This window comes from Pseudomonas graminis, assembly GCF_004364335.1.
Taxonomy (GTDB): domain Bacteria; phylum Pseudomonadota; class Gammaproteobacteria; order Pseudomonadales; family Pseudomonadaceae; genus Aquipseudomonas; species Aquipseudomonas graminis_D.
Genome location: NZ_SOCR01000002.1, coordinates 1 through 230,686 on the forward strand (window position 1 = coordinate 1; position 230,686 = coordinate 230,686).

Annotated in this window: 204 protein-coding genes, 2 tRNA genes and 3 pseudogenes (1 of these 209 cut by a window edge); 77 read left to right on the forward strand and 132 right to left on the reverse strand. The window is 61.8% G+C overall.

What is annotated here, in order from left to right:
* Positions 1-224: 224 nt before the first annotated feature.
* The 4 genes from EC919_RS02505 to EC919_RS02520 form a co-directional block, all read right to left on the reverse strand.
* Positions 225-449, reverse strand: a complete 225-nt coding sequence (locus EC919_RS02505; protein ID WP_133770923.1) for a DUF6555 family protein — start codon at positions 447-449, stop codon at positions 225-227.
* Between the two features lie 91 nt (positions 450-540).
* Positions 541-1,383 (reverse strand): OBAP family protein, encoded by an 843-nt coding sequence (locus EC919_RS02510; RefSeq protein WP_133770924.1) that lies wholly within the window; start codon positions 1,381-1,383, stop codon positions 541-543.
* Positions 1,384-1,855: 472 nt separating this feature from the next.
* Positions 1,856-2,167: a hypothetical protein gene (locus EC919_RS02515; protein WP_133770926.1), complete on the reverse strand. Its 312-nt coding sequence runs from the start codon at positions 2,165-2,167 to the stop codon at positions 1,856-1,858.
* Positions 2,168-2,420: 253 nt separating this feature from the next.
* Positions 2,421-2,948 carry a hypothetical protein gene (locus EC919_RS02520; RefSeq protein ID WP_133770928.1) on the reverse strand — a complete coding sequence of 176 codons (528 nt, stop codon included), beginning with the start codon at positions 2,946-2,948 and terminating at the stop codon, positions 2,421-2,423.
* Between the two features lie 288 nt (positions 2,949-3,236).
* Here EC919_RS02520 and EC919_RS02525 point away from each other — a divergent pair, with 288 nt between their 5' ends.
* The gene (locus EC919_RS02525; RefSeq protein ID WP_133770930.1) at positions 3,237-5,192 is read left to right on the forward strand and encodes a putative bifunctional diguanylate cyclase/phosphodiesterase; all 1,956 of its coding nucleotides are present in this window, start codon (positions 3,237-3,239) and stop codon (positions 5,190-5,192) included.
* 65 nt (positions 5,193-5,257) lie between these two features.
* Here EC919_RS02525 and EC919_RS02530 read toward each other — a convergent pair whose 3' ends face one another.
* Complete coding sequence (locus EC919_RS02530; protein ID WP_133770932.1) at positions 5,258-5,749, reverse strand: helix-turn-helix domain-containing protein; 492 nt, start codon at positions 5,747-5,749, stop codon at positions 5,258-5,260.
* A 622-nt stretch (positions 5,750-6,371) separates the two neighbouring features.
* On the opposite strand from EC919_RS02530, the gene EC919_RS02535 reads away from it, so the two are divergent.
* From EC919_RS02535 to EC919_RS02550, 4 genes are all read left to right on the forward strand, one after another.
* A complete protein-coding gene (locus tag EC919_RS02535; protein WP_133770934.1) occupies positions 6,372-19,505 on the forward strand; it encodes a BapA/Bap/LapF family large adhesin in 13,134 nt (4,377 codons plus the stop codon).
* A 175-nt stretch (positions 19,506-19,680) separates the two neighbouring features.
* Positions 19,681-21,135: a TolC family outer membrane protein gene (locus tag EC919_RS02540; RefSeq protein ID WP_133771758.1), complete on the forward strand. Its 1,455-nt coding sequence runs from the start codon at positions 19,681-19,683 to the stop codon at positions 21,133-21,135.
* A complete protein-coding gene (locus tag EC919_RS02545; RefSeq protein WP_133770936.1) occupies positions 21,132-23,291 on the forward strand; it encodes a type I secretion system permease/ATPase in 2,160 nt (719 codons plus the stop codon). Before EC919_RS02540 ends, EC919_RS02545 begins: the two co-directional genes overlap by 4 nt.
* The gene (locus EC919_RS02550) at positions 23,288-24,496 is read left to right on the forward strand and encodes an HlyD family efflux transporter periplasmic adaptor subunit (RefSeq protein ID WP_133770938.1); all 1,209 of its coding nucleotides are present in this window, start codon (positions 23,288-23,290) and stop codon (positions 24,494-24,496) included. Before EC919_RS02545 ends, EC919_RS02550 begins: the two co-directional genes overlap by 4 nt.
* On the opposite strand, the gene EC919_RS02555 is transcribed toward EC919_RS02550, so the two are convergent.
* On the reverse strand, positions 24,497-25,093 hold the full coding sequence (locus EC919_RS02555) for a trypsin-like peptidase domain-containing protein (RefSeq protein ID WP_133770940.1): 597 nt from the start codon (positions 25,091-25,093) through the stop codon (positions 24,497-24,499). It lies immediately after the preceding gene.
* Positions 25,094-25,486: 393 nt separating this feature from the next.
* Here EC919_RS02555 and proP point away from each other — a divergent pair, with 393 nt between their 5' ends.
* The 3 genes from proP (at position 25,487) to EC919_RS02570 (ending at position 28,229) form a co-directional block, all read left to right on the forward strand.
* Positions 25,487-26,989, forward strand: a complete 1,503-nt coding sequence (gene proP, locus EC919_RS02560) for a glycine betaine/L-proline transporter ProP (RefSeq protein WP_133770942.1) — start codon at positions 25,487-25,489, stop codon at positions 26,987-26,989.
* A gap of 228 nt (positions 26,990-27,217) precedes the next feature.
* The gene (locus EC919_RS02565; protein WP_133770944.1) at positions 27,218-27,460 is read left to right on the forward strand and encodes a hypothetical protein; all 243 of its coding nucleotides are present in this window, start codon (positions 27,218-27,220) and stop codon (positions 27,458-27,460) included.
* A 94-nt stretch (positions 27,461-27,554) separates the two neighbouring features.
* Complete coding sequence (locus tag EC919_RS02570) at positions 27,555-28,229, forward strand: HAD family hydrolase (protein WP_133770946.1); 675 nt, start codon at positions 27,555-27,557, stop codon at positions 28,227-28,229.
* A gap of 488 nt (positions 28,230-28,717) precedes the next feature.
* Here EC919_RS02570 and EC919_RS02575 read toward each other — a convergent pair whose 3' ends face one another.
* The gene (locus EC919_RS02575) at positions 28,718-29,848 is read right to left on the reverse strand and encodes an alkene reductase (protein ID WP_133770948.1); all 1,131 of its coding nucleotides are present in this window, start codon (positions 29,846-29,848) and stop codon (positions 28,718-28,720) included.
* Positions 29,849-30,153: 305 nt separating this feature from the next.
* Between EC919_RS02575 and EC919_RS02580 the strand changes: the two genes are divergently transcribed.
* The 9 genes from EC919_RS02580 to EC919_RS02620 all read left to right on the forward strand — a co-directional run bounded on the left by EC919_RS02580 (position 30,154) and on the right by EC919_RS02620 (position 37,235).
* Positions 30,154-30,465: a cupin domain-containing protein gene (locus EC919_RS02580; RefSeq protein ID WP_133770950.1), complete on the forward strand. Its 312-nt coding sequence runs from the start codon at positions 30,154-30,156 to the stop codon at positions 30,463-30,465.
* Positions 30,466-30,939: 474 nt separating this feature from the next.
* Positions 30,940-31,608, forward strand: coding sequence for a sensor histidine kinase (locus tag EC919_RS02585; protein ID WP_243842192.1), 669 nt, complete (start codon positions 30,940-30,942; stop codon positions 31,606-31,608).
* Positions 31,609-31,809: 201 nt separating this feature from the next.
* Complete coding sequence (locus tag EC919_RS02590) at positions 31,810-32,784, forward strand: GlxA family transcriptional regulator (protein WP_133770953.1); 975 nt, start codon at positions 31,810-31,812, stop codon at positions 32,782-32,784.
* A 131-nt stretch (positions 32,785-32,915) separates the two neighbouring features.
* Complete coding sequence (gene msrA / locus EC919_RS02595) at positions 32,916-33,437, forward strand: peptide-methionine (S)-S-oxide reductase MsrA (RefSeq protein ID WP_133770955.1); 522 nt, start codon at positions 32,916-32,918, stop codon at positions 33,435-33,437.
* A gap of 190 nt (positions 33,438-33,627) precedes the next feature.
* A complete protein-coding gene (ehuB, locus tag EC919_RS02600; RefSeq protein ID WP_133770957.1) occupies positions 33,628-34,518 on the forward strand; it encodes an ectoine/hydroxyectoine ABC transporter substrate-binding protein EhuB in 891 nt (296 codons plus the stop codon).
* 272 nt (positions 34,519-34,790) lie between these two features.
* A complete protein-coding gene (ehuC, locus tag EC919_RS02605; RefSeq protein WP_065991599.1) occupies positions 34,791-35,471 on the forward strand; it encodes an ectoine/hydroxyectoine ABC transporter permease subunit EhuC in 681 nt (226 codons plus the stop codon).
* The gene (gene ehuD / locus EC919_RS02610; protein ID WP_133770959.1) at positions 35,468-36,118 is read left to right on the forward strand and encodes an ectoine/hydroxyectoine ABC transporter permease subunit EhuD; all 651 of its coding nucleotides are present in this window, start codon (positions 35,468-35,470) and stop codon (positions 36,116-36,118) included. Before ehuC ends, ehuD begins: the two co-directional genes overlap by 4 nt.
* Entirely contained in the window at positions 36,111-36,902 is a 792-nt protein-coding gene (locus EC919_RS02615) for an amino acid ABC transporter ATP-binding protein (RefSeq protein ID WP_133770961.1), read from the forward strand. Before ehuD ends, EC919_RS02615 begins: the two co-directional genes overlap by 8 nt.
* Before the next feature lie 96 nt (positions 36,903-36,998).
* Positions 36,999-37,235: a hypothetical protein gene (locus EC919_RS02620; RefSeq protein ID WP_133770963.1), complete on the forward strand. Its 237-nt coding sequence runs from the start codon at positions 36,999-37,001 to the stop codon at positions 37,233-37,235.
* A 281-nt stretch (positions 37,236-37,516) separates the two neighbouring features.
* Here EC919_RS02620 and EC919_RS02625 read toward each other — a convergent pair whose 3' ends face one another.
* The 35 genes from EC919_RS02625 to EC919_RS02795 form a co-directional block, all read right to left on the reverse strand.
* Positions 37,517-37,876: a response regulator gene (locus tag EC919_RS02625; RefSeq protein ID WP_133770965.1), complete on the reverse strand. Its 360-nt coding sequence runs from the start codon at positions 37,874-37,876 to the stop codon at positions 37,517-37,519.
* Between the two features lie 45 nt (positions 37,877-37,921).
* Positions 37,922-39,349 (reverse strand): ATPase domain-containing protein, encoded by a 1,428-nt coding sequence (locus EC919_RS02630; protein WP_133770967.1) that lies wholly within the window; start codon positions 39,347-39,349, stop codon positions 37,922-37,924.
* 175 nt (positions 39,350-39,524) lie between these two features.
* Positions 39,525-39,710: a hypothetical protein gene (locus EC919_RS02635; RefSeq protein WP_133770969.1), complete on the reverse strand. Its 186-nt coding sequence runs from the start codon at positions 39,708-39,710 to the stop codon at positions 39,525-39,527.
* Positions 39,711-39,906: 196 nt separating this feature from the next.
* Entirely contained in the window at positions 39,907-41,202 is a 1,296-nt protein-coding gene (locus tag EC919_RS02640; protein WP_133770971.1) for a sensor histidine kinase, read from the reverse strand.
* Between the two features lie 82 nt (positions 41,203-41,284).
* Complete coding sequence (locus tag EC919_RS02645; protein ID WP_133770973.1) at positions 41,285-42,553, reverse strand: MFS transporter; 1,269 nt, start codon at positions 42,551-42,553, stop codon at positions 41,285-41,287.
* Between the two features lie 98 nt (positions 42,554-42,651).
* Positions 42,652-44,901: an ATP-binding protein gene (locus EC919_RS02650; protein WP_133770975.1), complete on the reverse strand. Its 2,250-nt coding sequence runs from the start codon at positions 44,899-44,901 to the stop codon at positions 42,652-42,654.
* Positions 44,894-45,526 (reverse strand): biliverdin-producing heme oxygenase, encoded by a 633-nt coding sequence (locus EC919_RS02655; protein WP_243842193.1) that lies wholly within the window; start codon positions 45,524-45,526, stop codon positions 44,894-44,896. The genes EC919_RS02650 and EC919_RS02655 overlap by 8 nt, the downstream gene beginning before the upstream one ends.
* A gap of 195 nt (positions 45,527-45,721) precedes the next feature.
* A complete protein-coding gene (locus EC919_RS02660) occupies positions 45,722-46,447 on the reverse strand; it encodes a type VI secretion system ImpA family N-terminal domain-containing protein (protein ID WP_243842194.1) in 726 nt (241 codons plus the stop codon).
* A 17-nt stretch (positions 46,448-46,464) separates the two neighbouring features.
* The gene (gene tssE / locus EC919_RS02665) at positions 46,465-46,905 is read right to left on the reverse strand and encodes a type VI secretion system baseplate subunit TssE (protein ID WP_133770979.1); all 441 of its coding nucleotides are present in this window, start codon (positions 46,903-46,905) and stop codon (positions 46,465-46,467) included.
* A 3-nt stretch (positions 46,906-46,908) separates the two neighbouring features.
* Positions 46,909-47,445, reverse strand: coding sequence for a type VI secretion system lipoprotein TssJ (gene tssJ, locus EC919_RS02670; RefSeq protein WP_133770981.1), 537 nt, complete (start codon positions 47,443-47,445; stop codon positions 46,909-46,911).
* Positions 47,426-48,517, reverse strand: coding sequence for a type VI secretion system baseplate subunit TssG (gene tssG / locus EC919_RS02675; RefSeq protein ID WP_133770983.1), 1,092 nt, complete (start codon positions 48,515-48,517; stop codon positions 47,426-47,428). Before tssG (EC919_RS02675) ends, tssJ (EC919_RS02670) begins: the two co-directional genes overlap by 20 nt.
* Positions 48,481-50,250 (reverse strand): type VI secretion system baseplate subunit TssF, encoded by a 1,770-nt coding sequence (gene tssF / locus EC919_RS02680; RefSeq protein WP_133770985.1) that lies wholly within the window; start codon positions 50,248-50,250, stop codon positions 48,481-48,483. Before tssF (EC919_RS02680) ends, tssG (EC919_RS02675) begins: the two co-directional genes overlap by 37 nt.
* A 22-nt stretch (positions 50,251-50,272) precedes the next feature.
* The gene (gene tssA, locus EC919_RS02685; protein WP_133770987.1) at positions 50,273-51,886 is read right to left on the reverse strand and encodes a type VI secretion system protein TssA; all 1,614 of its coding nucleotides are present in this window, start codon (positions 51,884-51,886) and stop codon (positions 50,273-50,275) included.
* Positions 51,883-55,050 (reverse strand): ImcF-related family protein, encoded by a 3,168-nt coding sequence (locus tag EC919_RS02690; RefSeq protein ID WP_432213785.1) that lies wholly within the window; start codon positions 55,048-55,050, stop codon positions 51,883-51,885. The genes tssA (EC919_RS02685) and EC919_RS02690 overlap by 4 nt, the downstream gene beginning before the upstream one ends.
* Before the next feature lie 197 nt (positions 55,051-55,247).
* Entirely contained in the window at positions 55,248-56,306 is a 1,059-nt protein-coding gene (locus tag EC919_RS02695; protein WP_133770989.1) for a hypothetical protein, read from the reverse strand.
* A 101-nt stretch (positions 56,307-56,407) separates the two neighbouring features.
* Positions 56,408-56,674, reverse strand: coding sequence for a PAAR domain-containing protein (locus tag EC919_RS02700; protein WP_133770991.1), 267 nt, complete (start codon positions 56,672-56,674; stop codon positions 56,408-56,410).
* A gap of 185 nt (positions 56,675-56,859) precedes the next feature.
* The gene (locus EC919_RS02705; protein WP_133770992.1) at positions 56,860-57,684 is read right to left on the reverse strand and encodes a hypothetical protein; all 825 of its coding nucleotides are present in this window, start codon (positions 57,682-57,684) and stop codon (positions 56,860-56,862) included.
* A complete protein-coding gene (locus EC919_RS02710) occupies positions 57,681-58,484 on the reverse strand; it encodes a hypothetical protein (RefSeq protein ID WP_133770994.1) in 804 nt (267 codons plus the stop codon). The genes EC919_RS02705 and EC919_RS02710 overlap by 4 nt, the downstream gene beginning before the upstream one ends.
* A 40-nt stretch (positions 58,485-58,524) precedes the next feature.
* Positions 58,525-59,319, reverse strand: coding sequence for a hypothetical protein (locus EC919_RS02715; protein WP_133770996.1), 795 nt, complete (start codon positions 59,317-59,319; stop codon positions 58,525-58,527).
* 40 nt (positions 59,320-59,359) lie between these two features.
* Complete coding sequence (locus tag EC919_RS02720) at positions 59,360-60,151, reverse strand: hypothetical protein (protein ID WP_133770998.1); 792 nt, start codon at positions 60,149-60,151, stop codon at positions 59,360-59,362.
* A 4-nt stretch (positions 60,152-60,155) separates the two neighbouring features.
* Positions 60,156-62,183, reverse strand: a complete 2,028-nt coding sequence (locus tag EC919_RS02725) for a lipase family protein (RefSeq protein ID WP_133771000.1) — start codon at positions 62,181-62,183, stop codon at positions 60,156-60,158.
* 135 nt (positions 62,184-62,318) lie between these two features.
* The gene (locus EC919_RS02730; RefSeq protein ID WP_133771002.1) at positions 62,319-64,853 is read right to left on the reverse strand and encodes a type VI secretion system Vgr family protein; all 2,535 of its coding nucleotides are present in this window, start codon (positions 64,851-64,853) and stop codon (positions 62,319-62,321) included.
* Complete coding sequence (gene tssH, locus EC919_RS02735; protein ID WP_133771004.1) at positions 64,853-67,501, reverse strand: type VI secretion system ATPase TssH; 2,649 nt, start codon at positions 67,499-67,501, stop codon at positions 64,853-64,855. Before tssH (EC919_RS02735) ends, EC919_RS02730 begins: the two co-directional genes overlap by 1 nt.
* 194 nt (positions 67,502-67,695) lie before the next feature.
* Positions 67,696-68,187, reverse strand: a complete 492-nt coding sequence (locus EC919_RS02740; RefSeq protein ID WP_065991578.1) for an Hcp family type VI secretion system effector — start codon at positions 68,185-68,187, stop codon at positions 67,696-67,698.
* A 19-nt stretch (positions 68,188-68,206) separates the two neighbouring features.
* On the reverse strand, positions 68,207-69,988 hold the full coding sequence (locus EC919_RS02745; RefSeq protein WP_133771005.1) for an OmpA family protein: 1,782 nt from the start codon (positions 69,986-69,988) through the stop codon (positions 68,207-68,209).
* 7 nt (positions 69,989-69,995) lie between these two features.
* Positions 69,996-70,667, reverse strand: a complete 672-nt coding sequence (gene tssL / locus EC919_RS02750; protein WP_133771006.1) for a type VI secretion system protein TssL, short form — start codon at positions 70,665-70,667, stop codon at positions 69,996-69,998.
* Positions 70,668-70,675: 8 nt separating this feature from the next.
* Positions 70,676-72,031, reverse strand: coding sequence for a type VI secretion system baseplate subunit TssK (gene tssK / locus EC919_RS02755; protein WP_133771007.1), 1,356 nt, complete (start codon positions 72,029-72,031; stop codon positions 70,676-70,678).
* 23 nt (positions 72,032-72,054) lie between these two features.
* The gene (gene tssC / locus EC919_RS02760) at positions 72,055-73,593 is read right to left on the reverse strand and encodes a type VI secretion system contractile sheath large subunit (RefSeq protein WP_133771008.1); all 1,539 of its coding nucleotides are present in this window, start codon (positions 73,591-73,593) and stop codon (positions 72,055-72,057) included.
* Positions 73,594-73,624: 31 nt separating this feature from the next.
* Entirely contained in the window at positions 73,625-74,128 is a 504-nt protein-coding gene (tssB, locus tag EC919_RS02765) for a type VI secretion system contractile sheath small subunit (RefSeq protein ID WP_133771010.1), read from the reverse strand.
* Between the two features lie 386 nt (positions 74,129-74,514).
* Entirely contained in the window at positions 74,515-76,140 is a 1,626-nt protein-coding gene (locus EC919_RS02770; RefSeq protein WP_133771012.1) for an NADP-dependent glyceraldehyde-3-phosphate dehydrogenase, read from the reverse strand.
* A 143-nt stretch (positions 76,141-76,283) separates the two neighbouring features.
* Complete coding sequence (locus EC919_RS02775; RefSeq protein ID WP_133771014.1) at positions 76,284-77,408, reverse strand: GGDEF domain-containing protein; 1,125 nt, start codon at positions 77,406-77,408, stop codon at positions 76,284-76,286.
* A gap of 169 nt (positions 77,409-77,577) precedes the next feature.
* Positions 77,578-78,339, reverse strand: a complete 762-nt coding sequence (locus tag EC919_RS02780) for a DUF72 domain-containing protein (RefSeq protein WP_243842196.1) — start codon at positions 78,337-78,339, stop codon at positions 77,578-77,580.
* Positions 78,336-78,767, reverse strand: a complete 432-nt coding sequence (locus tag EC919_RS02785; protein WP_133771016.1) for a DNA methylase — start codon at positions 78,765-78,767, stop codon at positions 78,336-78,338. The genes EC919_RS02780 and EC919_RS02785 overlap by 4 nt, the downstream gene beginning before the upstream one ends.
* Before the next feature lie 85 nt (positions 78,768-78,852).
* The gene (locus EC919_RS02790; protein WP_133771018.1) at positions 78,853-79,545 is read right to left on the reverse strand and encodes an RES family NAD+ phosphorylase; all 693 of its coding nucleotides are present in this window, start codon (positions 79,543-79,545) and stop codon (positions 78,853-78,855) included.
* The gene (locus EC919_RS02795) at positions 79,539-79,943 is read right to left on the reverse strand and encodes an antitoxin Xre-like helix-turn-helix domain-containing protein (RefSeq protein ID WP_133771021.1); all 405 of its coding nucleotides are present in this window, start codon (positions 79,941-79,943) and stop codon (positions 79,539-79,541) included. The genes EC919_RS02790 and EC919_RS02795 overlap by 7 nt, the downstream gene beginning before the upstream one ends.
* Positions 79,944-80,351: 408 nt before the next feature.
* On the opposite strand from EC919_RS02795, the gene EC919_RS02800 reads away from it, so the two are divergent.
* Together EC919_RS02800 and EC919_RS02805 are read left to right on the forward strand one after the other, a co-directional pair.
* Positions 80,352-82,430 carry a TonB-dependent siderophore receptor gene (locus tag EC919_RS02800; protein WP_432213786.1) on the forward strand — a complete coding sequence of 693 codons (2,079 nt, stop codon included), beginning with the start codon at positions 80,352-80,354 and terminating at the stop codon, positions 82,428-82,430.
* 1,328 nt (positions 82,431-83,758) lie between these two features.
* A tRNA-Asn gene (locus tag EC919_RS02805) sits at positions 83,759-83,834 on the forward strand.
* 122 nt (positions 83,835-83,956) lie between these two features.
* Here the strand turns inward: EC919_RS02805 and EC919_RS02810 are convergent.
* The 13 genes and pseudogenes from EC919_RS02810 to EC919_RS02875 all read right to left on the reverse strand — a co-directional run bounded on the left by EC919_RS02810 (position 83,957) and on the right by EC919_RS02875 (position 98,158).
* Complete coding sequence (locus EC919_RS02810; RefSeq protein ID WP_133771023.1) at positions 83,957-84,643, reverse strand: RibD family protein; 687 nt, start codon at positions 84,641-84,643, stop codon at positions 83,957-83,959.
* 428 nt (positions 84,644-85,071) lie between these two features.
* Positions 85,072-85,479 (reverse strand): SRPBCC family protein, encoded by a 408-nt coding sequence (locus tag EC919_RS02815; protein ID WP_133771025.1) that lies wholly within the window; start codon positions 85,477-85,479, stop codon positions 85,072-85,074.
* A gap of 153 nt (positions 85,480-85,632) precedes the next feature.
* Positions 85,633-86,256 (reverse strand): isochorismate family cysteine hydrolase YcaC, encoded by a 624-nt coding sequence (gene ycaC / locus EC919_RS02820; protein ID WP_133771027.1) that lies wholly within the window; start codon positions 86,254-86,256, stop codon positions 85,633-85,635.
* Between the two features lie 126 nt (positions 86,257-86,382).
* Positions 86,383-88,183 (reverse strand): annotated as a pseudogene (locus EC919_RS02825) (amidohydrolase).
* Positions 88,180-88,338: a twin-arginine translocation signal domain-containing protein gene (locus tag EC919_RS02830; RefSeq protein WP_166650474.1), complete on the reverse strand. Its 159-nt coding sequence runs from the start codon at positions 88,336-88,338 to the stop codon at positions 88,180-88,182. The pseudogene EC919_RS02825 and the gene EC919_RS02830 overlap by 4 nt, the downstream one beginning before the upstream one ends.
* Complete coding sequence (locus tag EC919_RS02835) at positions 88,328-88,957, reverse strand: antibiotic biosynthesis monooxygenase (protein ID WP_133771031.1); 630 nt, start codon at positions 88,955-88,957, stop codon at positions 88,328-88,330. Before EC919_RS02835 ends, EC919_RS02830 begins: the two co-directional genes overlap by 11 nt.
* Complete coding sequence (locus EC919_RS02840) at positions 88,950-89,366, reverse strand: DoxX family protein (RefSeq protein ID WP_133771033.1); 417 nt, start codon at positions 89,364-89,366, stop codon at positions 88,950-88,952. Before EC919_RS02840 ends, EC919_RS02835 begins: the two co-directional genes overlap by 8 nt.
* A gap of 975 nt (positions 89,367-90,341) precedes the next feature.
* Positions 90,342-91,262 carry a LysR family transcriptional regulator gene (locus tag EC919_RS02850; RefSeq protein ID WP_133771037.1) on the reverse strand — a complete coding sequence of 307 codons (921 nt, stop codon included), beginning with the start codon at positions 91,260-91,262 and terminating at the stop codon, positions 90,342-90,344.
* Between the two features lie 145 nt (positions 91,263-91,407).
* Entirely contained in the window at positions 91,408-91,830 is a 423-nt protein-coding gene (locus tag EC919_RS02855; protein ID WP_133771039.1) for a helix-turn-helix domain-containing protein, read from the reverse strand.
* A 317-nt stretch (positions 91,831-92,147) separates the two neighbouring features.
* Entirely contained in the window at positions 92,148-94,433 is a 2,286-nt protein-coding gene (locus EC919_RS02860) for an ATP-binding protein (protein ID WP_133771042.1), read from the reverse strand.
* Between the two features lie 196 nt (positions 94,434-94,629).
* A complete protein-coding gene (locus EC919_RS02865) occupies positions 94,630-95,247 on the reverse strand; it encodes a response regulator transcription factor (protein ID WP_208294943.1) in 618 nt (205 codons plus the stop codon).
* A gap of 87 nt (positions 95,248-95,334) precedes the next feature.
* Entirely contained in the window at positions 95,335-96,864 is a 1,530-nt protein-coding gene (locus tag EC919_RS02870; RefSeq protein ID WP_166650475.1) for an ATP-binding protein, read from the reverse strand.
* A 301-nt stretch (positions 96,865-97,165) separates the two neighbouring features.
* On the reverse strand, positions 97,166-98,158 hold the full coding sequence (locus EC919_RS02875) for an MBL fold metallo-hydrolase (protein ID WP_133771046.1): 993 nt from the start codon (positions 98,156-98,158) through the stop codon (positions 97,166-97,168).
* 210 nt (positions 98,159-98,368) lie between these two features.
* Here EC919_RS02875 and EC919_RS02880 point away from each other — a divergent pair, with 210 nt between their 5' ends.
* On the forward strand, positions 98,369-99,799 hold the full coding sequence (locus EC919_RS02880) for a mechanosensitive ion channel family protein (protein ID WP_133771048.1): 1,431 nt from the start codon (positions 98,369-98,371) through the stop codon (positions 99,797-99,799).
* Between the two features lie 193 nt (positions 99,800-99,992).
* On the opposite strand, the gene EC919_RS02885 is transcribed toward EC919_RS02880, so the two are convergent.
* Positions 99,993-100,478: a Dps family protein gene (locus EC919_RS02885; RefSeq protein ID WP_074887695.1), complete on the reverse strand. Its 486-nt coding sequence runs from the start codon at positions 100,476-100,478 to the stop codon at positions 99,993-99,995.
* A 209-nt stretch (positions 100,479-100,687) separates the two neighbouring features.
* On the opposite strand from EC919_RS02885, the gene EC919_RS02890 reads away from it, so the two are divergent.
* Positions 100,688-101,635, forward strand: coding sequence for a VTT domain-containing protein (locus tag EC919_RS02890; protein ID WP_133771050.1), 948 nt, complete (start codon positions 100,688-100,690; stop codon positions 101,633-101,635).
* A gap of 254 nt (positions 101,636-101,889) precedes the next feature.
* Here EC919_RS02890 and hemB read toward each other — a convergent pair whose 3' ends face one another.
* A complete protein-coding gene (gene hemB / locus EC919_RS02895; RefSeq protein ID WP_133771052.1) occupies positions 101,890-102,864 on the reverse strand; it encodes a porphobilinogen synthase in 975 nt (324 codons plus the stop codon).
* 221 nt (positions 102,865-103,085) lie between these two features.
* Here hemB and EC919_RS02900 point away from each other — a divergent pair, with 221 nt between their 5' ends.
* Positions 103,086-104,330, forward strand: a complete 1,245-nt coding sequence (locus EC919_RS02900; protein ID WP_166650476.1) for an MFS transporter — start codon at positions 103,086-103,088, stop codon at positions 104,328-104,330.
* A 9-nt stretch (positions 104,331-104,339) separates the two neighbouring features.
* Here the strand turns inward: EC919_RS02900 and EC919_RS02905 are convergent, their stop codons facing one another.
* The gene (locus tag EC919_RS02905; protein WP_133771056.1) at positions 104,340-104,873 is read right to left on the reverse strand and encodes a GNAT family N-acetyltransferase; all 534 of its coding nucleotides are present in this window, start codon (positions 104,871-104,873) and stop codon (positions 104,340-104,342) included.
* 179 nt (positions 104,874-105,052) lie between these two features.
* On the opposite strand from EC919_RS02905, the gene EC919_RS02910 reads away from it, so the two are divergent.
* The gene (locus EC919_RS02910; protein ID WP_133771058.1) at positions 105,053-105,991 is read left to right on the forward strand and encodes a class I SAM-dependent methyltransferase; all 939 of its coding nucleotides are present in this window, start codon (positions 105,053-105,055) and stop codon (positions 105,989-105,991) included.
* Positions 105,992-106,283: 292 nt separating this feature from the next.
* Here the strand turns inward: EC919_RS02910 and EC919_RS02915 are convergent, their stop codons facing one another.
* Together EC919_RS02915 and EC919_RS02920 are read right to left on the reverse strand one after the other, a co-directional pair.
* Positions 106,284-107,903, reverse strand: coding sequence for a methyl-accepting chemotaxis protein (locus tag EC919_RS02915; protein ID WP_133771060.1), 1,620 nt, complete (start codon positions 107,901-107,903; stop codon positions 106,284-106,286).
* Between the two features lie 266 nt (positions 107,904-108,169).
* On the reverse strand, positions 108,170-109,006 hold the full coding sequence (locus EC919_RS02920) for an IclR family transcriptional regulator (protein ID WP_133771062.1): 837 nt from the start codon (positions 109,004-109,006) through the stop codon (positions 108,170-108,172).
* Between the two features lie 248 nt (positions 109,007-109,254).
* Here EC919_RS02920 and EC919_RS02925 point away from each other — a divergent pair, with 248 nt between their 5' ends.
* Genes EC919_RS02925 through EC919_RS02955 form a run of 7 tightly spaced genes read left to right on the forward strand, consistent with a single transcriptional unit; the run spans position 109,255 to position 115,914 of the window.
* Positions 109,255-110,283, forward strand: coding sequence for an ABC transporter ATP-binding protein (locus EC919_RS02925; protein WP_133771064.1), 1,029 nt, complete (start codon positions 109,255-109,257; stop codon positions 110,281-110,283).
* The gene (locus EC919_RS02930; protein WP_133771066.1) at positions 110,280-111,143 is read left to right on the forward strand and encodes an ABC transporter permease; all 864 of its coding nucleotides are present in this window, start codon (positions 110,280-110,282) and stop codon (positions 111,141-111,143) included. The genes EC919_RS02925 and EC919_RS02930 overlap by 4 nt, the downstream gene beginning before the upstream one ends.
* Before the next feature lie 3 nt (positions 111,144-111,146).
* The gene (locus EC919_RS02935) at positions 111,147-111,941 is read left to right on the forward strand and encodes an ABC transporter permease (RefSeq protein WP_133771068.1); all 795 of its coding nucleotides are present in this window, start codon (positions 111,147-111,149) and stop codon (positions 111,939-111,941) included.
* Between the two features lie 55 nt (positions 111,942-111,996).
* Positions 111,997-112,287: a (2Fe-2S)-binding protein gene (locus EC919_RS02940; protein WP_133771070.1), complete on the forward strand. Its 291-nt coding sequence runs from the start codon at positions 111,997-111,999 to the stop codon at positions 112,285-112,287.
* A gap of 20 nt (positions 112,288-112,307) precedes the next feature.
* Entirely contained in the window at positions 112,308-113,660 is a 1,353-nt protein-coding gene (locus EC919_RS02945) for an NAD(P)/FAD-dependent oxidoreductase (RefSeq protein WP_133771072.1), read from the forward strand.
* Positions 113,657-114,865, forward strand: a complete 1,209-nt coding sequence (locus tag EC919_RS02950) for an NAD(P)/FAD-dependent oxidoreductase (RefSeq protein ID WP_133771074.1) — start codon at positions 113,657-113,659, stop codon at positions 114,863-114,865. Before EC919_RS02945 ends, EC919_RS02950 begins: the two co-directional genes overlap by 4 nt.
* Positions 114,862-115,914 carry an ABC transporter substrate-binding protein gene (locus tag EC919_RS02955; protein ID WP_133771076.1) on the forward strand — a complete coding sequence of 351 codons (1,053 nt, stop codon included), beginning with the start codon at positions 114,862-114,864 and terminating at the stop codon, positions 115,912-115,914. The genes EC919_RS02950 and EC919_RS02955 overlap by 4 nt, the downstream gene beginning before the upstream one ends.
* A 346-nt stretch (positions 115,915-116,260) precedes the next feature.
* Here the strand turns inward: EC919_RS02955 and EC919_RS02960 are convergent, their stop codons facing one another.
* Positions 116,261-116,797 carry a GNAT family N-acetyltransferase gene (locus EC919_RS02960; RefSeq protein WP_133771078.1) on the reverse strand — a complete coding sequence of 179 codons (537 nt, stop codon included), beginning with the start codon at positions 116,795-116,797 and terminating at the stop codon, positions 116,261-116,263.
* 321 nt (positions 116,798-117,118) lie between these two features.
* On the opposite strand from EC919_RS02960, the gene EC919_RS02965 reads away from it, so the two are divergent.
* Positions 117,119-117,916 (forward strand): CAP domain-containing protein, encoded by a 798-nt coding sequence (locus EC919_RS02965; RefSeq protein ID WP_432213787.1) that lies wholly within the window; start codon positions 117,119-117,121, stop codon positions 117,914-117,916.
* Between the two features lie 157 nt (positions 117,917-118,073).
* Here EC919_RS02965 and EC919_RS02975 read toward each other — a convergent pair whose 3' ends face one another.
* Both EC919_RS02975 and EC919_RS02980 read right to left on the reverse strand, forming a co-directional pair.
* A complete protein-coding gene (locus tag EC919_RS02975; protein ID WP_133771082.1) occupies positions 118,074-118,793 on the reverse strand; it encodes a dienelactone hydrolase family protein in 720 nt (239 codons plus the stop codon).
* A gap of 131 nt (positions 118,794-118,924) precedes the next feature.
* A complete protein-coding gene (locus EC919_RS02980; protein WP_133771770.1) occupies positions 118,925-119,452 on the reverse strand; it encodes a sterol desaturase family protein in 528 nt (175 codons plus the stop codon).
* 199 nt (positions 119,453-119,651) lie between these two features.
* On the opposite strand from EC919_RS02980, the gene ppnN reads away from it, so the two are divergent.
* From ppnN to EC919_RS02995, 3 genes are all read left to right on the forward strand, one after another.
* The gene (gene ppnN, locus EC919_RS02985; RefSeq protein WP_133771084.1) at positions 119,652-121,025 is read left to right on the forward strand and encodes a nucleotide 5'-monophosphate nucleosidase PpnN; all 1,374 of its coding nucleotides are present in this window, start codon (positions 119,652-119,654) and stop codon (positions 121,023-121,025) included.
* Between the two features lie 199 nt (positions 121,026-121,224).
* On the forward strand, positions 121,225-121,818 hold the full coding sequence (locus EC919_RS02990; RefSeq protein ID WP_133771086.1) for a GNAT family N-acetyltransferase: 594 nt from the start codon (positions 121,225-121,227) through the stop codon (positions 121,816-121,818).
* Positions 121,819-121,968: 150 nt separating this feature from the next.
* Positions 121,969-122,415 carry a CBS domain-containing protein gene (locus tag EC919_RS02995; protein WP_133771088.1) on the forward strand — a complete coding sequence of 149 codons (447 nt, stop codon included), beginning with the start codon at positions 121,969-121,971 and terminating at the stop codon, positions 122,413-122,415.
* Positions 122,416-122,501: 86 nt separating this feature from the next.
* On the opposite strand, the gene EC919_RS27740 is transcribed toward EC919_RS02995, so the two are convergent.
* The 3 genes and pseudogenes from EC919_RS27740 to EC919_RS03005 form a co-directional block, all read right to left on the reverse strand.
* Positions 122,502-123,347, reverse strand: a complete 846-nt coding sequence (locus tag EC919_RS27740; protein ID WP_432213788.1) for a methyl-accepting chemotaxis protein — start codon at positions 123,345-123,347, stop codon at positions 122,502-122,504.
* A gap of 27 nt (positions 123,348-123,374) precedes the next feature.
* Positions 123,375-124,508: pseudogene (locus tag EC919_RS27745) on the reverse strand (cache domain-containing protein); the annotation flags it as partial.
* Between the two features lie 104 nt (positions 124,509-124,612).
* Complete coding sequence (locus EC919_RS03005) at positions 124,613-125,362, reverse strand: hypothetical protein (RefSeq protein ID WP_133771092.1); 750 nt, start codon at positions 125,360-125,362, stop codon at positions 124,613-124,615.
* A gap of 226 nt (positions 125,363-125,588) precedes the next feature.
* On the opposite strand from EC919_RS03005, the gene mltA reads away from it, so the two are divergent.
* Together mltA and EC919_RS03015 are read left to right on the forward strand one after the other, a co-directional pair.
* Positions 125,589-126,746, forward strand: coding sequence for a murein transglycosylase A (gene mltA, locus EC919_RS03010; protein WP_133771094.1), 1,158 nt, complete (start codon positions 125,589-125,591; stop codon positions 126,744-126,746).
* Positions 126,747-126,865: 119 nt separating this feature from the next.
* Positions 126,866-128,077 (forward strand): MFS transporter, encoded by a 1,212-nt coding sequence (locus EC919_RS03015; protein WP_133771096.1) that lies wholly within the window; start codon positions 126,866-126,868, stop codon positions 128,075-128,077.
* A gap of 74 nt (positions 128,078-128,151) precedes the next feature.
* On the opposite strand, the gene EC919_RS27330 is transcribed toward EC919_RS03015, so the two are convergent.
* On the reverse strand, positions 128,152-128,550 hold the full coding sequence (locus EC919_RS27330; protein ID WP_243842197.1) for a DUF2934 domain-containing protein: 399 nt from the start codon (positions 128,548-128,550) through the stop codon (positions 128,152-128,154).
* Between the two features lie 10 nt (positions 128,551-128,560).
* On the reverse strand, positions 128,561-128,893 hold the full coding sequence (locus EC919_RS03025) for a DUF883 family protein (RefSeq protein ID WP_133771098.1): 333 nt from the start codon (positions 128,891-128,893) through the stop codon (positions 128,561-128,563).
* A 167-nt stretch (positions 128,894-129,060) separates the two neighbouring features.
* Between EC919_RS03025 and pseH the strand changes: the two genes are divergently transcribed.
* Positions 129,061-129,615, forward strand: coding sequence for a UDP-4-amino-4,6-dideoxy-N-acetyl-beta-L-altrosamine N-acetyltransferase (pseH, locus tag EC919_RS03030; protein ID WP_133771100.1), 555 nt, complete (start codon positions 129,061-129,063; stop codon positions 129,613-129,615).
* A gap of 76 nt (positions 129,616-129,691) precedes the next feature.
* Here pseH and EC919_RS03035 read toward each other — a convergent pair whose 3' ends face one another.
* From EC919_RS03035 to EC919_RS03055, 7 genes and pseudogenes are all read right to left on the reverse strand, one after another.
* Positions 129,692-129,910, reverse strand: a complete 219-nt coding sequence (locus EC919_RS03035) for a hypothetical protein (RefSeq protein ID WP_074887411.1) — start codon at positions 129,908-129,910, stop codon at positions 129,692-129,694.
* A gap of 161 nt (positions 129,911-130,071) precedes the next feature.
* Positions 130,072-130,293, reverse strand: coding sequence for a hypothetical protein (locus tag EC919_RS03040; RefSeq protein ID WP_133771102.1), 222 nt, complete (start codon positions 130,291-130,293; stop codon positions 130,072-130,074).
* A 302-nt stretch (positions 130,294-130,595) separates the two neighbouring features.
* Entirely contained in the window at positions 130,596-131,468 is an 873-nt protein-coding gene (locus EC919_RS27750; RefSeq protein WP_432213789.1) for a methyl-accepting chemotaxis protein, read from the reverse strand.
* Positions 131,451-132,524, reverse strand: a pseudogene (locus EC919_RS27755) (methyl-accepting chemotaxis protein); the annotation flags it as partial. The pseudogene EC919_RS27755 and the gene EC919_RS27750, both read right to left, overlap by 18 nt.
* A gap of 177 nt (positions 132,525-132,701) precedes the next feature.
* Complete coding sequence (umuC, locus tag EC919_RS03050) at positions 132,702-133,985, reverse strand: translesion error-prone DNA polymerase V subunit UmuC (protein WP_133771106.1); 1,284 nt, start codon at positions 133,983-133,985, stop codon at positions 132,702-132,704.
* Positions 133,972-134,103 (reverse strand): hypothetical protein, encoded by a 132-nt coding sequence (locus tag EC919_RS27565; protein WP_279587548.1) that lies wholly within the window; start codon positions 134,101-134,103, stop codon positions 133,972-133,974. Before EC919_RS27565 ends, umuC begins: the two co-directional genes overlap by 14 nt.
* 283 nt (positions 134,104-134,386) lie before the next feature.
* Complete coding sequence (locus EC919_RS03055; protein WP_133771108.1) at positions 134,387-134,806, reverse strand: hypothetical protein; 420 nt, start codon at positions 134,804-134,806, stop codon at positions 134,387-134,389.
* Between the two features lie 389 nt (positions 134,807-135,195).
* On the opposite strand from EC919_RS03055, the gene EC919_RS03060 reads away from it, so the two are divergent.
* Positions 135,196-135,696, forward strand: coding sequence for a hypothetical protein (locus EC919_RS03060; RefSeq protein ID WP_133771110.1), 501 nt, complete (start codon positions 135,196-135,198; stop codon positions 135,694-135,696).
* A 62-nt stretch (positions 135,697-135,758) separates the two neighbouring features.
* On the opposite strand, the gene EC919_RS03065 is transcribed toward EC919_RS03060, so the two are convergent.
* From EC919_RS03065 to thrS, 11 genes are all read right to left on the reverse strand, one after another.
* Positions 135,759-136,100 carry a hypothetical protein gene (locus EC919_RS03065; protein WP_133771111.1) on the reverse strand — a complete coding sequence of 114 codons (342 nt, stop codon included), beginning with the start codon at positions 136,098-136,100 and terminating at the stop codon, positions 135,759-135,761.
* A gap of 129 nt (positions 136,101-136,229) precedes the next feature.
* Positions 136,230-136,601, reverse strand: coding sequence for a hypothetical protein (locus EC919_RS03070; RefSeq protein ID WP_243842198.1), 372 nt, complete (start codon positions 136,599-136,601; stop codon positions 136,230-136,232).
* 299 nt (positions 136,602-136,900) lie between these two features.
* Positions 136,901-136,977 (reverse strand) — tRNA-Pro (locus EC919_RS03075).
* Positions 136,978-137,072: 95 nt separating this feature from the next.
* On the reverse strand, positions 137,073-137,429 hold the full coding sequence (locus tag EC919_RS03080; protein WP_074887387.1) for a MerR family transcriptional regulator: 357 nt from the start codon (positions 137,427-137,429) through the stop codon (positions 137,073-137,075).
* Positions 137,410-137,712, reverse strand: a complete 303-nt coding sequence (gene ihfA / locus EC919_RS03085) for an integration host factor subunit alpha (RefSeq protein WP_002553164.1) — start codon at positions 137,710-137,712, stop codon at positions 137,410-137,412. Before ihfA ends, EC919_RS03080 begins: the two co-directional genes overlap by 20 nt.
* Positions 137,713-137,715: 3 nt before the next feature.
* Complete coding sequence (pheT, locus tag EC919_RS03090; protein WP_133771113.1) at positions 137,716-140,094, reverse strand: phenylalanine--tRNA ligase subunit beta; 2,379 nt, start codon at positions 140,092-140,094, stop codon at positions 137,716-137,718.
* Between the two features lie 32 nt (positions 140,095-140,126).
* Entirely contained in the window at positions 140,127-141,143 is a 1,017-nt protein-coding gene (gene pheS / locus EC919_RS03095) for a phenylalanine--tRNA ligase subunit alpha (RefSeq protein WP_065991532.1), read from the reverse strand.
* 104 nt (positions 141,144-141,247) lie between these two features.
* On the reverse strand, positions 141,248-141,604 hold the full coding sequence (gene rplT, locus EC919_RS03100) for a 50S ribosomal protein L20 (protein WP_007905879.1): 357 nt from the start codon (positions 141,602-141,604) through the stop codon (positions 141,248-141,250).
* 28 nt (positions 141,605-141,632) lie between these two features.
* Entirely contained in the window at positions 141,633-141,827 is a 195-nt protein-coding gene (rpmI, locus tag EC919_RS03105; RefSeq protein WP_003442181.1) for a 50S ribosomal protein L35, read from the reverse strand.
* Positions 141,828-141,887: 60 nt separating this feature from the next.
* Positions 141,888-142,439, reverse strand: a complete 552-nt coding sequence (gene infC / locus EC919_RS03110; RefSeq protein ID WP_172613086.1) for a translation initiation factor IF-3 — start codon at positions 142,437-142,439, stop codon at positions 141,888-141,890.
* A complete protein-coding gene (gene thrS / locus EC919_RS03115; RefSeq protein WP_133771115.1) occupies positions 142,439-144,361 on the reverse strand; it encodes a threonine--tRNA ligase in 1,923 nt (640 codons plus the stop codon). Before thrS ends, infC begins: the two co-directional genes overlap by 1 nt.
* Positions 144,362-144,759: 398 nt before the next feature.
* Here thrS and EC919_RS03125 point away from each other — a divergent pair, with 398 nt between their 5' ends.
* Together EC919_RS03125 and EC919_RS03130 are read left to right on the forward strand one after the other, a co-directional pair.
* Positions 144,760-145,074: a hypothetical protein gene (locus EC919_RS03125; protein WP_133771120.1), complete on the forward strand. Its 315-nt coding sequence runs from the start codon at positions 144,760-144,762 to the stop codon at positions 145,072-145,074.
* Positions 145,075-145,371: 297 nt separating this feature from the next.
* Positions 145,372-145,584 carry a cold-shock protein gene (locus EC919_RS03130; RefSeq protein WP_065991529.1) on the forward strand — a complete coding sequence of 71 codons (213 nt, stop codon included), beginning with the start codon at positions 145,372-145,374 and terminating at the stop codon, positions 145,582-145,584.
* Between the two features lie 71 nt (positions 145,585-145,655).
* On the opposite strand, the gene EC919_RS03135 is transcribed toward EC919_RS03130, so the two are convergent.
* From EC919_RS03135 to EC919_RS03180, 10 genes are all read right to left on the reverse strand, one after another.
* Complete coding sequence (locus tag EC919_RS03135) at positions 145,656-145,994, reverse strand: I78 family peptidase inhibitor (RefSeq protein ID WP_133771122.1); 339 nt, start codon at positions 145,992-145,994, stop codon at positions 145,656-145,658.
* Positions 145,995-146,200: 206 nt separating this feature from the next.
* Positions 146,201-146,506 carry a hypothetical protein gene (locus EC919_RS03140; protein WP_133771124.1) on the reverse strand — a complete coding sequence of 102 codons (306 nt, stop codon included), beginning with the start codon at positions 146,504-146,506 and terminating at the stop codon, positions 146,201-146,203.
* Between the two features lie 63 nt (positions 146,507-146,569).
* Entirely contained in the window at positions 146,570-147,598 is a 1,029-nt protein-coding gene (locus EC919_RS03145) for a nucleoside hydrolase (protein ID WP_133771126.1), read from the reverse strand.
* A 42-nt stretch (positions 147,599-147,640) separates the two neighbouring features.
* Positions 147,641-148,045, reverse strand: a complete 405-nt coding sequence (gene rbsD, locus EC919_RS03150) for a D-ribose pyranase (protein WP_133771128.1) — start codon at positions 148,043-148,045, stop codon at positions 147,641-147,643.
* Positions 148,042-148,974 carry a ribokinase gene (rbsK, locus tag EC919_RS03155; protein ID WP_133771131.1) on the reverse strand — a complete coding sequence of 311 codons (933 nt, stop codon included), beginning with the start codon at positions 148,972-148,974 and terminating at the stop codon, positions 148,042-148,044. Before rbsK ends, rbsD begins: the two co-directional genes overlap by 4 nt.
* A gap of 47 nt (positions 148,975-149,021) precedes the next feature.
* Positions 149,022-150,044: a LacI family DNA-binding transcriptional regulator gene (locus EC919_RS03160; protein ID WP_133771133.1), complete on the reverse strand. Its 1,023-nt coding sequence runs from the start codon at positions 150,042-150,044 to the stop codon at positions 149,022-149,024.
* A gap of 1 nt (position 150,045) precedes the next feature.
* Complete coding sequence (locus EC919_RS03165) at positions 150,046-151,041, reverse strand: ABC transporter permease (protein WP_122538241.1); 996 nt, start codon at positions 151,039-151,041, stop codon at positions 150,046-150,048.
* Positions 151,041-152,591 carry a sugar ABC transporter ATP-binding protein gene (locus EC919_RS03170; protein ID WP_133771135.1) on the reverse strand — a complete coding sequence of 517 codons (1,551 nt, stop codon included), beginning with the start codon at positions 152,589-152,591 and terminating at the stop codon, positions 151,041-151,043. The genes EC919_RS03165 and EC919_RS03170 overlap by 1 nt, the downstream gene beginning before the upstream one ends.
* Before the next feature lie 91 nt (positions 152,592-152,682).
* The gene (locus tag EC919_RS03175; protein ID WP_133771138.1) at positions 152,683-153,642 is read right to left on the reverse strand and encodes a sugar ABC transporter substrate-binding protein; all 960 of its coding nucleotides are present in this window, start codon (positions 153,640-153,642) and stop codon (positions 152,683-152,685) included.
* Positions 153,643-153,906: 264 nt separating this feature from the next.
* The gene (locus EC919_RS03180) at positions 153,907-154,170 is read right to left on the reverse strand and encodes a DUF1652 domain-containing protein (RefSeq protein WP_133771140.1); all 264 of its coding nucleotides are present in this window, start codon (positions 154,168-154,170) and stop codon (positions 153,907-153,909) included.
* A 361-nt stretch (positions 154,171-154,531) separates the two neighbouring features.
* Here EC919_RS03180 and EC919_RS03185 point away from each other — a divergent pair, with 361 nt between their 5' ends.
* On the forward strand, positions 154,532-155,203 hold the full coding sequence (locus EC919_RS03185; protein ID WP_133771142.1) for a lipopolysaccharide kinase InaA family protein: 672 nt from the start codon (positions 154,532-154,534) through the stop codon (positions 155,201-155,203).
* 66 nt (positions 155,204-155,269) lie between these two features.
* On the opposite strand, the gene EC919_RS03190 is transcribed toward EC919_RS03185, so the two are convergent.
* Both EC919_RS03190 and EC919_RS03195 read right to left on the reverse strand, forming a co-directional pair.
* Complete coding sequence (locus EC919_RS03190; RefSeq protein WP_133771144.1) at positions 155,270-157,888, reverse strand: PAS domain-containing protein; 2,619 nt, start codon at positions 157,886-157,888, stop codon at positions 155,270-155,272.
* Positions 157,889-158,027: 139 nt separating this feature from the next.
* Positions 158,028-158,252: a YgdI/YgdR family lipoprotein gene (locus EC919_RS03195; RefSeq protein ID WP_133771146.1), complete on the reverse strand. Its 225-nt coding sequence runs from the start codon at positions 158,250-158,252 to the stop codon at positions 158,028-158,030.
* A 266-nt stretch (positions 158,253-158,518) separates the two neighbouring features.
* Here EC919_RS03195 and EC919_RS03200 point away from each other — a divergent pair, with 266 nt between their 5' ends.
* Together EC919_RS03200 and EC919_RS03205 are read left to right on the forward strand one after the other, a co-directional pair.
* Entirely contained in the window at positions 158,519-158,719 is a 201-nt protein-coding gene (locus EC919_RS03200; protein WP_074887522.1) for a DUF1654 domain-containing protein, read from the forward strand.
* 59 nt (positions 158,720-158,778) lie between these two features.
* A complete protein-coding gene (locus EC919_RS03205) occupies positions 158,779-159,840 on the forward strand; it encodes an endonuclease/exonuclease/phosphatase family protein (protein WP_133771148.1) in 1,062 nt (353 codons plus the stop codon).
* A 92-nt stretch (positions 159,841-159,932) separates the two neighbouring features.
* On the opposite strand, the gene EC919_RS03210 is transcribed toward EC919_RS03205, so the two are convergent.
* Positions 159,933-160,262, reverse strand: a complete 330-nt coding sequence (locus tag EC919_RS03210) for a hypothetical protein (protein ID WP_133771150.1) — start codon at positions 160,260-160,262, stop codon at positions 159,933-159,935.
* 479 nt (positions 160,263-160,741) lie between these two features.
* Here EC919_RS03210 and EC919_RS03215 point away from each other — a divergent pair, with 479 nt between their 5' ends.
* Both EC919_RS03215 and EC919_RS03220 read left to right on the forward strand, forming a co-directional pair.
* Positions 160,742-160,966, forward strand: coding sequence for a DUF6555 family protein (locus EC919_RS03215; RefSeq protein ID WP_133771152.1), 225 nt, complete (start codon positions 160,742-160,744; stop codon positions 160,964-160,966).
* Positions 160,967-161,049: 83 nt separating this feature from the next.
* Entirely contained in the window at positions 161,050-161,319 is a 270-nt protein-coding gene (locus EC919_RS03220; RefSeq protein WP_133771154.1) for a hypothetical protein, read from the forward strand.
* A gap of 228 nt (positions 161,320-161,547) precedes the next feature.
* On the opposite strand, the gene map is transcribed toward EC919_RS03220, so the two are convergent.
* From map to EC919_RS03235, 3 genes are all read right to left on the reverse strand, one after another.
* Positions 161,548-162,333, reverse strand: coding sequence for a type I methionyl aminopeptidase (gene map / locus EC919_RS03225; RefSeq protein ID WP_133771156.1), 786 nt, complete (start codon positions 162,331-162,333; stop codon positions 161,548-161,550).
* A complete protein-coding gene (locus EC919_RS03230; protein ID WP_133771158.1) occupies positions 162,330-162,584 on the reverse strand; it encodes a ParD-like family protein in 255 nt (84 codons plus the stop codon). Before EC919_RS03230 ends, map begins: the two co-directional genes overlap by 4 nt.
* 89 nt (positions 162,585-162,673) lie before the next feature.
* Complete coding sequence (locus EC919_RS03235) at positions 162,674-163,018, reverse strand: helix-turn-helix domain-containing protein (protein ID WP_133771160.1); 345 nt, start codon at positions 163,016-163,018, stop codon at positions 162,674-162,676.
* A 192-nt stretch (positions 163,019-163,210) separates the two neighbouring features.
* Here EC919_RS03235 and EC919_RS27070 point away from each other — a divergent pair, with 192 nt between their 5' ends.
* Entirely contained in the window at positions 163,211-163,366 is a 156-nt protein-coding gene (locus EC919_RS27070) for a hypothetical protein (protein ID WP_166650478.1), read from the forward strand.
* Between the two features lie 41 nt (positions 163,367-163,407).
* On the opposite strand, the gene EC919_RS03240 is transcribed toward EC919_RS27070, so the two are convergent.
* Positions 163,408-163,656: a hypothetical protein gene (locus tag EC919_RS03240; RefSeq protein WP_133771162.1), complete on the reverse strand. Its 249-nt coding sequence runs from the start codon at positions 163,654-163,656 to the stop codon at positions 163,408-163,410.
* A gap of 162 nt (positions 163,657-163,818) precedes the next feature.
* Positions 163,819-164,850 carry an Ldh family oxidoreductase gene (locus EC919_RS03245; RefSeq protein ID WP_133771164.1) on the reverse strand — a complete coding sequence of 344 codons (1,032 nt, stop codon included), beginning with the start codon at positions 164,848-164,850 and terminating at the stop codon, positions 163,819-163,821.
* A 213-nt stretch (positions 164,851-165,063) separates the two neighbouring features.
* On the opposite strand from EC919_RS03245, the gene EC919_RS03250 reads away from it, so the two are divergent.
* Positions 165,064-166,302: an NAD(P)/FAD-dependent oxidoreductase gene (locus EC919_RS03250; protein WP_133771776.1), complete on the forward strand. Its 1,239-nt coding sequence runs from the start codon at positions 165,064-165,066 to the stop codon at positions 166,300-166,302.
* 25 nt (positions 166,303-166,327) lie between these two features.
* On the opposite strand, the gene EC919_RS03255 is transcribed toward EC919_RS03250, so the two are convergent.
* From EC919_RS03255 to EC919_RS03265, 3 genes are all read right to left on the reverse strand, one after another.
* Positions 166,328-166,759, reverse strand: coding sequence for a GNAT family N-acetyltransferase (locus tag EC919_RS03255; protein WP_133771167.1), 432 nt, complete (start codon positions 166,757-166,759; stop codon positions 166,328-166,330).
* Between the two features lie 157 nt (positions 166,760-166,916).
* On the reverse strand, positions 166,917-167,183 hold the full coding sequence (locus EC919_RS03260) for a PepSY domain-containing protein (protein WP_133771168.1): 267 nt from the start codon (positions 167,181-167,183) through the stop codon (positions 166,917-166,919).
* Positions 167,184-167,332: 149 nt separating this feature from the next.
* On the reverse strand, positions 167,333-167,521 hold the full coding sequence (locus tag EC919_RS03265; RefSeq protein ID WP_122538211.1) for a hypothetical protein: 189 nt from the start codon (positions 167,519-167,521) through the stop codon (positions 167,333-167,335).
* A gap of 263 nt (positions 167,522-167,784) precedes the next feature.
* Between EC919_RS03265 and EC919_RS03270 the strand changes: the two genes are divergently transcribed.
* Positions 167,785-169,617 (forward strand): monovalent cation:proton antiporter-2 (CPA2) family protein, encoded by a 1,833-nt coding sequence (locus EC919_RS03270; RefSeq protein WP_133771170.1) that lies wholly within the window; start codon positions 167,785-167,787, stop codon positions 169,615-169,617.
* 194 nt (positions 169,618-169,811) lie between these two features.
* On the opposite strand, the gene EC919_RS03275 is transcribed toward EC919_RS03270, so the two are convergent.
* Positions 169,812-171,026, reverse strand: a complete 1,215-nt coding sequence (locus EC919_RS03275) for a molybdopterin molybdotransferase MoeA (protein ID WP_166650479.1) — start codon at positions 171,024-171,026, stop codon at positions 169,812-169,814.
* Between the two features lie 6 nt (positions 171,027-171,032).
* Positions 171,033-171,572, reverse strand: a complete 540-nt coding sequence (moaB, locus tag EC919_RS03280; RefSeq protein WP_065991499.1) for a molybdenum cofactor biosynthesis protein B — start codon at positions 171,570-171,572, stop codon at positions 171,033-171,035.
* A gap of 78 nt (positions 171,573-171,650) precedes the next feature.
* Between moaB and mobA the strand changes: the two genes are divergently transcribed.
* Together mobA and EC919_RS03290 are read left to right on the forward strand one after the other, a co-directional pair.
* On the forward strand, positions 171,651-172,244 hold the full coding sequence (gene mobA / locus EC919_RS03285) for a molybdenum cofactor guanylyltransferase MobA (RefSeq protein WP_133771172.1): 594 nt from the start codon (positions 171,651-171,653) through the stop codon (positions 172,242-172,244).
* Positions 172,245-172,328: 84 nt separating this feature from the next.
* Positions 172,329-172,553 (forward strand): YgdI/YgdR family lipoprotein, encoded by a 225-nt coding sequence (locus tag EC919_RS03290; RefSeq protein WP_074887297.1) that lies wholly within the window; start codon positions 172,329-172,331, stop codon positions 172,551-172,553.
* Positions 172,554-172,666: 113 nt separating this feature from the next.
* Here EC919_RS03290 and EC919_RS03295 read toward each other — a convergent pair whose 3' ends face one another.
* The gene (locus tag EC919_RS03295; RefSeq protein WP_133771174.1) at positions 172,667-173,557 is read right to left on the reverse strand and encodes an RluA family pseudouridine synthase; all 891 of its coding nucleotides are present in this window, start codon (positions 173,555-173,557) and stop codon (positions 172,667-172,669) included.
* A 409-nt stretch (positions 173,558-173,966) separates the two neighbouring features.
* On the opposite strand from EC919_RS03295, the gene EC919_RS03300 reads away from it, so the two are divergent.
* Complete coding sequence (locus tag EC919_RS03300) at positions 173,967-174,233, forward strand: hypothetical protein (RefSeq protein ID WP_133771176.1); 267 nt, start codon at positions 173,967-173,969, stop codon at positions 174,231-174,233.
* A 59-nt stretch (positions 174,234-174,292) separates the two neighbouring features.
* On the opposite strand, the gene EC919_RS03305 is transcribed toward EC919_RS03300, so the two are convergent.
* Positions 174,293-174,532 (reverse strand): glutaredoxin family protein, encoded by a 240-nt coding sequence (locus EC919_RS03305; protein WP_133771178.1) that lies wholly within the window; start codon positions 174,530-174,532, stop codon positions 174,293-174,295.
* A gap of 262 nt (positions 174,533-174,794) precedes the next feature.
* On the opposite strand from EC919_RS03305, the gene EC919_RS03310 reads away from it, so the two are divergent.
* The 9 genes from EC919_RS03310 (at position 174,795) to EC919_RS03350 (ending at position 184,412) form a co-directional block, all read left to right on the forward strand.
* The gene (locus EC919_RS03310; RefSeq protein WP_065991492.1) at positions 174,795-175,109 is read left to right on the forward strand and encodes a DUF883 family protein; all 315 of its coding nucleotides are present in this window, start codon (positions 174,795-174,797) and stop codon (positions 175,107-175,109) included.
* A gap of 5 nt (positions 175,110-175,114) precedes the next feature.
* Positions 175,115-175,501: a phage holin family protein gene (locus EC919_RS03315; RefSeq protein ID WP_133771180.1), complete on the forward strand. Its 387-nt coding sequence runs from the start codon at positions 175,115-175,117 to the stop codon at positions 175,499-175,501.
* Entirely contained in the window at positions 175,498-175,839 is a 342-nt protein-coding gene (locus EC919_RS03320; RefSeq protein ID WP_133771182.1) for a hypothetical protein, read from the forward strand. Before EC919_RS03315 ends, EC919_RS03320 begins: the two co-directional genes overlap by 4 nt.
* A 158-nt stretch (positions 175,840-175,997) precedes the next feature.
* On the forward strand, positions 175,998-177,161 hold the full coding sequence (locus EC919_RS03325; protein ID WP_133771184.1) for an EAL domain-containing protein: 1,164 nt from the start codon (positions 175,998-176,000) through the stop codon (positions 177,159-177,161).
* Positions 177,162-177,270: 109 nt separating this feature from the next.
* Positions 177,271-178,602, forward strand: a complete 1,332-nt coding sequence (locus tag EC919_RS03330; protein WP_074887279.1) for a deoxyguanosinetriphosphate triphosphohydrolase — start codon at positions 177,271-177,273, stop codon at positions 178,600-178,602.
* A gap of 297 nt (positions 178,603-178,899) precedes the next feature.
* Positions 178,900-179,289 (forward strand): response regulator, encoded by a 390-nt coding sequence (locus tag EC919_RS03335; RefSeq protein WP_133771186.1) that lies wholly within the window; start codon positions 178,900-178,902, stop codon positions 179,287-179,289.
* A 364-nt stretch (positions 179,290-179,653) separates the two neighbouring features.
* Positions 179,654-180,280: a response regulator transcription factor gene (locus tag EC919_RS03340; protein WP_133771188.1), complete on the forward strand. Its 627-nt coding sequence runs from the start codon at positions 179,654-179,656 to the stop codon at positions 180,278-180,280.
* 8 nt (positions 180,281-180,288) lie between these two features.
* On the forward strand, positions 180,289-183,948 hold the full coding sequence (locus tag EC919_RS03345; protein ID WP_133771190.1) for a transporter substrate-binding domain-containing protein: 3,660 nt from the start codon (positions 180,289-180,291) through the stop codon (positions 183,946-183,948).
* Entirely contained in the window at positions 183,945-184,412 is a 468-nt protein-coding gene (locus EC919_RS03350; RefSeq protein WP_133771192.1) for a GNAT family N-acetyltransferase, read from the forward strand. Before EC919_RS03345 ends, EC919_RS03350 begins: the two co-directional genes overlap by 4 nt.
* Before the next feature lie 21 nt (positions 184,413-184,433).
* Here the strand turns inward: EC919_RS03350 and EC919_RS03355 are convergent, their stop codons facing one another.
* Positions 184,434-185,375, reverse strand: coding sequence for a LysR family transcriptional regulator (locus tag EC919_RS03355; RefSeq protein ID WP_133771781.1), 942 nt, complete (start codon positions 185,373-185,375; stop codon positions 184,434-184,436).
* Between the two features lie 106 nt (positions 185,376-185,481).
* Between EC919_RS03355 and EC919_RS03360 the strand changes: the two genes are divergently transcribed.
* Entirely contained in the window at positions 185,482-186,666 is a 1,185-nt protein-coding gene (locus tag EC919_RS03360) for an MFS transporter (RefSeq protein WP_133771194.1), read from the forward strand.
* Between the two features lie 115 nt (positions 186,667-186,781).
* Here the strand turns inward: EC919_RS03360 and EC919_RS03365 are convergent, their stop codons facing one another.
* Entirely contained in the window at positions 186,782-187,192 is a 411-nt protein-coding gene (locus tag EC919_RS03365; RefSeq protein ID WP_133771195.1) for a winged helix-turn-helix transcriptional regulator, read from the reverse strand.
* A gap of 84 nt (positions 187,193-187,276) precedes the next feature.
* Here EC919_RS03365 and EC919_RS03370 point away from each other — a divergent pair, with 84 nt between their 5' ends.
* The 5 genes from EC919_RS03370 to EC919_RS03390 all read left to right on the forward strand — a co-directional run bounded on the left by EC919_RS03370 (position 187,277) and on the right by EC919_RS03390 (position 191,034).
* Complete coding sequence (locus EC919_RS03370) at positions 187,277-188,134, forward strand: SDR family oxidoreductase (protein WP_133771197.1); 858 nt, start codon at positions 187,277-187,279, stop codon at positions 188,132-188,134.
* A 119-nt stretch (positions 188,135-188,253) separates the two neighbouring features.
* Entirely contained in the window at positions 188,254-188,562 is a 309-nt protein-coding gene (locus tag EC919_RS03375; RefSeq protein WP_133771199.1) for an RcnB family protein, read from the forward strand.
* Positions 188,563-188,643: 81 nt separating this feature from the next.
* Complete coding sequence (locus EC919_RS03380) at positions 188,644-188,964, forward strand: RcnB family protein (RefSeq protein ID WP_133771202.1); 321 nt, start codon at positions 188,644-188,646, stop codon at positions 188,962-188,964.
* Positions 188,965-189,130: 166 nt separating this feature from the next.
* Positions 189,131-190,060, forward strand: a complete 930-nt coding sequence (locus EC919_RS03385) for an AEC family transporter (protein ID WP_133771204.1) — start codon at positions 189,131-189,133, stop codon at positions 190,058-190,060.
* Positions 190,061-190,107: 47 nt separating this feature from the next.
* Positions 190,108-191,034, forward strand: coding sequence for a LysR family transcriptional regulator (locus tag EC919_RS03390; RefSeq protein ID WP_133771206.1), 927 nt, complete (start codon positions 190,108-190,110; stop codon positions 191,032-191,034).
* A 124-nt stretch (positions 191,035-191,158) separates the two neighbouring features.
* On the opposite strand, the gene EC919_RS03395 is transcribed toward EC919_RS03390, so the two are convergent.
* Positions 191,159-192,403, reverse strand: coding sequence for a serine hydrolase domain-containing protein (locus EC919_RS03395; RefSeq protein ID WP_133771208.1), 1,245 nt, complete (start codon positions 192,401-192,403; stop codon positions 191,159-191,161).
* Between the two features lie 256 nt (positions 192,404-192,659).
* Positions 192,660-193,679, reverse strand: coding sequence for a branched-chain amino acid aminotransferase (locus tag EC919_RS03400; RefSeq protein ID WP_133771783.1), 1,020 nt, complete (start codon positions 193,677-193,679; stop codon positions 192,660-192,662).
* Positions 193,680-193,959: 280 nt separating this feature from the next.
* On the opposite strand from EC919_RS03400, the gene EC919_RS03405 reads away from it, so the two are divergent.
* A complete protein-coding gene (locus EC919_RS03405) occupies positions 193,960-194,784 on the forward strand; it encodes an HDOD domain-containing protein (RefSeq protein WP_407073219.1) in 825 nt (274 codons plus the stop codon).
* Positions 194,785-195,182: 398 nt separating this feature from the next.
* Positions 195,183-196,025 (forward strand): NAD-dependent protein deacetylase, encoded by an 843-nt coding sequence (locus EC919_RS03410; RefSeq protein WP_133771213.1) that lies wholly within the window; start codon positions 195,183-195,185, stop codon positions 196,023-196,025.
* Between the two features lie 73 nt (positions 196,026-196,098).
* Here EC919_RS03410 and EC919_RS03415 read toward each other — a convergent pair whose 3' ends face one another.
* Entirely contained in the window at positions 196,099-197,217 is a 1,119-nt protein-coding gene (locus tag EC919_RS03415; RefSeq protein WP_133771215.1) for a DUF2817 domain-containing protein, read from the reverse strand.
* Positions 197,218-198,415: 1,198 nt separating this feature from the next.
* Between EC919_RS03415 and EC919_RS03420 the strand changes: the two genes are divergently transcribed.
* From EC919_RS03420 to EC919_RS03460, 9 genes are all read left to right on the forward strand, one after another.
* A complete protein-coding gene (locus EC919_RS03420; protein ID WP_133771217.1) occupies positions 198,416-199,261 on the forward strand; it encodes an energy transducer TonB in 846 nt (281 codons plus the stop codon).
* A gap of 52 nt (positions 199,262-199,313) precedes the next feature.
* A complete protein-coding gene (locus tag EC919_RS03425) occupies positions 199,314-200,021 on the forward strand; it encodes a MotA/TolQ/ExbB proton channel family protein (protein ID WP_133771218.1) in 708 nt (235 codons plus the stop codon).
* A complete protein-coding gene (locus tag EC919_RS03430) occupies positions 200,021-200,422 on the forward strand; it encodes an ExbD/TolR family protein (RefSeq protein WP_133771220.1) in 402 nt (133 codons plus the stop codon). Before EC919_RS03425 ends, EC919_RS03430 begins: the two co-directional genes overlap by 1 nt.
* A gap of 216 nt (positions 200,423-200,638) precedes the next feature.
* Positions 200,639-203,377 carry a TonB-dependent receptor gene (locus EC919_RS03435; RefSeq protein WP_166650480.1) on the forward strand — a complete coding sequence of 913 codons (2,739 nt, stop codon included), beginning with the start codon at positions 200,639-200,641 and terminating at the stop codon, positions 203,375-203,377.
* Positions 203,378-203,437: 60 nt separating this feature from the next.
* On the forward strand, positions 203,438-205,390 hold the full coding sequence (locus EC919_RS03440; RefSeq protein ID WP_133771222.1) for an extracellular solute-binding protein: 1,953 nt from the start codon (positions 203,438-203,440) through the stop codon (positions 205,388-205,390).
* A 1-nt stretch (position 205,391) separates the two neighbouring features.
* Complete coding sequence (locus EC919_RS03445) at positions 205,392-206,462, forward strand: microcin C ABC transporter permease YejB (protein WP_133771224.1); 1,071 nt, start codon at positions 205,392-205,394, stop codon at positions 206,460-206,462.
* Entirely contained in the window at positions 206,462-207,484 is a 1,023-nt protein-coding gene (locus EC919_RS03450) for an ABC transporter permease (protein WP_133771226.1), read from the forward strand. The genes EC919_RS03445 and EC919_RS03450 overlap by 1 nt, the downstream gene beginning before the upstream one ends.
* 8 nt (positions 207,485-207,492) lie before the next feature.
* Positions 207,493-209,085, forward strand: coding sequence for an ABC transporter ATP-binding protein (locus EC919_RS03455; protein ID WP_133771229.1), 1,593 nt, complete (start codon positions 207,493-207,495; stop codon positions 209,083-209,085).
* An 84-nt stretch (positions 209,086-209,169) separates the two neighbouring features.
* Positions 209,170-210,225, forward strand: a complete 1,056-nt coding sequence (locus EC919_RS03460; protein WP_133771231.1) for a permease — start codon at positions 209,170-209,172, stop codon at positions 210,223-210,225.
* Between the two features lie 553 nt (positions 210,226-210,778).
* On the opposite strand, the gene EC919_RS03465 is transcribed toward EC919_RS03460, so the two are convergent.
* The 16 genes from EC919_RS03465 to tssA (EC919_RS03540) all read right to left on the reverse strand — a co-directional run.
* A complete protein-coding gene (locus EC919_RS03465; RefSeq protein ID WP_133771233.1) occupies positions 210,779-211,855 on the reverse strand; it encodes a serine/threonine-protein kinase in 1,077 nt (358 codons plus the stop codon).
* Positions 211,852-212,580 carry a PP2C family protein-serine/threonine phosphatase gene (locus EC919_RS03470; RefSeq protein ID WP_133771235.1) on the reverse strand — a complete coding sequence of 243 codons (729 nt, stop codon included), beginning with the start codon at positions 212,578-212,580 and terminating at the stop codon, positions 211,852-211,854. The genes EC919_RS03465 and EC919_RS03470 overlap by 4 nt, the downstream gene beginning before the upstream one ends.
* A complete protein-coding gene (gene tssM / locus EC919_RS03475; RefSeq protein ID WP_133771237.1) occupies positions 212,580-216,107 on the reverse strand; it encodes a type VI secretion system membrane subunit TssM in 3,528 nt (1,175 codons plus the stop codon). The genes EC919_RS03470 and tssM overlap by 1 nt, the downstream gene beginning before the upstream one ends.
* A gap of 26 nt (positions 216,108-216,133) precedes the next feature.
* The gene (gene icmH, locus EC919_RS03480; protein WP_133771239.1) at positions 216,134-217,033 is read right to left on the reverse strand and encodes a type IVB secretion system protein IcmH/DotU; all 900 of its coding nucleotides are present in this window, start codon (positions 217,031-217,033) and stop codon (positions 216,134-216,136) included.
* Between the two features lie 5 nt (positions 217,034-217,038).
* A complete protein-coding gene (tssK, locus tag EC919_RS03485; protein WP_133771241.1) occupies positions 217,039-218,370 on the reverse strand; it encodes a type VI secretion system baseplate subunit TssK in 1,332 nt (443 codons plus the stop codon).
* Complete coding sequence (gene tssJ, locus EC919_RS03490; protein WP_133771243.1) at positions 218,367-218,873, reverse strand: type VI secretion system lipoprotein TssJ; 507 nt, start codon at positions 218,871-218,873, stop codon at positions 218,367-218,369. Before tssJ (EC919_RS03490) ends, tssK (EC919_RS03485) begins: the two co-directional genes overlap by 4 nt.
* A gap of 5 nt (positions 218,874-218,878) precedes the next feature.
* Positions 218,879-220,084, reverse strand: coding sequence for a type VI secretion system-associated FHA domain protein TagH (gene tagH, locus EC919_RS03495; protein ID WP_133771246.1), 1,206 nt, complete (start codon positions 220,082-220,084; stop codon positions 218,879-218,881).
* Positions 220,085-220,101: 17 nt separating this feature from the next.
* Entirely contained in the window at positions 220,102-220,242 is a 141-nt protein-coding gene (locus EC919_RS03500) for a type VI secretion protein (RefSeq protein WP_133771248.1), read from the reverse strand.
* A gap of 78 nt (positions 220,243-220,320) precedes the next feature.
* Positions 220,321-221,838: a sigma-54 interaction domain-containing protein gene (locus EC919_RS03505; RefSeq protein WP_133771250.1), complete on the reverse strand. Its 1,518-nt coding sequence runs from the start codon at positions 221,836-221,838 to the stop codon at positions 220,321-220,323.
* 10 nt (positions 221,839-221,848) lie between these two features.
* The gene (gene tssH / locus EC919_RS03510) at positions 221,849-224,422 is read right to left on the reverse strand and encodes a type VI secretion system ATPase TssH (protein WP_133771253.1); all 2,574 of its coding nucleotides are present in this window, start codon (positions 224,420-224,422) and stop codon (positions 221,849-221,851) included.
* On the reverse strand, positions 224,419-225,441 hold the full coding sequence (gene tssG, locus EC919_RS03515; protein WP_133771255.1) for a type VI secretion system baseplate subunit TssG: 1,023 nt from the start codon (positions 225,439-225,441) through the stop codon (positions 224,419-224,421). Before tssG (EC919_RS03515) ends, tssH (EC919_RS03510) begins: the two co-directional genes overlap by 4 nt.
* Entirely contained in the window at positions 225,405-227,192 is a 1,788-nt protein-coding gene (tssF, locus tag EC919_RS03520) for a type VI secretion system baseplate subunit TssF (RefSeq protein WP_133771257.1), read from the reverse strand. The genes tssG (EC919_RS03515) and tssF (EC919_RS03520) overlap by 37 nt, the downstream gene beginning before the upstream one ends.
* Before the next feature lie 107 nt (positions 227,193-227,299).
* Positions 227,300-227,719, reverse strand: a complete 420-nt coding sequence (gene tssE, locus EC919_RS03525; protein WP_133771259.1) for a type VI secretion system baseplate subunit TssE — start codon at positions 227,717-227,719, stop codon at positions 227,300-227,302.
* 13 nt (positions 227,720-227,732) lie between these two features.
* A complete protein-coding gene (tssC, locus tag EC919_RS03530; protein ID WP_133771261.1) occupies positions 227,733-229,208 on the reverse strand; it encodes a type VI secretion system contractile sheath large subunit in 1,476 nt (491 codons plus the stop codon).
* 25 nt (positions 229,209-229,233) lie between these two features.
* Positions 229,234-229,737 carry a type VI secretion system contractile sheath small subunit gene (gene tssB / locus EC919_RS03535; RefSeq protein ID WP_133771263.1) on the reverse strand — a complete coding sequence of 168 codons (504 nt, stop codon included), beginning with the start codon at positions 229,735-229,737 and terminating at the stop codon, positions 229,234-229,236.
* Positions 229,738-229,769: 32 nt separating this feature from the next.
* Positions 229,770-230,686: the 3' portion of a type VI secretion system protein TssA gene (gene tssA, locus EC919_RS03540; RefSeq protein ID WP_133771266.1), read on the reverse strand. The gene runs 640 nt beyond the window's last position; 917 of the gene's 1,557 nt are visible here — the last part of the coding sequence; its start codon lies beyond the right edge, outside the window; it ends in the stop codon at positions 229,770-229,772.

Consider the following 230,686-nt stretch of genomic DNA (forward strand, 5'->3'; position numbering starts at 1 on the left):
TTTTTGAACGCCGCAGAGGCGTCCTCGATGGCTTCAGCGGTCATCAATCCGCCGCCGAACTGCTCAAGCAGCTCCTTAGGGATTTTCGGTAGCTCACGCAACGCAGGTTTCTTTTTGGTTGGCATACATGCACCTCCTACTCATGTTATGCCCAAACACAAAATTTCTGACACCCCCGCTTTAGCCGGAAATGCGCACTGATGCACGCCACCACTTGCACTGCTTCACGCCGGCTTCCAGGTCACCGCATTTATCCCCAGTCGCTCGGCCTTGGGCTTGGAGAGTTTGATGGCTCTGTCGCTCCGGTACTTGGGGATGTCGGCCACGCCGGCGTCCACTGCAGCCCAGTGCCACGCCTCAGCGTTATCCATTTGCTTGGCGCACACGTAGAACCAGCGTGGCTTGCCATGGAAAAGGTATTCGATGCGGTAGTGTTGGGTATGTTGCATGGTCTGGATCTCGTTCACAGGTTCGATTGCGTTATGTGGTTTCCATCTTGGGTGGACGACTGACTCACCGCATTCGGGTGGAGCTGCAGAACTAGGGATCCGCTTGTGGCGCCGCAGATCGACTGTTGGTACCCGCCGGCGAAGGTTTAGCGGGCTGCATGATGTGGCCGCGACCGGTAGGGTCTGCCAATTGCACCGTATCGCCGTGCTGCCAGGCGTCGGCGCCCTTGAGCACGGGCCGCACTTGAATGTCCGCGCGTTCCGAGCGTTTCTCCCGGGTATCGATGCCCATGCGGTGGTTGCGCTGCTCGACCATGGCCGGGTCCGCCTGGCCGTCCGCTGTGAAGCCCATCATCAACTGGGGCACGCCCAACGGCAGTTGCTTGTCCTGATCGGTGTGCCAGGTGTGCCAGGTCTTGCCATAGGTATTGGCCAGTTTGGCCATCAAGGCGTGTTCGGCGCTGGCAGGAATACCCGGCGCGACCAGTTGCCCCGACTTCACCTCATGGGCATGGCTGTGCCAGAGACGCTTCTCGCCGGCTGGCAGTGTCGCGAAGAGTTCAGCACTGATGATGTATTCAACCCCCATCAACTTGGCATCCCGGACATTGCCGTCGTAAATCACGCACTGTATGAACTCTTCACTCAGCACCGAGCAATAGTGATGAGCTTCCATCTGCACATCAGGATGGCCGTTATAAAAATGAAAGCCATCCAGATACGCATTGAGCGCTTCGATGGGCGGACGCGACTGCAACGTCGCGGCACCCGCGTCGAGTACGCTGAGGGTTGCGCTGGTCGGCTTGCCGGGACTCGGCACACTGGAGCGAGTGTCATCACCCGCGCATCCACTCAACGCACCACAGGCCAACGTGACCGACAAGGCCAGGCTCGGGGTGAATGAGGCCAGCTTCTTCTCAAGGGATAACCGCATTGAAAGTCTCCATAAATTGAGGCCTCAGGCTTTCAAGGGCGGCTTCGTGCCGCGTTCTAACTGGGCGGGGAAACCCATTGATCGAAACAAGTGCATAAGTCGGCGCAGACAATGCGCCGGTAAAAAGTTGACCCTGCACCGCTGCCGGATGTTCATCCTTAATTTCAATTTTCGAGACGAGCGGCTTGAAGACAACTTGAGCCCTTTAGTTTGACCTCTCTATCAACCAAAGAGATGAATTAATGACGCCTTTAGCGGTAAGTCATTCATTCGGATAGGTGTCGCATAAAGACAAATAAGAGTTCGCACCACTCATCCGTACTCATCAACGCCTCTCACTCATTCAACCGCGCAGTTCATCGTATGAGTTGCCCCCAGTGGCAGTGGACACCACCCATTGGCTGATATCGGAGAGCCATCATGACACCCGCTAACGAAAACCCGGGCAACTTTGCGAACGATTGTGAGGCAGTCAGTCGCTCTCCAGCCTTAACGTCTCAGCGACCGGCAAGTCCACAGGCTCTCCAACGGCAATGCGCTCCGCCTGATCGCGCCCCCGTTCAAGCCCTTGCTCGACGGTCCATTCCGACCCCGGCAGTCTGAACAGATGCTCCACCACCCTTTCACCGTCCGCAGCATAAACACAGACCAATACTTCGACGAGGTCGCCATTGGCACGGGCGCGAACTTCCAGTTGACAACCGTTTTCCGCCGCCTCGCTGTAGGATTCGTGTTGAAGCGTTAGTTGCGCCCAGCTCTGATAGACATCACCACGGTTAAACATTGAAGACTCCTGATTGGGTTAATAAGTGGCCGTCGCTAGTTGCACTGGCAAAGCGTCCCGCGATTGACGCGGTTGACCAGCGAAGACAACGGGAAGGTTTCATCGGCCGCATCTTTAGTTCATCGGGACTCACGGCGCCCAGTACGCTTGAATCTTCATCTGACAGGGGACGCCGCTCGGCATCCACCCAAACAGACGGTTCCAAAGCATCAGTTGCAGCTTAAGACCGGCGTGGCGTGGCGTGGCCGGCCTGTCACGTCCAACCCAACTGCTTCTGGATTTCACGGCGATAAGGCGTGTCGATCTGGGCCGGCACCCGAAGAATGTAATCCCGGGCATGATCGAGCTTCTCGCCCGACAGGCCTCGCAGATACGCCAACGCCTCCTCGCTCGTCGGCAAACGCCCCTCGCTGCCAAGACGCGGCGGCAGTGCCGTCCAGATCAGCCCATCGACCTGACGCTCGTGGGCCCACTGGGCCAAAGGGCCGGTTGCAGAAGCTCCCGGCAGGTACACACCGATTCCGTCCTCGCGCTCGGCAGGAATCTGCTCACGCTCACGTAGCGCACGGCACGCCTGCTCCAGTGAATCGGTGGCCAACACCGCCCAAAGTACCCTGCACGGCGCTGCGTTAAGGCAGATCGCCGTCGCCAGCTCGCCGCCGTCACCGATTCGCGAGAATTCGACCGGCAACGCCGGCCCGTCCATGAACCACTCACTGGCGAGCGGCAGTCCATCCGGCTTCCATATCAATGAGCCCCAACCCAGACAGGCTATTACCATTGCTTTTTCATCCTTCCCAAGGTGTGCACGAATTCTATTGGCGGCAAGTGTTTGCGCAGCGTCGCCACGCGCCCATGCGTTGCGCATGTTTGATTGGGCAAGGCATCGCTGCAAAAAGTCATTTTTTTGCACAGCGCCAGCCAGCCGGACCGCCCGCCGTCTCAAGCGCTGCACTGGCTATAGAAACCTACCCCGCCGCCGATATCCTCTAACAGTCATAACGTTCTGCAGCGCTGCAAGTTGTGGGTTCGCCGATTTTTTCTTATTGCGCGCGTTGGGTTCCTATTCATGAAATTCCCGTCTCTTGATCAATTGAAAGCGCTGGTGTGCGTCCAGCGGGACAACACGCGACTGATGGAAGCGCAATACATCGCGCTGTCCAGACAGTTGCCCATGATGTACGTCATCCTGCTGATCAACACCCTCGCGCTCGCGGCTACCCATTACGGCATCGCTCCGCTGTGGCTGACCGTCTACATTCCGCTGTTGCTGACCCTGGTCGGCGCCGTGCGCGCGGTCCTCTGGTGGCAGAGCCGCAGTCAGCCCATCACCACCGAGCACATCTTCAGAAAGCTGACCCGCACCAACCAGCTCACCGTGTTCATCGCGTTCGGCTTCACGATCTGGGCGCTGCTGCTGTTTCCCTATGGCGACACGTACACCAAATCCCACGTGGCGTTCTACATGGCGATCACGGTGATCGTCTGCATCTTCTGTCTGATGCACCTGCCGTCTGCGGCGATGATGACCACGGCGGTGGTCAACATCGCCTTCGTGGCGTTTTTTGCCAATGCCGGCAACGCGACGTATACCGCCATGGCGGCCAACGTGTTCCTCGTCTCCCTGGCGATGATCGTGGTGCTGCAGAACCATTACGGCGAGTTCACCCGGCTGGTGAACATGCAGATCCGCACGGAAAAGCTCAGCGATGACAATCAACGGCTGGCCAACGAAGACAGCCTCACCGGCCTGCCCAACCGGCGACAGTTCTTCAACCTGCTCGACCGTGAACTCGCGCAGGCCCGGCACCACGACACGCGACTGGCAGTGGGGATGATCGATCTGGACGGTTTCAAGCCGATCAACGACTCCTATGGCCACGGCGTGGGCGACAAGCTGTTGCGCCAGGTTGGCCAACGGCTGCGCGCGTTTGCCAGTGAGCAGCTGCACGTGGCTCGCCTGGGCGGCGATGAGTTCGGGCTGATCATCGTCAGGGCCGGCGACGAAAGCGACCTGATCAGACAAGGCCAGTCGCTGTGCCGGACCATGCGTCAGCCGTTTGTGATCGGCGACATTCAGGTCAGCATCAGCGCGTCCATGGGCCTGGTGGTGTTTCCGGACCTGGCGAGCACCTCGACCGAGGCCTATGAGTTCGCCGATTACGCGCTGTACACCAGCAAGCGCGAAACACCCGGCGAGCTGTGCCTGTTCTCGCCAAGCCAGCATCAGCGCCTCAAGCGCGACATGCTCACCGAGCAGGGCCTGCGCCAGGCCAATGTCGCTGAAGAATTCACCCTGGTGTTCCAGCCGATCGTCGACATCCGCACCTCGCGCACGGTGGGGTTCGAAGCGCTGGCCCGATGGATGAGCCCTAAGCTGGGCAGCGTCGCGCCGGGGCACTTCATCGGTGTGGCCGAACGCATTGGCCTGATCAACCGACTGACGCCGCCGCTGCTTGAAAAAGCCCTGAACGCGGCGCAGCTGTGGCCTGCCGATGTCAGGCTCGCGTTCAACCTGTCGGCTCACGATTGCTCGTCGATGGCCGCTGTCGAACAGTTGATCGGGGTAATTCGCCTGAGCGGCTTCGGCGCCTCGCGGCTGGACCTGGAAATCACTGAAACCGCCGTCATCAAGGACCTCGTCCAGGCGCAAAGGGCGATCAACGCATTCCGGGAACTGGGCTGCGGCATTTCCCTGGACGACTTCGGCACCGGCTATTCAAGCCTGAGCCAGCTCCACGCCCTGCCCCTGACCAAGCTGAAGATCGACCGCTCGTTCATCACCGATATTCACCAGAACGCCGCGAGCTTCAAGATCGTCAAATCGCTGCTGGCGTTGAGTCAGGACATGGAATTGCAGTGCGTCAGCGAAGGCGTTGAAACCGAGGCGGAGCTGGAGGCCTTGCGGACCCTGGGCTGCACGCTGGTTCAGGGCTATCTGTTCTCACGGCCGATGCCCCTTGCGCAAACCCTGGAGTGGATCGGCTCAACGCCAGGCGTGCCGGTGGCGGCGATCGTTCTGTGAAGTGGTTGCGGGAAGAGCACAGCGGCGCTTATTGCCGCTGAGAAGATGGCAACGGGCGTTGCCGATCAGGCGCTGTGCTGGACTTTCAGCATGGCCAGACCAATGAAGCGTCGCGAGTCTTCCTGAAAGTCTCGCACCTGGGCGGCAAATTGCTCTTCGCGGGTGTCCACGTGGCGCGTACTGAAGGAGGTGGCGACGTCGGCGATGACCTGCGTCGTGTCGTTCAGGGTCTGGTGCAGCGTGCCCAGAATGCCGACCGCATTGCGATTTGAAATGATCACTTCGCGATTATTGCTGGGGAGCATCCTGCCTGAAGCCGTCTGATCGTCTGCATCCAGTCTGTCCACAGTGCCCAGCAGACTGTTGCCGGAGAACAGATAATGCATATCCACGCCAGCGTCACAGACGCGCTGAAGGTAGTCGGCCTTGGGTGATCGATGGCCGCTTTCGTAGTGACCCTGGGCGTTAGGTTCGACGCCGCCGATTCTGGCGAACGCAATTTGCGTCAGACCTAACCGTTTGCGTTCTTTTCTCAAACGCGTGCCAAGCTTTTCCATGAGCAAACTCCTGCTGAATTCACGCCACGCGATGGAGCGGTGGGTGCAATGGGGGGCTGGAGTGCGAGCTTCCTGGGTTAGCGAAATAGCCTCGTACGGTGGGAACTCACCACCTTACAGCGTTTGCAACATGAGCGAACAAGTATTTGGCCGGCATCTCGACTGCCCGGTTTTAAGTCAGCCCCCTTCCCGATCTACAGGTGTCAGCCTGAAAAAAGCGGGACGTCTATATCCCCGTCGGGCATTCAGCTGGATGTACCCAACGAAATCCAGCAAATCCCCGCAGTCATTGTTCATCCAACTGTAGTCGACCTGCTAAAACGCAAACGTTTTCCCCCCATATGGAGAGGTTTGCGCAAACGCGCCGACGACCGGTACACCATCACCGATACCGCTGTATTCCTAATAGAATCATAGGGTTATCCATTAACAATTTAGTCAAATAGATAACCGTCAAACAATTTTCCATTGATCTCGAATGGATCCGATCTAGATTAATGGCAAACGGCTTTCACCCAAACAAGAACCAAAATTGCGCCTGACTCGATCAATCAGGCGGCTGGTATGACACGCCATTAACCGCGTTGTTGTAGTGCTAAAAGCGAAGAAAAGGACTGTCAGAATGGACAATATTGTTGTCGCCAATAAAGCAACCTCCGAACTTACTGCTAAAACCTGGGGAGATCTTTCACTCAATTCCCCGTCCGTTGTGCAAATGCCCGTCCCACCCAGCCAAGTCGCTTCAGTCTCCCGAAACGGGCAAGACCTTGTCGTGAATTTGAAAAATGGCGAGCACATCAAAGTCGCCAACTTTTTCAACACCGCTCCGGATGGCCCCAACAGCGACATGGTGTTCCAGGGCGAAGACGGCACGCTTTGGCAGGCGCAGTACGATACTCAGTCCTTCAATGGTTTTACCTTCGACGAAGTCGATTCTCTCGATCAGCTCATCGCCGACGCTGGCGTGGTCAGCGGTGCGACCCCTACTTTTGCGATTGCCGGGCTCGGCCTGTTGGGCGCCGGCGGTGCGGCGGCGGCAGCGGGCGGGGCCGCAGGTGGCGGCGGCGGTGGCGGTGGCGGTGGCGGTGGAAACGCCGCTGACACGTCCGCGCCCGTGGCCCCTGGCAACCTGCTCGTCAGTGCCGACGGCACGTTGCTGACCGGCACCAGTGAGGCCGGCGCAACCATCCAGGTAAGAAACAACGCCGGCACCCTGCTTGGTAGCGGTGTCGTGGCACCAGACGGCAGCTTCAGCGTGACGCTCAACCCTCCACAAACCAGCGGCCAGCCCCTGGCGGTCAGCGCCACCGACGCCGCCGGCAACGTATCCCCTTCCACCCAGGCGCCAACGCCCGATACCGACGGCGGAACACCTCCAGGGCCAGACACCACAGCGCCTGCTGCGCCGGGTAACCTGGCGGTCAACCCCACGGGCAGCGTGCTGACCGGTACCGGTGAAGCGGGTGCCACCATTCAAGTGCGCGCCGCCGATGGCACCCTGCTGGGCAGCGGCATCGTTGCAACAGACGGCACCTTCAGCCTTACCCTGAGCCCGGCGCAAACCGATGGCCAGTCGCTGAACGTGACGGCAACCGACGCCGCCGGGAATACCTCCGTGCCTGCTCAAGCCTTGGCGCCGGACATCGACGTCACCCCGCCAGGCGACACCACGCCACCCGATGCGCCGGCCAATCTGGCCGTCAGTGCCAACGGCACCCGGTTGACGGGTTCCGGTGAAGCGGGTGCCACCATTCAAGTGCGCGCCGCCGATGGCACCCTGCTGGGCAGCGGCATCGTTGCAACAGACGGCACCTTCAGCCTTACCCTGAGCCCGGCGCAAACCGATGGCCAGTCGCTGACCGTCAACGCGGTCGATGCCGCCGGTAACGTCTCGCCACCCGCTCAAGCGCTCGCGCCGGACATCGACGTTCCACCGGTCGACACCACTGCACCCAACGCTCCCGGCAACCTGGTGGTCAGCGCAGACGGCACGCGCATCACCGGCTCCGGCGAAGTCGGCGCGACCATTCAGGTGCGTGCCGCCGATGGCACCCTGCTCGGCAGCGGCACCGTCGGCGCAGACGGTACCTTCAGCCTTGGCCTCAATCCGCCGCAAACTGACGGCCAGTCGCTGACCGTCAATGCGGTCGATGCCGCCGGCAACGTCTCCCCACCGGCTCAGGCCCAGGCGCCGGACATTGACGTCACGCCTCCCGGCGGAGATGTCACGCCGCCGGATGCCCCGACCGGCATTGCCATCAGTGGCAATGGCGCGATCGTCAGTGGTCGTGGCGAAGCCGGCAGCACCGCGAGTGTCATCGATGCCAACGGCAACGTCCTCGGCACAGCCGTCGTGGGCACTGACGGGCTGTTCAACATCACCCTTAACTCGCCGCAAAACGCCGGTCAGCCGCTGCAGGTCACCCTGACCGATGCCGCCGGCAACACCTCCGCCAACGTTCCCCTGCAAGCACCGGATACCACGCCGCCGGCGGCGCCTTCAGACTTCGTGCTGTCGGCTGACGGCCTCACCCTCACCGGTCGTGCCGAAGCAGGTTCTCGCGTGCTCGTGCGCAATGCGTCGGGCGCCGTCATCGGCGCCACCCGCGCCGCTCTGGATGGTACGTTCAGCGTGACCCTCGACAGCGCCCAGCTCAACGGCGAAAAACTCAACGTCAGTGCGACGGATTCGGCCGGCAACTCTGCCTCGGCCGAGCTGACCGCCGCCGATACCACACCACCCGCACAAGTCACCGATGTGGTGATCAGCGCTGACGGTACGCAGGTCTCCGGCAAAGGCGAAGCCGGCGCCACGGTCACCATCGTCGGTGCCGGCGGCACACCCATCGGCACTGCGATCGTCGGGGCAAACGGCACTTTTCAAACCTCGCTGACGACACCGGCCAACCCCGGTGATCAGGTGCAAGTCACCCAGACCGACACTGCAGGCCTGCCGTCCCCCGTGCTGGTGGTCACGGCGCCGGACGCCAGTGGTCCGGCGACACCTTCCGGTCTGGTCATCAGCGCCGACGGCACCCAACTCAGCGGCACCGCGAGCGCCGGTTCGGTGGTTCAGGTCCGTGATGCCAACGGCGTGCTGGTCGGCAGTGCGACGGTTGGCACTAATGGCAGCTTCACTGTCGTGCTCAACCCGGCCCAGGCCAACGGTGAAGTGCTCGACGTGGTCGCGGTCGACGGTCAGGGCGAAAACTCGGTCACCGTGCCCGTCACCGCGCCCGACATCACTGGTCCGACCGCTGCCACTGATCTCAGCGTGGCCAACAACGGACTGACCCTGACCGGCCGGGGCGAACCGGGCTCGACCGTTTCAGTACGCGACGCCCTTGGCAATGTCATTGGCACCGGCGTGACGTCCGCGACCGGCAACTTCACTGTGACCCTCGCTTCCGCGCAAACCAATGGCCAGGCGCTGCAAGTGGTACTGAATGATGCCGCCGGGAATCCATCACCCGTCGCGCCAGTGAACGCGCCGGACCTCGACGGCCCGCTGCAACCGTCCGCCATCAGCATCGACGCCAGCGGCACCACGGTGACGGGCACCGGCGAGGCCGGATCGACGATCACCGTCACCGACGTCAATGGCAACGTGCTCGGCACCGCCATCGCCGCGGCGAACGGGCAGTTCAGCGTGACCTTGAACACCCCGCAGAACAACGGACAAAGCCTGTCGATCAGCGCCAGTGACGGCAGCGGCGGCGCACCTGCCACCGTGACGTTTGTCACGCCGGACACCCAGGCACCCACGGCGGTGACCAACCCTGTTCTCGACGGCAACGGTCTGACCCTGACCGGGGTCGGTGAAGCCGGTGCCACCGTGACGGTGCGCGACGCTGCCGGTAACGTCATCGGCAGCGGCCAGGCCGGCGCCGACGGCCGCTTTACCCTGACCCTGACCACAGCACAAACCGACGGTCAGTTGTTGCAAGTCACCCAGGCCGATGCCGCAGGCAACCAGTCGCTGCCGGTCACGGTCACTGCGCCGGACCTCAGCGCACCGGCACCGGTGACCAACCTTGATCTGTCGGCGAACGGTCTGATCGTCACCGGTAACGGCCAGATCGGCGCCACCGTGACCGTCAAGGATGCCCTCGGCGCGACCCTCGGCAGCGCCGTGGTCGGCAGTGACGGCCGTTTTGAAGTCACCCTGTCCAGCGCGCAGATCAACGGCCAGGAGCTCAACGTCACCCAGGTCGATGGCTCGACCCTGGCGTCTGGGGCGGTACCCTTGCAAGCAGCGGACATCCAGGCGCCAGACGCCCCCACCGGCCTGACCCTGAGCGCTGATGGTCTGACGCTGAGCGGCCAGGGTGAGCCGGGTGCCACGGTCAACGTGCGGGACGCCAATGGCAATCTGCTGGGCACCGCCACTGCTGATACGACCGGTCGTTTTAATGTCCTGCTCAACGCGGCCCAGGACGACGGCCAGGTGCTGGTGGTCAAGCAGACCGACGCCGCAGGCAACATTTCCCCGGCGTCTTCTCTCACCGCGCCGGACACCACCGCGCCCGACGCCCCCACCGGAATCAGCATCAGCAATGACGGCCTGACCGTTTCCGGGACAGGCGTTGCGGGCGATACCGTTCAAGTGCGCGATGCCAACGGCACCCTGCTGGGCTCGGCCACCGTCGCGACCAACGGCAGTTTCGCGGTGACCCTGAGTCCGGCGCAGCTGGACGGTCAAGTGCTGAACGTGACCCAGACCGACGCCAGCACCCTGCCCTCGGCGCCCGCGTCTGTCACCGCGCCCGACATCACTGCACCGCCTGCGGTCATCAACCTCACGCTCGACGGCAATGGCCTGCTGACCGGCACCACGGTGGCCGGCGGCTCGGTCAAAATTCTGGATGCCAATGGCGTTCAGATCGGCACTGCCGTTGCCGGGGCTGACGGGATTTTCACCGTTACCGTGACGCCGATCCTGAGAAATGGCGAGACGGTGCAAGTGGTCGCCACCGATGGCGCCAACGATTCGCTGGCCACCCCGGTGCTCGCACCTGACACCACCCGACCGGTCGATGTGACTAACCTGGCCATCAGCCCCGACGGCGCGAGCGTTTCCGGCGTCGGCGAGCCCGGCACCACCGTCACCGTTCGCGGGCCGGCCAATCAGCTGCTCGGTACCGGCACCGTGGGCCAGGACGGCACGTTCGTTATCGGCCTCAATCCGCCGGCGGCAAACAACACCAACGTCGACGTGATCAGCACTGACGCCAGCGGCAACGCGTCAAACGCCGTCTCCCTCGCGGGGCCGGACGGCACTCAGCTGGCGACCCCCAACGGCATGGCCATCAGCACCGACGGTTTCATCATGACCGGCGCGGCAACGGCGGGCAGCACAGTCACCATTCTCGACAGCAACGGGGTCAGTCTGGGCAGCGGCAGGGTCAACAGCTTCGGCCGCTTCAGCATCCTGATGCGTTTCGCCCAACTGAATGCGCAGACCCTGCACGTCGTCTCGACCGATGACGCGGGCCACACCTCGGTCACCGCGCTGGTTGTCGCCAGCGACGTGACGGCGCCCGAAGCCCCGGCGGGTCTGACCATCAACGCCGACGGCAGCTCCGTCACCGGGCGCGGTGAAGCCGGTGCGACAGTGACCATTACAAACAGTGGCGGCACCGTGCTGGGCTCCGGCATCGTCGCGGCCAATGGCATCTTCACCATCGCGCTGACCCCATCGCAACTGGACGCGCAACCCCTGACGGCGACCCAGGTCGATCAGGCGGGCAACGTCTCCCAGGCCGGCAGCATCGTCGCGCCGGATCTGACAGCGCCCACCGCTGCAACGGGTCTGACCATCAACAATGTCGGCACCGTGGTCAATGGCCTCGGTGAAGCTGGCGCGACCGTGACCATTCGTGATGCCGCGGGCAACATCCTGGCCACCGGCCTGGTCAACCAGAGCGGCCAGTTCCAGGTCACGCTGCCCAATGCCGTCACCACGGGCGCGCCGCTGACCGTGACCCTCGCCGATGCGGCAGGCAACGTGTCGGCCGGTGCAAGTCTGACGACCGTGGACACCACCCCGCCGGCCCTGCCGCAGAACCTGCTGGTCAGTGCCAACGGCAGCACCCTCACCGGGACCGGCGAGGCCGGCGCGACAGTGAAAGTCCTCGACGCCGGCGGCACCTTGCTGGGCACCGCGCTGGTGGCCAGTGACGGCACTTTCACCGTGACCCTCGCCCCTGCGCCAAATAACGGCCAGGCGCTGGACATCAGCCAGACCGACCCGAGCGGCAACGTCTCGCCATCGGCCAACCTCACGGCGCCGGACATCACGCCGCCCGCCGCCCTCACTCAAGTGTCGGTGAACGCCGACGGCCTGACCGTGACCGGCCGGGGCGAACCCGGCGCAACGGTGTCGGTGCGCACGTCAGCCGGCGCCCTGCTGGGCACGGCGCTGGTGGCGGCCAATGGCGCGTTCAGCGTCACGCTGAGCACCGCGCAGATCAACGCCGAAGTCCTGACCGTCACCCAGGAAGACCCGCCGGGCAACGTGTCGACGGCGGTCAACGTCACGTCTGTCGACCTCACCGCACCGGACAGCCCGACGGCGCTGTTGCTCAGCGGCAGCGGCGTGCAGTTAGGCGGCAACGCCGAAGCCGGCAGTACCGTCACCGTGCGTGATGCGTCCGGCACGGTATTGGGTTCAGGGGTCGCCGGGGCCAATGGCGTGTTCCAGGTCACCCTGTCCAGCCCTCAACTCAACGGCCAGAGCCTGAGCGTGACGGCGACTGACGCCGCCGGTAATGTTTCGGTGCCGGCGCCTTATCAGGCCGCCGACACCACCGCACCCGCTGCAGCCAGCAACCTGGCCGTCAGCGCCGATGGCCTGACCCTGGGCGGCACCGGCGAGGCCGGTGCAACGGTGGTCGTGCGCGACGCCAATGGCAACACGCTGGGCACCGCCACCGTGGGAGCCAATGGCAGCTTTACCGTCGGGCTGACCCCGGCGGCCGCGGCCGGCAGCACATTGACCGTGGTCGAAACCGACGCAGCCGGCAATGCGTCCGCTGCCAGCACGGTGGTTGCCCCCGGCAATCTCGCCGAACCTGCGCCGCTCAATCTGGCCCTCAGTGCAGACGGCCTGACCCTGACCGGCACCGCCAACGCCGGCAGCACCGTCAGTATCCGCACCGCATCCGGTGTGCTGCTGGGGACGGCGCTGGTCAATGGCGACGGCACCTTCAGTGCGCAGCTCAATGCCGCGCAGCTCAACGGCGAGTCGCTGTCGGCCATCGCCACGTCCAGCGACGGCATCAACTCGCTGGCCACCGGTTACCTGGCGGCGGATGTCACCGCGCCCGGGCAGCTCACCGATCTGGTGCTCACTACCAACGGCGTCACCCTGACCGGCCACGGCGAAGTGGGCGCAACGGTGACGGTGCTCGGCGTTGGCGGGGCTATCCTCGGCACCGGCCAGGTGGGCGCCGACGGCAATTTCTCGCTGACGCTGAACACCCCGCAGATTGCCGGCCAGGCCCTGAGCGTGTTCCAGACCGACGTGGCCGGTAATGAATCCGCCAGCCTTGGGCTGACAGCCCGTGACTTGATCGCCCCGAATGCGCCGCTCGCCCTGGCGGTGACGCCGGACGGCGCGGTGCTGTCGGGTACCGGTGAACCCGGCGCCACGGTCAATGTATTCAACGCCAGCGGCGCCTTGGTCGGCTCCGGCAGCGTGCGCATCGACGGCACCTTCCAGCTCACCCTGACCACTCCACAAGCCAACGGCGAACTGTTGGCGGTGACCCTGACCGATGCGGCTGGCAATGTTTCCGTGCCCGGCAGCCTGACCTCGGTCGACACCACGGCGCCACTCGCCCTGACCCAGCTGAACATTTCCAGCGATGGCGCGACGCTGACCGGCCGCGGTGAAGCCGGGGCAATCGTCACAGTGACCAACAACCTCGGCGCATTGCTTGGCACCGCAACGGTGGGCAATACCGGGGCGTTTACCCTGGTGCTGGTCCCGGCGCTGACCAACGCCGAAGTGTTGACGCTGGTGCAACGGGATGCCACGGGCAACGTGTCGCCCCAGGCCAGCCTGACCACGCCTGACTTCACCCCGCCCGATCAGCTCGATAACGTGCGTATCAACGCCGCGGGTGCGGTGGTGACCGGTACCGGTGAGGCCGGTGCCACTGTCACTGTCCGCGATGCCAGCGGCACCCTGCTCGGCACCACCCTGGTGCTGACGGACGGCACCTTCAGCGTCACCCTCTCCACCCCGCAGATCAACAACCAGGTGCTGAGCGTTCAACAGGCCGACCCGCCCGGCAACGTCAGCGTGCCGGCGACGGTCATCGCACCGGATCTGACGCCGCCAGCGGTCGCCACCGGTCTGCAGTTCAATGCCGCCGGCAGTGTGCTCAGCGGCAGCGGCGAAGCCGGCGCGGGGGTGCGCGTTACCCTGGCCGATGGCACGCAAGTCGGCACCGGCACCGTGGGGGTCGACGGCAAGTTCCTGATCACCCTGACGCAGACGCAAAATGCCGGTCAGCCGGTGTTTGTCGTGCTCACCGACGCCGCTAACAATGCCTCGGCGGCAGGCTCCCTGGCATCACCCGACCTGACGCCGCCCGCAGCGGTCACCAACGTGCAAATCAGTGACACCGGCGTGCTGGTCAGCGGTCGCGGTGAGGCAGGCGCCAGCCTGTTGATCACCGATGCCGCCGGCAACATTGTCGGCACCGGCGTGGTCGGGGTAGACGGCAATTTCGCGGTGTCGCTTTCGGTACCGCAAATCAATGGCGAGCTGCTGTCGATCGTGCAGCGCGATGCGGCGGGCAACCCCTCAGCGGGCACGCCGGTCACAGCGCCGGACAATACTCCGCCAGCCCTGCCGGTGGTGACGTCGCTGAGTGCCAACGGCCTGACACTGAACGGCACCGGTGAAGCAGGCGCCACGGTCAGGGTGACCAGCGCAACCGGCGCCAGCCTTGGCAGCGCCACGGTGCAGACCGACGGGACGTTCAGCGTCACGCTGTCGGCTGCCCAGCTCAATGGCCAAACCCTCAACCTCACCCAGACCGACGCGGCCAATAACGTATCCGGCACGGTGGCTTACCAGGCCGCCGACGTCACCGACCCCCTGGCCGTGACCAACCTCGCGGTCAGCCAGGACGGTCTGACGCTCACAGGCCGCGGTGAACCCGGTGCGACGGTCACCGTGTCGGTGGCGGGCACCCCTGCGCTCGGCACCGCCATCGTGCGCGCGGACGGTACGTTCAGCGTTCCGCTCTCGACGGCGCAGCTCAATGGCCAGTCGCTGTCGGTGGTGCAGGTTGACCCTGCGCTCAACGATTCAACGCCGGTGGCGGTCATCGCGCCGGACAGCACGCCGCCAGCGGTGCCGGTGTTCACCTCGCTCACCGGCAACGGCACGATCCTGCAAGGGACCGCCGAAGCCAACAGCACAGTGACGGTGACGTCCGCCAATGGCACCTTGCTGGGTTCTGCTCAAGCGGCCGCCAACGGGCAGTACTCGATCACGTTGAGTCCAGCGCAAACCAACGGGCAAGTCATCTCCATCGTGGCGACGGATGCCGCCAACAACCACTCCGCGCCGCTGGTCCAGCAAGTGCCCGACACTCAGGCGCCTGATCCTGTCAGCAACCTGACCATCAGCGCCGATTACCTGCTGTTGGCAGGCCGCGGTGAAGCGGGCGCGATCGTGACCGTCAAAGACTCCCTCGGCGTCACACTCGGCACCGGGCAGGTCGCGGCCAATGGCACCTTCGTGGTCACCCTGGCCCCCGGCGTCACGGCCAACAACGTGCTCACGGTCGGTCAGGTGGACGCGAGCAACAATGTGTCCGGGACGCTCAACCTCACCGTCCCCGTGACCCCGCCACCGAATGCGCCGACCAATCTGCAGGTCAGCGCCGACGGTCTGAGCGTGACCGGCAGCGCCGTAACGGGCACCACCATCACGGTGTACAGCGCAACAGGCGCGGTGCTCGGGACGGCGGCCACCAATGCCGGCGGTACGTTCACGGTGACCCTCAACACCGCACAAACAAATGGCGAAAGCCTGGGCGTGACGGCCAGTACCGGCGCAGGCGGCGCATCATTGCCGGCTGCGGTAGTGGCGGTCGACACCACGCCGCCGGCGGTGCTCAGTGATCTGGCGGTCAGCGCCACCGGCACCCTGGTGAGCGGTCGCGGCGAGGCCGGGGCGACGGTGACCATCACCAGCGCCACCGGTATCACCCTTGGCACTGCGCTGGTCAATGCCGGCGGCACCTTTGGCGTCGTACTGAGCACGGCGCAGGCCAACGGTCAGGTGCTCAACGCGTATCAGACCGACAGCGTCGGTTTGCAGTCCGGCACATTGCCGGTCACCGCGCCCGATATCACCGCGCCGAATGCACCCGCAGCGCTGGTGCTTAATGGCGCCGGCACGGTCCTGAGCGGGATTGGCGAAGCCGGTGCGACGGTCACCGTGCGCAGTAGCCTCGGCGTCGTTCTGGGCACCGCAACGGTGGCAGTGGACGGCACGTTCAGCGCCAACCTCTCGGCGGCCCAGCTCAACGGTCAGTTGCTGTCGGTGAGCCAGCGTGACGTCGCCGGCAACGTCTCGTTGTTGGCCAACCTCAGTGCTGTCGACACCACACCACCCGCTGCGCTGACCAACGTCGCGCTGAACGGCGCAGGCTTGCAGGTCAGCGGCAACGGTGAAGCAGGCGCGACCGTGCGCGTCACCAATGCCGCAGGCGTCGTACTGGGCACTGCGGTTGTCAGCGCGGCAGGCGGATTCGTCGTTTCGCTCTCCACTGCTCAGCTGAACGGTCAGGTGTTGAGCGTCCAGCAAGCGGACGTGGCCGGTAACGCGTCGGTCGTCGCGACGGTCACCGCCGTCGACCTTCAGGCGCCTAATCCGCCTTCCGCGCTGATTCTGGCCGCCAACGGCCTGACCCTCAGCGGCAGCGGTGAAGCGGGCGCGACGGTCAACGTGTTCAACGCCGGCGGTACGCTGCTGGGGACCACAACGGTGGGCGCAGGCGGGACGTTCAACCTCACCCTCAACGCCGCACAACTGGACGGCCAGGCGCTGACGGTGCGTCAGGTCGACGTCGCGGGCAACGTGTCGGCTGCCGGCAGCCTGGTGGCCGCGGACATCACGCCGCCCGGCGCACCGACAGCGGTGAGCGTCAATGCCAGTGGCTCGGTGGTCACGGGTACCGGTGTCGCCGGCTCGACGGTGACCGTGCGCAACGCAATCGGGGCTGTGCTCGGCAGTACGACAGTGGCCGCCAACGGCAGCTTCTCGGTGGCATTGAGTGCGGCGCAGATCAACAACCAGGTGCTGAGCATCACCCAGGCGGATGCTGCGGGTAATGTGTCGATTTCGGCCAGCGCAATTGCGCCCGACCTGACACCGCCTGCTGCACCCGGTGCGCTGCTGGTCAGCGTGGATGGCCTGACGGTCAGCGGCACAGGGGAAATCGGCTCGACGGTGCAGATCAAGTCCACCGGCGGCGCAGTGCTAGGGACGGGCACTGTCGGGGCCACAGGGCTGTTCAGCGTCACCTTGGCACCGGCGCAGATCAACGGCGAAACCCTGCTGGTCAGCCTCACCGACATCAAGGGCAACCTCTCGGTGGCGGCCAACGTCACCGCACCGGACATCGACGTCAACACCCCGGTCATCGCCAGCGACAATCTGGCCACCGCCTCGGTCAGCCTGGTGCCGGTGAAGACCACGCAGAACGTTTCGGACTCCTTCAGCACCTTGCTGGCAGGGTTTTCCAAGGCGTTTGTGTTCACCGTCAACAGCGGCACCACCCTTGATCCGACCCTGACACTGACCACCGGCAGCGCGGTGTCACTGCTCGACGGCGTGGTCTACACGCTGCAAGTCAAGAACGCCAGTGGCAGCTGGGTGACCCTGGACGTCAATGGCAACGGTGGCCTGCTCGACCTGGTGGCCCTGACCGGTCAGGGCGTGCGCGTCAATATCGCCGATCTGCAGGGTGGCGATTACCGGCTGGTCGTGTCGAGCACCGGCATCGGCGTGGTGACCACGGTCACCACGCAGCTGCAGCTGGACGTCACCAGCCTGACCCAGTTCAACGGGGTGGCCGGTGCCGCCGTGACCGGCAACGTCATCACCAACCCGGGCGTTGACGGCCAGGCGGACGTGACCGGCCCGGACAACGGCGCGGTGTTGCAGGTGCTGAAAAACGGCAGCTACGTCACCGCGAGCGCGGGCACGACGGTGCAAGGGCTGTACGGCACATTGACCATCGACGCCAGCGGCAACTACAGCTACACGCCGAACGGCGCGGTCACCAGCGTCGGCAAAGTGGATGTCTTCAGCTATCAGCTGGTGCACCCGAACGGCCTGAGCGACACGGCCAATCTGTACGTGCGCATCGACAGCCCGCAGGCCACCGAGGTGTGGAGCGATACCAACCTGGCCAGCCCGGCCTTGCTGGTCGACGCCACCAACGACATCGCGGTCAGCGACATTACCCTGGTCAACAAGGAGGTCATCACCAACTCGACGCTGGGCAGTTTCAGCGTCCCGCTGGCCGGCACCGGGAACGGCTCCTGGACCACCAGTGTGGCGGCCGGCACCGTCACGGACCTGACGGTGGTGGTCAACTCGAGCAACCTGCTGAGTCTGCTCGGGTCAATGACCGTCGGCCTGTACAAGCTCAACACCACGACCAACCAGTACGTGCTGGTGAAGAGCTATGGCGGCAGTGCGCTGGCAAACCTGGGCGGGGGCAACTACGGCATCCGTTTCGACGACCAGACGGCCGGCAGCTATCAGGTGAAAATCAGCACGGGCGGTGTAGGCCTGCTGAGCACCGTCAACGCCAGCCTGATCAATGACGCCACCTACACCAATCAGTTCGTCGTCAGCAGCTACACGCCGGTGGCGGGCAATCTGCTCACCGACACGGCCGGCGGCGGGGCTGATGTGCTGGGCTCGGCCTACACCGTGCTCAATGTGCTGGCGGCCGGCAATTACGTGACGCCGGGCTACAACGGCACCACGATTGTCGGCACCTACGGTTCGCTGCTGGTGCAGGCTGACGGGCGCTACACCTACACCCTGACGCCGGGCCAGACCGATGCGGTCATCGGCCATGAAGACATCTTCACTTACCAGCTCAAGCACCCCAACGGCACCACCGACACGGCGACGCTGACCATTGATCTGGAACAGGCCGGTGCCGTTACCACTACCTCGTTTGCCGCGTTGTCCACCGTAGCGAACGTCGATGATCACAGCGCCACTGCGGTTGCCACCACTGGCGCCGAGCTGATTCAGGGCACCGCGGGCAACGACACGCTGGACGGGTCCCATGGCGGCGCGGTCACCCTCCAGGGTGGCGCCGGCAACGACACGCTGATCATCGCCGACCAGCACTTTGCCTCGGTCGACGGCGGCACGGGCACCGACACCCTGCTGTGGGCCGGGGGCGACGCGACCATCAACCTGGGCGATCTGCAGAGCCGGATCCACAACATCGAGGTGCTGGACCTGAACCACACCAGCGCCGTCGCGCTGACCATCAGCCTGGCGGACCTGGTGTCCATTACCTCGGCAGTCAACAACACACTGATCATCAAGGGGGGCAGCGAGGACAGCGTACACATGACCAACACCTGGGTCGCCGGCGGTGCGCAACAGGCCGATGGCGTCGATTACACCCAGTACACGCCGCAAGAAGATCCAACCCATCACTTATGGGTGCAGAACGGTATTCACGTCGTTTGATCAGCCCGCCCTCTGGCGCTGCCAGCGGCGAGGTTCAACCGGTCGATCGTTACGACCGGCCGGTTGATTGCCTAAAAAGGGAAGCTCTGTATTCGTACAGTAAGGAAGCCATGTGGAGCGCGTTCGCAAGCAGAAATGGCCGGCGGTCGTCCTGACCCTCGGCCTGTGTCACCCGATGTTTTCCGTTGCGCTGGCGGAGGATCAGATCGATCCCGGCCTGCGCAGCATCAGTCCGTCGCGCCTGCAAGCCAGGCCCGAGGACTCAAGGCGCAAGGGCGAAGGCCCTGCAGGCAAGTCCAGAAGCACTGCTAAGGCCGGAGCCAATGTCAACGCTGATGCCAGTGCTAATGCCAATTCGCCGCCCGGGGCGGTGGCGGTCCTGGAGGACAGCCAGACCCTGGGTCTTGAACAGGCCGTCAAGGTCGCCGTTGACTGGCACCCCAGCATCAGCGAGGCGATCGGCACCTTGTATCAACAGGCCGAGGGCATCAACGTGGCCGAAGCCGGTTACTACCCGCAGATCTCCGGCGGGATCAAAGGCGGATACACCAGCGGCTACGGCAGCGACGCCGGCAGCCAGTCGGTGAGCATTTCCCTCAAGCAGATGCTTTACGACTTCGGCAAGGTCTCGAACTCAGTTGAAGCAGCCCGGGCCAAGGTGGCACGTAGCCAGGCAAGCATTCTGCTGACCATCGATCAGGTCAGCCGCGACACCGCGTTTGCGTACATCGAAGTCCAGCGCTATCAGCGTCTGGTGGACATCGCCCGGGAGCAGATCCGCGGCATCGGCGACATCGTCGAGCTGGCCAAACAGCGCAGCGACATGGGCGCCAGCACCCGCTCCGATGTGGTCCAGGCGCAGTCCCGCGCCGAGGGCGGCATGGCCACGCTGCAAGAGTACAAAGCGCAGTACGCGCGCTGGCAGTCGACGCTGACCAACCTGCTCGGTCGGCAGACCCCGCCCCGGGTCAGCGACACCTTCAGCAACTCGATGACCGACGCCTGCACCGCCCCAGTCAGCACTGATGCCCTCCCCGCCGTGCTGCAAGCCGCCGCCCAGCGGACCCAGGCCCAGGCCGAACTGGCCCAGGCCAAGGCCGAAGCCTACCCGACACTGTCGTTGCAGCCGTCGATCAACCAGTACCTGGACGATCATTACGACGACCAGAATTCGAGGATCAATCGCACCCAGGCCGGGATCTTTCTCAATCTGGAAGTGCCGATCTATCAGGGCGGCGCCATCAGCGCCCGGAGTCGCGCCGCCAACTATGCGCTGACCGCCGCCGATTCCGCCGAAGACGCCGCTCGCTTGCAGGCGCGGCAAGGGCTGGGCGAAGCGCAGGCGCAGACGTCGGGCCTGACGCGCCGGCTCGGCTCGCTGGAATCCCGGCAGAGCAGCATCACCGAAGCCCGCGAGCTGTACGGCCGGCAGTACCTGGAACTGGGGACCCGGCCTTTGCTTGACCTGCTCAACGCCGAGCAGGAGATCCACCAGTCGCGCTTCGACCTGGCCAACACCCAGGCTGACCTGCGCCGCCTGCAAATCGACTGCCTGTACAACAGCGGCGCGCTGCGTCGCGCGTTCGGCATCGATCACAGCACCATCCAGCACGTGGAGATCCTGCCATGACCGAGACCATCGTCATCCCCGAAGCCCCTGCGGCAGGCCCTGATCGTCCGGATTATTCACCGTGGCTTGAAGCGATCCTTAACGTCGCGCGGCATTACCGCCTGGACGTGTCGCCGGAGAGCATTCGTCTGGCCTCGACCAACAGCGAGGGCCGCGTCGAGGAAGTGGTCCGCTACATGGCGCGTCAGGCGGGCCTGAGCGTCAAGTTCGCCCACTACGACCGCAAAAGCCTGTCGCGCTGGCGCACGCCGCTGCTGGTGCAACTGCGCGACGGCCAGGTCGGCGTGATCGAAAGTGTCAGCGAGCAAGGCGAACTGGGCATTGCCTACAGCGGCGATCAAGGCCTGCAAAGCCGCATCGACCCTGCGGTGCTGGCCGATCAGGCGTTGCGTACGGTGGTTCTGCGGCCCATTCAGCCCCTGAGCGACGTGCGCACCGACGACTACATCAAGCCCTACGACGAGCACTGGTTCCGGCGCATTGTCCTCAGTGACCTGCGCCCCTACCGCCAGGTGATGCTGGCGTCGCTGGTCGCCAACCTGCTGGGCATGGCCGGCGTGCTTTTTTCCATGCAGGTCTACGACCGGGTGATTCCGGCCGAGTCACTGCCGACGCTGTACGTGCTGTTTGGCGGCGTGATGCTGGCCCTGGTGTTCGATTTCGTCATGCGCATCATGCGTCTGCGCATCACCGACGTGCTGGGCAAGCGTGCCGACCTGCGGGTCTCGGACCTGGTCTTCGGTCACGCCCTGCGCCTGCGCAACTCGGCGCGGCCGAAATCCACCGGCTCGTTCATTTCACAGCTGCGCGAGCTGGAGCAGATCCGCGACCTGATCACCTCCAGCACTGCGACGGCGCTGGCGGACATGCCGTTCTTCTTCCTGTTCTTGCTGGTGTTCTACCTGATTGGCGGCCCGCTGGTGCTGATTCCTCTGGTCGCGCTGGTGGCGATGGTGCTGCCCGGCGTACTCGCCCAGCGCAAGCTGGCGCGTCTGGCCAATGCGTCGATGCGCGAAGCCGCACTGCGCAACGCCATGCTGGTGGAAACCGTGCAGGGCATGGACGACATCAAGGCGCTGCAGGCCGAGCAACGTTTCCAGCAACAGTGGAATCATTACAACGCTGCGTCCGCCGACAGCAGCCTGAAACTGCGCTCGCTGACCAACAGCCTGGTCGCCTGGACCCAGAACGTTCAGGGTGCGGTGTTTGCCGTGGTCATCGTGTTCGGTGCGCCAATGGTGATTGCCGGCGACCTCACCACCGGCAGCCTGGTGGCGGCCTCGATGCTGGCCTCGCGGATGATGGCGCCCATGGCCCAGCTGACCCATGTGCTGACCCGCTGGCAACAGGCGAAAGTGGCGCTGCAAGGGCTCAATCGGCTGATGCAGATGCCGGTCGATCACCCCGAAGGCAGCCAGCGCGTGCATTTGCCCGCCATTCGCGGGGATTACGTGTTGCGTCAGGCCGGCTTCAAGTACAGCGAAGAGGCCTCGCCTGCCCTTAGCGGCATCAACCTGAACATTCGGCCGGGCGAGCGCGTCGCCATTCTCGGACGCAATGGCGCCGGCAAGTCCACGCTGCTGCAGGCGCTGGCGGGTTCAATGGATTTGTCCAGCGGCGAGACCACCGTCGACGGCATCTCCCTCGCCCACCTGGACCCGGCCGACCTGCGCCGGGACGTCGGCCTGATGTCGCAACAGGCGCGGCTGTTTCACGGCACCCTGCGGGACAACATCACCCTCGGCGCCGGCCAGGCCAGTGATCAGGAAATCATTGCCGCTTTGGCGGTGACCGGCGCACTGGAGTTTGTTCGCCAGATGCCCAAGGGCATGGATCACCTGATTCTCGAAGGGGGTTTGGGCCTGTCCGGCGGTCAGCGCCAGAGCTTGCTGCTGTCACGCCTGCTGATTCGCCAGCCCCAAGTGCTGCTGCTGGACGAACCCACGGCTTCACTGGATGACATCACCGAACGCCAGTTGCTGGAAAAACTGTCGACCTGGTGTCAGGGCCGCACCCTCATCGTCGCCACGCACCGGGTCAGCCTGCTGCAACTGGTGGAGCGGATCATCGTGCTGGACAACGGCCGCATCGTCATCGACGACCACCGCGACGCCGCCCTCACCCGACTCAGGCAGCCGCAAGGAGCGCAGGCATGAACGCACTGACAACCGAAAAAACGCCACGGCTTGGCGATCAAGTCACCTACCTCGATGGCCAGGACGAGCGCAGCATCGCCGGCGGCGTGCGGGTCATCTGGATCTGCGCCGTGATGCTGGCGTGTTTCCTCGCCTGGGCTGCCTGGTTTCAGGTCGTCGAAGTCTCCACCGGCACCGGCAAAGTGGTGCCCAGTTCCAGGGAACAGCTGATTCAGTCCATGGAAGGCGGGATCATCAAGGAGTTGAACGTCAGCGAAGGTACGCTGGTGGAACGCGGCCAGGTGCTGGCCCAGCTGGATGCGGTGAAGAGTGAATCGAACGTTGGGGAAAGCGAGGCGAAATACCGGGCGGCGCTGGCCAGCGTCAATCGGTTGCAGGCCGAGGTCAGCGAGAAGCCGCTGACCTTCGATGCGTCGCTGGACAAGTATCCGGAGCTGCGCCGCGCCGAAACCGATTTGTTCAACGCCCGGCGCAGGGGCCTGAGCGAAACGCTGACCGGCATCGAAAGCTCGCTGAAGCTGGTGCGCAGCGAACTGGACATCACCGAGAACCTGGCGAAGATCGGCGCCTCAAGCCGGGTCGAAGTGCTGCGCCTGAACCGTCAGCGCTCCGAGCTTGAGCTCAAGGCCACCGAGGCACGTTCCGAATACATGGTGCATGCCCGCGAAGACCTGGCCAAAGCAAACGCCGAGGCGCAGATGCTGTCGGCGGTGATCCGCGGCCGCAGCGATTCGTTGTCACGCCTGACCTTGCGCTCGCCGGTGCGCGGCATCGTCAAGGACATCAAAGTCACCACCATCGGCGGGGTCGTGCCGCCCAACGGGCAGTTGATGCAGATCGTGCCGCTGGATGAGCAACTGCTGATCGAAACCCGCATCTCGCCCCGGGACATCGCCTTCATTCACCCCGAGCAGCAGGCCAAGGTGAAAATCACGGCTTATGACTATTCGATCTACGGCAGCCTCGACGGCAAGGTGGTGACCATCTCGCCGGACACGATTCAGGATGAGGTGAAGCCGGAAATTTTCTACTACCGCGTGTACATCCGCACGGACGCGGATGTCCTGCGCAACAAGGCAGGCAAGACCTTTGCCATCGTCCCCGGAATGATCGCCACGGTGGACATCCGCACCGGTGAAAAAACCGTGCTGGATTACCTCATCAAACCCCTCAACCGCGCCCGGGAAGCCCTGCGCGAGCGTTGATCAATTGACTGCGAGGTTCGTCGGCGCTGGCGTGACAGGCTTGAGTTGCGCCATGTAACGGGTCCATTCGCGGTTGATTTCGTTGTACGGCATGAAGATGCTGACCCGTGGCTGGTTGGCCAGGTCCGGGCGCTTGATCTTGGCCAGGTCGCTGGAGGTCAGCAACGCGACGGTGATGCCCACCACCTTGCCGTCTGCCGCAAACACCGGACCGCCCGACATACCCTTGGCCACCGGGCCATCATGGGTGCCGTACATCACGTTGCCTTCTTTAGCGTCCAGACGAACCATGGCCGGCAGCGCATGGCCTGTGCCTTTCACCGACATATAGGCGGAGTTGTAACCCACTGAAGTGAGTTCTTCACCCGGCTGGTACGAGCGCCACATCGGGACGGAGTCGGCTTTGTGCTTGAAGAACTGCACGTCGCCCTGCCCCTGGAACACCGCGCCCGAGATGTAGGGAATGTGCTTGACGGTGACAGCATAATCTTCGTTCCACTGGATCGCGGTGCCCATCAACAGATAGGGCAGCGGCGCACCGGAGTGGACGACGAAGGCTTGGTCAAAGACAGGATCCTGAGTAAAAGCGGTGGGCATTCCGTTGCACCCGCTGATCAGCACTGAGGCTGCAACAAGTGACTTGAAGGGGCGCATTTGTTTCCAAGGGTGTGAGTGGATGGCGGAGAGAATATGTCATTGCGCCATCACTAAATCAATAGGCTCAGCCTACCGCTGGTCTACAACCGATGCATAGAATTCATTGGATCCAACCTATTTGAATTTATCGACCCATAGAGCAAGTCGATTGGGCACTCATCTGTACGGTTTCAAAAAAAATGCCGCCCGTTCTGAATTATTTACGACAGGGTCCTATCTGATGCAGATCGCCCTGCCACCATTACGACAGCACCGCATTCCACGGAGTGCGCGCGCCGCCGACACCAGGGCTTTGATTGCCACAACGTCACACTTCCAGCTGCCGGGACTTTTATGAGATCACGCAAGAAAACCGTCAACCCGATCGGGTTGCAAGACATCACTATTGTCGACGATGCCAAGATGAAGAAGGCCATCACGGCCGCTGCCCTGGGCAACGCCATGGAATGGTTCGACTTCGGCGTCTACGGCTTCGTGGCCTACGCACTGGGCAAGATCTTCTTCCCCGGCGCCGACCCCAGCGTGCAGATGATCGCGGCCCTCGCAACCTTTTCCGTGCCCTTCCTGATTCGCCCCATCGGCGGCGTATTTTTCGGCGCGATCGGTGACAAGTACGGGCGACAGAAAGTCCTCGCCGCAACCATCGTCATCATGTCCCTCAGCACCTTTGCCATCGGGCTGATTCCGTCGTATGAATCGATCGGCATCTGGGCGCCGATCCTTCTGCTGCTGGCGAAAATGGCTCAGGGTTTTTCGGTTGGCGGCGAGTACACCGGCGCGTCGATCTTCGTGGCTGAATATGCGCCGGACCGCAAGCGCGGGTTCCTCGGCAGCTGGCTGGACTTCGGCTCGATCGCCGGGTTCGTGCTCGGCGCCGGCGTCGTGGTACTCATCTCGTCCGTGGTCGGCGAAGAGAAGTTTCTCGAATGGGGCTGGCGCCTGCCGTTCTTCCTCGCCCTGCCCCTGGGCATGGTCGGTCTTTACCTGCGTAACGCCCTCGAAGAAACCCCGGCGTTTCAGCAGCACGTCGAAAAACTCGAACAAGGCGACCGCGAAGGCCTGGCCCACGGCCCGAAGGTCTCGTTCAAGGAAGTCGCGACCAAACACTGGCGCAGCCTGCTGACCTGCATCGGCGTGGTGGCCGCCACCAACGTCACGTACTACATGTTGCTGACGTACATGCCCAGCTACCTGTCGCACAACCTGCATTACAGCGAAGATCGCGGCGTACTGATCATCGTGGCCATCATGGTCGGCATGCTGTTCGTGCAGCCGCTGATTGGTTTCCTCAGCGACAAGATCGGCCGTCGCCCCTTCATCATCGCCGGTAGCATCGCCTTGCTGGTGCTGTCGATACCGGCATTCAAACTGATCAACAGCGGTCAACTGGTGTTGATTTTCGCCGGCCTGCTGATGATCGCGGTGGTCCTCAACTTCTTCATCGGTGTGATGGCCTCGACGCTGCCGGCAATGTTTCCCACCCACATCCGTTACAGCGCGCTGGCCAGTGCCTTTAACGTGTCGGTGTTGATCGCGGGCCTGACCCCGACCGTGGTCGCCTGGCTGGTGGAAACCACCCAGGACCTGTACATGCCGGCGTACTACCTGATGGTAGTCGCAGTGGTGGGCCTGATCACCGGCCTGACCATGAAGGAAACCGCGAACAAGCCGTTGCGGGGCGCAGCGCCGGCGGCATCGGACCTTAATGAAGCCCGTGAGCTGCTGCAGGAGCATCACGACAACATTGAGCAGAAGATCGAAGACATCGACACGCAGATTGCCGAACTGCAAGCCAAACGCGAGACGCTGGTTCAGCAGCACCCGCGTATCGATTGATTTTGGTGGGACCGGCTTCCGGGAAGGGGCCGGTTTGCACACCATCAGTATGGTGATGTAACACCCACGCCTTCCCGGCTAAAGCCAGTCCTACACTGCCGTTCGCGGCATTTTGATCATTTCGTCGGAACCGCTGCGCCCCTCTCCCGGTCAGGTCTTGCATGAGCATTCAACCGCTCCTGTGCAGACACAGGCACGCGGACAGAGAACTGAAAGGCAGCCTTCCCCATGACCGACATCATTGATCACTTGCCCCCCGTGATACGACCGCAAAGCGAAATGATCCTGGCCAGCATACGCGCCTCAGGTTCGACCATTGATGTGGTCAAGAACGGCGCTCAGGCCAATGGTTTTGTGCTCGGTCTGCGTTGCTGCGGCGGGATTGACGCGCAGCAGGCCGAGCAGCTTTCCGAATTCTACGACGGGGTGGTGGAGTCGCGTTTGAAGCGGCTGACACTCGGGTTGTACTGAGCCGATGTTCAGCAGCTTTCCTTATCAGGCGAGCGCGTCCCTTTATTTTTAATCACTGTCAACGGATGACACGTTTATTAACGGAGCCCACACCATGCGATCCAATACTTCATTTTTGTTCGACCTCGACGGCACTTTGACTGACAGCGTTTACCAGAACGTGTCGGCGTGGAAGGAAGCCCTCGATTCGGAAGACATTCCCTTGGCGATGTGGCGCATCCACCGCAAGATCGGCATGAGCGGCGGCTTGATGCTGAAGATGCTGTCCCGTGAGACCGGGATGGAGATCACCGAGGCGCAGGCCGAGCGTTTGAGTAAACGGCACGCCGAGGCGTATGAGAGAACCCAGGATCAGATCATCGCCTTGCCTGGCGCTGTGGATTTGCTGAAGACGCTGGATGACGAGGGCTTTCCCTGGTGTATCGCGACCAGCGGGGAGATGTCGACCGCGCGGATCAATCTGAAAGCGTTGGGGCTGGAGCCTGAGCAGATCACTCTGATCACGCGGGATGATGTGAAGAATGGCAAGCCGGACCCGGATTTGTTTGTGACGGCTGCGAGGAAGATCGGCGCGAAGATCGAGGATTGTCTGGTGGTCGGTGATGCGATCTGGGACATGTTGGCGGCGCGGCGGTGCAAGGCGACGGGGATCGGGCTGTTGTCCGGAGGGTATGACGTGAGCGAGTTGGAGCGCGCGGGGGCGCTGCGGGTGTATGAGGATCCGCTGGCGTTGCTCAACCACCTCGATGAGATCGCGACGCGCGAATAGTCGCGCTGGAAAGCGCTAGAACGTCAAGATCAAATGCGCCTGCCTAACGGCAGACTGTTTCGCCTTCGGCGAGTTACTTGGAAAAGCACCCCAAGTAACCAAGGGTGCTTGCTCCTGGTTTGGCCCGACTTCGTCGGGTTCCCTCACTCCGGCCCCTCTCCGTGGGCCCGCTGCCATCCGCCATACATGGCGGGGGGCAGCTCTCGCCGCATCCATGCGGCTCGGCCCACTGCGCGCGACCTGCGTTCAGCCTGCACCCAAGTCGCGTTTCGCGATGACCGGGCTTCCTGTGTACGAAAATCAAAGGCACAGCAGACGCTTCCCTTGTAGGACCGGCTTTAGCCGGGAAGGGGCCAGTTCAGGCGCCACTGCATTTTGATCTTCAAACCCTATCCCGCTAACCGCACGCGCTGATCGCTCCCCACGCTCCGCGTGGGAATGCAGGATCTGACGCTTCGCGTCGCCCCAATCGGCTGCGCCGTTCTGTCTTACTCACCCGCCTTATAAAACGGGTAGTCGACGTAGCCCACTTCAGTCCCGCCATACAAGGTGGCCGGGTTGACGGGGTTGAGGGGCCAGCCGTTGGCGATGCGTGCCGGCAGGTCGGGGTTGGCGATGAAGGGGCGGCCGAAGGCGATGAGGTCGGCCAGGCCGGCGTCGATCAGGCGGTTGCCGCGCTCGGCGGTGTAGCGGCCGGCGTAGATGATGCGTCCGCTGAAGGCTTCACGGATCGCTTTGCGGAAGGTTTCCGGCAGCTCGGGGGCGTTGTCCCAGTCGGCTTCGGCGATGGAAACGTAGGCGACGCCTGCGTTTTCCAGGACCTTGATGGCTTCGACGTAGGTGTGGTGCGGGTCGCTTTCCACCAGACCGATGTAGACGCGTTCTTCATCGGTGCTGGCGAATAACGGGGAGAAGCGCACGCCCAGGCGGTCCGCGCCCACGGCTTCGGCGACGGCAGTGACGATTTCGCGCAGGAAGCGCAGACGGTTTTCCAGCGAGCCGCCGTATTCGTCGTCGCGGTGGTTGGCGTGTTCGGAGATGAACTGGTTGACCAGGTATCCGTTCGCGGCGTGAATTTCCACGCCGTCAAAACCGGCTTCGATCGCGTTTTTCGCCGCCTGGGCGTACAGCTTGACCAGTTCGCGGATTTCTTCGACGGTCAGCGCGCGAGGCGTCGGCGGTACCACCAGTTGCCCTGCGCCCGGCGCGGTTTCGATGAACGCCTTGGCGTTGCCCGCCGGGATCGCCGAAGGGGCAACCGGCGCCTCACCGTTGGGCTGCAATGCGTGGTAGGACACCCGGCCCACGTGCCAGAGCTGAGCGAAAATCACGCCCTCTTGCGCGTGCACCGCGTCGGTCACTTTGCGCCAGCCTTCGACCTGCTCGGCGCTGTACATGCCCGGCGTCCACGCATAACCCTGACCGCGCGGCTCGATCTGGGTGCCTTCGGTGATCATGAAGCCGGCGGATGCGCGCTGCTGGTAGTAGGTGGCCATAAGATCCGAAGCGATATCGCCCGGCTGCAGGCTTCTCTGGCGGGTCAACGGCGGGAAGGCAATGCGGTTTTTCAGCACGTGCCGGCCCAGCGTTACGTGGGTGAGCAAGGGTTGCGTGGCCATGGGTAATACTCCGTTCAAGGCTTTGAAAGTGATGACCAGATCGGCCTGCGTAGACCAGTCGTCTAGTGGATGGCCGGGAGTCTAAAGCGCGCCTGAAGACCCGGCAATGTCAGATCCGCAATGATTCCGGACATCGTTCGTCGTCATAGCCACTTGCAGAATCTTGCGCTTTTGACCCCTCCTGCCCTCGCGAGCCGTTGTGCTGGACAATCGCGCGCTTATCATTCCGCGCATCGAACATGGGCCGCTGAGACCGCAACCACGCGGTTCATCGGTCGCCCACCCAAAGCTCAACAGGCACCCCCATGAACATCATCCGCAGCAAAGACTTCACCGGTGACCGGCCGTGGGCCGCACTGGATATTGCCAACATGAACGGCATCACCACACGATTGCACTGGACGGACCAGCCGTACAAATGGCACGTCAATGACGGTCAGGAAGTCTTTGTGGTGCTGGACGGGCACGTGGAGATGCGCTTCAAGCAGGACGGCGTCGAGCAGAATACCGTGCTGCAGACCGGCGATATTTTCTACGCTTCCATCGGCACAGCCCATGTCGCCCATCCGCTGGGTGAAGCGCGCATTCTGGTGATCGAAAGCGAAGGCAGCGTTTGAGAGAGAAAGCAGCCTGACGATTTAACTCTGTGGGAGCCGGCTTGCTGGCGAATGCGTCCGTCCAGGCGCTGCAAGGGTGACTGCCACACCGCGTTCGCCAGCAAGCCGGCTCCTACAGGTTTTGCATTTGCCCAACGGTATCGTCGGCGTTCCGTTCACCCTGCGCGGGGGCCCTGACAGACATCAGGGTGCCCGTTCCTGCCAAAGCACCCCCGACGCCGTTTCAAGCCGGACACGCTGCGTATACTCAAGCGCGACGAAGCACAGGACGTCGAACCGCCGGGGGCTACGATGCTGGACGAACATCAATCTCCTCTCTTTTGCCGCTTTCCGCAGCCGGTCGAACAACACTGGCCCGACACAATTCGGCACCCTTCTCTGCACCCTCTTGCGCACCCGACACCGCGTTTCGCTTCCCCCTGTCATGAGGACGCCGCGCAGAGCGATTACACCCAAAGTCTTCACGCCCGGAAGATGGCCGAGTTCAGCGCTTCCATTGCCCATGAAATCTGCCAGCCTCTTCTGGGCATCGCCGCCAACGCCGCCGCAAGCCTGCGCTGGCTGCAGCGCGACGTACCGGATGTCGAAGAAGCCATCGCCGGCCTGAAGGACATCCGCGCCGGCTGTGAACGCGCCGCCAACATCGTCAAAGCCCTCGGCGCGCTGGCCCGTCAGGCGCCTTTGCAGCTGCAGATCCTGAAGATTGACGACGTCATTCGCGAAGCCATTCGTCTCACCCAGCCTGTGCTCACTGCCCAGCGGGTGCGGCTCGAAACCGGTTTGTTCGTTGACCAATCCATCGTCGCCGACGCCGTGCAGTTGCAGCAGCTGCTGGTCAACCTCATCACCAATGCCGTAGAAGCCATGGCCGGCTCTGGCCGCGACTCCGCTGTCCTGCGCATCAACTCGTTCACCCTCAACGACGGCGTCGAAGTGTGCATAGAGGACAACGGACCGGGCATTCCAGCGGACCGGCGCGAGCAGATCTTCGGCGCGTTCTACACCACCAAGAGCAGCGGCCTGGGCGTCGGGCTGGCGATCTGTCGCGCCGTGGTCGACGCGCACCACGGGCGAATCTGGGCCCAAGCCTCGGCCAGCGGGGGCGCACGCATCCGCGTTCAGCTGCCGACCTGCTGCTACTGAAAGGCTGCCGTCAGGCTCGCCATTCCCCAATGAGGCCTCCTCAAGCCCTTTCGATCAACCGCGCCCATCACGCCGCACACCTCCATTTGCGTCCAAACGCCAATCATTCACACTCATTCGCGCAATCCCCTAGAATGCCGCCTGGATTCAGGCTCGTGCGCCCTGCCCTGGCAGTGGCGGCAATGAATAGGCGATCGAGGCATGCGCGACATTCCAAGGCAAAAAACAGTGGCGATGGTGCTGTTCAACGATGTGCTCATGCTCGACGTGACCGGTCCCATGGACGTCTTTTCGATTTCCAATCGACTGCTGGCACCGGAGAAGCAGTACCGACTGGTCACCGTGGCCGAACCCCCGCTGCTCATCCGCAGTTCCTGCGGCCTCAAGGTTCAGGCGGACCTGGCGCTGGACGATCTGCCGGCCGCCATCGACCTGCTGCTGGTCCCCGGCGGACCGGGCGCCTACGGCGTCAGCCACCCTCGGATCACCGCCTGGTTGCCCGCCGCGGCTCAGGGCGCCCGACGTTTCGGGGCGATCTGCACCGGCGCGTTTCTGCTGGGTGACGCCGGTCTGCTCGACGGTTATCGCTGCACCACCCACTGGAACTACGTCGAGCGCCTGGCCCGGCGCTTCCCCGCTTCCCGCGTCGAAACCGAACAGATCTACGTCGTCGATCGCAACCTGATCACCTCCGGTGGTATTACCGCCGGGATCGACATGGCCCTGGCCATCGTCGCCGAAGACCACGGCAAAGAGATCGCCCTGGAAGTGGCCAAAGTGCTGCTGGTGGTGATGAAGCGTCAGGGTGGACAAACGCCCTATGGCCCGCTGCTGGCGGCGGTGCCCCGGGATGACAGCGCGATCGCCCGGGTGCAGGCCTACGTCGTGGACCACATCGATGAGGCGTACACCGTGCAGCGCATGGCCGATCTGGCGGCGATGAGCCCGCGCAATTTCGCCCGGGCGTTCCAGCGCGAAGTCAGCCTGACGCCCATGCAATTTCTGCTCAACGCGCGCATCGATCATTCGCGCAAACTGCTCGAAGGCAGCGACCTGCCGCTCAAGGTCGTGGCCAGTCGCTGCGGCTTCGGCAGTGCACGGCACATGCGCAAGGCATTCAATGAGCGCATCGGCGTGACGCCCGGCCAGTACCGGCAACAGTTCGGCGGCGACTGAACGAGTGCGCACGTTGATCATCTGATCTTCAAGGGCGACCGTTGCGCCGCACAGTCGCCAACACGCTCGCAGACAAGCACACTGAGCTGCCTGGCTGACACACACCGTTCACTCGCTGGAAGGACTTGCCCATGACTACCCACACCGAAACTGCGCTGCTTGCCGGAGGCTGCTTCTGGGGCATGCAGGACTTGCTGCGCCGCTACCCCGGCGTCGTGTCGACCCGCGTCGGCTACTCCGGTGGCGACGTTGACAACGCCACCTATCGCAACCACGGCACCCATGCCGAAGCCATCGAAATCGTTTTCGATCCCGAGAAGATCAGCTACCGCGACATTCTTGAATTCTTCTTCCAGATTCATGACCCGTCGACCCCGAACCGCCAGGGCAATGACAGGGGCGTGAGCTATCGCTCGGCGATTTTCTATCTCGACGAGCAGCAGAAAGCCGTGGCGCTGGACACCGTGGCCGATGTCGATGCGTCGGGCCTGTGGCCGGGCAAGGTCGTCACCGAAATCGCCCCGGCCGGTCCGTTCTGGGAAGCCGAGCCTGAGCATCAGGATTACCTAGAGCGTATTCCGAATGGCTACACCTGCCATTTCGTTCGCGCTGGCTGGAAACTGCCGCACCGCCACACCTCGAAAACCGCCTGAGAGACCCGGATATTCCCCGGGACCGCCTTGCCAGAGCGGTCCAAGGGGGATGCGGTTGCCGTCGCACGGCGCGTATCCAACCGGCCCAAGTGCATAAACTAATAACTAAAAGATATTTATCTAATCTTTTTTAAACTCTTATGATTCGCGGCTTCCGCTCTCCTGCCCCCACTGACGCCACGAGTCCGCCATGCCCAACCGTCGTAAACTTTTCGGCAACATTCCCCGCACGGTGTCCGTCGTACTCGGCTCCGCCCTGCTGCTGAATGCCGCGCTTTCGTTCTCCGCCGTCGCCGGCCTGCTGGAAAAGGGCCGCACTCAGGGCCTGACCGCCGGCATCGCCAACGAGCAACCCTATGCGTACGTGGGCACTGACGGGAAAATCGTCGGCGCCAACGTCGAAATCCTCCGGGCCATACTGGAACCCTTGGGCATCACCAAGGTTGAACTGCCGATCACCGAGTTCGGCTCGCTGGTGCCGGGTCTTGCGGCAGGTCGTTTCGATCTGATCGGTGCCGGCCTGTTCATCAACCCGGCGCGCTGCAAGGTGATTGGCTATTCCAACCCGGTCACCCGTTCCGGTGGCGCGTTTCTGGTCAAGGCCGGCAACCCGCTGAAGCTGCACAGCCTCAAGGACGTCGCGGCCAACGGCAAGGCGCGCCTGGCAACCCAGCCCGGCAGCAATCAGGTGCAGGAGGCCAAGGACAGCGGCATCAGCAATGGCAACGTCGTGCTCTTCGACAAGGACACCGAAGCCCTCGCCGCGCTGCAGGCCGATCGCGTCGACGTGGTGTACTTCCCCGATGCCGAGATCATTGGCCTGCTGAAAAAAGCCGAAGGCACGCCGGTTGAACGGGCACTGCCGTTTGAGCAGATCCCGGACGCCGACGGCAAGCCGACCTGGAATTACCACGCCTACGGCCTGCCGAAAAACGATCCGGCATTCACCCAGGCGTTCAACGAGCAACTGGCAAAACTGCGCGCGTCCGGCGACCTGCTGAAAATCCTGCAGAAGTACGGCTACACCGAAAACGAACTGCCGCCCGCAGACGTGACCGCCGAGCAACGCTGCAACCGCTGATGCAGGTGTCGATGCCGTTGCCGATGCCATTGCCGATGCCGATGCCGATGCCGATGCCATTGTAGGACCGGCTTTAGCCGGGAAGGCGTCGGTAAGTACACTGCAAACTGGAGGGCGCCAGCACGGGCCTCTTCCCGGCTGAAGCCGGTCCCACTGCGGGACCGCGTGCATTCTGTAGGACCGGCTTCAGCCGGGAAGGCATCGATAGGCACACCGCAAAGCTGATTTATCGCCCCGCGACATGACGGCCCCAGCCCATACGAGTACGGCCCATGCTTTTTGATGCTTCTACCCTGGACACCGCGCGCTTCATTGCCCGCCAACTGGCCAACGGCGCACTGGTCACCCTTGAAATCACGTTCTTCGCCCAAGTCGTCGTGGTGGTGATGTCGTTTGTCATCGCGCTGATGCGTTTGTCGCCGTGGCGCGCGCTGCGCTGGATCGCGACGGTCTACGTCGAAATCCTGCGCGGCATCTCCGCCCTGGTGCTGCTGTTCTACCTGTTCTTCATCCTGCCGCTGTTCGGCATCACCCTGGCGCCGATGACCACCGGGATTCTCGGCCTGGGCCTGACCTTCTCCGCCTACGGTTCGGAAATCGTCCGCTCGGCCCTGAGCAATGTCGCCCGTGGCCAGCGGGACGCGATCAAGGCCCTGGACTTCGACGCGATCACAGCGTTTCGCCGGATCATCCTGCCCCAGGCGTTGCCCTTCATGCTGCCGCCGATGGGCAATCAACTGGTGGAACTGTTGAAGACCACCTCGCTGGTATCGCTCATCACCCTCAGCGACCTGACCTTTTCCGGCGGTCAACTGATCACCACCCTGGGCCAGCAGACGCTGATCTGGAGCATCGTGCTGGTGTGTTATTTCGTCATGGCCTGGCCCCTCAGCTGGCTGGTCAAGCGCTATGAGCGACGGGTCACCCACTGGCGTCGCGGGGTCGCACCATGAACTTCGATTACGCCTTCGCCTGGTCCATCGTCCCCGATCTGTTTCAGGGCCTGCTGGTGACGCTGCAAGTGGTGATTTTGGGCTTTCTGCTGGCCGTGCTGCTCGGTCTGCTGCTGGCCATCGCTCAACGCTCGAAAAACGCGCTGGTGCAACGGCTAAGCTACGGTTACCTGAGCTTCTTTCGGCACACGCCGCTGATGGTTCAGCTGTACGTGCTGTTCTTCGCCCTGCCCCTGGCCGGCCTGACCCTACCGGCGATTTCCACCGGGGTGATCGGGCTCGGCCTGTATTACGCGGCCTACATTGCCGAAGCCTTTCGCGGCGCCATCGAAGGCGTGCCAGCAGGTCAATGGGAAGCCGCCAGGGCCCTGGATTTCGACAACGCCACCACGTGGCGACGGATCGTCCTGCCCCAGGCGCTCAAGCCGATGCTGCCGGTGCTCGGCAATTACCTCATCGGCATGTTCAAGGAAACCCCGCTGCTGGCGGTGATCACCATTCCCGAGCTGTTCCAGGCGGCCAAACAGATCGCCGGCATGACCTACCGCTACAACGAGCCCTACACGGTGATGGCGCTGATGTTTCTGGCGATCAGCGTGCCGACCTCCCTGTTGTTCAAATATTTCGAGAGGCGCAGCCATGTCTGATCTCGCACACGCTCTGCCCGGCCCTTCGCCGCAGATCATCCTCAAGCAAGTGGTGAAAAACTTCGGTGCGACCCGGGTCATCGATCACCTCGACCTGAGCATTCCCGCCGGCCAGAAAGTCGCCCTGATCGGCCCCAGCGGTTCGGGTAAATCCACGGTGTTGCGCCTGATCAAGGGACTTGAGGCCTATCAGCACGGCAGCATCGAAGTGGCCGGCGCACCGGTGCCGGCCAAATCCGGCGGCTGGCACTGGCCAGGCGCGAAAAAGCCGCCGGTGGTGCATCGGGTGGGCATGGTGTTCCAGCAGTTCAACCTGTTCCCCCACCTGACCGTGCAGGAAAACGTCACGGAAGCGCCGCTTCAGGTGCTCAGGCTGAGCCGCGAAGAGGCCTTGGAGCGCGCTCATCAGTACCTCGGGCTGGTCGGGTTGAGCCACAAGGCCGATGCCTATCCCGCGCAGCTGTCAGGCGGCCAGCAACAGCGCGTGGCGATCGCCCGGGCGCTGGCCATGCGGCCCCAGGTGATGCTGTTCGACGAGGTCACCTCCGCGCTGGACCCCGAGCTGGTCGGCGAAGTGCTGGCGGTGATCCGCGCCATCGCCCACGAGCAGCAGATGACCATGCTGCTGGTGACCCACGAAATGAAGTTCGCCCAGGACATTGCCGACCGCGTGCTGTTCATGGAGGCCGGGCGCATCGTCGCCGATGGCTCGCCGACCGAGGTGCTGGTCGATCCGGACAACGAGCGCACGCGACGTTTCCTCAATCTGGTGGAGCAACGTTGATGGGGTCTGGACCAGGTTGGCGCGACATCGAAAAAAACCCGAACTCGCCGAGCGTCGACACATCCAACCTTCATACCCCAAAGCGAGGATGAATCCATGAGCAACGACACCCCGGTTGACCCACGCAACGTCACGCAGCCTGACGCGCCAACCCTCGACAGCGCAGGCAAACCCGTCAACGTCGTGCAGCGAGACCTCAATGACCCGGACGACGACACCCGCGCGGTGGACGAAGTCATCACCCCGACCTCCATTCGGAAAAAGGAACAGGACGCCGAAGAACTGAACAGGAAGTCAGCTGAAATCGAACGCAAGGTCGCCGACGGCCGTTGATTCATCAGGGCGGTCTCATGGCCGCCCTGCTTTCCCGAATTTCAATCCCCTCCCGGCATCAGCCGCCGCGCCGTAAAACAGATGGCGTCGGTACCGGCCTCTTCCCGGCTGAAGCCAGTCCTACAAAAAGCATCGCACGCATTCAGTGAGACTCGCTGCGCATCGACGCAGGCAGCAGCGGTGACCTCGACTGTGGGACCGGCTTTAGCCGGGAATGCGTCGGCAACCGCGCCGCAAACCTGTCGGCGTCCACACCGGCCTCTTCCCGGCTGAAGCCAGTCCTACGTGCCCAGCAGCGTCCGCACCGCTTGCAGCACTGCGCCGATCTCGAATGGTTTGTCGAAGACCTTGCTGAACAGGTCGGGCCGGGCGATGCCCAGATGAGACTGCGCACCGCTCATCAGCACCATAGGGATTTGCCCCGTCACCTCGCTCGCTCGCACCGCTTCCGCAAGCTCGATGCCGTTCATCCCGGGCATCATGTAATCGGTGATGATCAGCTGCGGGCGTTCGCGCTCGAGGATGCCCAGGGCCTTCTGCCCGCTGCCGGCGGTGACGGTCAGGTAGCCTTCATCTTCCAGCGCGAAGCTCAGTATGTCGGCGATGAGGTATTCATCATCGACAATCAGAATCGTGGTCATGCAGCCCTCCGCGCGAACGAGCGAGCATCGGCTCCATGACGACTTCTACGCCGTTGCATTGCCTGAATCGTCGAGGGCATGGAATGCAGCCTTTTTCACAGTCAGACCCTGCTCGCCGATCAAGACGTCCAGCAGGGCCGGGTCGTAGGGGTTATCGCGGATTTTGAGGATCGACAATTGCCGGGTCAGCCCCGCTGTCGATTGCCCGAAGCGGATCAGTACGAGGTTGTCGACAATGCTCGACATGTCAGGGGCCGGGGCGTCAATCTTGCCGCCGATCAGGCCGCGGATTTCCCAACTCGAGACCACCGTGACGCCACGGGCGCGAAGCTCGCTCATCAGGGCGCTGAAGAGGTCGAGAATCCGTGATTGATCGGCCGACGCGCGGGCCATGCCACCCAGGCTGTCGAGGAACACCCGCTTGATGCCCTGTTGCTCGACGATCCTCAGCAGATCGAGTGCCAGTTTGTCGATCAACTCAGCGGTGGGTGATTTCCAGGCAATGTGCAGTGCACCGGCGCGTTCCAGCGCCTCGAAGTCCAGCCCGAGCGCCGCTGCCTTCACCCGCAGGCGCTGCGGCGACTCGTAGAAGCCAAACAACAGCCCCGGTTCGTCGGGCGTGGAGCGCGCGAGGAAGTTGAGGCCGAACGTGGTCTTGCCAGTGCCCGACGGGCCGAGGAGCAAGGTCACGGACGACTCCACCAGGCCACCGCCGATCAACGGGTCCAGCGTGTCGATCCCGCTGGGAATGACACTGAATTCTGCACTGTCGCGCAGCGCCGAGTGGGTGATGGTGCTTTCGAGACGCGGGTAGACGACCAGGCCGTTTTCCGTGATTTCGCACTCGTGGGCGCCAGGAATGGCGCCGCTGCCACGGGTCTTGCGGGCCTTGATGCGGCGCACGGAACGGTTGCCGACCAGCTCTTCACCCATTTCCAGCACGCCATCGACCATGGTGTGTTCCGGGCTGCCGTCGTCAAGCTGTGAGCTGGTCAGGAAGAACACCGTGCAACCGGCGAAGGCGGCGTGGCCCTGAAGCTCGGAGATGAAGCGTTTGGTATTGATGGAAGATTCGGCTTTGGAGCGGGCATTAAGCAGCCCGTCGAGGATCAGCACCGTGGACTTCTGGCGGACGATCTCCCGGCGCAGCAGCTTGACGACCTCATCGAGGCCGTCGTTTTCCATGGTGTCGAATGCGCTGACGAACTGGATCTGCTCGCCGACGCGGTCCTTGTCGAAGAAGCTCATGGTGGACAGAAACTGAAACAGCCGCTCATGGGGCTCGGCGAGCAGCGTGGCGAACAGCACGCGCCCGCCATTGCGGATGTGATTGAACCCTATCTGATTGGCCAGAATGGTTTTGCCGGAGCCCGGTCGCCCCTGAATGATGTAGGAGGATCCGGCAACAAAACCGCCCATTAGCAGCTCATCAAGCCCTTCAATTCCGCTCTGAAGGCGTTTTAGCTGATTCAAATTTGCTTCCTCCGCCACGGTATTGGCGTCGTGAATATTGCGAGTTAAGTGCGCGACTAATCGCACATTCTTCCGTTTTTAAGGGAGCTTTCCAAGCGTAATCATCAATTCCGATGACAGATTCACACGCATTCGCCGACAGACGCGGTGAGGCATCCATTCAAACGCGTGATTATCACTCGACCGAATCGGATTCGCTTTCCGGGGCACAGCCGTCAGTCTCGGCCTGGGACTGCTCGGTGCGCCGCTCGGGATCGTCGGGCTTGATGGGGGCGGACAACGGATATTCAGGCGTGTCGTCACGATCTGCTGGCTGATCGTCAGCAGTCCCGCGAACGAGTGATGAGCTGTCTGGGCGCATGGTTGCAGGTCCATTGAGGGAAGCAGGAGTTGGAGCGCACCAGCGGGCACTCGTGCGGTTCGTCAGACCAGTGGAGTGAATGATGTCCCGTGCAATCAATGGGACTGTGAGCGCAGCTGGATTGGATGTGACCTCGACTGTAGGACCGGCTTCAGCCGGGAAGGCGTCAGTGGTCACGCCGCAGAACGGAACGTGCTCAAACCGGTTTTTCACCCGCTGAATCCAGCTTCAATAACACCGTAAAACAGCATCCGCCGTCATCACGGCTGGTCAGCGTCACCGTCCAGTGCTGGTTGGCGCAGATGCGCTGGACCAGCGACAAGCCCAGGCCCAGCCCTTCCCCGCGTTGTTCGTCGCCGCGCACGAAGGGCTGGAACATGGCCTGCTGTTTTTCCAGCGGAATGCCGATGCCGCTGTCCTCGACGCTGAAACCGTCGCTGCGCAAGGTCAACTGGATAAACCCCTGATCGGTGTAATGCCAGGCGTTGCGCAAGAGATTCCCCATCACTGAGCGCAGCAGCGGCGCGTTGTAGACCTCACCGTCGCCGTCGAGGCGCTGATAGATGAAGCGCAAGCCTTTGGCCTCGATGGGCATGCGCCAGGTGTCGACCAGTTCATCAGCGATCAAGACCAGGGACGAGCGCTGGCCCTGAGGCGTGTTCTTGCCTTCGGTACGGGCCAGCAACAGAAAGGTTTCGACCAGTTGGTTCATACCCGCCGTGGCTTTGCCGATGCGCTTGACCTGGGCGCGGGAACGGTCGTCCAGCGCCGGGTATTCCATCAGCAATTCGCAGGACGTCGCCAGCACCATAAGCGGCGTGCGCAGCTCATGACTGACGTCGCTGGTGAACAGCTTTTCGCGACTCAGCGCGGCCCGCAGCCGGCCCAGGGTTTCGTCGAAGGATCGGGCCAGCGCACCGACTTCATCATTGGCGTAGTCGTTGGCGAGCACCGGCGCCAGTTCCAGCAACTGATCACGATGACGCACCTGGCTGGCCAGGCGCGACACCGGCGTGATCACCCGAGAGGCGAGCAGCCGACCCAGAAGCACCGCCAGCAGCACGCTGAGGACGAAGCCGATGAGCACAACGCCAAACAGAATCCGTTCACGTTTCTGGAATTTGCGCTGATCGCGCAGCAACACGTAGTGGCGCCCGTTCACTTCCGAGACCATGGCGTAATAGGCTTTCTTGCCGCGAAAGAACTCCTGAAATCCCAGGGGCAGCCCCTTCAGGTCGTCGCTCATGGCGAGATCGCCAACGCCCTCTTCGGCGTAGAACAATTCGTCTTTTTCCGGCCGGTGGCGCCAGTCGTTGACGCTGTCCACGGCCAGCAGACGGTGCATGTTGCCCTTCAGGCTCATGATCGACAGGCGCTTTTCGACCACGTGCACGGTGGCAATGATGCCCACGGCGAATACCCCGGCGACCAGCGTGCTCATCAACGCAAATACGATGACAATCCGTTGCTTAAGGCTGTGTTTGATGTCCATGAAGGTCCGTGCATGGCGGTACTCGAATCCGGGGCATGGCCCCACCGGCGGCGATTATCCGGTGCGGGATGTCATGGTTTCGTCAAACGCCGCGCTCTTCACGGGTGAAGCCGGTGCCGCTGGAAATCCGAGGCCGCATCAGCAACATGCCAACCGCGCACCCGCCCATCAGCAGGCAGGTGACAACGAAAACCACCGGCATGCCGAAATGCCCGCCCAGGTATCCCCCGGTCAGCGGACCCAGTACCTGGCCGATGTACTGGCAGGACGTTGAGTAGCCAAGCATGCGCCCGGCCACGGCGTCGGGCACCGAATGGCGGATAATGGCGGCGATGCAGGGCAACAGGCCGCCCAGAGCAATGCCCATGAGAAAACGCAGCAGCACCAGTTGCCAGGCCTGAGTGACGAAGGCCTGGGGGATCAACAGGAGGGCCGTCGCGCCCAAACAGCCGATCACCACTTTCCAGTGGCCGATGCGGTCGGCCAGCCTGCCGATGCGCGAGGCCGACAACACGCTGGCCAGTGCCGTGGCCGACATCACCAGCCCGGCCATCAGCGTGACGTTGTCGCTGTGCAACTGGGTCAGGTACACGGTGATGATCGGCTCGATGGACATGATCGAAAACATCACCAGACAGGCCACGACCAGCATGGTCAGCACCGGCTTCCTGTCCGCGATGACGTCCCACGCCCGCACGGCAGGCGCTTTGGCCACGCCAGCCTGGCGCTTGGGCCGCGGCGCTTCCTTCATCAGGAACAGCGTGGCAAGGAAGGTCAGAAAGATCACGCCCCCGGCCAGGAAGAACGTGTGGCGGATGCCGATCAGCGGCGGCAACAACCCGCCGATCAACGGCCCGGTCAGATTGCCGGCCATGATCCCCGACGAGAGCATGCCCAGCGCCCAGCCGGTGCGCGCTCTGGGTGTCTGCGTCGCCACCAGGATCGTCGCGCCGGAGGCATAGCCGCCGAGCAACCCCGCCAGCAAACGCAGCCCGACCAACTGATAGATGTTCTCCGCCAGCCCGATCAGCGACATCGCCACCGCCATGCCCAGGCTGGCACGAATCAGCATCAGCTTGCGCCCGTACCGATCCCCCAGACGCCCCCACAAGGGCGCGGTCAGCGCGGCAGACAGAAACGTCGCGCCAAACGCCCCCCCCGACCATTGCACGATGGCGGCCTCATCGCTAACGCCCAGATGTTCGACATACAGCGGCAGAAACGGCAGCAGCAGGGTCATGGCAACGATGGTGGTGAACGCGCCGAACACACAGACGGCCAGATTGCGCTTCCAGTGCTCTTCGACGAGGGATGGCAGCGACTGGGCGTGGGATTGGGAGGGTGTGGTCATAACAGCTCTACCGGTAACGGAATCCGCTCACGGTAGAGGGCTGAGAGCCATAAATAAAATTCATGTTTTTTATGCGGGGGATTCCACGCAGGAATAGATCAGTTGCTACGGTCCGTTGAGCCGAGGGCAGCCCATCCCGCTACGCGCGGCACCGTGAAGCGGAATTCACTGCCGACGCCCTGCTCGCTGGTGGCAGTCAGTTCGCCGCCGTGCGCCCGGACGATGCCTTGGGAAATATAAAGCCCCAGGCCAGTGCCGCTCGGATTGCCTTCGCGCCTGCGCCAGTAACGCTCGAACACGTGGGGCAACTGATCGCTGCCAATACCATCTCCGGTATCCACCACGGTAAACACCACGTTGTCGCCCGCACCCGCCGCCGTGACCTTCACGCTGCCAGCCTTGGGTGTGAATTTGATCGCATTGCCCACCAGGTTGGAGAGCACCTGAAACAGGCGCTCCGGATCGGCGAAAATGGTCAGGTCCGGTTCGGCGTCGAACGTCAGGTCGATGAATTTGTTCAGTGCCAGTGGCGTGAGCAGCGACCAGGCGTCCTCGAACAACTGGCTGACCTCCAGCGGCTCGGCGTCGATGAAGTAGCGGCCGGCTTCGATCTTTGATGTATCGAGCAAATCCTCCAGCAAGCTGGTCATCCGCGTGGACGCTCGCTGCAGGATGTCGATGGCCGAGTTGAGTCGTTTGGTAGATGCAGTGGCGTCGGCGCTGATCACCCGCTGCATCATGCCGCACTGCATGACGATAATCGTCAGCGGGCTGCGCAGGTCGTGGGACACCACGGCCACCAACTCGTCGCGTGCACGCACGGCCTCTTGTTCGCGCAGCACCTGGCGCGACAGGTCCGCCTCCAGCGCCGAGCGACGCAAATCCGACACGGCGTAGAGCTCGCCAGCGTTCCAGGCCCTGGCCTTGCCCTCGACCTGTTGCTCCCACAGGGCAAAGGATTCCCGTGGCTGCAAGCGATCGTTGACGACCCGTTTGGCGTGCTGTGGGTTGCCGCTCCACTCCACGCTGCCTCTGACCTCGGCGCGAAACCACAACACCCCGTTGGTCACCGGCTTGGGCAAGCTGAACGCCAGCAGTCCGCTGGCTACGTGGGGATAGGCTTGCGCGTCGGGGAACACGGCGCCGAGGCTTGACGTCTCGAACACCGCTCCGGGCCGGTTCTGCAGCCACTGCTGCAATGCGGTCACCTGCTCGGCGCTCGGGCACTGGCCGATCAGATGCACGTCACCGTCGATGATCACCGCCACACCGTCGGCGTCGACCAGTGTCAGCAGCGCCTGAGAGTGTTCAAGCAGCCCGTTGTAGACGTCGTCCGCGGACTCGTTCATCGCCCTGGACAACCGGTCCAGCATGTGATGTTTGGCCAGTCGCTGACGCTGAGTCTGCTGGTCTTCGAGCAGGCTGATCTGCATCGACAGCACCTGGCCGATGGTCTGGCAGGCCGAGCGCAGCGTGTGCGGGACCTGCAACGGCTCTCGATTGCCGCAGCTGATCAGCCCCCAGAGCCGTTCATCCTTGAGCAGGGAAATGCTCATCGATGAACGCACGCCCATGTTATGCATGTACTGACAGTGAATCGGCGACACGCTGCGCAGCACCGCGTGACTCATGTCCAGCGGCTCGCCGGTGTCCGGGCGCAGGGCCGGGACCAGAGGCGCCGGCACATACGTGGCGTCGGGGATGATGCGCAGCCAGTTCAGGCGGTACAGCTCGCGGGCCTGCTGGGGAATGTCGGTGGCGGGGAAAAACAGCCCCAGGTAGGCGTCCAGTTCGGCTGTCGCCGACTCGGCAATGACCTGCCCGTGGCCCTCCTCTTCAAAGCGATAGATCATCACACGGTCGTACCCGGTCAGGGCGCGGATCTCCGAGACGCTGATGGCGTATAGATCGTCCAGCGATTTGGCCGATTGCAGGCGACGCAGGGTGCGCGTGAGGCGCGGCCCCAGTTCCTGCATCGACGCCTGCGCGGCGACGGGCTCCAATTCCAGAAACAACAGACCGTCATGACGGTGCAGCAGGCCATCGAACGCCTGCCCGTCACACTCCATCGGCAACGGATCGAGGCTGTCCAGATCGGCGTCCAGCAATGCATCGCGCAAGGCATCTGCCTGCGCCTGACCCACCCAGTGCGCCAGCGAATCGCCGGGCTGTACGTCGCGGGCGATACCCAGCATCGGCCAGGCATTGGCGCTGGCCTGTTGCACGGTCCAGTCGGTTTCGAGCAGGGTCAGCAGAACACCGTGGGGCTGAATGGCGCCGGGGATGCGAATCGGTTCATGGGCGCAGGTGTCCAGCAGGTCGTCCATGGTCTGCATGTCGTTAAGCATTGTTCAGCACTCCCGCTCGCTCCAGCCAGGTTTGAAAGGACTTGAAAGTGAGGCGGGCCGATTGCACCACCTCGGTGTTGTACAGCGGGTCATCGAACTCGGCCAGCTGTTTAAGGAAGGCTTTCCACAAGCGCCCGGTATCGCGCCCGTACACGTCCAGAAACTCCCCGCCGCTGTCGGCATCGACGCCCAGCTTGTCGGCGATGATCCGCCGCAGCACCTGCCCTCCCAACGTAGCCCCCTCCATGACATACATCACGCCGAGCAGCTGAGCGACGCTGCCGATGGCGGGCAGTTCGGCGCACAGCGGCAGGGCCTGAATCTGCAGCTCGGTGAGGCCGAGGGCGCGCAGATCCTTGATCAGCGCCGGTATCTTCTGCCGCGCAGGGTCGATGCCCTGTGGCGCCAGAAAGCGCTCCATCGACTGTTGCAGGGGCAGATGGAAGCCGTAATAGGCCTCGATGATCCGTTTGTAGGTGTCGAGATCGAGCCGGGAATGGGTCAGTGGCAGCCTGGCTTCGAGCGCCCTGTGCAGGGCAGCGGTGGCCGTGCGTAATTGCTGCAGTACAGTGGCGAGGGGCGCCGGGGCGTCTGCGCAGGGCAACTCGGGGGTGATTTCAACCAAGGGCAAAAGTGTCCGGTCTGAGCGGACGCGCCTTAACATGCGGCAGCCGCAGTGTTAAGGCAGATGATCCGCGCACACTAATGGAGACAGTGCCCGGCTGTAAATATGGCTGACGGGTAAATGCCGACGTTCGGCTGGGCGGTACGCTCTCTGCGCGAGCCTTGCCGTCGGGAAGCCTTGATACACCCGGCATCGTCACAGCCAGGCCAATGCGGCGATCAGGCCGAGCAGCCCGCCGATCAGTAATCCGATCCACATCGCGCGGGGTATTTTTGCATCGGGCCTGATGCGGCTGGGCGTTGGCTGCGTGACTGCGGGATTCCTTTGCATTGGGGAACGCGCGCTGGTGTACAGCGGTGGAGGCAGCATGGCGTTCGGCGCGAGAAGCACCGCGCCCTGAGCATCGCGCTCGACCCGGGACGCCCGTTGCACCACCTGCGTGCGCAAGCCTTCCAGGCCACTGATGGGCACCGGGATCTGCTCAAGCAGCGTCAGGCGCAAGTGCTCAAGTTGCGCGCTGAACAAACCGAGGTCCGGCAGATCACAGACATTGATTTCCAGCTCCCGCAGCACCGCTTGCCACGCGCCGAATAGTCCATTGAGAATTTCAGTCCGCGCCGACACCCCTCGGGGCCAGGGCTGGGCGCCTGCCCGCAAAAGGGTTTCCAGCACCTCCAGGCCATCGTGCATCCCGTCCAGCCCGGCCAGATGACTGCGCGCCAGGGCGTAAGCCGCCGCCGTTTGCAGGTCCGCGCCGTTGCTGGCGAACAAGGCGAGGCAGCACTGCTCGATGGTTCGCCAGTCCACATCGGGACAAGCCGGATGACCGAGCCGGGCCATCTCAACGCACAACGTTCGGTAGTCTGGCAACGCGCGCGGATCGCCGCCGGCCATGATTCCCATGGCGACGCCCCTGGTCATCGGGCTTTCCATCGGTCTCAAGGCAGGGCCCGCACATCATGGCGCTTGAGATGACGCACCACCGCCCTTCCCTCCGGGCTCAACGTCGTGCCGAATGTGGCGGTGCGTTCGCCTTCCAGCGTCGCGTCGAGGGCGTAGACCAGATGCCCCGGCTGGGGCTGGGGCAACAGTTCGATGTGCAACGACAACAGGCGCGGCTCGTATTTGAGTAACGTATCGGCGATGGTGCGCATCAGTGCATGGGCGGCAGACGGTAATCCTTCGAGCACGGCGCCCATGTCCGGCAGGCCGTAAGCGGGCAGGTGCGCAAGGGTACCCGCGCGGCTGTTGAGGACGCGCTGCAGGTTGTCCAGCACCGAGAGCACGTACTGGTCGTCCTCCGCGACCCGGGACAGGTCGAGTTCTCCGCTGAAATTCTGCAGCAGGGTTTCGTACAGCGAAGGGTTGAGCTCGGTCATGGCTCAACCCTCGGCCAGGGGGCGCAGCGTCAGCCGGCTTTCGCCGAGCTCGATGACCCGGGGCCGATCCGGGTCGAGGTCGTCGCGGCTGAGCAGCAAGCGCCAGTCATTGAGCTGTGAATCGGGCTCGCGGAACAACCCGACCACGGCGACCACCCCGGCGTTTTCATTCAACGGTACATCCAGCTGCGCCCCCTCTCCCGGCTTGATCACCAGCGATCGCTGATCCAGCAGGTCTGCGCCGAGCAGGCGGTCGGCATCACGCAGCAGGTCGTCGTAGCTGGCTTTGTTCACCGACTTGCCATCACGCAGCTGATACACACGCACCATCACCGGCACCGACACGGCGCGCATGTCCGTGCCGTCGGTGTTCAGGGCCACGCGACCGTCGAAGTCCAGGCGCAGCGTTTTGACCTGTTTGTAGAAGATCGCCCTGGTCATCGATGCGGTGGAGTCCGACACGCTTTGCGTCACCCCGCAGCCGCTGACGAGAAGGCCGAGGGCGATGACGGGCAGCGCTTTATACATAATAGGCGACATGGGTGGGTCCTATTTCCTGAGGGTTGACGTGGAGCCCTTGATAACGGCCCAGATGGATGGTGATGGTGTCGTTATTCCCGGCAGTGCCGCCTTTCAACCCGAGTCCGGCGGTCATGCCCAGCAGCACGCCGCGTCCGCTCAGTGCCGAAACCGGCAGGCAATCGATCGGCAGGGACAGGCGCAACCGCGCCGTACAGCGCCAGCCCAGATACACCTGCAACAGCACCCGCAGGTCGCTGTGCAAGCCGCCACCGGGCAACCACTCCCGCGCCTCGTCGTGGTCGGCGGTGAACAGTGTGAGCATCAGTTCGCTGTTGACGTCGCGGCCAACGCTGCCCAGCGGCGTGCCCTGGGACAGGCTCACCGGCCGCGCGGAGCACAGGCTGGCAGGCGCGTCGAGAACAATGTTCAGTGGCCAGTGGGGCGCGATCGACGCCCGGGTGTGAGACGCCAGTAAATGCACCAGCGCTAAAATGCCCTCGGCATTGCGGGTCGGCAAACGCATCACGCCCAGCAACGCCAGAAAACGCGACAGCGGCGTGGCGATGCGTTTCGCGGTGCCGGGGATGCCCAGCCCTATCAGCCCGAACAGGCACTGTGAGGTCGGGTCGGCGCCAGCGGGCGCGAACGAGGCCGGGTACGAATACTTGCGCCAGATCCGGTAGAACTGGGTGAAGACCCGGTGGTTGAAGATGTCGAGAAACCCCTCCAGCGCCTCATGGCCCTCCCGTCGTTGCGCGATGTCGTCGAGGTAACGCGTAGGCAGCGGCGAGTCCACGCCGTAGAGGCCGAGCAAACGGGTGCGCACGGTGGCAGGAAGAACCTGATCCTCAGACGCCCACTCCACGGCTTTCAGTTCGCTGGCCGGAAAGCCCATGCCGGGGTCGGGCCGAAAACGCACGAGATCATCCGCCGGGTCCTCGGAGCTGCCCAGCGGCGGCTGCTCCGGCACGACGGTTTCCAGCAACTGGCAAAAGCGGTAGACGCTCGCCTCCGCCACCCGCCCCTGCACGGCATCGAGCCATTCGACGAGCCTTAACCGGGAATCCGCTGGCTGTGGTTTTCGCTCCATCGCAGGCTCCTCCCGGTCGGTTGCAGGATCAGGGTGATCTGGGTGAACAGATGGATGTCGGCGTACAGCGCGAAGAACCGGTTGAGCATTTCGCCGAACAGGCAGATATCGCCCTCGCCGGCAAAACCGTCGGCATCGAGGGTGACTTCGATGTCCACGCCGCGCAGGAGAAAGCCTTTTTCGAAGCGCTGGATGAGGTGGTGACGCACCTCGACGATGGCGTCCAGGCGCCGGCGATTGAGCTCGCTGCCGGTCCAGTCGTACAGCGCCAGGGTGCCGCGCAGCACTTCGGCGCTGTCGAGCATGGGCAGGAAGTTCGAACCCAGGTGGCTCAACACCCGCCAGTGAAAGCGGTCGCGACTCGGCGGATAGCACGGCAGGGTCGGCGCACACAGATTGCGCACCCGCAGACCGGCCTGGGTGGCGTGCAGCGGCGTGTCGAGGATCGTGCTTTGCAGCGCCTTTCTCGGCAACTGGCCGTTGGTACCGGTGAGGCGCAGGGACAGGCATGGGCGCTCGGACAGGCGATCAACGTCCGCGCCCTCGCCGCCGAGGATCAGCCAAGTGTCATGCAACCCGTTCGCACCGCGCTTGAGGCGGGTGTGGAAATAACGCTCGGGCGCCTCGTCGCGGAGCATGCCGCCCTTGTGCCGGAAGCTGGAAAACGGCACGTACTCTTCCCGCCCGGAATCCCGGGACGCCGTCACCCGGTCGACGGAATAGATTTCCGTGTGGCCGTCCTGCAAGCGCATCGGTCGCAGCAGGTAGTCGGTCTGCAACGGGTCCAGCGACAGCGGGTCGGCCTCCAGCGGGAACAGATTGATCACCGGCACGGCGTGCAGGCGAACGTGCTCGGCGCTGAGGGCAAGCCCGTGGGGCCACGCTTCACTCAGCACAACCTCGAGTTCAAACCACGGCGCGTCGGGCGCGATGCTCATGTTCTCGAGCCCGTGGAGTGTGACGAACATGAATTTCTCGCGAAAACTGAAGTACTCCAGCAGCAACTGATAGCCACTGAAGGCGCTGTCGCCCTTGGGCCAGAGCCGGTCGTCATCGCTGAAACCCTTGGGACCAAAACGTCCTTGCAGCGGTTGACGTTGCGCGTCGCCGGGCTGACGCACATACAACGCCTGTGTGCCCAGGGTCAGCGCGTGATGCAGCGCGTTGGCCACTGCCGGCGTGGCGTTGAGGTACAGCGGGATGCGGCGCAAATCCAGCTGACCCCAGTGGCTCAGCGCACCGCAGGAAAAACGCAGGCGGATCAACGAGCGACCGTCCGGTTCCTGGGCCAGGCGCACCGAATCCAGCGCCAGCGGGCGCAGGGTCAAGTCCTGGGTGGTGGTGTAACTGCAGCGCGTGCGCTGGGGCCCGATGGGTTGCGACAGAATTTCAAAGCCGGTCGCGACCTGCTCGCTCTGCTTCATCTGGTGCACGTCGGGCTGCAACTCGACGATGGAGAGCGACGGGATCGTGCGCAGGTAATGGGGCCACAGCAGGCTGACCAGACCTTCGGTCAGCTCCGGCAAGTCGTCGTCGAGCTTCTCCCGCAGGCGCCCCATCAGGAACGCAAAGCCTTCGAACAGCCGCTCGACGTAGGGATCGTGGGCACCGGGTTTGTCCAGATTCAGCGAGGCGGCGCGGTCGGGAAACGCCTGGGCGAACTCCTTGCCGGCCTCACGCAGGTAGCGCATTTCGGCGTCGAAATAACGCAGGGTCAGATTGTCCGTGTTCAAAGAAACCTCCGGGTTGTCAGTGTCAGCCGCACAGCACTGCTGCGCGCACCGGGTCCATGGCCACCAGAGCCGCCAGCAGCGGCTCCATACGTTTACTCAGTGCGTTTTTGTCGGCGTCGCTGCGCTGGGCTTTGATGCGCAGCAGCTTGAGCAACCGCGCCTTGACTTCAAATACCCGCGCGGGCTCCCACTGGGCGAGCACATGGCGCTGGGCCGTAGCGTCCAGTTCGCCGAGCAGGTGCAACGCCAGCTCGCTCTTGCCGTACTGCTCGGCGACCCGCGCCATCAACAGGCGCAGCAACCAGCGCTGCCGGCCGCCGTGAATGTCGGGCCGCGTGTCGAGCCACGCCAGCGCCACCTCCACGCCGTCGCGGTCAGCCTGGGCCAGTGCCTCGCTTTCGAGGGACAGAATGTCGACGTCGTCTGCGACGCAAGTGGCCGGCGCGGTCAGCCATGCAGCCACGCCATGGGTGCTGACGTGCTGGTCGATCCACTCGCGGGTGGTCTCGTCGGCAAAGGCCGAGCCGTCGTCCCAGCACAAGGTTTCGAGGCCCGGCAGGCGATCGAGGAGCAGGCTCAGATCCTCCTTGACGATGCGCGCCCAGCCTTCCGACGGGGCGGGTTGGCGGCTCAGCGCCTGATACAGAAACCACTGCAGGTCGAGCCAGAAATGGTTGACGCCCTCGGCGAACATGCGCTCCACCTGATCGAGCAACTCGGTCCAGCTCTGTTGCAGGTACAGCCGTTTAAGCTGCGCGCGGTATTCGCCGCGAGGCGGTGCCAGTCGTGTTCGACCGCTCGCGTCCTGGGGCGGCGACTGGTGCACGGTGTCCCAGCGCAGGCTTTTCATCAGCCGATGGGCCGCCAGCCAGCCCTGGGGTTGTTCACGCAGGTAACTGGCCAGCGCGCGGCCGTTGTCCAGCAGGTCACGGCCCGAGCGGATGACGCCCGGTTCGGGGCGAGCGCCGTGGCTGGCGGCTTCACGGCTGCCTGATTCACGACCAGCGGTGGCGTGGCTGGCACTGAATTGCGGTACCACGGCATCCAGTCCGCCGGCCTGGGCCAGCCGTGCCGACAGCGCCGCGTACAGCGCGCCCAGTTCCGGACGCTGCTCGGCGGGCCAGCCTTCCAGCACCTGATCCAGCCAGGCGAGCGCGGCGACCGTGCGTTCGGCCTCGGCTTTCACCACCTCCGGGTACACCGTCAGGCTGTCCAGCACCTTGGCGCTGGCAAGCCATTCCAGCGCCACCTTGCGACTGTTGGGCCGCGCCGGCAGCACCTCGGCGCTGTAGCGATCAACCATGGCCGCCAGCAGATTCAAGCCTGCCGACAACCCGGCCTCGCCGTCCCGCTGCAGACGCGCCCACAGGTAATAGGTGAGCACGCGCAGGTCCTTGCACGTGCCTTTCAGTAGCTGTTCCGCCAGCACGATGACCCGCTCGGCGTCCGCGCCGGACAGTTTGTTGACCTCCTCGCGCATGCCCTGGAAATCATCGTCATAACCCGGGTCCTGGCCAGCGGGAGAGTGATCGCTGATCGGTGTCAGCCATGACGCCCACTCCGCAGCGTGGGCCCTGGCCATCTTCACTGCGTCGCGCTCGCCCAGGGTGGTGGCAATCAACCGTTGCAGGCTCATTCGATCACCTCGGCGCGCGATGACGGTTGTGCGCTGGCCATCCCGTTGAGGAAGATCTGTCGCGGCAGTTTGAAATTGCGCAGCGCCAGCAGGCTCATCGGTCCTGCGCCCAGCTCGGTGCGCATGTGCCAGGTCAGGTCCAGGCCGTCCGGCGCCGGCACCTCGATGCGGTAGAGGCTGTCACTGTCCTCCAGCGCGGTGACGGTGGCGGCGTCCAGCAGACGGATCAACCCCCAGACGCCCTGAAAATCCCCATACAAACGCTCGCCGCTGCGCACGCTGGTCCAGGTCAGGCTGGCACCGGGGTGGTCGCTGCTGCCGGGCCAGCCGAAGCGTTGCCAACTCTCTTTCTGATTGAAGTACTGATGCCGCGCGCCGTTGAGCACGAAGGTGGTCTGCACCACTTCGCGCACCGCCTTGCCCTGCAGCTCGAAATTGATGCCCATGCCGCCGTCGGTGTAGAGCACGTCGGCCAGGTGGCTGAGCTGATTGACCGCCGCGAGAAACTTCGGGTTGATCAGCAGGCCCTGACCGTGGGTCGGGTCCACCTCCCAGCGGCCACCGTCCTTGCGCAACACGCCGGTCAGTTCCCGCTGCAGGAACTGCTCGATACGTCCCGAATCCCCACGAATCATCTTGCCCAGCATCGGCAACGAGGCGTCGCTGCCGGTGGCGGCAAAGGGGTAACGGCCGAGAAACGCCTTGTCCCATTCATCAACCACCGCCTGCTGCCACTGCCGGTTCAGGGCGGCCGCCGAGGGCTCGAGCACCTTGCGCCAGGCCTGATCCAGCGGCTGCACGAACAGCGCGTGAGCCACGCCGTCCCACTCCTCGCCGAGGCTGGCGGCCAGCAACTCGCCGTAGGCGCGGGTGTCGGTGAGGTCGATGTTCTTGCCCTGAAACACCGTCTGCGCCATGGCCTGGGTCATGCCCTGGGGATCGGCGGCGTGACTGACCTGCTGCAACTTCAGGCGCACCCGGGTCACGCGGGTCAGAAAGGCTTGCAGGCTGAGGTCGTCATCGCCGCCCTTGCCTTCCGGGTTCTTGCCCAACAACCCCAACAGCGGGCCGAAGGTCGGATCCAGCGGACCGGCTGGCGTGTCGAGCTGCTGGCTGATGGCAGGCACAGGCACCGAGCGCTCGCTGCTCATCAGCTTCTGCGCCGACTGCACCAGCGAGTCCTTCAGCCCCTGACGGCGAGTGCCGGCCTGACCCTGCCAAGCCAGGGTGTTCATGAAGGCAATCAACGGTGACTGACGAACGTCGCTCATCAGCGTCAGTTGGTCGATGACGTCGGCCAGGCTGTCGGCCCGCCGCCATTGCACGCTATTGAGAAACTCAAGCCAGGCGCCGGAGTAATCATGGAAGTAGCGCTCGGTCAGGCGCGCTCTGAGCTGCTCGGGCGAGGTGTCGGCAACGGCACTGTTTTCGCGATCGCTGAGCACCCAGTCAATCTGCTCGCGGCGGGCCTCGACGATGTCATCAATCGCCTGACGCACCTGCCCTTCCCACGCCTGCCGCGTGAACACACCCGGCACACTCGCCTCGGTGAAAAACAACGGCCACGCCTCTTTGTCATCGACCATCTGCTCGAGGTCGAGATCGGGAGCGTGGGTCGCGGCGGCCTCCAGCACCTGCTGATAAAGGCTGGCTTCACCATTGCGCTGGCCCAGTTGCACCAGCAACACCTGCCGCGCCTGGGCCACCAGTGCCTCATCCAGCTCGATACGCCACTGCGGATTGGCCGCCAACTGCTCGGCGTAAAACTGCGACAGCGTCGGCGACAGTCCTTTCCACAAACCCGGCGCCACACCCATGCGCGTCGGCTCGGCATGCCCCAGCGCGGTGACCAGAAACGCGGCGTCAACCTTCTCCGGGCGGGCCATCATCAGGTAGGCCTTCAACTGCACGTAAGCGTTGTGCGCGCCCTTGGCCCGCCGCGGACTGTCGGCAGGCGACGCCACCAGCGATGCCAGCTGGCGCTTGAGGTTCTCCGCCGCCGGGTCCCGCATCAGCCGGTTATTGGCCTCGACATAGCGTGGCCACATTACCGCGAGCAGCGCGTCATTCTGGCTCAGCCCGAAGCGCTGGTACCACGGCTTGCCACGCCGCGCGCGCTCCTTCAGCCGACCCATCTCGAGGATCAGCGCGTTGAGGGCCAGCAACTGCTCATCGCTGTTGCCGGAAGGCCGCACGGCCGCGAGGGACGACTGAACGTCGAGGATCTGCGTGCGGTGGGTGGAAAACGACAGCAGCAGGCCCGTCAACCAGATCAGCATGGCGCCGAGGGCAAGGGCGTAGCTGATGCGCGTGACGGGCCAATTCAAGCGCCGGACGTGGCGAGGTGTGTCCGCGAGCACGCCGGCCCACGCCGGACCCGGCAGCCATTGATTGCCGTGGGACTCGGTCGATAGCGCCGGCAAACTGAACCACAGCCCGCGCAACGGCACGCCCCGTGCAAACTTGCCCAGCAACGGCGTCAACGCATGCCGCCAGCGGGCGATACCCTCAGCTTTCAGGTTGGAGGACAACCGAGAGAGAAAGTCATGGTCAGGATAGACTGCCAGCTCGGCCAGGCCCATCTGATGCATCGAGTCGTCGATGGGGGCCAATATCGTCTGCAGTTGCGAGCCGCGGAAGCGCGGAGGCAGCAGCGACCCAGCGGGGCCCCGTGCGTGCTTTTGCTGCGTCCGATTGCTCTCGCAGACCTCCCACAGGTGCAGCGGCAACTGCCAGCCCAGGGTTCGCGCCAGTTGCTGCAGGCCGGCGACGCCGCTGGCCATTGTCGCGGCGTTGGCGCTTAGCGGTTTATCGAGGGCCCAGACCACGCCGTCCAGACCACGCCGATGGGTTACCGCGTGCCAACGGGTGGCGGTTTTGCAGAGCTGGGATTGCGGGCTGCCGCCCCAGAGCAGCACGGTGTTCCGGGATTCAAGCCACTGGGCGTCGGCAAGGCCTGGGGCGATGGCCTCGATCTGTTTGGGCTCGCCGACGACCAGAATGAAGCGGGTGCGGGTGCGCTGGAAGGCGGTGTACTGGTGGTCGAGGTGCTCCTGGAGTTCAGCGACGCCCGGGAGTTTTTTGGTGTCAGACGTGGAGGACGATTCCTCCGGTGGAAATACGCCGTCACCCTGCCGCCGCTCAACGCTCAGGCGGCTTTTCATCAGCGCCAGGGCACGGGGAAGGGTTTGCACCAGCAGCGCGATCACCATCAGCAACAGAAACGCCGTTATTTGCTGATGTCTCTCCGTCAGTCCGACCCTTACGCCATAGGTGTAAACCAGCCAGCCCAGCGCCGCTGCGAAGGCGACCAGCCATACCGCGCCACCCGCGCGACGCCAGCCATTGCCGATCAAGGATTTCATGCCATATCTCCCGGTGTGACGGTATTGATCCAGCGGCCCGTGTCTTCACTGGCCAGTAGCAACAAGGGTTGCTGCGCGAGTCTGGTCATCTCGATGCCCAGCGCTGCCAGCAGCCAGTGACCGCAAAGGCCCGGCACGCCGTTCATCGGTTCCAGAATCCAGCGATGGTCAACCGACAGCGCTGCACCCTCGCGCGCCGCTGCGGCCAGTAATGGGGTGGTTTCGGGTTGCCAGTCGGCGCGGTCAGCCAGCAGGCCCTTTGCCTGGCGAGCAGTGGCTTGAATCTGGAGGAAGGTGGTGAAGTCGGTTTCCAGCGATTCGATATCGAGTGGCATGGGTCGCAACAGGCGCGCGGCGATGGGCAGCTTGTGGGCTTTGGCGACTGCGTCGGGGCAAAGCAGGAGGGCGGCGAGTCCGTCGGAGTAGGCGTCTTTGCCGTGGGCCTGGACGACGAGGATGAGCTCGACCGCGTCGACTGTGTTTTTAAGTGTTTCTTCCATCCAGGCGAAGGAGAGCTGGCTTGTTACGTGGACGCCGGTGAGGGTGGCCGAAGGAATGAGATCGGACAGGTGCTGCTGGCAGGCGTCAGCCAATGCTGGATGCTCATCCTGTGGCGCATCGGTCAGGACAGTGACACTGAGACTTTCACTCGGTGGCAGCGGCGCCAGTATTGTCGACAGCGAACCCATCAATTGGGCAAGACCCGCCAGGGCCCGGCCCTTTTGGCCCTTCGGCAGGCCAACGATGCGGCGGGCTTTGCCTGAGTGTGGGACAGGCGTATGGGGCGGTTTCATCATCGCCACCGCAGACAAATGCTCGGGCAAAAAAACCAGACCGGCCATGGCCGCCATGTAACGCTGACCCCATTCCGCCCAGGCGACCTGTGCCAGCCGGGACCGCTCCTGCAGCAGCCTGTACTCATCCAGAGCGCCACCGTAGGCGTGCACCCGCGCCGCCAGCGTGAGAATCGCCACCACCAACGGCGAGGCGGTGAGCGCCCATACGTTTAATGCCTGCAATTCAGGCACCACGACGTAGAGCAGGAACATCAGCACAGCCGCTGCCCCCGCTAAAACCACGATCAGCAGCCAGCGAATCGGTGAAGGCGGTTTGGGTGCGAGCCCTGCTTGCACGTATTCACGTTGCCACGCCATCTTCAATCCACCGCCCAGTCAGGTGCGCTGGAAATGACCTGGCAACCGCACAGCGAGTGACAGCCGTCGACCACCAAGGCACGGCCATCTTCGAAGCAGTCGTCACAGCCCTCAATAATGGGATTAACGCCATGTCCCGGTATGGGACACATGACCCTATCCCCCACCAGAGCGACTGCTTTGCCCTGATTGATATGAGTGGACGACGCGGAAATTACCGCTCCTCCGTGGGTGGTCTTGTCACCCAACAATACGAATCCTTGTGACATTGAAAGATCCTTTGTTAATGAATTGATGAAGCTGGGTATTTATTCCGCGCGAGCGGATGCCTGGGCGAGCTGATGCGTTGCGCGTGCGTGTCGTACGTGCCGGGTTTTAACGGTGCGGGCCTGTACTTACCGACCTGATGGCCGATTTAAAGATCAGGTGTGGCAACCTAAGTCATTTCACATCCTCATCGGTTGGCTTCAGCCTTTAAACGAATGGCCTCAAGCGTGGGAAAATCTGGCGTATCGCTGTCATTAGGGCCCGAAGTCCCGTCTGGATAAATAAAGGCAGGGTGAGTTCCGGTGCCTTTGAACTCTGGCTGTTTTGATGTCACGAGATACTTGGCGTGAAGCACTGCCTCAACGTTTATGTTTCGCACCTGGGGAGCCAGGTAAGTCTGGTAAGGCACCGCTTCACCCACCAGATTAAGCCTCTTGACGTAATCCTTCTTTAGGACATCTTTTAACCATGGGTAGTAATTATTCTTTATATCAAGATGGGTGCCCACCACATTTTTAACCCCTTCAGACGGAAAATCCGGATTGTTATGCTGAAACACGACCAGGACATCTCCTCCGGTTCCCACTACCGCACCTTCGCCAATGCGCTCAGGCGATTGAGGACGGACACCAAACTTCACGTAAGCCACGCGCCACCTACACATCCCGCCACCGTCAACAGCGAAATCGGCGTCATAGAAATTGTCTTCCCCGCGCCGTTTTAACGCTACACGCTGCTCCCTGATACTGCCGAATACATCAGGCCCCTCATAAACGTTTTCGCAGATCGTCGATAGATAACCCACGGCCATGGGCGGCGGGACTAACCCTTCCGATACTTTAATTTTCATTGTGACTTTATCCCCCTCCGTGTCCGGATGCAGTTCGTAGTCAAGTGCGCAACCACTGAGCGATGCCAACAACGTAATACTTATGAGTAAAGCGCTGAAGCCTGACGCTTTCTGATTCAGTTGATCGCCCTGAAGATATCTCGTGGCGCTGAGCAATTTCATTGTTTCGCCTCCGGCTTCAAGCGGATTTTCTGCATTTTTTTAAAGTCCGGCTCAAGTTCCCTGTTGGATTCTTCCGTACCGTCGGGGTAGCGAAATGTTGTAGTTACGATTTCGTCAGCGAAACGTTTCTTAGGGGAAGTCGACGTCACGACAAGATCTGAATGCAGCACTGGCTCAAAATAGATGTTTCTTGCATCCCGAGCCCTGTAGGTACGATAACTTTCATACTCTTTGGCCAGATTTACACTCTTATCGTAGTAACCAAGTTCGTAGGCTTCCCTTACCCATGGGTAGTAATCCTTTACGATTTTCAGGTCCGGCCCTTCGATAAACTGATCAACCGTATTAGAGGCCGCGTGCTGCCCGTCGAACTTAACGATAACTGCCCCACCAAAATAAGCCGTTACTTTTTTTGCAAAACGATTGGGAATACGATACACGACTCCAAACTCGACGTTATCTAGTTGCCATTCACATTCACCGCCGCCATCAACGAAAACCTCCGCCTCGTACAGATCTGTTTCTCCCCGCCTCGTGAACTTCGAATTTTGAAAGTTTGACCCTGGAAACGGCACAAGGCCCACACCGGGAAAGTCGATAAATATTCGGCATCTGGCCGACTCGTACTTGGCGAGCAAAGTTTTGGGCTCAAGCTCGGCAGGCACTTTTATAACAATTTTTACCTTTTCGCTGTCGGGCGGTGGCGTTAGAACGTCGTAGTCTTTTACGCAACCGCTTAAGAGAGCGAGCATCGCAAGGCATAAGAGTGTAGTTTTTGCGTATAGCGTCGCGTTGCTCATCTAAAACTCCTTAAAAACAGGTGCAGCACACCGAGCGACTTCATTTGTTTGCTTCACCTGCCAAGCGTATTTTTTGCATTTTAGTAAAATTGGGTACCGACTGCCCATTGGACTCTACTGTCCCATCTGGGTAGTAAAACTGTATGAAATCTCCAATGATGTGTTTCTTTGGCGACACGGATGTCACGACCACATCCGAATGCAAAACTGGCTCAAAATATATGCGCCTCGCCTCCCGAGCCTTATAAGTAAGATAACCGCCACCTTCGCTAGAGAGATTTGCACGCCTGGCATAACCGCCGATAAATTTTTCGCTTAGCCATGGATAGTAATCTTTGACCACTATTAAGTCTGGACCCACCACATTCCTTGTTCTTCCGAAACTGAGCTGCGCATCGTTACCATCAAACTCTATGATGACCGTGCCGCCTGTGCCCTGCGTTACACTTTCCCCGAAGCGACTAGGAATACGGTAGTTGATGCCAAATACGACATTACTAAGACGCCACTTGCAGCGACCGCCTCCATCGATGAATAACCTCGTCTCATAGAACTCTGTGGCCCCACGCTTCGTTAGCTCCGAACCATAACCGTTATATCCTTCAAGGGACTCAGGCCTCCCGTCACCGTCATGGACAACTTTACGGCATATAGCCGAGCGATACATGACTTGCAGAGGTGTCAGCTCCAGTTCCTCAGGCATCTTTATAACGATTTCGACCTTCTCACCATTCGGCTGTGGATTCATACTGTAGTCTTTGGCGCAGCCGCTGAGGAAGGTGAGCAATACGAAGCACAAAACCGAAGTCTTCGAAAATGATTTGGTGTTATTCATGGAGTTTTTCCCGCTACAGGGGGTGGCGCGGTAAGCGATTTCATTTACTTGCTTCCGCTTTCAGGCGGATTTCCTGCATTTTTTTAAAGTCAGCCTCCGATCGCCAATGGGACTGAACGGTTCCATCCGGATAATAAAACTTAGGAAAGTCGCCTTTTACGTTTTTCTTAGGGGCAATTGACCTCACTACGTAATCCCCGTGCAGCACTGGCTCAAAATAGACTATCCGTGCATCCGGCGCGGTATACGTCAAATCGCCTCCATGGACGCCGACAAGACTAACCTGCTTGGCGTAACCATTGATAAAACGCTCGCTCACCAGTGGATAGTAATCTTCTATAACATTCAACACTGCGTCTTTCACGATAATTGGGCTGGAGATTTGACGCTGAGGGTTGTTGGAATCAAATACGACTATCAATCCACCGCCCCACCCAGGTGTCGCATCAACTCCGAATGGAGTGGGTACGCAATATCGAACGCCGAGGTCCACATTGCTCAGACGCCATCTGCAAGGGCCACCGCCGTCGACATATAATTCAGCCTCATACAGATCATTCTTAATTCGCCTTAACATTAGATCGAACCCGTTATAACCATCCAAAGTCTCACGGTGCCCGTGTGCATCATGGGTTACGTGGCGACATATAGCAGACCGATACATTACGCGCATAGGCTTCGCCTCCAAGCCTTCGGGAAGTTTAATACTAAAGAAGACCTTTTCACCCTCCGGCGCTGGTGACATGGTGCGATCCGTCGCACAGCCGCTCACTGAGATAGACAGCGTAAAGCACAGCAAAAAACTTCTAAGCTGACCAGTTACTCCGCTCATTTGTTTATCCCCGCTTTAACGCGATGCTAGCTAGACGTTTGAGAGCTTCGGCGCCGCCGTCCAACTGCTGCGTCGCCTTCAATGCCGTATCAACTCCCTGATGCATCGCAAGAAAAAACTTATTCCGGTCATATTCATCTTTCGGTGAGGAGTTGCCGTATTTTCTCATCTGCTCCTTGAAACGCTTAATCTTTTTCTGCGCGGCAAGCTGTGGTACACGATCAAGTTTGATAGCTGCTAACAGGCGATCAGTGATATGCGTCATGTACTCACCCATCATGTGGTTACCGATACCCAGTAGCCCCCCGGGCTTCATGTTTTCATGAGGTAGGAAGAAGCGCGCTTTTTCCTCGGGAGTTAGGCAGCGCATTAGGGCGCGCTGCGACTGTTCGGCCTGATCATTTTCTGCGCCGCATAAACTGGGCACCAAGTAAAGGCTGGGCCGCTCCGGGAGTCGGGTTTTGACTGTGTTGTAGTAAGGCGCGCCGAGGCCATCTTTGCTGCGGTATGCAGGGTAAGAAGAGCCCCGGCTCTGCGTGTGCTGCTCTACGCGGTAGAACATGGCAAGTTCGCCGTGATGGCCGTATGGATCGCCGAACTTGATCACATTAGTCGCGAGGACTTGGCCCATCGACCATGCGAAACCCAATGTCGTGCCTAACGGGCCGTACAGGTTGTAGAGGTGATTATCGAGGTCAGCTTGAGGTGGCACGCTGGGAATGGTGTCGGTGTCATTTACGTGACGAAAATGACGAATTTCGCTCAACCCCTTTAACGCGCTCAGCGTGAAAGTGCGAGGCATTCCGTACGTGTATAGAAGCGGGTTGTGTGCCTTGAGCGAAGCTGCGTGAATCAATCCCAGAGCACCACCGAGGCTATGTCCACAGATATACAGTTCTCTACCCCCAATGTTTTCGGGGAGATATTGCGCCAGGTGTATGGAATAACAATTTGTCGCAGCGAGGTAGGCAGTTCGAAATCCCAAATGTACCCGACCTTCAAGCGCCATATCTACGCAGGGTACCGATGGCGCACAGCTGGCTTTCACCTCAGGCAGGACAGGACGGAAGGTTAGGTCTGTAGCAAGATCGGGCGCATGGAGGCGGTCAAAGTCGGTACCGCGCCATGCCACCAGCACTTGCGTGGCGTTTATGACGGAAAAAAGTTGGGTGTCACCTTGGGGAGGTATTGCGGTCGCGGTGTTCATCTTTACGCAGGAGGCATAACGGTCATTGAATGAAACGTCGGTGACCAGACAGGGCCAGTTTTTCCCCCCATCCCAAACCCTAGGAGTTCTCGACAGATCAAGACACTGCTCGGCAAAAAAATACGCAGGCGAGCCGAATAAACCCTTCGGACGGTTGCTGTACGACAGGATACTCATCAGCCCCAAGTTGTAGGCATTCGCCAGGCTGTACTCAGGCTGATGATGCAAAACCAACGACCACGCACGCAGTGGGCAAACTTCCAAGACATGCCGGCAGTTCAGCGCTTCGTATTGCACCGTAAACCCTGAAAACTCAGCGTCCGGGAAATGATAAGCCGGCGGCGGATCCAGCTCTGGCCAAGGCGGATTGAACGCCGGCAGCTCATCACACAACTGCCCTATTCGCAGGTAGTGATAGGCATGCCCCTGCTCAAGTGCCTGTTTTTCCACCGGCGAAAATCCGGGACGCTGCTTTCCGTACAGAGGTTTGCTGTCACTTGCACCTGGCCGCTCGGGTTCCGGGCGCACAGCCCGCAACCGCCGCTGTTTCAGGACGTCAGCCAACGGCGCTGCCGGCATCAGCAGTGTCACGTCGAGCGGATAAAGATCCTCAAGTCGAATCACACCCTGGGCATCGGTGCTCCCCGAGTACTCAGCAACGCAGCCATCCCGCACTGCCTGATTGGTCGCCCGCCACGGCAGATTAGCCAGCGGCGCGCCGAGCTCGTCCACCATTTGAAATTCAACCCAATGGGTTTTCTGCGGGCCGATAGCCACAGGCTTGTAGGTGCAAAAGATATCCGTCTGGTGCTGTCTGTCTTTCATGCCGGGTCCTTCCTGATTGAAGATTTGATGCGGTGATAAATTGTCGCGGCCCATTGCTTGGCGGCAGGCGTTGTGTCGTTAGCCGTTGCGATGCAGATCGCAAACCATCCGGGCGGCGGGGCCCCTGAGCGGTGGTCACTGCTCATCGGGCTTGTCATTGGGAAACTCGATCACCACGTTCCCCGGCAATAACGTGTGAACCGGGATGGTCCTGCCGTCCTTGTCTGTCACGCCGGGGAACAGCTCGCCCTCCTGGGTGGTGATCAGGTAACGGGCGAAGGGCGCGTAACCCTTATCGGGTTCGCTGAGGGTGTAGCCGGCGGCGTAGCCCGGCGGTATCGGCGTCGCCGGGGTGGTCAGTGTGGTGGCACCGCCCTTTAGCACGTACGCGGCCCGGTGATGGATGTTCCCTGGCGCGCCCAGCTCGATTTCGCCATCCTTGATGCGGATGAATGCGCCGCCGCAGCTGAAGATGATTTCCTCGGGCGCACTGATCTCGACACGGCCGGCCAGGCTTTCAATTTTTATCTGGTCATTCGCCAACGCGTGCACCGCGCCGCCGTAGGCGTGGAGCTGCATATCCCCATCCACGGCTTTCAGGTCGAAACCTTTGGTCACAGCGCACAGGCTGATCGCACCCTCAGCCGTGCCGGTGATGTCATGTCCCGCGCTGATGTTGGTCGAGCGCGACGACGTGATGGCGACGCTTTCACGGCCCGAGGACAGCAAAACAGCCTCGGGACTGACCACGCCTATGCCGGCCGGTGCATGCAGTAAAAGCCCGGGCTCGGTCAGGTTGGTCAGGGCCGCGGTGAGTTGTTCGTGGCCGCTCGTGTCGGCGGCAACGGCCTGGGCACTCCGCGCGGCTTGAGCCATGGACCGGGCCAACGACAGTGCGCTTTCAAGCTGCTCGATTGCAGCGTCCATGTCGAGCTGCTGACCGTGGGCCTTGGTCTGTTCATCCGCACTGATTAACACCCCGCTTCCCGCCCGAATCGCGCCCCAGCCATCGGTGCGCAGTTCAAAGCCTTCGCCGCGCTTATCCTTCTCGTTGTCGACCAGATGGCCGAGATTCAGCTGGCTCTTGCCGCTGTGCTCGGTGCTGAGTTTGATGTGTTCCTTGCCGCGATCGTCCTCCATGCGCAGCTTGTTATTGGCCGGGGTCCGCAGCACGTTGCGTTTGTAATCGCTGCGCAGCAGCGTCACATGATCGGGATGGCGACTGTCATGAAGCGCATGGGCGATGTAGGGCCGGTCCGGGTCGCCTTGCTCGAAGGCAATCGCCACTTCGGTGCCGCAGATCAGCGGCAGGTGCAGGCCGTGGGTATCGCCCGCATAAGGTCGGGCGAGGCGCAACCAAAGGCTTTCCTCACCCACTTCCCAACTGTCGCGATCAAACAGAAAGCTGACCTTATAGCGACCTTCGCGGTCGATGTGGCTGTAGGGATCGTTGGCCAGCGAGCTGGTGACCCGCGCCGGGACGGTGCCGGCAATTTGCGGTTTCGCCAGCAACGGCGGCCGAAAACACACGCTCTCGGAATACGGAATCGCTTCAAAGCTCAACTCAAAACTGCGATCCCGCGCCGCACGCAACCGTAGCCTAGTGAGCACCGCCCCCGGCTCAAACGCCTGCGGCGCCCCACCGGAAATCGCCAGCACCTGGGCCAATCCCAAGGACGCACTGCTGCTGATACCACTCAGGCGAGTTTGGTTATTCAGATACCGCTCATGCCGCAACCGTCCATAGAAAAACCCGCTTTCACCTTCTAGATCTTCATCCTGATCCAGCTTGTCGCCGAGCACCTTGTACGGCTCGCCATAGTGATAAGCCTCGCCGTAAGTCGTGGTATCACCTCGCGTCTGATCGACATCGCCATCCAGCCAGGCACTCGCATCCCGATGGTGATAAGCCCGAAAATGAACGCTCTGCTCCACCACCTCATGACTGACCTGCAGCCCCCAAACCCCGTCCGCGCCGCTGCTGCCCAACCCGGACTGCGGCCGAAACGGCAAGCTCACACGCGGACGAACGTAATGCCGCTGATCATCGTGAAACTCGACGACCTCGATACCCAATCGCTCGTTGTTGCTAAAGCGGTACCAGATCCCCACCTCGGCCAATAAGCGCGACATAAACGCCAGATCGCTCTCGCCGTACTGCATCACCTGCTCGCGCGTCGGGTACTCCCGCACCAGCGAAAACAGAAAGTCCTGCCCCTGGAAGTCATGCCGCGCGCGCAGAATGCTCTCGACAATCTGCGGCACCGACTGATGCTGATAGATCCGGAACTGCCGTCCACGGGCCAGCAATGCCAGGCGCGGTTCCAGTGTCACTTCATAGCGCGCCTCGTCAGCGGAACCGGACAGCCGCTTGAAGCCGGTGATGACCCCATGCAACGTGCGCAGCGGTTTAACCGATGGCACCGGCAAGCCAGGAATAGCCATCGGCAACGTGTGGGCCGCCGGATGCAGACTGAACTGCGCATCCTGCCCGAGCATCCGCTCGGCGCCGATGTCCCGATCAACCGAGGTCAATTCCACGCGGTAATGAAAAGGCTGACTCAGCCGTTCCTCACCCTCAAAGGCCAGCACCTCCAGCGCCACCGGCAGGTTATGAACGGTAAGCTTGTGACGGCTATGGTCGAAAAACACCCCGATGGCATCGTTCATCATTCGCCCTCCACCGAAACCTGGGACCCGACAAACTCAAGGGTGATGCCGTCTTCCTCACAGTGCCCCAGCACCACGCCCCGCGTCGCCAGTCGCGCCGCCTGGCGCTGCAAGAGCTGTTGACTCAGCACCGGCAAAATCTGCTGGTTGAGCAGGCTGTCGATGTTTCGCGCGCCGCTGTCGGGCAGCAGGCACGCCTCCACCAGCGCGTCATGCAGGCGTTCGTCGATCCGGCATTCCAGCCCGTAATGCCGGCGCAACCGCTCCGCCACTTTGCCCAGCTTGATGGCGACGATGCGTTTGAGCGCAGGCGCCTGCAGCGGTCGATAGATCAGCGTCTGAAAACGCGCCAGCAACGCCGGCTGGAAGTGCTCGCGCAGCACTGGCCGCAGTTGCTCGTGCACATCTGCGTCGGGCGCTTCGGGGTTGGCCAGCAGGCAGTCCTGCAACAGGTCGCTGCCCAGGTTGGAAGTCATGACGATGACGGTGTTGCGGAAGTCAATTTCGCGCCCTTCGCCGTCCCGCATGAAGCCCCGATCGAAGACCTGATAGAACAGGTTGAGTACGTCGCGGTGGGCCTTTTCCACTTCGTCCAGCAGCACCACGCTGTAGGGTCGCTGGCGCACCGCTTCGGTGAGCACGCCGCCCTGGCCGTAGCCGACGTAACCCGGCGGCGCGCCTTTCAGCTGGCTGACGGTGTGGGCTTCCTGATACTCGGACAGGTTCAGGGTGATCAGCGATTTCTCGCCGCCAAACAGGGTGTCGGCCAGCGCCAGGGCGGTTTCGGTCTTGCCGATGCCGCTGCTGCCGACCAGCAGGAACACGCCCAGCGGCGAGTCTTCTTCGGTCAGGCCGGTCTTGGCGGCGCGCAGTCGCTGGGCCATTGCCGTCAACGCGCGGTCCTGACCGATGACGCGAGACGCCAACGACTGCTCCAGAGCCAGCAGGCTGGCCTGTTCATCTTTCAGCAGGCTACTCAGGGGCACGCCGGTCCAGTCGGCGATGACCTGAGCGACGCTGCGATCGTCGACGTCCAGCGACAGCAGCGGCACATCGCCCTGGACCGCCTTGAGCTGGGCCTGTAAATCCGCGCAGGCATCGGGGTCGAAAACCTCGGCACTGCGTGCGGCCAGTAACCTGCGCGCGAGATCGAGTTCGTTGGCGTGCTGGTCCTGCAGTCGCCCCAACTCATCGCTCAGGGATAACAGTTGCTCGGCGATGACCGCCAGACGCTCATCGGCGTTGCGTCCGTTGACGCGCTGATCGTCTTGCAGCGCCTGGCGTTCCTGCTCCAGCGCGGACTGCCGGGCCTTGCTTGCAATCAGCGCCTGGGGCTGGCAATCCAGGCTCATGCGCACCCGGGCGCTGGCGGTGTCGAGCAGGTCGACGGCTTTGTCCGGCAACTGCCGACCGGGCAGATAGCGGCGCGAGAGCACCACCGCCGCCTGTATCGCCGCGTCCTCGATGTGCACGCCATGATGGCTGGCGTAGCGGGCCTTCAACCCGCGCAGCATGACCATCGCCGTGGCGTCATCCGGCTCGTCGACCTTGACCGTCTGGAAGCGCCGTTCCAGCGCCGGGTCACGCTCGAAATACTGCTTGTATTCGCCCCAGGTGGTGGCCGCGATGGTGCGCAGTTCGCCACGGGCCAGGGCGGGCTTGAGCAGATTGGCAGCGTCGGCGCCTCCGGCCTGATTGCCCGCGCCGATCAGCGTGTGGGCTTCGTCGATGAACAGCAGCACCGGATGCTCGGCCTGCTGCACGGCCTCGATGACGTCTTTGAGGCGTTGCTCAAACTCGCCTTTCACTCCCGCGCCGGCTTGCAACAGCCCCAGATCCAGCGTGCGCACGCTGACCGGTTTCAGGCTGGCGGGCACGTTGCCTTCGACGATGCGCAGGGCCAGCCCTTCGACCAGCGCGGTTTTGCCGACGCCGGGTTCGCCCACCAGAATCGGGTTGTTCTTGCGACGGCGGCTCAAGATGTCGATGACTTGACGGATCTCGTCGTCACGGCCCAGTACGGGGTCGATCTCGCCGTTGCGCGCCTTCTCGGTGATGTCTTGGGTAAATCTTGCCAGCACCGGGTTCTCCGCCGCTGAATCCGCGGACGACATCCCCACCGCAGCACAATCCGGCGCAAGATTCAGACCCGATCCCGGCGCAGGTACCGAACCCGCACGCTCATCGGAATGCTCGTCAAGAAACGGCAGCAAGTGACGCAACTGCACCTCGCTCAGGCTGAGCAATGGCCAGGCCGCCACGCATGCGAGGAGGTCGGGAGACTCGATCAGCGCCGCCAGGACGTGGGCCGAGCGCAGTTGCTCGTTGTCCTCGTCCAGCGAGGCGTGCACCCAGGCGTTCTTGATCAGCCGCTGCAATTTGTCGCACAGCTGCGGCTTGGCCTGGACACTGCGCGGCAGGCGGTCGAGGTGGTCGAGCAAGCCGGTCCACAGCGCTTCGATGTCCCACTCGTAACGCCGGCCGATCAGCACCAGATCGCCGTCGCCCTGCCCCAGCAGTTTCAGCAGCCAGTGCTCGATGGTGATGTGGCCGTGGCCGCGGCTCTGGCACAGCGTTGCCGCCGCGCTGAGGGCCTGGGCGCAGAAAGGGTTGAGGCGGCGAAGCAAACGGGAGGAGCTCTGTGCCATGGGTCATCGTCCTTGAACGGAAGGAGTAAGGAGCGGCGACGAGACCGTTGAGCGGTCGGCGCCTCGCTGTGTTGTCTGGGGAAACGTGCCGTGTCGATGTGCTTGGCGCAGCGCCCGCGAACGGACGCTCATCCCAACACACCGCAGCCGGCAGACCGGCGTGCAAACGCTGCCTGTCTGCCGGCCTTGCAGCGTCAGGCGGTCTGGCGTTCGTTCCACGAATCGGAGTGGATGATGTTGCCGTCCTTGTAGGTCCAGGTGACCTTCTCGTAGCGCAACTCGACCATCTCCAGGTGGTTGTGCTTCTCCTTGGCCGGGTCCTTGACGTCGTGCATTTTCGGCGCGACGCGCACGACCTTGACGTTCTCCAGCAGGGTGTTGAAGTACTCGACTTCCTGGCCCGCGTCGTCGATGCGGTACCACTTGAACTCGGCGCTTTTCAGGGTCTGGCCGGTGCCGACCGCCTTGTACAGGTACGGGCTGCTGGCATCGATTTCCTTGGTGAACAGGAACGGCGTGTGCACGCGGGCGCCGGTCAATTTGCCGGTGTTGTTGTCGGTGGGGATGTACACGCTGTGGTCCTGGGCGACCACTTCGACGCTGCCTTCCCGGGACTGCACGTTGACCGAGCCCTTGATGTCAGCGCCGCCGTCATCTTTGAGCCAGAGGTAAACGGGAATTGCCATGTGAAACTCCTTGCTTGGGTTATCGAGTGCCGCGAAATGCGACGGGGGTAGCCGGTCCGGCCCCGGCAGAAAGCGACCCGCAGGCCCCCTCTTCCGGCACCAGACGGATGTCGACGCGGCGGTTGGCCCTGCGTCCGTGTTCGGTGTCATTGCTGGCAATCGGCTGACTGGCGCCGAAGCCCTGCACGGCAAAGCAACTGCCGGGAATGCCGCCCATGCGTTGCATCCAGTCGCGCACCGAGGCGGCGCGGTCGCGGGACAGGCGCAGGTTCTGCTCCTCGCTGCCGGTGGCGTCGGTGTGCCCGGTGACGACGATCAACCAGCCGGGTCTGGCCTTGATGCCGACCAGGGCGTTGATCAGCACCTGGGTCGAGTCCGCCTTGAGTTCGGCGCTGCCGATGTTGAACAGCGACAGCGTGTCCAGCCGCACCGGCCCGGGCACCTGCGCCGTCTCGGTGGGCGCCCGGTAACGGCCGATGGCGTGCCAGACGCTGATACGCAGCTGTTCGGCGCGGTACAGGCCCAGGCCAAGCGACCGAGGCTCGCCGTAACGGTAGTAGTCATCCAGACGCCCCGCGTCATCGTGCAGGACGTTGAACGCCGCTTCGCGCAGGGCCACGGCCTGCTGATCCTCGCGGGCGGTTTCGTTGATCGATGCGTAGCGGCGCAGGTCGTCACCCACCTGACGGATCAACAACGTGTTCTGCCGGGCCGAGCTCGACATGGCGACGACGCCAGCGAAGACTGTCAGCCATATGCCGATGACACTGGCGCGCCTCGCTGCGGTGTTGCCGGTGCGCCTGGGCAGCAATTCCAGCAAAGGGTCCGGCGCGGGCAACACACCGCCCGTGTCGATCGTCGGCTGAGTCGGCACCAGCGCAGTTTTTGCCTGTATCCAGTGCTGCCAGACGCTGCCGGGCATGGGGTCAGGCAGACGCGCCACCTGGCAGATTGCGTAGGCCACTGGCGACGGCGCGCGATGCCGGCCTTTGCGTGCGAAGTGCGGCGCGACGTACTGAGCAAGCCATGCGGCGTGGGTGTTCATCTGCACGGCGAGTTGCATGCGTTCGGTGAGGACGGCGGCGTCTTGTCTTTGCCAATCCTCGACGCTGACGCAGGTGCCGTTGTTGCGCACCCGCGCGGAGGGGCCGCCATTTTCCCAACTGAACCAGACGGCTTCGGCGCCCGAACTTCCCTCTTCCCGGCTCAAGCCCGTCCCACGAACCTCGTGCGGCCCCGGTGAGGTGTGTTGATAGCTCACTACCCACAACGGCAACGTCTGCGCACGCCTGCGGATCACCGACAGCTGATGAGTCAGCGCACGAAGCTGGCCGGCCAGCATCGCGCTGTCCGCGTGCTGGGCTGGATTGATGACGAACATGACGCTGAGCTGCCCACGCCATTGCGGACGAACCGCCAGCAGCACAGTGGCCATACCGGGCAACCGCTCGACGCTCGGCACCCAGACGTAACACCCGCTAGCCGTCTTCCGTACGACGGTTTGCCCGGCGATATCGGCCTCGGCATCAACAGCAAAAAGCGCCGCCGCCCCCTCACCGCACACCAGCACCACAGGCAGCCGGTATTCACTGCCCGGCAAGGTCCGAAACGCTTCCAGCCGCAGCGAATCACCGAGACGGGTAGAACGTCGACCCGCCAGCAGCCAGCCCCCGACCACCAGCCCCAGGGCGCCCGCCGCCGCCAGGGCTTGAACGACCGGGCTCAGCGGCAACACGCTGATCAACATCAGCGCCAGGCATCCGGACCACAGGGCCAGTGCACGCATCAACTTGAGTGTCATGGGCGCGTCACACCCGCTCGGTCACAAGGGAGGCGACCAGCGCCGCCAGGTGCGAATCCAGCAACCACCAGATGCCGGCCAGCAGCAAACCCGCCGCCAGCAGGTGCAGCAGCGGCGCGCGCAGCCAGCCCGGCAACGGCTTGCGGCCCCGTGCGTCGATCCACGTGGGCAAGGCCTGATCCAGGGTCACTGGCGCCACTCGGGCGGTCAACTCGGCCATCAACTGCTGCCGCTCGGGGTGGTCTGGCTCCTTGTAGCGACCGAGAAAGCCCAGCATCAGGACGCGGTGATACACCCTCCGCACACTCGGGTCCGGAGACGGCTCGTGCAGCACTTCACGCATTTCTTCGTACAGAAACTGCCCCGCCTGATGACGTCCGAAGTAATGCGCCTGCAGCGGTTCATGGGTCCATCGGGCGCGGGCACTGGCATCCGCGTGGACCAGCACGGTTTCATCCAGCAGCGCACAGTGGGCGTGGCTGATGAAGTCGACACTGCGCTGGCTGACACCGGCCTGTTTGAGGGCATCGCGGACCTCCACCACGTACCGGGTGCACAGGTTCCACAGCGCATCGCTGTCCGGGGTGGACGCGCCATGGCGCAACTCGACCACCAGCAGGTAACTGTCCTGCAGCAGTTGATCAACATTGACGGGCTGGGTAGCCGACTGGCTTTTCATTGGCCGGCTCATGAGCGCAGTACCGCAAACAGCTCAAGCTTCACGTCCGGCAGCGTCGCCGGCACGTAGAACGCGCAGACCCCTTCGGCGAGCACCGCCTGACCGCTCGGATGGACAAAGTCGAGGGCGAAATACTGGTTCTCGAGACGCAGCGGAATCGCCGCCGGCACGTGACTGAGGGGCTGCAGCGGAACGCCGTCCAGCGCGGCATTGATCAACCGATCGACGTCGTCCGGGGTGCCGACCTTGCACAGCCGCGGGAACTGCGCCTGCAGTTGCGCCGGCGCCTCGCGGCAGCGCACCGACAGGTAAAAGTCAGCGGCGTCGGCCTCACGCAGGCGCGGGTCATTGAACGTCACTTGCCAGCGACCGGGGAGCACCCGCTCCAGCTCCAGGGCGATCACCCGCGACGGCAGACTGGCTTCGAGCAGCGTCGAGATCATCTGCATCAAGGGCGGAAACACCGTTTCCAGCGCTTCGTGACGGTAGGCCGGAATAGCGTCAACGTCGTGTTCGAGGGAAAACGTCAGTAGCGCCCCTGCCAGCTTCACCAGTTCCAGATAGACCTGCTCGGGATGGCGCGCCGGGCTGGCTTTGAAATCGGCGAGCACGGGTTGGTAGGTATTGAGCGCGTTGAGCAGCCAGAACAGCGAAACGTCGGCCACCGCGAAGTCGGCCATGCGCTGGTTGCTCTCACGGCGCATGCCCATCAAGCGTTGACGCTTGGACGCCAGCTGGGTCAGCAGATTATCCAGCTGAACCTGCAAGCCCGTATGCCCGGCGAAGCTCAACAACGGCGGAACGAACGCCTCGTCCAGGCACACCCGGCCCTGGCCGTCACGCACCAGCCGGGCCACGGAACAGGTCAGGTAATCGGCGTTGTCATCGCTGGCCAGACGCAGGCTGAGCAGGTGCTCGAGCACACCGATCGACTGTTGATCGTCGCCGTAGAGATCCTGCACCTGCCGCCAATCCTGGCGGTAACGCACCGGCCGGTCAGCGCGAGCGCCTTCGAACAGACAATTGCCACCGTTGGCCTGCTCCAGCGGCAGGCACAACAGCACCGTCGCGCCCTGCTCCGGGTGGATCTGAATCTGTTCGAGGGCCAGCGCGGCGGGCAGTCGATCAACGCTGTCGGTGTCGATCAAGGTGCCATCCGGCAACCGCACGCGCAGCGCGGACGCCTTGAGTTTGCCCAGCCGTAGCGCCTCACCATCGAAGGCCGCTGTCTGCACGCCCCACGGGTGAACCCGCGACAGATGGGCGATGCATTCGTTGGTCCAGGCTTCCCAGCGCGCTTGCTGCTGGAATTGCTGCTGGGACAACAGCGCCCCGGCAGCCCAGAGAGGTCGGTCGATTTTCATGTTGTGCTCACCTATGGCCGACGTCAGGTTTTGGCTTTGGGCATCTGGGAAACCAGCGAGAGATTCACGTCCATGCCTTCCACCTGGAAATGCGGCACGGCGTACAACTTCACGCGGAAGAAGCCGGGGTTATCGTCGATGTCCTCGACTGTTACCCGGGCGTCGCGCAGCGGATGCGAGGCCTGCAAGTCATCCCCCGGATCAGTCATTTCGGTGACCAGCCCGCTGATCCACTTATTCAGTTCCAGTTCCAGCAGACGCCGGTCTTTGGTGGTGCCGATGTTTTCCCGCTGAATCAATTTCAGATAATGAGCAATGCGCGACAGCAGAAAGATATAAGGCAGGCGCGAGTTGATGCGGCTGTTGGCCGTGGCATCGGCGGTGTCATACAACGCAGGCTTTTGTGTCGAATTGGCGGAGAAGAAACAGGCGTAGTCGCGATTCTTGTAATACGAAAGCGGAATAAATCCCAGGTTGGCGAATTCAAACTCCCGGGTTTCCGGAATCATCACCTCCGACGGGATCTTCACCTGACTGCCGGTGCCGAGGTCATATAAATGAATGGGCAGATCCGTCACGGCACCACCGGACTGTGGCCCGCGAATCTGCACACACCAGCCGTTTGCAACAAAACTCTTCACCATATTGGCAGCGAAGGCAAAAGACGCATTGGTCCACAGGTACTTACTGTGATCGGTGCCTTTGACACTTTCCACATAATTGAAGCTGCGCACTGGAATGGTGTCCGGCCCATAGGGCAACCGTCCCAGCACGCGCGGCATGGTCAAACCGATATAACGGGAATCGTCAGTGTCGCGGAATGACTTCCATTTGATGTATTCCGCACGATCAAAGTAATTACCGATGTCTTTGATGGCGGCCACTTCTTCCATGGTTTCCTTGCCGAAGAAGGCCGGCCCCACCGAACCAATGAACGGCATATGCGCTGCCGCCGCCACTTTCGATATATTGCGAAGCAGCGCGATATCCTGGGGACTGCGATCAAACTCATAACTGGAAACAGCCGCGGCAATGGGTTCACCGCCGGGCGTGTCGTATTCCTGGGTATAGGTGTGCATGTACAGACCGCTCTGGGCGATCTCGGGGGCATCTTCGAAATCCTGGACCAGATGGTCCTTGCTGATGTCCAGCAACTCGATGCGCACGTTCTGTCGGAAGTCCGTCTGATCGATCAGCGATTTAACGCCGCGCCACGTCGACTCCACCCGCTGGAAGTCCGGATGGTGCATGACGGCGTCGAGCTGGCGGCTGATCTGCGCGTCCAGCGAGGCGATGTGTTCGTCCAGCAGGGTTTTGTCGAGGCGCTGGACCTTGCGCGACGATGCCTTGAGCAGGTTGAGGAACACGCTGACTGCGGCGGTCACGCGCTCGTCGGCGGAGATCTCCGACAGCGCTTCGTTGTTCTGAAACGCGTCAATGTCGCCCAGGGACGAAACCGGACTGAGGTTGATTTTTGAAAACAGCGTGTTATAGACGCCGGTGCTTTCTTCGGACAAAACGGTGCCACCGCCTGATACTGCGCAAGAGTGTTTCGAGGACATGTTTGATACCTGCTATCAGAGACCCGGGTAATTAATGCTCTGGGGGTGCCGCGAGCATTGCCAGTTCGGCGCGTAACTCGTCACTGAGCGTTTCGTCTTTGACGATGCGTTCAAGCTCGTGACGGAAGGTTGCGTTGTCCAACAGGTTTGATTTGAGGTCGCGCAGCAAATTGCGGGTTGCCAGCAGCGCGCGCAATGACGGTATTTGTCTGGCCACGTGTTCCGGTTCAAAGTCTTTCATCTTTTCGAAATTCAAATCCACTGAAGCCTCCGAACCGTCGTCGGCAAAGGTATTTTCAACGGTGAGTTTCAATGCAGGGGCAAATTCTGCCAGCACACTGTCGACATTATTTTTATTGATATTGATCTTGGTACGTTCGGACAGGGGCCGATCTTCCCGGCCATTGCTGTAATCCCCGAGCACCATCAATTTCAGCGGCAATTCGACTTTTTTCTGCGCGCCGCCGGTGTGCAAATCGAGTTTTATATTGACCCGGGCTTTGGGCACTTCATTTTGAAAGCTGTTTGAAGCCATAACTCCTCCGTCGAAAATACCACACGTCACAAAGGGGAATATCGGGATCGCAGGGCCTTTTTATCAGCCGAACGTCCGCGACCCAAGCGGTCAAGTTTTAACAAGTGTGAGCAAAGAATGGGCTGATGAAGTTTTCATCGAATTCGGGAAGCGGCAAGGCTAATGCCCTACGAATAAAAACTCTACCCACAAAGACAGGTCGAGAGCTGTCCTACGGAAGTCTAGAAACTTTCCTACAAAGTAATCCCAGATAGTGGAACGGCTGCAGAATTAAAACTTGGCGCAATGCAGTGGCGGGGGATTTTAAAGTACAGATATAAAAAAACCGCAAGCGGTTGAACAGCATCAGCTGTGCAACACGCCTGCGGCTATTTCGAGCGAATGAATCAGAAGATGTAGTCGGTGGTCAGGAACGTCGACTCACGGTTATGAATGATGTCGCTGATCAGCGCCTTGTTGCTGTCCTGGAACTTGGTTGCCACCAGCGTGCGGATCGAGAACACGCGCAGTGCGTCGTGCACCGACAGGGTGCCCTCGGCCGAATTCTTGCGACCGTTGAACGGGAAGCTGTCAGGGCCACGCTGGCACTGGGCGTTGATGTTGATGCGCCCCACCTGATTGGCGAACGCATCGACCAGACGCCCGATCTGCTTGGAGTCGTTGCCGAAGATGCTCAACTGCTGGCCGAAGTCCGAATCCAGCACGTACTCGATCACCGTCTCCAGATCGCGGTACGCGACCACCGGCACCACAGGCCCGAACTGTTCTTCGTGATAGACGCGCATGTCCGGCGTGACCGGGTACAGCACCGCCGGGTAGAAGAACTGCCCGTGGGTCGTGCCGCCGCCTTCGTTGACCACCTTGGCGCCTTTGCTTACAGCGTCGTCCACCAGACCCTGCAGGTAGTCGGTCTTGCCAGGTTCAGGCAGCGGCGTCAGTGAGACGCCCGGCTCCCACGGCATGCCAGGCTTGAGCTGGGCGAGTTTTTCCTCGAACTTCTCGAGAAAACTGCCGACCACGTTTTCGTGCACGAAGAGGATCTTCAACGCCGTGCAACGCTGGCCGTTGAACGACAGCGAGCCGGTAATGGCTTCCGTCACCGCGTTGTCCAGATTCACATCCGGCAGCACAATGCCCGGGTTCTTCGCGTCCAGGCCCAGCGCGGCGCGCAGACGGTGCGGCTTGGGGTGGAGCTTTTTCAGAGCGCTGGCGGCCTTGTTGGTGCCGATGAAGGCAAACACGTCGATCTTGCCACTGGCCATCAGCGCGCTGACGGTCTCGCGGCCGCTGCCGTAGATCACGTTGATGACCCCGGCCGGGAAGCTGTCGCGGAACGCTTCGAGCAACGGGCGGATCAGCAGCACGCCGAACTTGGCAGGCTTGAACACCACGGTGTTGCCCATGATCAGGGCCGGAATCAGCGTGGTGAAGGTCTCGTTCAGCGGATAGTTGTAAGGGCCCATGCACAGGGTCACGCCCAATGGGACGCGGCGAATCTGGCCGAGGGTGTCCTGTTCCAGTTCGAAGCGGCTGGAGCGGCGGTCGAGTTCCTTGAGGGCATTGATCGTGTCGACGATGTAATCGCAGGTGCGGTCGAACTCTTTCTGCGAGTCCTTGAGGTTCTTGCCGATCTCCCACATCAGCAGCGTGACCACTGCATCACGCTGCTCGCGCATCAACTTGAGAAAGGTCTCGACGTGATGAATGCGGTCGGCGACGCGCATGGTCGGCCAGGCGCCCTGGCCCCGGTCGTAGGCGTTGACGGCGGCGTCCAGCGCAGTCATCGCGGTGTCGGCGTCCATCAATGGCGTGCTGCCCAGCACCACGGACTCCAGGCCCGCATCGGTCTTCAGCGAAACCGGGCTCAACACCGGCGCCAATGGCCCGTGCCACTGATGCAGTTCGCCGTTGACCAGGTAATCACGCTGCTCGATGGCGGGGCCTGCGCGAAACGGCTCAGGGATCTCGTCGGCGCGCGGGTACAGGTTGTCCAGGCGGTTTTGCAGGGTCATCTCATTTACCTCTTCCAGTCGGTCATCGTGCCAAACAGGCTGGACACACTACGCCACAGCCGCCGCCGAATGAAAAGCGTCGAGACACCTGTCACATCCGGGTGACATGCATCATGCATGGCGTCCCCACGCCAGAAGCCCGCCTACCCCACCGCCGTCTGGTTGCGCCCCGATGCCTTGGCCCGGAACAGCGCCTTGTCTGCGAGGGCCAGCAGCCCATGCAAGTCCTGATCGAGGTGGTTCAACGCTGCGACGCCCAGGCTCGCGGTCACACCTTCCTGGTGCTGGCAGGTGATGTCGGCGATGGCCGAGCGCAGTCTCTCGGCAATGACCCGGGCCACCTCGATCGGCGTGTTGGCCAACAGCAGCGCGAATTCCTCCCCGCCCAGGCGGCCGCTGACATCTGCGTCGCGCACGGATTGACGGATGACACTGCCGATCTGCCGCAAGACCTCGTCACCGGCCTGATGACCGTGGCAATCGTTGATGCGTTTGAAATGGTCGATGTCCAGCATCAGCGCGCAGAGCGGAAGATGGGCCTGCTTACAGGTTTCGTACACGCCTTCGGCCCGATGGAAGAAGGCACGGCGGTTTTGCAGTCCGGTCAGCTCGTCTGTCTGCGCGGCATGGGCGGCGATGCGATGGGCATGTTCCATTTCGCGGCTCAGGCGAAAAGCCCGTTCCATGGCCTGGCACAATTTGCGCGTCGCGCTGACCACGAATCCGGCAAAGATGAGCGACGCAACCGCCATCCCCTGTTGCGCGGTGTGGGGCTGCAACAGCAGCCAGATCGAGCACGGCATCAACACCAGCGCAATCGACACCAGGGTCATCGAGCGGTACGCCGAATAACAGGACACCGCACTCACCGACATACCCACGGCAAACAGCAGCACCAGCGTCTGGATCAGCAGATCCCCGGCCTGCATCAGCGCCAGCGCGCCGCTGCCCCAGATGCCGGCCGACAACACCAGCGTGGCCCAGTAAGTGGTTTCCCAGCGCTCGGGGGTCCGCGCGGTTTCCGGCACCCGAAAATAGGTGATTAACATGATCAGGCGCAAGGTGGTCGAGGCACCCAGCAGCCCCAGCCACCCGAGAATCAGCGAATGTTCCAGGCGCTCCCAGCAGATCCACGAGAGCATCGCGGCCGCCAGCGCGCTGCCGAACACAGAGAAAAAACTCTGACGGAAAAGCAACTGCAAACGATCGTTGCGCACTTGGGCCTGTATCAGGGCCTCGCGCGCCGGTTGAGAATCATGGAGGTACATCGAATTCGCCCGACCCTGGCACTGGAAATGGGCCGATTGTGGCATCGTGCTATGACGCTTAACAACTCGCGCGCCAATTAACTTACACCTAACGAAAAGCAGCGTCACAGATCGTTGCCGGACACCCCTTCAACCCCTCTGAAACGGGCGTTCCGGACGAGCGTCGTGGTTACTGACCCAATAGCTCGATCAGCCTCAGCGCATTCCCGGTAGCGGCGCCGCTGGCAGTGTTGTCAAAAATACACCACGTCGGCGCGCCGCTTTGCGATTCAGCCTTCAGCTCGGCGGCCAGACGGATCAGATAATCCTCCTCATAGGCGCTGTAATAAATGCGCGGCGCGCCGTGCAGTCGCCGGTAACTTAACCCCGGCCAGCCTGATGGCTGGCTGTCATTGCTCAGCCTGGACGGATCGACGCCAGCCTGGGCGACGCGGTAGTGCGTGAGCATCGGCTCGCCCTGCACCCAGCTTCCATGGCGCGGTTCAATGACCACCTGCCCCGCAAAGCGCTGGCGCAGCCGGGTGAAAAACACCTCCGCTGCCCGTGGCTCGAACGCCAGCGACGGCGGCAATTGCAACAACAGGCAGCCCAGCCGTTCGCCCAGCTCACCGCATTGCCCGAGGAATTCGTCCAGCGCCTGGTCGCTGTCCTGCAAGCGTTGTTCGTGGGAAATAAGCTTGGGAATTTTCACCGAAAAGCGAAAGTCCGCCGGCACCGAGTCGGCCCAGCGGGCGTAGGTTTGCGGACGATGGGGGCGGTAGAACGAGCTGTTGATTTCCGCCGTATTGAATTGCCGGGCGTAACGTTCCAAGTGGGTGCCGTCCCCCGGAAACGCTGGCGCATGCTCGCGGGCCAGACTCCAGCCGGCACAGCCCACGAAGATTCTGCCAGGCTTTTTCGAAAGAGCGCCGTCCAAAACCGCATCGTTCAAAACAGCACCTTCCCGGCTTCGCCCATGAAGATCTCTGCGGTCTTCGGCCCGATGCCGTCGAACGCCTGCAGGCGCCTTTCGAATTCGCGACGGTCGGCGCTGGCGGTGACCATCGCACTGACCGTGCCGCCATATTCATCCATCAGCTTGTGCGCCAATGCCAGCAGGCGCACGGCGGTGGACTCGTCGTACCGCGCGTAACCGCCCTCGCCCAGCATCCTCACCCGTTCCCGGTGGGTGTACGCCGCCAGTTTGCCGGGCGTGTCGCATCCGTGCCTGTCGACAATGACGTGATAGGTCTGTACCGCCGCCTGCGCCCGAATCCGCTTGCCCATGAGAAAACTGGCCAGCAGCCATTTGAACAGGGCATCTTCGCCGCCCCGCACAACGTCGATGCCCAGTTCCTGCGCTGTGATGTTCTTGCCCATGAACGCTCCTCGATCTCCACTGATCGAGTGACTTCCGGGGCAGTGGATGAGTTCGATATTTTGCTCAGGACCGAGATCGATAACCCTAGGCGTTGGATATCTGATTGATCCCGATGACCTCGCCGCTCCAGATCATTTCGTAGTGGGCGCTTTGCACAATGGAGGCGACGTGGCGCGGGGTCAGCAGTGCCCAGCAGCGATTGCCCGGCGAGCGCACCGAGTGGTAGCGCAGTCCGGGAATCCCGGCTTGCTTCGCGGCCTTGCCCAGCACATGGGATTGGGCGTAGTCGTCAGGCGCATAAACAGGATCGGAGAGCGGAATGGCAGTGGCGTCAACGCTGCCCTCTTCGCTGAAGTTGCAACTCAGGCAGCGGAACACGAAGCGCTCATACTTCAGCGCCGCGACCCGCGCCCAATAGAGCTGCTGATGATGGCGCACCTCGGCGATGGCCGTGTCGACCGTATCGGCCAGGTACAGCACGCCGAACTCGCCGCTGCTGAAGCGCGAGCCCGCTGGATTGACATGGGTGAACGGCGCGACGGCGTAGGAACACCCGGGAATGCCGAACGGGATTTCGGCCAGGGGAATCAGCTCGATCCGGCCGATTTCATTCTGCAGGCGCGGGTTGGTCAGCGCCTGGATGCGGTACAGCGTCTCGAACTCGGCGGCATCGGCGACATCGCTGAACAGCTCGATGGGCGGGAATTTCGAATTGACCAGGCGAAAGGCCTGCTGCGTCTCGCCGGCGAGTGTGGAAAGCGCGTCCGGCGTCACCATTGGGCGCCCCGGAGGGTGTCGATGCGGCGGAAGGTTTCGTACAGCGAGATCATGTCGCCCTGGGCCATGACGTCCAGGGGCTTTCTGCCGTTGAAGAATTCGTTGTGGTTTTCCATCGACGGGAAACCGTAGGCATTTTCGGGATTATCAAACAGGGTTCGCAGGGCGGCGTGGATGTTCAGCACGAAGCTGACCCGCTGCATCTGGTCCTGATCCAGCGCCACCGACCATTGTGCGTCGTCCTGGCGGGCGCGGGTATAAGTGCTTCGGGAGATGCGCAGAATCTGACAGGCCTGCTCGCTGTTGGCCTTCCATTTGTCCAGCACCCGCAACGCCGCCCGCAAACCGACCACGCACTCGGACTTCGAAAGTTGCCGCGCTGGAATGGCGATGGTCATGGGATTACCTCTTGATCACAACAAATGCTTTGTCTATAGACGCAACCTTAATTCATTTGAATCTATGGACGCAATGTCAAGTTTCATCAGGTGTAATTGTGGGCGCGCCACCTTCTCTCAGTAGGACCGGCTTCAGCCGGGAAGAGGCCTGCGCCAGCATCCTCACATCTGCAGTGTGCCACCTGACGTTTTCCCGGCTAAAGCCGGTCCTACGGTCGGGGTGATATCCAGCCCACTGAAATATACGACCCACAAGCCGCGATCCAGAGCCTTCAGGAACGTGAAAAAAATGTGAAAATTCATCTTAGTCACATCTGGTAATGATTCGCATCTTGATTCAGAATCGCGCTCCCCTCCGCGCTTTCAGGAATTTCCATTGTGATCCCTCGCCTCCCCGCCTCCTTTCTTATGGCCGGTGTCGTCACCGCCATGTCTGCCGCCCATGCAGCAGACGACGTCACGCTGCCGGCGATGCAGATCCAGGAGACCGCTGCACAGGATGACGGGCAAAGCGTGGGTTATCAGGGCAAACCGTCGTCGAGCACCACCAAGCTGGGGCTGACCAACAAGCAGACGCCCCAAGCGATCACCACCATCACCCGCGCGCAGATGAACGATTTCAAAATGAACGGGGTCAAGGACGCCCTGCGCTCGGCGCCGTCGGTAACCGTCGAGCAAAGCGAAAGCGATCGCACGGAGTTCACCTCCCGCGGCTTCGACATCGGCAGCTTCGAATACGACGGCATGGGCATGCCTTTCGCCCAGACGATCATGATCGGTGACCTGGACATGGCCGAGTTCGAGCAGATCGACGTGCTCCACGGCGCCAACGGTTTGATGAGCGGCACGGGCAATCCATCGGCCACGGTCAACTTCATCCGCAAGCGACCCACCCGGGATTTCCAGGCGCAGATCGACACCAGCGTGGGCTCGTGGGACAACCGGCGCATCGACGTCGACGTGTCAGGGCCATTGACCGACACAGGCAACGTGCGCGGCCGCTTTATCTATGCCCACGACAAGGGCAATTCGTGGATGGACCGCTACAGCCACGAGAAGAACGTCGCCGCCGGCCTGCTGGCGTTCGACCTGTCCGACGCTGACACCCTGACCGTGGGTTTCACCCAGCACAACAGCGATTCCAACGGCAGCACCTGGGGCAACCTGCCGCTGGTCGATATCAACAACAAGCCGATCCATTACAGCAGCCGCTCGTCCAACGTCGGCCAGCCGTGGACCTACTGGAACATGCACACCCAGCGGGCGTTCGCCGAATGGAAGCATGACTTCGGCAACGGCTGGAATGCCACGGTTACCGGTACCGGGATTACCGAGTACCAGGACACCAACATGCTGTACGTCTCGAGCGTCACCGATGACGACGCGTCGGTGTTCGCCGCTGATACCTCCAGCAAAGCGCACCAGTTGCTGGGCGAAGCAAAAGTCTCCGGGCCGTTCAGCCTGTTCGGCCGCGAGCACGAGCTGACCTTCGGCGCCGCCTACGGCCGCACGCACCAGAAAGCCCGGGAATACGACGCTGGCGGGGGCACCTACTACGACACCTCGTTCGCCGGCATTCTCGCCGGCAATACCCCTTCGCCGCAGTTTGACTACACCAGTGACGCCACCAACACGCAGAACTTTGAGGACCGGCAGAAGAGTCTGTTCGCCGGCGCGCGCTTTAGCCTGGCGGACGACCTGCACTGGATCGCCGGTGCGCGCATGCTCAGCGTCGACGGCACGGGCGAGAGCTATGGCACCGATCACTCGCAACGTGAACACGGCAAAGTCACGCCCTACACCGGTCTGGTGTATGACCTGACCCCGCAGTGGAGCGTGTACACCAGCTGGACGCAGATTTTCAATCCGCAGTACGGCACGGTCGGCGTCGACGGCAAAGTGCTCGCGCCGCTGGAAGGCAAAAGCCTGGAAGCCGGCATCAAAGGCAGCGTCATGGACGATCGCCTGAACCTGACCGCCGCGGTGTTCAAGACCAGGCAGAGCAACGTCCAGTCGGCGGACTTCATTGAAGTGGGCTCGCAGTTCCGCTATTTCACTGATGATTACAAAAGTCACGGCATCGAACTGGAAGCGTCGGGCGAGGCCCTGCCCGGACTCGACCTGCTGGCGGGTTACACCTACGTGCACATCGAAAACGACGATGGCGACAAAGCCCGCCGTTATGTGCCGACCCACGCCTTTCGTGGCATGGCCAGCTACCGGCTGCCCGGCCTGCCCCAAGCCAGGATCGGCACCCGGGTCAGCTGGCAGAGCGGGATTCAGAACGACACCTACAGCGTCATCCGCCAGAACGCCTACGCGCTGGTCGACCTGATGACCAGCTACGACATCGACAGCAACTGGAGCACGGCGCTGAACTTCAATAACGTTACCGACCGCAAATACCTGACCTCGCTGTACAGCGGCACCGCCAGCAACTACGGCGCCCCGCGCAACCTGACGGCATCGTTGACCTGGCGGTATTGATCCGCGCCGGTTTCCGTGCTGGCCGCAATGATGAATAGGCGACCAGCACCGCCCCCTGCAGGAGCGCGCTTGCCCGCGAAAGCGTCGTCACATCCAACATCCCCTTCAACTGACACACCGCCTTCGCGGGCAAGCGCGCTCCTACACTGAACGGCGTCGGGCGGGAACCTGTCGTTTGCCCAAAACCTTGGCCGAAGACGCTGATTCATCCGCGCCGTTGTCCCGTACTGGCGGCAGTGATAAATAGTGCCGCCAGCACCGCCCCTGTAGGAGCGCGCTTGCCCGCGAAGGCGTCGTCACATCCAACATCGCCGTCAACTGACACACCGCCTTCGCGGGCAAGCGCGCTCCTACACTCGTCGGCGTCGGGCGAGAACCTGTCGTTTGCCCCAAACCTTGGCCGAAGACGCTGATTTTCATCCGCGCCGTTGTCCGGTGCTGGCGGCAGTGATAAATAGTGCCGCCAGCACCGCCCCTGTAGGAGCGCGCTTGCCCGCGAAGGCATCGTCACATCCAACATCGCCGTCAACTGACACACCCCCTTCGCGGGCAAGCGCGCTCCTACACTCGTCGGCGTCGGGCGGGAACCTGTCGTTTGCCCAAAACCTTGGCCGAAGACGCTGATTTTCATCCGCGCCGTTGTCCGGTGCTGGCGGCATGATGAAGAGTGCGACTAATACCGACCCCTGTAGGAGCGCGCTTGCCCGCGAAGGCGTCGTCACATCCAACATCGCCGTCAACTGACACACCGCCTTCGCGGGCAAGCGCGCTCCTACACTCATCGGCGTCGGGCGGGAACCTGTCGTTTGCCCAAAACCTTGGCCGAAGACGCTGATTTTCATCCGCGCCGTTGTCCCGTACTGGCGGCAGTGATAAATAGTGCGACTAGAACCGGACCCTGTAGGAGCGCGCTTGCCCGCGAAGGCATCGTCACATCCAACATCGCTGCCAACTGACACACCGCCTTCGCGGGCAAGCGCGCTCCTGCACTGATTGGCGTCGGGCGGGAACCTGTCGTTTGCCCAAAACCTTGGCCGAAGACGCTGATTTTCATCCGCGCCGTTGTCCGGTGCTGGCGGCAGTGATAAATAGTGCCGCCAGCACCGCCCCTGTAGGAGCGCGCTTGCCCGCGAAAGCGTCGTCACATCCAACATCGCCGTCAACTGACACACCGTCTTCGCGGGCAAGCGCGCTCCTACACTCATCGGCGTCGGGCGCGATAGCGTCTTCTGCACCGGGTGGGGGCCGGCGAGGCCAGGCACCGGTATGAGAACTTTTTTAACGCGCTCGCTTGACTTCCCTTTTCCAATCAGTAAGATAGCGCGCATTCCGCGATAGCTCAGTTGGTAGAGCAAGTGACTGTTAATCACTGGGTCCCTGGTTCGAGTCCAGGTCGTGGAGCCAGACAGAAGTAAACGAAAAAGGCCAGCACTTAGCTGGCCTTTTTCGTTTCCGATCGCTTTCCCACAGGCGCTCCTTGGGTGAAGCATGAAGCGGGACTGCATCAGCCCCGCTCCGTCCCTGAATCAGGCTGTGGTGTAGCGCAGCCAGACCGCACCGCCGTCCTGAACCTCTGCCGATGTCAATTTCAAATGCGCCGGTTGTTTCCAGGCCTCGGTCGATACCTCGAACGACGCCGGGTGCTCGCCTCGCCCATCGATCAGCGGCAGGATCAGCACACTGACTTCGTCGACCAGCCCGGCGTTGACGAACGAGCCGCTGACATGGGGGCCGCCCTCGACGATCAAACGCTTGCAGCCCAGCTCGCTCGACAGGATCTGCACAACCTGCTGCAGATCGATCTCGGTTTTCCCGGCGAAAATGTAAGACACCTGAATGGACTGCAGGTACGCCAGATAGTCATCCGACACGCCTTCGGTCACCACTTCGACCACGTGGGAATCCAGCGCCTGATTGTTCTTCCAGCCCACCTTGCCCTGAGGGTCGATGGACACGGCGTAAGCCTTGGCGTTGCGATCGGCGAAGTAATGGCTGCGCTCGATCGGGCCAGTGGCCAGACCCTTTGGATAGCCCTCGTCGTGGGCGATTTCCTGCATGGTTACGCGCCCACAGATCCAGGCGTGGAACGCGAACGTCTGGGCGAGCTTTTCGTACAGATCGCCGGCGTCCTTCTTGAACGCTCGATCCCAGCCGTCAGTGAGGGCGTGGCCGTCGAGGGAAGACATCATGTGGCAAATGACATAAGGCTGCATGGCAGGCTCCAGGCTGATAAGTGTGTAAAGCCGACCCGGATCGCGCGGAAATAGTTCACCCCGTGACCTGTTTTGCCCTTCCCACCCAGCGCCCATCATTGCCGGTGATGTAGACCATGAAGCCTATTGTCTTCAGCTTCGGCAGGGCTCGCGTAACATCGCGTCATCCCAGACCCGACACGGACTCACGACCATGACCCTGCATATCATCAATGCCCTCGCCCTCACCGCTGTTACCGTTTTCCTGGTCAACCGCGCGTTCGCCCTGTACGACCTGATCAATGCCGCCACGGTGTCCGAGCATCACTAAGGCCTGACAGGCTGACGCGACAACGATTCGAGCAAGGCACCGAAATGCCAGGCCACAATGGCCTGGCGGTCCCGCGATTATCGGCGGCTTAACTGTTCAGCGACCTATTTTTACCTGCTTAGAAATTCGCCTGCAGCGCCCCAAGCCCCCCCTCGTAAATCCCCTTGAACAATTCCTCGACTTCCCCATCGGAAACACCGTCGGCGGTGAAAACGCCTGACCATTCCACCCAGGTGCTGTCGGCGCCGTCCTCTTTGACTTTGAACGTCGCCAGATAGTCCTTGATTGGAAACGGTCCCTTGTCGATGGAATAGCTGTAAGTGCGCGCATTATTGTCGTAGGTCTGCAGACGCTCGGTGATTTCAGCGCCGTCGTCGGTGATCAAGTGACGGACGCGCCCGCCTTCCTGTGCCTCGCTTTTCTTGATGAAGGGCAGCCAGTCGTTCAATGACAGGAAGCCGCCGGTCAGCGCCCAGACCTTGTCGGCCGAGACCGGAATATGAATGGATGCAGATGCTTGAGCCATGATGTTCTCCAGAAACGGGGCAGCGACCGATCAGCCAGCGCTGGATGGCGTGGCCGGGCCGCGCCTCTCTAATAAGGGGTAACCGCGAGCAATTTTGTCACGGTTACCGCTGCTTCGGGAGGGTGCGCGCCGCAAAAGGCGGCGCCGAGAGGGTTACTTGGCGGTGAAGGCCGAGTAGCTGTTCATCAGGTTACGGTAGTTCGGAATGCGCTGGGACAGCAGGTTCGCCAGGCCTTCCATGTCATTGCGCCAGTCGCCCTGCAGCTCGCAGGCCACCGAGAACCAGTTCATCAACTGCGCGCCGGCGGCGGTCATGCGCGCCCACGCGGCTTTTTGCACCACGTCGTTGAACGTGCCCGACGCATCGGTGACCACGAACACGTCGAAGCCTTCTTCCAGCGCACACAGGGTCGGGAATGCCACGCAGACGTCAGTCACGACGCCGGCGATGATGATCTGCTTGCGGCCGGTGGCCTTGATCGCTTTAACGAAGTCTTCATTGTCCCAGGCGTTGATCTGGCCTGGACGGGCGACGTACGGCGCGTCCGGGAACATCGCCTTGAGCTCGGGCACCCGCGGGCCGTTCGGGCCGGTTTCGAAACTGGTGGTGAGGATGGTCGGCAGCTTGAAGAACTTGGCGCAGTCGGCCAGGGCCAGCACATTGTTCTTGAACTCGTTCGGCGTGAAATCCTGCACCAGTGAGATCAGGCCGGTCTGGTGATCGACCAGCAGAACGACGGCATCATCTTTGTTCAGACGCTTGTAGGGAACGGTCATGATTGACTCCATTGAGTGGGTGACGGATGAGTACAAGGGCCAGCGCATCACGCTGACGGAGAGCCCCGTCGGTCGGTGCCGACGAGGCTTTTCATGCTCTTTTCAATTGCCCATTTCAGGCGCTGATCAGAAGGCGAAACACGAACAGCCAAACGCACCCCAGAAACCCTGAAAGTCGCTGACCGGTACTTTCGACTGACGCGCTTTGTCGTGGCTGTGGGCATGGACGCCGCAGGGTCCGCTGCACTGGTGAACCGCCGCGGCCATGGGTGCGCCCTGGCGCCAGTGGCCCGGGACTTTGGAAACCGGCGACCAGTCCGGCAGCACCGGCACACTCGGCGGCGCCAGATCGTCGAACTCGCCGGCGCCGTACACCACCTTGCCGTCGACGATGGTCAGCACCGACTCGATCCACTTGATCGACTCTTCCGGCACGCTGAAAAAGTCCTGGGACAGCGCCACCACGTCCGCCAGCTGGCCAACCTTGATCTGACCTTTCTTGCCCTGTTCGGAGGAAAACCAGGCGCTGCCACGGGTGAACAGCTCCAGCGCGGTTTCCCGGGACAAGCCTTCCGGGTACAGCGCCAGGCCGCCGACGGTGCGGCCGCTGACCATCCAGTACAACGAAGTCCACGGGTTGTAGCTCGACACGCGGGTGGCGTCGGTCCCAGCGCCGACCGGCACGCCTTCGGCCAGCATGCGTTTGATCGGCGGCGTGTGTTCGCCGGCCTTGGCACCGTAGCGCTCGACGAAGTACTCGCCCTGGAAGGCCATGCGGTCCTGAATCGCGATGCCGCCGCCCAGCGCCTTGACCCGCTCGATGTTCTTCGGCGTGATGGTTTCGCAGTGGTCGAAGAACCACGGAATACCGTTGAACGGGATGTCGCGATTGACCTTCTCGAACACGTCGAGCATGCGCGAAATCGATTCGTCGTAAGTGGCGTGCAAGCGGAACGGCCAGCGGTGCTCGACCGGCCGGCAAATCCGGGCGCGGCTCGAGGAAGTCTTCGAAATCCGCGGCCGAGAAGGTCAGCATCTCGCCAGCGCCGTTGTGGCGCAGGAAGTCATCGCCCTGGTGCAGCGTGACGGTGTTGGTCCAGTGCTTGAAGTCTTCCAGCTCTTCCTTGGGCTTCTGGGTGAACAGGTTGTAGGCGATGCGCACGGTCAGCTGTTTGGCCTCGGCCAGTTGCGTGATGACGGCGTAATCGTCCGGGTAATTCTGATAACCGCCGCCGGCGTCGATGGCGCTGGTCAGGCCTAAACGGTTCAGCTCGCGCATGAACTGGCGCGTCGAGTTGATCTGGTACTCCAGCGGCAGCTTCGGCCCCTTGGCCAGGGTCGAATAGAGAATCATCGCGTTGGGCTTGGCCACCAGCATGCCGGTCGGGTCGCCATTGCTGTCGCGGACGATCTCGCCACCCGGCGGGTTCGGCGTGTCACGGGTGTAACCGGCGACCCGCAGCGCGGCGCGGTTGAGCAGCGCGCGGTCGTACAAATGCAGGACGAACACCGGGGTGTCGGGGGCGGCCTGATTGAGTTCTTCGAGGGTCGGCATGCGTTTTTCGGCGAACTGGAATTCGTTCCAGCCACCGACCACGCGCACCCATTGCGGTGTTGGCGTGCGGTCGGCCTGGGCCTTGAGCATGCGCAACGCGTCGGCCAGGGACGGTACGCCTTCCCAGCGCAGCTCGAGGTTGTAATTGAGCCCGCCACGGATCAGGTGCAAGTGCGAGTCGTTGAGGCCCGGAATCACCGTGCGCTTGTGCAGGTCGATGACCTGCGTGGCCGGGCCGCGCTGGGCCATGATCTCGGCGTCGGTGCCCACGGCGACGAATTTTCCGCCGCTGATGGCCACGGCACTGGCCTTGGGTTTTTCCTGGTCCACCGTGTGGAAATTACCGTTGAAGAGAATCAGATCGACGTTCATCGCGCCTCCGTTGGCAGAAGAGTGGGACGCCCCGACAGCAAGGCCGGTGGCAGGCATGGAAGAAACACTGCGGCGGCCGCGCCGAGCAACGAGCCTTTGGCGACGAAACGGCGGCGGTCGCTGGAAGACGGTTGATCGGCGTCGTCATCCTTCATGATCGGCTCCGGCCACAGGCGCGGGCCGGGCATTCAGCCACGGCGCAAACAGCCGCGTCGCCCGGGGCATCAGCACGTACACCACCAGCAAAACGATGGTCACGGTGACCAGCGCGGTGCTGATGATGTAATTGGCCAGCAGCGGATAGAGGCGGAACACCGGTCCCCAGACCAGCGGGATCAACAGGGTCAGCGGGCAGATCACCAGGAAGGTCACGCAGGCCTGTTTCCAGCGCGGCGGCGGATTTTCGGCGGCGGGGACGAACCAGAATTCGTTATGCGGGTTGACCTCGGTGAGGTCGCCGTCGGCCAGCATGGGCGACGCTTCGGCCACCAGCTCGCGGCGGTGGGACGAGTCGAGCCAGCGGTGCATGGCATCGGTCGAGCAGAATCGCAGCACGCAGGTGAACATGTGCAGGCCGTCGGCTTTGCCGCGTATGACGTCCACGCCCAGATGCCCCGGATAACTGGCCGCCATGGCAACGATGCGCCGCAGCCAGGCTTCGTACTGGGCTTCGAGGCCGGCCTTGATGCGGTGCTTGACCACCAGGGTGACGATTTCATCGGCGGACAGTTTCGACGTCGGGACGATGTCGGCGGTCGTGGCGTAATCAGGCATAGCGAAGCGCTCCAGGCAAACCACGGTTGAGCGCCAGACGACCGGGTCCGGCGATCAGCACACTGGTGAAGATGATCAGTAATAACCAGCCGAACTGGCCCTGTTCGACGCTCCACTCGCTGTGCACCACGACGAGCGCGACCAGCAGCAGGATGAGAATAGGCAGGCAGGCCAGTCGCGCCAGTACGCCGGTGAGAATCAGCAACGGGCAGAGGACTTCGGCGAAGATGGCGATGCTCAGGGTCAGGGTGGCGCCGAGGTGGAACGGGTCTTCGATGAGGGTCAGTTGGGTGTTGAAGTCGAGGAGCTTGGGCAGGCCGTGGACGAAGAGCAGGAACAGCGCGCCGGCGGATCTGAGGAAGAGCAGCCCGAGGTCTTGTGCGCGGTCGTTGCAGGTTGAATAGGTCATTGCCCACCTTTGATCTCTTGGGCCACGACTTGCGGAGTATGTGGCCAATGGATTCAGTGTGGCGGGGCGATGGGGGTGGGTATTGAACAGACGTGCTTTTGAGGAGCCAGATCAAGATCCTTAAGATCAAGAGCGTCGGCCTAACGGCCTCGGTTTCGCCTTCGGCGAGTTACTTGGAAAAGCACCCCAAGTAACCAAGGGTGCTTGCTCCTGGTTGGGTTCCTCCTTCGTCGGAATACCCTCACTCCGACGACGCTCCGTGGGCCCGCGCCGAACGGACATCCATGTCCTGACGGCGCTCTCGCGGCATCCATGCCGCTCGGCCCACTCCGCGTCGTCTGCGTGCGGCCTGCACCCAAGTCGCGATAGGTGGTGTCTGGGCTGGCTATGTAAGAGGATCAAGATCAAAAGCAGATCGAGAGCAGATCAAGGGCTTCCCGGCTAAAGCCAGTCCTACTGAGCACGTGTTGTTTCGACGATGTTTGATCGGTCACCGTCGTACCCGAACGAACGCATTTTTTCGTAGGAGCCGGCTTGCTGGCGAATGCATTCTGTCAGTCGGCATATTCATACCTGACCCACCGGGTTCGCCAGCAAGCCGGCTCCTACAGTGAGTATGCGTGCAGTCAGTGGGCCCGACGGCGCCCCCTGTAGGACCGGCTTTAGCCGGGAAGCTTTTGCTTTTGATCCAGTACGCAAAAATTCCAAACGACACCCATCGCGACTTGGGTGCAGGCTGAACGCAGGTCTCGCGGAGTGGACCTAGCGGCATGGATGCCGCGAGAGCCGCCCCCCGCCATGGATGGCGGATGGCGGCGGGCCCACGGAGCGAGACCGGAGTGAAGGAACCCTGACGAAGGAAGGGCCCAACCAGGAGCAAGCACCCTTGGTTACTTGGGGTGCTTTTCCAAGTAACTCGCCGAAGGCGAAACAGTCTGCCCCCAGGCAGACGCTCTTGATCTTGAAGGCCGGGCGCTACGGCAAAGGCCGCGTCTCCTGAGACATGAACTCAGTAATCCGCGAGCGCAGCCAGCGCTCGGCCGGGTCGTTGTCGTGCACGCCCGCCCACACCATCGACAACTCAGCAGGCGCAATGGGGAATGGCGGATCCTCCGCGCGCAACGCGCAGCCTTCAATCAAAGCGCAGGCCGCGTAATCGGGCACCGTCGCGATCAGCTCGGTGCCCGCCAGCAACGCCCGCAGCCCGCTGAATTGCGGCACCGCCACCACCACCCTCCTCGCCCGCCCGACTTTCGCCAGGTCAATGTCGATGTTGCCGCTCAAATCACCGGAAAACGACACCATGGTGTGCGGCCGCTGGCAAAATTCGTCCAGCGTCAACGGCTCGGGGCGTTTGTCGCCGCGCAGGACCTTGACGCCAATGTCGCGCAGCTTCTTGCGCTTGGCGTTGGCCGGCAGTTCGGTGGTGTAGCTGATGCCCACCGAAATTTCACCGGAGGCCAGCAGCGCCGGCATCAGCAGGAAGTTGGCACGGCGCACCACCACGATAATGCCCGGCGCTTCTTCGCGCAGGCGGTTGAGCAAGGGCGGGAACAGACCGAACTCGGCGTCGTCCGACAAGCCGATGCGGAAGATGTCGCAACTGGTCGCCGGATCGAATTCCTTGGCCCGGCTCACCGCCCCGGAAATGGTGTCCAGCGCTGGCTGCAGTTCCTTGAGAATCGCCAGCGCCCGGGCGGTCGGCTCCATGGCGCGACCGTTGCGCAGCAGCAAGGGGTCGTCGAACAAATCGCGCAGCCGCGCCAGTGCCGCACTGATCGCCGGCTGGCCCATGAACAGCTTCTCCGCCACCCGCGTCAGGTTGCGCTCGAACATCAGCGCTTCGAAGATCACCAGCAGGTTCATGTCGACGCGGCGCAGGTCGTTGCGGTTCATTCAGCGATTCCGTTGGGGGATTTCAATGGGCCGTTTTCGGGAGGCCTGACGACGCCAGACCGGCGCAGGTATACACAGCCGCTCAAGGCGTGTCTTGAACATCGGTGCTGTCACCCGTCAAACGCAGTGGCAAGGCTAGCCATCCTCAACAGGCGTGCACGCTCTGCGCCACACGCCCTGTGGGCGGCGACAGGGTCATGGTGCGTCGCCAGCTGAACGGGGTCAGCCCCACCACGCGGGTGAACACCCGGGTGAAATGGGACTGATCGGCGAAGCCACAATCCAGGCTGATCTGCGAGATAGTCAGCACTGACTCGCCGAGCAAGGCCCGGGCCTTTTCCAGGCGCATCTGCAAGAACCAGTCGCGGGGCGAGAGCCCGGTGTTCTTCTTGAATGCGCGGGAGAAATGACTCCGCGACAACGAACACTCGGCGGCAATGCGGGCGATGGACAGGCCTTTGTCCATCTGGCTGGACATCAAGTCCTTGGCCCGGCGCTCCTGCCACGGCGACAGTGCGACGCGTTCGAGAACGGATTCATGGTTCAGCGAGGGGTTGAATGCAGTCATGCCAGGCGCTCCAGCTTCACAGTCAGCGGTGAGTGAAGTGTCTAGAGCGCGGTTCTTAAAGTCCTTCTCGGGGTATTAAACGTTCTGAAAAGTGGTACGACGTCGTGCCTCGCTGCAGTGCGCCGAGCCACTTTTCAGAACATTTCAGACCCCACCAAGGACGGCCATTGGCCAGCGCATTACCGTGTTCACTCCAAAGGTTCGGTTCGCGGCGAGGGACGGCACACGCCCATCGCCTGAACGCCGGCGGCTTCTGCGAACGACTGCTTGCTTCGACATGGCCTTATTGAATGGCGCACGTCGATGAGCCGTCAGCGTTACTCGACAATGGGCAACATAAACACGAAGGTTGCGCCGCCGTAGCGTGCCGGCATCGCGTAGAGGTGGCCCCCGTGGGCGCTGATGATTGACTGACAGATCGCCAGCCCCATGCCCATGCCTTTGTCCTTGGTGGTAAAAAAGGCATTGAACAGCTGATTCATGTCCCCCGGCTCGATGCCGCGCCCGCTGTCTTCAACGCTGACCACCATAAAGTCGCGTCCCACTACTTCACTGGTGATCGACAGCCGCCGCAGCACGTGGTCCCCCGCGCTCATGGCGTCCAGCGCGTTGAGGATCAGGTTCAGCATCACTTGCTGCAATTGCACGCTGGAGGCGCAGACCCGCAACGGTGAACAGGTCAGATGGGTGGTCATCAGGACCCGCTGTTGCTCGACCTCGACGCCGGTCAGCGCGACCACATGGCGAATCACGTCGTTGACCAGCAGCCGGCGCCGGTGATGCGGGCCTTGCCGCGCCAGGCTCTGCAGCGCGTTGACGATTTCTCCGGCGCGTCGGCCTTCGGCAACGATGTCGCGCAGCCCGGACAAGGCTTCTTCCACCTGCGGGTTTTCGCGATTGAGCCAGCGGATGCCGGCGGCAGCGTTGGACACCATCGAGGCCAGGGGCTGATTGATTTCGTGGGCGATGGACGCCGCCAGTTCACCCATTACCGTGGCCTGTGCAACGCTGGCCAGCCTGGCCCGGGCGCCGCGCAGGGCGATTTCCACATCCCGACGCCGCGCGTTCTCCTGCTCCAACGCCTGATGCAGGCGCGCGGTTTCCAGGGAAATCGCCGCCTGGCTGGCGAGCAGTTCCAGCACTTCGGTGCGGCAGATCGTGAACACGCCCGGCGCGAGGTTGTTTTCCAGGTACAGCACGCCAAGCACCCTGCCCTCTTTGACCAGCGGCACGCACAGCGCCGAGCGCACCGGATGCTGGCGCAGGTATTCGTCGGCGCCGAAGTAGGCATCGGTGCAGACATCGTCCAGCACCAGGCGCTGGCGGGTACGCATCACCCGGTACAGGATCGACAGCGGCAGGTGCTGTCTGTCGGGAACCGTGTCCGTCAGCTCGATGCGCAAGCCATCGTCGCCACTCTGGCCGATTGCGCAGATCACCGGGGCGTCGTCTTTAACGAGCAACAGCAAGGCCCGTTGCGCACCGGCATGGACGATGGTGTTGCGCAGCAGGGTTTCGATCAGCCGGTCCTGCTCGCTTTCATCGCGCAGGGCGTGGGCCGATTTCATGACGGATGACAGGTCGAGGGCCTCGCGTCCGGCCAGGGGGATGGAGGTGTGTGCCGATAACACGTTTTCCAGCCCCGGCGCAGGGTTCGGACCGGGACCGAGCGGGATGGCGGACGTGTCATGTCGCTCATCAGGGAGGTCGGACTGCACATCCGGAATGTCCCGGAGTTGCTGCCATTGCTGGAGCATCTCGCCCAGGTGCCCATGCAGATCGGCGGCGCTCTGGTAACGGTCATCCGGGTTTTTGGCGATCAGCCGATGCACGAGATCGGCCAGCGGCGCAGGGATATCACCGCGATGCTGGCTCAACGGCGGCGGGATACGCGCCACGTGGCAATACACCCATTCCACGGCATCGGCGGCCTTGAACGGCAATCGGCCGACCAGCCATTCGTAAAAAGTCATGCCCAGCGCATAGAGGTCGCTGCGTTGATCAGCCTGGCGCTGTACCCGCCGCGACTGCTCGGGCGCCATGTAGCCGAGCGAACCACACAGGGCGTCGGACACCGGCAGTTGCGGTGCCGCTTGCACGTCAACGCTCAGGCCGAAACCGCTGAGGCGCACCACGCCGTTTGCGTCTTCGATCAGGTTGCATGGCTTGATTTCGCGGTGCAGCAGGCCCGCTTGGTGAACGCCTGTGACAGCGGCAGTGGCAGCGATGGCGCGCTGCAAAAAGCCCTCGATGGACAGCGGCGCGTCGGGCTGTTCATGCAGTGCCGGGACGCTGGCATCCTCCAGCACCAGCAGCGTCCCTTCCGGGCCCGACAGCAACGCGACCGGCTGTACGGCCCATTGCGGCATCAGCCGGGGGGCCAGTGAAAATTCGTGTTCCAGGCGGCGGACGGCAGCGATCGAGGCGTCGGGTGCAGGGCGAACGATGCGCCAGCGGCGATCTTCCGGCGTCAGCGTGACCCGGTAATGAGCGAGTTCTCCATCGACAAACAGCAACTGCCAGACGAGCTGCTCCACCCATTGGGGCCCGAATGCCCCGGCGCTGGAGATAGCCGTGTAGGGGCCGTTGAAAATGCTGCTCATGAAGCCCCTTGATTGGAATCCTGTGAGGGGTGCGATTTCCCGGCTAAAGCCAGTCCTACAAAAACAACGCAGATCCCCGTAGGACCGGCTTCAGCCGGGAAGGCGTCGGACGTCACACCGTCAATCCGAGGTCGCTCAAACCGGCCTATTCCCGGCTAAAAGCCGGTCCCACTAAAAGCACCGCACATCCGCGGAGTCATTTCACCAGGCAGCCCAGCCGGTCACTCATCTTCAGCAGCTCGATGACATTGCGCGCATTCATTTTGGTCAATACGTGCCTTTTATGAACTTTGGCGGTGACTTCGCTGGTGCCCAGTTGCGCCGCAATCTGTTTATTCATCTGGCCGGTGATCAGCAGCGCCATGACTTGCCGTTCCCTCGGCGTGAGGCTGTCGAAGCGCGTCTTGACGCAAGCGGTCAGGCAGCGCTCGTCCAGGCTCGTCGCGTCGCTGCTCAGCGCTTCACGCACCAGATCCAGCAATTGCTCCGGCTCGAAGGGTTTGGTCAGAAACTCGCGGGCGCCGGCTTTGATGGCGCGGACCGACATGGCGATGGTGCCGTAACCGGTCATGAAAATGATCGGGAACGTCTGGCCGCGACCCAGCAAGGTCTGCTGCAAATCGAAGCCGGTGCCCTGAGCCAGGTTGACGTCCAGCAACAGGCAGACGGGGCCCTGGCTCAGCGGCCGGTCAAGAAACGCCTGGGCGCTGTCGAACACTTCGCAGACGATGTCTGCCGAGTTCAACAGACGCTGTAACGAGGTGCGGATGGCGGCATCATCGTCCACCACATAGACCTTGGGATTCACGCTCATAACAGGCTCATGAAGGGTTTTGTCCCATCGACGAGCGCAGCAACTGCGGCAGCAGCAGGCGCGTCAACGGGCTGATCAACGGGCTGATCAACGGCTAAGGGCCAGGGCTCTCTGATGCCGGGCATGATACCCGTCGGGCCCGGCCGGCACAGCCCTGATGCTTTGCAGCGTCGCCAATGCAGACGGTGCGTCGCAATCCTGCGCACGGGGCGCGCTGACCTCCGTTGTCGGAAAGGTGTCGTGGGCGCTGGCCGTCAGCAGGCAGGCGCGGGTTGTACCGAGCATCCGGTAGAAACGGAAGGGCCCCTGGGCGCTGACCATCAGCAGCGACTTGGTCGCCAGCCGCACGATGCAGTCCATGATGCAGGCGCGCGGCATACGGGTGCGCTGCAAGGCATCACACGCGCGTTCCAGGGTGAAGCGACCCTCCAGCTCGGCCAGCCGCCGCAGCACCGTGCGTTCTTCGCGACCGAGCAAGCGCAGGCTCCACGCCAGCGAAGCCTGCAACGTTTGCTGACGCGGCGGCGCGGTGCGCAGTGAAGCCGAGAGCATGTGCAGGCTGCCGTCCAGGCTCGCCACCAATTGATACAGCCCAAGGGCGCAGGCCCGGGCGGCGGCCATTTCCAGTGCCAGCGGCATGCCGTCGAGCCGGCGGCAGATTTCACCCACCAGCTCAATGCTGTAATCGTCCAGTTCGGCATTGCCGTCAGACGCCAGGTGGCTGTCCAGTGCACGCCACTGGCGCAGGAACAATTGCGCCGACGCACTGCGCAGAACAAGGTCTCGGGAGGCGTTCAGTTCAGGCGTATCAAGGGGCGGCACTTGCAGGCTGCGCTCGCCGGCAATGCGCAACGGCTCGCGACTGGTCGCCACCGCGCGCACCGCCGGCGCGCCACGCAGGATCACTTCCAGCAGGCTGGCGACGCTTTCGACCAGATGCTCGCAGTTGTCCAGGATGATCAGGCCCGGCTGCTGCTGAAGGTAGCGAATCAGCCCTTGCAGGTCAGGGTCGCCGCCACTGCAGTCCACACCCACCGCGCTGGAGAACGCTTCCAGCAGCAGCTCGGCGCATTGCAGTTGCGCCAGCGGCACGAAATACACCGGGGTGGTGCCGGCGTCCAGAAGCGTCTGCCCCAGTTCCGCGGCCAGCGCGGTTTTACCGACACCGCCCGGGCCGATCAGCGTGACCAGCGCGCAGCCCTCCGCCAGGGCGTTGCTCACCTCATCGAGCAACGCCTGGCGACCGAGCAAGGCGACGCGTGCCGGCAGCCGGTGATTGCAACTGACGCCCTGCAGCGTGGCTGACGGACGGGTCTCGTGTCCGAGGTTTTCCCCGCCCAGCAGCACATAGCCACGGCCCGGCACGGTGCGGATCTGCTCGCGGTCGGTGCCCAACGCCTTGCGCAGCGCGGAGATATGCACTTGCAGGTTGTTCTCCTCAACCACGGTGTCCGGCCAGACACTCTGGAGGATCAGCTCCTTGCTCACCAACTGACCTTGATGACGCAGCAATAAGTCGAGAATGTCGAAGGCGCGGGTGCCAATGCGCATGGCGACGCCGTCCTTGAACACGTCTCTGTGCTCGCGGGAAATCATCGTCTGACCGAGACTTATCATTTCATGCAGTCCTTGGAAGTGGAGTCGCAGACCCTGATTCGCTGACCGTTTTCCGGGCGGGCTTGAATCCCGGAGACGTTCTGCGCAGCTATCCATTTTTACCAAGGGCTCATCTAACCAGCTAAAAACAATCGCCGATATTAGCTGTAGGGATAGTGGCCGTGAGGTTATGCGGCAAGCTGCAAGCTGTGATGACTGAACATGAGGGACGAGTGCCACGGCCGATACCTGGCCTCGACGAAAACCCGCAATAAAAAACGCCCCGGCTTTTAGACCGGGGCGTTTTTATTGCGTCGGTGAGCTATTCCAGCAACGGCACATGGGCCGCGCGCTGGTAAGGGCCGTACTCGACCGGCACCCACTGGAAGTGCTTGTCGATGGCGACGATGTGGCCGGTGCCGGGGAATGGCAGGTGCGCGGCGGCGATCCAGATTTTCTGGCTGGCGGCTTGAGTGAACACCTGATCACGGCTGGCGATGGCCTTCTGGCTGTTTTCGTCGAAGGCGATGCTGACGTCCGGGTGATCGAACTGCACGGCGAGGCTGTGGATGAGGTCACCGATGAACAGGATGGTCTGGCCTTTGGAGCTGAACTGGTACGTGGTGCTGCCTGGGGTATGCCCCGCTTCCAGCGCCGTGTTCACTTCCGGCACCGGCGACTGGCCCGGCGTGAACGTCTTGAACCGGCCAGCGGCGACGTAGGGCGCGGTGGAATCCTGGGCGATCTTGAAGTACGCCTTGGCCTGTTCCGGCACGCGGCCGAGGGCGGTCGGGTCCAGCCAGTAATCGGCTTCCGGCTTGGCGGCATAGACCGTGGCGTTGGCAAACACCGGTTTCTTGTCGGCGTCGACCAGACCGCAGACGTGATCCAGGTGCAGGTGGGTGAGCAGAACGGTGTCGACCTGATCCGGCTGATATCCCGCCGCCTTGATGTTTTGCGAGAGCATACCGGCCGTCTCGCCGATGCACTGGCCGGCGCCGGTGTCGACGAGGATCAGGTGCTCGCCGGTGTTGATCAGGAAGGCGTTGAACGCGGTCTGCACGCCCGGTGTTTCAATGGCACGACGGGCCAGCAACGCGCGGATCGCTTCGGGCTTCATGCCTTTGAGCAGCTTGGGCGACAGGTCGTTGTAGCCGTCGAAGAGCGCCGTGACCTCGTAGTCGCCGACGGCCAGACGGAAATACCCGGGCACCTGGGTTTTCTGCTGGGCCGGCGCTTGAGCCAGGACGACGCCGGAGCACAAGGCGACTCCGAGAGCAAGGGAACGGGCGAGCGGGATAACAGATGTGCGCATGGCGATGCCTCGAATCGAAAGAAAGTGAGGCGTCAAATACTGTGCTGCTCATGGGCAATGGTCTTGAAGCAATGTGCTTGAAGCAGTGTGCTTCTTTGCAGACTCAGCGCGCACCATCGGTTATAGACGGCGATCATGGCCGTGCCTACATTGTTCGCGCGCATTCGCGCGGGCCACTTCAGCCCTGCACTTTTCCTGCGGATATCTGCCATGTCGACCGTCGTCCCCCATTATTCGCTGGCGTGGAGCCTGCTCCTGCTGCTCGCCGACCTGCTGGCCTGGCACTTGCTGGCCGACCGCAACCGGCTGGCGCGTATCGCCACGCGGCTGGGGGCATTCGTCGCCTACAGCCTGGTGATCATCAATGCCGGCGTGAGCCCGCTGGAAGCGCCGGCCTGGCCTGACGACAGCGCCCTGCAATTCGGCGCCACCGTGCTGGCGATCATTTGGTGGATCTATGCCGCGCGTACCCTCACCGTGGTGCTCGGGCTGGCGCTGACCAGTCGCGTGGGGCATAGCGGTCGGCTGTTGCAGGAAGTCATCGGCGCGGTGATTTTCCTGATTGCCATCGTCGCGGCGGCGGGTTACGTGCTCCAGCTGCCGGTCAAGGGTCTGCTCGCAACGTCCGGGGCGATGGCGATCATCGTCGGCCTGGCCCTGCAGAGCACGCTGAGCGACGTGTTCTCCGGGATCATCCTCAACACCACCAAGCCATATCAGGTCGACGACTCGATCTCCATCGACGGCATGGAAGGCAAAGTGATGGACATCGACTGGCGTGCCACGCACCTGCTGACGGGCGTCGGCACCATGGTGGTCATCCCCAATTCCGTGGCGGCCAAGGCCAAAATCGTGAATTTGAGCCGACCGGTCCATATCCATGGCGTGTCGATCAACATCATGATGTCGCCGCACATTCGCCCGCGCCGGGTACTCGATGCCCTGGAACGTGCGCTGCAGGGTTGCAGCGCTCTGCTGCAGACGCCCAAGCCCCGCGCAGTGGTCAAGGAGACCAGCCCGACCACCATCGAATACGTGATCACCGGGTTCATCAGCGACCTGAACAACAAGAGCGACGTGCGCAATCTGCTGTTTGACCTGGCCTATCGGCATCTGGAAGCGGCGGGCATTGCGTGGCAGTCGGAAACCACCGCTGAGGCGATGTCACGGCCCCGGGCGCTGCTGGACGAGGTCAAGGTGTTCCGCACCACCACCGCTGAGGAGAAGGACCAACTGGCCCAGAGCATGGTCGCGCAGGAATACACGGCCGGGCAGACGATTATCGAAGTCGATGAGATCACCGACGGCTTGCTGGTGATCGCCACGGGCGTGGTGTCGGCAAGCGTCAAGGATGGCAACGAGAGGGTAGAAGCCGGGCGCATGGGTCCTGGCGAGGTGATGGGTGAACAGAGTGTGCTGGCCGACACGCCGTCCCAGGCGCGCTTCACCGCCCTCACCTCCTGCGTCGTTTACCGCATCGACAAAGCCGCCACCCGCCAGGCCATGGAACAACGCGTCGAGATCGTGACGGCGTTGAACAAACTGCAAGCGGTCCGCCAGCAAGGCACCCAGCATGTGCTGATGCGTAAGCCGGTGGTGATCAGGAAGAACAATTTTCTGGGGTGGTTGCAGAAGCGCTGAGTGAAGGGCGAATTCAGTGGGACCGGCTTTAGCCGGGAATGGGCCTGTGCCAGCACCCTAAATCTTGCGGTGTGGCCTCCGACGCTTTCCCGGCTGAAGCCGGTCCTACAATGATCGCAGTCCCACGATTGATCGCGGCGGTTTTGCGGGCCTGGCTTCAGCCGGCAATCAGCCTTCAACCGCGACGCAGTTTTTACCCAACGAACCCGTCACCTTCCAGCAGCGAGCGGAGCATCCAGGCGGCTTTTTCGTGGACTTGCATGCGCTGGGTCAGCAGGTCGGCAGTGGGCTCGTCGCTGACTTTCTCCAGCAACGGGAACAGTTCGCGGGCAGTTCTCACCACCGCCTCCTGCCCTTCAACCAGTTGCTGGATCATGTCAGTGGCAGCGGGCACGCCCGGCTCTTCCTTGATCGACGACAACCGTGCGTAGGTGGAATAGGTACCCGGTGCCGGGAAGCCCAAAGCACGGATACGTTCGGCAATGGAGTCTACTGCGGTTGCCAGTTCGGTGTACTGCTCTTCAAACAGCAGGTGCAGCGTGCGGAACATCGGGCCGGTGACGTTCCAGTGGAAGTTGTGGGTTTTCAGGTACAGCACGTAGGTATCGGAAAGCAGCCGCGACAGTCCTTCAACGATCTCTGCACGGTCCTGCTCGTTGATTCCGATTTCGATAGCCATGGGTTGCTCCCTTAGGTCTGTTGATTGCTGAGACCGGCCATTCTAGGGAGCACAGCCTGGCGACGGAAATCAGCCATGGCAATCGCTGCCATCAACGCTGGCTATGAAACGCCGTTGACCAAAGACAATCGGCGTTGACACATAAGGGCTGTTCGGCGACGGTACGGTCACTCTTTTTTGCTCCCAGAACCTCCCGAACAGGCACCGCCATGAACGAACTGCAGCAGCTGAATGAAAGCCATGGGCTGTTGCTGGTGTTCATCAACGTACTGCTGGAACAGATCGGATTGCCGGTGCCGGCGTACCCCACGCTGATCGTCACCGGTGCGCTGGCCATGCAAAGCAAGCCGTTGCTGGGCGCCGGGGTGCTGGTGGCGATGGTCGCCTGCCTGATCGCCGATGCGCTGTGGTACTGGGCCGGCAAACGCTACGGCGGCGTGCTGCTGAAGACCATCTGCAGGATTTCCCTGTCCCAGGACACCTGCATTCGTCAAGGGCTGACCGTCTATGAGCGCGTCGGTCCGCGGGCAATGCTGCTGTCGAAATTCCTGCCCGGCGCAGGTGCGCTGGTCACCACCGTGGCTGGCATGAACGCCACGCCCATCTGGGTGTTCGTGCGCTATTCCCTGGCGGGCTCGTTTATCTGGGCGGGCTCGGCGCTGCTGTTGGGCATGCTCTTCCGCGATGCGCTGATCCCCATGCTTGACTGGTTGAGCGGCTACATACCGGTTGCCATCGTCAGCGTGCTGGCCGTGCTGGGGCTGTTCATTGGCTGGAAGTACGCCAAGCGGCGTAGGCTCCAGGCGCGCACGGCACGGGTCCCGCGCATCACCGTTCCCGAGCTGCTGGCCCTGCGCGACACCGATGATGCGCCGGTGGTTATCGACGTGCGGCCGAGTTTTCATGCGGCCGTCATCGAAGGCATTCCGGGTGCAGTGTCGATCAGTCTTGAGGAGCCGATTGCCCCGTGGATCGAGCGCCTGGGCGATGTCGACATGGTGTTCTATTGCGCCTGCCCGAACGAGCTGTCGGCGGCATTGCTGGCGGAAAAGCTCCACGCCCACGGTCTGACCCGGGGCAAGGCGCTGATCGGTGGGCTGGATGCCTGGCAGGCTGCCCATGTGCAGGCTGAGGTGCCGGGCAGAACGGCGGTGTGAGGGCGACGCAGGTAACGCCCACCTGAGTCTGGCTGGAGACAGATCCGTAGGAGCCGGCTTGCTGGCGAACCCTGTCCAGCACCGAATTCGGCGCCTGACACACAGCATTCGCCAGCAAGCCGGCTCCTACAGATGACCGGGATTATTCAGCCCCATCGCGGGCGAGTCACCGGTCGAATCGTCAGCAACGGGGCCCAGGATTTCGCACCTTCAGAGGACCGGGCAATCCGATCCTCTGGCTGAATGAAGCCGGATCAGATCCCGCTCAGCGCCAAGTCCATCGCGAAGTACGTGAAGATCAGATCCGCACCCGCGCGCTTGATGGCGCCGAGGGTTTCGCGCACCACACGGTGTTCGTCGATGGCGCCGGCCTGGGCGCCGAACTTGATCATCGCGTACTCGCCGCTGACCTGATACGCCGCCAGTGGCAGGTTCGAGGCTTCGCGGATGTCGCGAATGATGTCCAAGTACGCGCCGGCCGGTTTGACCATCAGCGCATCGGCGCCTTCGGCCTCGTCCAGCAGCGATTCGCGCAGGGCTTCACGGCGGTTCATCGGGTTCATCTGGTAGGTTTTGCGGTCGCCCTTGAGCGCCGAGCCGCCGGCTTCGCGGAACGGGCCGTACAGCGCCGAGGCGAACTTGGTCGAGTACGCCATGATCGGCGTCTGGGTGAACCCGGCGGCATCCAGCGCCGCACGAATTGCTTTCACCTGCCCATCCATCGCCGCCGACGGAGCAATCACGTCAGCACCGGCACGCGCTGCCATGACGGCCTGTTTGCCAAGGTTCTCAATGGTCGCGTCGTTGTCGACATGGCCGCCGTGCATCACGCCGCAATGGCCGTGGTCGGTGTATTCGCAGAAGCAGGTGTCGGACATCACGATCATCTCCGGCACGGCGGATTTGATGGTGCGCGAGATCCGCGAGACCAGGCCGTTCTCCTGCCAGGTGTCGCTGCCGGTGGCATCCAGGTGGTGGGATACGCCAAAGGTCATGACCGACTTGATCCCGGCGCGAGCGTAGCGCTCGACTTCCTGCGCCAGCTTGGACTCAGGGATGCGCTGCACGCCGGGCATGCTGTTGATCGGCACGAAGTCGTCGATTTCTTCTTCGACGAAGATCGGCAACACGAGATCGTTCAGGGTGAATTCGCTTTCCTGGAACAACGTGCGGAAGTTTTCGTTGCTGCGCAGACGGCGTGGACGGGCAGCGGGAAACAGACTGGACATGGCGGTTCCTGAGTCAAGAATATCCGGAAGATCGCCGGAGCCAACACGTCCGGCGATATCAATGGCGCGAAGCTTATGCCTGCGCCGGTTTCGATTCAAACGCGCTGACAAGAAAGTCCGTTACGTAAGCCGCAACAGTGTGCAGAACCAAAAGAATGGCGCCGGGTCATTTAGCAATGCCGCAGCCGTTTCGCTCGCGCATCGCCACAGTGAGGCCGACCTTGAGCAACCCATCCGATCAGCGCAACAACCGTTCTCTGGACGGTCTTAACTTCTTTCTGGCGGATGTACGCGACGGCCTTGGGCCCTATCTCGCGATCTATCTGCTGGCGGTGCACAAGTGGGATCCGGCGAGTATCGGGCTGGTCATGACCCTCGCCGGCATCGCCGCGCTGGTCACGCAAACGCCTGCGGGTGCGCTGATTGACCGCACCCGCAGCAAGCGCCTGGTGGTCATCGTGGCCGCTTTGCTGGTGACGGCCGGGTGCCTGGTGCTGCCGTTCATTCACTCGTTCACCTGGGTGGCGATCACCCAGAGCATCAGCGCCATTGCAGGCTCGGTGTTCGCCCCGGCCATCGCCGCCATCTCCCTCGGTATCACCGGGCCCAAGGCGTTTACCCGCCGCACCGGACGCAACGAAACCTGGAACCACGCCGGCAACGCCTGCGCAGCCCTGTTGGCCGGGATCTTTTCCTGGATCTTCGGGCCGATTGCGGTGTTCTACCTGATGGCGTTCATGGCCGTGGCGAGCATTGTCGCGGTGGCGTTCGTCGATGCCTCGGCGATCGACCACGAGGTCGCGCGTGGCTTCGACCCCAACCATGACCAGGGTAAGGATCAGCCCAGTGGCTGGGCCGTCTTGCTGCACAACCGGCCGTTGCTGGTGTTCGCCATCTGCTGCGGGCTGTTTCACCTGGCCAATGCGGCGATGCTGCCGCTGGTGAGTCAGAAGCTCTCGCAGATCGACGTCAACCTCGCCACGCCGCTGACCTCCGCCTGCATCGTCGCGGCACAACTGGTGATGGTGCCCGTGGCCTGGCTGGTGGGCGCCAAGGCCGACGTGTGGGGGCGCAAACCCTTGTTGCTGGCGGGCTTCATTTTTCTGCCGCTGCGGGGCGTGCTGTATGTCATGTCCGACAATCCCTACTGGCTGGTGGGGGTGCAATTGCTGGACGGCATCGGCGCCGGGGCGTTCGGTGCGCTGCTGCCATTGGTGGTCAAGGACCTGACGCGCGGCACCGGGCGGTTCAATGTCAGCTTGGGGGCCATCTCGACAGTGTTCGGCCTGGGCGCGGCGCTAAGCAACGGGCTGGCCGGGCTGGTCGTCCGCGAGGCGGGCTACAGCGCGGCGTTCTTGACGTTGGCGGCGATTGCGGCGGTGGCGTTCGTGCTGCTGTGGCTGGCGGTGCCGGAAACCGGCGAACACGAAACCCAAGATCAGCCCCACGGCGCGCCGGCCAGTTGATTAATCCTGTTAACTGTGAGGCGTGGTTGTTGCGCCCTCGCCCAGTTCGCGCTGCATGATCACCGTGTCCAGCCAGCGACCGTGCTTAAAGCCGACGGACTCGAACACGCCGACATGGCGAAAACCCAGTCGTGCGTGCAGCCGGATGGAGGCGGTATTTTCGCTGTTGCCAATGATCGCCACCATCTGCCGCCGGCCGGATGCCGTGCAGTGCTGGATGACCGCCGCCAGCAGCGCGTGGCCAATGCCGAACCCGGCCATGCCATCGCGCACGTAAACCGAATCTTCCACGGTGAAGCGATAGGCCGGGCGCGGCCGGTACAGGGTGGCGTAACCGTAGCCAACCACTTCACCGTCGCGCTCGGCGACCAGATAAGGCAAGCCGTTGGCGCAGATGGCGGCGCGGCGCTGCAGCATTTGCTCAAGGGTCGGCGGCTCCAGCTCGAAACTGGCGGTGCCGTGGATCACATGATGGGCATAGATCGCCTGCACGGCGGGCATATCGGACTCGCGGGCGTCGCGCAGGATCAGTTCGTCGGCCATGGCATTTCCTTTCCAGATCAGAACGCGGGGGAGCAAAGCTTGCCCGTGAAGCGGTGGGCCTGTCCAACCCGGTTGTGGCGTATGCCGAGGCTTTCGCGGCGGATGCAGGGGCGACGAGTGCTGGCGCCGCGATTGGTCTAGAATGCCGCCCTTTCCCACTGCCGATCTGCCGCCCACCGATGAATGCCGACGCCCTCGACCTGCTCGACTCCCACCTTCAGACCGCCCTCGCCCACGCGCCCGCCGAGACCCGTCGCCTGTTTCACGGCCGTGGCCGACGCTGGCCGGGGCTGGAACAGCTGACCGTCGACTGGATGCAGGGCGTGGTGCTGGTGTCGTTGTTCAAGGAACCGGCCGCCGACGAGCTGGAAGCGCTGAAGCAGCGGCTGTCCAGACTGATCGAGTCACCGGCGTGGCAGCAATCCCGCGCCCATACGCTGTTGCTGCAGCACCGCTATCTGCCGGACAGCCACACCGAAGCGTTGCTGGGCGAGGTGCTGGAGGAATGGACGCTGACCGAGGGCGGTTTGAGCTATCTCGTGGATTTCGGCAAAAAACAGAACACCGGGCTGTTCCTCGACATGCGCTATGGCCGCGACTGGGTGCGGGCCAATGCGGCGGGCAAACGGGTGCTGAACCTGTTTGCTTACACCTGCGGGTTTTCGGTGGCAGCGATCGAGGGTGGCGCCGATTTTGTGGTCAATCTGGACATGTCCCGGGCGGCGCTGAGTCGCGGTCGTGACAACCATCGCTTGAATGGCCACGACCTGAGCAAGGTCACCTTTCTCGGCCACGAGCTGTTCAAGTCCTGGGGCAAGGTCAAAAGCACCGGGCCCTATGATCTGGTGATCATCGACCCGCCGTCGTTTCAGAAAGGCAGTTTCTTGCTGACCAAGGACTATCAGCGGGTACTGCGCAAATTACCGGAGCTGTTGACGGCAGAAGGCACGGTGCTGGCGTGCATGAACGACCCATTGCTGGGCGCGGACTTTCTCATCGAAGGCGTGACCCGCGAAGCGCCGGGGTTGCGGTTCGAACAGCGTCTGGAAAACCCACCGGAATTTGCCGATGCCGAGGAAGGGGGTGGATTGAAGGCGTTGGTGTTTCGCCAGGGGTGATCGCGCTGCAGGCGTCTTCGTGGGACCGGCTTCAGCCGGGAAGAGGCCCGTTTTTACGCCATCAATTCTGCAGTGTGACATCCGACGCCTTCCCGGCTAAAGCCGGTCCCACTAAGTGATCGCAGTGCGTCGGTGGGACCGGCTTCAGCCGGGAATGGGCCCGTTTTTACGCCATCGATTTTGCGGTGTGACATCCGATGCCTTCCCGGCTGAAGCCGGTCCCACTCATTGATCGCGCTATGTCAGTGGGACCGGCTTTAGCCGGGAAGAGGCCGGTATGCACATATGAGTTCTACGCACTCAACCGCGAAATCACGTCATTCAAGCCCGCCGACAACACACTCAGATCCTGGCTCGCGGTCTGGGTGCGCTGGACGTTGTCCTGGTTGGTGGTGGCAATGGCGGTGATTTCCGTCAGGTTGCGGGAGATGTCTTCGGCCACTGACGTCTGCTCTTCCGCCGCCGTGGCAATCTGGCGGTTCATGTCGCGGATGGCTTCCACAGCCGAGGTAATGCGTTCCAGCGAGGAGCCCGCCAGCGCAACCTGATCGACGCTTTCCTGGCTGCGTGCCTGCCCGCTTTCAATGGCCTGGGCCGCATCCACGGCGCCGGTCTGCACCGAGCTGATGATCTGGTTGATTTCCGCCGTCGACGCCGCAGTGCGCTGGGCCAGCGTGCGCACTTCGTCGGCGACCACCGCAAAACCGCGTCCGGCATCGCCGGCGCGAGCCGCTTCGATGGCCGCGTTCAGCGCCAGCAGGTTGGTCTGCTCGGCGATGCCGCGAATCACTTCCAGGACCTTGCCGATCCGCCCGCTGTCAGTTTCCAGACGACGAATAACGTTGGCGGTGTTGCTGATCTCGGTGCGCATCTGGGTGATCGCTGTGATCGTTGCGCCCATCACCTTGCTGCCTTCCTGGGAACTGCGATCCGCTTCGTCAGCGGCCTGGGCCGCCTGAGCCGCATGACGGGCGACTTCCTGGGCGGTGGCGGACATTTCGGTCATGGCCGTCGCCACCTGGTCGGTGCGCTCGAACTGCTCGTGGGTGCCCTGGGCCATCAACGCGGCAATTGCCTTCAGCTCGCCGCCGGCACTGTCCAGGTCGGTGGTGCTGCGCTTGAGGCGGGTGAAGGTGTCGGCGAGGAAATCCCGCAGCGTATTCGCCGCGACGGCCAGACGGCCCAGCTCGTCCTGGCGGGTGATGCTGACGCGGTCACTGAACTTGCCCTGACTCAATTGCGCGACGTAGTCGATGAGCATACGGATCGGAGCGACGATGTTGCGGTTGACCATCCACAAGGTCAGCACGCCCACCAGCAACGCCGAGGCGAGCATGACCAGCGTGCCGATCAGGATGGTCCGGTCGGCGGTACTGCTAAGGATTTTAGACTGCTCGTCACTCTGTTTGCGCAGGCCAGCCACCAGGCCGGTCATCTGCTCGCTGGCGGCGCGGTCCACACCTTTTACAGCCATGTCCCCGGCCACCGGATCGCCACCGGCGGCGATGTAGGCGTCCCGGCCCTTACGGTACGCCACGCCAAGGGTGCGGTGCTCGTTGCGCAGCGCATCGACCTGGGTTTTGGTGGTCGGGTCCAGCCCCTCCATTGCACTGAGGTTGCCGAGGGTGTCCTGCACCTGACGTTCCTGGTCTTCGAACTGCGCCCAGAACTTGTCGCGATCGGCCGGCTGTTTGCCGCGCAGCAGCACGTTCTTCCACTCCTGCACCTGAACCTTGAATTGCAGGTTGGCCTGATCGACCAGTTGCGAAGCGTGCAAGGGCCCTTCGAGCAGACCGCGATAAGCGTGAACGTTGCTGGACAGGAACTGGAAACACGCGAGGGCAATCAGCACGACCAGCACGAGGCTGCCGCTGAGCAGCGCGAGGATCTGCAATCTCAGGGATTTGGACATACGAGGATCTCAAAAGGGAGGACAACCTGCTCCGAGGATCACCCGGAGTTTTTTGCGGCTTGCCACATCCCTGTGCCATCGCGTCGGAGCGGTCCGAAAACGAGGCGCCTACACAGAGTGATTCGACCTCGCGCGGGGCTTCTTGAAGTGCGGCCCGGGGGATCCGACGGACGGCTGAAAAGCACTAACGACGGGGCCTGCAGCCCAATCAAACGGCTGTCTAAACGTGTCGCACAGCATTCAGATGAATAGGCAGAAAACAGCGATCACTCACGCTGGCCGAATACTTGGGAGGGTCTGCGCAACACCGGATCGAACGGATTGATCTTCTGGCTGATCGCCGTGGCCTCGCGCTTGAGCATGTCCACCACCGTGGGCATGCGGTCTGCACTGAGGCGGTCGCTGATGGTTGCCACGCTCAACGCCGCCACCGCCCGGCCATCCCGATCAAGAATCGGCACCGCCAGCCCCGCCATGCCTTCCAGCACGCCGGTATTGCGCGCGGCATAGCCGGTACTCCGAACCGTGTCGATTTCAGAGCGCAGCATCACTTCGTCGTACAGGTGGAAATCCCGCAGGCGCGGCAGGTTGTAGCGGATCACCGTCTCGCGTTCTTCTTCCGGCAGGAACGCCAGGATGGCCAGACTGCCCTGCCCCACGCCCAGCGCCACGCGGCCGCCGATATCGCCGGTGAAGGTGCGGATCGGGTACGGCCCTTCGCTGCGGTCCAGGCACACCGCATCGAAACCACTGCGGGCCAGCAGAAACAACGAGTCCCCCAACGAGGCCGACAGGCGCAGCAAACTGGGACGCACCACGTCGCGCAAGTTGCCGGACTGCCCGGCCCGCGCTGCCAGGGCGAAGAACTCCAGGCTCAGGCGGTAACGCTTGCTGCGCAGGTCCTGCTCGACCATGCCCTCGTCCATGAGGCTGCGCAGCAAGCGGTGGGTGGTCGGCTGCGACAGTCCGACCTGCTGCGCCAGTTGCGTCACCCGTTCGCTACCGTCCGGACAATCGCCCAGCGCGCGCAGCACGGCAAACAGACGAGAGACTGCGCTTACGCCCGTTTCTTTCTCGTCACTCTTCCGCTCAGTGGAATTCATTGCGCGCCAACCCTCATTTCTTTTCGCTGAATGAATGAATCCGAAAAAACTACTCACTCAATGAAATTGCTCGTTGAGCGCATCCTAGTCTTGGGCCTAGGATCGGTCCACAGGGCGATTTGAATAACAGCGGCAGCCGACATTGATCGAGCGCCAGCGTCCACGGTCACACGCAGCACTTCTCTTCGCATCTGCCCATAAAAAACGCGCGCCTGCGGTGCGCACGTAAAAAAAGGTGGAACGCAGCCATGGCTTTTCTTGAACTCCAGGCACTGTGCAAGCGCTATGGCCCTGTCGATGCCGTCGTGGCCACTGACCTTTCCGTGGAGCAAGGCGAATTCGTCTCCCTGCTCGGCCCCTCCGGCTGCGGCAAAACCACCACCCTGCAAATGATCGCCGGCTTCGTGGATGTCAGCGCCGGCCGCATCCTGCTGGACGGCCGCGACATCACCCACGCCAAACCGGCCAGTCGCGGCCTCGGCGTAGTGTTCCAGTCCTACGCGCTGTTCCCGCACATGACCGTGCGCGACAACGTCGCCTTTGGCCTGAAAATGCGCAAAGTCTCCGCCGCCGACATCGAGCGCCGCGTCTCCCGGGTGCTGGAACTGGTGCGCCTCACGCCCCATGCCGAGCGTTACCCCCGCGAGCTGTCCGGCGGGCAGCGTCAGCGCGTCGCCCTGGCCCGGGCGCTGGTGATCGAGCCGCCGGTGTTGCTGCTGGACGAGCCGCTGTCCAACCTCGATGCCAATCTGCGCGAAGAGATGCAATTCGAAATCCGCCGCATCCAGCGCGAAGTCGGCATCACCACGCTGATGGTCACCCACGACCAGGCCGAAGCGCTGTCCATCAGCGACCGCGTCGTGGTCATGCAGGCCGGGCGCATCACCCAGATCGACGAGCCCTACCACCTCTACGAACACCCCCGTACCCGTTTCATCTCCGGCTTCGTCGGCAAGGCCAATCTGCTGCGCGGCGATCGCGATGCCAGCGGCGCGGCCCAGGTGCGACATGAGCCCGGCGACGGCGAACTGGTGCTGAGCCTTCGTCCCGAGAAAATCGATCTGGTGCCTGCCAGGACCGGCCGCCTGCAAGGGCGCGTGGTCATGCGCTACTTCCTCGGCAGCCAGTGGCTGTACCGCATCGAAACGCCCATCGGCGAAATCACCGTGGTGCGCCGCAACGATGGCGATGCGCCGATGAACGAAGGTTTCGCGGTGGGACTGGACTGGCCGTCGGATCTGCTGCGGGTGTTGAGCGTCGATGAGGTGCGGGCATGAGTGTGCTGCGCGACACCGGCCGCGGCTACTTGCTGTCGGCCCCGGCCCTGGCGCTGTTTTCCGGCCTGCTGTTGCTGCCATTGGCGCTGACGCTGGTGCTGTCGTTCAACGTGTTCGACTACGAAGTCGGGGTCAAGGGCGGTGAGTGGACGCTGGCGCAATACGCCAATCTGATCACCGATTCCTACTTCTACGAGATCTTCCTGCGCACCTTCTGGATCAGCGCCCTGGTGACCCTGCTGTGCGTGGTGATCGGCGTACCCGAGGCCTACATCCTCAGCCGCATGGGCACCCCGTGGCGCTCGATTTTCCTGATCCTGATCCTCACGCCGCTGCTGATTTCGGTGGTGGTGCGGGCGTTTGGCTGGAGCCTGTTGCTGGGCGCCGACGGTTTGATCAATCAAGCGATACAGGCCCTTGGCGGGCGTCCGGTCAAAATGCTGTACACGCCGTTCGCAGTGATTCTGGCGCTGGTCCACGTGATGCTGCCGTTCATGATCATCCCGGTGTGGACCTCGCTGCAGAAGCTCGACACCTCTGCCGAACAGGCCGCGCTGTCCCTCGGCGCCACCCAGGCGCAAGTGATGAGGATGGTGGTGTTGCCGCAAGTGATGCCGGGCGTGCTGTCGGGGACGTTGATCGTCTTCGGCCTGTCCGCCAGCTCGTTCGCCATTCCCGGGCTGCTCGGCGGACGCAGACTGAAAATGGTCGCCACCGTCGTTTACGACCAATACCTCTCGGAACTCAACTGGCCCATGGGCGCGGCGATTGCCGTGGCGCTGCTGCTGATCAACCTGTTGGTCATGCTGTCGTGGAACCGGCTGGTTGAAGGCCGCTATAAAAAATCCCTGGGGGAATGAGCGATGTCCAAGAACGGCCCTCTGGCCCTGTCCTTTCATGCCCTGGTAGTGATGTTCATGCTGGCGCCGCTGGTGGTGGTGTGCCTGGTGGCCTTCACCCCGGAAAATACCTTGAGCCTGCCGTGGCACGGGTTTTCCCTGCGCTGGTTCAGGGCGGTGTTCGAGCGCGCTGATTTCATTCAGTCGTTCTATAACAGCCTGATTCTGGCGGTGGTCGCGGCCACCCTGGCGACGTTGATCGCAGTGCCGGCGGCGTTGGCGATCACCCGCTACCGCTTCCCCGGTCGCGACTTTCTCAACGGCCTGTTCCTGTCGCCGATCATCATTCCCCATCTGGTGCTGGGGGTGGCGATGCTGCGCCTGTTCGCGCTGATGGGGGTGAACGGCAGTTTCGTCTGGCTGATGTTCGCCCACGTGGTGGTGATCACGCCGTACGTGCTGCGGCTGGTGATCGCGGCCTCCATCGGCATGGACCGCAGCGCCGAGCAGGCGGCTGAATCCCTCGGTGCCAGCCGCTTCACGCTGTTTCGTTTGATCACCCTGCCGATGATCCTGCCCGGCGTCGCCGGTGGCTGGCTGCTGGCGTTCATTAACAGCTTCGATGAAGTGACGCTGTCGATTTTCGTCACCTCGCCCTCGACCCAGACCCTGCCGGTGCGCATGTACGTGTACGCCACCGAATCCATCGACCCGATGATGGCCGCCGTGTCCGCGCTGGTGATCGCACTGACGGCGGCGACCATGATCATCCTCGACCGGGTGTATGGCCTGGACCGTGTGCTGGTGGGGAGGCATTGATGACTGCTCGGTTCACCCATCTGTCCAATGAAGAGTGCCTGAAGGAGCGCGCACCATGGCGTTGCTGAAACGACTGACCGAACGCGATCGCGCCGTGCTGCCCTTCACCCTCGACGGCCGGCCGGCCAGCGGGTTGCTGGGCGATACATTGCTGACGGCGGTGCTGACGGCGGAGGATTCATTGCGCGGAAGCGATTTCAACGGCGAACCCCGTGCGGGTTTCTGTCTGATGGGCGCGTGCCAGGACTGCTGGGTGAAACTGGGCGACGGTCGCCGGGTGCGGGCCTGCTCGACGCTGCTGGAAGCCGGCGTGTGCGTCAGTCGCGAGCCGGGGCGCAGCCTATGACCGCGCCGCCACGTCAAGCCATGAGCACCGTCATCGTTGGCGCTGGCCCCGCCGGCATTCGCGCGGCGCAGACGCTGCTCGCCCATGGCCTGCGTCCATGTCTGCTGGATGAAAGCCTGCGCGGCGGCGGTCAGGTCTATCGTCGCCAGCCGGAGCACTTCAAGCGCTCGGCCAAGGCCCTGTACGGATTCGAAGCGGGCAAAGCCGAGTCGGTCCACGCCACCCTCGATCAGTTACAGAGCGAGATCGACTACCGCCCCGAGACGCTGGTGTGGAACGCCGAAACACGCACCCTCGACACCCTGCACAACGGCCGCGCGGCGCAGGTGCCGTTCAAGCATCTGATCGTGGCCACCGGCGCCACCGACCGCATCCTGCCGGTGCCGGGCTGGACGTTGCCCGGTGTCTACAGCCTTGGCGCGGCGCAGATCGCGCTGAAGTTTCAGGGCTGCGCCATCGGTGAGCGCGTGGTCTTCGCCGGCAGCGGGCCGCTGTTGTATCTGGTGGCGTATCAATACGCCAAAGCCGGCGCGACGGTGGCGGCGGTGCTCGACAGCTCGCCCTTTTCCGCCCAGACCCGCGCCCTGCCCGCGCTGCTAGGGCAACCCTCGACGCTGGCCAAAGGGCTTTATTACCGCGCCTGGCTGACGGCCCACGGCGTGCCGGTGCACCAAGGCGTTCATCTGCACGAGATTCAGGGCGAGCGACGGGTCAGCGGGGTCAGCTGGCAACAGGGCCAACAACGGAAAAACCTCGCCTGTGACGCCGTGGCGTTCGCCCATGCCCTGCGCAGCGAAACCCAACTGGCCGATCTGCTCGGCTGCGAGTTCGCCTGGAGCGCGTTGAACAGGGCCTGGTTGCCCACCCGCGACGCCGCCGGCCGCAGCAGCGTCGAGGGTGTTTATCTGGCGGGTGACGGCGCCGGGATCATGGGCGCCGACGCCGCCGAAGTGGCCGGCGAGCTGGCGGCGCTGACCTTGCTCGGCGACATCGGCTACCGCATCGACCGCGCCCGCAGCATCGAATTGCAGCGGCAGCTGGAAGCCATCCAGCGGTTTCGCCAGGGACTGGAAACGGCGTTCCCCTTCCCCGAAGACTGGGCGGCCAAGGCGCCGGACAGCCTGACCGTGTGCCGCTGCGAGGAAGTCAGCGCCGGCGACATCCGTCAGACCGTGGCCGACGGTCACTGGGAAATCAACCGGGTCAAGGCCATGTGCCGGGTCGGCATGGGCCGCTGCCAGGGGCGCATGTGCGGGGTGGCCGCGACGGAAATCGTCGCTCAGGCTTCAGGGCGGGACATCGCCAGCGTGGGTCGTTTGCGCGGTCAGGCGCCGATCAAGCCGCTGCCGTTTGGCGTGGAGGCAGACCAATGAGCCAGCCCGTAGAAGTGGATGCGGTGGTGATTGGCGGCGGGATTGTTGGTGCGTCGGCGGCGCTGTTTCTCGCCCTGAGCGGTAAACGCGTGGCGTTGCTGGAACGGGATTTTTTCGGTTCCCACTCAAGTGGCGTCAATTATGGCGGCGTGCGGCGTCAGGGCCGTCCGTTGTCGCAGTTGCCGCTGTCCCGGCGCGCCCATGAAATCTGGGGGGACCTGCGCGCATTCATCGGCACTGACGGCGAATACATGCGCTCCGGGCATCTCAAGCTGGCCCGCAGTGACAAGGACATGGCCGCGCTGGTCGCATATGAGGAGGCGTCGCGCGGGTTTGGCATGGAGTTGCAGCTGCTCGATCACGCCCGGTTGCGCGCGCGCTTCCCTTGGGCCGGTGATGTGGCGGTGGGCGCTTCATTGTGCGCCGACGACGGCCATGCCAATCCGCGCCTCGTCTCCCCGGCGTTTGCCGTTGCCGCCCGCCGGGCCGGTGCCCAGACCTTCGAGCAAGCCCACGTCAGTGAGGTCTCTCACGACGGGCAGACTTTTCTGGTGCGGACCGCCAGCGGCCTGAGCTTCCGCGCGCCATGGCTGCTCAATTGCGCCGGCGCCTGGGCCGCTCAACTGGCCCAGCAGTTCGGCGAGCCGGTGCCGATGCGCGCGGGCCACCCGGCAATGCTGGTGACCGAACCGCTGCCGATGTTCATGGACGTCAGCACCGGTGTCGAGGGCGGCGGGATTTATGCGCGGCAGGTGGCGCGGGGCAATTGCGTGCTGGGCGGCGGCCAGGGCTTTGCGCTGGATCCGGCCACCGCCCGTCCCGGTCAGGCGGCGATTCTGGAGATCCTGCGCAACGCCGTTGAGCTGTATCCGCCGCTGGCCGGTGCCCAGGCCATTCGCACCTGGAGCGGCACCGAGGGTTATTTACCCGACCGCGAGCCGGTGTTGGGTGCCAGTTCGACCCAACCCGGTTTGCTGCACGGCTTCGGCTTTGCCGGCTCGGGTTTTCAGATTGGTCCGGCAGCGGGCGAAGCGCTGGCACAGCGTGTCTGCGTCGGGGCCTCGAACATCGACCTGACGCCGTTCTCGATCACACGCTTTCAAACACATCTGCAATCGCAACCGCACACTTCATCGCCCGCCATCGTCGTGCCGTCCGGCACCGATAACGTCATTCCATTGTTCAGAGGAAGGTCGAACCCATGACTCACACGAAACGTGTTGCCCTGACCGGCTTGTCTTGCCTGCCGCTCGCTGCTGTTCTTGCGTCGATGCCCGTACAGGCCGAACCGACGCTGTACCTGGGCATGAACGGCGGCACCATGGAGCGCTTGTACGCCGACCATGTGCTGCCGGCGTTCGAGAAGGCCAACAACGTCAAGGTGGTGATCGTGCCGGGCACGTCCTCGGACATCCTCGCCAAGGCCCAGGCCAGCAAGGACAACCCGCAGATGCACGTGATGTTCCTCGACGACGGCATCATGTACCGCGCCATCTCCATGGGCCTGTGCGGCAAATTGAATCCGAGCCCGAGCCTGGCGGACATTCCGGCCAAGGGCAAGATCAAGGAAGAAGCGGTGGCCGTGAGCCTGGGTGTCACCGGCTTGGCCTACAACAGCAAAATGTTCAAGGACAACGGCTGGAGCGCGCCGACGTCCTGGGCCGATATGGCAGATCCTAAGTACAAGGAGAAGCTGGTGTTTCAGTCGCTGGCCTCATCCACCTTCGGGCTGCACGGTTTTCTGATGTTCAACCGGTTGCAGGGCGGCAACGAAACCAACGTCGAGCCGGGTTTCAAGGCATGGCCGAAGACGGTGGGGCCGAACGTGCTCGAGTACATCGCCAGCTCGGCGAAGATCTCGGAGATGGTGCAGACCGGCGAAGCGGCGCTGTTCCCGCTGACGCCGACCCAGGTCACCGCGCTCAAGCTCAAGGGCGTGCCGGTGGAATACGCGCCGCCGAAGGAAGGTGGTGTGGTGTTGAACGTGGCCGAATGCACCATCGCCAACAACGATCAGCCGGAACTGGCGCAGAAACTCGCGGCCTTCCTGCTGACCCCGGAAGCCCAGGCGCCGGCCCTGGAAATGGGCGACCAGATCCCGTCCAACCCGAAAACCCCGACCACCGACAAGACCCGCGGTCAGGTGGAGGCCATGAACAAGTACCTGGAAACCGCCGTGACCATCGATTGGGATCAAGTCAATCAGGTCCGTCCGGAATGGAATGCCCGCTGGAGCCGCTCGATCGAGCGGTAGACGCGATTTAGTAGGACCGGCTTCAGCCGGGAAAGCGTTGCAGGCCATACCGCAAAATGGAGGGTGTACACACTGGCCTCTTCCCGGCTAAAGCCAGTCCTACTCATCGACCGCGATCCAATAGTGGGATCGGCTTCAGCCGGGAAAGCGTCAGGCGCCACGCCACAAATGAAGGGATGCAATCCACCGCTGGCGCATGACTGTGTAGGAGCGCGCTTGCCCGCGAAGGCGGTACTGCAGACGCTAAAGATGCAGCGGATGCACTGGCCTCTTCGCGGGCAAGCGCGCTCCTACAGGTGTCCGCGTAGTGTCAGGAGGGACCGCACGCCGTCAGTAGGACTGACTTTTAGCCGGCCTCTGACCCGGAGCGCCGCAGCTCACACCACATGTGCACCTTAGACACGTACTGATCCCCCACCGCCACCGCGTACGGCTCGATACCAAACGGGACGAAGCCCATCCGCTCGTACAAGCCCTGCGCGCCGCGATTGCCTTCGGTAACCGTCAACTGCACAAGCAATAGCTGCGGCTGGCTCCGGGCATAGGCCAATACGCTGCAGACCAGGTCATGCCCGACGCCTTTCCCCCGATGCGCGTGGGGAACGTACATGCCGAACAGCGTGGATTTGTGGCGCGCTTTCTTCCTGGTTTCAACAGAAAGGCCGGCAACCCCCAGCAACCTCCCGTCTTCAACGGCGCCGAATACCACCTCCGTCGCCTCAGGCCCGACCACGAGCCGTTTCTCCCACCAGCTGATCGGCAAGGCCTCGCGCTCGCCGACGTCGGAGGTAAACGCATCAGGATGGAGGGCATAGGCTTCAAGCATCAGGGCTCGATAAGCGGAGGCATATTCCGGGGTCAGTCGCTCAATGGTGGTGGTCATCGAAGTCACGCTGCAGGGTTGAGGGCTGATTATGTGTGGCAGCCCGCGTGATGACTACCGCCCGGGCGCAGAAGAAACAAACGCCTCGCCCTTGGCGCCCGTTCGGTCACCCAGCGGCGTGCAGCATGGGGCGAAACAACGGGTTTTCACGCCGGCTATTGCAAAAACCCTGCTCATCGCTGCAACCTCCACGGTTTGTGCGGCTCAGACTATTTCGCGACAGGTAAAATCGCGCACCGTGGGCGCGTCAGTTCGAGGGAGATTTCCATGCGTTTCAGATCATTCATCCAGTGTCTCGCTGTTGTGCCCCTGGCGCTGCTGATGGCAGAGACGGCCGTGGCCAGCGAAGAAACGCAGCTGATCCAGTCAATCAATACCTACCGCAGCCAGGCCCAGCCTTGCGCCAACGTGGCGTCGACCGAGCTGCCGCCGCTCAACAGCGACCCACGCCTGAACCTGCCCGCCAGTGGCACGGTGGATCTGCAGCCGATGCTGGCCCGGGCGTCGTATCCGATGGTCAGCGTCCAGGCGATCACCCTCTCGGGCCCGCGCGACGCGCAAGCGGCCATGGCGGCGATTCAGGAAAGTTTTTGTCAGGTGGTGCTCAATCCGCAGTTCGTCGACATCGGCGTCAGCCACAACGACCGCGACTGGCGCATCGTGCTGGCCCGCCCACTGCTGGCGGGCGGGTTGGGTAATGCCCAGGCCGAGGGCCAGAAACTGCTGGGCCTGATCAATGAAGCGCGCAAGCAACCGCAGCAATGTGGCGCTCAGTCGTTCTCCGCGGCCGCGCCGCTGGTGTGGAACGACACCCTGATGAGCGCAGCCGAAAGCCACTCGCGCTCCATGGCCAACAACAATTATTTCGATCACAAGGGTCGCAACGGCGGGACACCGGGAGACCGTGCAGAGCTGGCCGGGTACATCGGCCAGCAGATTGGCGAGAACATTGCCGCCGGACAGGACAATGCGCGCAAGGTGGTCGAGGGCTGGCTGGCCAGCCCCGGCCATTGCGCCAACCTCATGAACCCGCAGTTCCATGACCTTGGCGCGGCGTACGCCACCGACCCGAAAAGCGACGCCGGCATTTACTGGACGGCGCTGTTCGGGGTGCAGTAAACCTGCGACGAAGCGATGACAGTTGGCGCGTGGTCCCTACGGGTTCGCCGCCACCATCGCCTTTCTGCTCAGCGACGGCGCCGGGATGATCAACGGCGTGAACCTGACCGTGGACGGCGGCTTCAGCGCGGGCTGATACGCAGGACTAAGCCGTCACTCAGCCCCACAAGGTGCGGCCGAAGAACGTCAGCGTGCGGTCCATGGCCAGTTGCGCCCAGACCGGGTCGTACTGCGTGCCCGGAATCCGGCCAGGGCCGACGGCTTCTTCGTTGGCAAAGGCATGGTGGGCCAGGTAGCGGTGGAACTCCAGGTCGACGCCGCCTTCGCTGAGTTTGGCTTCGAGCTGATCGACGCCGTCCGCCGGGAAGAATTCATCCTGAGTACCCCAGTGCGCCTGCACCGGCACCTTGATCGCGGCGGGGTCAAGGAATTCCAGCGGCGGCATGCCGTAGAACACCACACCAGCGGACAGCTCGGGGATGAAGTTCAGTGCCAGCAGGGTCAACGCGCCGCCCATGCAAAAGCCGGTGACACCGACTTTCTGGCTGTGGCCCTTGAGGTACTGCACGGCGCCGCGAATGTCCTGGGTGGCGGCATCGGCAAAGTCGAGTTTGTCCATCAGGTGATGGGCTTCTTCTTCCTCAACCGTCATTTCGCCACGGTAAAGGTCAGGCACCAGCGCCAGATAACCGCACGCCGCCAGCCGATCGGCCACGCCACGGATCTGGTCGTTGAGGCCCCACCATTCCTGAATCACCACCACGGCGGGTGCGCCTTCGGTCTTGGCCGGGCTAGCCAGATAGCCGCTCAACTCTTTGCCGTCGGGGCGTTTGAAGGTGACGGTCTTGCCCGTTGCGTGGGTCGATGCTTGCGTCATGGGGTTCTCCGGAGAAGACATTCGGTTGGATTGACAGCCTGAGACGACTGGCCGTCAGTTCTACGACAGCAACGCGACGCTGAACAGCGCGACGCACATGAAATTAATGACAGGTTCGGCGTGGCATCCGTTCAGCCGTTTTGCAGATCTCTGCCCATGGCAGCGCCGGGCATGTCTCGGCAACGCTCGTCACCGGGGGCCGAGCGATGATCGCGCAGCTGCTTTTTCAGGGTGGCGGCCGAAGGCGCATAAAGGAAGCCGAACGACACGCTGTTGCGTCGGCCTTTGACCGCGTGGTGCATCAAGTGCGCGTGGTAGAGGCGTTTGAGGTAGCGGTTGCGCGGCCGTGGTCGCGCAGGCCAGTGGCGATGGACCATGCCGTCGTGAACCAGCACGTAGATCAGGCCGAACGCCGCAACGCCTGCGCCCACCCATTGCAGCGGGTCATGGCCGCTGTTGCCGGCGACGATCAGCGCGACTGCCACCAGGCCCAGCGCCAGCAGATAGAGGTCGTTGGTTTCGAACGCGCCGAGTTGTTCTTCGTGGTGGGACTTGTGCAGGAACCAGCCCCAGCCGTGCATGACGTACTTGTGGGCGAGAAAGCCGACCCCTTCCATGGCGACAAGGGTGACGAGGAAAATCGTGAAGTTGAAGATCATAGCGTCGGGAAGGCCGATGGGTCTGGACGTCGACGTGCAGCATACCGGGGTCACGGGAAATTTCCAGATTCGCGCTCACAACGTTTGCTTTCCTGACCAACCGATGTAAAAAATGGCCCCATGGGTGAGCGTCTCGAACGTTCACTGTATTCGTGCCCTGCCCCTCGCGGCGGCCGGCACCGCTTTCAAGGAATAAAGAATGGCTCCAAGACACGTCATCAACGCTTCGGTCAGCCCCAAGGGCAGCCTGGAAACACTGTCGCAACGTGAAGTCCAGCAACTCAGCGCCGCAGGCTCCGGCAGCATCTACACCCTTTTCCGCCAGTGCGCCCTGGCCATCCTTAACACCGGCGCCCATGTCGATAACGCGAAAACCATTTTAGAGGCCTATCAGGACTTCGAAGTGCGCATCCACCAGCAAGACCGTGGCGTGCGCCTCGAACTGCTGAACGCCCCGGCCGACGCCTTCGTTGACGGCGAGATGATCGCCAGCACCCGTGAGATGCTGTTCAGCGCCCTGCGCGACATCGTCTACACCGAGAGCGAGCTCGACAGCCAGCGGATCGACCTGAGCAGCTCCCAGGGCATCACCGATTACGTTTTCCACCTGCTGCGCAACGCCCGCACCCTGCGCCCCGGCGTCGAACCGAAGATGGTGGTGTGCTGGGGCGGCCACTCGATCAACACCGAAGAATACAAATACACCAAGAAAGTCGGCCATGAGCTGGGCCTGCGCAAGCTGGACATCTGCACCGGCTGCGGTCCTGGCGTGATGAAGGGCCCGATGAAGGGCGCCACCATTGCCCATGCCAAGCAGCGCATCACCGGCGGCCGTTATTTGGGCCTGACCGAGCCGGGCATCATTGCGGCCGAAGCGCCGAACCCGATCGTCAACGAGTTGGTGATCCTGCCGGACATCGAAAAGCGCCTGGAAGCCTTCGTGCGTGTCGGCCACGGCATCATCATTTTCCCGGGTGGCGCAGGCACGGCGGAGGAATTCCTCTACCTGCTGGGCATCCTCATGCACCCGGACAACCAGGACCTGCCGTTCCCGGTCATCCTGACCGGCCCGAAAAGCACCGCGCCGTACCTGGAGCAATTGCACGCGTTCGTCGGCGCGACACTGGGCGACGCCGCGCACAAGCATTACCAGATCATCATCGACAACCCGTCGGAAGTGGCGCGGCAGATGACCCTTGGCCTGGCTTCGGTGCGCCAGTTCCGCCGCGACCGCGCCGACGCGTTCCACTTCAACTGGCTGCTGAAGATCGAAGAGAGCTTCCAGCGTCCGTTCGACCCGACCCACGCCAACATGGCCAGCCTGCAACTGCGCCGCGACCTGCCGCCCCACGAACTGGCGGCCAACCTGCGCCGGGCGTTTTCCGGGATTGTGGCGGGCAACGTCAAGGACAAGGGCATTCGCCTGATCGAAGAACACGGCCCGTATGAAATCCACGGTGACGCCGAGGTGATGAAGCCGCTGGACAAGCTGTTGCAGGCCTTCGTCGAACAGCACCGGATGAAGCTGCCGGGCGGCGCGGCCTATGTGCCGTGTTATCGGGTGGTTTCCTGACTTACCTGATGTAGCGCTAACCGACATCCGGCGGTTTCCCACGCTGTCCGGAATAAACGCAGTTCCTGTGGGAGCCGGCTTGCTGCGGGCCGCGATCGGACGAAGGCGTCCGTCCAAACCCCTTTATGGCGAATGAACCCTCTCATTCGCCAGCAGGCCGGCGCCTACGGGTGACGTTCGCAATCCCACGGAATGCCTCATGATCCACATCCGCCCCATGACCGCCGACGACTTCGAGGTCTTCTGGCCCACTTTTCAGGCCGTGGTCCAGGCGCAGGAAACCTACGCCTACGCCCCCGACCTGAGCTTCGAGCAAGCCCGGCACCTGTGGCTGGAATACCCGCTGCACACACTGATCGCCGAAGAAGACGGCGTGCTGCTCGGCAGCTATTACCTGAAGGCCAACGCTGCCGGGCCTGGCAGCCATGTCAGCAACTGCGGCTACATGGTCACCCCGGCCGCGCGGGGCCGCGGCGTCGCGCGCCTGATGTGCGAGCACTCGCAGCAACTGGCGCTGGACAGCGGCTTCTCGGCCATGCAGTTCAACTCCGTAGTGGCCACCAACGACGTCGCCGTCGCGCTCTGGCAGAAACTCGGTTTTGAGATCGTCGGCCGTCTGCCCCGCGCTTACCGCCATGCCCGGCTCGGGCTGGTGGATTGTCTGGTGATGTACAAATGGCTGGCGGACATGCCGGCCTCGCGCAAAGCCAAAAGCCCGTTGCTGATCGGACGCAAGAACATCGAATCGGTGATCTCCCGCCCGCGGCGCAAGCCCTCTGACGGATCGGCCTGATCTTTTCAGGCAATCGGGAACTGCCCGCCGGCATGACGCTTTTGAGGCCCTGCATGGCGCTTTCAAACTTGCCGGAATGCCATCTCTCGACGATCCTCTATGCACGGCCAGATTGGCCGTGCTCACAAGAAACGCGCCGGAGAGGCCAGCATGACGACCGTAGCCGAACTACTGAAGTTGAAAGACCCGCATCACGCTGACGTTCACACCGTCGGGCCCGGGGAGATGGTCATCGAGGCGATCAAGCTGATGGCCGAGAAAAACATCGGTGCCGTGCCGGTGGTGCGCGACGGCAAGGTGGTCGGCATCGTCAGCGAGCGCGATTACGCCCGCAAGATGGAGCTCAAGGGCCGCGCCTCGGCCGGCACCCCGATCAGCGACATCATGACCCACGACGTACAGACCGTGGGTTCGCAGCACTCGGTCGAGCACTGCATGAACATCATGACCGACCGCCGATTGCGCCATTTACCGGTGGTGGACGAAGGCCAGCTGATCGGTCTGCTGTCCATCGGCGACCTGGTCAAGGCGGCTATTGCGGAACAGGCCAGGCTGATCGAAAAAATGCAGGAATACATTCGCGGCGAAAGCTACTGAGCAGCCCACACACCTGCTGCGCCACACAAAAAAGCCGGAGCTTCAAGGGCTCCGGCTTCGCTTTGCGCGTGTGAATGGATTGCCGTTTAGCGAACCTTGAAGCGATCGATCATCGCCACCAGCCGCTCATTGGACGCCATCAGCGCGTCTACGCTGGTGTCGGTCTGCTGACCACAACCCACCAGTTCACCGACCATGTGCCGAATGGCGATCATGTTCTGGTTGATCTCCTCGGTCACCGCGCTCTGCTCTTCTGCCGCCGTTGCAATGTGCGCGCTGAGGTCATGAATGCGCAGCACGGAACCGGCCATGCCATCCAGGCCTTCGTTGACCCGCGACGTACGGTCGGCGGTGGACTGGCAACTGATCTTGGTTTTTTCCATGGCGCCCACGGCGGTGCTCACGCCCTGCTCCAGCCGCGCGAGCATCTCGTTGATTTCCGACGTGCTCTGCTGGGTGCGACCGGCCAGCGCCCGCACCTCGTCGGCCACCACGGCAAAGCCTCGGCCCTGCTCACCCGCCCGCGCCGCTTCGATGGCCGCGTTGAGGGCCAGCAGGTTGGTTTGCTGGGCAATGCCGCCAATGACCCCAAGCACGTCGGTGATGCGCTTGGCGTCGACCTGCATTTCCTGCACGTATTTTGTGGCGTCTTCAACTTCGGCCACCAAGGCCCGCACGCTGACAGATGCTTCGTCGACGACGTCGCGGGACCGCTGGGCGGCATCGTTCGCCGATTGGGTAAAGCTCGCCGTCTGCGTAGCGCTCTCGGCGACGCTGTCGGCGGTGGCGCTCATCTCGTTGATCGCGGTCACGGCCTGATCGGTTTCCGAAGCGTGACGGTTGAGGATCTGGTTGATGTTGCGCGACTGATCCTGCAACTGCACCAGCCCGGCCGAGATCTGCTCGGTGCCGTTGCGCACCTCGACAATCATGGCTTGCTGGAAGGCGATGAACTTGTTGACCGAATGGCCGACAGCGTCCAGCTCATCTTCTCCCTTGATCGGAATACGGCGGGTCAGATCGGCTTCACCCGACGACAGCGCATCGATGTTGGTGCGCAGAACGGTCAGGCGGGCCAGCAGACGATGGAAGGCAAACCCCAGCACCATCAGCAACAGAATGACCAGGGGAATCTGCAACCAGCCCAGGGTCTTCAGCACTTCGGTGCTGCTGGCGGTGAGCATGGCGGTCGGCAGCGAGGTGGCAATCATCCACGGCGTGCCCACCACCGGACGCAGGAAGAAGGTCAGGTCACCCAGTTGCGGGTCGATGTATTCCCGGGAATACACGCCATCGCCGGAGACTTTGCCGAGGCCGTCCTGAATGGCTTTGGCAAACATCGACTGGCCGCTGAAGCCGGAAATGTTCTTGAGGATGATTTCGCCGGGGATGCGGATCTGATTGGTGAGGATCTTGCCGTCGCGCTCGACGATCATCACCTGACCCTGAATGTCTTTTTCCTTTTCCTGGATCAGGCCGTTGAAGAAGCCCAGGGTGACGTCAATGGTCGAAACGCCGTACAGCGCGCCATCCTTGTAGATGCCCATCGCGCAATTGGTACGCGGCTGCGGGCTGGCTTCGTCCTGATAGGCCGCGGCCCAGGCGCATTTGCCTTTGGGTGCGTTCTGCCCGGCGCGGTGCCACGGCTGTTCCCAGTAATTGGGCGCAGGGTCGGAGTTCCAGAACGTGCTCACCACCAACTGGCCACTGCCGTCACGGTGGAAAAACGAACTGTGTTTGTTGCGCCCCGGCGTGCGTTTGTCAGGCATCGGCCAGACGCCGCCGCCGAAGACTTTCTGATCGCCGTACTGATCGACCAGGCCTGGCAGCACTTTGTCGATGCCATCGCTGTCCAGCAGCGGCACCGCCTGGGTAATCGCCCGGGACTGGGCCTCTACGCGGGCCAGGTCCGACAGGATACGCGTGCCGATCTGATCAACCTGGCTCAGCACCACCTGCTCCTGGGTCGCGCGGACCTTGGGCGTGACGAAGTGAACGATGCCCTGTTCGGTGATCACCGCGATCACCACCACCAAGGCCACAAATATGACCGTATAGCGCGCCTGCACTGTTTTAAACATCGTCGACCCCATGCCATGAATTTTGTAGTTGTTTTTGCAGACTCCTGAAGGGCTATCGACCGAAAGCCGACAAGGATGAGGGGCCAGAAAATTGTTTTTTCCGGCGCAGCAGGGCGTCACTGTACCGGGAGGAAATTCAGGAACAGCAGGCTCTGGGCGTAATTCAAACCGATGCGTCTATACCGCTCGTCGAGCATCTGAGTGAGCAGATCCAGGCGCGCCACGATCTTGCCGAATTCGGTGGCGAAACTGAGGTTGCTGCCCTCCTCTGAAATCTCGTTGGAGAACAACAGCAGCTCGCCATTGGCGTTCTGCCGCTGGCTCAGCAGCCAGGTGGCCTTCTCGATATTGCGCGCAGCGTTGCTGACGAAGGTCGGGTTGATCTGGTCGGTCATGAAGAATTCCAGGCGCCCGCCGTGGGCCGTGACCAGCATGCTGCCGATGGCATAAATGAAGGCGCCGACGCGATCGCCAAGGAATTCCGGGCTCAGGGCGTAACTCAGGGCGGCGAGGTCGCGTCGAGTGCCCAGCTGCGGCAACGGCTTCTGTTGCTCGATGGCCTGTCGCACGTTGCGCTCGGCAGCCGCGGCGTCGACGAAGCCGGACTTGCGCCACTCGCCGGGATTGCGCAGGTAGAGTTTGTTCATCAGCAGATAAAGGCTGTCGAGGTTGTCGGCCATGGCCAGTGTCGCCATGCGGTCCACGCTGGTCTGAAAGAACTCCTGGGGGCGCGTCTCGCTGAACTGCGTGGCGACCTCCTGGCCGTCCTGGCGCGTACAACCCGCGGCGCCGAGCCCGAGCATGCACAGAACAAACAGCGGGCGCAGAAGACGGCAAACGGATAAAACGGAAAACACGGCGAGCATCAATCCCAGGCTTCAACGAACTGGACGCGGCGTGAATCGCCGCGTCCCGGCCAAGGTCAGAACGGCTGAAGGCAAAAAAGTGCAATGTCGGCGGCAAATCCGCTTTTAAAGCGATTCGGCGGCCCTGTGAGCTTTCATGCAAATGATTCCCTCATCCATTTGACGCAGCCCTCCGCTTTCACCAAGCTAGCCGCCTTCGCATGATTCTCAGGAAACACCCCGCGTGATGACCACAAGCCTGCACTGGCGCCGTTTCGTATTCTGCCTCGCTCCCCTGATCGCCCTCCTCGCTGCCTGCGATGGCGGCGCGCCAAAGACCAAGCCCTCCGAAGCGACGACCTACGTCAGCGTCGAGTGGGACAAACTGCCGGCGGTGAACGACGCCGACCTGATGGCGGGTTACAACAGCTGGTTCTCGGCGTGCAAGCGTCTGGCCAAGGACCCGGTCTGGGGCGGCACCTGTGCCCTCGCCGCCCAGGTGCCGCAGAATCCTGCCGCGGTGCGCGACTTCCTCAAGAGTCAGTTGCAGGTTTACAGCCTGCGTTCCTCCGAGCACGGCGCCAATGGCCTGATCACTGGCTACTACGAGCCAATCTATAAAGGCAGCGAGCAGCGCAACGACGCGCACCCGGTGGCGGTGTATGGCGTGCCCGACGACCTGATCATCGTCAACCTCGACAGCATCTATCCCGAGCTCAAGGGCAAGCGCCTGCGCGGGCGACTTGACGGCCGCGTGCTGCGTCCCTACGACGACGCCGCCACCATCGGCACCAAAGGCGCCAATGCGCCCGTGCTGGCCTGGCTGGAAAACCCCATCGACCTGCAGTTCCTGCAAATCCAGGGCTCGGGTCGGGTTCAGCTGGAGAGCGGCCGTCAACTGCGCATCGCCTACGCCGACCAGAACGGCTACCCCTACAAGCCGATCGGCCGCTGGCTGGTGGAGCAAGGCCAATTGACCAAGGACGAAGTGTCCATGGGGCGCATCCGCGACTGGGCGATTGCGCACCCCGAACGCGTGAACGAACTGCTGGGCAGCAACCCGAGCTACGTGTTCTTCACCCTGCGCCCGGACAGCACCGAAGGCCCGCGCGGATCACTGAACGTGCCGTTGACCGCCGGCTACAGCGTGGCAATTGATCGCAAGGTGATTCCCCTCGGCAGCCTGTTATGGCTGTCGTCGACCCGTCCCGACGGCACGCCGCTGGTACGCCCGGTCGCGGCGCAGGACACCGGCGGCGCCATCGCCGGCGAAGTCCGCGCTGACATGTTCTGGGGCACCGGCGACGCAGCCGGCGAACTGGCCGGGAATATGAAGCAACAAGGGCAAATCTGGATGCTGTGGCCCAAAGGCGCCGCCCTGCCGGATGCCAAACCCAAGGATTGATCGCGCTGAACCGCCGACTGATGCGCCACCCGCGTCAGCCGGCGCGAATCGCGGGTTGAACTGAAATCGGTTTCAAGTATCACAGCATGCTTCTTCCCGGAAACCCTTCTCGATCTGCCATGAATACCTCCCACACCCCGCAACATTTCAATATGGGCTGGCTGCTATTCGCCCTCGCCATGGGCGCGTTTGCCATCGGCACCACCGAATTCGCTTCGATGACCTTGCTGCCTTTCATAGCCGCTGACTTCCAGGTCACCCAGCCGCTGGCCGGGCATGCCATCAGTGCCTACGCATTGGGCGTGGTGGTGGGTTCGCCGGTCATCATGGTGCTCGGCGTGCGCCTGCCGCGACGGGCCTTGCTGGTGGCACTGGCCGCTTTCATCGGGATCGCCAACGGGCTGAGCGCCGTAGCGCCTTCGCTGCCATGGCTGGTGTTCTTCCGCTTTCTCAGCGGTTTCCCCCACGGCGCGTACTTCGGCGTGGCCATGCTGCTGGCCGCTTCGCTGGTGCCGAAGAATCGCCGCGCCCAAGCGGTGTCCCGGGTGTTCATGGGGCTGACCATCGCCACCATCATCGGCGTGCCGTTCGCCACCTGGATCGGCCAGACCATCGGCTGGCGCTGGGGCATGGCAATCGTCGCCGGGCTGGCGGCTATCACCGCTGTGCTGATCCGCTGCCTGGCACCCGCATCCCCTGCCGACGCCGACGCCAGCCCGTTGCGCGAACTCAATGCTCTACGCTCCCGGCAGGTCTGGCTGACCCTGGGCATCGCCGGCATCGGCTTCGGCGGGATCTTCTGCGTGTACACCTATCTGGCGGCCACGCTGATCGACGTCACCCACGCCTCACGTTTCATGATCCCGGTGGTCATGGCCGTGTTCGGTTTGGGCACCACCGTCGGCAACCTGATCTGTGGCTGGGCCGCCGACCGCGCCACAATGCTCGCCGCCGGGGTGTCGCTGGGCTTCACCGCGCTGGTACTGGCGTTGTACCCCTCGGCCACCGACAACCTCTGGCTGCTCATTCCGCTGGTGTTCTTCATCGGTTGCGGCGTGGGCCTGGCAGCGATCCTGCAAACCCGCCTGATGGACGTTGCGCCCCATGCGCAATCACTCGCGGGCGCACTGGTGCAGAGCGCGTTCAATATGGCGAACGCCATTGGCCCGCTGGCAGGCGGCGCTGTGATAGCGGCAGGCTACGGTCTGCCGGCCACGGGCTATGCAGCAGCGGCATTGACGCTGGGCGGTCTGGGTATGTGGTATTGGGCGCTGATGGATGCGCGGCACGCTGATCGCCGCTTTGCCCGGCAGGCTTCCGGGTCAGTCTGAAGCCTGGCGCTGTGTGATGGCGAGGTTGATCCGAGCTTCGCCCCGGCACTGCGCCTGGGCGAGCTCCAGACTTGTCACGCGTTGGGGTCTGCCTCATCGGGCGACGGGAACAACGTATCGACCTTGTGCTTGCTTGAAGTACGGACCGGTGCCATGGCAGCGGACTCGGCCAGACGTGTGGCCATTTCCCAGTGACGGGATTCCTGCCCTTCAGGCTTGCCTTCGGTCTCCCAGATCAACTGGGCCAACTGACGAACAGTGTCTTCGTCGACATTCATGCGTATCCCCCATTTATGCTTGCGCAAGACAGTGGCCGGCGCCAGAGCGGTGCCGAATCCATCGTCCGCTACGGTACCCGCCATGAACAGTACCAGCCGATAACGAGGGTAAATGACGGGCGTGCAAAAGCCGGCGAACGCTAGCCGGCCGCTGGTCGGACTTAACGGATCCACCGGAAATCGACGGCGAACCACGATGGCCTCCTCAATCCCTGTTGCGTTTGAGCAACAGGCTGGCGACCAGGCCCAGGCCTGCAGCCACGCCGACGGCGGCCCATGGATGGGTCGTCACGTAGGATTTGGCATTACCCACCGCGCGGGTCAGCGCAGGTTGAGCGTCCATTTCGACCTCGGTCACCGCGCTGGTGCCACGGGCCAGAAAATCCTTCAGGCGTTCACGGGCCTGAGTGGTGCGGTCCTCGTTCAAGGCATCCCCTGCCGCCAGCAAGGCATTGGTCTCATCGAGAAAAGTGTTCAGCTCTGAACGGGTTTTCTGATAAAGATCGTCACGCAGCTTTTCAGTGATATCGCTTGGCATAATATTTTTGCCTCCTGGGTGTGAGAAAGGTTGACTGAGGCGCCAATCGATTCGTTCCGGAAACTTTGAAAAAACCCCAGTCTGCCGGGCTGCAAGTCATCAAGCACGCTCGCCGGGCCGACTGAACAGGGACTTGATAGACGTATGAAGAATTCAAAAGGGATGCCATGAAAGTCGTACCGATCCTCGACCTGCCTGCCGACCAGCAAGGCCGCATCCGGCAATTGCGCAATCAGCCAGACGTGCGCAAATTCATGTACACGGACCATGAGATCAGCGAAACCGAGCATCTGGCCTGGCTTGAAGGGCTCCGATCCAGTTCCCGGCAGCAAGTCTTCGTTATCGTGATGGAAGCCGCACCTGTGGGCGTTGTGTCCCTGAGCGCCATCAACACCACCCACGGCACGGCGGACTGGGCCTTCTACCTCGACACCACGCTGCAGGGCAAAGGCCTCGGCAGTCAGGTGGAGTTATGGATGCTCGACCATGCGTTCGGCGCCGCAGGGCTGGAGAAGCTCAACTGCGAAGTGCTCGAGATCAACCCGGCGGTGATCAAGATGCATCAGAAATTCGGCTTTGTGATCGAGGGTGTACGGCGGGAACACATCCTGCGCGATGGAAAACGTCTCGGCGCAGTGCTGCTCGGCATTACCAAAGGCGAGTGGCAGGCGCAGCGCCCCAGGGTGCTGGCTGCGGTGGAGCGGGTTGCGGGGCGTCGTTAGTGCAACCAGCGGGCTTGCGTGCTCAGGCGCGGAAGCGTGAGGGCACAACTATTATTCGCTGATTACTGGCCGCTGCTCACGCAATGTTCAAGAGTCGAACCGCGGGGCGTTCATCGGCTTTGCAATACAAATAGTCGCGCCACTTTCGAAACGCGCTCTGCTGCCGGACGAAGGCCACTTCCCACTGCGCGCCGCCAATGTGCTCGACGGGGATAGACATCATCTGCTCGGTTGCCTGATCCAGCTCGCTGATCAGGTCGAGTGCGTTGGGAATATCGTAGATCTGAGGTCTCATCCGGGGCACCTTATTTTTTTGGCTAATGAATGGAGTGCCCAACCCCTTGATAGTGCGCGTGATAGTGCGCGCGTTCCGACGAGTGGCTCATTTGTGTAACACATGGGCCGTCCTGTAGGAAAAACCCCACGCGGGGTGGGGTTCAGTGTGAAGCGCGGTGTTCAGCGATTGCCCGGAGAGGGCTCCTCGTCTTCGTCCACCGGGGGATTGTCAGGAATCTCCATCTCATCCAGGCCCTTGTTGCGAGCTGCGATGGCCGGGTCCTCATCATTGTCGATGCCTTGTGCCGAGTCTGCACTCGCGTCGGGATAGACCTCTTCTTCGCTGCCCGGCTCGGCAGGGCCCGGATACGCGTTCTCTGGCCCGTTGTCTTCGATACCCATGATCATCTCCATTACGAGACGCAGGAAATCTGCGCTTACAGGACAGAGGTGGGCTGAGGTGAATTAGTGCCCGGTGGAAGATGAATGGCGCGGTGAGCCGCTGAAACAGCGCTGCTTGTCATCGCAATCAGGCCGATAGCGCAGATGATCACTACAATCCGGGCAAGCTCCATCGCCACTGTGCAGCCAATGAACTCCTCGGTGCCAGCGTTCAGCGAACCTGAAGCCTGAGCGACGCACTCAGTGTTGCCAAACAAAAAACCGCCGAAGCGGTTTCTTGTGTACAGCACAGCCCCGTGGAGTCACACCTTGAAGCGAGCCACCATGTTCTGCAGGGTGTTGCCCAGGCGTGCCAGTTCCAATGTCGAGGCAGCACTCTGCTCCGTCGCGGTCGCTGACTGGTCGGCAACGTCACGCACACTGATGACACTGCGATTGATTTCATCGGTCACAGCGCTTTGTTCCTCAGCGGCGGCCGAAATTTGCTGGCTCATCTGCTCTATCGTGCCAATGGCGTGAGTGATTTCCAAGAGCGCTTGCTCGGCCTGCCGTGCCAGGTCTACGGTCCCCTCTGTGCGCCGCATGCTGGCGTCCATCAAGCTCGACGCTTCCACGGTGCCGTGCTGGAGGGCCTGGATCAGCGCTTCGATTTCAGTCGTCGAGCTTTGTGTCCGCTGAGCCAGTGACCGGACCTCGTCAGCCACCACCGCAAAACCGCGGCCTTGTTCGCCGGCGCGTGCCGCTTCGATGGCTGCGTTGAGCGCGAGCAGATTGGTTTGCTCCGCAACGGCCTTGATCACGTCGATCACGCTGCCGATCTTGTCGCTGTCATGGGTCAGACGCTGCATCGCCACGCCCAACTGCCCGACTTCGCCAGACAGCTGACTGATTTCTCTGGTCGCATGCTGTACGACCGTACTGCCATGGGCAGCGCGCTCGGTAGCTTGCCTGGCCGCGCGCGAAGCGTCTTCGGTATTTTGTGCGACCTCCTGCACAGTTGAAGCCATTTCATTCATGGCCGTTGCAACCTGGTCAACTTCCAGTTTCTGCTGAGTGACGCCCGCACTGGTCTGTTCGGTCGCGGCCGACAACTCTTCGGCGGCGGTTGCGATCTGGGTCACGCCCTGACCGATGCCGCCAATCAGTTCGCGCAGGGAAGACGTCATGTGCTGCATGGTGTTTTGCAGCAGGCCCAACTCGTCTTTCCGGTCTGTGCCAATGTCGTAGGTCAGGTCGCCGTCGGCGATGCGCCGGGCTGCGATGACGCTGTCGTTAAGTGGACGAGTGATCTGGCGGGTGATCAGTGCAGCGGCGAGCACACCCAGCAACAGCACAACCAACGCCACGCTGAACAACTGGATAATCGCATTGCTCTTTTCATTGTTTGCCGCAACCACCTGTGAGGCCATCAAGTCCTCAACACTTTTAACGGTGTCGTTGGTGAGCTGCTGCAACGCGTCGCGTATTTGGTCATTTTGCTGCAGCATCTGCGAGATGATCGCCATGTTTTCTTTGTACTGCCCAAGCGCGACAAGCGAGGTGTCGACTGCCGCGTTTGACTGAACGGGGAGCTGGCTACGGGCGGCAGCCACCTGGCCCAGCAGCGCGTCGGCAGTCGCAAAAGTGGCCTGGCGGTTGTCAGCGTTAGGAATGCTCAAGTAGCGACGGAATACCAGGCGGAAGTTGGTCATCCCATTGCGCAGGTCGCCTGCAATCTTCACATCGTCGATACCGGCCTGGTCTGGCGAGCGCGACACATCCTCCAGCGTCTTCTGCAGCAGCCTCTCGAAGGTAGCGCTCACCTCATCGGAGACCTTGATCAACGGCTTCATCGCCCCATCGATTTTCTGGTTGTTGCTGACCAGTTGATCGAAGGTTTTCTTGAGCTCTGCTGCCTGGTTATCGATGGCCTTGAGCATGTCAACGTTTTTGGAAACCGTCAGAATCTGCAGACCTTTATCAATGGTGCTGTTCAATGACACAAGGGCAGCGCTGTAACCCTCTGCAGCGCTGGCACTGGGGCTGGCGGCGTACGCTTGCGAGGCAATTTTAACGTCGAGCATGTCGGCCTTCACTTCAGCGACCCTGGCTGCCTTTTCCAGTCGCTTGATCAGCAGGTCGGCGCTGTTATACCCAATCCCGGTAACCACCAGGACGCCCAGCAGAATGGCACCGAAGCCTATGCCGAGCTTCTTGCTGACTTTCAAATTATCCAGCCAATTGGATCTCATCGCCTGTAGCCCTTGATTTTTTTCGTAATGCTTCGTTATCGACTCCCTGGTTGAAAAGTTAATCAAATGGATGATCGTTAAAACTGATCATTCCGTTCGAATTTATCTATCGATTCAGGCGGCCATGCTTTAGGGCATGTGCTCTCTTCCTTCCGCGTTTTACCCAGCATCACACCCCTAATTGCACCTCACGGTCCACAACTGACCGATTTGCGTCGTGAAGCTCTGACTCATCAGATCCTGCCGCATGGCCCATTCGGGGGCGGCAGGCACACTTGCCGCGCGCAACGTTCCACGCCCCCACTTGGCATTGATATCGTCCAGCACGTTCATCACCTTCTCCGCTTCCACGGGTTGCGAATGAGTAAACAGATCATCGGTAAATTCACCGGGCTGCCGCAGATCCATTAAAAGTACTTCCGCCTTGCTGTATTTGAAGCCTGCCCGGAACAGGCAGTTAACCGCTTCCGTTGCCGCTTTCGTCATCAAGCGCACGTCGTTGGTGGGATAAGGCAATTCGACCATGGCGCCGTTGGCATATTTGGCCTCCTCAGGATTGAACATCCCCGTTCGGATGCTGACCCGGATTCTCTTGCACAGCGAGTTCTGTGCCCGGAGCTTCTCCGCAGCGCGCTGGGTGTAGGTGGCGACGGCTTCCCTGATGGGCTCAATAGTCGTCAACCGGCTGCCAAACATTCGGCTGCAGCAGATCTCCTGCTTAGGCGGATCGGCCTCCCCCAGCTCCAGGCATGGAGTCCCTGACAATTCGCGCGCAGTCTTCTCCATCACCACGCTGAATTTCTGCCGCAATGTCCAGGGATCAGCCTTCGCCAGGTCCATCGCGGTCTTGATCCCCATGACGTCGAGGTGGGCCTTCATACGCTTGCCCACGCCCCAGACCTCGCCGACTTCCGTGTTACGCAACGTCCAGTCACGGTTGAACGGGTCGCAGATATCGACCACCCCGCCGGTCTTGGCCAGCAAGCGCTTTGCCATGTGATTGGCGAGCTTTGCCAATGTTTTGGTACGCGCTATCCCCACGCCGACCGGGATGCCGGTGCGCTTGTAGATGGTGTTCCGAATCTGCCTTCCGAAAGCCGTCAGATCGTCGCCAGGGATGCCAGAAAGGTCAGCGAAGGCCTCGTCGATGCTGTAGACCTCCAGCGCGGGTACCATCGATTCGATGATGCTCATGACCCGCTCGCTCATGTCGCCATACAGTGCGTAATTGCTGCTGAACGCGATCACACCGTCTCGGCGCAATTGGTCCTTGATCTGAAAGTAAGGCGCACCCATTTTCACGAACGGCTTTGCGTCATAGCTTCGGGCAATCACGCAGCCGTCGTTATTGGACAGCACCACGATGGGCGTTTTGGCGAGGTCAGGCCGAAAGACGCGCTCGCAACTGGCATAAAAGCTGTTGCAGTCGATCAGCGCAAAGACAGACTCAGGCTTTGTCATGATCGCGGACGCTGTATTTCACCACAGCCCGAATCACCCGCTCGGCCGGTACATGAAAGGCGTAAAGACGCAGCTTTTCGCCGTCGGCCGACAATGGGCCAAGAATGGTGACGCTCATGATGCAAGCCTTGCCGTAATTAACTGTACGTATATACAGTTAACATTCTAGCCTGGCTCCGGTCAATGTTCTGTGCAGGAATTTTCGACGGGTGACCGTAGGTGCGGACGCTACTCGATCTACGAGCCTGCGGACCATTGATCTGAGGGGCTTGTGCCAGAGCAGCTACCCAGCTCGGCAGAGTCAATTCCCTGCCGGTGGGAAAGGATAAGGCTGGGCCACTGTAGGTACTGCGCATGACGCTCAGTTCATTACAGCGGGCTCCATCCATGTTTAGGGATAGTTAGTACAGATTGTCAACTTTTCGCTTTTCCAGGGTATAAGTTTTCAGGTCAATCTCGTTGGCTGAAAGCTTGGCATCAAGACGATCCATGTCTTGCCGCTTCAAGCTGGCTACATGAGCCTTTGATGCCTGATAGTTGATGGATTCAGCTGCGTCGTAGCCACTGACAGGATCCCAGATAATGGACAATGGCCACAGCAACAGGTTGACAACACCGTAGCCGTAAGCGCGCCCGTAGAACGACCCACCGCCAGGCAGGAGGCCCAGTCCTGCGGCCAGGCCTGGACTTTTTTCTTGAACGTCAAGATGGTTGGCACGATAGCCAGCCAGTTCAGATTCCTGCGTGTGATCCAAACCGGAAGCGCAGCCAGCAGTCAAAACTATCAAAACGGCTGCTGACACGTTGCGAAGAGCGTACATCTGAATTCCCTATATAAATAATGCTCAGCCAGAGCTGGAACTGAGCGCCGCGCATTGTACACACTTAAAGTGCCCGTAGATGGCCTAATGCTACATTTCCCTTAATTCTCATATGAGGTGCGATCCACACCCCTAAGCGTCCGCGCATGGAAAAGGGGACGCCCCTTCAATGAAGTGCCAACTCTCTGTATGGGGTAATCGACCTCTGAGCGATTGCAAGCAGTCCAGGTAACAGGCTGGCGCCGGTTTCCAACTTGCTGGCGGTCCAGCTGCACTGCGCGAGTCACGGAGCAGAAGAGAAGCGGCCTGGCCCTGGCTGACCATGACGATAAAGTTCTTGTGTACGTCGCCGATAGGTACACATTCCCCCGTAAGCCATGGAGCATTAGATGTTTAATCCACGTGAGGCAGAACTAGACCATCTGTACAACCGGGTCGTCCTGCTAACTATCGCATGCTGTGTTTTATTAGCATTTGCCGCGATGGCGAGAAACGAAGGTTTCACCTACGCAGCCCTTCAGTGGAATGGGTCCCAAGTGAACGGCACGGTGACGCAGCTGGAAGAAATCACGAGAAACCGACTCGCAAAAATCGTCCACTACCGTTACGTGGACCAAGATAACCGGCCTCACGAAGGGCAATACCTGGACACTGGCTGCGGCGAGAGGGAAAACTGTGGAGTAGACGAAGACGTCACCTTGATCTATTCGCGCTGGTTTCCGGATTACAGCGCCGTCGCAGCCAACGTCCATAGCTTTCGGCCAGGTTTTTACATCATGAGCGGCGGCGTACTGATTTCGCTGCTCTTGTTCGGGATTTCCTTCTGGACGCTCGGTGGCATCAGCGCCATGAAGCGAGATGACGCACAGCACCTCCATACCAAATACTGAGCCTCAGCCTCGAATACTGAGCAACGATCTCGGTGATTTTCGGTACCTTGCAGTGGAACTGACTATTTCGAGCCGTAATTCTTGCACATGTCTTTGGCAACATACGCCCCCATTGGGGAGTGCATCAAGTTGTCAGCCATGCTGCTCACCTTGAATTTATAGGCAGGGTCAGATTTGATTTTTCTCACTTCCGCCTTTGTTGCCTCATCAATCGTGGAATCCGATGCCATGACATTCTCAACATCGCTCTTCATGCCAGGATTCGCGTTATTGCAGACCTGCTCCATTGCAACCAGCACTACAAGGCCTTGCTGCTTTTCATCTTCCGGGCTCGCGAAAGAGTTGCCTGCATAGCCCAACAGAGCCAGACAAAGCGGCAGAGCAGACATTCTGATCGACAACATTCAAAAACTCCCTATTGATAGAAACTTCGGCCCGCGCGCTGGCAGCCAAAGCGACTCGCACCTTATCGCGCACCAAAACCCGTCAAACGCCAAGCTATCCGCCACCGTCGGAAACAATCGTCAGGCTAACTACTCAGGCTTGGCGTCCGGTATCCACAATGAGCACGCTGATGCAGATTGTGCGATCAACCAGTCGTGATCGCGTTTCCCGAATGGTCGCGGCATCCCCGCAGATATCCGAAGCGCCATATTGTAGGAGCCCGACACCTCAGTGGGTGTAGGGGTCGCCTCACCCAACTTCGAATTGGTTTTAAGTCCTTTTATCGCGCCTTGAAGAGCGAGCGCTTGTTTGAACGTATCAGAGGTTTCTTCGATTATCGAAACTACGACGGACGCTGCGTTGGAGCAGCGGTCCATTTTTGCCCATTGTTTCATCTGTGCTTCATCAGCCCATGCAGCGGCAGTGACCGCGAGCAACATACAACCAATCCAGTAGCGCATAGCTCGAATCCTTTCAGTAAGCAGGCCGCTTTAATACCTTTTCAGCCTCTATCGCCACCGGCCCTTCGGAAGCAAATCGTCGAGGCCGCCGCGAAGATGCTGCCTGGTGAGCCTGAAACCTGAGCGTCAGAAAATCATGGGCGGGGCTGTCAGAACTGCTCGCCGAGCATCGACTGAATTGCCAGTTCCGTGAGCTCAGAGATGACGTGTCTGCAACAATGAAGTCAGGATGAGCCCCGAAAATCTCCAGACATGAAAAAGCCCAACCTGAGAAGATTGGGCTAAGTCATTGAAAAGTATGGTCGGGACGGAGTGATTCGAACACTCGACCCCTAGCACCCCATGCTAGTGCGCTACCGGACTGCGCTACGCCCCGACTAGGCGTTAAGGTGTTGCGGGTTCTTGCGAAAGCGTCGAGGAATATACCCTAAGCTTTTGAATGATGGAAGTATTTCAGTTCACCGCGGGACGTCACTTCCGAAGCACAACCAGCACATCTTCCAGCTCTACAATCATTTGTTTGATCAGCTGCTTGTACTGCAGCGAATCGTCCTTGACCTCATCGCTGGACATGCGCAGACGCGCGCCCCCAATGGTGAAGCCCTGATCGTAAAGCAGCGCGCGGATCTGGCGGATCATCAGCACGTCCTGTCGCTGATAATAACGGCGGTTTCCGCGGCGCTTGACCGGGTTGAGTTGAGGAAACTCCTGCTCCCAATAACGCAGAACGTGCGGTTTGACCGCGCAGAGCTCGCTGACTTCACCAATGGTGAAGTAGCGTTTGCCGGGGATAGGCGGTAGCTCGTCGTTATGACTTGGTTCCAGCATAAGCCTCAACTCGGGCCTTCAGTTTCTGCCCTGGGCGAAAGGTGACCACACGGCGAGCGGTAATCGGGATTTCTTCCCCTGTCTTGGGGTTTCGGCCCGGTCGCTGGCGTTTATCGCGCAGATCAAAATTGCCGAATCCGGACAATTTGACCTGCTCGTTATCTTCCAGAGCGTGCCTGATCTCCTCAAAGAACAGCTCGACCAGTTCCTTGGCTTCTCGTTTGTTCAGGCCTAGCTCTTCGTACAGACGTTCGGCCATCTCAGCTTTCGTCAGAGCCCCCATACGCTACTTCCTTAACGTGGCGTTTAACCTTTCCTCTAGCGAGGTGAGAATTTGCTGCGTCGAAGCGTTTACCTCATCGTCAGTAAGAGTGCGCGATGGATGTTGCCAGGTCAAGCCGACTGCAAGGCTTTTTCTAAGCGGATCAATGCCTTTACCCTGATAAACATCAAATAGCCTGAGGTCTGTGAGCCATTCCCCTGCATTTTCACGAATAACGTCCAGCACGGCGGTCGCCGAAACATCACGATCAGCCAACAGCGCCAGGTCGCGACGCACTTCCGGAAAGCGTGAAAGCTCATGGAATTTCGGCAGGCGGCCAACGGCAACTTCGGCCAGAACCAGCTCGAAAACGAACACGGGACGATCAAGGCCCAGGGTCTTCGACAGCTCCGGGTGCAGCGCGCCGATGTAGCCGACTTCACGCCCGTCACGTTCGATACGCGCGGTCTGACCCGGGTGCAACGCGGGATGGCTTCCGGGTACGAAACGGAAATCATCTTGCGCCCCCGCGAAGCCCAACACTGCCTCGACGTCAGCCTTGACGTCGAAGAAATCGACGACATCGCGGCCCTGCGCCCAACCTTCCGGCAGGCGGCTGCCGCAGATCACGCCGGCCAGCATGGGCTCTTGCTTCAGACCTTCCAGTTGACCGACGAAACGCAGCCCGCTCTCGAACAGGCGCACGCGATCCTGCTGGCGATTGAGGTTGTGCTGCAGCGACTTCACCAGACCCGGCCACAGGGACGAGCGCATCGCCGACATGTCAGCCGAGATCGGATTGGCCAGCAACAGCGGTTCTACGCCCGGGCTGAAAAGCTCGAACCACTTCTGGTCGATGAAGCTGTAGGTGATTGCTTCCTGATAACCGCGCGCGACCAGCAGACGACGCAAGGCTGGCAGATCACTCTGCGCCTCGGCGCGTGGCTGCGGTGCCAGGCGCGCCTGCGGGTAACGAACCGGCAGACGGTTGTAACCGTGGAGGCGGGCCAGCTCCTCGATCAGATCGACTTCGAGGGTGATATCAAAGCGATGACTTGGCACTTCAACGCGCCATTGCTCGCTGGCATGAGGCGCGACGGTGAGGCCGAGCGCCGTCAGCAGGCGTTCGATTTCCGCTGCGTCCATCTTCATGCCGAGCATCTGCTCGATACGCTCGGCACGCAGAATGATCGGCTCAACCGAAGGCAGGTGCTGATCACTGACGGTTTCGATGACCGGGCCGGCTTCACCACCGGTGATTTCCAGAAGCAGGCCAGTGGCGCGCTCCATGGCTTCGCGGGCCAGCTGCCAGTCAACACCACGCTCGTAGCGATGGGAGGCGTCGGTGTGCAGGCCGTACGAACGCGCTTTGCCGGCAACGGCAATCTGATCGAAAAAGGCGCTTTCGAGGAAGATATCGCGAGTGGTCGCGGACACGCCACTGTGCTCGCCACCCATGACACCGGCGATAGCCAGGGCACGCTGGTGGTCGGCAATGACCAGGGTATCAGCGCGCAGGCTGACTTCCTGACCATCCAGAAGCACGAGCTTCTCGCCCTCTTCCGCCATGCGAACGCGAATGCCGCCGTTGATCTCGGCAAGGTCGAATGCGTGCAACGGCTGACCCAGCTCAAGCATCACGTAGTTGGTGATGTCGACTGCAGCGTCGATGCTGCGAACGTCCGAGCGACGCAGGCGCTCAACCATCCACAACGGCGTAGGGCGTGACAGGTCCACGTTACGGATGACGCGCCCCAGATAACGTGGGCATGCCGCAGAAGCAATCACCTCTACCGGACGCACTTCATCGTGCACGGCCGGAACTACTGCAACCTGTGGGCGCGTGACGACGGCGTCATAGAGCGCACCCACTTCACGGGCCAGACCCGCGACCGACAGGCAGTCACCACGGTTGGGCGTCAGGTCGACTTCGATGCTTGCGTCGTCCAGCTCCAGATAAACGCGCACATCCTGGCCCACCGGTGCGTCGGTCGGCAGCTCCATCAGGCCGTCATTGCCCTCACCCACCTGCAGCTCGGCCTGGGAGCACAACATACCGTTGGACTCAACGCCCCGCAGTTTGGCTTTCTTGATCTTGAAATCGCCCGGCAATTGAGCGCCGATCATGGCAAACGGAATCTTCAGACCGGGGCGCACGTTTGGCGCGCCACACACCACCTGAAAGGTCTCGGCGCCGTTGCTGACCTGGCAAACGCGCAGCTTGTCGGCATCCGGGTGCTGCTCGGTGCTCAACACCTCGCCCACCACGACACCGCTGAAAACGCCCGCTGCCGGGGTGACGCTGTCTACTTCGAGGCCGGCCATCGACAGACGAGCAACCAGCTCGTCGCGGGACACTTGCGGGCTAACCCAGCCACGCAGCCATTGTTCACTGAATTTCATCCTGCTCTCCTAAAGAATTCGTTACGGGCGACCTAGCGAAATTGCGCGAGGAACCGCAAGTCGTTGTCGAAGAACAGGCGCAAGTCGTTGACGCCATAGCGCAGCATCGCCAGACGCTCTACGCCCATGCCAAAGGCGAAGCCCTGGAATTCTTCCGGATCGATGCCCGACATGCGCAACACGTTCGGGTGGACCATGCCGCAGCCCATGACTTCAAGCCAGCCGGTCTGTTTGCAGACACGGCAACCTTTGCCGCTGCACATCACGCATTCCATGTCGACTTCGGCCGACGGCTCGGTGAACGGGAAATACGAAGGACGGAAACGCACTGCCAGCTCTTTTTCAAAGAACACGCGCAGGAATTCCTCGATGGTGCCCTTCAGGTCGGCGAAGTTGATATCGCGGTCGACCAGCAGGCCTTCGACCTGATGGAACATCGGGGAATGGGTAATATCGGAGTCACTGCGATACACACGGCCGGGGCAGACGATGCGGATCGGTGGCTTTTGCGATTCCATGGTGCGGACCTGAACCGGCGAGGTATGGGTGCGCAGCAACATGTTCGCATTGAAATAGAAAGTGTCGTGCATCGACCGGGCCGGGTGATGGCCTGGGATGTTGAGCGCTTCGAAATTGTGATAATCGTCTTCGACCTCAGGGCCTTCGGCGATGCCGTAGCCGATGTGGGTGAAGAACTGCTCGATTCGTTCCAGAGTGCGAGTAACCGGATGCAGACCGCCAGTGGTCTGGCCACGGCCAGGCAGGGTCACGTCAATGGATTCGGCCGCGAGTTTGGCCGCAAGATCAGCCTCCTCGAACGACGCCTTGCGCGCATTGAGAACCTCTGTGACACGCTCCTTGGCTTCGTTGATCAGCGCGCCGACTTTCGGACGCTCATCGGCAGGCAGATTTCCCAGGGTCTTCATCACCTGAGTCAATTCGCCCTTCTTGCCAAGGTACAGAACCCGGATTTGCTCCAGGGCATTGATATCTTCGGCGCTTTGCACGGCCTCAAGTGCTTGAGAGACCAGCGCGTCCAGGTTTTCCATGTACAGACTCCAGATACAAAATAGGGGAAGAGCTTACAAGGCTCTTCCCCTATTTATGACGTTTAACACCGAACCCCGAGCGGGGTCCGGTGATTGCCGGGGACTTAGGCCAAAGTGGCTTTAGCTTTCTCGACAATCGCAGCAAACGCCGCTTTTTCGTTCACTGCCAGATCAGCCAGAACCTTGCGGTCGATCTCGATCGACGCTTTTTTCAGGCCAGCGATGAAACGGCTGTAGGACAGACCGTTGATACGCGCACCAGCGTTGATACGAGCGATCCACAGAGCGCGGAACTGACGTTTTTTCTGACGACGGTCACGGTAGGCGTATTGGCCAGCCTTGATTACCGCTTGCTTGGCAACACGGAATACGCGTGAACGCGCGCCGTAGTAGCCTTTAGCAAGTTTCAGAATTTTTTTGTGACGCTTACGGGCAATGACGCCACGCTTTACACGAGCCATGAGTTAATTCCTCTGTTCTTGATCAAAATTAGCAAAGGCGCAGCATGCGCTTGACTTTTGCCACGTCGGACGGATGCAGCAAGCTGCTTCCACGCAATTGACGCTTACGCTTTGTCGACATTTTGGTCAGGATGTGGCTCTTGAAAGCGTGCTTGTGCTTGATGCCATTCGCGGTTTTCAAAAACCGCTTAGCTGCACCACTTTTAGTCTTCATCTTTGGCATGTTCGGATACTCCGCATTCAGTTGATAAACATAACCGCAAGGCCTGCCGTGCCCTGGTGGTTATTTCTTCTTTTTCGGGGCGATGACCATGATCAGCTGGCGTCCTTCCATCTTAGGATGCTGTTCGACCGAGCCGTATTCGAGCAGGTCAGCTTCAACCCGCTTCAACAGCTCCATCCCCAGCTCCTGGTGGGCCATCTCACGACCGCGAAATCTCAAGGAAATCTTGGCCCTGTCCCCGTCACTCAGGAAACGTACCAGGTTGCGTAGTTTTACCTGGTAATCCCCTTCCTCCGTCCCTGGACGAAACTTGATTTCTTTAACTTGGATCTGCTTCTGATTCTTCTTGGCGGCAGCAACCTGCTTCTTCTTTTCGAAGATCGATTTGCCGTAGTCCATCAGTTTGCAAACAGGGGGTACTGCATCGGCGGAAATTTCCACCAGATCCAGTTTGGCCTCTTCAGCCTTAAGAAGCGCGTCTTCAATTGACACAATCCCAAGCTGCTCACCCTCAGCCCCAATTAAACGAACCTCACGTGCCGAGATATTCTCGTTGATCGGGGCTTTCGGTGCAGCTCGTTTATCTTGTCTCATTTCACGCTTAATAATAATTACTCCGAATCTTGGCGACCACGCCGGGAAACCGCTTGTGCAAGGAACTCCGAGAACTGGGCGACCGGCATCGAGCCAAGGTCTGCGCCTTCACGTGTACGCACAGCGACAGTTTGTGTTTCAACCTCCCGATCCCCAATCACGAGGAGATACGGAATTTTGAGCAACGTATGCTCGCGGATTTTAAAGCCGATCTTTTCATTTCTCAAGTCGGACTTGGCACGGAATCCGCTTTGCGCCAATGTTTTTTCCACCTCAAGGGCAAAATCAGCCTGTTTATCAGTGATATTCATGATCACTGCTTGAGTCGGAGCAAGCCACGCCGGGAAGGCGCCTTCGTAATGCTCGATCAGGATTCCGATGAAGCGCTCGAAGGAGCCAAGAATTGCGCGGTGCAACATGACTGGGTGCTTACGGCCGTTGTCTTCCGACACGAATTCGGCGCCCAGACGGATCGGCAGGTTGAAATCGAGCTGCAGAGTACCGCATTGCCAGACGCGACCCAAGCAATCCTTGAGAGAAAATTCGATCTTCGGACCATAGAACGCACCTTCGCCCGGTTGCAGATCGTACGGCAGACCAGCACTGTCAAGGGCTGCAGCCAGTGCGGACTCGGCGCGATCCCACAATTCATCGGAACCGACACGCTTCTCCGGACGGGTCGACAGCTTCATTTCGATGTCTTTGAAACCGAAATCAGCGTAGACCGCCATGGTCAGCTTGATGAACGCGGCGGATTCAGCCTGCATCTGTTCTTCGGTGCAGAAGATGTGCGCGTCGTCCTGGGTGAACGCCCGCACGCGCATGATGCCGTGCAGCGCGCCCGAAGGCTCGTTGCGGTGGCAGGCGCCGAATTCTGCCAGACGCAGCGGCAACTCGCGGTAGCTTTTCAGGCCCTGATTGAACACCTGTACGTGGCACGGGCAGTTCATCGGCTTGATGGCGTAGTCGCGGTTTTCCGACTCAGTGGTGAACATGTTCTCGGCGTAGTTGGCCCAGTGGCCGGACTTCTCCCACAGGGAGCGGTCGACGACCTGAGGCGTCTTGATCTCGAGGTAGCCGTTTTCGCGCTGAGTCTTGCGCATGTACTGCTCGAGAACCTGGTAGAGCGTCCAGCCGTTCGGGTGCCAGAAGACCATGCCCGGCGCTTCTTCCTGGGTATGGAACAGGCCCAGACGCTTGCCGATCTTGCGGTGATCGCGTTTTTCGGCTTCTTCGATGCGCTGAATGTAAGCCGCCAGCTGCTTCTTGTCAGCCCACGCCGTGCCATAAACGCGCTGCAATTGCTCGTTCTTGGCATCGCCGCGCCAGTAGGCGCCGGACAACTTGGTCAGTTTGAATGACTTGAGAAAACGCGTGTTCGGCACGTGCGGACCGCGGCACATGTCGACGTATTCTTCGTGGTAATACAGGCCCATGGCCTGCTCGTTCGGCATGTCTTCGACCAGACGCAGCTTGTAGTCTTCGCCACGGGCCGTGAACACTTCGATCACTTCCGCGCGCGGCGTGACCTTCTTGATGACGTCGTAATCCTTTTCGATGAGCTGCTGCATGCGCTGCTCGATCGCCGCCATGTCGTCCGGTGTAAAAGGACGCTCGTACGCGATGTCGTAGTAGAAGCCGTCATCGATGACCGGGCCGATCACCATCTTTGCAGTCGGATAGAGCTGCTTGACGGCATGGCCGACCAGGTGCGCGCAGGAGTGACGAATGATCTCCAGGCCTTCCTGATCCTTGGGGGTGATGATTTGCAGGCTCGCATCGGTATCGATGATGTCGCTGGCATCAACCAGTTGACCGTTGACCTTGCCGGCCACGGTGGCTTTGGCCAGGCCTGCACCAATGGACGCTGCAACCTCGGCAACGGATACCGGGTGATCGAAAGAACGTTGACTGCCGTCGGGAAGAGTAATAGTTGGCATGGCGCCTCCTCTCCTAGTGGTGACCCCTACCAAAGGTCACGTGGGTGGGATAGAGCCAGTACGCGATTCGGTGGTATGCCTGCCTCACAGTGGCAGGAGCCCGAAGGCCAACCTGAAGACCGAACCAGAGTGACTGGAACTTACGAAATCGACAGAACTTGCAGCAGGGCAAGGGTGCCCCGCGAGACGCGAGCTAATCTGCAGGCGCGCATGCTATCACAGCGTTACGGCAGGGTCAGCTAAAGGGTGGGCGGCACCGCACACGGATCAGCAATCGAGCCGAGCCACAGCAGCGCCACGGAACTGGCGCGCGTCGATGACCTCACATTATCGGTAGTACACGTTCTGGCCTGACACCTCGACGGCCCAACGACAAAACCGACATAAAGGAATCCACCATGAAGCTTCTACGCGTTGCCGCCCTCCTCGCCCCGTTGGCCCTGACCCTGCCCCTCAGCGCTCATGCCGCGATGGATGCGAAGACCAAGACCAGCTACATGAACGAATGCACCACCGCAGCCACCCAAAGCAACCCATCGATGGATGCCAGCGCAGTCAAGGCGCACTGCGAGTGCGGCGCTCAGCAGATCAACCAGAACTTCTCGGACAAGGAGATCGCGTCCCTGAATGACAAAACGACGCCTCCCAGTACCGATATGACCTCTCGCCTGCAGGCTGCAGTGAGCAAAAACTGCCTGAATGGCAAAAAATAAAAAATTTACATTTCCTTGATACCCCAGGCCGGGGTGTAAAGAAACGCGAATCGACTGACGCCCTGAACCCCGCGAATTCAGCGGGTTTCAGGCCTGATGAAAGGGGTCGATGCCAAGCGCGACAATGGGGCTGAACAGGCCCCAAAGGCCCATTTGGAGCGTTATATCGAGTCTGCTGACGCAAAGTTCTAATTGAAAAAGTCCAGCATTCACACAATTCGACTATGATAGCGCTCGTGTGCCCAGTTGGCCTGAGCAACACAGCACTACTGAAAATTATGTTCCTGGAGATACACCATGTCTAATCGCCAATCCGGCACCGTAAAATGGTTCAACGATGAAAAAGGCTTCGGCTTCATCACCCCACAGGGTGGCGGCGACGACCTTTTTGTACATTTCAAAGCCATTGAATCCGACGGTTTCAAAAGCTTGAAAGAAGGCCAGACTGTTTCCTTCGTGGCTGAGAAAGGCCAAAAGGGCATGCAAGCTGCTCAGGTTCGCGCGGAGTAATCCAAGCGATCTGAAAAAACCCCGTCACTGACGGGGTTTTTTTATGCCTGCGATTTCATCTTGCGGTGACGTTACCCGCAATTGACGCGGTTGACCGTCCCTGAATCATCGGTGTTCAGGTTCAGACGGTCCGAGCGGTATTCCAGCGTCACGATGTCATTGGGCCCGAGCACTCTGGCCGTCTGCGCGCCGGCCTTGGCCTTCGCCTGATCGAGCAATGCAGCTGACGCCGGCTTGCCGACAGCAAACTGCACCGCTGCCGCATCACAACGGGCATAACCACCAGCGGAACTGACCGGGGAACTGGCGGCGCCGTCCTCAGGCTGGCTCGATGACTCCGACGTGCTGCTGCAACCGGCCAGCAGCGCTGCGGCGAGCACCAGACCCGATGATGCGTATTTCCAGGGCATACAATCTCCTAACGTTTATCTAAAGCAGAACCTCTGCGACAGCGGTCTGGCGGCTTCGTTTCGCCACGCGTAAGCCAAGGCAGGCACACCACCCCTGTCGAGGACAGCGCAGGAGTCTGCCCCAGGCATCACCCTCCCGGCGCATTCAATCGTGACAAAACGTTAAAACCGCACCCGCAGGACGCGTTGAACAGGACGGGCGCGACTCAATAGACGTCGACGTAATCCGTGGTCGGGTTGGCCCAATTATCACGCAGCGCGTTGAAGATCTGCGTCACCCACACGGCATCGCTGGCAGCCACCGGGCCCACGCAACCTGAGCCGGCGGCCCAGGTTTCCAGGCGAAACAGCAAACCGCCGATGTCCACGCCGCCCACTGCGTCGCTGGAAATCCACGCGCGACCGTCGCGACCGACACGCAGCTGGTTGTGCGCGCCATCCCGTGCGGCTGCAATCATTTGCCGGACAGCATCATGGGTGAAGGAGTCGGGGTCGTTCAGATCGATAGACACGGCTTTGTACCTTGATTGCTCTGCGCTGTGCAGCTGGATGCCACGCAGCGCCGCACTGATGATTTACTTCAAAAGACCCAGGCGCTGAGTCAACAGATCGAAAAAGCCCTGAGCATCGCCGTTTTCAACCCAGAACACATTCTTGTCGTGAGCGAGGGTGTCGTACCAGTCGGCAATGGTCTGGCCGTGGGTAACGCCTTCGCGGTTGTCGATCACCAGATTGACTTGTCTGCCACTGAACAGCTCCGGCTTGATCAGCCAGGCAATCACGCTCGCATCATGGACCGGCCCGCCGGGCAGCCCGTAATGGACCATGTCAGCCTTGACGTACTCATTGAGGATGTCACTGACCAGCTTGCCAGCCTCGTTGTTCAGACCATCGATCTGCTTGAGGCGCGCTTCGCTGGTGAGGATCTTGTGGGTGACATCCAGCGGCACATAGGTCAGCTTCACACCGCTGGCCAGCACCACCTTCGCCGCGTCGGGGTCGGCGTAGATGTTGAACTCCGCCACCGGGGTGATGTTGCCGCCGTTGAAGTGGGCGCCGCCCATCACCACGACTTCCTTGATGCCCTGTGTGATCTCCGGGGCCTGAATCAGCGCGAGCGCCAGGTTTGTCTGCGGCCCGAGCATGGCGATGGTGATGCTGTGGGGCGCAGCTTTTCGCAGGGTGTCGACCAGGTACTGCACGGCATTGCCTTCAGCCAACGGTTGCTTCGGCTCATGCACTTCTACGCCGGGCAGGCCTTCCTTGCCGTGGATGTTCTCGGCGTAGATCGGCGTGCGCACCAGCGGGCGGCCTGCACCGGCGTAAACCGGCACCTCTTCCCGACCAGCCCACTCCCGTGCCAGCCGGGCATTGCGCGAGGTCTTGTCGATGCGCACGTTGCCCGCCACGGTGGTAATCGCCATGACATTCAGTTCTTGCGGCGACGCCAGTGCCAGCAGTAAAGCGACAACGTCGTCGGCGCCTGGGTCGGTGTCGATGATCACGTCGCGCTTCTCGGCGGCATGCACCGACGTGGCGGATAAAATGGCCAACAGCGCGGCACTCCTGATCAGTCCGGTGAAAAAATGACGTTGTGTCTTCATGGGAACTCCTTGTTCCTTAATGCTAAATCTGAAAGAGGGGCGTTAAAAAACCACACCCGCCACCAGCGCGATGTTGGTGTACGGCTGGCATTCGCCGGTGCGGATGATAGCCCGAGCGCCACGACTCAGCTGTTTCAAGGCGTCATGACTCATCAGGCGCTGCTCTCCGAGGCTGCCCGAAGTATGCAAGCTCGAAACGGTGGCCAGCGCTGGCGGCTGTTTCGACAGCATCTCTTCGGCGAGGACATGACTCTCGACCTGCATTTCAGTCAGCACCACATTCAGCACGCTGAGGAAATCGGGCACGCCGTGGGTCAGCGCCAGATCGATCAGTTCGACGCCGGCCGGCACAGGCATGCCTGCATCGACGATCATCAGGATGTCGCCGTGGCCGAGGGACGCGATGGCGCGGGACAAGGCAATGTTGAGCAAGGGTGTCTTTTTCATGATTGATGCGCCTCTGCTGCAGAGGCCTGAACCTCGGCAAAAGTGGGAATGGAAGGCTGCGCGCCGGAACGGGTCACCGACAGCGCCGCTGCGACCTGACCGAAGCGAATGGCTTCTGATTCAGATTTGCCATCGGCCAGTGCCGCCGCAAAACCGCCGACAAAGGTATCGCCTGCCGCCGTGGTGTCAACCGGTCTGACCTTGGGCGCTTGGAAGTGCTCGGAGCGCGACGAGCTGGCGAACAAGGCGCCGTGCTCGCCCAGCGTGATGATGACTTTGCTGACGCCCGCGGCGAGCAATGCCGAAGCGGCGGCGTCTGCGCTGGCGGTGCTGTCCACGGGCAGACCGGTCAATGCAGTGGCTTCGCTTTCATTGGGGATCAAATAATCGATCCAGGCGAACCATTCGGCCGGCAGCGGGCCACTGGCCGGCGCCGGGTTGAGGATGACGGTCTTGCCCAGTTCGTGGCCGCGCTTGAGCACGTGGCCGACAGTGTCGAGCGGCACTTCAAGCTGGCAGATGATGACTTCGGCCCCGGACAGCAATGCATCGAAGCTGTCCACCACGGACGCAGTGACGTGGCCGTTGCCGCCGGCGACGATAACGATGGCGTTCTGGCTGCTGTCATCGACGACGATCAGCGCGACGCCGGTGGACTCGCCGCCGATGCGGGTCACTGCCTGGCAATCGATGCCTTCAGCCAGCAGCGCGGTGCGAAGCTGTTCGCCATAGGCGTCATCGCCGACGCAACCGATCATGGCGACACTGGCGCCCAGTCGTGCTGCCGCCACGGCCTGATTGGCACCCTTGCCGCCCGGCACGGTGACGAACGACTGCCCGGCCAGGGTTTCTCCGGCCCGGGGCAAACGCGGCGCACGCGTCACCAGGTCCATGTTCAGGCTGCCCACTATCACTACTTTTGCTTGCATGACGTCTACTCTTCAGAACGCTTTTCAGACCGGGCGGAGCGCTCGGCTTAACGAAATTCGGTAAATGCTTGGGGTGGAGGTGCGGTGGATTCTCGCAGCACGATACTCGGTGCAACAATCAGATGTTCAACTGAGGTTTCGCCCCGCGCCGAGATCCGTCGCAGCAGCATTTCGGCAGCGCGCTCGCCCAGTTGCAGAATGGATTGGCCGACGGTGGTCAGGGCCGGGTAAACGTATTGGCTCATCTGGATGTCGTCGAAGCCGATGACCGACAGGTCCGCCGGCACCCGCACGTTACGCTCGGCGGCCGCACGCAACACGCCGATGCCGACCATGTCGTTGGCCGCGAAAATCGCCGTCGGCGGATCCTCCTCCAGCAGCTTGACCGCCGCGAGATAGCCACTGGGGCCGGTGAAATCGCTTTCCACCACCCAGCTCTCCGGCACATCCACCGAGGCTTCCTGCATGGCGCGGTGATACCCCGCCAGACGCATCTTCGCCACGCTGGTTTGCGCCGGGCCGCAAATACAGGCGATGTGACGGTGGCCGAGGGACAGCAGATGCGACGTCGCCAGGTACGCGCCCAGCTCATGGTCGATGCGCACCAGATCAGCCGTCACGCCATCCAGGTCGCGGTCAACGATGACCAAAGGCGTGCGCACAGCAGACAGGCCCTCGACGAGGCTGTCACCGCCGCCTACCGACGACACGATCAGGCCGTCAACGCGTTTCTCCAAGAGCACACGCAGATAGCTGCGCTGCTTGTCGGGGTTGTCATCGGAATTGCAGAGGATCACGCAGAAGCCGTTGCGCTCGCAGTAATCTTCGATGCCCCGGGCCAGTTCGGCGAAGTACGGGTTGATGCCGTTGGGAATCAGCAGGCCGATGGTTGCCGTGGCCTTGGCCTTGAGCGACCGCGCGACGGCGCTGGGCACATAGTCGAGCTGCACGATGGCGGCCTCGACCTTCTTGCGCACTTCTTCGCTGACCGGTCGGGTGCGGTTAACGACATGAGACACCGTGGTGTAGGAAATCCCGGCAATCGCCGCTACATCCTTGATGGTTGCCATGTCAGCCGCGCCGCCGCGCGCGATTGCTGCGGTAGGTATCGAGGACCACTGCGACGACGATCACCGCACCGGTGATGATGCGTTTGGTCGGCTCGGTTGCACCGATCTGCGCCAGGCCAGCGGCCAGCACCGAAATGATCAGCACGCCGAAGAAGGTGCTGATCACCGAACCCCGCCCGCCCATCAGGCTGGTGCCGCCAATGACCACCGCCGCAATCACTTGCAGTTCAAGGCCCGAGCCGGCGTTAGGGTCAGCGGCTTCCAGGCGTGAAATCTGGAACAGCGCAGCAACGCCCGCCAGCAGGCCCATCAGCGAGAACACGAGGATCTTGTACGGCTTGGGATTGATGCCCGCCAGACGCACGGCTTCCTCGTTGGTGCCGATGCCGATCAGGTAGCGGCCGAACACGGTGCGCGTCAGCACGGCCTGGGCCGCGAAGATAACGATCAGGGCGATGACGAACGACGGCGAGATGCCAAAGGCGAAGGGGTTGGACAACCAGGCGAACGAGTCACCGATGTACGCGGTGCGCGAGTCGGTCAGCTGGTACGCCACGCCGCGCGCCATTTCCAGCACGCCGAGGGACACGATGAACGAGGGAATGCGCCACGCTACGGTGATCGAACCGGTCAGCGTACCGGCCGCCGTGGCGCAGGCGATGCCCAGCAACGCTGACGGGAACACGCCCCAGCCCCAGCCGAGCATGGCGACACTGACCGCCGAGGCCGCCAGGGCCAGCACCGAACCCACCGACAGGTCGATGCCGCCGATGATCAGGATGAACGTCATGCCCACTGCCAACACCATCAGGTCGGGAATCTGGTTGGCCAGGGTGCTGAAGGTTTCGTACGACAGGAAATGATCGCTGAGTAACGAGAACAACACGATCATCGCCAGCAATGCGCCTGCCAGCCCCAGGTAAGTGCCCAGGCCGAAGTAGTTGCCGCTGCGCTTGCCCGGAGACGGCAACGCGGCAGGAGAAGTAGAAGTTTTCATCAGTCAATCCTGGGCGCGGCTTCAGACAGCAGCGCGTCACGTTTTTGATAGCCCGCGAAGGCAGCGGCAAGCAGTTCGTCCTGGGTCCAGGTGTCGCGCTCGAAGGTGTCGATCAGGCGTCCGGCAGACAGCACGCCGATGCGGTCGCAGATCAGCATCAGCTCGCGCAGATCACTGGAGACGACCACCAGCGCGCTGCCCTGACGGGTCAGTTCACCCAGCAGCGCATAGATGTCAAACTTGGCGCCGACGTCTATGCCGCGCGTGGGCTCGTCGAACAACATCACCTGGCAGTCACGCTCCAGCCAGCGGCCGATCACGACCTTCTGCTGATTGCCCCCCGACAGTTCCGACACCAGTTGCGTCGGGCTGGAACTGCGAATGCGCATGGCGCCCACTTGGCGCTGAGCCAAGGCGATCTCCGAATTGCCGTTGACCACGCCGGCACTGGAAATGGCTTCCATGTTGCCCAGGGCGATGTTGGCGCTGATCGATTGCGACAGCAGCAGGCCTTCGCCCTTGCGGTCTTCGGTGATCAAGGCGATGCCATGACCCACGGCGTCCACCGGCGACTTGATCTGCACACTGCGCAGCGGGCTGCCCACTTCGATGCTGCCGCTGTCGGCCACGTCAGCGCCATAGATCAGCCGCAGCAACTCGGTACGCCCGGCGCCGATCAGGCCGGAAATCCCGAAGATTTCCCCGGCCCGCACATCGAAGGAAACGTCGCGGACCTTGTCCGAGCGATTAAGGCCTTTGACCGACAACGCTACCGCGCCGATCTTGCGCTCGCCCAGGTCGATCTGCTCACCCAGTTCACGGCCGACCATCAGCGTGACCAACTGCTCACTGTTGTAATTGGCCATGAAGTCGACGCAGACCAGCTTGCCGTCGCGCAAAACGGCGATGCGCTGGGCAACGCGAGCCAGTTCTTCCAGGCGATGGGAGATGTAGATGATGGAAACGCCCCGGTCCTGCAGGCGGGTGATCTGCTCGAAGAGCATTTCCACCTCGCGGGCCGTTAGCATCGCCGTCGGCTCGTCGAGGATCAGCACGTGGCAGTCGCCGATCAGGTTGCGGGCGATTTCGACCATCTGCTGATGGCCGATGCCCAGTTCGCTGACCAGTGTGTCCGGGTCGATGGCCTCCAGGCCGACCTGGGCCATGGCTTTGATCGCATCTTCGCGCAGCTTGCGGCGATTGATGAAACCGGCGCGGCTGGGCAGGTTGTCGAGAAACAGGTTTTCCGCCACCGACAGTGTTGGCAGCAGATTAAGTTCTTGCATGACCATGCGCACGCCGAGCTTCTCGGCCTGGGTGCGACTGGCAGGCTGGTAGGGTTGCCCCTGAAATTGCATCTGGCCGGTGGTCGGTGTGACCAGCCCGCCGATGATTTTCGACAGCGTGCTTTTGCCGGCGCCGTTTTCCCCGGTCAAGGCCAGCACTTCCCCGCGCATCAGCGTCAGGTCGATGTCACCGAGTACGGGTTGGGCGTAGGTTTTGCCAATACCACTGACAGATAGAACAGCGGCCTGAGCAGACGCTGACATAACGATCTCCACGCACCTGCCCTCGCGGGCAGGCGGTACATATTTGGAAAACTGCGGGTTTGGAATGTATTGACTGAAAGACCAGACCGGCTTATTGGGGCTTGGTCACCAGCTCGACCGGGGTTTCGATCACGCCGTTGGTGATCTCAAGCTTCTCGCCCTTGACCATCTTCAGGGCGGTGTCGATACCGAACACAGCCTGACGCGCCGCGAACTGGTCAGCGGTGGCCAGAATGCGACCGTCTTTCAACATCGGCTTGATGGCGTTGATGTTGTCGTAGCCGACGACCTGAACCTTGCCCGCCTTGCCTGCCGCACGGACTGCCGAGACCGCGCCCAGCGCCATGCTGTCGTTGCCGGCCAGCAGCGCTTTCAGGTTCGGGTATTCATTGAGCATGGCGGACGCGACTGCGTTGCCCTTGTCGATTTCCCAGTTGCCCGACTGTGTGGACACGATCTTCATCTGCGCTGTGTCCATCGCGTCCTTGAAGCCCGCGGTGCGCTGCTGCGCGTTGGTGGTGGTCGGCACGCCTTCGATGATGCCGACTTCATCGCCCGCGGTCAGCTGCTTGGCCAGGTAGTCGCCCACCAGCTTGGCGCCTTTGCGGTTGTTTGGACCTACGAACGGCACTTCCATGCCCTTGCTTTTCAGCACGTCGGCGTCGAGCTGGTTGTCGATGTTGACGACTTTGATGCCAGCGTCCATGGCCTTCTTCAGGACCGACGCCAGCGCTTTGGAGTCCGCAGGGGCGATGACCAGCGCGTCGACTTTCTTGACGATCATCTGATTGACGATGTCGATCTGCGCGGCCGTGTCGGACTCGTTCTTGATGCCGTTGGAGATCAGGTCAAAGTCAGCGGAATGCAATTTTTGATAGTCCTTGGCGCCGTCTTCCATGGTCAGGAAGAATTCATTGGCCAAGGATTTCATCACCAGCGCGACGGTCGGCTTTTTCGCGTCGTCGGCAAAGGCAGATGAGAGAGGCAGGGTTGCAGCGGAAGCGGTGAGCATGGCAACAGCAAGAAGGCGTGCAGCGAATGGCAGCTTCATGGAATCACTCCGATATTATGATTGTTGTTATCGGCAGCGTTTACGCGTCAGGGAAAGCAGAGACGGAATCGCAAACGTTTGCGTGAGCGAAACTATGGGAATCGTCTGTGCGTTTGTCAACTCCGCAACGCAAGGAAAAACAGAACGGGCCGGTTTCGCCCTGCTCCTCCGATTGGCGTTGCAGGGCTTAGGCTCTGCATCCCGAATCGGAGGATAGAAAGGAAGGCGAATCGTGTAGCCGTTCTCATAAAGGTGACTGATGAATTACGCACGTTCCTGATGAGCGGTCGCGCGGCGGCCGGCAGCGTGGAGCTTCAGGTCTTCTTTCAACGTGGCAATCAGGTTGGCAATGGCACGGCTGGAATTGAGCGAACTGACCGGAATGCCGGCAGCGAGCAAATCCGCGTGCCCCCGCTCGCGATCAAATATCTGGACGATGATTTGATCATTGGCATCGATGGTGCACTTGCACTTGGCAGGCAGGAAACCGGATTCGACGATATGGCAGAGTTCAAGTGTGGAGATCATGGCAAATTTCCTTATTTGGTTATGCACGGTGGATGTCGCAGGGCTCCAGCAATTCCGAGAGTTTGTCATGAAGGGGACGAACGGGCATGACCCCGTTCAAGTGAGCGGCTTCTTTGGGTATTGGCCGGAGATGGCGAATGAGACCGGCGCTGCACATACGACCTGCTGGATGGCTTAAATGGCACGGGTTTGCCGGGTTTGCGAGTGCCCCAAGGCAGTAAGCTAGGCGCCTCGAAAATGGCCATTCGCCAATATCCGCAACCGGCAGTGAACTAATCACGCCTGTGAGGGCCTGAGGGGCTCGCGCTGCAACATGGCAGCCGCTGCACAAGCAAGATTTCTACAGTATCTGGAGCACATGATGGGTCGGGCAAACAACGAGTTTGAGTTCTGGTGGGGCACTTCGGGGCCGTGGGTCGAGCCACCGAATGTGCGCCGCAGCGGCACCAGCGGTGTGCAGCGCGTGGTACACGATGGCAAGACGCTTTACGTAAAGCGCCAGACCGGCCATTTGTTTCGCAGCTTGCGTTATCCCACCGGCCGCCCGACTGCACTGCGTGAGGGCATCGCGCTGACGAAACTCGAAGAACTGGGCGTTAACGCGCCACGACCTGTTTTCTACGGCGCACGCAAGGTCGCCGGTGTATGGCAAGGCCTACTGGTGACCAAGGATCTGGGCGGTTTCATTGACCTTGACACCTGGTATGCCCAAGGCGGCGCGAGCACGTTGAGCGTCGAGCAACATCAGCGTCTTTTCAAGCGTCTCGCTGAAACGCTGGCGAAGATGCATCTGGGCAAGTGGCAGCATGGCTGCATGCGCTCCAAGCACATCTTCATCAAGGCGACAGTCACTGACACGCGCTTTGATTTCGAACTGGCGCTGCTGGATCTGGAAAAATCCCACGGCCGGATCACCACCATGGGCGCCGCGCGTCACGACATTCCTCAGCTCAGGAGGCACTCTTTCTGGGACGAGTCCCAGTGGCAGTATTTCTTGTCGTGCTACGAGCAGGCCATCGGCCGAGCCGTTTAGGCGACGCGGCTACGTTGAGCCAGTCCCTTCACGCAACGTCACACACGGCGTGAGGGACTTGACCGGTCAAGAAGCGTGACCGGCCTGCTCGCTGGGCAATGCCGGCACTTTCCGTTCGTTGATCACCTGCGCCACTTTCGACGCAATGTCGGCGCGGCTGAAGGGCTTGGCCAGCACCTCGAAGCCGGCAATCTGCATCGACGATTCGCTGGTATAGCCCGTGACGACCAGCACCGGCAGCGCGGGCAGCACTTCTCGCAGGCTCAGGGCGAGCTGCGTGCCGCTTTTTTCTGCCATCAACTGATCGGTGATGAGAACGTCCGGCCGCAACCCGGCGCTGACCATCTGCTCGGCAGCGGACGGCGACGCCGCTTCGGTCACCCGATAGCCCAGGTCACGCAGTTGCAGCGCGACGGTGTAGCGGACCAGTTCCTCGTCGTCCACCACCAGCACGTTAAAAGGGTGATCCGCACCGGGCGCTGAATCGCCCTCGCCTTGCACCGGCGTCAGCACATCAGCGCTTGAAACCGGCAGCCAGATGTCGACGCGCGTGCCTAGACCCGGCGTCGACTGAACATCGAAACCACCGCCGGATTGCAGGGCCAGCCCTTGCACCATCGATAACCCAAGGCCGGTGCCCTTGCCGACGCCCTTGGTTGAGTAGAACGGCTCAACGCAGCGTTGCAGCACCTCCTCGCTCATGCCGCTGCCGTTGTCCGACACCGTGAGCCTCACGTAGCAGCCCTGCGCCGGCGCCGGGCCCAGCCCCGGACTCTCGGCAATGACCTCGGGATGAGCGCTGATTTTCAGGTAGCCGCGTTCGGCAATAGCGTCACGGGCGTTGACCGCCAGATTGAGGACGCCCAGTTCAAGCTGATGAGGATCAATGAGAATGTTCGGCAGATCTGCAGGAATCTCGACAACCACCTCGATGGTCGGGCCCAGCGAGCGCTGAATCAGGTCACGCATGTCGTTGACCAGGCTGTCCAGCGCCACGACCTGAGGTTTGAGGGTCTGCCTGCGGGCAAAGGTCAGCAGACGACCCACCAGGATTCGCGCGCGATCCGCCGCTTGCAGCGCGGCATCGATCAGCCGATGGGAGCGGTCATTGCTGACCGGCTGGCGTCGCAGCAACTCCAGCGACGTCATGATCGGCGTCAGCAGGTTATTGAAGTCATGGGCGATACCGCCGCCCAGTTGGCCGACCATCTCGATTTTGCGCGACTCATGCAGCAATGAAATCGCCGCCTCGCGTTCGGCCACCATAGTGGCGACGCGCTGTTCGAGGCTTTCGTTGAGTTCGATCAGCTGATGTTCAGCGCCGACCCGCGCGGAGATATCCACGCACACAAACAGCAGCCCGCTCATCTGCTGCTGCGCATCGAGCAATGGCGTGACGTGGGTCTGCACCCATACCACGGAACCGTTTTCGCGCAGGTGCCGCTGGGTTAGCTCGAAGGGTGCCTCGGCGGTCAGGAAGTTCTCGTAAAACATCGGCTGCGCGTTGGCTGCCAGATCGTTCTGCAACTCCAGGATCGAGCGGCCGGCGATTGCCTGGCGCTGCAGCCCCATGATGTCGCAGTAGCGATCATTGACCTGCTGGAATACGCCCCGGTGATCACACAACGCAATCCCGGCGCCTGCCTGTTCGAACATCCCGGCCAGTTGAGCGGAACTGGCGCGCAGCGCCGATTCCGCCCGGGTGTGGTTGATCCATTGCCAGCCCAGTTTGGCTGTTTCTTGAATGATGTGGATGTCATGGGGACTGCAAACCCGCTGCCCGTCGAACTCAACGGTGAATACGCCGGCCAATGTGTCATGGCGCATCAACGGGAAATGCACAGCCAGACTCGCTGTACCGTCTGGCCGGGATACGACGGCATGAGGGTCAGCGAGAACGGAACCCGCCCCTTTCACCACTTGCACGGTGACGCCCTGGCGCAACGCAGCACAGGTGTCATCGCTGACGGCGATCAGCCCCGCTCGCGCCACCACATCGCCCTGACGGTATTCACGGCAAATAATGAAATCGCCCTTCTCCTCGTCAGCTTCCGCAAGATGGACACGGGCGGCGCCCAGCTCGCGACCGATACGTCGAATGACGTCTGCTTCGATCTGCTCGGGGTCGCGGATGGAGGGGAAGGCCTGACCCAGCTCGAGCAGCAGCGCCTGACGACGCTCGAAATGCACGCGCTCGGTGGTTTCAGTGACCACACAGAGCACGCCGCCGACAGACCCGTCGTTCTGATGCACTGCCGAATAGGAGACGTCAAAGTAGACGGTCTCGCCGTAGCCATGGCGTTCGATGTAGAACGGTCGGTCCTTGGCGGCAAACGTTTGCCCGGTTTCGCGCACGCCACGCAGCAGCGGCTCGAGGTCGTCCCACAGCTCGCGCCAGTTTTCGATTGCAGGCCGGCCGAGGGCTCGGGGATGTTTCTCGCCGATGCTGGGCGCATAGGCGTCATTGTAGAGAGCCACAAATTCGGGGCCCCAGAAGAGCACGATCTGCGCCTGCACGGGGAGAATCGTACCCATCAGGGCCTTCAGACTGTCCGGCCAGCAAGAGGGCGCGCCGAGGGGCGAGCCCTGCATCAGCGGGGACCGAAGCAGATCACCGACCGCACCGCCATTGGCAAGGAAACGCAGCGGTGCTGCGCTGAACCCGGTGTTGGGTGGGGTATCCATAATTAGGGCCTGACAGGAAATATCGTGAGCAGATTGCCTCGCTTAGAGCAACGGCAATGCAGAGACGTTCCACTCAGATCCGAACGGATTTGCAATACAGCAGGGCCCGGAAACCCTCTCAACCGGGCCTGGCCGTGGCTCAGTCCTCTTCTTTGACGGTGGCAACCTCATCGGCGCGTACGCGGATGGTTTTGCCGGAGATGTCCTCGAACTCATAAAAGCCGTCTTTGCTCTTGGTCTTCGGCGCGTCCTTGGTCAGGTATTGCGTCCCGTTTTGCAGGGTGACCACGGTCGACGTGGAGCAGCCCGCCAACGCTGCACAGCAGGCGAATGCAACCGGCATCAGCAATGATTGAATCTTCATAAAGCCTCCAGGTGTGTGGCTCAAGCGTCGTGCGCTCAAGCGCTCAATGATCATCTAGCAGATCAGATCAGCGTGATCGAGTTTGGTTCGCGTCCCGAAAAATCGGCCGAAAAATCAGCGACTTGGACCGAAGCAGGTTTTTGTCCGATACGCTGTTGCGAAACGTCCGACACTCAAATACTGTATGCGCATACAGCCAACAGGAGGGTCACTTCGTGTCTGACACCAACTCATCAATCGCCGCATCGCCAGGGCACTACGAGCGCATGGCCGTGCGGGTGCAGAAAATCATCAACTCGCAGAGTGCGCAGAAAGCCCGCGCCGCGCTGATTTTCCGGCTTGCGGACGAACTCGAGGACGACTGGAAACAGTTGCTGGAAGAGATCGACGAGAACGACAACGTGACCCTGGCGTGGCGAGACGACGGCGGCGTGCAGATTTTCTGGACGGTGCCCAAGGAAGATTGAGCTTCTACCTGAATTCCCTTCTATGAATAACCCAGTTGGAAAACATGCTTAGATTTTGTGTGGCACTGCTTTTAGCTTTTACCTTCCTGCAAACCGCCTCGGCGGACGTCAACATTGGCACCTGGAACCTGGAGCACCTGAGCGTACGCCCGAACAAGGACTTCCAGGGCATCGCCAAGGTCGCCCAGAAGGTGGACTTTCTCGCGGTTCAGGAATTGATGAGCGAAGACGCGCTGGCGGCGCTGGCCAAGGAGCTGACCCGGCAAACCGGCAAGCACTGGAGCTCGATGGCATCCCATGCCGTGGGCCGCTCTTCCTACAAGGAAATGTACGGGTTCGTCTGGCGCGATGATGTTGTCGCCTACGAAGACGGTGCAGTGAGCTACCTGGACCGTACCGACACCTTCGAGCGCGAGCCCTACTCCGCACAGTTCCGCTCGCTCAAGGACGGCAAGACCTTCGTCGTGGCCACCGTGCACGTCCTGTACGGCAAGAACCAGGCGGACCGCGCTTCGGAAATCGTCGCGCTGTCCAATTACTGGACCTGGCTGCAGGAAACCTACCCCGGCAACAACCAGATCATGTTGATGGGCGACTTCAACACCCCGCCCGGCTCGCCCGCGTGGGACAAGCTCGACACCAGCGCCAGGCCGCTGGTGCTGGAAGGTGCCAGCACGCTATCAACCCAGGACGGCAAATTCGCCAACCTCTACGACAACATCTTCATCAGCAAGCAGTCGGCGATCCGGGTGAACAAGGTCGGCGTGTTCGATTACCCGAAATTCCTCGGACTGACTCACGCCAAGGGCCGCGACAGCGTGTCCGACCACGCACCGATTTTCCTCAACGCCAACCTGAGCGGTGGCAACGGCGCAGCCAGCGCGTCTGCTGTCACCGCGCAAGCCCGGCCCACTGCGAGCAATCCGATGAAGCCTGCGGCAAGTGCCGGCGCTACCCCGGCCAATCTGACGCTGGCGATTCGCGGCAACAGGAAGACCATGGTTTACCACCGCCCCGACTGCCCTTCGTACAATGCGATCGCCGAGAAAAACCGGGTTGAGTTCAACAGCGCGGCGGCGGCCGAAGCGCAGCATTATCACCTGGCAGGCAACTGCCATTGATCCGCATCGGCGCACGCTGATCCTGGCTTCAGTCGCCTGCGTCCAGTGGCAGGCGACTGAAAGGGCTGTCTAAGGTCGAATAACTACTTTAGTCATTTACGGGTCAGATCGTGCTGGATGCAGCCCTCGTAATAGGTCTGCTTCACCGCCGCGGGTTTCAGCTTCGACGGGCTTTTGTAAGTCTGCTCAGTGATGCCCAGCGCCATCTTGCTCATCCACGGTTTTGCGAACTTATGGCTCTGCAGCTTTTTGCGCGCACTGTAGAGGGTTGTGCCGGAGAGCTTGGACTGCTGCGCCGCTCCCGCGACCCCCGCTCCCCATTTGCAGACCTGTAGGTCGTTCTTGCTGAGGTCCTTGGCGTGCGCGGTCACGGACACCGCTGCCAGAAAAGCCGCCACCACGGTCAAGCCCACACTGCGCATACACACTCATCCTGGAATCAATTGATAAAGAAAGGATTTTTCCAGAAAAGCCAGTCGACGCGGGCCATCAATTTGCCTTTTCCGCACAAAACATTTCCTACCCCTGCAGTGGTCACCTTCGCGGGCTGACTTGCTTCGCTGCGGCCCCTCGAAACGCTCTGGTCATTCATTCAATGCATCTGGATGTAGGGCAAATATCCCTATCGATATGGCACATGGCCGCCCATCGGCCCGTGATTTTAAACGCTCATGAAGGTGTGCAATTCTGCGTCCGGTCGGTCGCTTCGCAACCCGATCGCGGATGGCCCGTCTCAGGTAGAGATGCATTACGATCCAAGGCCCATTGAGAGTTGATCAGCCTGTATCGATCTCGAAATGAAGTGACAGCAATGCCGGTGCAGTCGAGGCGCAGTCTGTCAGGTACATAAGGGAAGCCCTCATTCACCGGGCGTCGCCGCACGCCCCTACAGGCCAAGACGATGAATGACTATAAGGATTTTGAAATTCATTACCGGTTTCAAGGTGAGCCGCGGCGCTTCAATCATCAAGGCAAGCATCTGTGCGAAAGTGACGCGCTGCATTTTGCGACCTTGCACGCAGGGGTGGGTGCACTCGAGGGCCACATATGCGCGGGTCCGGTGAAACTGGCGCTGCGTTACGCCGAAGGCCTGGGCATCACGCAGGTGCAATGGAAACGCACCTGACCGAGGAAAACTGCAAACAAACCTTGATTCACGTGGTCGGAATTTACAAGCAGCGCTCATCACACCAGCAAAGCGAGGTAAACATGACCATCGACAACGCATTGAAACAGGAAGTCCTGACCCGATTGCTGCATGCCCACCCGGCAGGCCTGGGCAAAGAAGTTCTGGACAACTACAGGGGGGAGAACGCAGTGGCCGACACCCTTGAGCATTTGCAGACGGTTGGTTTGATTCACGACGGTTGCGTACATCACGCCAGTGAAGGCGATCGGTCGCTGAAATACCCCATCAAACTCAGTTCGTCCGGCGTTGAGGCGGCCAAGCAGTTGGAGGCTGAGCAGTCCAGGCACTGAAGATTCATGCGCGCAATAAAAAACCGGCCCAGGCCGGTTTTTTTAGGTGATCGATAAAGTGGTGTTCTCCCCTGGCGCTACCTGCACTGATCATCGTAGGCCTGTCAGGAAGCAGCACCACAGGGGAACGAGAAGGAGCCTACAAGCTAAGTCTCATTTTCGTCACGCCCGCTATTGTGACTTTATGCGTCCATCCCTCTCGCCCTGGCTCTTGCCCAACGCCTGCGCTCAGACCGCCGGATAGTCGCCCGTGCCTTCCGGCCACGGTGTCAGCAGCTCGAAGCCGGTCTCAGTCACCGCCACCATGTGTTCCCACTGCGCCGACAACGACTGGTCGCGGGTGAGCACGGTCCATCCATCGTCCAGCACATAGGTGCCCGGTTTACCGGCGTTGATCATCGGCTCGATGGTGAAGACCATGCCGGTCTTGAGTTTCAGCCCTTTGCCCGCCGCGCCGTAATGCAGCACTTGAGGCTCTTCGTGGTATTTACGACCGATGCCATGACCGCAGTATTCGCGAACCACGCTGAAGCCCTCGCGGTAGGCCACGCTCTGGATGGCATGGCCGATGTCGCCCAGCGTCGCACCGGGTTTCACTGCGTGTATCCCCGCCAGCGTCGCCTCGTACGTGGTTTCAACCAGGCGCCGGGCGAGCGGGCTGACCTCCCCGACGAAGTACATGCGGCTGGTATCACCGAACCAGCCATCCTTGATGACCGCGACGTCGATATTGACGATGTCGCCGTCTTTGAGCACGTCTTCCGTTGAGGGGATGCCGTGGCAGACGACCGTGTTGGGCGAGATACAGGTGGTTTTGGTGAACCCGTGATAGCCAACGTTGGCAGGGATCACTTTCAGCTCGTTGACGATATACGCGTTGCAGATGTCATCCAGCGCTTCGGTGCTGATACCCGGCTTGACGTGCTCGGCAATCATCGCCAGCACGTCTGCGGCCAGACGCCCGGCCACGCGCAGCCCGACCAGGTCGGCTTCGGTCTTGAGACTGATGCTCATTGGGCCACCGCCCTGGCCGGAGCCAGATCCGGTACGAGGTCGCAGGGCTGAAGGCTCAACACGGCGCCGCCGGACGTTTCCGCGCGTATCAGCAACTGACAGATCTCGCTGTAATTCAGACCGGGGTGCAACTCGGCGAGCATGCCCACCCGCATCCAGTGCTCGGCCTGAGCATTAATGGAGCGACTCAGGGCCGCGCTGGCGCAACGAATGTTGGCGTGCATCTGTTCGGAAATTTTTACCAAGCCCATAGCGACCTCTCGAAGAATATACGGAGCATATACGTTCCATATATTTTTTCGCAACCGGCGCTGGTTATTCCTCTACGCAAACCGCGACCCTATGCAGAGCGGGAAAACTCCGTCGCGCACTCGGAAAGCGACGTAGCCAACTGCGAGATCGCCTCGCGATCCTCTTCACTAAGCGCCCGGTAATGCGTAATGACCGCCCGTTCGGCTTCGTTCAGTGTGTCGGTGGCGATGGGCGTGCGCTCACCCGAGAGCACGTAGATGACGTCGATGCCTTTTTTGCCAAGCGCCGCCAGGTAATCCGAACGCGGAATACGTTCACCGCTTTCATATTTGCCTTGTGCATTGGCCTCTACACCACCGATGGCACCGAAGTCCTGTTGCGACAGCCCGAGCCGTTTGCGTTCTTCTTTCAGACGTGAGCCGAGATCTTTCATAAACGAGGGTCCTGAAATTGACTATGTTCAAAGAGCAAGACCCCATTGGTCCGAGGGAGTTGCGCCCTTGGGCTCATTTGGTCAATCTTCCGAATTGACGGCTCAAGGAATCCCTTTGATGGCCGATAGGTTCTGATGTAGAGCTATTCTTTTGAATGGCAGCCCGATTTCTGTAGTTCGGAGAACCAGACAATGATTTCTTTCTTACTGGGTTGGTTGGCGTTATCGGCCGCGGGCACATTGATCGCCCTGGCGATGATTCGAATCGGCAAAGCGCGCCAGCCGGACGCAGACGACACAGTGGCCGGTCAGACGCCCGTCCTGGTTCTGGTCCGGTTCAAGCCCTGAATCCCGTCCCGGCGGTCGCTCCGCGAGCACGCCCTCCGAGATCACTCCCCGGCGAGCTGACCCTGTTCAGTCCCATAGCCGCCAGCGATGCCTGTGGCAAAGCCCGTTGAATGGCCGGCGCTGGATGGCACAAACGCCAGGTCGGCCTGACTGGCGTTGAACTGGCGAAGTCCCGATGCCAGGGCAAGAAAATCCTCACGCTGCATCTCGTTGCCCCACACGCTGCTGAACGACGATTCGTTTTTCTGTGCAGCGAATTCCTGACGGGTGTTGACTTGATTGGTCTGCATGGCCGCTCTCTTCTTCTCGATACTGTTTAAACATACAGTATTTTCAACGCCTCTCGAACGCAAGTCCTGTTGCGACGAATGGTCATTGGGACCACCGCGGAAATGGTGGCTATTCACAGCCCTCTTCCTGCCGTCACTCGTGCCGAATCCGAAGCCAGACGCCTAAACCCGGGCCAGGGCCTCCAGCCGATCAAGATCATCTGCCGACAACACAATCCCGTCCTTCAACGAACGCTCACGCTGACGATAACGGCGATCGCCCGGCATGCGCTGCTGGCCGACGCCGTGCATCTGCCGGACCAGTTCCTCGCTGCGCTCGGCAAACGCCTGACCACTGCCCTTGTCCGGATCGATGACGATGATCACCTGACCGGTCCAGGGGGTTTGCGCTCCGGGAGACGTCGACATGTCGAACTCGAAGGAGAAATGACCGCCGGTGAGCGCGGCGGAAAGCAGCTCTACCATCATCGACAGCGCCGATCCCTTGTACCCCCCGAATGGCAACAAAGCACCGCCGTCGAGGATGGCTTTCGGGTCTTCGGTCGGCTCGCCGTTGCGGTCGACGCCCATCCCCGGCGGGAGCATGCGCTCCTCTCGGGCGGCAATCTGCACGTCGCCGTGGGCGATGGCGCTGGTGGCCATATCGAAAACGATAGGCTGACCGTCGGCGCGTGGCGCGGCGAACGCGATGGGGTTGGTGCCGAACAAGGGTTTTTGCGCATCGTGGGGCACGACGCAGGTCATGCTATTGACCACGCTCAATGCCACCAACCCTTCCTGGGCGAACGGCTCGACATCCGGCCACAACGCGGCGAAGTGATGGGAGTTGCGGATGGCCAGAATGGCGATCCCTGCGCTCCGTGCCTTCTCCATGACGAGGCCCTTGGCCGCCTGCATCGCCGGCTGGGCAAAGCCGCCCATGGCATCGACGCGCACAAACGCTGCACCGACGTCCTCGACCTTCGGTTCGGCCTGACCGTCAACCCAACCGGCTGCCAGCGATGACAGATATCCCTTGATGCGGAAGATGCCGTGGCTGTGAGAGCCATCGCGCTCGGCGGCCGCGCAGTTGGCGGCCAGCACCCGTGCGACTTCGGGCGAGGTGCCGTGGCGCACGAAGATCTGCCGCAGCAGCTCTGTCAGATCGGCAAAGGAAATCGTCCGGGTGGTCCGGCTGTCATGGGTGCAAGGCATCTGAAGCTCCGTTGTGATTATTGGATGTGGAAGCGAAACAGAATCGGCGGGCGTCTGCAGGGCTCTTTCTGGAGAATGCTTGTTCCAGAGTAAGGCGCAGTAACAAGCGGGTAAACTGCAAGCTCGAGCAATGACCGCCCTGCGCTCAACCGAACCCTGCCCTCACCGAACAAGGACCGCTCAATGGATTCGCTGACCGCTGGTAGCCAAACCGTGAATTGCCAAACCGTCGTCCTCGGCGCCGGTATCGTCGGCGTCTGTTCTGCGCTGCACCTGCAAGCGGCAGGCCAGCGAGTCGTCTTGCTGGACCGGGATGAGCCAGGCGCTGGCACCAGCCACGGCAATGCCGGCCTCATCGAACGCTCCAGCATCGTCCCGTATGCCTTTCCCCGTGAGTGGTCGCGGCTGGCGAGTTATGCGCTGAACCGGCAATCTTCCATGCGCTTCAGCCCGGCCTGGCTGCCGAAGATCGCCCTTTGGCTGTTTCAGTACTGGCAGAACTCCTCGCCCGCCAACCTGGCCAGCGCCAGCCGCGCAATGCTGCCGCTGATTGAACGCTGCGTGAGCGAGCATGACCTGCTCGCCGACGCGTCAGGCATGACCTCGCTGATCCGCGCCAAGGGCTGGATCGAGTTCTATCGCGACCAGGCGGAATTGGATCTGGCGGTGGCCGACGCCCGGACTTATGACCGTCACGGGCTGCGCTACGAGGTACTTGATGCGAGCCAGTTGCGCCAGCGCGAGCCTCATCTGAGTGGTGCGCTGGGCGCCATTCACTGGCTCGACCCGAAAAGCGTGAGCGATCCCGGTGCATTGGTCCGCGGTTATGCCGCGCTGTTCGTCGAGCGCGGCGGCGTGTTGCTCAAGGGCGACGCGGGCAGCCTTTGTCAGCAAAAAGACGGCTGGCAGGTGAAGACCCGCGAGGGGCTCGTGCAGGCGCAAAACGCGGTAGTGGCGCTGGGGCCGCAATCGGCAGAGGTGACGGCACGCTTTGGATACCGCATCCCCCTGGGGATCAAGCGCGGCTATCACATGCATTACGCGGCAAACCCGGATGCACCGTTGCAGCACTCGATCATCGACGCCCAGGCGGGGTATGTGCTGGCGCCCATGGCGCGGGGGATTCGCCTGACCACCGGCGTTGAGTTCACCGCGCCGGACGCGCCCATCAACGAGATCCAGCTGCGCCGCTGCGAAGCCATCGCCCGAAAGCTCTATCCCTTGGGAGAGAGGCTGGACGCCGAACCCTGGCTGGGTCGCCGGCCCTGCTTGCCGGACATGCGCCCGGTCATCGGGCCGGCGGCTTCGCACACAGGGCTGTGGTTCAATTTTGGGCACGCCCATCATGGCCTGACGCTCGGCCCGGTCACTGGCCGATTGTTGGCGGAAATGATGACTGGTGCTACGCCGTTTACCGATCCGGCGCCTTATGCCCCCGAGCGGTTCAAGTAAACCGTAGCGCGCCGCGCACCGCTGACTAATCCGCCTGCAAGCGTTTCTGGAAGAACAGCCGCTGGTGCCCCGGCGGATAGTCATCCAACTGACCAAACTGCTCATAGCCATGCTTGCGATAAAACTCAGGCGCCTGGAAATCAAAGGTGTCGAGCCACACGCCGACGCAGCCCCGGTCCCGGGCGAGGTCCTCGGCCATCACCATCAACTGGCTGCCCATGCGCTGGCCCCGGGCCTGTTCAGGCACGACCAGCAGTTCGATGAACAGCCAGCTGTAAAGGATTCGGCCATGCAGGCCGCCGAGCACGGCATCGGTCTGCTCATCCCGGACAAACAGCGCAAATTTTTCTGACTTGCCGTCGCCGGCCATGGCTGCGTTGTAATCCCTCAGAGGCTCAAGGATCTGCAGGCGTTCATCTTCAGAGGGGTTGGATTTGAATTCGATCCGGACACTCATGCGTCGCTTCCTGCTGACGGTAATGGGGACGCCAAGGTTGTCGGATCTACAGGAGGGAGTAAAGCGGCGAAGGGTTAAAGCAAAAAAGTAGCGAGGGGTTGGTGTGAATGGTCGTGGAAGCCCGGAGGCTTCCACACGCGCTCAAGCGCAGGGTCGATCAGTCTTTCTGATCGCGCAGCACGTTGCCGGAGGTGCCGTCGATGCGGAATTCGTAAGTCAGGCTGTCCGCTTTGCGGCCTTCGCCTTCCCAGTAGCCATTGTCGTCGGCTTCGATCTTGTAGATCTGGGTGTAACCCGCCGACTTGGCTTTTTCGATCGCTTTTTCGATGGTGATCCAGCCAGCGCCTGGTTTGTCCGCCAGGGCGAACTGTGCGGTGGTCAGGGCAGCGGTGGCGAGAACGGCAGCGGTAAGTTTCTTGATCATGATTGAACTCCATTTCCCTTTTCGGGCTTTTTAAAGGCGAATTTTTGGAGTTCGTGACCGGAAAAATAGTTCAGCCGGGGTTTGTAACCGCTTGATGCTGCCGAATGAATGCCACCGCCGACACTGGCTGAATGCTGCGCTGACGCGGATCAGCGCTTGACCTTGCGCCGCAGCACGCCGTTCAACACCACCACGACGACGGCGACAAAGATCGCGATGTACTGAAAGGTCTTTTCGCTGAGCACGCCGGTGGTCTGCAGATGGGACAGGCCAAGCATGATCGCCAGAACGCTCAAGGCGATGATGATCGAATAAATCAGACGCTGTTTGTTGGTCATTGCGGGATTCCTGAAAACCGGTGGAGATGTGGGCGCGGTGCAACTGCGCGGACATGGTACCTGCTCAAGTAGGCGCTGGCACGCCAGCGCCCGCATCGGCGCTGCGCCAGGGCTGCGACGAAGCGTCTCGGCCGCTGATGCCCGTCACTTTCACGTGGTTTAATACGCGCACTTTTCAGTCGCTTAAGCGTTTCAGGGCGGTAGGACGGGTCCGCAAAAAACGCATAATTCGTCCTTTGCCCTCATTCAACAAGGAGTTCCCAATGCCCCATGAAGGCAGCCTGTTGCAGGCCGCAGTCGTGTTCCTGCTCGCCGCCGTTCTCACGGTTCCTCTGGCCAAACGCCTGCAACTGGGCGCCGTGATCGGTTACCTGATCGCGGGTGTGATCATCGGCCCGTCTTGCCTCGGCCTGATCGGCGACCCGCAAAGCGTCGCGCATATCTCCGAGCTGGGCGTGGTGCTGCTGTTGTTCATCATTGGCCTGGAGTTGTCGCCCCGACGCCTCTGGACCATGCGCAAATCGGTGTTCGGTGTCGGCCTGGCGCAGGTGCTGTTCACGGGCGTGGCCATCGGCGCGGTCGCGTTGCTGGGCTTCAATCAGCCGCTCAACAGCGCCGTGGTACTCGGCCTGGGGCTGGCGCTGTCGTCGACCGCGTTTGGCTTGCAAAGCCTGGCCGAGCGCAAGGAGCTCAACGCGCCCCACGGTCGCCTGGCCTTCGCCATTTTGCTGTTCCAGGACATCGCGGCCATTCCACTGATCGCCCTGGTGCCGATGCTGGCGGGCGGTTCCCACGATGCCAGTTCCGGCGATTCCCTGCGCCACGGCCTGCAAGTGCTCGGTGGCATCGCCATTGTCGTGGTCGGCGGTCGCTACCTGCTGCGGCCGGTGTTCCGCATCGTCGCCAAAACCAAACTTCAGGAAGTCTCCACCGCAACGGCGTTGCTGGTGGTGATCGGCACGGCGTGGCTGATGGACCTGGTGGGCGTGTCCATGGCACTGGGGGCGTTTCTGGCCGGCCTGCTGCTGGCGGACTCCGAATACCGCCATGAGCTGGAAGCGCAGATCGAGCCGTTCAAAGGCCTGCTGCTGGGGTTGTTCTTCATCAGCGTCGGCATGGGCGCCAACATCGGCTTGCTGATCAACTCGCCGTTCACCGTGCTGGGCCTGACGCTGCTGCTGATTGGTTTGAAACTGCCGCTGCTGTTCTTCGTCGGCCGTCTGGCAGGCGGGTTGGGCAAGCAAAGCGCGCTGCGCCTCGGGCTGGTCCTGGCGGCGGGCGGTGAATTTGCTTTCGTGGTGTTCAAGATCGGCCGCGATCAGGGCCTGTTCGATGCCGCGCTGTACGACACCCTGGTACTGACGATCACCCTGTCGATGGCGCTGACGCCGCTGTTGCTGCTGGTCATGTCGCGCTGGCTGAAACCCAAGCCGGTGGTCAAGGAAGTGCCAGCCGAGTACAAGGCAATCGAATCCGATAACCCGCGTGTGGTCATCGCCGGCATGGGCCGGATGGGGCAGATCGTTGCGCGTATCCTGCGCGCCCAGAACATCCCGTTCATTGCGCTGGACACGTCGGTGGAAACCATCGAGTTCACCCGCAGCTTCGGTAATGTGCCGGTGTTCTACGGTGACCCCCTGCGACCGGAAATCCTCCGCGCGGCGAAGGTGGACCAGGCCGAATATTTTGTCATCGCCACAGACGACCCGGACACCAACATCAAAACCGCCGAGCTGGTGCGCAGGCTGTATCCGCACATGAAGATCATCGCCCGTGCCCGTAACCGTCAGCACGTCCACCGCCTGCTGGATCTGGACGCCGAGGCGGTGCGGGAGACGTTCTATTCAAGCCTGGAAATGACCCGCCGCACGTTGATCGGGCTGGGCCTGAGTGAAGCCCAGGCGGCCGCGCGCATCGATCGATTCAAGCGCCATGACGAACAAGTGCTCAATCGTCAGCACTTGATCTACGACGACGCCGCGAAGGTCATGCAAAGCGCGCTGGAAGCACGGACCGAACTGTCCGAGCTGTTCGAGTCCGACCGGATGGACGAGGAAGCGAGTGAAGCGCAGCCTGCAGCGAAGGCTAGACAGTAGGTCCTTCGGTTGAACCGAGAACACCTGTAGGAGCGCGCTTGCCCGCGAAGGCGGTGTGTCAGGTGGCATATTCGGCCGCAGGATGAATGCTTTCGCGGGCAAGCGCGCTCCTACACAATTCTTCGTATGACGCTGGTCTTTCGTCGACCCGAGGACCATTGCCGAATGAGCTTTCGACCGAAAGCTCATTCTCTTCAGCCCATGACCTCGCTCAGCGGAATGAAGTTGAGCAGGTCACCCTCCGCCACCGTTGTGCCTTCCACAATCTCGATCAGTCCGTCGGCCCAGGCGGCGCTGCGCAGCACACCTGAACTCTGGTTGCGGTAGGCAACCAGCCGGCCTTGTTCAAGGCGTCCGCGCAGGTATTCGCGCCGGTTGCCCGGTTTGGTCCAGGTGAATGCAGCCGGCACCTGGAACTGCAGCGGCCTGACGGCCTGAACCCCCAGTCGCCTGAGCAGATAAGGGCGGGCAAGCAGTGCAAAGGTCACCAGCGTCGAGGCCGGGTTGCCCGGAAGGCCGATCACCGGCACGCCACGGAAATGGCCGAAGGTCAGCGGTTTACCGGGTTTGATCGCCAGTTTCCACAGGGCGATCTCGCCTTCCTCACGCAGCGCGTGACCGAGAAAATCCGCTTCACCAACGGACACGCCGCCCGTGGAGAGGATCAGGTCGACCTCGTTCAGGCTACCCAGCGCCGCGCGGGTTTTCTCGAGGTTGTCGGGAAGGATGCCCGCATCGACCACTTCACAGCCCAGACGCATCAGCCAGCTGCACAGCAACACGCGATTGCTGTTGTAGATCTGCCCCGGTCCCAGCGGCTGCCCCGGCTCGATCAACTCATCGCCCGTGGACAGAACGGCCACCCGGGCGCGGCGCATGACCTGCACGTGGCCGAAGCCCATGCTCGCGGCCAGACCCAGTTCAATCGGGTTCATGACGGTGCCGGCATCCAGCACCTTGTCGCCGACCGTGGTCTCCTGCCCCTTCGGGCGAATGTTCTGACCGGCGCTTAACGGTTCGAGAAAGCGCACGGTCCCGTCGGCCTGGACTTCGGCGTTCTCCTGCATCTCGACGCAGTCAGCCCCTTCCGGTACCGGCGCGCCGGTGAAGATCCGCGCGCAGGTCCCGGGTTGGAGTGGCTCGGGCGCATGCCCGGCGAAGATGCGCTGGCTCACCGGCAGCGGCTCACCGGTCCAGTCCGCGACGCGCATCGCATAGCCGTCCATGGCGCTGTTGGGCCACGGCGGCAAATCCAGCGTCGAGACCAAGTCCTCTGCCAGTACGCGCCCCAAGGCATCAGCCAGCGCCACGGTTTCACGCTCGATGATCGGCGCGGCGGCTGCAAGGTCCATCAATCGCTGCATGGCCTCTTCGACCGGCATCAGGCGACTCATTTCAGGTGCGCTCATAAAGGCTCACCCGCGCGTCGCGCAGGGTTCGGCCTTCTTTAGGTGTGGCACGAAATTGCACGGGCGGAAGCTGTTGTTCAACTGATCAGCAAGAATACCGTCCCAGCCGGTGCGCACCGCGTTGGTCGAGCCCGGCAGGCAGCAGACGAGCGTGCCGTTGGCCAGACCGGCAAGGGCGCGGGATTGAATGGTCGAAGTGCCGATGTCGGGCAGGGAAATCTGGCGGAACAGCTCGCCAAAACCGTCCACCTGTTTGTCCAGCAGGCAGGCCACGGCTTCCGGGGTGCTGTCGCGGCCGGTAAAACCGGTGCCGCCAGTGATCAGCACGACTTGGACTTCATCATCGGCGATCCAGGTCGCCACCTGGGCGCGGATCTTGTACAGGTCATCCTTGAGCAGCACGCGCTCGATCAGGCCATGACCGGCGGTGGTCAGGCGGTCGACGAACATCTGGCCGGAGGTATCGGTTTCAAAAGTACGGGTGTCACTGACCGTCAGAACAGCGATGTTCAGGGGTACGAAAGGCGAGTCTGCCTTGGCTTTCATGGCGAGGTCCGGTTGTAGAGGAAACAGGGCGGTGTTATATCACAGCACCTGTTTTTTGCCGCGCCAACCGAGCTGATCATGACCCCTTCCGACGCCCTCCCGCCCTGCTCCATCCTGCTGCTCGCCGGCGGCCAGGGCCGCCGCATGGGCGGGCGTGACAAAGGCCTGATCGTCTGGCGCGACAAGCCCTTCATCGAACATTTGCATGGGCTGGTGCGCCCGCTCACGGATGATGTGATCGTTTCGTGCAACCGCAACCGCGAGCAGTACGCCCGCTACGCCGATCAACTGGTCGAGGACGAGCAACAGGATTTCCCGGGGCCCTACGCGGGTATTCGCGCAGGCCTTGCCGTGGCGAAGCATCAATACCTGCTGGTCATCCCCTGTGACATGCCGCTGCTGGATCGCACGCTGCTCGATGGCCTGCGCCAGACCGCTGCCGGGAATCCCGGCGTTCCCGTCATGGTTCGCCAGGGCGAGCAATGGGAGCCGCTGTTATGTTGCATTCCCACCCTCCACGGGAGTGTGTTCGAGCAGCATTGGCAGCAAGGCCAGCGCAGCCCGCGCCGAACTCTGGCAGAATTGCACGCCGTGGCGTTGCAGTGCGAGGCCGACGACCCGCGTCTGGCCAACCTCAACACGCCGGAGCTATTGACCCAGATCAAGCCCTGAGCGCAGCCGGCAGGTTTCATGGAACTTTGCCGTCACACTCTGCGTCAGACACATCACTAAACAAAATACCCCGGAGACACAGCAATGAAACAACGGACTCTTCCTGCCGCCTTCCTGCTTGCACTGAGCCTCGCCTCTCTAGCCGGTTGCTCTTCGCCAACGGTGATCACGCTGAACGACGGCCGTGAAATCCAGGCCACCGACGAGCCGAAGTACGACGAAGAGTCGGGCTTCTATGAGTTCAAACAGCTGGACGGTAAGGAAACCCGCATCAACAAAGATCAGGTTCGTACCGTTAAAGAGCTGTGATGCCGGCTTGATCGCGAGGGTTTGAAAAGACCGACGCCGAAAGCAAAAAGACCCGCCAATCGAGCGGGTCTTTTTTTGCCTGGAATAATCCCCCCAACCGGCCAAAAGCCGCGTTACCAATCCAGTGTGATGCGGCTTTCGAACACCCGCTCCTGCCCGGTCACCGGATCGGTGAAGCGCAGCCCCTGGGCGAGCAGTTTGAGCGGGTGGGCGTAGTCGTCCACGGCATCCTTGAGTACGTCGGGATAGAACGGATCATTGCAGATGCCGGCGCCCAGGGCGGCCATGTGCACCCGCAGTTGATGTTTTTTGCCGGTCACCGGGTACAGCGCGTAGCGCCAGAGCCCGCCATTTCTGTCGCTGACTTCCACGCGGGTTTCCGTGTTGCTCGGGCCGTCACCCTCCTGCATGCGAAAGAATGGTTCGCCATCGAACAAGCGGCTGTTGTGCACGCGGGGAAACGCCACGTCCGGGAGCGCAGGCGCAATCGCTTCGTAGCGCTTTTCAATCTGACGGGTTGGAAACAGCGCCTGATAGGCCGATCGCGTCTGCTTATTGGCCGAGAACAACACCAGCCCTGCCGTGTGCCGGTCAATGCGATGCAAAGGCACCAGATCGGGATTGTCGAGGGTCCGGATCAGGCGCCGCAGCAGGGTCTGCTCGACGTACTCGCCCGCGGGGGTGACGGGAAGAAAATGCGGCTTGTCGGCGACCACCAGGTGCTCGTCGGCATACAGGATCGACTCCTGCACCGGGATCGGCGTCTCGTTGGGCACTTCGCGAAAGTAGTGGATACGCAGGCCTTCGCGGTACGCCAAGTCCACAGCGATCGGCTGGCCGTCAGCGTCGAGCACCTTGCCCCGCGCGATCCGGTCCAGCCATTGCTCGCGGCTGATGGCGCTGAAGCGCTCGCACAGGCAATCGAGCACTGTCTGCCAAGGCCCGGGCGGCAGATACAAGGTGCTGGCTTGACGGTGGGCGGCGGTAAACACAGGTGCGGACATAAACGGCTCAGGCTGAAATGACAAGGACGACTGGGTGAGCATTATCAACGCCGGCGAATCATTGCGCGACTGGGTAAACGAGGGTTTCCTCCGAAGGCTCTAGCCCGAGCCCCTCAGAAGTGCGCGACGTTATGTCGCACGAAAAACCGGCGCCAGTTGTCTGACAACCACGGCGCAGCGCTGGATGCGCAAAATGATTTGTCCTAAAATGTTTCGAAATCGGCACGCAGGCGAGAATCCGAGCGGACACGAACACCCTCGTGACTGAAATCGAAAACGCCTGCCAGACCTGAAACTCATAAAAAGAAAGCCCGTCATCGACGGGCTTTTTTCGTTTTCAGGATGTGTACCGCGCGTTGAGCGCCACTGCCCACGACCATTTCCTTTCGCAACTTTTGAGGTTACGCCCATGCTGGTTCAATTCTTCCAATGGATCAAACGTCTCTCCACCGGGACTTCATCGCAGAACGACGAAAACTACTCCCAGTCCTTTTCCAATGAGGACCATGATGTGGGCCGCTGGACGTTCATGTCGGTGTTCATCGTGCTCACCCTGAGTCTGTACATCGTCGCTGGCCTGGGCTACTACGCCAAAGTGCACGTCTGGGACGGCATGACCGATGAGCAGAAAGCCGCCGTCGCTCAAGCCATGGTGGTCGACACGCAATATCTCTGATAAGCAATATTGCATAAGCCCACCCTGGCGCGCGGACTTATGCCCCGATTGCGCGCGCGTCAGTCGTTCAGAAACAGCACGACCTGATCGGTGTCGAACGGCCAGTCCAGTTCGGCACCGGTGTCTGCCCGTCTCAGCACGGGAATCCTCAGGCCATAGGTTTCGTGGTGCGCCTCGCTCTCGCCAATGTCGACCAGCTCCACCATCAAGCCGTGCTCCACCAGCGGCATCAATTCGGCTTCGGCCACCTCGCACAAGTGACACCCCAACGTTCCGAACAGCTGACATTCCGGTGGCATGACTGGGCCCCTCTGTGGCGGCGATTCCAAGGCTTGAATCGGCAAGTCTAGAACTGACCGCCAGTACCGTCGAGCCAGCGCATGCCTGCTGACCTCCCTCCTGTCGCCCCACCCACACTGGAGCGCGACGCTCGGCGGGCGCACCGGAACGGCGCAGAAACCGCCTCGGGCGAAACGGCAGTCTGGTTTACGCGATTGGAATGAACCTTCAGGAATGCGCCATACTCGAAACCCCATATCGTCATCCCCTAAGGAGAAAACCATGGCTCGACCTACAGCAGAAAAAGCCCAGGACATATTGATGTCTGACTTCCAGACGCTGGTTGCCGATACGGAAAAACTGCTGGCGCACACGGCCTCTCTGGCCGGTGAACAGGCTGACGAACTGCGTGAGCAGATTCGCGAAAGCCTGCTCCGTGCACGTGAAACCCTCAAACTGACCGAAGAAACCCTGCGCGCACGCGGTAAGGAAGCGGTCATCGTCACTGAGGACTACGTTCAGAACAATCCATGGCAATCAGTAGGCATCGCAGCTGGCGTCGGCTTCCTGCTGGGCCTGCTGGCCACTCGGCGCTAACGGCCATGACGCAGCCGACAGGTCCAAACGGGACCGATCAATCCTCTTCGCCACGGCGGCTGGGTGCGGCCTTTCTGGGGCTGTTGCACACCCATGTCGAACTGTTCGGCATCGAGCTTCAGGAGCAGAAAGCCCGTACGGTCAGGCTGTTACTCTTCGCAGGCCTGGCGCTGGTTTTCGCGTTGCTGCTGCTCATCGGCCTGTCCGCGCTGCTGCTGGTTCTCGTCTGGGACAGCTATCGCCTCTACGGGATCATCGGCCTGTGCGGGTTATACACCCTGGCGGCGATTTTCTGTGGAATGCGGCTCAAAGCAGCTGTTTTCGATGAGTCTTCACCCTTCCATTCGACACTGGAAGAACTGGCTAACGACCGCGAGCGACTGATGCCATGAGCACACCTCAATTGCCCCAGACCCACAATCGTCGCGAGCTGCGCAAAGCATTGATCCGCCTGCGCATGGAGATGCACCGTCAAGAGATCCGTCAGGAATCCTCGCGCCTGATGCATCCCCTGCAACGCATGCGCGGCATGGCCTCCGACCTGCCCGGTTCCCTCGGCATCAAACATGGGCCGCTGTGGGGCGTCGGTGCCGTCACCCTGCTCGGGTTTCTCACCGGCAAGGGCACGCGCAGCAAAAAAACCGGCAGCGTCACCCGCTTGATCAAGCTCAGCGCAACCGTTTTGCCGCTGATCAAAATGGCCCTGCAGAACTCGTCCCGCCGTCGCTGAAAGCCTTTTGGCTGCATTCTTGCTAGCTGCATCCTGCCAATAGCCCTCACCTTGCCCGATAGCCTTATCGGGTGAGGTGAGGGTGTTCGTCCGATGACAATCTGAAAAACCCAAGCATACCAACCGTCACCCCTACAAATCCCCACTAAGGAGGCCATGTGTTCGATGGGCAACCGCTCGCCTGTTTCCAGCCGTTCATCGACACCGCGACCGGGCGCATCGCCGGCGTAGAGGCCTTGGGCCGTCTACGCAAGGCGGACGGCAGCCTGCAATCGGTCGGCCCGTTGTTTGCGGACCCGCGGCGCCCGGCCGTGCAATTGCGTCGGCTGGATCGGCAGGTACGCGACAACGCCCTGAGCCGCTTTCACGAGGCGCCGAGTGACTGGTTTCTCAGCCTGAACATTTCCCCACGCTGGATCAGTCGCCTGCGCGCCGACGAATCGCCGCCCAGCCTCCAACAGCTGCAGACCCATGGCATTCCCGCAGAACGGATCGTCTTCGAGATCACTGAATTGAGCGGCGATGGCCAGCGCCTGAACGAGGTGGTGGCCCGCTACCGCGATGCCGGCGCGCGGATTGCCATCGATGATTTCGGCGCCGGCTATTCGCAGCTGGACCGGGTGCTGGCGTTGCAACCCGACATCCTCAAGCTCGACATGCGCCTGTTTCAGGCCGCAGCGCGGGGCGGCCCGAGCAGCGATGTGGTCAAGGCCCTCGCGCAGATGGCGGAGAAAACCGGCTGCTGGATCATCGCCGAGGGAGTCGAGACAGAAGCTGAGCTGGACTTCGCCCTGGAATGCGGCTCGCGTTATGTCCAGGGCTATCTGTTCGCCCCGGCGCAGCTGGATTTCTTCGAAGCCGATGCATTCGTCGACCGCTTCGCCGCCCTGCGTGATCGTTACGTGATGAAGAAAGTCGGCGAACGTGAACAGCTGATGACCCTGCGCAAACAACTCACCCAGTTGATGTCCCGGCTGCAGCGCTGGGCCGAGAGCAATGCGCCGCTGAGTGATTTGCCTCAGGTCACCGACTTCCCGTGGTTGCTGCGCTTTTATCAATGCGATCGCCACGGCACGCAGCTCACGCCCAATCTGGAATGGCGCAACGGCGCGTGGTCCGCAGACGCGCGCTACCTGGGCCATAACTGGTCTTGGCGGCCCTATTTCTACCACCTGCTCGCCGAGGGCTGGCACGAGCGTCGCCTGACGCTGTCGAGCACCTACCGCGACGCCACCAGCAATCAGTATTGCCTGACGGCCGGGCAGTTCTTCGACAACGGCGAGCGGCTGTTGCTGATCGATGTCGACGCGGCCGGGTTCTGATGAGGCCGCTCGACCTCGCCCCTTGAGTACAGGCTCAGCGATCTTGTGCTTGCAGCGTGCGGGGCGAACCGGGAAGCTAGCGCGGTAATCACCCGACGGAGTACCGGCCTTGGATTGGCAAACCCTGCTCACCCGCGAGCGCCTTGGCAAAACCCTGCACAGCCCTGAAGAACTGGGGCGCAGTCCATTCCACAAGGATCACGACCGGATCATTTTCTCCGGCGCCTTTCGCCGTCTCGGGCGCAAGACCCAGGTTCATCCGGTCACCAGCAACGACCACATCCACACGCGCCTGACCCACTCGCTGGAAGTCAGCTGCGTAGGCCGCTCGCTGGGCATGCGCGTTGGCGAAACCCTGCGCAGCGCCCTGCCCGACTGGTGCGACCCGAGCGATCTGGGCATGGTCGTGCAATCGGCCTGCCTGGCCCACGACATCGGCAACCCGCCATTTGGCCACTCTGGCGAAGACGCCATTCGCAACTGGTTCAAACAGGCCGCAGGCCGCGGCTGGCTCGACGCGATGAGCGAGGTCGAGCGCAACGACTTTCTCAATTTCGAAGGCAATGCCCAAGGTTTCCGCGTTCTGACTCAGCTGGAATACCACCAGTTCGAGGGCGGCACGCGGCTGACCTACGCCACCCTCGGCACTTACCTGAAGTACCCGTGGACGGCCCGTCACGCCGACTCCCTGGGCTACAAGAAACACAAGTTCGGTTGCTATCAGAGTGAACTGCCGATCCTCGAGCAGATCGCCGGCAAGCTTGGCCTGCCGCAAATCGAGGACCAACGCTGGGCCCGGCATCCGCTGGTGTACCTGATGGAGGCTGCCGACGACATCTGCTACGCGCTGATTGATCTTGAAGACGGCCTTGAAATGGAGTTGCTCACCTACGACGAGGTCGAGTCGCTGCTGCTGGGTCTGGTGGGCGATGATCTGCCGGAAACCTACCGCCAGTTGGGCCCCAATGACTCCCGGCGTCGCAAGCTGGCGATTCTGCGCGGCAAGGCGATCGAGCACCTGACCAACGCCGCCGCCCGCGCTTTCGTCGAACAGCAGGACGCGCTACTGGCGGGCACGCTGCACGGTGATCTGGTCGAACACATGCACGGCCCGGCCAAGCGCTGCGTGCTCAACGCCAAGGACATGGCGCGCAAGAAGATCTTTCAGGACAAGCGCAAGACGCTGCACGAAATTGGCGCCTACACCACGCTGGAGATCCTGCTCAATGCCTTTTGCGGCGCGGCGCTGGAGCAGTTCGGCGGGCATGAGCCGTCGTTCAAGAGCCGGCGCATTCTCGATCTGCTCGGTAATAACGCGCCCGACCCGAGCTGGCCGCTGCACACGTCCTTTCTCAGGGTCATCGATTTCATCGCCGGCATGACCGACAGTTACGCCAGCGAAATGGCCCGTGAGATGACGGGACACTCCAGCCCCGTCTAGCGCCGCCTTTAGCCGTGGCGGCTGTTCGAGGACGCCTAAGACAGCCCGAATACCAGCCGGTATTCGGGCTTTTCTCATTGGGGCGTCAGGAAATCCAACAGCAACTTCGGATATTTCCTACACAACCGTCGGAATGCCCTTATCGCTGGTCGTACATCCCTGCCGAATAATCCGCGCCATCCCGCGCCTTGGGACAACCGGACCCATTACCTCCCGAAGACACCGCCCCGCCTGCGAGTGCGCCGCCGGCCCGCCGTTACGCGGTCGCGCTCACTACCCCTACGTCTGGAACCGCCGATGTTCACTAAAGATTTCCGAATCCTGCTGGTTGAGGATCATCCGTTTCAGTTGATCGCCTTGCAGATCCTGCTGAACAACCATGGTCTGTACCGCGTCACGCCGGCGCTCAATGCCAGCGAAGCACTCGGCGCCATGGAGCGCAGCGCCGAGCCCTATGACCTGCTGCTCTGCGACCAGCGTCTGCCGGGCATGTGCGGCCTGGAGCTGATACAGACGGCGAGCCAGCGCGGCCTGGTCCAGCGCGCCGTGCTGCTCAGCGGCCTCGACGCGGACCCGCTGGCGACCCTCGAGTCCGAAGCCAGGGCGATGGGCCTGCCACTGCTGGGTTGCCTGAGCAAACCGCTCAACACCCTGGAGCTGATCGGCCTGCTGTCCACGCCCAAATAATTTCGTGTGCCTGCCGGTCTTTCCCGGGTGCATCCCGGTACCGATCCAGGCCGCTGCCGGACGCGCATTTCCAATGCGCCGTTGATATCGTTGAACCGACGCGTTTAGACAGGCAGGTACTGTTTCGCGAATGTGCAGGTTTATTCCGATTGGAAATAAACGCGCGCGCTGACATGCATATTAGTCAACCGTAAATGCTGTTACGTATTAAACATTCATGACCGCTGCGTGTATTCATGTACGCACATACGCTTATTTCTGTAGGAACATTCCTATATAGCGCTTCGGGCATGATCTCTTTATGTGCGCCTTTGAACATCTGGGATAAGGTGCGCGCTTTCTTGCCACCCGTTATGGATTGATCATGAACTCTATTTTTATTATCGACGACCACCCGGTCATACGAATGGCCATACGTATGCTTCTGGAAAACGAGAATTACGAGGTGTTCGGAGAGACCGACAACGGCGTTGACGCGATGCAGATGGTCCGAGAGTGCATGCCCGACCTCATCATCCTGGACATCAGCATCCCCAAGCTGGACGGGCTCGAAGTCCTCGCCCGCTTCAACGCCATGAACCTGCCCTCGAAGATTCTCGTACTCACCGCTCAGGCGCCGAGCCTGTTCGCCATCCGATGCATGCAGTCGGGCGCCTCGGGTTATGTGTGCAAGCAGGAAGACCTCAGCGAACTTGTCAGCTCGGTGAAGGCGGTATTATCCGGCTACAATTACTTTCCCAGTCAGGCCCTTGCCGCGTCGATCAAAAAAGAGGGTGACCCCAACGAGCTTGAGCGCTTCAAACTCGTCAATGACCGTGAACTGATGGTATTGCAACTGTTTGCCCAAGGGCGGACAAACAAGGAAATTGCCAAGGGCATGTTCCTCAGCAACAAAACGGTCAGCACTTACAAAACCCGCTTGATGCAAAAACTCAAGGCCAAGACTCTGGTAGAACTTATCGAGATGGCAAAACGCAATTCGCTAGTGTGAGAGACAGGATGCCAAAGGCGTTAAAGGACTATTGGATAGCAGCCGTGATTGTCTGCCTTGGCTTTGATACCCAGGCAGATACCCTGGCGCCGGAACGCTATTCGCTGCTGAGCCGCTCCAACCCGGCGCACATGGACGTAACGCTGGACCGCGCCCAGTGGCAATGGGTGCGCAACAAGCGCGAGCTGGTGGTCGGCACCTCCGCGCCGGACTATCCGCCTTTCGACATGACCCTGACCGGGCACGACTACGAAGGCTTCACCGCCGACTACATCGGCATTCTCGGACGCGTGCTCGACCTGCCCGTCAAGGTTCTGCGTTTCGCCAGCCGCGACGAGGCGATCCAGGCGCTGAGCAACGGCGACATCGATCTGCTGGGCAGCGCCAATGGCTATGAGGCGTCGGCGAGCGGGATCATGCTGTCCACGCCCTACGCCGTTGACCAACCCGTCCTGGTGACCCGCGCCGGAGAGGCCCGGCCCCTGAACGGCGACCTCAACGGCTTGCGCCTGAGCATGGTTTATCACTACCTGCCACCCGACGAAATCGCCGCGCTCTATCCCAAGGCGCGCCTGCAGACCTTCCCCTCCTTCCAGAGCGCGATCAACGCCGTGGCGTTCAACCAGGCCGATGTGTTTCTGGGCGACACGATTTCCACCCACTACGTCATTAACAAGGGCTATCTGAACAACGTGCAGATGGCCAATTTCGGCAAGCACGAGGCCAACGGTTTCAGCTTCGCCGTGCAGGCATCCAACCCGACGCTGCTGGACATCGTCAACCGGGTGCTCAAGGGCATTCCGGTGGAAGAACGCGTCGCCATTTCCAAACGCTGGGGTGCCGGCAGCGACCTGATGCTCACCGACCAGAAGCTGCAGCTCAATCAGCGCGAAGAGCGCTGGATCGCTCAGCACCCGACCGTTCGCGTGGTTTTCAACGAGGCCTATGCGCCGCTTACGTTCTTTGATGGGGCCGGCAATTTCAGCGGGGTGACCGCCGACTTGCTCGAACTCATCCGCCTGCGCACCGGGCTCACCTTCAAGGTCAGCCATGCCGCCAGCATGAACGACATGACCCACCAGCTCAGCCAGGGCCAGGCCGACCTGATCGGCGCGATGATTCCCAGCGACGAGCGCCAGAACCGCTTCAATTTCAGCCGGCCCTACATGGACAACGTGTTCGTGCTGGTCACTCGCAAGGAAACCTCGGCGCCCTCCAATCTCGATCAGCTGGACGGCAAGCGTGTGGCGCTGGCCCTCAGCAGCCCGATCCTGCCCTTCCTGCGCGAGCAGCATCCGGGCATTTATCCGGTGGAGGTCGACAACCCGGCGCAAGCCCTGGACATGCTCGCCCATGGCCGGGCGGAGGGCGCCATTACATCGCTGTTCAGCGCCAGTTATTTCCTCTCCTCCCGGGCGTTGAACGATACGTTGCAGATGCGCGTGACGGTCGGTCAGGAACCGGCGCGCATTGCCATGGCCACGTCACGCAACGCGACCGAGCTGACCTCGATTCTCGACAAGGCGCTGTCGAGCATCGCGCCGGAAGACCTGGCCGCGATCAACAACCGCTGGCGCACTTACACGCCGCCGGGCAGCGGTGCGTGGCATGACTATCAGTTGGTGATTTATCAGATCGTCGGCGGCGCAAGTCTGTTGCTGCTGGGCTCGCTGGCCTGGAATGCCTGGATGCGCCGGCAGATCAAGCAGCGCGAGCGAGCCGAGCGGGCGCTCAATGATCAGTTCGAATTCATGAGCGCGCTGGTCAACGGCACGCCTCATCCGATCTATGTCCGCGACCGCGACGGCCTGCTGAAAATATGCAACGAAAGCTACCTCGCCGCCTTTGCCGCGCGACGCGAGGACGTGATCGGTAAAAGTATTCTGGACGGCATTTTAAGCAACACCGAAGAGGCTCTGGGCTACGTCGAGGACTACAAGCGCGTCATGGCCGAGGACGAGCCGCTGATTCTTGATCGTTCGCTGCACATCGGCGGCCGCGAGCTGACGATCTACCACTGGATCCTGCCGTTCCGTGACTCCCTCGGCAAAGTCCAGGGCATCATCGGCGGCTGGATCGATATCAGCGAACGGCGGCAATTGATCGAGCAACTGCAGACGGCCAAAGACCTTGCGGACGATGCCAATCGCGCCAAAAGTACCTTCCTGGCGACCATGAGCCATGAGATCCGCACGCCAATGAACGCCGTCATCGGCATGCTCGAACTGGCACTGAAGCGTGCCGACCAGGGCCATCTGGACCGCCCGGCCATCGAAGTGGCCTACAGCTCGGCGAAGGATTTGCTGGAGCTGATCGGCGATATTCTCGACATCGCCCGCATCGAGTCAGGCCGACTGAGCCTGAGCCCCGAGCGCGCCAATCTGCGCCAACTGGTCGAGTCCGTGGTGCGGGTGTTCGACGGCCTTGCCCGGCAAAAAAGCCTCACCCTGGCACTGGATCTGGACGCGCGGACCAACACGGATGTGCTGATCGACCCGCTGCGCTTCAAGCAGATCCTCTCCAATCTCATCAGCAACGCCATCAAATTCACCGAGAGGGGTCAGGTCAAGATCAGCTTGCAGACCGAGGCCGGGCGCAGTCCCCAGCAAATGCGCGTGCAAGTGGTGATTCACGACAGTGGCATCGGGATCACCGAGCAGGACCAGCAGCGGCTGTTTGCGCCTTTTGCCCAGGTCGATCAGTCAGGGCAACTGGCGCGCACCGGCGCCGGCCTTGGCCTGGTGATCTGTCGCAGCCTGTGCGAAATGATGGGCGGAAACCTGACGCTGAGCAGCCGTCCCGGGGATGGCACGCGAATCGAAATGACCTTCGAGTTCACCACCCTCGAGCCGCTGGAGGCGAAAAGCATCGCCCGTGAAGCGCCCCCCCATGCCTCAAGCGCGCTGCACATCCTGATCGTCGACGATCACCCGGCGAACCGCCTGCTGCTGTTGGAGCAACTGTGCTTTCTGGGGCATCGCTGCGACATGGCGGTACAGGGCGCCGAAGCGCTCGAACGCTGGCGTACCGAGCGTTTCGACCTGGTGATCGCCGATTGCAATATGCCGGTGATGAACGGCTACGATCTGGTCCGGGCCATCCGCCAGCGGGAGCAAAGCGAAGCACGTCCACGTTGCACCGTGCTGGGCTACACCGCCAATGCGCAACCGGAGGAAAAGCAACGCTGCCGTGATGCCGGCATGGACGACTGCCTGTTCAAACCCATCAGCCTGACGGCGTTGAACGACCGCTTGAGCAAGATCCTGCCACTGCCGGCGCGCCCAACCGTGCCTGTTCAGCCGCCGCCGGCCGTGTTCGACCCGCAAACCATCGCAGCGCTGACCGGTGGCAGGGCCGACATGAATGAGCGGCTGCTCGATCAACTCATCACCAGCATTCGTCAGGACCGTGCCGAACTGAACGCGACCCGTCTTCCGGAGCAGCTGAAAGACATCGGCCACAAGGTGCGCGGCGCCGCGAACATCATCTCTGCGACGGCTGTCATGCAAGGCTGCGAAGCGCTTGAAGCGGTCTGCGGAGGTGAAGCGCCGGAGGCCATTGTCAACCAGCGGCAGTCAGCACTTGATCTGGCGATGGAAGCGCTGGAGCAGGCGTTGTTGGCGTATCGCAGTGAAACACCCGCGCCAGAGGGAGGGCCGCCGGCATGAGGCTGATGGCCATGAGCGCGGCTGACTTTCAGGCGTTTGCCGCCCGTTCGGTCGCCGGGTATGCCCGGGATATTGCCCGCACTTACGGACTGCCTGACGCGTCGGCCTTCACCAGCGCCAGCGCTGACTTCAATGAACTCTTGGAGGACGGCCTGGAAACCGAGGGGCATTATTTCTACCGCTTGTGCATCGGCGATGATGTTGAGGTGGGCAGTCTCTGGATAGGGGTTGTGGAGAACCCGCCGTTGCCCACCCGCCTGTTTGTCTACGACCTGGAGATTGATCCGGCCTTCAGACGTCAGGGCCTGGGCAGGCAGGCACTGAACGCCGTCGAAACGTGGGCCATCGAGCGCGGCATTCGCCGTCTGGAACTGAACGTGTTTTCTGACAACGTTGCCGCGCGGACGCTGTACGAGACCTCAGGAATGGCTGCCTGTGAAATCACCATGGGCAAGGATTTGTAGCACGCCGTTGTGCGCCACCGATCAGGGCGGCCCGGCGGCAGAATCGACGCTGCCGTACGGCGCCAGATGCTCGCTCAGGTAGTTCAGCAGAATGCTCACCTTCGGCAGCGCCTCTCGGGTTTTCAGCCAGACCAGGTTCATCGGCAGTCCATCAGTGGCAAGCTCCGGCAGCACTTCCACGAGTCGACCTTCGTTGAGGTGGGTTTGCACCAGCCAGGTCGGCAACTGGGCGATGCCATGACCGGCCAGTGTCGCCGACACTTCGCCCTCCCCGTCGCCGACGGCAATGCGCGGATGAATGACTCGACGCTCCTGATCCCCCGGCACGCGCCCGCGAAAATACCAGGGCCCGACCTGCCCGTCGGAGTGGCCGTAGGCGATGCAGTGATGGTGCTCGAGATCGGCGTCCGTCTCGGGCCGACCGTGCTCGGCGATGTAACTCGGCGCGGCGCAGAAGACCAGTCGCTGAGCGCCGATGAAACGATGCCCGAGCCCCGCGGCCCACGCGTCGCGTCCGCCGATCCTGACCACGATATCGATGCCTTCATGCACCGGGTCGATGAACCGGTCGGAGAACGAAATGTGCGGCTGCAGCAGCGGGTATTCCCTGACGAAATTGAGAATCAGCGGCAACACATGGAGGCGTCCGTAGGACGCAGGCAAATCAATCCGCACCCGCCCATGGGGTTCATGCCGCTCGGACGCAAGCGCCAGTTCGGCTTCTTCGAGGTCAGCCAGCACGCCGCTGCAGGTGGCGTAGAACTTCACCCCGGCTTCAGTGAGAGCCAGGCGGCGCGTGGTGCGATTGAACAGCCGTTGACCCAATCGCTGCTCCAGGCGGGCGATGCTTTTACTGACCGCTGACGCTGTCAGGTTCAGCTTCAGTGCCGCATTGGCGAAGCTGCCCAAATCGGCCACGGCCACAAATACGTCAATGCCCTTGAGGCGTTCGGACGAAAACACGGCGAATACCATTACTGAACTGAGTTCGCGATAGTAAGTCATTTATGTCGCGGATGAGAACGCAAATCTCCAATAGGCTATGGCAACGACTCTTGGAGCTTCTTCTATGCAACCTTCACATTCCGCAACGGCGTCCGCGCCGGATGCCACGTCTCGATCCGGTGTGCAGATCCTGATCATGGCGATCGCTGCATTCATCATCGTCACCACCGAATTCCTGATTGTCGGACTGCTTCCGGCCATGGCCCACGACCTCGGCGTTTCCATCGCCGTGGCTGGCCAGGTGGTGACGCTGTTCGCTTTTACCGTCATGTTGTTCGGGCCGTTCCTCACGGCAAAACTGGCCGGCGTCGAGCGCAAAAAGCTGTTCACCATCATCCTGCTGGTGTTTGCCGCTTCCAACGTGCTGGCGGCGCTGTCCACCAACATCTGGGTCATGGCCCTCGCGCGGTTCATTCCGGCGCTGGGCTTGCCCGTGTTCTGGGGCACCGCCAGTGAAACCGCCGGGCAACTGGCAGCACCCGGCAAATCGGGTCAGGCCGTGTCACGGGTTTACCTGGGCATTTCCGCTGCGCTGGTGTTCGGCGTACCGCTGGGCACCGTCGCTGCCGATACCCTCGGCTGGCGCGGCAGCTTCTGGGTGCTGGCCGTCATCTCCCTGGTCATCGCCGTCCTGATGCAACTGTGCATGCCGACCTTGCCCTCCTCGCCTGCCAAGCACGGCGAGAAGCAGACCGACATCCTCAAACAGCCGCGCTTTATCGCCCATGTGTTGCTGTCGGTACTGGCGTTCACCGCGATGTTCACGGCTTACACCTACCTGGCCGATATCCTCCAGACCCTGGCCGGCGTTCCAACCAATCAGGTCGGCTGGTGGCTGATGGGCTTCGGTGCGGTCGGCATGATCGGCAACCAATGGGGCGGCAAGCTGGTCGATCGCAGCCCGCTGGGCGCGATGGTGTTGTTCCTGGTGATTCTGAGTATCGGCATGGCCGCCGCCATTCCATTGGCCACAGACCACCTCTGGCTAATCGCCGCGCTGGTCCTGTGGGGCATTGCGTATACCGCGCTGTTCCCGGTGTGTCAGGTGCGTGTCATGCAAGCCGGTGCCAAGGCTCAGGCGTTGGCGGCGACCATGAATATCTCGGCGGCTAACGCCGGCATTGGCCTGGGCGCGATTTTTGGCGGGTTGGGTATCGGCCACTTCGGACTTGGGTCGCTGGGCTGGATCGCGACCGGGATCGCTGCCCTGGCGATCGTGGTTGCGCTGTTGATGATGCGTAAGCAGTAAGGACCCGGTCTGGCAGTGGGGCGATGATGGGTTGCTGTCTTGCCAGGCACAACACGCCGAGTCGGGATGCCGCTTTTTGAGCGCGGCATTCCGGGTCTGCAATGAGAATAACCGGTCACCCAACCGCTACTTTTCCTTCCCGCGCCGCCAGAATGCGCGGCAGATTGTCTTCGATCCAGGATGTCAGCCCGTCCATCTGTAAGGCAACCTCTTCGCCCATCGCCGTCAGCCGGTATTCAACGTGGGGCGGCACCACCGGCAGCGCCTTGCGCTCGACGAACCCATCCTGTTCCAGGCTCTGAAGTGCCTGCGAAAGCATCTTTTCACTCACCCCGCCGATTTTGCGCCGCAGCTCGCTGAACCGGTGCATGCCGTCCAGCAACACCACCAGTACCAGTACGCCCCAGCGGCTGCACACATGGTTGAGGATTTCCCGCGACGGGCAATCCCGAGCCAGCACCTCACCGGTACGGATTCGCTCCAGCAACGAGACGCTGCCTGCAGAGGTAGAAACGCTATCGTTCATCACACTTACCTTTTCGTACGTACTTACGAAAGGTTAGCACGATGACTATGCTGGTCGCTCATTCCACCTCGTTCGGTAATCATCATGATCGTCATCACTGGAGCATCAGGCCAGCTAGGCCGCCTCGTCATCGGTAAATTGCTGGAAACCGTGCCGGCCTCGCAGATCGTAGCGGCCGCCCGTGACCCGGAAAAAGTGGCTGACCTCGCCGCCAGGGGCGTGCAGGTTCGCCAGGCCGACTACTCACAGCCAGACACGCTTGACCGCGCCTTTGCAGGTGCCGAGAAGCTCCTGTTGATTTCTTCCAGTGAAGTGGGTCACCGGCTCGCTCAGCATCAGGCGGTGATCGACGCGGCGAAACGCGCCGGCGTCAAACTGCTGGGCTACACCAGCGTGCTCCACGCGGACACCTCCGCGCTGGGCCTGGCCGAAGAGCACAAGCAAACCGAGGCGGCACTGCTGCAATCCGGCGTTCCGGCGGTGGTGCTGCGCAACGGTTGGTACCACGAAAACTACACGGCGGGTGTGGCCCACGCGGTGGCGAACGGCGCGCATTACGGCAGCGCAGGTGAAGGCCGGATCAGCTCCGCCGCTCGGGCGGACTATGCAGCGGCGGCGGCCGTGGTGCTGACGTCGACGGACGATCAGGCGGGCAAGGTGTACGAACTGGCCGGCGACGAGGCCTACACGCTGAAGGAGTTCGCGGCCGAGATCGCGCGTCAATCCGACAAATCCGTCGTATACACCGACCTTCCAGAAGCCGCTTACAAGGCGGCGCTGCTGCAGGCAGGACTCCCAGAGTTTGTGGCCGAATTGCTCGCCAACTCCGATGCTGCTGCGGCCAAGGGTGCCCTTTTTGATGACAGCCGCCAGTTGAGCCGCCTGATTGGCCGGCCGACCACGCCGCTGTCCACCCGCATCGCTGAAGCACTGTCCCGGTGACATTCGCTGCCGCGCCGCAACGGCACGCGGGCGACCCGCCAGCACGGGCACTGAATGATTTGCGCCGCCCAGGGTCGAAACTCATGACAGCGCACGACGCGCTGGCCAAGGAGTTTCGAATGAACAGCAAATCGCTCATTGCCGGTCTGGCGATTCTGGGTAGCGTTTCCGTTGCGGGCTTTACGGTGCAGGCCGCCAATGCGACGGAGCCGACCATTCAACCTTCCAGAGATAACATGCGGGAGCTCGAAGTAGGCAGCCGTTCGCCGCAGGAATTTCAGCGTCCAGACGCCGCAATCAAGGACTGGAAAGCCAAGGGCCTGGAAGAGCCGGCCAAAATGAGCCAGTGGACGCGCATCCACGACAAATACGTCGAAGTGCAGACCACCAACGGTCAGATCACCAAGATTGTCCCGATCGAAAAATAAATCGGGGCACTGACCCAGCGCGCCGGGTTCACGGGCGCGCGCCAGCTGAAAGAACGTATAAGAACGATCAGAGGAATTCCCATGAACATGAAAAACCTGATGGCCTGCACGGCCATGGTCAGTTGTCTTGGTGGGGCCAGCTTCGCAGCGATGGCGCAGACCCCTGGTACGAAAAGCGTGCAGGCGGAGCACACCAATGTACATTACAAGGTCGGCGATACTACCCATGACCTTTACAAGGACGAGCGCGTCGGCGTGAAGGACTGGCAAGGCAAGGGCCTGACCGCGCCCAAAGAAGGTACGCAATGGGTACTGATCAGCGATAAATATGCGCTGATCAACATGGAAGACGGCAAGGTCCTCGACATCGCGCCGGGCAACCTCAAACCGCTGAAAAAGTAACCACCGCTACGCCTGCCACCGTGCCCGACACTCGTCGGGCACCGCTTTGCCCGCCCTCTATCCAGACGCCCGGCCCTTCTGCTTTTCGCTGACAAGAAAGGTTGCACCCTAACGATCGCGCCCTCTACTCTGCGCCTCTCGTTTGTTCCCCACAGGCCCGGGTTCGATGTCTTCCGTCTTGAATGTCTTGCTGCCGATCTTCGCGCTCATCCTGGTGGGCTACCTCTGTCGCCGCACCAACCGCCTCGGGCCGACCGCCGCGTCTGAAATCAACCGAATGGTGGTCTGGCTGTGCTTGCCGGCGCTGCTGTTCACCGCCACGGCCCATGCCACCTGGGCGCAGATCTGGCACCCCGGCTTTGTACTGACCTTCACCCTGTCGACCCTGGCGATGTTCGTTATTACCCTGCTGCTGCGGCGCCGAAAGGCCGGGCATTTTGCCGATGCCAGCATTGATGCCCTCAGCGCCTCCTACGCTAACACCGGCTATATCGGCATTCCGTTGTGCGTCATGGTGCTGGGGCAGGAAGGCCTGGAGCCGGCGCTCATCGCCTCGTTGCTGGTGGTCTGCGTGGTGTTCGGCATTGCCTTGGTGTGCATCGAAATCGGCCTGCAAAACGAGGCCCGGGTGCACCGCATTGTCCTCAAAGTGCTGCTGGCGCTGGGGAAAAACCCGCTGGTGGTCTCACCGATCCTCGGCGCCTGCTGGGCGTCGACCGGCGTGGCATTGCCGGGCGCGCTGGATAAGTTCCTCAGCCTGCTGGGTGCCGCGACGACGCCCTGTGCGTTGATTTCACTGGGCCTGTTTCTTGCCCAAAAACAGCAAGGTCCGCGTGAGGGCACCGCGCTGCTGGTGCTGATCAAGCTGATTGCCCACCCGCTGCTGACATGGTTTCTGGCGTATAGGGTGTTCCACCTGCCGCCGCTGTGGGCCAACTCTGCCCTGCTGCTAAGCGCCCTGCCCACTGGCACCGGGCCGTTCATGCTGGCCGAATACTACAAACGCGAGGCATCGGTGGTGTCGAGCACGATTCTGATGTCGACACTGGGTTCACTGGTGACGCTTTCGCTGTGCATTTACTACATCAACGGTTGACGGGCTGACGTCGGGCCTAGGCTCGGGAATAAGGTAGGTGCGTCGAAATGAACAAGCTGGATTTGCTGAAAACCTTCGTCAGGGTCGCCGAGCTGTCGAGCTTCACCCTTGCCGGTGACGCCTTGGGCCTGCCGCGCTCGACGGTATCGGAGCATGTGCGCAGCCTCGAAGGGTTGCTCGGCGCGCGACTGCTGTTGCGCACTACGCGCAAAGTGCAGGTAACGCCCGACGGCCAGGCGCTGTATGAGCGCAGCAAGGACCTGCTCAGTCAGATGGACGAGCTGGAAGGCCTGTTCCGCCAGGACAGTTCGGCGCTGAGCGGGCGTCTGCGGGTGGACATGCCCACCGCCATTGCGCGGCGGCTGGTGATGCCCCGGCTGAGTGAATTCCTTGAGCGGCATCCGCTGATCGAGCTTGAAATCAGCAGCACGGACCGGCGCGTCGATCTGGTCCGCGAGGGCTTTGATTGCGTGCTGCGCATCGGCACATTGCCGGACACGCCGCTGGTCGCGCGCACGGTCGGCCTGTTCCGGATGATCAACTGCGTGAGCCAGGGCTACGCCGACCGCTTCGGCATTCCGCAGAATCTGGACGAGTTGCAGCGGCACCGACTCATCAACTACGCACCGGCCTTTGGCACTGCCGATGCGCTGTTCGAGTATTGCCGCGAGGGCAAGGACTTCCATGTGCCGATGCCCTGCAGCGTGACGGTCAACAACATCGAAGCTTATGAGGCGGCGTGTGTCGGCGGGCTGGGGATCATCCAGATTCCGCGCCTGGCCGACGCTTACCAGCAGCAACGCGGCGCGTTGATCGAAATCCTCCCCGAGTACCGGCCGACGGCGATGCCGGTGTCACTGCTTTACGCCCATCGCCGGCACCTGCCCCAGCGCTGCCGGGTGTTTATGGATTGGCTGGAGGGGTTGCTCGCGGAATATGGGGTTGAGCGCAAGGGCTCGCGGGACCGGCTTTAGTCGGGCGGGTAGGACCGGCTTTAGCCGGGAAGGCGTCAGATGCCGTGCCGCAAAATCTATGGTTTGCAAACCGGCCTCTTCCCGGCTAAAGCCGGTCCCACTAAAGCCCCCACCGTCTTCCTGATCACTTCAACGCCGCGACCACCGCATCGAAGAAGGTCATCGGGTCGATGGGCTCTTTGTCCACCGGTTTGGGTTGCGCGCCGAAGGTGACGATGACCACGTTATTGGCCGGGTTGACGTAGATATTCTGACCCTGGATGCCCACCGCCGAATAAGCACCATCTTTCACCGAGGGCGCGGTCCAGGCGGTCCACCACATGTAGCCGTAGTCGAGGGGCTTGCCGCCCTTGAGGGTGGTTGGCAGCGTTGCTTCCCTGACCCAGCCGTCCGGCAGAATCGAGGTGCCGTTGATCTTGCCGTCGTTCATGAAGAACAGCCCGAAGCGCCCGTAATCCCGCAGTGTTGCGCTGATCCCGCTGCCACCGATCTCCACGCCGTCAGGCGAGTCCAGCCACCAGGTCGCGTCGCTTTCCATGCCGAACGGCTGCCAGATCTTTTTCGACAGGTACTCGGCGAGCGGCATCTTCACCGCACCCCGCACAATCTCGCCGAGGACCTGGGTTTCCCCGGTGCTGTAATTGTTTACCGTACCCGGCTCGGCCGCACGCGGCAGGCTCGCCATCAGCGCCATGGCCGAATGGGGCTGCTGGGAAATCTGCGCCTTGAGCAGCGCTCGCCGGTCCGACGCCGGATCGGTGTAGGTTTCGTTCCACTTCACCCCCGACGACATCATCAGCACGTTGCGCACGGTCACCCCGTCGTAGGCGCTGCCTTTGAGGGTCGGCACGTAATCCACCACCTGGGCGTCGAGGCCTTTGATCAAGCCGTCCTTGATCGCTGCGGCAGTCAGTGTCGAGGTAATGGATTTGGCCATCGACATCGACATCCAGCGAGTTTTCTCGGTGTTGCCCCGTTGATAGGTCTCGAAGACGATCTTGCCGTCCTTGATCACCAGCATTGCGGTAATGCTGTCCAGCGCTACGAAGTCATACAGGTCGTACTTTTTGCCCTCGACGGTGAAGCGCACGTTGGGCAGTTGCCGTTCCGACGTCGGCAGCGCATAGGGGTGATCGCCGGCCTTGATGGTGTGGGTGGGAAACAGCCGGCCGATGTTGCGATAGGTGCTGACAGCAAGGTCCGGGAGCATGGCGCCGTCATAGATCTGCTCGACCGTGCCGATGGGTTCCCGGGCGTGGGGGTAATCGTCTGCCCATGCGCTGGAAACCAGCGTGGCGGCCAGCAGGCCGAAGGACAGGGTCAGCGGCCGGTTGAAGGCGGCGGGACCGGACAAGACGGGTGAGTGCATGAGGTATCCTTTTTTGTCGTCGGTGACGGACGTCGGCCGATTTCCGGCAGGCCTTTTGGTTAAATCGCCGGCTGAAGCCGGTCCCACTGAAACAACGCGCGCGCTTGAACCATAGCCCACCCGCCGGCGTTGCACCGGGGGATCAGTTCAGTGGCTTCATACCCTGACGTCTGTGATGACGTACGTGACCGAAGCGAGGGCGAAAAAAAACCACCGCGCCAAGGCGGTGGTTTTTGGACGTGCAGGACGCGTCGGGTCAGACCTTGACGATCCAGCCCGCCGGGCCATCGATGTCGCCGGACTGAATGCCGGTCAGCTCTTTGTACAAGCGCTGGGTCACGGGACCGACGTCGGTTTCGCTATGGAACACGTGGAGTTTGTCTTTGTAGCTGATGCCGCCGATCGGGGTGATCACCGCAGCCGTACCACACGCGCCGGCCTCTTTGAACAGGTCGAGCTTGTCGATGAACACTTCGCCTTCGGTGACCTTCAGGCCCAGACGGCTTTGCGCCAGTTCGATCAACGACAGGCGGGTGATGCCCGGCAGCACGGACGGCGATTTCGGCGTGATGAACTGGTCGTCGTGGGTAATCCCGAAGAAGTTGGCCGAGCCGACTTCTTCGATCTTGGTGTGGGTCAGCGGGTCGAGGTAGATGGCGTCGGCGAAATTGGCTTTCTTGGCCTCGGCGCCCGGCATCATGCTGGCCGCGTAGTTGCCACCGACTTTAGCAGCGCCGGTGCCTTGTGGCGCGGCGCGGTCGTAGCTGGAGATCACGAAGTTGTGGGGTTTCATGCCGCCCTTGAAGTACGGGCCAACCGGGATGCAGAACACCGAAAAGATGAACTCGGGCGCAGCGCGCACGCCGATGTTGTCGCCGACGCCGATCACGAACGGGCGCAGGTACAACGCGCCGCCGGTACCGTACGGCGGGATGAAACGCTCGTTGGCGCGGACCACTTGCTTGCACGCTTCGATGAACTGCTCGGTCGGCACGTGGGGCATCAGCAGGCGGCTGCAACTGCGCTGCATGCGCGCAGCGTTCTGATCGGGACGGAACAGGTTGATCGAGCCGTCTTTGGCGCGATAGGCCTTAAGGCCTTCGAAGCATTGCTGGCCGTAATGCAGCGCGGTCGAGCCTTCGCTGATGTGCAGCACGTTGTCTTCGGTCAGGGTGCCTTGGTCCCACTCGCCATCGCGCCAGTGAGCCAGGTAGCGTTTGTCGGTCTTGATGTAGTCGAAGCCGAGCTTGTCCCAGTTAATGCTTTCGTTACCCATGACACCCTCTATGTCCAGGCCAGCGCGGCCGGGAGTGTCCGGCGTCTGGCGTTTCATCGATAAGGCCCGGTACAGGACGCGACCCGTTCCGGTGTGTCGCCATATTACTGATTTTTCTCCCGGCAAACCGCCTTGGCGGCAGATGAGCTGAAAAAGATCCACTGCGGCCCGACGCGAGCCTTCTGGTTTGTGCCGTCTGTAGCAAAAGCATTATTGGACGTGGGCAGATTCGCCAATGTTGCCTATGGTGTGTACATCGTCTGAAACAGGAGCAGCACCCATGGGTATCGATCAGTTATTTGCCGATTTGAGCAGTCTTCCCAGCATTCCCAAGGTGGCGCAGGACCTGATCAAGCAGTTCGACAGCCCGTCGTCGGACCTGGGCAGCATTGCCGGCAACATCGAAAAGGACCCGGTGATCGCGGCGAAGATCCTGCGGCTGGCCAACTCCGCGCGTTTTCGCGGGGCTCGGGAGTCGTCGAGCATTGAGGATGCGGCCATGCGTCTGGGCTTTAACACGCTGCGCACGCTCGTGCTGGCGTCGGCGGTGACCGGCGCGTTCAAGGCAGGGCCGAGTTTTGATTTGAAGGGCTTCTGGCTGAAGAGCTTTCAGGTGGCGGGGATCTGCCGTCTGCTGGCGAAACAGTCCGGTGCGGATGCGGAAATCGCCTTCACCTGCGGGGTCATGCACGACATCGGCGAACTGCTGATCCAGACCGGCGCGCCCGCTGTTGCCGAGCGTATCAACAGCGTAACCAAGACCGGGACGACCGGGCGTGCGGCGATTGAAACGTTGCAGCTGGGCTTTGGGTACCCGGAAGTCGGCGCGGAACTGGCCCGACGCTGGGGATTGCCCGAGGTTATCCAGAACGCCATCGCCTACCAGGCGCGGCCCATGCAGGCGCCCGGGGACGCGACCCAGCCCCGCATCGTTGCCCAGGCATTGACGATCTCGGCCGCCCTGGAAAATCACGGCGGAGCCACCGCGCAGGCGAAGCAGGAAGTGGATGGCCCGTTGTTGGAGGGTGTTGATCTGGAGGCGGTGTTCGCGGCGCTGCCGAAGGTGCTTGAGGATGACAAGGCGTTTGCGGAGTTGTTGAGTTAGAAGGCAACCGAGTCGCCCCGGACGCTGAGACAGCGGGAATCTCCGCTGATCCACCTATCCGTAGGAGCCGGCTTGCTGGCGAAAGCGTCCGTTCAGGCACTGCAAGGGTGACTGGAAAACCGGGTTCGCCAGTAAGCCGGCTCCTACAGGGTCATGGCGTCAGATGTCTCGCTGCAAAATGTATGGGGCTCACACCGGCCCCTTCCCGGCTGAAGCCGGTCCTACTAATGGATCGCCTGTACCCAGAGAAAATGAAGGTGACCTCGACTGTGGGACCGGCTTTAGCCGGGAATGCGTCAGGCGTCACGCTGCAAAATCGAGGGTGGTCACCGGGGCCTCTTCCCGCGTGAAGCCGGGCCTACTAGTATCAGGGCACAGCGGCTACTGAGGACCTGTGCATGCCGGATGTTCCTGACACCCACGTTGACACCCTGCTGGAATGGATGCACGACCGCTCCTTCGTCGTGCTGACCGGCGCCGGGATCAGCACCTCTTCCGGGATCCCGGATTACCGCGACAGCGAGGGCGTGCGGCGCGGTCGGCAGCCGATGATGTTTCAGGAATTCCTCAATGCCCCTGAAGCCCGGCGCCGCTACTGGGCCCGGGCGATGCTCGGCTGGCCGCGGGTTCGCGTCGCGCAACCCAACGCGGCCCACGAAGCGATTGCGCGCTTGCAGCAGCATGACCTCATCAGCGGCGTCATTACCCAGAATGTCGACACCTTGCACGACCAGGCCGGCAGTCATGACGTGGTGGAATTGCACGGCAGTCTGCATTGGGTGCTGTGCCTGGACTGCCGCCAGCGCACCGAGCGCGACATCATTCAGCTGACCCTGATCGAGCAGAACCCGTATCTGGCGGGCGTCGATGCGGTGCAAGCGCCCGATGGCGATACCCTGCTCGACCCGGCCTTCGAAGAGCGCTTCCAGGTGCCCCACTGCCCCCACTGCGGTGGCGAGCGAATGAAACCGGACGTTGTGTTTTTTGGCGAGAACGTCGCGCCACCCACGGCGGCCAAGGCCATGCAGCGGGTGGAAGACGCTCAGGGACTGTTGGTGGTGGGCTCGTCGCTGATGGCGTTCTCGGCGTTTCGCCTGTGCCGCGCCATCAGCGATCAGGGCAAACCGCTGATCGCGATTAACCTCGGCAAAACACGCGCGGATGAACTGTTGAATCTCAAGATCGAAGCGTCGTGCGAGGTGCTGTTGCCGGCCTTGGCGAAACGGTTGTTGGAGGCGTAGGCATTCAACTCCTCTTCGCGGGCAAGCGCGCTCCTGCAGAAACCCTATCGGCGAATAGCCCGCATTCAGCCAGTCACCTCTCGACGCTGCGAATCGCCGGCAACGCCGCCAATGCTCTGTCCCACACCTGCCGCGTCCTGACCCACGCCACCTCCTGCCAGTCCGGGTCCGCCGGATAGAACTGCTCCAGCAGCCTCTGCTTGATGCGGCGACCCGTCTCGTCCAGCGGATCGCCGTGCAGGTGCAGCCAGTGATCATCCCGCAAATGCCCATGCACTTCTGCGCCCGGGTACGTGCCGCATTCAATGACAAACGGCATCAGGTGCACACCCGGCAACGCGTCGAGAAGCATCTGCGAGGTGTAGCCGGTGGACGTCGCCGCCACACCGGTTTCGCTGACCCGATTGGCGCCGGTGATCAGCGTGAACAGCCACGGCCCGAACAACGCTTTCGCGTCTTCCAGCGCCGGGTAGGCTGACTCCACAATGCTCATCAGCATCGGATGACCGTAATCCCCGGCGCCGGTGTGCAGGTCGAAACAGCTCACCACCTCGGCGTCCCCCAAGTAATGCCCGACGATGCTGCGCAGCGTGCGATTGGACCAGCTCGGCTCACTGCCGCCGAAAAACAGGCCATCGGGGAAAGCGTATTGCCCCGCCTCCACCACCGACATCAACCCTGACCAACCCCGCGCGTCGATCGCGGCCTGAAACGACGCATCAGCCTGATCGCGCTTTGGCCCGCGCAACTGCTCGCAGGCATAAATGCTGTGGACGTCGGCATAGGCACGGTTGTCCGGCAGCGGCCGGCTGAAGTCCAGGTAGTTGCGGTTCTGATCGAGGTTGTCCTCATTGACCCGGCGCATCCACGCCGTGCCCCAGGGGTTGATCAGGTGAATCATCAGGATCGCCACACCCTCAGGCAGCGAGCGTGGGTCAAACCCCTCGAGCCAGCGACTCTGGCAATCGGAACCGTAATAACCCTCCACGCCATGGGTGCCGCTCAGCGCCATCAACACTCGCCGTGCCTGCGGATCGCCGAGCCAGGCGACGTCCGTGGCCAGCGTCTCGCCAAAAGGCCCCGGCAGCGGGTGGACATACTCGCTCAATTGCGCGCCAGCGGCGGTCGCCGCCGCCATGAAGCGCTCGCGAAGCTGGCGATAACCTGGACGATCAGGAAAGAATTGGCTCATTGATGCGCTCCAAAGGGGGTAACACCGCACGTACAGCCGCCTACCAGACAGCCCGAACGCCGCGCAAAAAGGACACTGCGTCAAAAATGTTACAACCGGACACGTTTTGGCACACTTCTTTCTAGTGTTTCTCTTGTGGAACGTCAGTACCACGAAACGCTTCGCGTCCAGCCCTGGCTGACGTGAGTCTACGCTGCCAAACGGTGCGCACCACGCACCCGTGTGCAGGAACCGGACACTACCCCGTCCGAAACAGTGCAGGACGCCGACCAGAAGTCTGGCGTCCGTCGATAAGGAATTCGATTCGTGCCACCCATGCGCCCTTCACATCCGATCCGCCCACGCCGCGCCTTGCCTTTTCCGCTGCACGCATCCGTCAGCGAGCCTGCCATCCGCCCCATCTCCCTTCAGCGCTCCGGCTGAAACGCAGCGCCAGCTCGTCGCAGTGCCCGACATTTATTTTGATGTACATGGCTGTCGCTTTTATAGCGATCCGGTGGCCACTTTTTATTGTTCCTGTTCGGCACAGGTGCGCCTGCCCAATAACATTCTTAATAAACAGCGGGATCGCGCGGTGTTGATCCACACACACTAAAAATCGTCACTGATCATTTTTAGTAAGTGCGCCCCAACGATAACGACTCTTCACGCTCTGACCGACAAGTCACACTTTCAGGACATACCACAATGATCACTTGAACACTCACGCACCAACTTGCACCCACTTAATCACGTTTGGTGCAGCGCACTTCTGATTGAATCGGAACAGGTCACCGTGCCAACACGCGGTGAACCTGACTGGATAGGTTCGCCCCCTGGTTCAGCAACTTACCCTGCCTCCCTAGAGCGAACAGACCCAGACCTGAGCAAATTCGCTAAAAAGTTACAGGAATGCGACATCGGCACACCCCTGCCCAAAAACAGCGGGATAGAGCCTTACGCTGGCATAGCGGTTGCAATAGCGATGATCGTTACGTAGTCATTCTGAAATAAAGACGTACTTCTTCGTACTCAACAAGAAATCAGGGACCTGCAATGTCGTCTCCATAACCCAGGCTGCAACGGCAGTTATAAGAGTGGTTCTTCAACGACCTGCTCCCCCGGCCTCGTGCTTTGCGAAAGCACGGACGTCAACTTCAAACAGGGTGACTTGTTTGAACGGACCCTTATTGCCCTTCAACCACCCGAGGGAGCTTTAATGAATGACGCGGTAAAAGCGAAAGCCATACCTGACCCGGCTCCGGACGCACTGTCCATGGCCTGGCCACGTATTCCTTTCAAGGAAAATACGTCGCGCCCTGGTGAACTAAGCCGCACGCACGTGTTGATATTGATTGCCGCCTCGGTCCTTATTCACGGCGGCATCTGGTGGTATATGCAGACCGCCAAAGCCGACGTCCCGGAAGTTGCGCCGCAAGTGCCCGAGATGACCGTGGAACTGACCAGCCCGACGCCGCCAACTCCGGAGCCGCCACCCCCGCCGCCCCCGCCCGAGCCGCCGCCACCTCCACCGCCGCCTGAACCGGAGCAACCGGTCGAGGACCCCGACGCCGCCAAGCCGCCGCCCAAACCGGTGGAAAAGCCTGTCGAGAAGCCGAAGGTCGAGAAGCCCAAGCCGGTCAAGAAACCCGAACCGGTGAAAAAGCCGACACCGCCCGCGCCGGCTGCACCCGCTGCGCCGAGTCCGCCTGTGCCCGCCGCACCATCGCCCTCGCCCGCCCCACCGGCCCCGTCTGCTGCACCGGCGGCACCGGTCAAGGAATCGGCGGCGATTTCCGGGCTCGCCAGCCTGGGCAACCCGCCACCGGAATACCCCGGCGCGGCGCTGCGCAAGGGCATGGAAGGCCGCGTGATCCTGCGCATCAAGGTGCTGCCCAACGGCCGCGCCGGCACGGTCGAGGTGACCAAATCCAGTGGCAAGCAGGTGCTGGACGATGCGGCGGTGGAGACGGTGCGCAACTGGAAGTTTATTCCGGCCAAGCGCGGCGACACGCCGATCGAAGGCTTCGCGACGCAAACCATCGACTTCAAGCTGCCCGAATGAACCCGGTCAGCCCATCAACAACAACTCTTTATATAGCGGGTGAGGTGTAACCATGAACGAATCGATCTCTTCGATGATTGTCCCCGGCGTACTCTGGGCGCTGGTGGTGTTTTCAGTGCTGAGCTGGGGACTGTTGCTGATCAAATCCGCACAGTACTTACGCTTAAAGACCCAGAACAAACAGTTCACCAAAGCCTTCTGGGCGGCGCCGGATCTGCTCACCGCCGCCGAGCATTCCAGCCAATACCCGGGCTCACTGGCACGCATCGCCAACAGCGGTTTCGAAGCGATGGCGGTGGACGATACGCCGCGTAACACCCAGCAGCTCGCCCACACCATCAACCGCTCCGACCGCCTGGAGCGGAACCTGCGGCAGCAGATCCAGAAAGAACGCCGTGCACTGGAAGCCGGTCAGGCCATCCTCGCCAGTATTGGCAGCACGGCGCCGTTCATCGGCCTGTTCGGTACCGTCTGGGGAATCATGGAAGCGCTGCAAAGCATCGGCGCCAGCGGTTCGGCCAGCCTGGAAACCGTGGCCGGCCCCATCGGTCACGCCCTGATTGCCACCGGTGTCGGCATCGCCGTCGCGGTCCCGGCGGTGCTGATCTACAACTTCTTCCTGCGCCGCCTCAAGCTCGCCGTCGCTGACATGGATGATTTCGCCCATGACTTCGACGCCCTCGCCCAGCGCAGCGCCTTCGCCATCAACCGTCAGGCCATCGCCAGCAAGCACAGCCAGGCTGTGCGGGAGGCGAGCTGATGTCGTTCTCCACCCAAGACAGCGATGAAGTGCTCAGCGAAATGAACGTCACGCCGCTGGTGGACGTGATGCTCGTGCTGCTGGTGGTGTTCATCGTCACCGCGCCGCTGATGACCAACGCGATCAAGGTCAACCTGCCGAAGACCGACGCCGTCGCTCCCGCTGACAAAAAAGACCCGGTGGTCGTCAGCGTCGACCAGGACGGCAAGTTCTACCTGGCCAAATCCGAAGTCGCGCCGGAATCTCTCGAGCTCAGCCTCAAGGACGTCAAGGCCAAGGACCCGGAGGTGCGCGTGCAATTGCAGGCCGACACCAACGTCAACTACGGCCAGGTGGCCAAGGCGATGGCGTCGATCGAGCGCTCCGGCATCACCAAAATTTCAGTGATGACATCCAAATGACCGGCCCATGACCCGCACCTGATCTGCACCTGAAGCAGGCGCCGCACCCGCTGCGGCCCTGCACACCCTACTCCCGATTCAACGCCGTCCGGGGTTTTGCCCCGGAGGGGAGCGGCTTGCTTGAAATAAGGAAATTCCCGACCGCCATCACCGCGTCGGAGCAACGAGGGCTCACAAGGCCATTTCAATAACATCTGGAATAAGTCGGAAACTACCATGCTGATGAGCTTTCCCGGTTTTACCCTCAAGCCCCTTGTTGTTGCCGTACAACGCCACCCCCGTGCGCTGATCTGCGCACTGGCGGTCGGCATGAGCCCGGCCTATGGCGCCGACAGCACGGACAGCGCCGCCGATGCCGCGACCGGCAGTGAGGCCGCTGTCCCCGCCGCGGCGGTGGCGGCTGCGCCGGCGACCACTCAGCTCAAACGGGTGGAAGTGACCGGTTCGGCCGTGCGCCGGGCTGACGCCGAAACCGCCGTGCCGGTGACCATCCTGCGCGCCGACGAGCTGAAGAAACAGGGTGTGACGACCACCGAGCAGATGGTTCAGCGCATCACCGGCAGCCAGTCGATGATGAACAGCGCAGGCTCGGTCGGCGCCTCCACCGGTGGCGCGTCCTATGCCGACATGCGCGGGATCGGCGCCAACAAAACCCTGATCCTGCTCAACGGCCGTCGTCTGGCCAATAACGCCTTGTCCGGCGTCGGCACGCCCAACGGCAGCGCCATCGACCTGAACATGATTCCGTTCGCCGCCATCGACCGCATCGAAGTGCTGCGCGACGGTGCCTCGGCGCTGTACGGCACCGACGCCATCGGCGGCGTGATCAACTTCATCACCAAGAAATCCCTGACCGACGGCACCCTGAGCCTCGGCGGCGACACCCCGACCGCCAGCGGTGGCGGCGCCAGCAAAGACGTCAGCGCCAGCTGGGGTTTCGGCGATCTGGACGAAGACCGCTTCAACGTCATGGGCGTGTTCAACTACAACAAGCAGCAGAACCTCGACGCCAACGACCGCTCCTTCGACAAGGATTACGTCCCGGGCCGCGGCCTCAACCAGACCTCGGGCACCGCTTATCCTGGCAACTACTATCAGGGCAACAACAGCACCAACCCCCTCGCGCCCAACTGCGCCGGACCGGGTCTGGTGAGCGTGAACGGGCTGTGCCGGTTCAGCACCCGCGATTACATCGACCTGGTGCCGCAGACCGAGAAGACCTCGTTTTTCGGTCGCGCCACCGGCAAGCTGGCGGAAGACCATAACGTCAGCCTCGAATACTTCTTTGCCCGCAACAACAACGCCACCAGCATCGGCCCGGCGCCGTTGACCGGCCTGAGCATCGACCCGTCTTCCCCGTATTACCCCGGCAATGGCATTACCCCAGGCCCGAACAACTTCGCCCTCGACCCGACTCAGCCGGTGGACACCGCCTGGCGTGAGACGGCCGCCGGCCCCCGTGGCAGCAAGGACCAGAACACCAACCAGCGCCTGCTGCTGACCTTCGACGGCACCGTCGGCGGCTGGGATTACAACCTCGGCGCCAACTACAACCAGAGCAAGGTCGTTTCCAGCGTGACCTCGGGTTACGCCAGTGACGCCGCCCTCAAGGCGGGCCTGGCCAGCGGACTGCTCAACCCGTTCGGCGCGCAATCGGCAGCGGGTCAGCAGTACATCGACGACGCCGCGTACCACGGCGAATACTCCACCGCCGTCGGTCGCGTCTACGGGGTGGACGGACGTATCAGCCGCGAGATCGGCAACTGGTTCGGTGCCGGTGAATCCGGCCTTGCACTGGGCGGCGAATACCGCAAGGAAAAACTGCACCAGAACTACGAGGACTTCGTCGACGACATCGACAGCCTGGGCCTCGATTCGGCCGGCTCGGTGTCCGGCGATCGCAGCGTCAAGGCCGAATACGCCGAGCTGAACGTCCCCGTGATCGACAGCCTGGAACTGACCGCTGCCGTGCGTCACGACAAATACAGCGACTTCGGCAGCACCACCAACCCGAAATACTCGTTCCGCTTCCAGCCGTTCAAAGAGCTGGTCATGCGCGGCGCGTACAGCGAAGGCTTCCGTGCGCCGTCGCTGTACGAGCTGTATGCCCCGCAAAGCCTGGCCTACAGCCAGGGTTACTACGATGACCCGACGCTGTGCGCGGGCGGTACCGTGCAACCGGGCGGTCAGGCCGGTCGCGACTGTAATCAGCAGTTCCTCAATCGCAGCGGTGGCAACGCGAATCTGTCCCCGGAGAAAGCCCGCAACGTCACCCTGGGCTTCGTTTATCAGCCGATGAACAACCTTTCCATGGGCCTGGATTTCTGGTGGATTCACATCTCCAACCAGATCCAGTCGTTTCCTGAATCCACCGTGTTCGATCAGGCCGACCTGTACGGCGACCGTATCATCCGCAACGCCGACGGCTCCATCGCCAACATCGTCACCGGCAACTCCAACCTGGGCATCGTCAAGACCAACGGTGTCGACGTGACCCTGGACTACCGCTTCCCGAACACGCCGTATGGCCAGTTCGGTCTGGGGCTGACCGGGACCTACGTCAATCGCTACGACTTCCAGAACATCATCGACGGTCCGTACACCGACAAGGTCGGCGACTTCCAGGGTGATGGCGTGATTGCGCGCTGGAAACACGTGTTGATCGGCAGCTGGACCCTGGGCGACAGCCGTGCGTCGCTGACCAACCGCTTCACCAGCGGCTACAACGACTACGACCGCAGCACCAACGGCACCGTACCGTCGTACTCGCTGTGGGACCTGTCCGTGGGCCACACCTTCGAGAAGGTGCTGGACGTCGATGCCGGCGTGCGCAACCTGTTCGACCGCGACCCGCCGTTCACCAACCAGGCCTACAACTTCCAGTCCGGCTATGACCCTCGTTACGCCGATCCACTGGGCCGCACGCTGTTCGCGCGGGCGACGTATCACTTCTAAGCGCTGATGCCTGACGCGCTGCTGCTTCGGCGCGTCGGGCTGCTCACAAGGATTGTCCGCATGTCCGCCACCCCCATTTCACTGCCGCGCCGCTCACCGGGCGAGGCATTGCTGTACACGGTGCTGTTGTGTACCTCGCTGCTGCTGGGCAGCCCTCAGGTCTGTGCCGCGCCGGTGCATGCGCTGACCGTCTATGGCGAAGCGCCGAAATACGCCGCTGACTTTCAGCACTTTGATTACGTCGACCCTGACGCGCCCAAAGGCGGTTCCATGAGCCGCGCGTCCGAGGAGATCGGCCAGTTCAACTACCTCACCCCCTATGTCGATCAGGGCATTTCCGTGAGCCAGATCGACACGTGGGTGTATGCGCCGCTGGGCTATCGCTCACTCGACGAGCCCTACACGGTGTACGGACTGGTCGCCGAGAAAATGGAGCGTGACCCCGACAATCTCTGGGTGCGCTTCTACCTCAATCCCAAAGCACGCTTCGATGACGGCACGCCGATTACCGCCGAAGACGTGCGCTACACCTGGCAAACCCTCATCACCCAGGGCAGCTTCAGCTATCGACCGCTGTACGCCGACGTCAAGGACGCGGTCATTGAAGCGCCGGGGCAGATCCGTTTCGATTTCAAGACCGGCACCAACCGTACCCTCGCACTGGACATCGCCAGCCTGCGCATCCTGCCCGAGCACTGGTGGAAAACCCGCGACTTCACCAAGGGCGGTGGTTTCGAACCGCCGCTGGGCAGCGGGCCGTATCGGGTCTCGCGGGTCGACGCCGGGCGCAGCGTCAGCTTCGAACGGGTCAAGGACTGGTGGGGCAAAGACCTGCCGGTGAGTCGTGGGCTGTACAACTTCGACGCGCTGACGGTGAATTTCTATGGCGATGTCGACGTGGCCCGTCAGCTGGTCCAGGCCGGCAACTTTGATTACAACCGCGAGTTCTCTTCGGCCGGTTATGTCGTCGGCTACACCGCGCCGAGCCTGCAGGACGGCCGTTTGCAAAAAACCATTCTGGCCAAACGCCGCCCGGTGGCCGGTCAGGGTTTTGTGTTCAATCTCGACAAACCGATCTTTCAGGACCGCCGTGTGCGCGAGGCCCTGGCGATGCTGTGGGATTTCGAGTGGGTCAACGGCCAGATCATGCGCAACTTCTATGTGCGCGAACAAACCTACTTCCCGAAGAGCGAAATGGCCGCCACCGAACTGCCTGACGCCCAGGAGCTGAGCCTTCTCGAGCCCCTGCGCGGGCAGGTGCCGGACGAAGTCTTCGATCAGGTCTGGCGGGCACCGAAGACCGACGGCAGCGGCTACATCCGCGACAAGCAGCTCAAGGCCCTCAAGCTGTTGGCCGACGCCGGCTGGCACGCGAAAAACAACAGACTGGTCAACGCCGCCGGTCAGCCGCTGGAATTTTCCTTCCTCGACGGTCAGGGCGGTTTCGAGCGGCTGGTGCTGCCGTACAAGCGCGTGCTGGCGCAGATCGGCATCACCCTGAATTTCCGTCGGGTGGACTCGGCGCAGTACATGAACCGCCTCAACGCCCGGGACTACGACATGATCGTGGTGACGCTGCCCGCCAACGGCAATCCGATCCTTTCCCCCGGCCGCGAGCTGTACAACCTGTTCGGCTCGCAAAGCGCCCGGCAGGTCGGCAGTTCCAACGCCATGGTCCTGCGCAATCCGGCGGTCGATCGCCTTATCGACGGCCTGGTCGCGGCCAACAACCGCACCGACATGCTGCACTACGCCCGCGCCCTGGATCGGGTGCTGCTCTGGGGTTTCTACATGATTCCGAACTATTACTCCCAAGGCACGCCGGTAGTGTTTGCCAACCGTTTTGGCAGGCCGGCCATCGAGCCGATCTACGACGTCGGCCTGGAAAGCTGGTGGGAAGTCAGCCGCGTGCCGCTGAGCAACGCTCAAATGGCCGCGCGTCTGACGCCACAACGTAGTGTGTCGAACGACCGTCCTGCGCCAACGCCAATGCCAGAAACGGAGGACCAGTGACATGCTCGCCTACACCCTGCGTCGCCTGCTGCTGATCATTCCCACGCTGCTGTGCATTCTGGTGGTTAATTTCCTCATCGTGCAGGCCGCGCCGGGCGGTCCCGTCGAACAAGCCATCGCCCGGGTTCAGGGCATGGGCCCAACGGGCGGGATTGGTGGCGGCGGTGGCGAAGTCGCGGCCACGGGCGGCATCAGTCGGGGTGCCCAGGGTCTGGACCCTGAACTGTTGGAAGCCATCAAGCACCAATACGGTTTCGACAAGCCGCTGCACGAGCGCCTGTGGCTGATGCTCACCCACTACGCGCAGCTGGACTTCGGCAGCAGCTTCTTTCGCGGCGCCACGGTGACCGGGCTGATTCTGCAAAAGCTGCCGGTGACGATATCCCTGGGCCTCTGGGCGACGCTGATCACGTACTTGATTTCGATCCCGCTGGGCATCCGCAAGGCCGTGCTGCATGGCAGCCGCTTTGATGTCTGGAGCAGCACGGTGATCATCATCGGCTACGCCATCCCGGCGTTTCTGTTCGCCATTCTGCTGATCGTGGTGTTTGCCGGCGGCAGCTACTGGAGCTGGTTTCCGGCCCAGGGCCTGTTCTCGGACGACTTCGACAGCCTCTCGCCCTTCGGCAAGCTGCGCGATTACCTCTGGCATCTGGTGTTGCCGGTCAGCGCGCTGGTCATCGGCGGCTTCGCGACCCTGACGATTCTCACCAAAAACAGCTTCCTCAACGAGATCGGCCGCCAGTACGTGGTCACCGCCCGGGCCAAGGGCCTCAGCGAACAGCGGGTGCTCTACGGCCACGTATTCCGCAACGCCATGTTGCTGGTGGTGGCGGGCATTCCCCAGGCGCTGATCGAGGTGTTCTTCGCCGGGTCGCTGCTGATCGAAACCATCTTCGGCCTTGATGGCATCGGCCGCATGAGCTACGAAGCGGCGGTGTCCCGGGATTACCCGGTGGTGTTCGGCACGCTGTTTCTGTTCACCTTGTTCGGCCTGTTGATCAAGCTGGCGGGCGACCTGTGCTACACCCTGGTCGACCCGCGCATCGACTTTTCCGCGAGGAGCGCCTGATGTTCGAGTTTTCCCCGCAAAACCGGCGCCGCATCGCCAACTTCAAGGCCAATCGGCGCGGCTGGTGGTCGCTGTGGCTGTTCGTGGCGTTGTTGGTCATCTGCCTGTGCGGCGAACTGATTGCCAACGACAAGCCGTTGATTGTCCGCTATCAGGGCGAGCTGTATTTCCCGGCGATGCACCAGTACCTGGAGACCGATTTCGGCGGCGAACTGCCTTTCGAGCCGGATTATTCGAGCGACTACGTGCGCAAACTGATCGCCGACAAGGGCGGCTGGATGCTGTTCGCCCCCATCCCGTTCAGCTACGACACGGTCAATTACGAACTCCGCGAGCCGTCGCCCAGCCCGCCCAGCGCGCGCAACTGGCTGGGCACCGACGACCAGGCTCGGGACGTGATGGCGCGGGTGCTGTTCGGCACCCGCGTGTCGATCCTGTTTGCCTTGGCGCTGACCGCCATCAGCACGGTGATCGGCGTGTTCGCCGGGGCCATTCAGGGCTATTACGGCGGCCTGGCGGATTTGATCGGCCAGCGCTTGCAGGAAGTCTGGTCGGGGCTGCCGGTGCTGTACCTGCTGATCATTCTGTCCGGTTTCGTCGAGCCGGATTTCGGGTGGCTGCTGGGGATCATGTCGCTGTTTTCCTGGCTGGCGCTGGTCGACGTGGTCCGCGCCGAGTTTCTGCGTGGGCGCAACCTGGAATACGTCAAAGCCGCCCGCGCCCTGGGCCTCAGCGACGGCGCGCTAATGTGGCGGCACATTCTGCCCAATGCCATGACCAGCACCCTCACCTACCTGCCGTTCATTGTGACCGGCGCCATCGCCACACTGACCGCGCTGGATTTCCTCGGCTTCGGCATGCCCGCCGAAAGCGCGTCCCTGGGCGAGCTGATCGGTCAGGCCAAACGCAACTTGCAGGCGCCATGGCTCGGTGTCACGGCGTTCTGCGCCCTGGCATTGATTCTTACGCTACTGGTGTTCATCGGCGAAGCCTGCCGTGACGCCTTCGACCCCCGCACATGAGCGCCGCCATGAATGACCCTCTGATCCAGATCCGCAACCTGCGCGTGGCCTTCAACGGCGCCGAGGTGGTGCACGGCATCGACCTCGACATCCAGCCCGGCGAATGCCTGGCGCTGGTCGGCGAGTCCGGCTCGGGCAAGTCGGTGACCGCCCACTCGATCCTGCGCCTGCTGCCCGCCAAATCCGTCAGCACCCAGGGCAGCATTCGCTACAAGGGCGTCGATCTGCTGCAGGCCAGCGACAAGGTGCTGCGGGGGCTGCGTGGCAACCGCATCGCGATGATTTTTCAGGAGCCGATGACCTCGCTGAACCCGTTGCACACCGTGGAGAAACAGATCGGCGAAATCCTCGCCATGCACAAGGGCCTCAAGGGCAAGGCCGCCCGCGAGCGCACCCTGGAACTGCTCGGGCTGGTGGGCATTCAGAACCCGCCGCAGCGGCTCAAGGCCCTGCCCCATCAGCTGTCCGGCGGGCAACGCCAGCGGGTGATGATCGCCATGGCCCTGGCCAACGAGCCTGAGTTGCTGATCGCGGACGAGCCGACCACCGCGCTGGACGTCACGGTGCAGCTGAAGATTCTCGAGCTGCTCAAATCCCTGCAACAACGGCTGGGCATGTCGCTGCTGCTGATCAGCCATGACCTGAATCTGGTCCGGCGCGTCGCCCAGCGGGTCTGCGTGATGCGCGCCGGCGAAATCGTCGAGCAGGCTGACTGTCAGACGCTGTTCGCCGCTCCGCAACACCCCTACAGCCGCCTGCTGATCAACGCCGAGCCCGACGGTGAACCGGTGCCCGGCGAGCACACCCAGACGCTGCTGGCGGTGGACGCGCTGAAGGTCTGGTTTCCCCTCCCCAAGCCGTTGCTGCGGCGGGAGCGGCAGTACATCAAGGCGGTGGATGGGGTGAGTTTCGAGCTGTTGAAAGGCCAGACACTGGGCATCGTCGGCGAGTCCGGCTCGGGCAAATCGACCCTGGGCCAGGCGATTCTGCGGCTGATCGATTCCGAAGGCAGCATCCGTTTCGCCAACAAGGAGCTGAGCCTGCGCAGCCAGCAACTGATGAGGCCATTGCGCAAGCGCATCCAGGTGGTGTTTCAGGACCCGTTCGGCAGTTTGAGTCCGCGCATGACGGTGCAGCAAATCATCGCCGAAGGGCTGCTGACCCACGGCATCGGCACCCCGGCCCAGCGTGAACAGACGGTCATCCGCGTGCTCGGCGAAGTGGGCCTGGACCCAGCCAGTCGTCATCGCTACCCCCACGAATTCTCCGGCGGTCAGCGCCAGCGCGTGGCCATTGCCCGGGCGCTGGTGCTGGAGCCGGAGCTGATCCTCCTCGACGAACCCACCTCGGCGCTGGACCGCACCGTGCAGAAGCAGATCATCGCCTTGCTGCGCGATCTGCAGATTCGTCACGGCCTCAGTTATCTGTTCATCAGCCATGACCTGGCGGTGGTTCATGCATTGGCCCATGACGTGCTGGTGATCAAGGATGGCAAAGTGGTCGAGCAAGGCGCGGCACGGGAGATCTTCGGCAACCCTCGGCAGCCCTACACCCAGGAACTGCTGCGTGCTTCCGGGCTGAATTTCGGCGGACGGGCGTGAGCCGACAGACCTTGCGACACCTACTATAATGCCCGGCCACGGCGTATCATCCCGCCCCCTCGATTTCCTGCTCTGGTGCCTGTCATGACTGCCCTCCCGCTCACCTCCGAACGCCGCGGCTGGTCGTTCTGGTGGAAACCCCTGGCGTTCCTGCTGGTGGCCGCCATCGGCTTGTACTACGTCAAATGGTCGCCGTATTACCTGAAATCCTTCATCGCTGCCGACACCCATAACATTGGGGGCTCGATCATCAACGACAACCCGGCCACGCCGTGGGCCGCCGCATTGGCGTACGCCCAGGTGTACTTTCTGGCCATCTGGAAGGCGGCCGTGCTGGCGGTCATCCTTGGCTCGCTGCTGCAGGTGCTGATTCCCCGGGACTGGCTGCTGAAACTGTTCGGCCGCGCCGGGCTGGGCTCGACCATCCGCGGCGGCCTGTTCGCCCTGCCCGGCATGATGTGCAGCTGCTGCGCGGCGCCGGTGGCGGCGGGCTTGCGCAAGCAGAACGTGTCGGTGGGCGCGGCGCTGGCCTTCTGGATCGCCAACCCGGTGCTCAACCCGGCCACGCTGGTGTTCATGGGCTTCGTGCTGGGCTGGGGCTTCACGGCGCTGCGACTGGTGGCGGGCCTTGTGCTGGTGATCGGCGTGTCGTTGGTGGCGCAACGCATTTCGCGCCCGGAAGCCGTGCCTGAACAGGCACTGGAGGCCGTGGCCAATGCCGAGACGCCGGAGGAAGGAAGCCTGTTGGTGCGCTGGGGCAAGACGATTTGGCAGTTGTTCTGGACCACCATCCCGATCTACGTCATCGCCGTGCTGATCCTCGGCGCCGCGCGGGTCTGGCTGTTCCCCCACGTTGACGGCGCGATGGGCAACAGTCTGTTGTGGCTGGTGCCGTTGGCGATCGTCGGCACGCTGTTTGTGATCCCGACCGCCGCCGAAATCCCGATCGTGCAAACGCTGCTGACCTTGGGCCTGGGCACTGCGCCGGCCGTGGCGTTGCTCATGACCCTGCCGAGCGTAAGCCTGCCGTCGCTGCTGATGCTGCGCAAATCCTTCGACGCGAAGGTGCTGGTGACCGTGGGTCTGCTGACCATGCTGGTCGGGGTCATCAGTGGGCTTGCTGGCGCCGCTCTGTTGTAAAGCCAGGATCAAGATCTACAGCGGCTCTGCCTAACGGCAGAGCATTTCGCCTTCGGCGAGTTACTTGGAAAAGTCGAAAGTCGCACCATCCCCAAGTAACCAAGGGTGCTTGCTCTCGGTTTGGCCCGACTTCGTCGGGTTCCCTCACTTCGACGACGCTCCGTGGGCCCGCGCCGAACGGACATCCATGTCCTGACGGCGCTCTCGCCGCATCCATGCGGCTCGGCCCACTGCGCGAAACCTGCGTTCAGCCTGCACCCAAGTCGCGTTTTGTAGTGTCTGGAACTGCTGTGTACGAAGATCAAAATCAACGGCTTCCCGGCTCAAGCCGGTCCTACAGCCAAAGCCAGGCCCACTGGCTGCACGCGTGGTGATGATCGTGCCCACGCTCTGCGTGAGCACGCATCCCAGGACGCTCCGCGTCCATCCCCGGCTAAAGCCTGCATGAACACCGCGGGCAGCCACTACTTGTAGGAGCCGGCTTGCTGGCGAATGCGCTGGGTCAGTCGACATTTTCGTTTCAGATCCCCCGCGTCCGCCAGCAAGCCGGCTCCTACAGTTTGGACTGAGTCCAGTCAGTAGGGCCGGCCTCAGCCGCGAGCTTTTCTCTCCAGGCTGGGCGGATTTTCCTGCACCACGGCCAGGACGAGGTGCCGGTGAAAGCATCACGCATTTTCCCCGCCGTTATCGTGCGCGCACCGGGGTCAAAAGCGAGCGCGGTTCGCAAGGCAGGCCAGCAACGTTTTGGTAGACGGACTGGTGCCTGCAAGCCGACGTCGAGATGTTCATCCCGGGCCTGGGTCGAGGGCAGGTGGTGAAAGGGGTGTTTGCCGCTTGCCAGTTCGAAGATCACACACGCCACCGCGTAGAGGTCAGCGCGTGCCGAAAGCTTGCGCTGTTCAAGCAGTTCAGGTGCGGCGTAACCCGGCGTCCAGGCGTTGAAACGTTCGCGACTCAGGTGCGGCAGGCCGGGCAATACGCCCTCCTCGGCCCTGCCAAGGCCGAAGTCGAACAGGCGCACGCCCTTCTCGCTGAGCATGACGTTGCTCGGTTTAATGTCTCCGTGAACAATGCCGCAGGCGTGGGCGTACGCCAATGCGTCCAGCAACGGCAGCGCGATGTGTCGCAGTTCTTTCCACGGCAGACCCAAAGGCCGCTCGCAGAGCAGTTTATCCAGCGTCAGGCCTCGCATCAGTTCCATAGTGATGAAGGCGCGCTCGCAGGCGGTGTCGACGTGAAACCCGTGCACACGCAGCACGTTGTCATGGCGCAGGTATCGGGTGAGGCAGAACTCGCTGTAAAGCACGGCGCTGGCGTCCGGCGATTCGGCGAAGTCTTCGTTGAGGACCTTGAGCGCGACGTAGGGATCGGGATCGCCGTACTGCTCGGCCAGCAAATCGCGGGCGCGGTAGACCGCTCCCATGCCACCGGCGCCAAGCAATCGCTCAATGCAGTAACGGCCTGCGAGAACGTCGGGCATCGTGCTGAAGCCGGATGGGGCGGACGGGCGAGCGGGTTCAGGGGCATTCGACCCAGCGAAAGCATAGTAGGTGAGATCGTCGGGCTGGCCAGTACCGAGGGGAGCAACGAGGGCCGGTCCATCGGGATCTGGTTGCAGAGGCTCGGTCATCCGCGAATCACCACCGCCGTCAGGTTATCTCGGGCGGCCCCACGCAACACGTCATCGAACAGGCGCTTGAGTGCCATTGCCGGCAGAGCAAGGTTCAATGCGTGGCCCAATGCATCGCTGCTCAAGCCCTGATACAAACCATCGCTGCACAGCAAGAACGCATCACCCGCAAACACCTCAAGCTCCAGCACTTCCAGCGTCAGTTGCTCGGCAGCGCCCACCGCGCGCGTCAAGGCATGGCCGCCAGGGTAGGCCCGGGCCTGTCGAGCATTCATCTGACGTTCGTCGATCAGCTGCTGTTCCAGCGAATGGTCCCGGGACAGCTGGTACAGCCGCTGACCGCGCCACAAGTAGCAGCGGCTGTCGCCCGCCCATACGCAGGCCGCCCGGTTTCCTTCCATGAGCAGTGCGACCACCGTGCTACCGATGATGCTGTCCTGCCGGCCTGCATTGACGGTCAGCTCCTGGCCCAGCCGGCGGTTGAGCCAGTGCAGGCACTGTCTGATGCCGATAAGCCTGGCATCGAAGTTTTCGTGCACAGGCAGCTCCGCCAGACTGGCGACGATCATCTGGCTGGCGATATCGCCCCCCTGGTGACCGCCCATGCCATCGGCGACCACCCACAGCCCATGCTCGGGACACTCCAGGTACGCATCTTCGTTACGTTCCCGAACCTTGCCGGTGTGGGTCCGCGCAGCGCTGCGCCAATGGCGGGCGACCGGCATCAGAGTTGTGCCGGCAGGCGGAAGGTGCGCAGCACGGTCATGTCGAACGGGTTCGGCGAGCGCTGGCTCGTCAACAGGTAGCTGGCACGCAGTCCCCCCACGTCGGCCTTCAGTACCAGCACGTCGCGACCGGTCAGCTCCTCCCGCTCCATCGAATCCAGCAGACGGAACAACGACCACGGCCCTGAGCTTTCTTCGATACCCAATGGGCGGCCAGCCATTCTGTCCAGCACCAGACTGGTTCGACCGGCCTGCGCATCGGTGGGCCACTTGAATGACACCGGGACAATGGGACCATGGCGGTATTCGAGGGCCTTGTCGCCCAGCTTGAATTCGGAACGGCTGACAGAAGAGTCCAGGGAATGAGGCTCGAGTTTGAACTGCACCTGAGGTTCGGCCGGGTTGTCCGCGAAGAACCCCTGTCGAATGACCCGAGCAGCGCTCATCTGATCCAGATAAGGCCGGGAGATGGGCAAGCTTTGCCCGTCGATACTGCGCAGCCGGTAACTGCCCTTTTCGCCACTCACGAACGGCCGCAGGAATCCGTCGAAGAAGCGGTCTGCAACGCCCTGAACCTTGAAGAACTCGCGAAAGTCACCGAGTGCGACCTCGCTGGCACTGTCGGCGTTGAACGGATAACGCTTGCTGATCGCCTTGGCGTAAAAACTGTACACCTCGCTCTGGTAGTGCTGGTTCACGTGTTGATAGGCGTCGCGAAGCACCAGCCGCCACGCGTCCTCGGCCAGGGTGTTGAACCACCCGCTCACCGGGCGCGGCAGGCGACTGGACGCCGCACGCAAGGTGCCCAGCGCGTCACGCTGCCCGCCCATGCGTGATTTGGCCATGTCGAACGCAGCCTGTTCCGGCGAACTGGCCCTGCCGAGACTGGCCATCTGCATCTGCAGTTCGTTGAGCACGGCCAGAACGGGGATCAGATCGGCAGCCGGACCGTCCTTGTCGTCGAGCAACCGGTGCAACGGATCAAACCGGTTCTGCAGTGATTTTCGCGCGGTATCCAGAACCGATGCACCCAACGCTTCAGAGGCTTTACCGGACACGGCGATCGCCAGTTTGCCGGATTTTTCACCCTTGTCCGCCAGCAGCGCAGCGGCATCGACGGCGTTTGTCAGTGCCTCGGCGACAGGCGTGAAGCGGGTATTCTCGCGTACTTCCCTGAGCAGATTGATCAACGGCGATTGGGCCGACGTCAGGCCAGCCAGTTGCTCGGCACTGTCGGCAAAATCGTAGGGCGCGGGCAGCTCGACCGCGCTCACCGCCTCGCCCCAGTAATCGGCGTAATCGCGGAAATACAGCTGCTCGAGTTCAACCATCAGACGCCGCATGTCCATGTCGGTGAGACCGGATCCTTCGCCCAGCACCCAATTGTCCCGCAGGATATCGGCCACCACTCGGGAGCCTTGCCCCGAAAAGTACTGGTCGTAGCCCTGTCGGGTGTAGAACCCGGGAATTGCATAGTCGGCGCCGACGAACAGCGCCGCCTGCGACCCGAGGTGCTGGTCGAAACTGTAGTCCGGCAAGTTGCCGGCCTGCTCGCGCAGCATCCGGTAGACGACGTTCGCCAGGGACTCACCGCGCAACAACTGCCGTGCCTGCGCCACGCGTTGATCATTCAGGGGATGGACGAACGGCAGCTTCAACAATCGTTCGAAGTGGCTGTTCAAACCGTCTTGCGCGGCGGCGTTGCCGGGATACAGCTCTGACCAGCCAGCGGCGACCCGTTCCTTCAGCCACGCCGCATCACGCCGGTCTTTCATGCCCAGCATCAAATAGGCACGCAGGCTTTTGAGCAGGCCCTCCCGATTTTCCAGGTTGGCGGCAATCTGTCCTTCCAGCAGCGTCGCCACCTGAGGCAGAAGCAGCCGTTCCAGTTCGCGCTCGTAAGCGCCTTCGATGACCGGGTTCACCGCTTCGCCTTGATAAAGGCCACCACGTGCCTGGTAACCGACATCCCCTTTGTCTGGGAAAACCCGGGTCGCTGCATAGCCGGTGTCTAACGCGTTCAGCGCTGCGAAAAGGTCATCCTGGGCCTTTTTCGCCGAACGCTGCTCGGCCCAGGTTCTGGCAAGGGCGCTCACACTGTCGAGCCGTTCGTAGTTCCCGGAAAAGCTCACGGCCCAGAGGCTGCCGAACAGCGCGAGTGACCCCAGCGCACCTGCATATAGCGCGCGCTGGGCCCAATGGATACGGCTGCGCTCGCGCATGTCCAGCCCGGCAAGGTCCGCTTCCGGGAAGATAACCCGGCTGAGCAGGTGATTGATGAAACGCGATCGGCCGCTCCCAAAGGTCGGCAGCGTGCCCGTGCTCATCCCCGGACTCACTGCCCTGCCGACATCGGGCCCGTGCAGGTCCTGTTCAAAGCCTGGCGCGCTGGTGAGGTAGAAGCCTCGCAAGTGGCTGGCCGACTGATAGCGATTGCCGGTGAACGCCAGTTCCACAAACACGCACACACGCTCGCCGATTCGACTGAGTTGGTGTGGGAAGTCAAGAATGCCCCCACGGCGCGATGTATCGCGCTCTTGATGGATGCGGGTGATCACCTGACTGTTAAGCCGAACCAGCAGTGCGCCGAATTCGCTGCGCAGCACGTCGGCGTCGGTGCCGCTCTGCCCGATCCGGAAGGTGGTACCGAGCACCTGATCGCGTTCCTCACGGGTCAGTTGATCGAAAAACGCGTCGAAGCCCGGAAGGCTGTCGGCCTTGCTCAACACCAGGTAGACCGGCACCTCGACGTGCAGCTTCTGATACACCTCCTGCAGACGCGTACGCACGTGTCGGGCGAGGATTTCAAGTTCAGGGTCACTGCCGTGGAGCAGCGTGTCGACAGGGAGTGTGACGAGTACGCCGTTCAGAGGTCGGTTGCGGCGATATCTGCGCAGCAGGTCAAGCAGCGTGCACCAGGCGTTGCGGTCGATGTCGGCGCTCGGCTGGGTCAGGTAACGACCGGCGGTGTCGACGAGCACGGCGTTGTTGGCAAAATACCAGTCGCAATGGCGAGTGCCTCGAGGGTCACGGGTGAGTGTGCGCTCGACCTTGTTGAGCGGAAACTCGAGCCCTGAAAAGTCCAGCAGGCTGGTCTTGCCGCTGCCCTCGGGTCCGATCAGCAGGTACCACGGCAGCTCGGTGCGCCAGTGTTCGCTGCGGCCGCGATACAGGCTTGAGGTCTTCAGTGTTTTCAGCGCCTCCTTGAAACGTGCCGTCAGTTCAGCGTGCTCCTCGTGGATCTGATCGTCGCGCAGGTGGCGCGCCTGGCCATCCTCGCTGTCCTCGACCGCCTTTTTGCGCTCCCCGGCACGCCAGCTGACATAGACCATGGTAAGGCCCCAGAGCAGGAACAGCGAACTGATGGTCAACAGCCGAGAGGTTGAACCCTCCCAAAACTTTCGGTCGTCGACCGCGAGGGCCGGCCCGATGAACCAGACCATCAGCGCCACGAGCCATACCAGCAGCAGCGTCCACACCCACGTCTGACGCAAAAGCGCGCCGGTTTTCTTGAAAAAGTTTTTCATCACACGTCTCTGTTTTACGGCGGCGGCTACGATTGCGCTTGCGCTTGCGCTTGCAGCTCGGATTGCGGGTGAACGGCAGGCTGATCAAACGGCTGATAAGGTCGCAGGACGGCGTTGCGGTGTTCGCCCAGCACCCAGGCGAAACCCGAATACATCACGATCAGACAGATCAGGGTGAAGCCCACCACCATCCAGGTGGGCACGATGCGCACCAGGTTGCGGCGCTGGTTGCTCAGGCCTTCCCAGTGGGGCGACAGCTCGCGGGACGCATCTCCGCGCAGCTGACGAATTTGTCGATAGACCGCGTCGCGAATGTTCTCGAGTTCCTGCACGCCGCGGGTCTGCACCCGGTAGCGGCCCTCGAAACCCAGCGACAGGCACAGGTACATCAACTCCAGCATCGACAAATGCTTCACCGGGTTTTTCGAGAGTCGATCCAGCAGCTGGAAGAACTTTTCGCCGCCGAAGGTTTCCTGATGAAACCTGCTGAGCAGGCTCATCTGCGACCACTCGCTTTCGTTGCCCCAGCCGCTCGTGACAACGGCCTCATCCAGCGCAGTGCAGAGCACATAGCGGGCGCCCGCGACCTGACTGCTCTCGGCGCCGTTGTGCAGCGCCCGGGCTTCAAAGGATTTCATCACGCGGCTCAGATGCTCATGGAGTGCGCTCATGTCCTGGGGGAGGTCACCGTTCTTGAGCCGCACAACTTCGGACAACAGCTCCGATGCAGCGGCCACAAGCGAGTTCATGCCGACATTGAACGTTTGCGCCGGGCGCAGGTGCGCGGCGTAGATCATGCGTGCTTCCAACTGCTCGAAGCGCGGCGGCGGCGTGGAATCCGTGATCGGCTTCGATGCCGGGCCATGACCCTGCCGGCTGACCAGCACGGTTTTGTGGTCCTGGCTGTAATCGTTATCCTTGATCATGGCGGTCAGTTCCTGATGGCCCAGAATTTGAGCTCAAGCTCGGCGAACTCACCGGACACGTGGAACGCGAAACCGCCGGAGCGCTCGAGCTGCGTCAGGTCCTCGGAACTAAGTTCAAGGACGAAATAGGTTTTGTTCGAATGAAAGGCAATTTGCCGCGGCGCCACCGGCAACGGGGTGAGCTTGATGCCGGGCAGGTGCAGGTTCACCAACTGACGGATACGCTCCACCGGTGCGACCTTGAAATGCGCGGGCAGACGATGGCGCAGTTCCTCGGAGTCGCAATTGGCACTCGCCGCCAACACGAAGGAGGCCGAACCCAGCAGCGTGCGATCGTGCAGCGGAGAAACGGTGATGCCGTATTGACGCGGCTGCAACACCAGCTCGATAGCGTGTTGCTCCAGCACCATCGACAGCATCTGCCGCAGCGCCTCCATCAACCTGCGAAAGCTTTCCCCTTGATCGCTATGCCGATAGCGGCTGTCCAGACGCGGTCGCTTGCTGTCACTCGAGAAGGTCGCCAGATCGCCCAGCAGCGTCAGCAACGCGCGGTAGAGTGCTTCCGGATGCACATGCTCCAGACCCAGGTAGTGACGCAGCAGCAGTTCGGCACGATTGATCAGCTGGAGCATCATGAAATCGCCCACTTCGGCGCCCGCGACCGTGCCGCTGGAGCGGATGCGTTCGGCAATGCTGTCGCCCCGGTGGCTGAGCATGCTGATGACTTCCTTCAGACATGACAGCAGATAGCTGGAGGCGTGAGCCTGAAGGTAGGTGGGTACGAAATCAGCAGCGAGGCTGACCACCCCGTCAGGAGAGGTGTCGAGGACATCGCAGATCTTCAGCTTGACGTACGCGTGGTCGCTCTGCTGTTCGCCCAGCAGCAACCTGAAGTCGGGACGAGCGCAGCTGACCTGACACGCCGCGTCATCACCTGCATTTGAATCGGCGACCTGGGCTTCATACGCGGTGTAACGCGCCAGCACGTCGGACTGCTCCGGTCGCCGGGCTTCTACGTGATTGCCGGTGACCAGCGGCAACGCCAGGTAAACAGGCGTATTGCCGGTATTGGGCGGTATGTCGAGGGCCAATGATTCTGTGGTACCGCCCAGCTCGAACACGCTGCCGTCAGGGAGGATGCCCGACGCCTGGCTGATCACCAGTTTGCCCATGTTGAGAAACGGCAGGTCGATCTCCAGCGTCAGAAATCCCCAGGCGTAGCCACCCATTAATCGAGTCCGGATTTTCAACTGGTGGTCGTAATAGCGGTCGTTGTGCTGGAAGTGCTGCGGACGCAACAGCATCCCTTCCTGCCAGATGACTTTGTGCGTATTCATGGCTGGTCAACCGCCTCGGCGAGCACTTCATGTGACGGCCGAATGCCGCTTCCATCAAGGGTCAGATCGACGTCGGTAGCGGTCTGCGGCGCGAGGTGAAGCGTGTAGCGCCACGAGGCTTGTGACAGATCGCGGTACGCCGCCACCACGCCGACATAGCGACTGCCCTTCTGCACACTGAGTTTGAGATCGACCGTTTCGCCCGGACGCAGCTCAAGCTCCTCGGTGGCGACAATGTCCGGGGCCAGGGACTCTTTGGCCCGCTCATACAGGCTGAAAAAGTCAGCGTTTTCGAAGGCCGCCGCATGTTTGAGTTCGTACAGGCGGACCACGATCGGTGACGGCCGGCCGTTCAGATCGGGGTTCAGCTGATCACTGGCCGTGAGTCTGAGGTCGAGTTTGGTGAGGTGTGAAAACGGCGACAGCGTCGAGCAACCAGCCAACATCAGCAGAGCAATCAACGCAGTCAGCGTGTGTAAAAATTCAGTAGAACGGCGAAACATGCGCTTCATCCCTGGTGATCTGTGTGGAGGGTGGAAATCAGACGAATTTGCTCTTCGTAGGCCTGGGCGAAATCTCGCGCCAGCAAGCGCTCGCTCCAGTCATTGTCCTGACGCAGCGCCTGGTAATAGCGGCCATAAGCCCTCCAGCGACTGCCGGAGGTCGCGAGCAGTGGCGGGTTGTCGCGCTCGAATCGCAGGGTCAGTTGCTCCGGTGAAAAATGCTCCAGCGTGGCGCGGCTTGCTGCGCGACTGGCGGCCAGCAAGGCGACCTGGTGCGCCTGCACGTCTTGGAAGGCTCGGCTTACCGCCAGCTCAGCGGGCAGTTGCCCCGGCTTGCCAGGTCGCAGCAACGCCGACAGTGCCTGGCCAGCATCGGCCGCTGACTTCAGCGGGTTGCGTTGGGCGCCCTGCACGGTTGTCTGCGACAGACGCAATTCGTTTTTCAGCTCGCTGCGCGTGTGCAGGTTCTGCTGCAGACCGCCGACGCACTGCCTGAGCAAACGGCCGGCATTGAGCGCCAGCGCCTCCCGGGCATCCTGATCAAGCTCGTCGAATTCGATACCCAGCGCTTCGGCAAACCGGGTCCAGAAATCATCGGTCGGGCGCTCGACCTCACTGGCTGCATGCGCGGGTGCCGGAGCGGGCCGTGCGGCGGAATCTTCGACCAGTTCGGGCACGCGCAGGCTTTCCATGTCCACCCGGGCATAGTCCGTACGCTGTTGGCCGGTCTTGATGGCGGCGCCTGGCGAAATCAGTTCGTCGATGTCCGAGTGCACGCGCTCCTGCTGGTCAAGCACATTCAGCGGGTCGAGGTCCAGAAACGAGTCGTCCGGGATGATGCTGCCGGCCGCATAAATATGACCCACGTCACCGTCAAATGAGGCCGGGTCATCTATGATCCGGGCGCGCAGCTCGAAATCGCCCAGCACGTACAGACTGCCATGCTCAATGCGAACGGCTTGCCCCTTGGGCAGGCGCTCCCTGCTCTCCCCGCTCAGCACGCCATTGCTGCTGGTGTCGGTAAGATAAAACCCGCCATCGCGGTAGCTGATCGTGATGTGGTGGTGGGACACGTGCCGATTGCGATCAGGAATAATCCAGTCGCAGTCCGCGCCCCGTCCGATCACGCCGCCTGCCTGCCTGAAAGTCTTTTGACACTGCTCCACAGGCACAAACTGCCGGGCGCTCAGCATTTCGAAAACCAGTTCCATGGTCATCCTCCTGGCGGTCAGTTATCGCGGTTGGTGGCCTGGGGATCACCCAGCGGGCGATAGGTGTTGTCGTTGAACGTGTAATTGCCGCTGCAGCCCGACAAGCCACAGAGAAGCACAAGGGTCAGCAGAACAGCATGCCGGTGAGGAGCAAACATCAGAGGGTCTCCAGAGGTGAGCACAAGGCGCGGACGGTTGGCGCGATGGAAAGCGAGTGGGAAAGAAGTCGTTCGTGCCTACGCATTGACTTCACCCAGATTGATATTGAGGCGGCCAAGGCGGTACAGCAGCGTGCGCCTGGGCAGGCCGAGCTCACGGGCGGACAGGCTCTGATTACCATCGTTTTTACGCAGGCAATCGAGCAGCAAGCCGCGTTCGACCTGCTCCAGGCGTTCGCGCAGAGTCAGGCGGGCATCGCCAGGGGAATGCTGCGCGCGGAGGGCGAAATGCTCGGGAAGCAATTCGCCCCCTTCGCACAGCAGAACGGCACGTTCGACCAGCCCCTTGAGCTCTCGAACGTTGCCGGGGAAGGCATAGCTGCACAGGTGGTCAAGCGCCGCGTCCGACCAGCACAGCGCATCGCGTTGCAGAAATGCGCAGGCCTTGTCGGCGAAATGTCGGGCAAGATCGACGATGTCATCGCCCCGCTGGCGCAGGGCCGGCAGCTCGATGGGGAATTGCGAGAGGCGGTAGTAGAGGTCCTCGCGAAACGTGCCTTCGCTGACCATGACCGACAAATCCCGATGGGTCGCGGCAAGGATGCGCACGTCTATCTTGTGCGTGTCGTTTGAGCCCAGCGGGCGTATCTCACGCTCCTGCAGCACGCGCAGCAGCTTGGCCTGCAGCGACAGCGGCATGTCGCCGACTTCATCGAGCAACAGGGTGCCGCCGTTGGCTGCGTCGAAGAGTCCGGCGCGATTACGCAGAGCGCCAGTGAATGCCCCCTTGCTGTAGCCGAACAGCTCGCTCTCCAGCAGGCTTTCAGGCAGTGCCGCGCAGTTCTGAACGATAAAGGCCTGGGAGCGGCGCGGACCAAAGTCGTGGATGGCACGTGCCACCACTTCCTTGCCGGTGCCTGTCTCTCCGCGGAGTAGAACGGTGTACGGGCTGTGCAGGACTTTACTGATCATCGAACAGGTCTGGCGCATGGGTGCGCTTTTGCCGATCAATCCGTAGGCGCTGATGCTTGGCACACTGACGCGCACCGGTGGTGAATCATCCGTACGCCGCCTCAAGCGCTGAAGCAGGCGCAATTGACGCAGCACGAACGTGCCCAGCCGCCCCAGGGAATCGGCGAAGGCCTGCAGCTCGACAGGTCGACTGCTCGCGCAGACGAGCAAGCCTTCCACCGTCTGTTGATCACTGACAATGGGCACGCACAACAGCGACTGCCAGGGCACGGCCGTGGTTGGCAGGAAGCTAGTTTCGTGAAGGCTGCCCGGTAGATCGTCAAGGCACACAATGCGGTTTTGGCACAGCGCAAACTGCAGCAATTGCTCACCGTGGTAATCGGCGGGCAGGCTTTGTCCCTTACGGGGTTGCACGCTGCCCTCAAGGTACTCGGCGGTCAGGCCCAGACACGTATCGGCCGCGTCCAGAAGATAAAGCTGTGTCAGCTCGCAGCCGCTCAATTCGGAAAGGCCATGCACGAAGCCGCCCAGCAGCGCAGCATCGTCGGCGGCGCACGCAAGCCGGGCGAATTGCTCCAGCAACGCTTCTGCGTAGGCCAGCGGCTGCGGCACCTGAATGAACATCGCGCCCACCTCAGGCAAACTCGCAGGTCACGGCGGCTTCGTGATCAAGCGTTGCGTGCACAGACGTGAGACGTTGACCTGCCGCCATCGCGTCGAGCAACCGGTCAGCCACCCGGGGCACAACGTGAAGGTCCAGCAAGTGGTCGATCAGACGTGCGCCGCTGTCACCTTGGCTGCAGCGCTCAACCAGATGATCGACCAACGCCTCGGAAAATGTGAACGCCAGCTGACGGCGGTTCAGACGTTCTCTCAGACTTCCCAGTTTGATCTCGATCAGTTCACGCAGCACCGATCCGCTCACCGGGTAGTAAGGGACGACGCGCATGCGTGCCAGCAGCGCCGGTTTGAAGTGGCTGGCGAGGACCGGACGGATACGCTCCTCGAGCACCTGCGCAGAGGGCCGCGCGCCATCGGAGCAGAGGTCACTGATGAGATCGCTTCCAAGGTTCGAGGTCATCAGGATCAGCGTATTGCGGAAGTTGATCTCCCGCCCTTCCCCGTCGTTGGCCACGCCCTTGTCAAAGATTTGATAGAACAGGTTCAGCACGTCCGGATCAGCTTTCTCGACTTCATCGAGCAGGACCACGGAATACGGTTTCTGCCGCACCGCTTCGGTGAGCATGCCGCCTTCGCCGTAACCGACGTAGCCGGGCGGCGCGCCAATCAGGCGCGAGACGGTGTGCTTCTCCTGAAACTCGGACATGTTGATGGTGGTGATGAAACGCTCGCCGCCGTACAGCAAGTCGGCGAGCGCCAGCGCGGTTTCTGTCTTGCCGACGCCGCTCGGCCCGACCAACAGGAACACGTCCACGGGTGCGTCAGGTTTGTTAAGGCCGGCTGCAGTGGCACGCATCGAACGATCAAGGGCGTGCACGGCTTGCTCCTGACCGCGAATACGGGCGCGCAGGTCAGTCGCAAAGGTGGTGATTTTGGCATTGTGCTCTCGCGCCAACTGCGCCAGGGGCACGCCGGTCCAGGCACTGATCACTTCGGCGACAAGACGCGGGCAGACCTCGAAGCTCACCAGCCGCTCCTGGGCCTGAGTCAGGGTGCGGTGAATCTCGTCACGCACGGTTTGCAGGTCTTCGATGCCTGGCGTTTTATCGGCATCACGGGCCTGCGCGAGTTGCTGGCGCACATCCAGAAGGCGCTCGGCCAGGCCTTTCTGTTCCAGCCAGAGGGATTCGAGCGCAAGGCGTTCTGCATCGGCAGCGCGCAGACGGTTTTCCAATGCTTCCAGGGCCGAATGATCAATGAGCAAACCGGCTTCGGCGTCACGACGCAACGCCTGACGCTCACGGCTGCCTTCAGCCAGTTCGTTGCGCAGACGCTCAAGAGGTTGTGGCGCGGCGGCGAGGCTGATGCGAACGCGGGCGCACGCCGTGTCGAGCACATCGACGGCCTTGTCCGGCAACTGGCGGCCGGCGAGATAGCGAGCAGACAATTCAGCGGCCGCCACCACTGCGTCATCCCGCAAATAGATGCCATGGCTCCGTTCGTAGACGGGAGCAAGGCCCCGCAGAATGGTCACTGCCTCATCGACCGTCGGTTCGTGCAGCCGCACCGGCTGAAACCGTCGGGCCAATGCCGGGTCTTTCTCGAAGTATTTTTTGTACTCGCTCCAGGTGGTCGCCGCGATGGTGCGCAGTTCGCCGCGCGCCAGGGCCGGCTTGAGCAGGTTGGCCGCATCGGAACCACCCGCATCACCGCCGGCCCCGATCAGGGTGTGGGCCTCGTCGATGAATAATATGATCGGCGTGGGGGATGCCTTGACCTCGTCGATCACGCCCTTGAGACGACGTTCGAACTCCCCTTTTACGCTGGCGCCGGCCTGCAACAGCCCCATGTCCAGCGACAGCAGCTCAACACCCTTTATGGCCTGCGGCACTTCCCCTGTGACGATGCGCGACGCCAACCCTTCAACTATCGCCGTCTTGCCAACACCGGCCTCACCCACGACGATCGGATTGTTTTTCCGTCGGCGAGCGAGAATATCCACCATTTGCCGAATGGCGTCGTCTCGGCACAGCACCGGGTCGAGTTTGCCGTCCCGGGCCTGTTGGGTGAGGTTGTGGGTGAAGCGCGTCAGCAGTGACTCGCCGGCCGCACCCTGTTTGCCTGTGTCGGAATGCGCCTTCTGCGACAAGGCGAATGCTTTCAGTCGCTCGATATTCAGTCGGGCGAGCAATGCCTGATAACGGCTGCCGGCGTAGCGCATGGGGTTGCGCAACAGCGCAAGGATCAGCGCCCCTTGCTCAACCTGGGTCTGGCCCAGTTCAAGGCTGGCCGCAAGCAACGCATCCTGCAGCCACTGCACCAGTTCCGGCGCAAATACCGGGTTGCGGGAGGCGCTGTTTTCCATCCTCACCTGCAGCGCAGCGCCGAGTTCACCCGCGTCCACACCGGCATCCTGCAGTGCGAGGAACAGCAGGCCCTGTGGGCGCTCCAGCAAGCACAGCAACAGGTCTTCGATGAGGACCTTGCTGCCGCCACGTGCCACACAGCGTTCGGCGGCATGCTCCAGGTCGCGGCGGCTTTCGGCGTCAAGCGCCTGAATAAGTTGTTGCAGATTGACGTTACTCATCGTTCGGCTGTCCTTAATGATTGGCTACCCAGGGTCACCACGCCGTCCGCACGTTCGCGGCCCAGCCAACTGGTCCATCCCAGGCGACATGCGTTCTGTCCGGCCAGGCGCAGTTCGCGAATTTCTTCCTGACGCAGCGCCAGGCGGACGTCGTAATCAAGTGGGTCACGCAGCGTGAATCTCACCAATGCGCACAGCGGCTGGTAGCCCGTGCCGATTGGCAGGAACTCGTGGAAACGCTGCCAGCCAAGCTCTCGAACATGAATGCGGAACTTGCCACTGCGGTCGCGAACGTGTTCGCCGAGCACCAGGTCCTCGCCCAGCTGGCTATTGGCTCGGCCAAGGCTGTTGCGTTGCTCTTCGAGAATGCCCACGCGACGCTCCATGCACTGTTCGATCGTCAGCTCGGCATGTTTGAAGTAGTACCGCAGCACCGCCTCGATCAGCGCCGCCGAATGTGCGCGCAGGCTGAGCAAACCCAGGTACGGCAGCAGTCGCTTCCAGTTCAGCTCCCGCGCACTTCGAATCTCCTCGCTGCCCAGTCCGATCAGCGAGAACAGCTGCGAAGAAAACGGATCGATTGCGCCGCTTTCAAAACAGGCGCGGTAGCGATATTTAGTCCAGATCGGCAGCATCAGCCGATGCAGGCGATGGTGAAACAGATCGAGGAACTGGCGGGTCGGATTCCCCTCCTCGTTGTCGCCCAGTGCCTGCTCGCTATAAAACGCAGGCAAGGGTGATCCGGACCCGACAAGGCCCAGCGGGTTTAATCGCAGGCGCGCGCGCATCAGCCCGGACTCTTCAAAAAACTCCACGCGGTCCACATCACTTCCTGGAAAGCCCAGGCTCGGGTTGGCCTGGAATTCCAGCAGGTCGTACAAGTCGTCATCGTTCAGACGCGGATGCTCAGTGCGCAACCGGTCGATGACCAGCAAGACGGCCTGAAACAGCGAGTATTCGCGTATGCCTTGGGTCAGCCCGCTCAAAGCAGGGGCTGCAGGCCCATACGGGGTGTCCATTGGTACACGTCCCCCTGTGTGCTCTTCACGCGCAGCTCGTGATACGAATTGAGGCTGGCGTAAAGTGCAAAAAACTCATTGAGAACAGAGGCGAACACGAACACGTCGCCCTCGCCGATATAGCCTTGCGGGTCGATGGTCAGCTCGGTGCGCAATCCGCGTACCGGCAGCCCTCTGTGCAGCCGGTCGACATGCTGGTGGCTGATTGACTTGAGCCCGCCCAGCAGGCGCTTGCTGACTTTTTCTGCGTGGGGGTCGTAATAGCGCGGCAGGTCGTATGTTTCGAGGATCACCTTCAAGGCGTTGACGTCCGCCAGGGACAGGTAGTTAAGCGACATGTTGCTGATCAGCTTCCACAGAAAGTCCCGGTTCAGCGGCGGCGCATAACTGGGTGTGGCCGGGGTGATATTGCGGAAGGTCAGAAATTCCGGTGTCTGCTCGCAGGCGATGCAAATGTCACCCAGCTTGAGCCTGCGCGGCAGGTTCTGATTGGTGCACATCATCTCGACCGACAGTGTTTCAGAGGCTTCGGTGTGACGGATGCCGAAGCTCAGGTAGGTGTCGAGGCCATCGTGCAGCGACGATGAACGCTGGCGAATGCTGTAATGGGGACGGCGGTTCGGCACATCGAAACTGGGGTCATGCTCGAAGGACTCGAAGGGCACGTAGGCCTCGTAACCCAGGCCCCCGGGCTTCCAGCCGATCACGGATTCGACCGAAAACACGCCGCAATTTTCCGGGCTGTAGAGCGACGGCATCAACAGGTACTCGTCCTGTTTGCCCTCAAGGCGTATCGGCGAGGCGTCATGCTTGAACAGGTTCACGATGGGCGTGCAATGGAGCTTCACGTTGTCCAGCGTAGGGCGCAGTCGCTGGACGACGCTCTTGCGAATGTCGAAACGCAATGCAAGCCCGCGCATTTGTCTGAGCGTGTCGTCCGGCAATCCGGCGAGCACGTTCAGGCCATTCACGTCCACGAACAGAAACTTGTCCTGGAAGGCGAAGTACTCCTGCAGGTAGCGATAGCCGCGAAAGGTGTTCAGCGGATACGGAATCAGCGCTTCGTCTTCGGCAAACCCCACGGGCTGAATACGATCCCCGGGCACTTTGAATGCCAGGGGCATTCCGTTAACGCCGTGTATGGACTTGCCATCCCCGTCCAGCGGCACCAGCTCGATGCTCTCCAGATTGCGCAGAAGGCTTAGATAGAGCATCTGGCTGATGTAGCGCTCGCCAGCAAAATGCAGGCGCAAACGGCTTAATTCCAACTCGCCAAAATGGCCTTCGCCGCTCATCCCCAGACGCAAGCTCAACAGCGAGCCCTCGCCCTTGACCGAGTACGTCAGTTCCACCAGATCCAGCGCCTGAACGTCGGTTGGGTAGCACGTGCGAAAGCGGCACTGCACGCCATCGATCGGCACGCTGTCCACCGGCGTACCCCGCTCCACCCTCAGCGCAGGCCCTGCCCGCTTCAAGGGGTCAAACTGGAGAATGCTGAAGGCCGGCAGTGGCTGCATGTAATTGGGCCACAGCAGATGCATCAGCGAATGGCTGAGCTCAGGCAGCTCGTCATCGAGCTTCTGCCGCAGGCGTCCGGTCAGGAACGCAAAGCCCTCCAGCAACCGTTCCACGTCCGGATCCCGCCCGGCCTGCCCCAGAAAAGGCGCCAACGCCGGACTGCGCTCGGCGAATCGACGACCTAACTGGCGAAGCGCGGTGAGTTCGCTTTGGTAGTAGTGGTTAAAGGACATGGTATTACCTTCGGGCGGAGCTGTTTGGTTCAAGGGTGGGGGTGCGGAAACACCGTCTGCTGGCGCCTTATGTCATCCGTGCACTCCCAGGCAGCGAGTTCCTGACATCAGGTTTTTCTGTGGTTGACCTGTACCTGACCGCCACCCTCCAGACGTGCGGCGAACGTCACCTGACGCTTGAAACCCTCAACCTCCAGCAACCCTTCGATCGTGAAGGCGAGACGAAGCGGGTCGTTGTCGTGGGGCAGTGAGACAACCCGGACGCTGCTGAGACGGGGCTCGTAGGTTTCGATGAAGACCTCGATAGCGAGCCGCGCCTTCGTCAGAGCATCATGAAGGCTCAACCGCATGTCATTGAGATCCGGCAGCCCGTAGTCCGAAAGCGTCTGCACGCTCCCAGCCCGGGTACTGAGCATCTTGGCCAGATGGGCAGCCACCGACGCCGTCGCTGCGTCTTCGCGGCTCCAGCCGACGCGCTTGTCTGCGTCGCCACCCAGGCGTTCGAAAAGGCTGCCGTATCCCGTCATGCGTCGAATCCCTTCACTCTTTGTCCAGCTTGCCCACCAGCGACAGGGTGAAATCGGCGCCCATGTATTTGAAATGCGGGCGCACGTTCAAGCTAACGCGATACCAGCCGGGTTCGCCCTCCACGTCACTGACGATGATCTGCGCGGCACGCAGGGGACGACGCCCACGGACTTCGGCGCTCGGATTCTCCTGATCGGCGACGTACTGACGGATCCATTTGTTCAGTTCCAGCTCGAGGTCGGTGCGTTCTTTCCAGGAACCCAGCTGCTCGCGTTGCAGAACTTTCAAATAGTGAGCAAGACGGTTGACGATCATCATGTAGGGCAGCTGGGTGCCGAGTTTGTAGTTCAGCTCCGCCGCCTTGCCTTCCGCGCTGGTGCCGAAAAACTTCGACTTCTGTACCGAGCTGGCGGAGAAGAACGCCGCGTTGTCTGAGCCCTTGCGCATGGTCAGGGAGATGAAACCCTCGTCCGCCAGTTCGTATTCACGCCGATCGCTGACCAGTACTTCGGTAGGGATCTTGGTTTCGATTTCACCCATGCTTTCGAAGTGATGCAGCGGCAAATCCTCGACTGCGCCACCGCTCTGCGGGCCGATGATGTTCGGGCACCAGCGGAATTTGGCGAAGCTGTCGGTCAGCTTCGTACCGAAGGCGTACGCCGTGTTACCCCACAGATAGTGCTCATGGCTGTTGGCAACGGTTTCCTTGTAGACGAACGACTTGACCGGGTTCTCTTCAGGGTCGTAAGGGTTGCGCAGCAGGAAGCGCGGCACCGTCAGGCCGACGTAACGGGCGTCTTCGGACTGACGGAAGCTTTGCCATTTGGCGAACTGCGGGCCCTCGAAATGATCCTTCAGATCTTTCAGGTCAGGCAGGCCGGTGAAGCTTTCCAGGCCGAAGAACCTGGGGCCGGCGGCGGCGATGAACGGCGCGTGGGACATGCAGGCGACGCTGGAAACGTACTGCATCAGCTTCACGTCCGGTGAACTGGGGGACATGAAGTAGTTGGCGATGATCGCCCCCACAGGCTGCCCACCGAACTGGCCGTACTCAGCGGTGTAGATATGTTTGTAAAGGCCGGCTTGCATGACCTCGGGTGAGTCTTCGAAATCCTCCAGCAAGTCCTCTTTGGACACGTTGAGGATTTCAATCTTGATGTTCTCGCGGAAGTCGGTCCGCTCGACCAGCAATTGCAGTCCACGCCAGGACGACTCAAGCGACTGGAAGTCCGGGTGGTGCAGAATCTCGTCCATCTGGCGGCCGAGCTTGGCATCGATCTCGGCAATCATGCGGTCAACCATCGCCTTCTTGACCGGCTCACCCGCGTTTTGCGGTTTGAGCAGCTCTTCGATAAACGCCGATACGCCGCGCCTGGCGATGCCATATGCGTCTTCATCTCGAGGCAGACGGGTTTCGGCGATGATGCTGTCGAGAATGCTGGACTCGCCGGATGCTTTGCTCTGCTGCTGCGCTGGTGTAGTAGTCATGATGTTGGTTCCTTGGCGGATGGACTCAGGTGTCCTGGGCGGCGGCGTTCAAACCCAGCTCGCCGAGCACGCGATCACGGGACTCGCCGTCGGCAAGGACGCCTTCGATGGCTTTGCGAAAGGCGGGCGCGTTACCCAGCGGTCCTTTTACCGCCACCAGAGCGTCGCGCAGTTCCATCAGTTTTTTCAGTTCGGGTACCTGGTCAACGAGGGAGGCCGGATTGAAGTCCTTCATCGATTTGACGTGCAGTTGCACCGCCAGCTCTTCATTGCCCTCATCCTCTTGCAGACGGTTTGGCACGCTCAGCGTCAGGCTCAGGGCCTGCTTCGCCAGCACCTCGTCAAACGTCATCTTGTCGATGCTGATCGGCTTGCGCTCTTCGACTTTTCGCTCGTCTTTACGCAGGGTGTAATCACCGATCGCGAGCAGCTTCAGCGGCAGCTCGATCTCTTCCTGCGCACCACCCGTGGCGGGTTTGAACGTGACATTGATACGTTCTTTAGGGGCTACCGATCCTTCTTTGGCCATGGCCGTTCTCCTGGTAATTAGGGCCCAGAGGCCTATTCAAGTACGACTTCGAGGTCGAGGTGGCAGAGCCTGCGATAAACCTCTTCCTTGCGCTCCCGGGATCCATGACCCTGAGGCAGCAATTCGAAACAGCTGTGCAAGAGATGCAGCACCTGCAGCGCGAGATCAGGCTCCCAGGCATTGATGCCAGAGTCCTGCAGGGTTTGGTCGAGGGTTTCGAGCTGGGTCCTGGCGAGTTCGTATTTCCTGGCGGTGAAGCACAGCCGCGCCAGAGCGAATTGCCAGAAAAATCGTGCACGCCCGCCCCGGGCGCTGTGCAGGCCTTGCTTGAGAAGCTGTACAGCGGCTCTGAGTCCGTCATTGCGCAGTACCGGGATCGCGCTCTCCAGGGCGGATTCCCAGGCCGGCTGCTCATCGGTGGGGGCGACGCTGCGAGGCGCACTGGCAGCCTGCAGGCGAGGCATGACGCTGGCGCCTATCCAGGCGCGAGTCGCCTGATCCGCAAACGGGGTGCCGTCATAAAAGCGCAGTTCGATTACTCCCGGCAGCCGCTGAATCAACAGCGCAAATTGAATTTCTACCTCGCGCATGGCCGGCTCGGCGTTCATCGCGTGCAGACACTCCCAGACCATTCGCTGGCCATCGAACCAGAACGGCGCCTTTGCCAGACTCGCCTCCAGCTCGACAAGCAGGTTGGCGTAGTTGCCCTGATCGTACTGGTCTCGATAGCCCTTGAGCTTGTCTGGCGGAAGCCCGCGCAGCGCGGTGATATGCTCTGCGTTGCGCTCTGGGAGTGCTTCGATAGGCAACCACAGCAGTGTCCGATTCAGGCGCAACGCGCGCAGGTCGCCGGCTTTTTGCTGGAGCCACCAGGCACACAACGAGCGCGCCCTGTCCTGCTGAAATCGCAGTGACGTGTGCGCGTCTTTCTCGCTGGCGATCAGCGCAT

Bases quoted from the DNA above. Each gene is read 5' to 3' on its own strand.
- ycaC (WP_133771027.1), bottom strand. From the start codon at position 86,256: ATGACCGTTCCCTACAAGCGTCTGAACAAAGATGATGCCGTCGTTCTG.
- EC919_RS02515 (WP_133770926.1), bottom strand. From the start codon at position 2,167: ATGTTTAACCGTGGTGATGTCTATCAGAGCTGGGCGCAACTAACGCTT.
- EC919_RS02615 (WP_133770961.1), top strand. From the start codon at position 36,111: ATGTCTGATCTCGCACACGCTCTGCCCGGCCCTTCGCCGCAGATCATC.
- hemB (WP_133771052.1), bottom strand. From the start codon at position 102,864: ATGTCCAGTCTGTTTCCCGCTGCCCGTCCACGCCGTCTGCGCAGCAAC.
- ehuB (WP_133770957.1), top strand. From the start codon at position 33,628: ATGCCCAACCGTCGTAAACTTTTCGGCAACATTCCCCGCACGGTGTCC.
- proP (WP_133770942.1), top strand. From the start codon at position 25,487: ATGAGATCACGCAAGAAAACCGTCAACCCGATCGGGTTGCAAGACATC.
- EC919_RS03185 (WP_133771142.1), top strand. From the start codon at position 154,532: ATGGGTCGGGCAAACAACGAGTTTGAGTTCTGGTGGGGCACTTCGGGG.
- EC919_RS02775 (WP_133771014.1), bottom strand. From the start codon at position 77,408: ATGTACCTCCATGATTCTCAACCGGCGCGCGAGGCCCTGATACAGGCC.
- tssJ (WP_133771243.1), bottom strand. From the start codon at position 218,873: ATGTTTCGCCGTTCTACTGAATTTTTACACACGCTGACTGCGTTGATT.
- EC919_RS03005 (WP_133771092.1), bottom strand. From the start codon at position 125,362: ATGCTCGCCGTGTTTTCCGTTTTATCCGTTTGCCGTCTTCTGCGCCCG.
- EC919_RS03500 (WP_133771248.1), bottom strand. From the start codon at position 220,242: ATGTTTGCTCCTCACCGGCATGCTGTTCTGCTGACCCTTGTGCTTCTC.
- EC919_RS03165 (WP_122538241.1), bottom strand. From the start codon at position 151,041: ATGAAAACTTCTACTTCTCCTGCCGCGTTGCCGTCTCCGGGCAAGCGC.
- EC919_RS02830 (WP_166650474.1), bottom strand. From the start codon at position 88,338: ATGAAGGATGACGACGCCGATCAACCGTCTTCCAGCGACCGCCGCCGT.
- EC919_RS03305 (WP_133771178.1), bottom strand. From the start codon at position 174,532: ATGCCACCGGAATGTCAGCTGTTCGGAACGTTGGGGTGTCACTTGTGC.
- EC919_RS02640 (WP_133770971.1), bottom strand. From the start codon at position 41,202: ATGGACATCAAACACAGCCTTAAGCAACGGATTGTCATCGTATTTGCG.
- EC919_RS03380 (WP_133771202.1), top strand. From the start codon at position 188,644: ATGAACATGAAAAACCTGATGGCCTGCACGGCCATGGTCAGTTGTCTT.
- EC919_RS03175 (WP_133771138.1), bottom strand. From the start codon at position 153,642: ATGAAGCTGCCATTCGCTGCACGCCTTCTTGCTGTTGCCATGCTCACC.
- EC919_RS02725 (WP_133771000.1), bottom strand. From the start codon at position 62,183: ATGAAAGACAGACAGCACCAGACGGATATCTTTTGCACCTACAAGCCT.
- EC919_RS03265 (WP_122538211.1), bottom strand. From the start codon at position 167,521: ATGACCAACAAACAGCGTCTGATTTATTCGATCATCATCGCCTTGAGC.
- EC919_RS02840 (WP_133771033.1), bottom strand. From the start codon at position 89,366: ATGACCTATTCAACCTGCAACGACCGCGCACAAGACCTCGGGCTGCTC.
- umuC (WP_133771106.1), bottom strand. From the start codon at position 133,985: ATGACAAAGCCTGAGTCTGTCTTTGCGCTGATCGACTGCAACAGCTTT.
- EC919_RS02810 (WP_133771023.1), bottom strand. From the start codon at position 84,643: ATGCAGCCTTATGTCATTTGCCACATGATGTCTTCCCTCGACGGCCAC.
- EC919_RS03220 (WP_133771154.1), top strand. From the start codon at position 161,050: ATGACCATCGACAACGCATTGAAACAGGAAGTCCTGACCCGATTGCTG.
- EC919_RS03415 (WP_133771215.1), bottom strand. From the start codon at position 197,217: ATGAGCCAATTCTTTCCTGATCGTCCAGGTTATCGCCAGCTTCGCGAG.
- EC919_RS02870 (WP_166650475.1), bottom strand. From the start codon at position 96,864: ATGATAAGTCTCGGTCAGACGATGATTTCCCGCGAGCACAGAGACGTG.
- EC919_RS03290 (WP_074887297.1), top strand. From the start codon at position 172,329: ATGAAACAACGGACTCTTCCTGCCGCCTTCCTGCTTGCACTGAGCCTC.
- EC919_RS03430 (WP_133771220.1), top strand. From the start codon at position 200,021: ATGTCGTTCTCCACCCAAGACAGCGATGAAGTGCTCAGCGAAATGAAC.
- EC919_RS03055 (WP_133771108.1), bottom strand. From the start codon at position 134,806: ATGTACGCTCTTCGCAACGTGTCAGCAGCCGTTTTGATAGTTTTGACT.
- EC919_RS02745 (WP_133771005.1), bottom strand. From the start codon at position 69,988: ATGACACTCAAGTTGATGCGTGCACTGGCCCTGTGGTCCGGATGCCTG.
- EC919_RS03445 (WP_133771224.1), top strand. From the start codon at position 205,392: ATGCTCGCCTACACCCTGCGTCGCCTGCTGCTGATCATTCCCACGCTG.
- EC919_RS02720 (WP_133770998.1), bottom strand. From the start codon at position 60,151: ATGAGCGGAGTAACTGGTCAGCTTAGAAGTTTTTTGCTGTGCTTTACG.
- EC919_RS03435 (WP_166650480.1), top strand. From the start codon at position 200,639: ATGCTGATGAGCTTTCCCGGTTTTACCCTCAAGCCCCTTGTTGTTGCC.
- EC919_RS03385 (WP_133771204.1), top strand. From the start codon at position 189,131: ATGTCTTCCGTCTTGAATGTCTTGCTGCCGATCTTCGCGCTCATCCTG.
- EC919_RS03440 (WP_133771222.1), top strand. From the start codon at position 203,438: ATGTCCGCCACCCCCATTTCACTGCCGCGCCGCTCACCGGGCGAGGCA.
- EC919_RS03230 (WP_133771158.1), bottom strand. From the start codon at position 162,584: ATGGGCTTGGTAAAAATTTCCGAACAGATGCACGCCAACATTCGTTGC.
- EC919_RS02660 (WP_243842194.1), bottom strand. From the start codon at position 46,447: ATGACCAGGGGCGTCGCCATGGGAATCATGGCCGGCGGCGATCCGCGC.
- EC919_RS03320 (WP_133771182.1), top strand. From the start codon at position 175,498: ATGAGCACACCTCAATTGCCCCAGACCCACAATCGTCGCGAGCTGCGC.
- EC919_RS27070 (WP_166650478.1), top strand. From the start codon at position 163,211: ATGATTTCTTTCTTACTGGGTTGGTTGGCGTTATCGGCCGCGGGCACA.
- EC919_RS03420 (WP_133771217.1), top strand. From the start codon at position 198,416: ATGAATGACGCGGTAAAAGCGAAAGCCATACCTGACCCGGCTCCGGAC.
- EC919_RS03275 (WP_166650479.1), bottom strand. From the start codon at position 171,026: ATGAGCGCACCTGAAATGAGTCGCCTGATGCCGGTCGAAGAGGCCATG.
- EC919_RS03315 (WP_133771180.1), top strand. From the start codon at position 175,115: ATGACGCAGCCGACAGGTCCAAACGGGACCGATCAATCCTCTTCGCCA.
- EC919_RS02535 (WP_133770934.1), top strand. From the start codon at position 6,372: ATGGACAATATTGTTGTCGCCAATAAAGCAACCTCCGAACTTACTGCT.
- EC919_RS02585 (WP_243842192.1), top strand. From the start codon at position 30,940: ATGGCCGAGTTCAGCGCTTCCATTGCCCATGAAATCTGCCAGCCTCTT.
- EC919_RS02550 (WP_133770938.1), top strand. From the start codon at position 23,288: ATGAACGCACTGACAACCGAAAAAACGCCACGGCTTGGCGATCAAGTC.
- EC919_RS02795 (WP_133771021.1), bottom strand. From the start codon at position 79,943: ATGACCATCGCCATTCCAGCGCGGCAACTTTCGAAGTCCGAGTGCGTG.
- EC919_RS02860 (WP_133771042.1), bottom strand. From the start codon at position 94,433: ATGAGCAGCATTTTCAACGGCCCCTACACGGCTATCTCCAGCGCCGGG.
- tssK (WP_133771007.1), bottom strand. From the start codon at position 72,031: ATGAAAATCGACCGACCTCTCTGGGCTGCCGGGGCGCTGTTGTCCCAG.
- EC919_RS02990 (WP_133771086.1), top strand. From the start codon at position 121,225: ATGATCCACATCCGCCCCATGACCGCCGACGACTTCGAGGTCTTCTGG.
- EC919_RS03270 (WP_133771170.1), top strand. From the start codon at position 167,785: ATGCCCCATGAAGGCAGCCTGTTGCAGGCCGCAGTCGTGTTCCTGCTC.
- tssJ (WP_133770981.1), bottom strand. From the start codon at position 47,445: ATGTCGCCTATTATGTATAAAGCGCTGCCCGTCATCGCCCTCGGCCTT.
- icmH (WP_133771239.1), bottom strand. From the start codon at position 217,033: ATGATCAAGGATAACGATTACAGCCAGGACCACAAAACCGTGCTGGTC.
- EC919_RS02540 (WP_133771758.1), top strand. From the start codon at position 19,681: ATGTTTTCCGTTGCGCTGGCGGAGGATCAGATCGATCCCGGCCTGCGC.
- EC919_RS03345 (WP_133771190.1), top strand. From the start codon at position 180,289: ATGCCAAAGGCGTTAAAGGACTATTGGATAGCAGCCGTGATTGTCTGC.
- pheT (WP_133771113.1), bottom strand. From the start codon at position 140,094: ATGAAATTCAGTGAACAATGGCTGCGTGGCTGGGTTAGCCCGCAAGTG.
- tagH (WP_133771246.1), bottom strand. From the start codon at position 220,084: ATGGAACTGGTTTTCGAAATGCTGAGCGCCCGGCAGTTTGTGCCTGTG.
- tssG (WP_133771255.1), bottom strand. From the start codon at position 225,441: ATGGACACCCCGTATGGGCCTGCAGCCCCTGCTTTGAGCGGGCTGACC.
- tssM (WP_133771237.1), bottom strand. From the start codon at position 216,107: ATGAAAAACTTTTTCAAGAAAACCGGCGCGCTTTTGCGTCAGACGTGG.
- EC919_RS03145 (WP_133771126.1), bottom strand. From the start codon at position 147,598: ATGAAGACACAACGTCATTTTTTCACCGGACTGATCAGGAGTGCCGCG.
- EC919_RS03395 (WP_133771208.1), bottom strand. From the start codon at position 192,403: ATGCACTCACCCGTCTTGTCCGGTCCCGCCGCCTTCAACCGGCCGCTG.
- EC919_RS02525 (WP_133770930.1), top strand. From the start codon at position 3,237: ATGAAATTCCCGTCTCTTGATCAATTGAAAGCGCTGGTGTGCGTCCAG.
- EC919_RS02950 (WP_133771074.1), top strand. From the start codon at position 113,657: ATGAGCCAGCCCGTAGAAGTGGATGCGGTGGTGATTGGCGGCGGGATT.
- EC919_RS02835 (WP_133771031.1), bottom strand. From the start codon at position 88,957: ATGCCTGATTACGCCACGACCGCCGACATCGTCCCGACGTCGAAACTG.
- EC919_RS03470 (WP_133771235.1), bottom strand. From the start codon at position 212,580: ATGCCGGTCGCCCGCCATTGGCGCAGCGCTGCGCGGACCCACACCGGC.
- tssK (WP_133771241.1), bottom strand. From the start codon at position 218,370: ATGAATACGCACAAAGTCATCTGGCAGGAAGGGATGCTGTTGCGTCCG.
- EC919_RS02935 (WP_133771068.1), top strand. From the start codon at position 111,147: ATGTCCAAGAACGGCCCTCTGGCCCTGTCCTTTCATGCCCTGGTAGTG.
- EC919_RS03465 (WP_133771233.1), bottom strand. From the start codon at position 211,855: ATGACCGAGCCTCTGCAACCAGATCCCGATGGACCGGCCCTCGTTGCT.
- EC919_RS02885 (WP_074887695.1), bottom strand. From the start codon at position 100,478: ATGGCTATCGAAATCGGAATCAACGAGCAGGACCGTGCAGAGATCGTT.
- EC919_RS03035 (WP_074887411.1), bottom strand. From the start codon at position 129,910: ATGAGACCTCAGATCTACGATATTCCCAACGCACTCGACCTGATCAGC.
- EC919_RS03460 (WP_133771231.1), top strand. From the start codon at position 209,170: ATGACTGCCCTCCCGCTCACCTCCGAACGCCGCGGCTGGTCGTTCTGG.
- tssL (WP_133771006.1), bottom strand. From the start codon at position 70,667: ATGAAAAGCCAGTCGGCTACCCAGCCCGTCAATGTTGATCAACTGCTG.
- EC919_RS02980 (WP_133771770.1), bottom strand. From the start codon at position 119,452: ATGATCTTCAACTTCACGATTTTCCTCGTCACCCTTGTCGCCATGGAA.
- EC919_RS02925 (WP_133771064.1), top strand. From the start codon at position 109,255: ATGGCTTTTCTTGAACTCCAGGCACTGTGCAAGCGCTATGGCCCTGTC.
- EC919_RS02510 (WP_133770924.1), bottom strand. From the start codon at position 1,383: ATGCGGTTATCCCTTGAGAAGAAGCTGGCCTCATTCACCCCGAGCCTG.
- EC919_RS27565 (WP_279587548.1), bottom strand. From the start codon at position 134,103: ATGAGCGTCACCATTCTTGGCCCATTGTCGGCCGACGGCGAAAAGCTG.
- ehuD (WP_133770959.1), top strand. From the start codon at position 35,468: ATGAACTTCGATTACGCCTTCGCCTGGTCCATCGTCCCCGATCTGTTT.
- EC919_RS27750 (WP_432213789.1), bottom strand. From the start codon at position 131,468: ATGCAGCACATGACGTCTTCCCTGCGCGAACTGATTGGCGGCATCGGT.
- thrS (WP_133771115.1), bottom strand. From the start codon at position 144,361: ATGCCAACTATTACTCTTCCCGACGGCAGTCAACGTTCTTTCGATCAC.
- EC919_RS02770 (WP_133771012.1), bottom strand. From the start codon at position 76,140: ATGACCCTGCAAAACCGCCTGGACAACCTGTACCCGCGCGCCGACGAG.
- EC919_RS02855 (WP_133771039.1), bottom strand. From the start codon at position 91,830: ATGACTGCATTCAACCCCTCGCTGAACCATGAATCCGTTCTCGAACGC.
- EC919_RS02620 (WP_133770963.1), top strand. From the start codon at position 36,999: ATGAGCAACGACACCCCGGTTGACCCACGCAACGTCACGCAGCCTGAC.
- EC919_RS03390 (WP_133771206.1), top strand. From the start codon at position 190,108: ATGAACAAGCTGGATTTGCTGAAAACCTTCGTCAGGGTCGCCGAGCTG.
- pseH (WP_133771100.1), top strand. From the start codon at position 129,061: ATGAAAGTCGTACCGATCCTCGACCTGCCTGCCGACCAGCAAGGCCGC.
- EC919_RS02530 (WP_133770932.1), bottom strand. From the start codon at position 5,749: ATGGAAAAGCTTGGCACGCGTTTGAGAAAAGAACGCAAACGGTTAGGT.
- EC919_RS02700 (WP_133770991.1), bottom strand. From the start codon at position 56,674: ATGTCACAAGGATTCGTATTGTTGGGTGACAAGACCACCCACGGAGGA.
- EC919_RS03070 (WP_243842198.1), bottom strand. From the start codon at position 136,601: ATGCGCTACTGGATTGGTTGTATGTTGCTCGCGGTCACTGCCGCTGCA.
- EC919_RS02690 (WP_432213785.1), bottom strand. From the start codon at position 55,050: ATGAAAAGCCGCCTGAGCGTTGAGCGGCGGCAGGGTGACGGCGTATTT.
- EC919_RS02865 (WP_208294943.1), bottom strand. From the start codon at position 95,247: ATGAGCGTGAATCCCAAGGTCTATGTGGTGGACGATGATGCCGCCATC.
- EC919_RS02545 (WP_133770936.1), top strand. From the start codon at position 21,132: ATGACCGAGACCATCGTCATCCCCGAAGCCCCTGCGGCAGGCCCTGAT.
- EC919_RS03340 (WP_133771188.1), top strand. From the start codon at position 179,654: ATGAACTCTATTTTTATTATCGACGACCACCCGGTCATACGAATGGCC.
- EC919_RS02650 (WP_133770975.1), bottom strand. From the start codon at position 44,901: ATGCTTAACGACATGCAGACCATGGACGACCTGCTGGACACCTGCGCC.
- EC919_RS03505 (WP_133771250.1), bottom strand. From the start codon at position 221,838: ATGTTCATTCAGGTGCCGCAGCCGCTGGCCTACGCAGAAGCGTTGCTG.
- EC919_RS02960 (WP_133771078.1), bottom strand. From the start codon at position 116,797: ATGACCACCACCATTGAGCGACTGACCCCGGAATATGCCTCCGCTTAT.
- EC919_RS02905 (WP_133771056.1), bottom strand. From the start codon at position 104,873: ATGGCCGACGAACTGATCCTGCGCGACGCCCGCGAGTCCGATATGCCC.
- EC919_RS03370 (WP_133771197.1), top strand. From the start codon at position 187,277: ATGATCGTCATCACTGGAGCATCAGGCCAGCTAGGCCGCCTCGTCATC.
- EC919_RS03135 (WP_133771122.1), bottom strand. From the start codon at position 145,994: ATGCCCTGGAAATACGCATCATCGGGTCTGGTGCTCGCCGCAGCGCTG.
- EC919_RS03400 (WP_133771783.1), bottom strand. From the start codon at position 193,679: ATGGGTAACGAAAGCATTAACTGGGACAAGCTCGGCTTCGACTACATC.
- EC919_RS02715 (WP_133770996.1), bottom strand. From the start codon at position 59,319: ATGAATAACACCAAATCATTTTCGAAGACTTCGGTTTTGTGCTTCGTA.
- EC919_RS02730 (WP_133771002.1), bottom strand. From the start codon at position 64,853: ATGAACGATGCCATCGGGGTGTTTTTCGACCATAGCCGTCACAAGCTT.
- pheS (WP_065991532.1), bottom strand. From the start codon at position 141,143: ATGGAAAACCTGGACGCGCTGGTCTCTCAAGCACTTGAGGCCGTGCAA.
- EC919_RS27740 (WP_432213788.1), bottom strand. From the start codon at position 123,347: ATGATTGTCGAGGTGCGCAACGGCACCGAGCAGATCTCGGCCGGGCTG.
- tssG (WP_133770983.1), bottom strand. From the start codon at position 48,517: ATGGAGCGAAAACCACAGCCAGCGGATTCCCGGTTAAGGCTCGTCGAA.
- EC919_RS02940 (WP_133771070.1), top strand. From the start codon at position 111,997: ATGGCGTTGCTGAAACGACTGACCGAACGCGATCGCGCCGTGCTGCCC.
- tssH (WP_133771253.1), bottom strand. From the start codon at position 224,422: ATGAGTAACGTCAATCTGCAACAACTTATTCAGGCGCTTGACGCCGAA.
- EC919_RS02705 (WP_133770992.1), bottom strand. From the start codon at position 57,684: ATGAAATTGCTCAGCGCCACGAGATATCTTCAGGGCGATCAACTGAAT.
- EC919_RS03405 (WP_407073219.1), top strand. From the start codon at position 193,960: ATGGGTATCGATCAGTTATTTGCCGATTTGAGCAGTCTTCCCAGCATT.
- map (WP_133771156.1), bottom strand. From the start codon at position 162,333: ATGAGCATCAGTCTCAAGACCGAAGCCGACCTGGTCGGGCTGCGCGTG.
- EC919_RS02995 (WP_133771088.1), top strand. From the start codon at position 121,969: ATGACGACCGTAGCCGAACTACTGAAGTTGAAAGACCCGCATCACGCT.
- EC919_RS02635 (WP_133770969.1), bottom strand. From the start codon at position 39,710: ATGCGCCCAGACAGCTCATCACTCGTTCGCGGGACTGCTGACGATCAG.
- EC919_RS02785 (WP_133771016.1), bottom strand. From the start codon at position 78,767: ATGGGCAAGAACATCACAGCGCAGGAACTGGGCATCGACGTTGTGCGG.
- EC919_RS03210 (WP_133771150.1), bottom strand. From the start codon at position 160,262: ATGCGCAGTGTGGGCTTGACCGTGGTGGCGGCTTTTCTGGCAGCGGTG.
- EC919_RS03125 (WP_133771120.1), top strand. From the start codon at position 144,760: ATGAAGCTTCTACGCGTTGCCGCCCTCCTCGCCCCGTTGGCCCTGACC.
- rpmI (WP_003442181.1), bottom strand. From the start codon at position 141,827: ATGCCAAAGATGAAGACTAAAAGTGGTGCAGCTAAGCGGTTTTTGAAA.
- EC919_RS03195 (WP_133771146.1), bottom strand. From the start codon at position 158,252: ATGAAGATTCAATCATTGCTGATGCCGGTTGCATTCGCCTGCTGTGCA.
- EC919_RS03065 (WP_133771111.1), bottom strand. From the start codon at position 136,100: ATGTTGTCGATCAGAATGTCTGCTCTGCCGCTTTGTCTGGCTCTGTTG.
- EC919_RS03425 (WP_133771218.1), top strand. From the start codon at position 199,314: ATGAACGAATCGATCTCTTCGATGATTGTCCCCGGCGTACTCTGGGCG.
- EC919_RS03130 (WP_065991529.1), top strand. From the start codon at position 145,372: ATGTCTAATCGCCAATCCGGCACCGTAAAATGGTTCAACGATGAAAAA.
- EC919_RS03375 (WP_133771199.1), top strand. From the start codon at position 188,254: ATGAACAGCAAATCGCTCATTGCCGGTCTGGCGATTCTGGGTAGCGTT.
- EC919_RS03450 (WP_133771226.1), top strand. From the start codon at position 206,462: ATGTTCGAGTTTTCCCCGCAAAACCGGCGCCGCATCGCCAACTTCAAG.
- EC919_RS02575 (WP_133770948.1), bottom strand. From the start codon at position 29,848: ATGGCCACGCAACCCTTGCTCACCCACGTAACGCTGGGCCGGCACGTG.
- EC919_RS02645 (WP_133770973.1), bottom strand. From the start codon at position 42,553: ATGACCACACCCTCCCAATCCCACGCCCAGTCGCTGCCATCCCTCGTC.
- EC919_RS03025 (WP_133771098.1), bottom strand. From the start codon at position 128,893: ATGCCAAGCGATATCACTGAAAAGCTGCGTGACGATCTTTATCAGAAA.
- EC919_RS02910 (WP_133771058.1), top strand. From the start codon at position 105,053: ATGAATGCCGACGCCCTCGACCTGCTCGACTCCCACCTTCAGACCGCC.
- EC919_RS02975 (WP_133771082.1), bottom strand. From the start codon at position 118,793: ATGACGCAAGCATCGACCCACGCAACGGGCAAGACCGTCACCTTCAAA.
- EC919_RS03215 (WP_133771152.1), top strand. From the start codon at position 160,742: ATGAATGACTATAAGGATTTTGAAATTCATTACCGGTTTCAAGGTGAG.
- rbsK (WP_133771131.1), bottom strand. From the start codon at position 148,974: ATGCAAGCAAAAGTAGTGATAGTGGGCAGCCTGAACATGGACCTGGTG.
- tssE (WP_133771259.1), bottom strand. From the start codon at position 227,719: ATGACGGGATACGGCAGCCTTTTCGAACGCCTGGGTGGCGACGCAGAC.
- EC919_RS03170 (WP_133771135.1), bottom strand. From the start codon at position 152,591: ATGTCAGCGTCTGCTCAGGCCGCTGTTCTATCTGTCAGTGGTATTGGC.
- EC919_RS02880 (WP_133771048.1), top strand. From the start codon at position 98,369: ATGTCGACCGTCGTCCCCCATTATTCGCTGGCGTGGAGCCTGCTCCTG.
- ehuC (WP_065991599.1), top strand. From the start codon at position 34,791: ATGCTTTTTGATGCTTCTACCCTGGACACCGCGCGCTTCATTGCCCGC.
- EC919_RS03190 (WP_133771144.1), bottom strand. From the start codon at position 157,888: ATGGATACCCCACCCAACACCGGGTTCAGCGCAGCACCGCTGCGTTTC.
- EC919_RS02625 (WP_133770965.1), bottom strand. From the start codon at position 37,876: ATGACCACGATTCTGATTGTCGATGATGAATACCTCATCGCCGACATA.
- EC919_RS03310 (WP_065991492.1), top strand. From the start codon at position 174,795: ATGGCTCGACCTACAGCAGAAAAAGCCCAGGACATATTGATGTCTGAC.
- EC919_RS03240 (WP_133771162.1), bottom strand. From the start codon at position 163,656: ATGCAGACCAATCAAGTCAACACCCGTCAGGAATTCGCTGCACAGAAA.
- EC919_RS02580 (WP_133770950.1), top strand. From the start codon at position 30,154: ATGAACATCATCCGCAGCAAAGACTTCACCGGTGACCGGCCGTGGGCC.
- EC919_RS02555 (WP_133770940.1), bottom strand. From the start codon at position 25,093: ATGCCCACCGCTTTTACTCAGGATCCTGTCTTTGACCAAGCCTTCGTC.
- tssC (WP_133771008.1), bottom strand. From the start codon at position 73,593: ATGTCCTCGAAACACTCTTGCGCAGTATCAGGCGGTGGCACCGTTTTG.
- rbsD (WP_133771128.1), bottom strand. From the start codon at position 148,045: ATGAAAAAGACACCCTTGCTCAACATTGCCTTGTCCCGCGCCATCGCG.
- msrA (WP_133770955.1), top strand. From the start codon at position 32,916: ATGACTACCCACACCGAAACTGCGCTGCTTGCCGGAGGCTGCTTCTGG.
- EC919_RS02915 (WP_133771060.1), bottom strand. From the start codon at position 107,903: ATGTCCAAATCCCTGAGATTGCAGATCCTCGCGCTGCTCAGCGGCAGC.
- tssB (WP_133771263.1), bottom strand. From the start codon at position 229,737: ATGGCCAAAGAAGGATCGGTAGCCCCTAAAGAACGTATCAATGTCACG.
- EC919_RS03200 (WP_074887522.1), top strand. From the start codon at position 158,519: ATGGCCGTGCGGGTGCAGAAAATCATCAACTCGCAGAGTGCGCAGAAA.
- EC919_RS03040 (WP_133771102.1), bottom strand. From the start codon at position 130,293: ATGGGTATCGAAGACAACGGGCCAGAGAACGCGTATCCGGGCCCTGCC.
- tssF (WP_133771257.1), bottom strand. From the start codon at position 227,192: ATGTCCTTTAACCACTACTACCAAAGCGAACTCACCGCGCTTCGCCAG.
- EC919_RS03235 (WP_133771160.1), bottom strand. From the start codon at position 163,018: ATGAAAGATCTCGGCTCACGTCTGAAAGAAGAACGCAAACGGCTCGGG.
- EC919_RS02790 (WP_133771018.1), bottom strand. From the start codon at position 79,545: ATGGTGACGCCGGACGCGCTTTCCACACTCGCCGGCGAGACGCAGCAG.
- EC919_RS03335 (WP_133771186.1), top strand. From the start codon at position 178,900: ATGTTCACTAAAGATTTCCGAATCCTGCTGGTTGAGGATCATCCGTTT.
- EC919_RS02890 (WP_133771050.1), top strand. From the start codon at position 100,688: ATGAACGAACTGCAGCAGCTGAATGAAAGCCATGGGCTGTTGCTGGTG.
- tssH (WP_133771004.1), bottom strand. From the start codon at position 67,501: ATGGCACAGAGCTCCTCCCGTTTGCTTCGCCGCCTCAACCCTTTCTGC.
- EC919_RS03180 (WP_133771140.1), bottom strand. From the start codon at position 154,170: ATGATCTCCACACTTGAACTCTGCCATATCGTCGAATCCGGTTTCCTG.
- tssA (WP_133770987.1), bottom strand. From the start codon at position 51,886: ATGAGCCTGCAACGGTTGATTGCCACCACCCTGGGCGAGCGCGACGCA.
- EC919_RS03015 (WP_133771096.1), top strand. From the start codon at position 126,866: ATGAATACCTCCCACACCCCGCAACATTTCAATATGGGCTGGCTGCTA.
- EC919_RS02520 (WP_133770928.1), bottom strand. From the start codon at position 2,948: ATGGTAATAGCCTGTCTGGGTTGGGGCTCATTGATATGGAAGCCGGAT.
- mobA (WP_133771172.1), top strand. From the start codon at position 171,651: ATGACCCCTTCCGACGCCCTCCCGCCCTGCTCCATCCTGCTGCTCGCC.
- EC919_RS03255 (WP_133771167.1), bottom strand. From the start codon at position 166,759: ATGAGTGTCCGGATCGAATTCAAATCCAACCCCTCTGAAGATGAACGC.
- EC919_RS02955 (WP_133771076.1), top strand. From the start codon at position 114,862: ATGACTCACACGAAACGTGTTGCCCTGACCGGCTTGTCTTGCCTGCCG.
- EC919_RS02945 (WP_133771072.1), top strand. From the start codon at position 112,308: ATGAGCACCGTCATCGTTGGCGCTGGCCCCGCCGGCATTCGCGCGGCG.
- EC919_RS03365 (WP_133771195.1), bottom strand. From the start codon at position 187,192: ATGAACGATAGCGTTTCTACCTCTGCAGGCAGCGTCTCGTTGCTGGAG.
- tssB (WP_133771010.1), bottom strand. From the start codon at position 74,128: ATGGCTTCAAACAGCTTTCAAAATGAAGTGCCCAAAGCCCGGGTCAAT.
- EC919_RS03300 (WP_133771176.1), top strand. From the start codon at position 173,967: ATGCTGGTTCAATTCTTCCAATGGATCAAACGTCTCTCCACCGGGACT.
- EC919_RS02815 (WP_133771025.1), bottom strand. From the start codon at position 85,479: ATGGCTCAAGCATCTGCATCCATTCATATTCCGGTCTCGGCCGACAAG.
- EC919_RS03350 (WP_133771192.1), top strand. From the start codon at position 183,945: ATGAGGCTGATGGCCATGAGCGCGGCTGACTTTCAGGCGTTTGCCGCC.
- tssE (WP_133770979.1), bottom strand. From the start codon at position 46,905: ATGACCGAGCTCAACCCTTCGCTGTACGAAACCCTGCTGCAGAATTTC.
- EC919_RS02875 (WP_133771046.1), bottom strand. From the start codon at position 98,158: ATGCGCACATCTGTTATCCCGCTCGCCCGTTCCCTTGCTCTCGGAGTC.
- EC919_RS02710 (WP_133770994.1), bottom strand. From the start codon at position 58,484: ATGAGCAACGCGACGCTATACGCAAAAACTACACTCTTATGCCTTGCG.
- EC919_RS03360 (WP_133771194.1), top strand. From the start codon at position 185,482: ATGCAACCTTCACATTCCGCAACGGCGTCCGCGCCGGATGCCACGTCT.
- EC919_RS02965 (WP_432213787.1), top strand. From the start codon at position 117,119: ATGGCAGAGACGGCCGTGGCCAGCGAAGAAACGCAGCTGATCCAGTCA.
- EC919_RS02740 (WP_065991578.1), bottom strand. From the start codon at position 68,187: ATGGCAATTCCCGTTTACCTCTGGCTCAAAGATGACGGCGGCGCTGAC.
- EC919_RS02850 (WP_133771037.1), bottom strand. From the start codon at position 91,262: ATGAACCGCAACGACCTGCGCCGCGTCGACATGAACCTGCTGGTGATC.
- EC919_RS03080 (WP_074887387.1), bottom strand. From the start codon at position 137,429: ATGCTGGAACCAAGTCATAACGACGAGCTACCGCCTATCCCCGGCAAA.
- EC919_RS03410 (WP_133771213.1), top strand. From the start codon at position 195,183: ATGCCGGATGTTCCTGACACCCACGTTGACACCCTGCTGGAATGGATG.
- EC919_RS02590 (WP_133770953.1), top strand. From the start codon at position 31,810: ATGCGCGACATTCCAAGGCAAAAAACAGTGGCGATGGTGCTGTTCAAC.
- EC919_RS03160 (WP_133771133.1), bottom strand. From the start codon at position 150,044: ATGGCAACCATCAAGGATGTAGCGGCGATTGCCGGGATTTCCTACACC.
- ihfA (WP_002553164.1), bottom strand. From the start codon at position 137,712: ATGGGGGCTCTGACGAAAGCTGAGATGGCCGAACGTCTGTACGAAGAG.
- EC919_RS02570 (WP_133770946.1), top strand. From the start codon at position 27,555: ATGCGATCCAATACTTCATTTTTGTTCGACCTCGACGGCACTTTGACT.
- moaB (WP_065991499.1), bottom strand. From the start codon at position 171,572: ATGAAAGCCAAGGCAGACTCGCCTTTCGTACCCCTGAACATCGCTGTT.
- EC919_RS02930 (WP_133771066.1), top strand. From the start codon at position 110,280: ATGAGTGTGCTGCGCGACACCGGCCGCGGCTACTTGCTGTCGGCCCCG.
- EC919_RS02505 (WP_133770923.1), bottom strand. From the start codon at position 449: ATGCAACATACCCAACACTACCGCATCGAATACCTTTTCCATGGCAAG.
- mltA (WP_133771094.1), top strand. From the start codon at position 125,589: ATGACCACAAGCCTGCACTGGCGCCGTTTCGTATTCTGCCTCGCTCCC.
- tssC (WP_133771261.1), bottom strand. From the start codon at position 229,208: ATGACTACTACACCAGCGCAGCAGCAGAGCAAAGCATCCGGCGAGTCC.
- EC919_RS02800 (WP_432213786.1), top strand. From the start codon at position 80,352: ATGGCCGGTGTCGTCACCGCCATGTCTGCCGCCCATGCAGCAGACGAC.
- EC919_RS03295 (WP_133771174.1), bottom strand. From the start codon at position 173,557: ATGTCCGCACCTGTGTTTACCGCCGCCCACCGTCAAGCCAGCACCTTG.
- EC919_RS03245 (WP_133771164.1), bottom strand. From the start codon at position 164,850: ATGCCTTGCACCCATGACAGCCGGACCACCCGGACGATTTCCTTTGCC.
- EC919_RS02565 (WP_133770944.1), top strand. From the start codon at position 27,218: ATGACCGACATCATTGATCACTTGCCCCCCGTGATACGACCGCAAAGC.
- EC919_RS03260 (WP_133771168.1), bottom strand. From the start codon at position 167,183: ATGATCAAGAAACTTACCGCTGCCGTTCTCGCCACCGCTGCCCTGACC.
- EC919_RS03455 (WP_133771229.1), top strand. From the start codon at position 207,493: ATGAATGACCCTCTGATCCAGATCCGCAACCTGCGCGTGGCCTTCAAC.
- ppnN (WP_133771084.1), top strand. From the start codon at position 119,652: ATGGCTCCAAGACACGTCATCAACGCTTCGGTCAGCCCCAAGGGCAGC.
- EC919_RS03060 (WP_133771110.1), top strand. From the start codon at position 135,196: ATGTTTAATCCACGTGAGGCAGAACTAGACCATCTGTACAACCGGGTC.
- EC919_RS02920 (WP_133771062.1), bottom strand. From the start codon at position 109,006: ATGAATTCCACTGAGCGGAAGAGTGACGAGAAAGAAACGGGCGTAAGC.
- rplT (WP_007905879.1), bottom strand. From the start codon at position 141,604: ATGGCTCGTGTAAAGCGTGGCGTCATTGCCCGTAAGCGTCACAAAAAA.